The 230,686-nt window shown below is 56.2% G+C and carries 194 protein-coding genes, 1 tRNA gene and 1 pseudogene (2 of these 196 only partly in view); 105 read left to right on the top strand and 91 right to left on the bottom strand.

The window, feature by feature from the left end:
• The 3 genes from H8B15_RS04545 to H8B15_RS04555 all read left to right on the top strand — a co-directional run.
• Positions 1 to 858, top strand: the end of a protein-coding gene (locus H8B15_RS04545) for a TonB-dependent receptor (protein ID WP_187318485.1). 2,040 nt of this gene lie to the left of the window's left edge; only the last 858 of its 2,898 coding nucleotides appear in the window; its start codon lies off the left edge, out of view; it ends in the stop codon at positions 856 to 858.
• A gap of 26 nt (positions 859 to 884) precedes the next feature.
• The gene (locus H8B15_RS04550; RefSeq protein WP_187318486.1) at positions 885 to 2,600 is read left to right on the top strand and encodes an NADPH-dependent assimilatory sulfite reductase hemoprotein subunit; all 1,716 of its coding nucleotides are present in this window, start codon (positions 885 to 887) and stop codon (positions 2,598 to 2,600) included.
• A 143-nt stretch (positions 2,601 to 2,743) separates the two neighbouring features.
• On the top strand, positions 2,744 to 3,640 hold the full coding sequence (locus tag H8B15_RS04555) for a sulfite exporter TauE/SafE family protein (protein WP_216859077.1): 897 nt from the start codon (positions 2,744 to 2,746) through the stop codon (positions 3,638 to 3,640).
• A gap of 176 nt (positions 3,641 to 3,816) precedes the next feature.
• On the opposite strand, the gene H8B15_RS04560 is transcribed toward H8B15_RS04555, so the two are convergent.
• Together H8B15_RS04560 and H8B15_RS04565 are read right to left on the bottom strand one after the other, a co-directional pair.
• Positions 3,817 to 4,302, bottom strand: coding sequence for a PRC-barrel domain-containing protein (locus H8B15_RS04560; RefSeq protein ID WP_187318488.1), 486 nt, complete (start codon positions 4,300 to 4,302; stop codon positions 3,817 to 3,819).
• A 28-nt stretch (positions 4,303 to 4,330) separates the two neighbouring features.
• Positions 4,331 to 4,981, bottom strand: a complete 651-nt coding sequence (locus H8B15_RS04565; protein ID WP_187318489.1) for a hypothetical protein — start codon at positions 4,979 to 4,981, stop codon at positions 4,331 to 4,333.
• Between the two features lie 104 nt (positions 4,982 to 5,085).
• Here H8B15_RS04565 and H8B15_RS04570 point away from each other — a divergent pair, with 104 nt between their 5' ends.
• The 3 genes from H8B15_RS04570 to H8B15_RS04580 are packed head-to-tail and all read left to right on the top strand — an operon-like array spanning position 5,086 to position 7,279.
• On the top strand, positions 5,086 to 5,370 hold the full coding sequence (locus H8B15_RS04570; protein ID WP_187318490.1) for a DUF2157 domain-containing protein: 285 nt from the start codon (positions 5,086 to 5,088) through the stop codon (positions 5,368 to 5,370).
• 54 nt (positions 5,371 to 5,424) lie between these two features.
• Positions 5,425 to 6,078 (top strand): hypothetical protein, encoded by a 654-nt coding sequence (locus H8B15_RS04575; RefSeq protein WP_187318491.1) that lies wholly within the window; start codon positions 5,425 to 5,427, stop codon positions 6,076 to 6,078.
• Positions 6,059 to 7,279: a hypothetical protein gene (locus H8B15_RS04580; protein WP_187318492.1), complete on the top strand. Its 1,221-nt coding sequence runs from the start codon at positions 6,059 to 6,061 to the stop codon at positions 7,277 to 7,279. The genes H8B15_RS04575 and H8B15_RS04580 overlap by 20 nt, the downstream gene beginning before the upstream one ends.
• A 4-nt stretch (positions 7,280 to 7,283) precedes the next feature.
• Here H8B15_RS04580 and H8B15_RS04585 read toward each other — a convergent pair whose 3' ends face one another.
• Positions 7,284 to 8,447, bottom strand: a complete 1,164-nt coding sequence (locus H8B15_RS04585) for a cysteine desulfurase family protein (protein ID WP_187318493.1) — start codon at positions 8,445 to 8,447, stop codon at positions 7,284 to 7,286.
• 192 nt (positions 8,448 to 8,639) lie between these two features.
• A complete protein-coding gene (glmM, locus tag H8B15_RS04590; protein WP_187318494.1) occupies positions 8,640 to 10,034 on the bottom strand; it encodes a phosphoglucosamine mutase in 1,395 nt (464 codons plus the stop codon).
• A 158-nt stretch (positions 10,035 to 10,192) separates the two neighbouring features.
• Between glmM and mazG the strand changes: the two genes are divergently transcribed.
• The 9 genes from mazG to H8B15_RS04635 all read left to right on the top strand — a co-directional run bounded on the left by mazG (position 10,193) and on the right by H8B15_RS04635 (position 18,377).
• Entirely contained in the window at positions 10,193 to 11,035 is an 843-nt protein-coding gene (gene mazG / locus H8B15_RS04595; protein ID WP_187318495.1) for a nucleoside triphosphate pyrophosphohydrolase, read from the top strand.
• Between the two features lie 258 nt (positions 11,036 to 11,293).
• Entirely contained in the window at positions 11,294 to 12,166 is an 873-nt protein-coding gene (locus tag H8B15_RS04600) for a MotA/TolQ/ExbB proton channel family protein (RefSeq protein WP_187318496.1), read from the top strand.
• Positions 12,167 to 12,233: 67 nt separating this feature from the next.
• The gene (locus tag H8B15_RS04605) at positions 12,234 to 12,857 is read left to right on the top strand and encodes an ExbD/TolR family protein (protein ID WP_187318497.1); all 624 of its coding nucleotides are present in this window, start codon (positions 12,234 to 12,236) and stop codon (positions 12,855 to 12,857) included.
• Between the two features lie 14 nt (positions 12,858 to 12,871).
• Positions 12,872 to 13,393 (top strand): ExbD/TolR family protein, encoded by a 522-nt coding sequence (locus H8B15_RS04610; protein ID WP_187318498.1) that lies wholly within the window; start codon positions 12,872 to 12,874, stop codon positions 13,391 to 13,393.
• The gene (locus H8B15_RS04615; RefSeq protein ID WP_246455319.1) at positions 13,390 to 14,241 is read left to right on the top strand and encodes an energy transducer TonB; all 852 of its coding nucleotides are present in this window, start codon (positions 13,390 to 13,392) and stop codon (positions 14,239 to 14,241) included. The genes H8B15_RS04610 and H8B15_RS04615 overlap by 4 nt, the downstream gene beginning before the upstream one ends.
• A gap of 266 nt (positions 14,242 to 14,507) precedes the next feature.
• On the top strand, positions 14,508 to 15,353 hold the full coding sequence (locus H8B15_RS04620; RefSeq protein ID WP_187318499.1) for an energy transducer TonB: 846 nt from the start codon (positions 14,508 to 14,510) through the stop codon (positions 15,351 to 15,353).
• 166 nt (positions 15,354 to 15,519) lie between these two features.
• Positions 15,520 to 15,777: a hypothetical protein gene (locus H8B15_RS04625; RefSeq protein WP_187318500.1), complete on the top strand. Its 258-nt coding sequence runs from the start codon at positions 15,520 to 15,522 to the stop codon at positions 15,775 to 15,777.
• The gene (locus H8B15_RS04630; protein ID WP_187318501.1) at positions 15,764 to 16,723 is read left to right on the top strand and encodes a PstS family phosphate ABC transporter substrate-binding protein; all 960 of its coding nucleotides are present in this window, start codon (positions 15,764 to 15,766) and stop codon (positions 16,721 to 16,723) included. The genes H8B15_RS04625 and H8B15_RS04630 overlap by 14 nt, the downstream gene beginning before the upstream one ends.
• 37 nt (positions 16,724 to 16,760) lie before the next feature.
• The gene (locus H8B15_RS04635) at positions 16,761 to 18,377 is read left to right on the top strand and encodes a tetratricopeptide repeat protein (RefSeq protein WP_187318502.1); all 1,617 of its coding nucleotides are present in this window, start codon (positions 16,761 to 16,763) and stop codon (positions 18,375 to 18,377) included.
• A 78-nt stretch (positions 18,378 to 18,455) separates the two neighbouring features.
• Here H8B15_RS04635 and H8B15_RS04640 read toward each other — a convergent pair whose 3' ends face one another.
• The 14 genes from H8B15_RS04640 to H8B15_RS04705 all read right to left on the bottom strand — a co-directional run bounded on the left by H8B15_RS04640 (position 18,456) and on the right by H8B15_RS04705 (position 32,082).
• Positions 18,456 to 19,511: an RluA family pseudouridine synthase gene (locus H8B15_RS04640; protein WP_187318503.1), complete on the bottom strand. Its 1,056-nt coding sequence runs from the start codon at positions 19,509 to 19,511 to the stop codon at positions 18,456 to 18,458.
• 80 nt (positions 19,512 to 19,591) lie between these two features.
• Positions 19,592 to 20,215, bottom strand: a complete 624-nt coding sequence (locus H8B15_RS04645; protein ID WP_187318504.1) for an OmpH/Skp family outer membrane protein — start codon at positions 20,213 to 20,215, stop codon at positions 19,592 to 19,594.
• Between the two features lie 64 nt (positions 20,216 to 20,279).
• Positions 20,280 to 20,939 carry an OmpH/Skp family outer membrane protein gene (locus H8B15_RS04650; protein ID WP_187318505.1) on the bottom strand — a complete coding sequence of 220 codons (660 nt, stop codon included), beginning with the start codon at positions 20,937 to 20,939 and terminating at the stop codon, positions 20,280 to 20,282.
• A 13-nt stretch (positions 20,940 to 20,952) separates the two neighbouring features.
• Positions 20,953 to 23,487, bottom strand: a complete 2,535-nt coding sequence (gene bamA, locus H8B15_RS04655; RefSeq protein WP_187318506.1) for an outer membrane protein assembly factor BamA — start codon at positions 23,485 to 23,487, stop codon at positions 20,953 to 20,955.
• Positions 23,488 to 23,496: 9 nt separating this feature from the next.
• Positions 23,497 to 24,243: an undecaprenyl pyrophosphate synthase gene (gene uppS / locus H8B15_RS04660; protein WP_187318507.1), complete on the bottom strand. Its 747-nt coding sequence runs from the start codon at positions 24,241 to 24,243 to the stop codon at positions 23,497 to 23,499.
• A 96-nt stretch (positions 24,244 to 24,339) separates the two neighbouring features.
• Entirely contained in the window at positions 24,340 to 25,098 is a 759-nt protein-coding gene (porG, locus tag H8B15_RS04665; protein ID WP_246455320.1) for a type IX secretion system protein PorG, read from the bottom strand.
• A 43-nt stretch (positions 25,099 to 25,141) separates the two neighbouring features.
• Entirely contained in the window at positions 25,142 to 26,017 is an 876-nt protein-coding gene (locus tag H8B15_RS04670) for a DUF6089 family protein (RefSeq protein WP_187318509.1), read from the bottom strand.
• A 130-nt stretch (positions 26,018 to 26,147) separates the two neighbouring features.
• The gene (locus tag H8B15_RS04675) at positions 26,148 to 27,041 is read right to left on the bottom strand and encodes an NAD kinase (RefSeq protein WP_187318510.1); all 894 of its coding nucleotides are present in this window, start codon (positions 27,039 to 27,041) and stop codon (positions 26,148 to 26,150) included.
• A 38-nt stretch (positions 27,042 to 27,079) separates the two neighbouring features.
• Positions 27,080 to 28,531: a POTRA domain-containing protein gene (locus H8B15_RS04680; RefSeq protein ID WP_187318511.1), complete on the bottom strand. Its 1,452-nt coding sequence runs from the start codon at positions 28,529 to 28,531 to the stop codon at positions 27,080 to 27,082.
• A 157-nt stretch (positions 28,532 to 28,688) separates the two neighbouring features.
• Positions 28,689 to 29,366, bottom strand: coding sequence for a CBS domain-containing protein (locus tag H8B15_RS04685; protein WP_187318512.1), 678 nt, complete (start codon positions 29,364 to 29,366; stop codon positions 28,689 to 28,691).
• Between the two features lie 110 nt (positions 29,367 to 29,476).
• Positions 29,477 to 30,253, bottom strand: a complete 777-nt coding sequence (locus H8B15_RS04690; RefSeq protein WP_187318513.1) for an alpha/beta fold hydrolase — start codon at positions 30,251 to 30,253, stop codon at positions 29,477 to 29,479.
• Between the two features lie 4 nt (positions 30,254 to 30,257).
• Positions 30,258 to 30,881 (bottom strand): anthranilate synthase component II, encoded by a 624-nt coding sequence (locus H8B15_RS04695; RefSeq protein WP_187318514.1) that lies wholly within the window; start codon positions 30,879 to 30,881, stop codon positions 30,258 to 30,260.
• 119 nt (positions 30,882 to 31,000) lie between these two features.
• Entirely contained in the window at positions 31,001 to 31,522 is a 522-nt protein-coding gene (locus tag H8B15_RS04700) for a CvpA family protein (RefSeq protein ID WP_187318515.1), read from the bottom strand.
• Positions 31,523 to 31,617: 95 nt separating this feature from the next.
• Positions 31,618 to 32,082: a GatB/YqeY domain-containing protein gene (locus tag H8B15_RS04705; protein WP_187318516.1), complete on the bottom strand. Its 465-nt coding sequence runs from the start codon at positions 32,080 to 32,082 to the stop codon at positions 31,618 to 31,620.
• 128 nt (positions 32,083 to 32,210) lie between these two features.
• On the opposite strand from H8B15_RS04705, the gene H8B15_RS04710 reads away from it, so the two are divergent.
• From H8B15_RS04710 to H8B15_RS04740, 7 genes are all read left to right on the top strand, one after another.
• Complete coding sequence (locus H8B15_RS04710) at positions 32,211 to 32,924, top strand: pyridoxine 5'-phosphate synthase (RefSeq protein WP_187318517.1); 714 nt, start codon at positions 32,211 to 32,213, stop codon at positions 32,922 to 32,924.
• A 90-nt stretch (positions 32,925 to 33,014) separates the two neighbouring features.
• The gene (gene mnmH / locus H8B15_RS04715; RefSeq protein ID WP_187318518.1) at positions 33,015 to 34,028 is read left to right on the top strand and encodes a tRNA 2-selenouridine(34) synthase MnmH; all 1,014 of its coding nucleotides are present in this window, start codon (positions 33,015 to 33,017) and stop codon (positions 34,026 to 34,028) included.
• A 47-nt stretch (positions 34,029 to 34,075) separates the two neighbouring features.
• Complete coding sequence (gene selD, locus H8B15_RS04720; protein WP_187318519.1) at positions 34,076 to 35,125, top strand: selenide, water dikinase SelD; 1,050 nt, start codon at positions 34,076 to 34,078, stop codon at positions 35,123 to 35,125.
• Positions 35,126 to 35,722 (top strand): PH domain-containing protein, encoded by a 597-nt coding sequence (locus H8B15_RS04725; RefSeq protein WP_187318520.1) that lies wholly within the window; start codon positions 35,126 to 35,128, stop codon positions 35,720 to 35,722. It abuts the gene before it with no gap.
• Between the two features lie 211 nt (positions 35,723 to 35,933).
• Positions 35,934 to 37,769: an ATP-binding protein gene (locus tag H8B15_RS04730; RefSeq protein WP_187318521.1), complete on the top strand. Its 1,836-nt coding sequence runs from the start codon at positions 35,934 to 35,936 to the stop codon at positions 37,767 to 37,769.
• A gap of 31 nt (positions 37,770 to 37,800) precedes the next feature.
• Positions 37,801 to 38,586 carry an alpha/beta fold hydrolase gene (locus H8B15_RS04735; RefSeq protein ID WP_187318522.1) on the top strand — a complete coding sequence of 262 codons (786 nt, stop codon included), beginning with the start codon at positions 37,801 to 37,803 and terminating at the stop codon, positions 38,584 to 38,586.
• A gap of 115 nt (positions 38,587 to 38,701) precedes the next feature.
• Positions 38,702 to 39,412, top strand: a complete 711-nt coding sequence (locus tag H8B15_RS04740) for an SAM-dependent methyltransferase (protein ID WP_187318523.1) — start codon at positions 38,702 to 38,704, stop codon at positions 39,410 to 39,412.
• A gap of 74 nt (positions 39,413 to 39,486) precedes the next feature.
• Here H8B15_RS04740 and feoB read toward each other — a convergent pair whose 3' ends face one another.
• Positions 39,487 to 41,670 (bottom strand): ferrous iron transport protein B, encoded by a 2,184-nt coding sequence (gene feoB / locus H8B15_RS04745; RefSeq protein ID WP_187318524.1) that lies wholly within the window; start codon positions 41,668 to 41,670, stop codon positions 39,487 to 39,489.
• A 21-nt stretch (positions 41,671 to 41,691) separates the two neighbouring features.
• The gene (locus H8B15_RS04750) at positions 41,692 to 41,949 is read right to left on the bottom strand and encodes a FeoA domain-containing protein (protein WP_187318525.1); all 258 of its coding nucleotides are present in this window, start codon (positions 41,947 to 41,949) and stop codon (positions 41,692 to 41,694) included.
• 224 nt (positions 41,950 to 42,173) lie between these two features.
• Between H8B15_RS04750 and H8B15_RS04755 the strand changes: the two genes are divergently transcribed.
• Positions 42,174 to 43,088, top strand: a complete 915-nt coding sequence (locus H8B15_RS04755) for a carboxypeptidase-like regulatory domain-containing protein (RefSeq protein WP_187318526.1) — start codon at positions 42,174 to 42,176, stop codon at positions 43,086 to 43,088.
• 80 nt (positions 43,089 to 43,168) lie between these two features.
• Here H8B15_RS04755 and H8B15_RS04760 read toward each other — a convergent pair whose 3' ends face one another.
• Positions 43,169 to 43,819, bottom strand: a complete 651-nt coding sequence (locus H8B15_RS04760) for an OmpA family protein (protein WP_187318527.1) — start codon at positions 43,817 to 43,819, stop codon at positions 43,169 to 43,171.
• Between the two features lie 93 nt (positions 43,820 to 43,912).
• On the bottom strand, positions 43,913 to 46,396 hold the full coding sequence (locus H8B15_RS04765) for a bifunctional UDP-N-acetylmuramoyl-tripeptide:D-alanyl-D-alanine ligase/alanine racemase (RefSeq protein WP_187318528.1): 2,484 nt from the start codon (positions 46,394 to 46,396) through the stop codon (positions 43,913 to 43,915).
• Positions 46,397 to 46,481: 85 nt separating this feature from the next.
• On the opposite strand from H8B15_RS04765, the gene H8B15_RS04770 reads away from it, so the two are divergent.
• On the top strand, positions 46,482 to 47,405 hold the full coding sequence (locus H8B15_RS04770; RefSeq protein ID WP_187318529.1) for an EamA family transporter: 924 nt from the start codon (positions 46,482 to 46,484) through the stop codon (positions 47,403 to 47,405).
• 706 nt (positions 47,406 to 48,111) lie between these two features.
• On the opposite strand, the gene H8B15_RS04775 is transcribed toward H8B15_RS04770, so the two are convergent.
• The gene (locus tag H8B15_RS04775; protein WP_187318530.1) at positions 48,112 to 50,736 is read right to left on the bottom strand and encodes a DUF5686 and carboxypeptidase regulatory-like domain-containing protein; all 2,625 of its coding nucleotides are present in this window, start codon (positions 50,734 to 50,736) and stop codon (positions 48,112 to 48,114) included.
• A 160-nt stretch (positions 50,737 to 50,896) separates the two neighbouring features.
• Here H8B15_RS04775 and H8B15_RS04780 point away from each other — a divergent pair, with 160 nt between their 5' ends.
• On the top strand, positions 50,897 to 51,400 hold the full coding sequence (locus H8B15_RS04780; RefSeq protein ID WP_187318531.1) for a regulatory protein RecX: 504 nt from the start codon (positions 50,897 to 50,899) through the stop codon (positions 51,398 to 51,400).
• A 133-nt stretch (positions 51,401 to 51,533) separates the two neighbouring features.
• Here H8B15_RS04780 and H8B15_RS04785 read toward each other — a convergent pair whose 3' ends face one another.
• The 6 genes from H8B15_RS04785 to H8B15_RS04810 all read right to left on the bottom strand — a co-directional run bounded on the left by H8B15_RS04785 (position 51,534) and on the right by H8B15_RS04810 (position 57,573).
• Positions 51,534 to 52,166 (bottom strand): DUF4230 domain-containing protein, encoded by a 633-nt coding sequence (locus H8B15_RS04785; protein WP_187318532.1) that lies wholly within the window; start codon positions 52,164 to 52,166, stop codon positions 51,534 to 51,536.
• A gap of 150 nt (positions 52,167 to 52,316) precedes the next feature.
• Entirely contained in the window at positions 52,317 to 53,252 is a 936-nt protein-coding gene (locus H8B15_RS04790; protein ID WP_187318533.1) for a 1-aminocyclopropane-1-carboxylate deaminase/D-cysteine desulfhydrase, read from the bottom strand.
• 25 nt (positions 53,253 to 53,277) lie between these two features.
• Positions 53,278 to 55,833: a YfhO family protein gene (locus H8B15_RS04795; protein ID WP_187318534.1), complete on the bottom strand. Its 2,556-nt coding sequence runs from the start codon at positions 55,831 to 55,833 to the stop codon at positions 53,278 to 53,280.
• 167 nt (positions 55,834 to 56,000) lie between these two features.
• Entirely contained in the window at positions 56,001 to 56,279 is a 279-nt protein-coding gene (locus tag H8B15_RS04800) for a DUF4834 family protein (RefSeq protein ID WP_187318535.1), read from the bottom strand.
• An 18-nt stretch (positions 56,280 to 56,297) separates the two neighbouring features.
• Positions 56,298 to 57,056: an FkbM family methyltransferase gene (locus H8B15_RS04805; protein ID WP_187318536.1), complete on the bottom strand. Its 759-nt coding sequence runs from the start codon at positions 57,054 to 57,056 to the stop codon at positions 56,298 to 56,300.
• A gap of 52 nt (positions 57,057 to 57,108) precedes the next feature.
• Entirely contained in the window at positions 57,109 to 57,573 is a 465-nt protein-coding gene (locus H8B15_RS04810) for a hypothetical protein (RefSeq protein ID WP_187318537.1), read from the bottom strand.
• A gap of 194 nt (positions 57,574 to 57,767) precedes the next feature.
• Between H8B15_RS04810 and H8B15_RS04815 the strand changes: the two genes are divergently transcribed.
• Positions 57,768 to 57,840, top strand: a tRNA-Thr gene (locus H8B15_RS04815).
• 67 nt (positions 57,841 to 57,907) lie between these two features.
• Here the strand turns inward: H8B15_RS04815 and H8B15_RS04820 are convergent.
• Positions 57,908 to 58,399 (bottom strand): hypothetical protein, encoded by a 492-nt coding sequence (locus H8B15_RS04820; RefSeq protein WP_187318538.1) that lies wholly within the window; start codon positions 58,397 to 58,399, stop codon positions 57,908 to 57,910.
• 239 nt (positions 58,400 to 58,638) lie between these two features.
• Here H8B15_RS04820 and H8B15_RS04825 point away from each other — a divergent pair, with 239 nt between their 5' ends.
• On the top strand, positions 58,639 to 59,433 hold the full coding sequence (locus H8B15_RS04825) for an SDR family NAD(P)-dependent oxidoreductase (protein WP_187318539.1): 795 nt from the start codon (positions 58,639 to 58,641) through the stop codon (positions 59,431 to 59,433).
• An 85-nt stretch (positions 59,434 to 59,518) separates the two neighbouring features.
• Here H8B15_RS04825 and H8B15_RS04830 read toward each other — a convergent pair whose 3' ends face one another.
• Positions 59,519 to 59,881: a hypothetical protein gene (locus H8B15_RS04830; protein WP_187318540.1), complete on the bottom strand. Its 363-nt coding sequence runs from the start codon at positions 59,879 to 59,881 to the stop codon at positions 59,519 to 59,521.
• A 315-nt stretch (positions 59,882 to 60,196) separates the two neighbouring features.
• Here H8B15_RS04830 and H8B15_RS04835 point away from each other — a divergent pair, with 315 nt between their 5' ends.
• Both H8B15_RS04835 and H8B15_RS21350 read left to right on the top strand, forming a co-directional pair.
• Positions 60,197 to 60,796: a C40 family peptidase gene (locus H8B15_RS04835; RefSeq protein ID WP_187318541.1), complete on the top strand. Its 600-nt coding sequence runs from the start codon at positions 60,197 to 60,199 to the stop codon at positions 60,794 to 60,796.
• A gap of 160 nt (positions 60,797 to 60,956) precedes the next feature.
• A complete protein-coding gene (locus H8B15_RS21350) occupies positions 60,957 to 61,649 on the top strand; it encodes a YkvA family protein (RefSeq protein WP_187318542.1) in 693 nt (230 codons plus the stop codon).
• Between the two features lie 79 nt (positions 61,650 to 61,728).
• On the opposite strand, the gene H8B15_RS04845 is transcribed toward H8B15_RS21350, so the two are convergent.
• The 5 genes from H8B15_RS04845 to H8B15_RS04865 form a co-directional block, all read right to left on the bottom strand.
• Positions 61,729 to 61,998 (bottom strand): acyl carrier protein, encoded by a 270-nt coding sequence (locus H8B15_RS04845; RefSeq protein ID WP_187318543.1) that lies wholly within the window; start codon positions 61,996 to 61,998, stop codon positions 61,729 to 61,731.
• Between the two features lie 136 nt (positions 61,999 to 62,134).
• Positions 62,135 to 65,572 (bottom strand): efflux RND transporter permease subunit, encoded by a 3,438-nt coding sequence (locus H8B15_RS04850; protein WP_187318817.1) that lies wholly within the window; start codon positions 65,570 to 65,572, stop codon positions 62,135 to 62,137.
• Between the two features lie 101 nt (positions 65,573 to 65,673).
• Entirely contained in the window at positions 65,674 to 66,819 is a 1,146-nt protein-coding gene (locus tag H8B15_RS04855; RefSeq protein ID WP_187318544.1) for an efflux RND transporter periplasmic adaptor subunit, read from the bottom strand.
• Between the two features lie 41 nt (positions 66,820 to 66,860).
• Positions 66,861 to 68,405: a TolC family protein gene (locus H8B15_RS04860; protein ID WP_187318545.1), complete on the bottom strand. Its 1,545-nt coding sequence runs from the start codon at positions 68,403 to 68,405 to the stop codon at positions 66,861 to 66,863.
• Positions 68,406 to 68,424: 19 nt separating this feature from the next.
• Positions 68,425 to 69,036, bottom strand: a complete 612-nt coding sequence (locus tag H8B15_RS04865) for a TetR/AcrR family transcriptional regulator (protein ID WP_187318546.1) — start codon at positions 69,034 to 69,036, stop codon at positions 68,425 to 68,427.
• A gap of 210 nt (positions 69,037 to 69,246) precedes the next feature.
• Between H8B15_RS04865 and ispF the strand changes: the two genes are divergently transcribed.
• From ispF to H8B15_RS04910, 9 genes are all read left to right on the top strand, one after another.
• The gene (ispF, locus tag H8B15_RS04870; protein ID WP_187318547.1) at positions 69,247 to 69,726 is read left to right on the top strand and encodes a 2-C-methyl-D-erythritol 2,4-cyclodiphosphate synthase; all 480 of its coding nucleotides are present in this window, start codon (positions 69,247 to 69,249) and stop codon (positions 69,724 to 69,726) included.
• Positions 69,727 to 69,884: 158 nt separating this feature from the next.
• Positions 69,885 to 71,573, top strand: coding sequence for a M28 family peptidase (locus tag H8B15_RS04875; protein ID WP_187318548.1), 1,689 nt, complete (start codon positions 69,885 to 69,887; stop codon positions 71,571 to 71,573).
• Positions 71,574 to 71,696: 123 nt separating this feature from the next.
• Positions 71,697 to 73,067: a LutB/LldF family L-lactate oxidation iron-sulfur protein gene (locus H8B15_RS04880; protein WP_187318549.1), complete on the top strand. Its 1,371-nt coding sequence runs from the start codon at positions 71,697 to 71,699 to the stop codon at positions 73,065 to 73,067.
• 361 nt (positions 73,068 to 73,428) lie between these two features.
• Positions 73,429 to 74,514 carry a glycosyltransferase family 2 protein gene (locus H8B15_RS04885; RefSeq protein ID WP_187318550.1) on the top strand — a complete coding sequence of 362 codons (1,086 nt, stop codon included), beginning with the start codon at positions 73,429 to 73,431 and terminating at the stop codon, positions 74,512 to 74,514.
• Positions 74,504 to 75,361 (top strand): ABC transporter permease, encoded by an 858-nt coding sequence (locus H8B15_RS04890; protein ID WP_187318551.1) that lies wholly within the window; start codon positions 74,504 to 74,506, stop codon positions 75,359 to 75,361. Before H8B15_RS04885 ends, H8B15_RS04890 begins: the two co-directional genes overlap by 11 nt.
• A gap of 5 nt (positions 75,362 to 75,366) precedes the next feature.
• Complete coding sequence (locus tag H8B15_RS04895; protein ID WP_187318552.1) at positions 75,367 to 76,647, top strand: ABC transporter ATP-binding protein; 1,281 nt, start codon at positions 75,367 to 75,369, stop codon at positions 76,645 to 76,647.
• Positions 76,648 to 76,703: 56 nt separating this feature from the next.
• Positions 76,704 to 77,621, top strand: a complete 918-nt coding sequence (locus H8B15_RS04900; protein WP_187318553.1) for a glycosyltransferase — start codon at positions 76,704 to 76,706, stop codon at positions 77,619 to 77,621.
• Positions 77,622 to 77,663: 42 nt separating this feature from the next.
• Positions 77,664 to 79,262, top strand: a complete 1,599-nt coding sequence (locus H8B15_RS04905) for a glycosyltransferase (protein WP_187318554.1) — start codon at positions 77,664 to 77,666, stop codon at positions 79,260 to 79,262.
• Positions 79,263 to 79,266: 4 nt separating this feature from the next.
• Positions 79,267 to 80,277, top strand: a complete 1,011-nt coding sequence (locus H8B15_RS04910) for a polysaccharide deacetylase family protein (RefSeq protein ID WP_187318555.1) — start codon at positions 79,267 to 79,269, stop codon at positions 80,275 to 80,277.
• 21 nt (positions 80,278 to 80,298) lie between these two features.
• On the opposite strand, the gene sdaAA is transcribed toward H8B15_RS04910, so the two are convergent.
• On the bottom strand, positions 80,299 to 81,204 hold the full coding sequence (sdaAA, locus tag H8B15_RS04915; protein WP_187318556.1) for an L-serine ammonia-lyase, iron-sulfur-dependent, subunit alpha: 906 nt from the start codon (positions 81,202 to 81,204) through the stop codon (positions 80,299 to 80,301).
• A 173-nt stretch (positions 81,205 to 81,377) separates the two neighbouring features.
• Positions 81,378 to 81,839, bottom strand: a complete 462-nt coding sequence (msrB, locus tag H8B15_RS04920) for a peptide-methionine (R)-S-oxide reductase MsrB (protein ID WP_187318557.1) — start codon at positions 81,837 to 81,839, stop codon at positions 81,378 to 81,380.
• Between the two features lie 145 nt (positions 81,840 to 81,984).
• Between msrB and H8B15_RS04925 the strand changes: the two genes are divergently transcribed.
• Positions 81,985 to 83,514 carry an NAD(P)H-hydrate dehydratase gene (locus tag H8B15_RS04925; protein WP_187318558.1) on the top strand — a complete coding sequence of 510 codons (1,530 nt, stop codon included), beginning with the start codon at positions 81,985 to 81,987 and terminating at the stop codon, positions 83,512 to 83,514.
• A 188-nt stretch (positions 83,515 to 83,702) separates the two neighbouring features.
• Here the strand turns inward: H8B15_RS04925 and H8B15_RS04930 are convergent, their stop codons facing one another.
• The 3 genes from H8B15_RS04930 to pafA all read right to left on the bottom strand — a co-directional run bounded on the left by H8B15_RS04930 (position 83,703) and on the right by pafA (position 87,157).
• Positions 83,703 to 84,587 (bottom strand): UbiA prenyltransferase family protein, encoded by an 885-nt coding sequence (locus H8B15_RS04930; protein WP_187318559.1) that lies wholly within the window; start codon positions 84,585 to 84,587, stop codon positions 83,703 to 83,705.
• A gap of 128 nt (positions 84,588 to 84,715) precedes the next feature.
• The gene (locus H8B15_RS04935) at positions 84,716 to 85,288 is read right to left on the bottom strand and encodes an inorganic diphosphatase (RefSeq protein WP_187318560.1); all 573 of its coding nucleotides are present in this window, start codon (positions 85,286 to 85,288) and stop codon (positions 84,716 to 84,718) included.
• Between the two features lie 159 nt (positions 85,289 to 85,447).
• Entirely contained in the window at positions 85,448 to 87,157 is a 1,710-nt protein-coding gene (gene pafA / locus H8B15_RS04940) for an alkaline phosphatase PafA (protein WP_187318561.1), read from the bottom strand.
• Between the two features lie 154 nt (positions 87,158 to 87,311).
• Between pafA and H8B15_RS04945 the strand changes: the two genes are divergently transcribed.
• Entirely contained in the window at positions 87,312 to 88,040 is a 729-nt protein-coding gene (locus tag H8B15_RS04945) for an HAD family hydrolase (protein WP_187318562.1), read from the top strand.
• 107 nt (positions 88,041 to 88,147) lie between these two features.
• Here the strand turns inward: H8B15_RS04945 and atpG are convergent, their stop codons facing one another.
• From atpG to H8B15_RS04985, 8 genes are all read right to left on the bottom strand, one after another.
• Complete coding sequence (atpG, locus tag H8B15_RS04950; protein WP_187318563.1) at positions 88,148 to 89,032, bottom strand: ATP synthase F1 subunit gamma; 885 nt, start codon at positions 89,030 to 89,032, stop codon at positions 88,148 to 88,150.
• Positions 89,033 to 89,133: 101 nt separating this feature from the next.
• A complete protein-coding gene (gene atpA, locus H8B15_RS04955) occupies positions 89,134 to 90,717 on the bottom strand; it encodes a F0F1 ATP synthase subunit alpha (RefSeq protein WP_187318564.1) in 1,584 nt (527 codons plus the stop codon).
• 3 nt (positions 90,718 to 90,720) lie between these two features.
• The gene (gene atpH, locus H8B15_RS04960) at positions 90,721 to 91,281 is read right to left on the bottom strand and encodes an ATP synthase F1 subunit delta (protein WP_187318565.1); all 561 of its coding nucleotides are present in this window, start codon (positions 91,279 to 91,281) and stop codon (positions 90,721 to 90,723) included.
• 87 nt (positions 91,282 to 91,368) lie between these two features.
• On the bottom strand, positions 91,369 to 91,863 hold the full coding sequence (locus tag H8B15_RS04965) for a F0F1 ATP synthase subunit B (RefSeq protein ID WP_187318566.1): 495 nt from the start codon (positions 91,861 to 91,863) through the stop codon (positions 91,369 to 91,371).
• A 187-nt stretch (positions 91,864 to 92,050) separates the two neighbouring features.
• A complete protein-coding gene (gene atpE / locus H8B15_RS04970) occupies positions 92,051 to 92,317 on the bottom strand; it encodes an ATP synthase F0 subunit C (protein WP_185282240.1) in 267 nt (88 codons plus the stop codon).
• A 54-nt stretch (positions 92,318 to 92,371) separates the two neighbouring features.
• Entirely contained in the window at positions 92,372 to 93,427 is a 1,056-nt protein-coding gene (gene atpB, locus H8B15_RS04975) for a F0F1 ATP synthase subunit A (RefSeq protein WP_187318567.1), read from the bottom strand.
• A gap of 33 nt (positions 93,428 to 93,460) precedes the next feature.
• Positions 93,461 to 93,868 carry a hypothetical protein gene (locus H8B15_RS04980; protein WP_187318568.1) on the bottom strand — a complete coding sequence of 136 codons (408 nt, stop codon included), beginning with the start codon at positions 93,866 to 93,868 and terminating at the stop codon, positions 93,461 to 93,463.
• Between the two features lie 26 nt (positions 93,869 to 93,894).
• Positions 93,895 to 94,134, bottom strand: coding sequence for an AtpZ/AtpI family protein (locus H8B15_RS04985; protein WP_187318569.1), 240 nt, complete (start codon positions 94,132 to 94,134; stop codon positions 93,895 to 93,897).
• Between the two features lie 215 nt (positions 94,135 to 94,349).
• Here H8B15_RS04985 and porW point away from each other — a divergent pair, with 215 nt between their 5' ends.
• The 3 genes from porW (at position 94,350) to uvrC (ending at position 101,758) form a co-directional block, all read left to right on the top strand.
• On the top strand, positions 94,350 to 97,331 hold the full coding sequence (porW, locus tag H8B15_RS04990; protein ID WP_187318570.1) for a type IX secretion system periplasmic lipoprotein PorW/SprE: 2,982 nt from the start codon (positions 94,350 to 94,352) through the stop codon (positions 97,329 to 97,331).
• 131 nt (positions 97,332 to 97,462) lie between these two features.
• Entirely contained in the window at positions 97,463 to 99,802 is a 2,340-nt protein-coding gene (locus H8B15_RS04995; RefSeq protein ID WP_187318571.1) for a penicillin-binding protein 1A, read from the top strand.
• A gap of 138 nt (positions 99,803 to 99,940) precedes the next feature.
• On the top strand, positions 99,941 to 101,758 hold the full coding sequence (gene uvrC, locus H8B15_RS05000) for an excinuclease ABC subunit UvrC (RefSeq protein ID WP_187318572.1): 1,818 nt from the start codon (positions 99,941 to 99,943) through the stop codon (positions 101,756 to 101,758).
• Between the two features lie 123 nt (positions 101,759 to 101,881).
• Here the strand turns inward: uvrC and porN are convergent, their stop codons facing one another.
• From porN to lipB, 10 genes are all read right to left on the bottom strand, one after another.
• Positions 101,882 to 102,844 (bottom strand): type IX secretion system ring subunit PorN/GldN, encoded by a 963-nt coding sequence (porN, locus tag H8B15_RS05005; protein WP_187318573.1) that lies wholly within the window; start codon positions 102,842 to 102,844, stop codon positions 101,882 to 101,884.
• Positions 102,845 to 102,891: 47 nt separating this feature from the next.
• Positions 102,892 to 104,478, bottom strand: coding sequence for a type IX secretion system motor protein PorM/GldM (porM, locus tag H8B15_RS05010; protein ID WP_187318574.1), 1,587 nt, complete (start codon positions 104,476 to 104,478; stop codon positions 102,892 to 102,894).
• 61 nt (positions 104,479 to 104,539) lie between these two features.
• Positions 104,540 to 105,319: a type IX secretion system motor protein PorL/GldL gene (gene porL, locus H8B15_RS05015; RefSeq protein WP_187318575.1), complete on the bottom strand. Its 780-nt coding sequence runs from the start codon at positions 105,317 to 105,319 to the stop codon at positions 104,540 to 104,542.
• A 127-nt stretch (positions 105,320 to 105,446) separates the two neighbouring features.
• Complete coding sequence (gene porK / locus H8B15_RS05020; RefSeq protein ID WP_187318576.1) at positions 105,447 to 106,454, bottom strand: T9SS ring complex lipoprotein PorK/GldK; 1,008 nt, start codon at positions 106,452 to 106,454, stop codon at positions 105,447 to 105,449.
• A gap of 237 nt (positions 106,455 to 106,691) precedes the next feature.
• Complete coding sequence (locus H8B15_RS05025; protein WP_187318577.1) at positions 106,692 to 107,699, bottom strand: PorP/SprF family type IX secretion system membrane protein; 1,008 nt, start codon at positions 107,697 to 107,699, stop codon at positions 106,692 to 106,694.
• Between the two features lie 259 nt (positions 107,700 to 107,958).
• The gene (locus H8B15_RS05030) at positions 107,959 to 108,771 is read right to left on the bottom strand and encodes a uroporphyrinogen-III synthase (protein WP_187318578.1); all 813 of its coding nucleotides are present in this window, start codon (positions 108,769 to 108,771) and stop codon (positions 107,959 to 107,961) included.
• A 69-nt stretch (positions 108,772 to 108,840) separates the two neighbouring features.
• A complete protein-coding gene (locus H8B15_RS05035) occupies positions 108,841 to 110,040 on the bottom strand; it encodes a DUF4271 domain-containing protein (RefSeq protein WP_187318579.1) in 1,200 nt (399 codons plus the stop codon).
• Between the two features lie 29 nt (positions 110,041 to 110,069).
• Positions 110,070 to 111,143 (bottom strand): MraY family glycosyltransferase, encoded by a 1,074-nt coding sequence (locus H8B15_RS05040; RefSeq protein ID WP_187318580.1) that lies wholly within the window; start codon positions 111,141 to 111,143, stop codon positions 110,070 to 110,072.
• Between the two features lie 48 nt (positions 111,144 to 111,191).
• Positions 111,192 to 111,608, bottom strand: coding sequence for a hypothetical protein (locus H8B15_RS05045; RefSeq protein ID WP_187318581.1), 417 nt, complete (start codon positions 111,606 to 111,608; stop codon positions 111,192 to 111,194).
• 35 nt (positions 111,609 to 111,643) lie between these two features.
• Entirely contained in the window at positions 111,644 to 112,444 is an 801-nt protein-coding gene (gene lipB, locus H8B15_RS05050; protein ID WP_187318582.1) for a lipoyl(octanoyl) transferase LipB, read from the bottom strand.
• Between the two features lie 174 nt (positions 112,445 to 112,618).
• Here lipB and H8B15_RS05055 point away from each other — a divergent pair, with 174 nt between their 5' ends.
• Positions 112,619 to 112,978, top strand: a complete 360-nt coding sequence (locus H8B15_RS05055) for a YraN family protein (protein ID WP_187318583.1) — start codon at positions 112,619 to 112,621, stop codon at positions 112,976 to 112,978.
• A 146-nt stretch (positions 112,979 to 113,124) separates the two neighbouring features.
• Here H8B15_RS05055 and H8B15_RS05060 read toward each other — a convergent pair whose 3' ends face one another.
• The 4 genes from H8B15_RS05060 to H8B15_RS05075 form a co-directional block, all read right to left on the bottom strand.
• Positions 113,125 to 114,114 (bottom strand): toxin-antitoxin system YwqK family antitoxin, encoded by a 990-nt coding sequence (locus H8B15_RS05060; protein ID WP_187318584.1) that lies wholly within the window; start codon positions 114,112 to 114,114, stop codon positions 113,125 to 113,127.
• Between the two features lie 243 nt (positions 114,115 to 114,357).
• Positions 114,358 to 116,202 (bottom strand): molecular chaperone HtpG, encoded by a 1,845-nt coding sequence (gene htpG, locus H8B15_RS05065; RefSeq protein ID WP_187318585.1) that lies wholly within the window; start codon positions 116,200 to 116,202, stop codon positions 114,358 to 114,360.
• 135 nt (positions 116,203 to 116,337) lie between these two features.
• The gene (locus H8B15_RS05070) at positions 116,338 to 116,778 is read right to left on the bottom strand and encodes a hypothetical protein (protein ID WP_187318586.1); all 441 of its coding nucleotides are present in this window, start codon (positions 116,776 to 116,778) and stop codon (positions 116,338 to 116,340) included.
• A gap of 270 nt (positions 116,779 to 117,048) precedes the next feature.
• Positions 117,049 to 117,603, bottom strand: a complete 555-nt coding sequence (locus H8B15_RS05075) for an STAS/SEC14 domain-containing protein (RefSeq protein ID WP_187318587.1) — start codon at positions 117,601 to 117,603, stop codon at positions 117,049 to 117,051.
• A gap of 336 nt (positions 117,604 to 117,939) precedes the next feature.
• Between H8B15_RS05075 and H8B15_RS05080 the strand changes: the two genes are divergently transcribed.
• The 7 genes from H8B15_RS05080 to H8B15_RS05110 all read left to right on the top strand — a co-directional run bounded on the left by H8B15_RS05080 (position 117,940) and on the right by H8B15_RS05110 (position 124,379).
• Positions 117,940 to 120,396 carry a TonB-dependent receptor gene (locus tag H8B15_RS05080; RefSeq protein ID WP_187318588.1) on the top strand — a complete coding sequence of 819 codons (2,457 nt, stop codon included), beginning with the start codon at positions 117,940 to 117,942 and terminating at the stop codon, positions 120,394 to 120,396.
• A gap of 86 nt (positions 120,397 to 120,482) precedes the next feature.
• On the top strand, positions 120,483 to 121,460 hold the full coding sequence (locus H8B15_RS05085; RefSeq protein WP_187318589.1) for a cation diffusion facilitator family transporter: 978 nt from the start codon (positions 120,483 to 120,485) through the stop codon (positions 121,458 to 121,460).
• Positions 121,461 to 121,515: 55 nt separating this feature from the next.
• Positions 121,516 to 122,754 carry an MFS transporter gene (locus tag H8B15_RS05090; RefSeq protein ID WP_187318590.1) on the top strand — a complete coding sequence of 413 codons (1,239 nt, stop codon included), beginning with the start codon at positions 121,516 to 121,518 and terminating at the stop codon, positions 122,752 to 122,754.
• A 68-nt stretch (positions 122,755 to 122,822) separates the two neighbouring features.
• On the top strand, positions 122,823 to 123,191 hold the full coding sequence (locus tag H8B15_RS05095) for a hypothetical protein (RefSeq protein WP_187318591.1): 369 nt from the start codon (positions 122,823 to 122,825) through the stop codon (positions 123,189 to 123,191).
• Positions 123,192 to 123,302: 111 nt separating this feature from the next.
• The gene (locus H8B15_RS05100; protein WP_187318592.1) at positions 123,303 to 123,752 is read left to right on the top strand and encodes a DUF6526 family protein; all 450 of its coding nucleotides are present in this window, start codon (positions 123,303 to 123,305) and stop codon (positions 123,750 to 123,752) included.
• 17 nt (positions 123,753 to 123,769) lie between these two features.
• The gene (locus H8B15_RS05105; protein ID WP_187318593.1) at positions 123,770 to 124,060 is read left to right on the top strand and encodes a YciI family protein; all 291 of its coding nucleotides are present in this window, start codon (positions 123,770 to 123,772) and stop codon (positions 124,058 to 124,060) included.
• Between the two features lie 16 nt (positions 124,061 to 124,076).
• Entirely contained in the window at positions 124,077 to 124,379 is a 303-nt protein-coding gene (locus H8B15_RS05110) for a DUF4286 family protein (RefSeq protein WP_187318594.1), read from the top strand.
• A 186-nt stretch (positions 124,380 to 124,565) separates the two neighbouring features.
• Here H8B15_RS05110 and H8B15_RS05115 read toward each other — a convergent pair whose 3' ends face one another.
• The 11 genes from H8B15_RS05115 to H8B15_RS05165 all read right to left on the bottom strand — a co-directional run bounded on the left by H8B15_RS05115 (position 124,566) and on the right by H8B15_RS05165 (position 140,680).
• The gene (locus H8B15_RS05115) at positions 124,566 to 125,051 is read right to left on the bottom strand and encodes a GNAT family N-acetyltransferase (protein ID WP_187318595.1); all 486 of its coding nucleotides are present in this window, start codon (positions 125,049 to 125,051) and stop codon (positions 124,566 to 124,568) included.
• Between the two features lie 89 nt (positions 125,052 to 125,140).
• The gene (locus H8B15_RS05120; protein ID WP_187318596.1) at positions 125,141 to 125,374 is read right to left on the bottom strand and encodes a hypothetical protein; all 234 of its coding nucleotides are present in this window, start codon (positions 125,372 to 125,374) and stop codon (positions 125,141 to 125,143) included.
• 147 nt (positions 125,375 to 125,521) lie between these two features.
• Entirely contained in the window at positions 125,522 to 127,711 is a 2,190-nt protein-coding gene (locus H8B15_RS05125; protein WP_187318597.1) for a prolyl oligopeptidase family serine peptidase, read from the bottom strand.
• A gap of 103 nt (positions 127,712 to 127,814) precedes the next feature.
• Positions 127,815 to 128,498 carry a hypothetical protein gene (locus H8B15_RS05130; RefSeq protein ID WP_187318598.1) on the bottom strand — a complete coding sequence of 228 codons (684 nt, stop codon included), beginning with the start codon at positions 128,496 to 128,498 and terminating at the stop codon, positions 127,815 to 127,817.
• A gap of 244 nt (positions 128,499 to 128,742) precedes the next feature.
• Positions 128,743 to 130,203 carry a hypothetical protein gene (locus H8B15_RS05135; RefSeq protein ID WP_187318599.1) on the bottom strand — a complete coding sequence of 487 codons (1,461 nt, stop codon included), beginning with the start codon at positions 130,201 to 130,203 and terminating at the stop codon, positions 128,743 to 128,745.
• A gap of 174 nt (positions 130,204 to 130,377) precedes the next feature.
• Positions 130,378 to 131,964: a hypothetical protein gene (locus tag H8B15_RS05140; RefSeq protein WP_187318600.1), complete on the bottom strand. Its 1,587-nt coding sequence runs from the start codon at positions 131,962 to 131,964 to the stop codon at positions 130,378 to 130,380.
• Between the two features lie 75 nt (positions 131,965 to 132,039).
• Positions 132,040 to 135,510 (bottom strand): hypothetical protein, encoded by a 3,471-nt coding sequence (locus tag H8B15_RS05145; RefSeq protein ID WP_187318601.1) that lies wholly within the window; start codon positions 135,508 to 135,510, stop codon positions 132,040 to 132,042.
• Between the two features lie 426 nt (positions 135,511 to 135,936).
• On the bottom strand, positions 135,937 to 137,382 hold the full coding sequence (locus H8B15_RS05150) for a hypothetical protein (protein WP_187318602.1): 1,446 nt from the start codon (positions 137,380 to 137,382) through the stop codon (positions 135,937 to 135,939).
• A gap of 324 nt (positions 137,383 to 137,706) precedes the next feature.
• Positions 137,707 to 138,099 (bottom strand): hypothetical protein, encoded by a 393-nt coding sequence (locus H8B15_RS05155; protein WP_187318603.1) that lies wholly within the window; start codon positions 138,097 to 138,099, stop codon positions 137,707 to 137,709.
• 93 nt (positions 138,100 to 138,192) lie between these two features.
• Positions 138,193 to 139,557, bottom strand: a complete 1,365-nt coding sequence (locus H8B15_RS05160) for a hypothetical protein (protein WP_187318604.1) — start codon at positions 139,555 to 139,557, stop codon at positions 138,193 to 138,195.
• Positions 139,558 to 139,678: 121 nt separating this feature from the next.
• Positions 139,679 to 140,680 carry a sugar phosphate nucleotidyltransferase gene (locus tag H8B15_RS05165; RefSeq protein ID WP_187318605.1) on the bottom strand — a complete coding sequence of 334 codons (1,002 nt, stop codon included), beginning with the start codon at positions 140,678 to 140,680 and terminating at the stop codon, positions 139,679 to 139,681.
• A gap of 184 nt (positions 140,681 to 140,864) precedes the next feature.
• Here H8B15_RS05165 and H8B15_RS05170 point away from each other — a divergent pair, with 184 nt between their 5' ends.
• The 3 genes from H8B15_RS05170 (at position 140,865) to H8B15_RS05180 (ending at position 142,822) form a co-directional block, all read left to right on the top strand.
• Complete coding sequence (locus H8B15_RS05170; protein ID WP_187318606.1) at positions 140,865 to 141,443, top strand: LemA family protein; 579 nt, start codon at positions 140,865 to 140,867, stop codon at positions 141,441 to 141,443.
• A gap of 90 nt (positions 141,444 to 141,533) precedes the next feature.
• Complete coding sequence (locus H8B15_RS05175) at positions 141,534 to 141,992, top strand: TPM domain-containing protein (RefSeq protein WP_187318607.1); 459 nt, start codon at positions 141,534 to 141,536, stop codon at positions 141,990 to 141,992.
• Positions 141,989 to 142,822, top strand: coding sequence for a TPM domain-containing protein (locus H8B15_RS05180; RefSeq protein WP_187318608.1), 834 nt, complete (start codon positions 141,989 to 141,991; stop codon positions 142,820 to 142,822). The genes H8B15_RS05175 and H8B15_RS05180 overlap by 4 nt, the downstream gene beginning before the upstream one ends.
• 113 nt (positions 142,823 to 142,935) lie before the next feature.
• Here the strand turns inward: H8B15_RS05180 and H8B15_RS05185 are convergent, their stop codons facing one another.
• On the bottom strand, positions 142,936 to 143,517 hold the full coding sequence (locus tag H8B15_RS05185) for a 3'-5' exonuclease (protein WP_187318609.1): 582 nt from the start codon (positions 143,515 to 143,517) through the stop codon (positions 142,936 to 142,938).
• Between the two features lie 44 nt (positions 143,518 to 143,561).
• Positions 143,562 to 146,096, bottom strand: coding sequence for a T9SS type A sorting domain-containing protein (locus H8B15_RS05190; protein WP_187318610.1), 2,535 nt, complete (start codon positions 146,094 to 146,096; stop codon positions 143,562 to 143,564).
• Positions 146,097 to 146,183: 87 nt separating this feature from the next.
• On the opposite strand from H8B15_RS05190, the gene polA reads away from it, so the two are divergent.
• The 17 genes and pseudogenes from polA to H8B15_RS05270 all read left to right on the top strand — a co-directional run bounded on the left by polA (position 146,184) and on the right by H8B15_RS05270 (position 170,591).
• On the top strand, positions 146,184 to 149,042 hold the full coding sequence (polA, locus tag H8B15_RS05195) for a DNA polymerase I (protein WP_187318611.1): 2,859 nt from the start codon (positions 146,184 to 146,186) through the stop codon (positions 149,040 to 149,042).
• Positions 149,043 to 149,372: 330 nt separating this feature from the next.
• Positions 149,373 to 150,146, top strand: coding sequence for a polysaccharide biosynthesis/export family protein (locus H8B15_RS05200; protein WP_246455321.1), 774 nt, complete (start codon positions 149,373 to 149,375; stop codon positions 150,144 to 150,146).
• Positions 150,147 to 150,157: 11 nt separating this feature from the next.
• On the top strand, positions 150,158 to 152,503 hold the full coding sequence (locus tag H8B15_RS05205; RefSeq protein ID WP_187318613.1) for a GumC family protein: 2,346 nt from the start codon (positions 150,158 to 150,160) through the stop codon (positions 152,501 to 152,503).
• A gap of 32 nt (positions 152,504 to 152,535) precedes the next feature.
• Complete coding sequence (locus H8B15_RS05210; protein WP_187318614.1) at positions 152,536 to 153,456, top strand: glycosyltransferase family 2 protein; 921 nt, start codon at positions 152,536 to 152,538, stop codon at positions 153,454 to 153,456.
• 23 nt (positions 153,457 to 153,479) lie between these two features.
• Positions 153,480 to 154,799 carry a lipopolysaccharide biosynthesis protein gene (locus H8B15_RS05215; protein ID WP_187318615.1) on the top strand — a complete coding sequence of 440 codons (1,320 nt, stop codon included), beginning with the start codon at positions 153,480 to 153,482 and terminating at the stop codon, positions 154,797 to 154,799.
• Between the two features lie 42 nt (positions 154,800 to 154,841).
• Complete coding sequence (locus tag H8B15_RS05220) at positions 154,842 to 155,885, top strand: glycosyltransferase family 4 protein (RefSeq protein ID WP_187318616.1); 1,044 nt, start codon at positions 154,842 to 154,844, stop codon at positions 155,883 to 155,885.
• Between the two features lie 33 nt (positions 155,886 to 155,918).
• Positions 155,919 to 157,022 (top strand): hypothetical protein, encoded by a 1,104-nt coding sequence (locus H8B15_RS05225; RefSeq protein ID WP_187318617.1) that lies wholly within the window; start codon positions 155,919 to 155,921, stop codon positions 157,020 to 157,022.
• An 81-nt stretch (positions 157,023 to 157,103) separates the two neighbouring features.
• Positions 157,104 to 158,342, top strand: coding sequence for a glycosyltransferase family 4 protein (locus tag H8B15_RS05230; RefSeq protein WP_187318618.1), 1,239 nt, complete (start codon positions 157,104 to 157,106; stop codon positions 158,340 to 158,342).
• 59 nt (positions 158,343 to 158,401) lie between these two features.
• Positions 158,402 to 159,766 carry a hypothetical protein gene (locus tag H8B15_RS05235; RefSeq protein ID WP_187318619.1) on the top strand — a complete coding sequence of 455 codons (1,365 nt, stop codon included), beginning with the start codon at positions 158,402 to 158,404 and terminating at the stop codon, positions 159,764 to 159,766.
• Positions 159,767 to 159,769: 3 nt separating this feature from the next.
• Positions 159,770 to 160,912, top strand: coding sequence for a glycosyltransferase family 4 protein (locus H8B15_RS05240; RefSeq protein ID WP_216859078.1), 1,143 nt, complete (start codon positions 159,770 to 159,772; stop codon positions 160,910 to 160,912).
• 24 nt (positions 160,913 to 160,936) lie between these two features.
• The gene (locus tag H8B15_RS05245; protein ID WP_187318620.1) at positions 160,937 to 161,602 is read left to right on the top strand and encodes an acyltransferase; all 666 of its coding nucleotides are present in this window, start codon (positions 160,937 to 160,939) and stop codon (positions 161,600 to 161,602) included.
• Positions 161,603 to 161,638: 36 nt separating this feature from the next.
• The gene (locus tag H8B15_RS05250; RefSeq protein WP_187318621.1) at positions 161,639 to 162,772 is read left to right on the top strand and encodes an XrtY-associated glycosyltransferase XYAG1; all 1,134 of its coding nucleotides are present in this window, start codon (positions 161,639 to 161,641) and stop codon (positions 162,770 to 162,772) included.
• A gap of 14 nt (positions 162,773 to 162,786) precedes the next feature.
• Complete coding sequence (locus H8B15_RS05255; RefSeq protein WP_187318622.1) at positions 162,787 to 163,641, top strand: glycosyltransferase family 2 protein; 855 nt, start codon at positions 162,787 to 162,789, stop codon at positions 163,639 to 163,641.
• Positions 163,642 to 163,665: 24 nt separating this feature from the next.
• A complete protein-coding gene (locus tag H8B15_RS05260) occupies positions 163,666 to 164,217 on the top strand; it encodes a WcaF family extracellular polysaccharide biosynthesis acetyltransferase (protein ID WP_187318623.1) in 552 nt (183 codons plus the stop codon).
• A 424-nt stretch (positions 164,218 to 164,641) separates the two neighbouring features.
• Positions 164,642 to 164,899, top strand: a pseudogene (locus H8B15_RS21355) (FlgD immunoglobulin-like domain containing protein); the annotation flags it as partial.
• 93 nt (positions 164,900 to 164,992) lie between these two features.
• Positions 164,993 to 169,480 (top strand): malectin domain-containing carbohydrate-binding protein, encoded by a 4,488-nt coding sequence (locus tag H8B15_RS05265; RefSeq protein WP_246455322.1) that lies wholly within the window; start codon positions 164,993 to 164,995, stop codon positions 169,478 to 169,480.
• Between the two features lie 88 nt (positions 169,481 to 169,568).
• On the top strand, positions 169,569 to 170,591 hold the full coding sequence (locus H8B15_RS05270; protein WP_187318625.1) for a YpdA family putative bacillithiol disulfide reductase: 1,023 nt from the start codon (positions 169,569 to 169,571) through the stop codon (positions 170,589 to 170,591).
• 71 nt (positions 170,592 to 170,662) lie between these two features.
• On the opposite strand, the gene H8B15_RS05275 is transcribed toward H8B15_RS05270, so the two are convergent.
• From H8B15_RS05275 to H8B15_RS05285, 3 genes are all read right to left on the bottom strand, one after another.
• Positions 170,663 to 172,096 carry an SGNH/GDSL hydrolase family protein gene (locus tag H8B15_RS05275; RefSeq protein WP_187318626.1) on the bottom strand — a complete coding sequence of 478 codons (1,434 nt, stop codon included), beginning with the start codon at positions 172,094 to 172,096 and terminating at the stop codon, positions 170,663 to 170,665.
• A 24-nt stretch (positions 172,097 to 172,120) separates the two neighbouring features.
• Positions 172,121 to 173,374, bottom strand: a complete 1,254-nt coding sequence (locus tag H8B15_RS05280; RefSeq protein WP_187318627.1) for an OmpP1/FadL family transporter — start codon at positions 173,372 to 173,374, stop codon at positions 172,121 to 172,123.
• Positions 173,375 to 173,537: 163 nt separating this feature from the next.
• Positions 173,538 to 174,344, bottom strand: a complete 807-nt coding sequence (locus H8B15_RS05285) for a cyanophycinase (RefSeq protein ID WP_187318628.1) — start codon at positions 174,342 to 174,344, stop codon at positions 173,538 to 173,540.
• Positions 174,345 to 174,615: 271 nt separating this feature from the next.
• On the opposite strand from H8B15_RS05285, the gene mgtE reads away from it, so the two are divergent.
• The 10 genes from mgtE (at position 174,616) to H8B15_RS05335 (ending at position 183,399) form a co-directional block, all read left to right on the top strand.
• The gene (mgtE, locus tag H8B15_RS05290; protein ID WP_187318629.1) at positions 174,616 to 175,998 is read left to right on the top strand and encodes a magnesium transporter; all 1,383 of its coding nucleotides are present in this window, start codon (positions 174,616 to 174,618) and stop codon (positions 175,996 to 175,998) included.
• A 77-nt stretch (positions 175,999 to 176,075) separates the two neighbouring features.
• Positions 176,076 to 176,810, top strand: a complete 735-nt coding sequence (locus H8B15_RS05295) for a hypothetical protein (RefSeq protein ID WP_187318630.1) — start codon at positions 176,076 to 176,078, stop codon at positions 176,808 to 176,810.
• 353 nt (positions 176,811 to 177,163) lie between these two features.
• Entirely contained in the window at positions 177,164 to 177,739 is a 576-nt protein-coding gene (locus H8B15_RS05300; RefSeq protein WP_187318631.1) for an RNA polymerase sigma factor, read from the top strand.
• Positions 177,708 to 179,147 (top strand): hypothetical protein, encoded by a 1,440-nt coding sequence (locus H8B15_RS05305; RefSeq protein ID WP_187318632.1) that lies wholly within the window; start codon positions 177,708 to 177,710, stop codon positions 179,145 to 179,147. Before H8B15_RS05300 ends, H8B15_RS05305 begins: the two co-directional genes overlap by 32 nt.
• A gap of 141 nt (positions 179,148 to 179,288) precedes the next feature.
• Positions 179,289 to 180,149: a hypothetical protein gene (locus H8B15_RS05310; RefSeq protein WP_187318633.1), complete on the top strand. Its 861-nt coding sequence runs from the start codon at positions 179,289 to 179,291 to the stop codon at positions 180,147 to 180,149.
• Between the two features lie 27 nt (positions 180,150 to 180,176).
• Positions 180,177 to 180,545: a c-type cytochrome gene (locus H8B15_RS05315; RefSeq protein ID WP_187318634.1), complete on the top strand. Its 369-nt coding sequence runs from the start codon at positions 180,177 to 180,179 to the stop codon at positions 180,543 to 180,545.
• A gap of 25 nt (positions 180,546 to 180,570) precedes the next feature.
• Positions 180,571 to 181,116 (top strand): YceI family protein, encoded by a 546-nt coding sequence (locus H8B15_RS05320; RefSeq protein WP_187318635.1) that lies wholly within the window; start codon positions 180,571 to 180,573, stop codon positions 181,114 to 181,116.
• 170 nt (positions 181,117 to 181,286) lie between these two features.
• Positions 181,287 to 182,147, top strand: a complete 861-nt coding sequence (locus tag H8B15_RS05325; protein ID WP_343069130.1) for a DUF5777 family beta-barrel protein — start codon at positions 181,287 to 181,289, stop codon at positions 182,145 to 182,147.
• 65 nt (positions 182,148 to 182,212) lie between these two features.
• Positions 182,213 to 182,941: a hypothetical protein gene (locus H8B15_RS05330; RefSeq protein WP_187318637.1), complete on the top strand. Its 729-nt coding sequence runs from the start codon at positions 182,213 to 182,215 to the stop codon at positions 182,939 to 182,941.
• A gap of 95 nt (positions 182,942 to 183,036) precedes the next feature.
• Entirely contained in the window at positions 183,037 to 183,399 is a 363-nt protein-coding gene (locus H8B15_RS05335; protein ID WP_187318638.1) for a hypothetical protein, read from the top strand.
• A gap of 40 nt (positions 183,400 to 183,439) precedes the next feature.
• Here the strand turns inward: H8B15_RS05335 and arfB are convergent, their stop codons facing one another.
• Positions 183,440 to 183,847 (bottom strand): alternative ribosome rescue aminoacyl-tRNA hydrolase ArfB, encoded by a 408-nt coding sequence (gene arfB / locus H8B15_RS05340; RefSeq protein ID WP_187318639.1) that lies wholly within the window; start codon positions 183,845 to 183,847, stop codon positions 183,440 to 183,442.
• A gap of 166 nt (positions 183,848 to 184,013) precedes the next feature.
• The gene (locus H8B15_RS05345; RefSeq protein ID WP_216859079.1) at positions 184,014 to 184,793 is read right to left on the bottom strand and encodes a septal ring lytic transglycosylase RlpA family protein; all 780 of its coding nucleotides are present in this window, start codon (positions 184,791 to 184,793) and stop codon (positions 184,014 to 184,016) included.
• 404 nt (positions 184,794 to 185,197) lie between these two features.
• On the opposite strand from H8B15_RS05345, the gene H8B15_RS05350 reads away from it, so the two are divergent.
• Positions 185,198 to 186,109, top strand: coding sequence for a DUF72 domain-containing protein (locus H8B15_RS05350; protein ID WP_187318641.1), 912 nt, complete (start codon positions 185,198 to 185,200; stop codon positions 186,107 to 186,109).
• Between the two features lie 327 nt (positions 186,110 to 186,436).
• On the opposite strand, the gene H8B15_RS05355 is transcribed toward H8B15_RS05350, so the two are convergent.
• On the bottom strand, positions 186,437 to 187,126 hold the full coding sequence (locus tag H8B15_RS05355) for a hypothetical protein (protein WP_187318642.1): 690 nt from the start codon (positions 187,124 to 187,126) through the stop codon (positions 186,437 to 186,439).
• A 148-nt stretch (positions 187,127 to 187,274) separates the two neighbouring features.
• Here H8B15_RS05355 and H8B15_RS05360 point away from each other — a divergent pair, with 148 nt between their 5' ends.
• A complete protein-coding gene (locus tag H8B15_RS05360; RefSeq protein WP_187318643.1) occupies positions 187,275 to 189,392 on the top strand; it encodes a zinc-dependent metalloprotease in 2,118 nt (705 codons plus the stop codon).
• A gap of 202 nt (positions 189,393 to 189,594) precedes the next feature.
• On the opposite strand, the gene H8B15_RS05365 is transcribed toward H8B15_RS05360, so the two are convergent.
• Complete coding sequence (locus H8B15_RS05365; protein WP_187318644.1) at positions 189,595 to 190,539, bottom strand: 3-oxoacyl-[acyl-carrier-protein] synthase III C-terminal domain-containing protein; 945 nt, start codon at positions 190,537 to 190,539, stop codon at positions 189,595 to 189,597.
• A 154-nt stretch (positions 190,540 to 190,693) separates the two neighbouring features.
• On the opposite strand from H8B15_RS05365, the gene H8B15_RS05370 reads away from it, so the two are divergent.
• Complete coding sequence (locus H8B15_RS05370) at positions 190,694 to 191,263, top strand: hypothetical protein (RefSeq protein WP_187318645.1); 570 nt, start codon at positions 190,694 to 190,696, stop codon at positions 191,261 to 191,263.
• Positions 191,264 to 191,427: 164 nt separating this feature from the next.
• On the opposite strand, the gene H8B15_RS05375 is transcribed toward H8B15_RS05370, so the two are convergent.
• Positions 191,428 to 192,129 carry a head GIN domain-containing protein gene (locus H8B15_RS05375; protein WP_187318646.1) on the bottom strand — a complete coding sequence of 234 codons (702 nt, stop codon included), beginning with the start codon at positions 192,127 to 192,129 and terminating at the stop codon, positions 191,428 to 191,430.
• Positions 192,130 to 192,339: 210 nt separating this feature from the next.
• Positions 192,340 to 193,746 carry a carbohydrate porin gene (locus tag H8B15_RS05380; protein WP_187318647.1) on the bottom strand — a complete coding sequence of 469 codons (1,407 nt, stop codon included), beginning with the start codon at positions 193,744 to 193,746 and terminating at the stop codon, positions 192,340 to 192,342.
• Positions 193,747 to 194,061: 315 nt separating this feature from the next.
• Between H8B15_RS05380 and H8B15_RS05385 the strand changes: the two genes are divergently transcribed.
• The 4 genes from H8B15_RS05385 (at position 194,062) to H8B15_RS05400 (ending at position 199,016) form a co-directional block, all read left to right on the top strand.
• A complete protein-coding gene (locus tag H8B15_RS05385; protein ID WP_187318648.1) occupies positions 194,062 to 194,490 on the top strand; it encodes a hypothetical protein in 429 nt (142 codons plus the stop codon).
• A gap of 146 nt (positions 194,491 to 194,636) precedes the next feature.
• A complete protein-coding gene (locus tag H8B15_RS05390) occupies positions 194,637 to 197,081 on the top strand; it encodes a penicillin acylase family protein (protein ID WP_187318649.1) in 2,445 nt (814 codons plus the stop codon).
• Positions 197,082 to 197,347: 266 nt separating this feature from the next.
• Positions 197,348 to 197,725: a hypothetical protein gene (locus tag H8B15_RS05395; RefSeq protein WP_187318650.1), complete on the top strand. Its 378-nt coding sequence runs from the start codon at positions 197,348 to 197,350 to the stop codon at positions 197,723 to 197,725.
• 52 nt (positions 197,726 to 197,777) lie between these two features.
• Complete coding sequence (locus H8B15_RS05400) at positions 197,778 to 199,016, top strand: T9SS type A sorting domain-containing protein (protein WP_187318651.1); 1,239 nt, start codon at positions 197,778 to 197,780, stop codon at positions 199,014 to 199,016.
• 257 nt (positions 199,017 to 199,273) lie between these two features.
• On the opposite strand, the gene H8B15_RS05405 is transcribed toward H8B15_RS05400, so the two are convergent.
• Positions 199,274 to 200,497, bottom strand: coding sequence for an alpha/beta hydrolase family protein (locus tag H8B15_RS05405; protein ID WP_343069131.1), 1,224 nt, complete (start codon positions 200,495 to 200,497; stop codon positions 199,274 to 199,276).
• Positions 200,498 to 200,861: 364 nt separating this feature from the next.
• Between H8B15_RS05405 and H8B15_RS05410 the strand changes: the two genes are divergently transcribed.
• The 6 genes from H8B15_RS05410 to H8B15_RS05435 all read left to right on the top strand — a co-directional run bounded on the left by H8B15_RS05410 (position 200,862) and on the right by H8B15_RS05435 (position 208,245).
• Positions 200,862 to 201,275, top strand: coding sequence for a BlaI/MecI/CopY family transcriptional regulator (locus tag H8B15_RS05410; RefSeq protein ID WP_187318652.1), 414 nt, complete (start codon positions 200,862 to 200,864; stop codon positions 201,273 to 201,275).
• Positions 201,253 to 202,629, top strand: coding sequence for a TonB family protein (locus H8B15_RS05415; RefSeq protein ID WP_187318653.1), 1,377 nt, complete (start codon positions 201,253 to 201,255; stop codon positions 202,627 to 202,629). The genes H8B15_RS05410 and H8B15_RS05415 overlap by 23 nt, the downstream gene beginning before the upstream one ends.
• Positions 202,630 to 202,687: 58 nt before the next feature.
• Entirely contained in the window at positions 202,688 to 204,130 is a 1,443-nt protein-coding gene (locus tag H8B15_RS05420; protein WP_187318654.1) for a M56 family metallopeptidase, read from the top strand.
• Between the two features lie 44 nt (positions 204,131 to 204,174).
• Complete coding sequence (locus H8B15_RS05425) at positions 204,175 to 205,683, top strand: M56 family metallopeptidase (protein WP_187318655.1); 1,509 nt, start codon at positions 204,175 to 204,177, stop codon at positions 205,681 to 205,683.
• 127 nt (positions 205,684 to 205,810) lie between these two features.
• Positions 205,811 to 206,797 carry a hypothetical protein gene (locus tag H8B15_RS05430; protein ID WP_343069132.1) on the top strand — a complete coding sequence of 329 codons (987 nt, stop codon included), beginning with the start codon at positions 205,811 to 205,813 and terminating at the stop codon, positions 206,795 to 206,797.
• 413 nt (positions 206,798 to 207,210) lie between these two features.
• Entirely contained in the window at positions 207,211 to 208,245 is a 1,035-nt protein-coding gene (locus H8B15_RS05435; RefSeq protein WP_187318656.1) for a hypothetical protein, read from the top strand.
• 188 nt (positions 208,246 to 208,433) lie between these two features.
• Here the strand turns inward: H8B15_RS05435 and H8B15_RS05440 are convergent, their stop codons facing one another.
• Positions 208,434 to 210,005 carry a DHA2 family efflux MFS transporter permease subunit gene (locus tag H8B15_RS05440; protein ID WP_187318657.1) on the bottom strand — a complete coding sequence of 524 codons (1,572 nt, stop codon included), beginning with the start codon at positions 210,003 to 210,005 and terminating at the stop codon, positions 208,434 to 208,436.
• A gap of 85 nt (positions 210,006 to 210,090) precedes the next feature.
• Between H8B15_RS05440 and H8B15_RS05445 the strand changes: the two genes are divergently transcribed.
• Positions 210,091 to 210,465 (top strand): four helix bundle protein, encoded by a 375-nt coding sequence (locus tag H8B15_RS05445; protein WP_187318658.1) that lies wholly within the window; start codon positions 210,091 to 210,093, stop codon positions 210,463 to 210,465.
• Positions 210,466 to 210,581: 116 nt separating this feature from the next.
• Here H8B15_RS05445 and H8B15_RS05450 read toward each other — a convergent pair whose 3' ends face one another.
• From H8B15_RS05450 to H8B15_RS05460, 3 genes are all read right to left on the bottom strand, one after another.
• Positions 210,582 to 211,664: an HlyD family secretion protein gene (locus H8B15_RS05450; protein ID WP_187318659.1), complete on the bottom strand. Its 1,083-nt coding sequence runs from the start codon at positions 211,662 to 211,664 to the stop codon at positions 210,582 to 210,584.
• A 90-nt stretch (positions 211,665 to 211,754) separates the two neighbouring features.
• On the bottom strand, positions 211,755 to 212,198 hold the full coding sequence (locus tag H8B15_RS05455; protein WP_187318660.1) for a universal stress protein: 444 nt from the start codon (positions 212,196 to 212,198) through the stop codon (positions 211,755 to 211,757).
• Positions 212,199 to 212,325: 127 nt separating this feature from the next.
• Positions 212,326 to 213,678: a TolC family protein gene (locus tag H8B15_RS05460; protein ID WP_187318661.1), complete on the bottom strand. Its 1,353-nt coding sequence runs from the start codon at positions 213,676 to 213,678 to the stop codon at positions 212,326 to 212,328.
• 249 nt (positions 213,679 to 213,927) lie between these two features.
• Between H8B15_RS05460 and H8B15_RS05465 the strand changes: the two genes are divergently transcribed.
• The 3 genes from H8B15_RS05465 to H8B15_RS05475 all read left to right on the top strand — a co-directional run bounded on the left by H8B15_RS05465 (position 213,928) and on the right by H8B15_RS05475 (position 218,055).
• The gene (locus tag H8B15_RS05465; protein ID WP_187318662.1) at positions 213,928 to 216,039 is read left to right on the top strand and encodes a sigma 54-interacting transcriptional regulator; all 2,112 of its coding nucleotides are present in this window, start codon (positions 213,928 to 213,930) and stop codon (positions 216,037 to 216,039) included.
• Between the two features lie 78 nt (positions 216,040 to 216,117).
• Positions 216,118 to 216,825 (top strand): Cj0371 family chemotaxis-regulating polar lipoprotein, encoded by a 708-nt coding sequence (locus H8B15_RS05470; protein ID WP_187318663.1) that lies wholly within the window; start codon positions 216,118 to 216,120, stop codon positions 216,823 to 216,825.
• Between the two features lie 30 nt (positions 216,826 to 216,855).
• The gene (locus H8B15_RS05475) at positions 216,856 to 218,055 is read left to right on the top strand and encodes a glutathionylspermidine synthase family protein (protein WP_246455323.1); all 1,200 of its coding nucleotides are present in this window, start codon (positions 216,856 to 216,858) and stop codon (positions 218,053 to 218,055) included.
• 273 nt (positions 218,056 to 218,328) lie between these two features.
• Here H8B15_RS05475 and H8B15_RS05480 read toward each other — a convergent pair whose 3' ends face one another.
• Positions 218,329 to 219,309 carry a Gfo/Idh/MocA family protein gene (locus H8B15_RS05480; RefSeq protein WP_187318664.1) on the bottom strand — a complete coding sequence of 327 codons (981 nt, stop codon included), beginning with the start codon at positions 219,307 to 219,309 and terminating at the stop codon, positions 218,329 to 218,331.
• 317 nt (positions 219,310 to 219,626) lie between these two features.
• Between H8B15_RS05480 and H8B15_RS05485 the strand changes: the two genes are divergently transcribed.
• From H8B15_RS05485 to fucP, 7 genes are all read left to right on the top strand, one after another.
• On the top strand, positions 219,627 to 220,214 hold the full coding sequence (locus H8B15_RS05485; RefSeq protein WP_187318665.1) for an RNA polymerase sigma factor: 588 nt from the start codon (positions 219,627 to 219,629) through the stop codon (positions 220,212 to 220,214).
• Positions 220,215 to 220,546: 332 nt separating this feature from the next.
• Entirely contained in the window at positions 220,547 to 221,659 is a 1,113-nt protein-coding gene (locus H8B15_RS05490) for a FecR family protein (RefSeq protein ID WP_187318666.1), read from the top strand.
• Positions 221,660 to 221,782: 123 nt separating this feature from the next.
• Positions 221,783 to 225,229 (top strand): TonB-dependent receptor, encoded by a 3,447-nt coding sequence (locus H8B15_RS05495; protein ID WP_187318667.1) that lies wholly within the window; start codon positions 221,783 to 221,785, stop codon positions 225,227 to 225,229.
• Between the two features lie 210 nt (positions 225,230 to 225,439).
• Complete coding sequence (locus H8B15_RS05500) at positions 225,440 to 226,936, top strand: RagB/SusD family nutrient uptake outer membrane protein (protein WP_187318668.1); 1,497 nt, start codon at positions 225,440 to 225,442, stop codon at positions 226,934 to 226,936.
• 42 nt (positions 226,937 to 226,978) lie between these two features.
• A complete protein-coding gene (locus tag H8B15_RS05505) occupies positions 226,979 to 228,046 on the top strand; it encodes a LamG domain-containing protein (protein WP_187318669.1) in 1,068 nt (355 codons plus the stop codon).
• A 204-nt stretch (positions 228,047 to 228,250) separates the two neighbouring features.
• Positions 228,251 to 229,426 (top strand): glycoside hydrolase family 130 protein, encoded by a 1,176-nt coding sequence (locus H8B15_RS05510; protein ID WP_187318670.1) that lies wholly within the window; start codon positions 228,251 to 228,253, stop codon positions 229,424 to 229,426.
• A gap of 192 nt (positions 229,427 to 229,618) precedes the next feature.
• Positions 229,619 to 230,686, top strand: partial view of an L-fucose:H+ symporter permease gene (fucP, locus tag H8B15_RS05515; RefSeq protein ID WP_187318671.1) — the 5' portion only. Its footprint extends 201 nt past the window's final position; the window shows 1,068 of its 1,269 coding nt (coding positions 1–1,068); the start codon lies at positions 229,619 to 229,621; its stop codon lies off the right edge, out of view.

Here is a 230,686-nt window from a genome sequence, read left to right on the forward strand (position 1 = left end):
CGCGTGAATGAGGGCCTGAACTACCTCGACAATTCCTACACGCTGGCTTCCATCTCTACTTTCAATGCAGCGGTGAATGCGTACGTGGCTGCTAATGCCGGCACAACCGCTTCGCAGGCCGCGCTACGCCCCGAAATCCGTAGTTTGCTGACCGTTGGAAACCTGCCTACCGAGCAACCCGAACAGATCAATGCCTACGAGGTAGGCTACCGTAGCGTGCTATTCGACAACCGCTTGTCGATTGACGCAGATGCGTACTATAATATTTACTCGGGTTTCCTGGGGCAGGTAGAGGTGAGTGTGCCCAAAGATGCCAACGGCAACCAAGTGCAGGTAGGCTCCGACGATGCCGTGCTGGCTGCCCTAAACAGCAACCGCGCCGCCCGCCAGGACCGCTACCGCGTGTATACCAACGCCCGCAACAAGTACAACAGCTACGGCTCTACGCTGGGCCTGACGTATAATTTCTACCAGAAATTCTCAATAGGCGGCAACGTCAACTTCAACAACCTGTCGGCCAACGACGAAGCCGACATCTTCGTGACGGGTTTCAACACCCCCAAATGGGCAACCAACGTTACCTTCGGCAACCGCGAAATTGTGCGCAATGTGGGCTTCAACGTGGTATGGCGGCGGCAGACTAGTTTCTTGTGGGAGAGCCCCTTGGCTAATGGCCGGGTGCCCGCCTACCAGACGGTAGACGCGCAAGTAAACGTGCGCGTCCCGAACCTGAAGACTACCATAAAGGTTGGAGGAGCAAACATCTTCAACAACCGGTATATCCAGTACGCTGCGGGCCCTACCATTGGGGGGCTATATTACGTGGCCCTAACATTTGACAATACCGTGCTGCGCTAGCGCTAGCCTTCCTAAACGATTTCATCATGGCTGATCAACCAAAATTATCTGACGTTGAACGCATTAAGACTGCCAGCAACTATTTGCGCGGCACGCTGAAAGAAAGTTTGGCCGACCCCATCACCGGCGCCATTGCCCCCGACGACACCCAGCTTATCAAGTTTCACGGCTCCTACCAGCAAACCGACCGCGACCTGGAAAGCGAGCGGAAGCGCCAGAAGCTGGAGCCGCTGTACTCGTTCATGATTCGGGTGCGGGTGCCCGGCGGCGTGGCTACCCCAGAGCAATGGCAGCGCATGGATGCCTTGTCGGATGCGTATGGCAGTGGGGCCCTCAAGCTCACCACGCGCCAAACGTTTCAGCTGCACGGTATTCTGAAGCGCGATTTGCGGGCGACTATTCAGGAGTTCAACGATGTGTTGATGGACAGCATTGCGGGCTGCGGCGACGTGAACCGCAACGTGATGTGCGCCGCCAATCCCCACGAGTCGGCCTTGCACAAGGACGTGCACGCGGTGGCTACGGCCATCAGCGCCCACCTCACGCCCCGCACCACGGCTTACTGGGACTTATGGCTGGATGGCGAAAAGCGCTATTCGAGCTTGGTAAACGATGGCGAGAAGGAAGACTTTGAGCCGATTTACGGCCCTACCTACCTGCCGCGCAAGTTCAAGATTGCCATTGCTGTTCCGCCCCAAAACGACGCCGACATCTTCTCTAATGACATAGCCCTGACGGCCATTGCCGAAAAGGGCGTGCTGCAAGGCTTCAACGTAGCCATTGGGGGCGGCATGGGCATGACCTTCGGGATGCCCGAAACCTACCCCCGCTTGGCCGACCTCATTGGCTTCGTGCCCACGGACAAGGTGGTGGACGTGTGCGAGAAGGTCGTAACCATTCAGCGCGACTGGGGCAACCGTGAAAACCGCAAGTTCTCCCGCCTCAAATACACCATCGACCGGGTAGGGCTGCCCGCTTTCCTGGAGGAACTGCGCCTGCGCTTGGGCTACGAGCTGGAGGAAGCGCGCCCCTACCAGTTCACCGGCTCCGGCGACTCCTTCGGGTGGAGCCAGGGCGAAGACGGCAAGGAGCACCTGACCTTATTTGTAGAAGGTGGCCGCGTGACCAACAAAAACGGCGTGGAGCTGAAAACCGCCCTACGTGAAATTTCGGCCTTCCACACCGGCGAGTTCCGCCTGACCGGCAATCAGAACCTGGTCATTGCCAACATCGACCCCAAGCACCGCCAGCGCGTGCAGCAGATTCTGGAAAGCCGCGGTGCATGGGCTAAAACCCAGCAGCAAACCGCCTTGCGCCTCAGCTCGCTGGCTTGCGTGGCCCTGAATACCTGCTCCCTGGCCTTCGCCGAAGCCGAGCGCTACCTCCCCCACCTCCTCGACCGTCTGGATACCGTTATTCAGGCCAATGGTCTTAGCGATGAAGGTATCCTGATCAGGATGACGGGCTGCCCCAACGGCTGCGCCCGTCCCTACCTCGGCGAGATTGGACTAGTGGGTCGTGCCATCGGGCGCTACAATCTCTACCTCGGCGCCGACCATGCCGGTGAGCGGATGAACAAGCTCTACAAAGAAATGCTGGATGAAGAAGGCATTCTGGCCGAGCTAACGCCCCTGCTGGAAGCCTACGCCCAAGAGCGCGAGCCCCAGGAGAAATTTGGCGATTTTGTGATCCGCCAGGGCTACGTAGCCGCCACCGTTCACGGCCTGGATTTCCACGCTTAATTTAGCTGTCCATTAGTCGTCGATAGTTGTTAGTAATTGGTTATTAGACCACTACTAGCAGCTATCAACGTCTAACTGACAACTCGCCACTCACAACCCACCACCTGACGACCCATTCAATGGAATCTCCTCATCCTGCTTACATGCCTCCTGAACCGGCTCCGCCTACAGGCATGGCGTGGTGGCGCCGGTTGGTGCTGGGCGCGCTGGCAATTGGCGTGCTCCTGCTGGTCCTGCACTTCTCCGCTACTTACTTCGCACAGCAGTCCGTCTGGACGTTTCTGAGCACTTCCAAGACGTTCTACGTCTTTGTGGCTATCGGCTTTGGCGCACAATTGATTGACGGCCTATTGGGCATGGGCTACGGCGTGGTTACGGCTATTAGTTTGATGTCGATGAACCTGAATCCGGCTGCCGTGAGTGCCAGCATTCACACGGCCGAAATGTTTGCCAGCGGCGCTTCGGGATACAGCCACTACAAGGCTGGCAACGTCAACCGCCGCCTGTTCAAAGCCCTGCTGATTCCGGGTATTCTGGGGTCGGTGAGCGGGGCGCTGCTACTCACATATTTCGGTGAGCATTACGCCAACTGGATCAAGCCGGTGCTGGCCGTATACCTGCTGCTGCTGGGCGTACGCATCATCAGCAAAGCCTTTAAGCAAGCCGCCGACCGCCGCAAAAAGGTGAAGCACGCGGGCTGGCTGGCCGGCGCGGGCGGCTTCCTCGACTCGTTTGGTGGCGGTGGCTGGGGGCCGCTCGTCACCAGTACGCTCATTGCTAATGGCCGCACGCCGCAATATGTTATTGGCTCCGTGAGCCTTACAGAGTTCTTCGTAACGTTTGCCAGCGCCCTCACCTTCTTTGCTACCCTGGGCGTCACGCACTGGCAGATTGTGCTGGGGCTGATTGTAGGCGGTGTAACGGCGGCACCCTTCGCCGCCCGGCTGGCCGGCCGCATCCCCGTGCGCGGCATGTTTATCGGGGTAGGGCTCATGGTGATTTTCTGGAGCCTCTGGACCCTGCGGAAGCTGGTGTTTTAGTGGTGAAGTTGTGAGTTTGTGAAGTGGTGAATGCCAAAGCGGCTGTCATCCTGAGCGCAGCGAAGGACCTTATATCAGTTGAACGACCATCGTACCAACGACTCGTTCTCACGTGATAAGGTCCTTCGCTGCGCTTTTCGCCACTCACCATTTCACTACTCACAATTTCACCTTTCTCATCTCGGTCGCCGATTAGCGTAAAACTGTTCGTCGTTGTAAGACGGTTGGTCGTAGAAACTGCCGCTGGCTTGCTCGGGTAGAGCCAGCTTTAGGCTGCGCAGCATGGCTTCCTCGTATTCCCGCGTAATCTGAATTTCGGTATAAGGCGGGTACTCCAGTACTGTTTCTAAGGTAAGCGAGGGCACAAATACGTTGTCGGCATCCTCGTCAATAGCCGCCACTCCAATAGGTAGCAAGATGTGCCGTTCCCATTTGTTGACCTGCAACGAAGCGTCCAGTTCTACGTCGAGGTAACGCACTTTCAGGGTTTCAACCTCCACAATCAATTCATATACGTCGCCAAACTTCTTGCCGTCGCCGCCGCGCACCGACCAACCGCGCACGTCGGGGTTACCATCGGCCACTTCAAACTCGGTGAGGTCGCGCAAACGGCGCAGGTGCATATGCTGGCCCGAAGGCACGGGCATAGAGGTAGCTTCCATATAAAGTATCCTGTTTAGTTGCTTCGGCCTACGAAGCGGGCCCATTCATCGTTTTCATGAGTTGCGCGGCGTGCCGGAAAAAATTCTGTACCCACTCGCGTTCCTGCGCCGTTCCGGTGCGGCCGCTAAACTGGCTGGCTTGCAGGCCCAAGTCGTTGGCAGCAAATTCCTCATTGGGGTAAGCGCTTTGCTGCATGGCTTTCAGCAGCCCAGCTACCGCCAGAAAACCCGGCCGCAGGCTAGTGCCCGGCTCGTCGATGCGGGCAGTGGCACTGGTGAGCTGGTCACGCTGCTCGCTCACGTTGGGTTCCCGAAACTCGGCGCGGTCGGCCATCCGCACCAGCGCCGCCGTAAACCGGCGCAGGCCCTCACGAGCATATTCTGGTTGCGCGGGGTCGGTAGCCGCGTAAGCCTCTAGCTCTGCGGGGGTAGGCGGCAGTTGGTCGTCGGCCGCTGCCATATCGGCTATGGCTTGGCCATCGGCCGCCGGCATAGCCCGGCTGGTATTTAAGTCGGCGGGGGTAGAGGCACCGTCGCTGACCACAGGCGGCGGGGGTGTCTCTGCGGTATCGTTGCGGAAGATGAAGTAGCCGGCCACGGCCAGCGCCAGCGCCACCAGCACAAGTAATAGCCAGGGGCTAGGCGAGGATTTTTTGCGTTGGATATTGATTTCAGCCATGAGGAAGCAGCTCGGTAGGGAAGCGAACGGAATATGCGGAGGTACTGCATACGGATTGGCGCAGAGTTGGTATGTTTAGTTTGCGTATCTCCTCCTTATTCCCCGTGCAACCCGTCGATTTTATAGCCGAGCTCCGCGCCCGCAATATACTGTCGGAAGCCCAAGCCGCGGCCCTCCGCGACTATGAGCGTACCCGTCCTTTTTCAGTGCACTACGAGCTGCGCACGCTGCTCTACCTGGGCATTGTGCTGCTCGCGGGTGGCCTGGGCATACTGCTCTACCAGCACCTCGACGACATCAGCCACGGTGCCATTGTGGCCGCGCTAGTGCTGTGTATGGCGGGCAGCTTCGGCTACGCGGTGCGGCACCGCCTGCCCTTCACCTGGTAGCAGGCCCCTGCCCCCGGCGTGTTGCCCGACTACTTGCTTGTACTGGGTTGTTTATTGTTTCTCTCACTGGAAGGCTATCTACAAGCTGAATATGCCTTTTTCGGCACCCGCTACGGGTTGGCCACACTGCTGCCGGCGCTGCTGTTCTTCCCCCTCGCCTACCGCTTCGACCACCGGGGCGTGCTCTCGATGGCCATTACGGCTCTGGCAGCATGGGCTGGGCTGAGCGTGGCGCCGCTGTCGGTTTTCGAAAATGAGTTTCTAACGGCCGCTGTCTGCCGGGCCGCCATTGGATTAGGCCTGCTGTTCCTGCTGGTGGCCTGGCAAACCGAAAAACGTCGCCTCAAGCCACACTTCGCCTATGCGTATTTGCTATTGGGTAGCAATCTACTGCTGGCCGCCGCCACGGCTGCCATGTTTCAGGAATTGCTGCATCCGGTGGTGCTTGTCATAGCGCTTATCCTAGGGGTATGCACTTATCTGTTCATCTATGCCCGCCGCAGGCATTCCTACCTCTTTATGCTTTTGAGCGTGGGGTACAGTTACGTCGCCGTCACGTTTGGCCTGGCTCAGCTAGTAAGCTCTGCTCGCAGTGATGTCATCTTTAGCTTCTTCATGTACTATATCATCGGTTCGGTAGCGGGCATCATCTGGTTTTTGGCCAATATTCAGAAAATAGTGGGTACTGATGATCGGCAAAGCTTATAACCCGGCCTGGGCGCATAACGAAGCCCTCCGCACCGACGCCCAGCGCTGGCATCAAGTAGGGCTTCTGACGCTGCCCCAGCTGGAGGCAATTCGGCAGGCCTACCCGCTGGATTTCTACCGTCCGCCCATCTACCTGCGCATATTATTATTTGTGCTGGCTGTAATAGCCAGCTTGCTAGTCGCTGGGTTTGGTGCCATGTTTTTCCTGGGCGCTTTTAGCAACCTACTCCCGGGCAGGCACGAAGACATACTTTTAGCGTTGATGCTTGCTTTCGGCACTGCTTGTGGCAAGGCCATCCTGGATAACTTCATTCGCACCAACCAAGTGTACCGGGCCGGGCATGATTTGGCCCTATTGTATATGACGCTGGGCTGTGCCAGTGCCGCCGTGCTTTGCCTCCTCAGGCTTTTCCTACCCGTCTCTGATTTACTAACGCTGACGTCGCCCCTCCTACCCCTGTTCCTACTCCCCGTGCTAGGCATCCTGCTGGTGGCCATCATCCGCTACGCCGATGCGCTGGTCACGGCCGTGGCTTATGGGGTAGTGTTGGCACTGCTGATTAATACGCTGTTGCGCTTCGAGGCGGGCCGGCTTCTGCTGCCGTTTGCTGTCATGCTGCTCTCGGTAGGCCTGTACCAAGTAGGTCAGCGCCTCGCCCGCCGTACCGACTACCTCTATTATCAATATTGCTTTCTCACCTTGAAGACACTGACGCTGGTCGCCTTTTACCTTGGGGGCAACTATCTAATAGTGCGCGAAGGCAATGCAGCTATCAGCGGGAACCTGGTTTCGCAGCAGATACCTTTTGCCGGGGTGTTCTACCTGTTCACCACGCTTATTCCGCTGTACTATATCTACCAGGGCCTGCGCCGCCTCAACCGGGTGTGGCTGCTGACAGGGTTGGCCGCCCTCGCTTTTTCGGGCTATACTGTGCGCTTCTACCACTCGGTGCTACCACCCGCGGTAGCCAGCACACTACTCGGAGCCGTGTTGGTGGTGCTTACGGGGGCGCTCTTGCGCTATCTGCGCACTCCACGCCATGGCTTCACCGCCGCAGCCGACACTGCCCACCGCCCTGGCCTCAATCTGGAAGCCCTCATTACCGCCGAAACGGCAGCCCGACACGGTCAGGCCCCAGCCGCCCATTTTGAGTTTGGGGGCGGACACTCTGGCGGTGGCGGCGCCACTGGTCAGTTCTGATGCTCTATCCTACAGGCTGCTTCTGATACATTTTGGCCAGCTGCTCCACGGCATAGTCTACCTCCTCGGGCGTGTTGTATTTGCTCATAGAGAAGCGAATAGCGCCGCGGTTTGGGTCACAACCCATGGCAGTAAGTACGTGTGAACCAGCATTTGCCCCGCTGGTACACGCCGAGCCTCCCGACACCGACACCCGGTTGATATCGAGATTGAACAGCAGCATCTCATTTAGCTCAGATGGGGGTAGGCTCACGCTCAGCACTGTATAGAGGCTTCTATCGGCCTCTGCCGAGTGACCATTGAACTGCACATCTTCAATCCCGGCCCTTAGTTTTCCAATAAACCGGTCTTTTAGGCCTTGGATATGCTGCTGGTGCGCAGCCATGTCGCGGTAGGCAATTTCCAACGCCTTTGCCAAGCCCACAATGCCATACACATTCTCGGTACCAGCGCGCACGTTCCGTTCCTGCGAGCCACCGTGGATGAGTGGCGTCACCTGCAACTCGGGGTTGCGGTACACAAACCCTACCCCTTTCGGCCCATGAAACTTGTGGGCTGACCCGACCAAGAAGTGAGGTTTGAGCTGTTGCACATCGTGGCGGTAGTGCCCCATGGTTTGCACCGTGTCGGTATGAAACACGGCTTGGTGCTGCCGGCAGATATCGGAAATAGCCTGCACGTCGTTGAGGTTGCCTACCTCGTTGTTGCCATGCATCAAGCTGACCAATGTGCGGGGCTGCCCGGCCAGTAGCTTCTCCAGGTGCGCCAGATCCAACGTGCCTTGTGCATCGTGCTGCACGTAGTGGAGCGTAATGGCGCCCGATTTTTCCAGGGCTTGCAAGGGGTGCAGCACCGCGTGGTGCTCCAGCGGCGAGGTAATAGCCCGTGTCAAGCCCAGGGTTTGGATGCTCCCAAAAATGGCGTAATTATCAGCCTCGGTGCCTCCAGAGGTGAACGTAATTTCGGCAGGCGCCGCATTAATAAGGTGCGCAATAGTTTTGCGGGCATTTTCTAGCACCGCTCGCACCTTGCGCCCATGGCCATGAATGCTGCTGGGGTTGCCATAGAACTCACGCATAAATGGCAGCATTGCCTCCAACACCTCGGGGTCGAGCGGCGTGGTAGCGGCATTGTCGAAATAAACGGAGGTAGGGGAAGCAAGTGCCATAGGAGCAGAAAAGTTACGTAAGGGCTACACGTAGCACGTGGGCCACAACGGGTACACAAAAATAAAGGATTCCGGCGCGGGCCCCGGAATCCTTCACTCACACAGCCACACAGTTAGCTGTTACTGCAACATGCCAAGAGGCGGTACAACAACAAAACAGACAGATGACTTGCATGTATTTTCAGGAAAAGACTATGCCTTTTGAGAAATGATTTCCTTGATATCGCCAATGATTTTGTTAGCTAAGTGGTCGGCGGTGGCGTTTGATTCCGACTCGGCGTAGATGCGAATGATCGGCTCGGTGTTTGATTTGCGCAGGTGTACCCACTCCTTATCAAACTCGATTTTCACTCCATCAATCGTATTGATTGGATGTTTAGCGTAGCGCTCTTGCATTTGCACTAACACCTGATCAGTATCAATATCCGGTGTTAGCTCAATTTTATTTTTCGAGATAAAATAGTTTGGGTAAGATGCCCGCAGTCGGGTCATAGTCATGTCTGTTTTGGCCAGATGCGTTAGGAAAAGCGCAATGCCTACCAACGCGTCGCGGCCGTAGTGCAGCTCGGGTAAAATGATGCCTCCGTTACCTTCGCCGCCGATCAGCGCGTCGGTTTCCTTCATTTTGTTCACCACATTCACCTCGCCCACGGCAGCGGCAGCGTAGGTACCACCGTGCTTCTCAGTCACATCGCGCAAGGCACGGGTGCTGCTTAGGTTGCTCACGGTGTTGCCACCGCCATTTTCCTGTAGTAAATAATCGGCTACGGCTACTAGGGTATACTCTTCGCCAAACATCTCACCGTTCTCGCATACTAAGGCCAGCCGATCCACATCGGGGTCTACTACGATGCCTAAGTCAAAACCGCCGCGCGATAGCACCTTAGCAATATCGCGCAGGTTTTCGGGTAGGGGCTCGGGGTTGTGGGCAAAGTCGCCAGTTGGCTCACAGAACAGCTTTTCCACTTTTTCTACCCCCAGTGCTTCCAACAACTGTGGCACGGCAATACCACCCGTTGAGTTTACGGCATCTACTACTACCCGGAAGTTTTTCGCGCGAATTGCTTCTATATCTACCTGTGGCAGCGCCAGCACGGCATCAATATGGGTTTGCAGGAACGTATCGTCGGTGCTGTAGCTGCCAAGTTTGGCAACGGGCGCAAAATCAAAGGCTTCCGTGTCGGCCAGAGCCAGCACATGCTGCCCCTCCGTATCTGAAATGAACTCGCCTTTATGATTCAACAGCTTCAGCGCATTCCACTGTTTGGGATTGTGCGAAGCCGTAAGAATGATTCCACCCCCCGCTTGCTTGGCTGGTACGGCCATTTCAACAGTAGGCGTTGTGCTCAGCCCTAGATCTATTACATCTATTCCTAGTCCTTGAAGAGTAGCAGCTACTAGTTTGCTCACTATATCTCCCGACAAGCGAGCATCGCGGCCAATTACAATACTAGTCTGAGAAGAGTTAGCCAACATCCAAGTGCCAAAAGCGGCGGCGTATTTCACTACGTCGATGGGCGTCAGGCCTTCGCCAGGAGCACCGCCAATGGTGCCGCGAATGCCTGAAATAGATTTGATAAGTGCCACGAGTACGGGTTCGTTTTTAAAGAGCGCAAAAGTAGAGAATAGCAGCTGCTTTCCCTAGAATAGTTAGGTGATGCACTAGACTAGTCAGTGCACACAACAAATTCATCCTCTACTACCCATACGGCAACGAAGCAGAATGTCTTTGTATATTTGGCTGAATGGATACGACTTCTTCCTCTGCCCGTGCAGCTCAGCTAGCTGCTTTTGGCCGTCTGCTAGACGTACTTAATCGTTTGCGTGCCGAGTGCCCGTGGGACCGTAAGCAAACCATGCAAAGCCTACGGCACCTAACGATAGAAGAAACGTACGAGCTAAGCGATGCCATTCTGCGCAACGACCTCCCGGATGTGCGCAAAGAATTAGGTGATGTTATGCTTCACTTAGTCTTCTATGCCAAAATAGCTTCCGAAACGGGCCAGTTCGATATTGCTGACGTCCTGAATGCCCAGTGCGAAAAGCTTATTTTTCGACATCCACATATCTATGGTGATACCCAAGCCGACACGGAAGAAGACGTGAAGCGCAACTGGGAGCAGCTGAAACTGAAGGAAAAAGGCAATACGTCGGTACTAGGCGGCGTTCCAGTATCTCTCCCTGCACTGGTAAAGGCTATGCGCATCCAGGAAAAAGCGCGCGGCGCTGGCTTCGACTGGGAGCGACCCGAGCAGGTTTGGGAGAAGGTGCAGGAAGAATTACGGGAGTTTGGCGAAGAATATTCAGCAGTAGACGCAACGGATGCAGCTCGCCAGGATCGTGCTGCTCAAGAGTTTGGCGATTTGCTGTTCTCATTGGTCAACTTCGCCAGGTTCGCTGGCATAAACCCTGAGGAGGCTCTTGAACGTACCAACCGAAAATTCATTCAACGCTTCCAGTTTCTGGAATCCGCAGCAGCCCGCGATGGGCATCAGCTAGCTGATTTGACCCTATCTGAGATGGACGTGTATTGGGAGACAGCCAAAAAAACTCTATCTTTTGCTGCTGATTCCACAAATCAAGAATAGATTTTTTTAAGCTTCAAGCCTTTTTAGACCGTTTAAACGCATTTTTCTTTTGGCTACCTACTCCTTTTTCATTAGGTTTGCCAAGGCTATGTTGCCCTTATAAGAAGGGAACCACGTGCGAATAATAGCTTTGCTTCTTTCTCTCAATTTCTGGGCCAACTACTTGAACTGGTAACACTTTCAACTATATTTTTTTACTGACCCCAAACGTTTTACATTTTTCAACCTTTCACCAACCTCCCCTAATTTTCCGGAACAATGGAACAAAAGAATGCCACGAACAAGAACGTGCGGCCTGCCGCTCCCGCTGCCCCCAAGGGTGAAGCAAAAGGCGGCTCTGCGTTCGCCGCCATCGTTATTCCGCTGGCTTTTGTAGTTGCTGTCGTTATTTACAGATTCGTTTTGGGTAACCCTTCCAACTTCCAAGGCGGTAACAACGAGAACCTACCCTTGCCCGGTAACTACATGGGCACCGTATATGCCGGTGGTGTTATTGTACCGGTACTGATGACACTGCTCATTTTGGTTATTACCTTCTCTATTGAGCGTTTCCTGACCATTGGTAAAGCCAAAGGAACTAAGAGCATCGAAAGCTTTGTACGTTCAATCCGCCAGAAGCTGAATGTAAATGACATCGCAGGTGCTATTGCCGTGTGCGACCAGCAAAAGGGCTCGGTAGCTAACGTAGTAAAGTCTGGTTTGCTGAAATACCAAGAAATGGCACGCGAGCGTGGCATGGACAAAGACCAAAAAATTCTGTCGATCCAGAAAGAAATCGAAGAATCGACGGCTTTGGAACTACCTATGTTGGAGAAAAACCTGGTTATCATCTCGACTATCGCTTCGGTTGCTACCCTGGTAGGTCTGCTCGGAACTGTATTCGGTATGATCCGCGCTTTTGCCGCTCTGGCCAACGCTGGTGCTCCTGACACCGCTGCTCTATCGACTGGTATCTCGGAAGCATTGATCAACACGGCTCTGGGTATCGGTACTTCGGCCCTGGCTATCATTGCCTATAACTACTTCACTAGCCAAATCGACGTTCTTACTTACAGCATCGACGAAGCTGGCTTTAGCATTATCCAAACGTTTGCTTCGCAGCACGGCGAAACGGAAACTTATCATGCTTAAGTTGCGGTTTACGCACTAAAGCATAGTTTCTTAACGTTTTGAATTTTGCTAACTAACACTTTCAGCAATGCCTAAAGTAAAACCTCATAGAACGTCCCCCTCGTTGGATATGACTCCGATGGTGGACTTGGCATTCCTGCTGGTGACTTTCTTCATGCTCACGTCTAAATTTGCGCCGCAAGAAGACGTAGTAGTAGATACTCCTGCTTCTATCTCCGAAATTCGCTTGCCTGAGAGCCATGTAATGGTTATCTCTATTGATAAAGACAAGCGTGTATTTTTCGGGTTGGATGATGCGAAAGTAAAAGAGGATCTGCTGACTACCGTAGGTGCAAAATACAGCGTAGGCTTCACAGCAGAGCAGGTGAAACGTTTCACTGGTTTGGCGAGCTTTGGAGTTCCCGTGCAGCAGTTGCCTAGCCTGCTCAGCCTCTCTAGCGAGGAGCGGCAGAAAGCACCGCAGCCGGGTGTTCCGATTGACTCAGTAAACAACCAGCTGATTGAATGGGTAACCGCTGCGCAGCGGGCCGAGTACAAGGCTTTCAACAAGCCGGCCTACATTGCCATCCGTGGCGACGGTGCTGCCGACGTACCCACCGTGAAGAGAGTCATTAAGATTCTGCAGGATAAGGATATCAACCGTTTCAACCTGATTACCGATCTAGAAGGTAAGCCAGTAGCTGGAAACTAACCGACCTTAGAAACATGGCAGAAATACAACAACAAGCCGACTCCGGTGGCGGAGGTAAGAAGCGGGCCAAAAAAATGTCGACCAAAATCGACATGACCCCAATGGTGGATTTGGCCTTCCTGCTACTTACCTTCTTTATGCTCACCTCGACGTTCAGCAAGCCTACCGTCATGGAACTGAACATGCCGGTAAAGCCCAAAAACGAGCAGGAACAAACGGAGTTGAAAGCATCTGATGCTTTTACCGTCCTCCTCGGCCAGGACAACAAGCTATACTACTACGACGGCCTGCTAGACAACAACGTGAAGCCAGATCTTAAGCCCTCAGACTATAGTGCTGATGGTATTCGAAAGATCTTGTTTGATCGTAAACAGCGTAACCCGAACGTAGTGGTAATGATTAAACCAGATGATAATTCTACCTACAAAAACATGGTAGATATTCTGGACGAGATGAACATCACGGGGCAAAAAAAATACGCTCTGATGGAGATTTCGAAGAATGACCAAGAACTAATTAAAGGCTCAGGGTTATGATGGATAACGCACAACTGGCCAAAGCATCTCTCAACGACATCGTCTTTGAGGGTCGCAACAAGGCCTATGGAGCCTATGTGCTCCGTGGCTTGTATAACAAGCACGTTACCCGAGCGCTGTTGATTGCGGTTGCTTTCTTCGCCCTTGTCGTGAGCATCCCGACGATTGCGAATCTGCTAAAGCCTGAAGAGGAAGAAGTAGAAGCACCAAAAAATCTCCAGACTGTGGAGTTGATGGCACCGCCGCCACTCGATCCGGCTACACCGCCGCCGCCGCCGCCACCACCACCACCGCCACCTTCTGCACCGCCACCACCACCGCCGGTAGTTTCGACTATCAAGTTTACTCCTCCGGTTGTGAAGCGCGATGAGGAAGTACGCAAAGTGGAAGAAGTGCCAGACGTGGATAAGCTGTCGACGACGACTATTTCGACGGAAACAGTGAAAGGCACCACAGATGTACCCCCACCACCAGACCTGAACGGTATTGAAGGTGGCACCGGCAAAGAGCCGGTGAAAGAGGTAATTGACACTAAGGTGTACAACTACGTGGAGCAGATGCCAGAGCCTCCAGGAGGTATGGGCGCTCTGCTGCAATACATCGGGAAAAACATCAAGTATCCCGCTATGGCATTGCGTAACCAAGTAGAGGGTAAAGTATTCGTGAACTTCGTAGTAGGTCCGGATGGCTCTATCTCTGGGGTTAAGATCCAAAAAGGCATTGGTGCCGGTTGCGACGAAGAAGCAATGCGGGTTATTAAAGGCCTACCGAAATGGACTCCAGGTAAGCAGAATGGCCGGAACGTAAGCGTATCGTTTACTGTACCAGTAACCTTCGCTATCAAGTAAGCCGAAACAGCTTCCGATAGAAAACAGAAAGCCCGAACCGAGCAATGCTCGGTTCGGGCTTTCTGTTTTCTATCGGAAGCTGTTTTGATGCTTCATACGAAGACTGATTGTAATGTACTTTTCAAAAAAAATGCAACGCCTCTATATACCATTTCTTAGATAGGTACCGTTGATGAGATGAAAGCAGAGCGCTATTGGCAATTGGCCGTAACCTGCTTGGGTAATGCGCATTACGGATATGGTTTCACTCATTAACCCCTCTGCCCATGAACACCCTGCATCTCCCTACCGCTACCCTCGATGATATTGTGTTTGAGGGACGCAATAAGGCTTACGGCGCCTTTGTGCTTCGGCGGCTGTACAACCAACACCTGACGCGGGCCGCGCTCATTGCCTTCTCGCTGTTCCTGTTGCTGGTAAGCATTCCACTGCTAGTGAATGTCATATGGCCCACGGCTATTGCCGATGTACTCCCGCCCGTACTGGATGATCCAGGAATGACTTTCACGGAGGTGGACTTGCCTGCCATCAAACAACCCGAAGCAGCGGTTGCGCCCCCTGCCCCAGTGGTAGTAACGCCACCACGTGAACTGATTCCCACTCGCATAGTACCCGATGAGCAGGTGAAACTAGAGCCAGTGAAGGCAACGCCTCTCACCGCGCCTACGGACGGTATATTGGGTGATGTTCCCAAGGCCGGCGTGATTGGGGGTAGTGCTACGGGTAAGGTAGGCGCTACTGACATCACCGGCACAGGCCTCAGCGACTCTGGTAAAACAGTGGCAGCACCACCGGCCCAGCCATTTATACACGCAGAAGTAATGCCTGAATTTGCCGGTGGCTCTGATGCTTTACGCAAGTTCATGCAGAAGAACCTACGTTACCCTACCCAAGCCCTATCAAACAATATTGCTGGCAAGGTGTACGTATCGTTTGTGGTCAATACCGATGGCTCTATCACAAACGTGGAGGTCGTAAAAGGCTTGGGCTATGGGACAGATGAAGAGGCAATGCGCGTTATACGCAAGATGCCAGCCTGGACACCAGGTCGTCAGAACAGCCACACGGTGCCCGTGCGGTATACCATGCCCATCACTTTTCGATACGAGTAATCATATTTTCCTATATACTAGCAGTCAGAAACAGCCAACGGAGTTTCCGTTGGCTGTTTTTCAGTTTTAGTTGCCTGCTCCAAAGATGAACAGCAACACACAAAACGAACAAAATACTGCCTTTTCGACGTTAAAAAGTAAAATCTCTCGCTCATACCTTTTGACTATGCATCGCCCTACCACAGAAGAGCGGCTGGGCCGCTCCACTTCTTCGTCTTCTCTCACCCGATACTTTTTATTGCTAATGGCCGTTATCTACTTCGGCCTTGGCGTGTATCTGGTTGCAGCACCTAATGGCGCCTTCAATCTGCCCTTAGGACCACGCCGAATATTGGGTGGAGTATTCATATTTTACGGAATTATTAGATTTGTCCGGATTTATCGTCAGCACTTTCAAAAAACCTATGATCATGATGCGCGCTAGTCGTTGGGTGCTGGCAGGAATAATAGCTTTGGCTGGTTTGACAGCTAGTTGCAATCGGCCTAATGAGAAGGGTGAGTTGGAGGTGAACGATACACCTACTTCCGGCAAGCTCACCATTAGCGTAGACGAAACGTTTCAGCCGATTATGAAGGCCGAAACCGACACGTTTCAGGAGCTTTACCAGTACGCTAAGATTACCTCCAGTTATAAGCCGGAGCGGGATGTAGTGGAAGACCTACTAGCTAACCGCTCGCGGGTGGTGGTCCTATCGCGTGAGCTGACAGCCGATGAGCGTGCTACCTTAAATAAGGACAAGATCATTCCGGAGGTTGTGCGGGTAGGAACCGATGGCTTGGCCATTATCCTGCACCCATCTAACCCCGATACGTTGCTGACAATGGATCAGCTACGGGATATATTCACGGGCAAAACCACGCGTTGGGACCAGATAAGCGGCAAAAAAACGTTGCGTGATATCAACGTGGTTTTTGATGCTAACCGCTCGAGTACCACCCGCTTTGTACAGGATTCCATCACCCGCGGCGCGGCGCTAACTTCGAAGATTTATGCTTCTAAATCGAACCCTGCCCTGATTGACTACGTTGCTAGTCATCCAAACGCAATCGGCGTAATAGGCGCCAATTGGATTAGCGACCGGGATGATAAAACCGTCGAGAACTTTTTGGATAAGATTCGGGTAGCCGCTGTCGCACCTAAAGCGTCAGCAAATCCAGATGATTATCTTCAGCCCTACCAGGCTTACTTGGCCCTGAAAACGTACCCGTTGCGTCGCAATTTGTACGTTATCAGCCGCGATGCCCGCACAGGCCTGGGCAAAGGCTTGGTTGCCTTTGTAGCAGGTTCTAAAGGCCAACTCATTATCCTAAAAGCAGGACTAGTGCCGGCCATTGGACAAACTCGAATTGTAAATACCGCAGCTCAATAGTTGCGTATCCTTCGCCCTTTCACCAAATTTTTGATTTATGACTCTCAAGCCCTGGAAGCTTTCTCTTCTCGCTGCTTTGTCGGTATACGGCTCTTCTGCCGTTGCCCAAAATGTGCAGAGCGCACAGAAAGCCATTGAACTTGAGCGCTACGGACAGGCTCGCGCCGATCTGTTGCGCCAACAGTCTCCTGAAGCAAATTACGAGCTTGGTCGTTTGTACCAGTTCCGCGACATGCCGGACTCGGCGGCTTATTACTTCAACAAAGGCGCTAACGATCCTAAATCTGCGCTGTCGATGGTAGCTGCTGGTCGGGCCGCATTGGCACAAGGTAAGGCTACGGAAGCAGAGGCGCATTTCGACGAAGCCGTTAAGAAAACAAAGGGTAAGGATGCCGATATCCTCACTAAGATTGCCCAAGCTTACGCTGAGTCTGACGAGAAGAACATCACCAAAGCGCTGACTTATGTAGAAGCTGCGCATAAGGCCAACAAGGAAAAGGATACGCCCGCGCTGATGGTAGCTCGTGGTGATATCTACCTGAAAACGGCCGAAGGTGGTGGTAACGCTTCGGGCAGCTATGCTCGTGCGCTTCTGGCCGACCCTAACAACGTACAGGCTTATTACCGTCAGGGTCAGTTGAACGTACGTGCTCGGAACTACAACGAAGCTCGTACGGCCTTTGAAAAGGCTATCAGCTTGGACCCAAACTACGCTCCTGCTTACCGCGACTTGGCCGAAACGTATTACTACGCTGGTCAGTATGATCTGGCCTTGCAAACGTTCCAGAAGTATATCGATCGGGCTGAGCGAACGCCTCAAACCAACGCAACGTATGCTGCTTTCTTGTTTCTGACCAAGAAATATCCAGAAACCGTTACGGAAGCCCAAAAAGTGTTGGCAGTTGACCCCAAGAATGTGGCCATGAACCGCCTGGTTGCTTATTCGCTCTACGAAGACAAGAAGAACGAGGAGGCTATGGCCGCTATGCAGAAATATATGTCGCTGGTACCAGCCAACAAGCTGATTGCCGATGACTATGTATACCTGGGCAAAATGCAGGTAGCTGCTGGCAAATTTGATGAGGGTATTGCCTCTATCAAGAAGGGTATCGAAATGGACCCTCAGAAAGCTGGTGATCTGCAGAATGACTTGGCTCAGGCTTACCTGACCAAGAAGGACTACCCCATGGCAGTGGCTACTTATAAAACCAAGATTGCCAACCAAATTAAGGCAAATGGTAGTGCTGAGCTAACGGACCAAATTCGTTTGGCTAACGCGTACGAGTACAACAAGCAGTATGCAGAAGCTGATAGCCTCTACGCTGGCGTACTAACTGCCCGTCCTGAATACGCTGCCGGTTACCTGATGCGGGCTCGTGTGAACTCCAACCTTGACCCCAACTCTACGGAGGGTAAGGCCAAACCACATTATGAGAAATTCTTGGAAATGATGAAGGCGAATCCTGAGGATGCTGCTCGTTACAAGAATGAAGTATTGACGGCGAATAAGTATCTGGGTTATTATTACTACCAGAAAGGCGACAAAGCCGCTTCCCTACCCTATTGGCAGGCAGCACTGGCCATCGACCCGAACGACAACCAAGCTAAGACTGCTGTAAACAGCATCTCGGGTGCTAAAACTGCTCGTAAATAGCAAATGAGATTGTGATATCAAAAAGCCCGCTGTCAAGAATGACAGCGGGCTTTTTGCTTCGATACAATATCAGGATGTTTATTCTTCAGTAACGTATTCTTCCCATGCGGCCAGCACACTTGCAAAATCGGTGGGCAACTCTACTTCAAACTGCATGGGAGCACCCGAAACGGGATGCACAAACCCCAGTGATTTGGCGTGTAAGGCCTGTCTCGGCATTAAGGTGAAAGCCTTTTCGACAAACGCTTTGTACGCCCCTGTGCGTTGGCCGTACAGCACCTTATCACCGCCATAGGTAGCATCTGAAAACAGCGGGTGACCGATATGCTTCATATGCGCCCGAATCTGGTGCGTACGCCCTGTTTCGAGGTTGCATTGCAGCAGGGCTACGTGTTGGTAGGTGCGCAGTACTTTATAGTGCGTCACAGCATGCTTGCCTTGGTCGCCGTCGGGGTAGACGGCCTGCACTTTGCGGTCTTTCAGGCTACGGCCGATATGCCCCGTAATTGTCCCTTCCGGCTCTTTAGGTATGCCCCATACCAAGGCTAGGTACGTACGCTCTATAGTGTGATGAAAGAATTGCTGTGACAAGTGCGTCATGGCCCACTCCGATTTGCCAACCACCAGCAACCCCGATGTATCCTTATCAATGCGATGCACCAGCCCCGGCCGGATTTCGCCGTTGCGGCCGGTAGGTAGGTTGTGCAGATGGTAGGCCAAACCATTGACTAGCGTGCCGTTCCAATTGCCGAAAGCCGGATGCACCACCAAACCAGCCGGCTTGTTCACCAGCAGCAGCGACTCATCTTCGTAGCGAATATCTAACTCCATAGGCTCGGGCACTACCTTGAACTCGCGAGGCGGCTCGGGCAGCGTCACCGTCACTATGTCCAGCGGCTTCACGCGGTAGTTAGCCTTGGCTGGCTTATCATTCACTTGCACCGCCTCCGCCTTAATAGCATTCTGGATGCGCGTGCGCGACGTGCTAGGTAAGCGGTTGAGCAAAAACTTGTCTAACCGCAATAATTCCTGCCCTTTATCGGCCCGGATGCGGTGGTGTTCGTAAAGTTCATCTCCTCCTTCTGCCTCATCATCGGGCGGAATAGGTAGGGCATCGTCGGGCGAAGGTAGCATAGTGCAAAGGTAGGGGCATACAACAGAAAAGCCGGAACCTGTAGGTTCCGGCTTTTCACTATCCAATATGGGCAGGTGAACTATTTCTTCTTTTTGCCCGAAGGTGCTGGCGTAGCAGCAGGCTTAGGAGCAGCAGGTGCGGGGGTGGCTGCGGCAGTAGGAGCCGCACCCGGAGCGGGCGGCGTGATGCCCATTTTCTTCAACACCAAATCTGAGATATTGCCTTCCTCAGGTCCATGCAACAGTACAGGGCTGTCGCCGTCTGAGTTCAGAACATAGGTGTAACCGCTTTCTTTAGCAACATCATCAATAGCCTTTTGTAGCTTGTCCAAAGCGGGCTTCAGCAAAGTTTGCTGGCGTTGTTGTAAGCTCTGATCGGCGTTGCGCTGAAACTCTTGAATAGACTGCTGGATGTTTTGCAGTTCCTTCTCTTTATCAGCACGTACCACATCAGACATGGTGCTGGCACCCTTCTGATAAGCTTCGCCTTTTGTTTGATACTCAGTGTATTTTGTTTTTAACTGCGCTTCTAGCTGCGAGCTATAAGTCTTCAACTGCGACTCAATCTGCTTGCTTTCGGGCATTTGAGCCAACACGTAGGATACGCTGGTATAGCCGATCTTTAGCGGGGCCTGAGCCAACACGGAAGTAGCCGTAGCAAAGGTGAGCACAACGGCAGCCAGGGCGAGGCGGATTTTGTTCATGGTGATCATTAAAGGGGAAATTCAGTGATTGAGTAGGGCAAAGGTAAGGATTTCAATTTTTTAGCTACGGCCGGCGCTTTGGCCCAGTCCGGGTAGGAGCAGTCTGTTGGGGCTCAGGCTCCGTATCGGCGCCAGTAGCGGGGGTTTGCGGCGGCGCTACGGTACGTGTAGCACCCGGTTGCGCTGGCTGATTACGGTCCGCAGAAGCCAAACCCAATTCCTCTAAAACAAATTCCGTGTAGTCGTGCACCGGATTGGTGTATAGCATGGTCAGGTCGCCGGATTTGTCGAAGATAATAGCCAATTGCTTTTTCTTCGCCACTTTTTCCACCGCCTCAAACACTTGGTCCTGCACAGGGCGAGTCAGTTCCTGCCGCTTTTTAAACAGCTGGCCCTCGTATCCAAAGATCTTATTTTGGTAAGCCCGGACGTCCTGCTCCTTTTTGGTAATCTCGTCCTGACGCTTCTTTTTCTGCGTTTCTGTTAGCAGCACTTCTTCAGCGCGATACGTGCGGTACATCTTGTCCAGATCCTGCTTCTGCGCCTCGATGTCCTTCTGCCAGTTCTGCGACAGGGTGTTCAGTTCCTGCTGCGCCTGAGCGTAGGCCGGCATCTTACCCATCACAAATTCTGAGTCGACGTAGCCGAACTTTTGCGCCAGCGCGGCCGGCGCCAATAGTAGCACCAGCGTCAGCACCGACAAACTATACCGAAGTGCTTTCATGCGAACTAGATGATTAACGAATCTGCTGACCAATGATGAAGTGGAAGCGGCCTTTCGGGCCCGTACCAGGATTTGTTAGGGTAGCCGGTACCGTATCGAAGCCGTAGCCATAGTCAAACCCAAGCAAGCCAAATGCCGACATGAAGACACGGGCGCCAATACCCGCCGAGCGATACAGCTTGTAAGGGTTGTACTGCGAGTAGGTATTAAATGCATTACCTGCTTCTGCAAAACCCAGAACATACACCGTCGCGGCTGGGTTCAACGACACAGGGTAACGCATTTCCATGACAAACTTATTGTAGGCAATACCACCGTTATCTGCCTGCTGCGCCGTCGGAATAGCTTCCTGATCATTCGGGTCAGCATAGCCGCGCAGACCGATATATTCAGTACCCACAATAAAGTTGGACGCACCACCGTAGCCCAGACCCGAGCCACCCAGTTTAAAGCGCTCAAACGGCCCCAGTGCGCGGTTGCTATTATACGCCCCCAAGAAGCCGAAGTGGGCACGGGAGTTAAGCACCAGCTTTCCTACCAGCGGCGTAAACCACGAGGCGTCAAACATCCACTTGTGGTATTCCAGCCACTGCGTGGAGTTAGGATGAGCCCCTGGGAACAACGAGTAAGGAGGAGTCAGCGACAACGACAATGACAACGAAGAGCCCCGACGGGTGAAGGTAGGGTTGTCGATGCTGTTACGAGTCAGCGTGGTATTAAACACAAAGTTGTTCGCGTCACCCGTAGTTAGCTCCGATACTGCACTGTTCCGGAGATTCAGTGGATAGTTCTGGAACTTATACTGCGTTATTGATACTGAATTGCTGAGCGTGAAGTAATCATCGGGGAAGCGTAGGCGCCGGCCCAGAGCTACCGTTGCACTATTCGATTTGATGAACTGCCCAGTCGTAGGATCGAAGCTGGTTCCGAAGCGCGAAATCGTTTTATTTAAACTAAAGGAGAACGAGTTAGGCTTGCGGCCACCCAGCCACGGCTCCGTGAAGGAGAACGAATAGGCTTGGTACTGCAAACCGTTGGCTTGTACGTTCAAAGCCAGGCGCTGTCCGTCGCCGGCTGGTACGGGGCGCCAGTTGCTGAGCGTACCGGCCTTACGGAGCGAGAAGTTGTTGAACACCAAGCCCACCGTACCAATGAAACCGGCATAGCCACCCCAGCCACCCGAAAGCGTAATCTGGTCGGAGGGTTTTTCTTCTACCGTGTAGTTAATGTCTACGGTACCATCGGCTTGGTTTGGCACGGGGTTCATCCCTACCTTCTCCGGGTCGAAATACCCCAGGCCCGATAGACGCTGCTGCGTCCGAATCAACAATTCCCGGTTGAACTTATCACCCGGTAGCGTTTGAATTTCGCGCCGGATCACGTGGTCACTAGTTTTGGTGTTACCCGCAATATTGATGTCTTTCACCCGGGCTTGCACGCCTTCATTGATGCGCATCTCAATGTCAATCGAGTCGCCTTCGACCTTGGTTTCTACCGGTTCGATGCTGAAAAACAGGTAGCCGTCATTCATATAAAGCGACGTAATATCCTGGCCAGTCGGGTTATAATTCAGGCGCTTATCCAGCGTTTCTTTGCTATATGCACTACCCTCTTTGATACCCAATACCGAGGCCAGAGTCTTGTCATCGTAGAGGTAGTTACCACTCCACGTAATGTGGCGGAAATAGTATTTTGGTCCTTCATCTACCGTAATGCGCAGTGCCAGACCGTCATCTTTGCGGATCAGTGTATCCGAAACGATAACAGCATCGCGGTACCCCTGGGCGTTGTAAAAGTCGAGTAGCTTTTGCTTGTCCTCTTCGTATTCGGTTCGTTGGAATTTCCCGGAGGTCAGCAACTTATAGGGCTTTTTCTCCTTTGTTTTCTTGAGTTTACCCTTCAGCTTCCGATCCGAAAATGCTTCATTACCTTCAAAGGCAATATCACGCACCCGTATTTTATCGCCTTTATCTACATTAATCACCAGCACAACGCTGTTCGATAGGGCCGAATCGGGTCGCTGCGTGATATTTACTTTCACATCGAGAAAGCTCTTGTTGGTGTAGAACTTCTTTACCTGTGTACGCGTGTTATTGAGCAAGGCATCCGTCACTACCTTACCCCGAATTAGCTTGATTTTATTCTTCAGCTCATCGGCTTGGCCTTTGCCAATACCCGTGAATTCGAAGCGTGACAAACGCGGCCGCTCTTTTAAGTTGAAATCCAGAAAGATCTTGTTCCCCTCGATTTTCGTGGTCGATACGCTCACATCACCCAGAATCCCCTGATCCCACAGCTTACGGATAGCTTTACCGATTTCTTCACCAGGAACAGAGATTGGGTCACCAATTTTTAAACCTGTTAGCGCAATCAGCGTATTGTTATCTAAGTAGCGTGCGCCGCTTACCGTAATACCGCCCAGCACGTAGTGTTCCGCTCCATCATTAGGAGGTGCGGTTTGTGCCTGCGCAGAAGTGCTCATTATAGCACCGCCGAGTAGCACTAACAGCGCAGCTAGCCAGCGAAGCTGGTTGAAAAAAGAAGTCATTCGAAGAAATTACGAAACGGTTAACTGCTCACTGGTTTTCCCAAAACGCCGCTCCCGGCGTTGGTATTCGCGGATGGCCTCATAAAAATGTTCCTTCCGAAAGTCCGGCCAGAGCAAATCAGTTATATATAACTCAGTATAAGCGAGTTGCCAGAGCAAAAAGTTACTAATGCGCTGCTCACCGCTTGTCCTGACCAGCAATTCCGGATCAGGCATTGTAGCTGTACTGAGGTAGCCAGCAATAGTTTGTTCTGTAACCTCCTCTGCTCGCAACTTGCCGGCTGCTACATCCGCACCTAAGCGGCGTGTAGCCTGCACCAAATCCCACCGGCCACTATAGCTCAAGGCCAGTACCAACGTAGTACGTTCTCCTTTTTGCGTTAGCTCAATAGCTTCCGCTAGTTCTCTTTGACAACTGGCAGGCAAGCTGTCCAGCTGACCAATTGCTTGTAGTTTCACCCCATTTTTCAATAGGGTAGGTGTTTCCTGCCGTATGGTATGCACTAGTAACTGCATCAAAGCAGTTACTTCGTGCGCCGGGCGTGCCCAGTTCTCGGTAGAAAACGCATAAAGGGTCAGGAATCGTATACCCAACTCTGCAGCGGCTTCCACCGTTTCGCGCACAGCTGTAATGGCGCTTTGGTGCCCAAAGATGCGTAAGCCACCTTTTTTCTTGGCCCAGCGGCCATTGCCATCCATGATAACGGCAACGTGCGTGGGTAATTTCTGAAGGTCAATTTCGGACCGAGCGGCCATTGTTGTTCTTTGTGTATAGGAGGCTGCAAGTTACGCAAATGGTTGCATACCCTCCCTGCACAATTGGCTGCTCAACTCTGTCCGTTCATTATTTACTCACTGTCCTTCAGGACAGCGAATTTTGTAGAAGGTATAGGAGAGACTGATACCGTTGTAAAAATACCAATCCTGTGTGTGTCGATTGACCAGTAAGTCGCGCTCGGAGCTTGCATTGAGCCGCGTATTTTTGGTGCTCAGATGGTCGATATTATCGGTAAAAGTCTTGCGTGCACCAACCTCTGCGCCTATGTTCCAGCGCGGCGAAATAGCGTATTTGATGCCTACCCCAGCCGGAATAGCAAAACCCAGCATTGATCCACTTCTATCAATTATTCCTGCCAACGATGCATTGGCGGTGCTAACGCGTGTATTGGCATAAAACCCGGCTATGCCTACGAATACGTAGGGGGTAAAGTGTATTTTATCTTTTCGATCGTGATAGTCGAAGAAATTATACTCTATCACAGCAGATGCCTCTAGCAGCCCACCTTTTAGCCCAGCCTGCCGGTAGGCAGGCAAAGGAAGTGGCGCATCGTTATTACCTTTTTGGTTGATATCGTCAGCACGCAGCATGCCATAAGTAAGACCACCCCGTAGTGTAACTGGGTTGGTAATATCTTTCCGGTAAAAGGCGGTAACAGCTGGCCGGTTATTACGAAACTGGTACGAGGGCGCTATTTCACCGCGGTACACAGCACCACCAACACTAACACCTAACTCGCTGGTATTCTGAGCCACAGCAGTGGTAGCAAAAAAAACGCTCCCCGCCGGTATACCACAGGCAAGGAGCGTTTTAAAGAGATGCAATTTAAACATTAGACAGACTATGGTCGAGGGTAGCCAGCCTAAGTCACATAGGCTAGCGGAATTTGGGGTTCTTTACGCGGGGAGCAAGAATGTAGTTTACAGTAACCCCTAAAGTAGTGTACCAGTCGTTACCATCCTTACCCCGACGCTGGCCGGGCTCGGTAAAGCTACCAAATCCCTGCGCAGGATCCTGACTGCGGGTAATATCATGACCGAAGTACTGAGCGGGGCCAGGAGCCAGCGTACTACGCTCTACGAACGTACCACTTACGTCATCTAGATAATCGGTAAAAGTTTTGCGGGTAATCAGCTCCAGACCAATGTCGAAGCTCTTGTTTACCCGGTAACGAACGCCGCCCCCAAATGGTATAGCGAATTGCGTGAGGCTGTAATCTACACCTTCAGTTTGTAATGGTTGCAGATTCACGTAGTCACCGTTAGCGTCAGCCCCTTTCGGATTGTGGTGAAATACAGCAATACCGGCTGTGAGGTAGGGCACAAAGTCGGGGCGCTTTAGATAATTGTTGCGGTTTTCAATCAGGTCGAATACCGCCATACCAGATAGCTCTATGAGGTCGTTGCGGAAGTTCATGTTTCGGTTATAGCGATACCGCGAGTCAGGACCATTTGGGTCAGCTGCTTTGGAATCATCACCGGAAATACGACCGTAATTTAACGCCACTTTTCCAGAAAAACGGGGAGTGAAACGACGCATGTAGTATACACCAATATTTGGGCGTGTAGCAGCAGCACGGAAGCTAGGCAAGCTGGTTTTTGGCACAATATCGCCAAAATAGTTCATCGCATTTAAACTTACCCCAATGGAGTTGTACTGCTTCCGCTTGCTAAACTGTTGCGCGTTGGCTTGTGTAGCTACCAGTCCCATAAGCAGTAGCGAAGCCAGCGTGTGAGTGAAAATTTGCTTCATAAGTAAGCGAAAATTATGATATGCAGGTCCAGAAGAAATGTGACAAAACCGTTATGGCACAGTCGTAATCAACGACAAAAGTAGAGGTTACGAAGAACTTAAAAAACAAAAATAATTATTTATCAATGTTTCAGACCGGAATGCCGGCCGGATTACGACGATCCAACCCCCAGTTCAACTTACTACGCAAGGTGCTCAAAAAGTTAACGTGGTTCAGCTTTACCAAGTGCGCGTTGAACGTTTCGCGGCGCACGGCTATTTGAATGCCGGCATCGACGGTAACGGAGCGGGAGTCCAGCGAGAGGAGGAAGTTGTTGCTACGTCCTTCTATCTCAAAAGAAATCACGCTCTCATCGGGCACGATGAGCGGCCGAACATTCAGGTTGTGCGGACATACGGGAGCAATGACAAAATTGTTGGTTTGCGGAAGCATCACCGGGCCGCCACAACTTAGCGAATACCCTGTAGAACCGGTCGGCGTCGACACAATTAGGCCATCGGCCCAATATGAATTTAGGTATTCGCCGTCGATGTACGTGTGTACCACAATCATGGACGAAGTGTCGCGCTTCAGAATAGAAAATTCGTTCAGCCCAAAATTAATGCCATTAAAGACCTCGGGGTCAGTGTCTACCCGAATCAGGCTGCGCTCCTCAATGACGAAATGACCTTTGAACAGTGCATCCAACGCTTGCGCGATACGCTCGGGGTTAATGGTTGCCAGAAACCCTAACCGACCGGTGTTGATACCTAAAATCGGTATTTCCAGGCTGCCCACATAGGTTACCGTATCCAGTAGGGTCCCATCGCCACCAATGCTGAGCACGAATTGTACGTCCTGCAAAGAATCGCCGCGCTGAAAGCATGTGATGTTACCGGGTAGTTGTAGATGCTCGTGCAAGTAGTCACAGAACCGGGTTTCTATCAGCACTTCGGCCTGACGATCGGCCAGATCATTGAGTAGCGCCTGTAAATAGGATGCGGCTTCGTTACTGAATGGTTTACCCAGGATAGCAATTTTCATAGGTAACGCTTTTGAATGTACATCCTTTCCCAGCGTCGTTAGATAGGAAAAGAGGTGCGGAAGAAAAAGCCGGTTTCGCCCCGACCATTGAGGGCATATTCCGCTGTGAATACCCAATCGTAGTACGTAACCAGATGCAGCCCAACGCCTGCTGACGCTAGTATTTGGTTAGGCAGCCGGTTCTGGAAACGCTCTGCCACAGCAGAGCGCCCTAGTACGTAACCGGCGTCGGTAAAGGTATTCAAATAAAAAACCAGTGGGATGCTGTTGACCTTTGGATTACCAATACTATTGAGTCGCAGACGGCCCAGATCGAGTAGACGGTACGATACGCCCTGCCGAGCCAAGCCGTAGTAACGCCCATCTACCACGTACGCATCGTAGCCTCGCACCAAGGCCTCGTAACCGAACGCGTGGTTATCGGGGTAGGCAATGCGCTGAGCGAATCGGGCCCGCGCCTGTACACCTACGCTGTAATAGAACCCGCGGCCTAACGCCAAGTAGCGAGCATATGTGCCGTACAGGGTAGTAATGCCGGGACTACCTGTGCGCAAAAACACCCGCTGGCTAGCTACTACTTGCACGAAGCGACCGGTGAGTGGATAGGCAAAAGTATTGCGCTGATTCAGGGTAGTGCTAAACGTAAAATCGAGATAGTCGCGGCAGTTGCTGCCTAGGTAATAGTTGGGGTTGAGTTGCGTGACCTCCGGTGCTACACGCTCGTGATGGTAGGAAATATCGAAAGCCGACAAGCGCTGCACTGTATGACGCCAGCGCAAACCGGCCAGAAAATACTGCCGCTCCAAGGCAAACCCATTGTCGGTGCGGTAGTTTACGAGACGGTCTTGCACAGTTGCGTAGTCCAAAGCGCGGCTTTGGTAGTAAGAGGCCGCTAGTCCCAATCCCAGGCGGCGGCGCTTCCCATAGCCAGGCGCCTCATAGAAGACCTCGTATTTGCGGTTGAAGCCCAGTTGCAGATTGGCGATAAGCTGTTCGTTACGGCCTCGGAAGTTATTGCGGGTGAGGTGAATACCGTAGTCTACCCGGCGCCAGCGGTCGGGGCGGTTGGCCCAAGAACGGAAGTTGCGGTCGGCCAGCGAGAAGATGGGCACCGGAAAGGTATACCAGCGTTCCTGCATCCCAAATAGCACCGTTATGCTACCATCGCGGCACACCATCTGCAAGGCTACCTCATGAAAAAGCTGCAAGTTGTAGATGCGGCGGCGGTTGGCTTCCAGCCGCCTACCCAATTCAGCTACATCCAACGAGTCACCTTCCCGGAAATCCAATTCGGCGCGGAGAATGCGCTCTTTGGTTTTAATATTACCCACAAACAGTACCTGTTCTACCCGCACGCGTGTGTACCCAGGGCATTGCGCCCGAAGCGTACTGTCGCTGCTTACGGAAGCCCGGGTAGTATCGGGTAGGGAGCTAGCGGAGACTGGCGCTGGCAGCCAGTTCAGTAGGAAGGCAAGTAAGCAAGCCAGCAATTTATGTTGGAGTAAAGAGTCGAAGAAATAACCGGAAGACCAACAGTATTCGGGCTACTGTAGCACCAGATGCGGCTCTCAACCAACAATCAGGCCGCCAGATGCGCATTTGTTGGCGGCGCAAGCTACTGCCTTTTCCCTATTTGGACCCTTACAGCTATAAGCTCAGGTATTTCAACAGCGCGTCGTAACGCTCCTGATCTTCTGGCACCGTGTCTTCGGGACCACTAAACTGCGCCGTGATGACAAACCCAAACCGCTCCAGCGTAGCCACAATACGTTGCATCTGCGGCGTATTGAGCCGCAGCGTTAGCTGAATTTTGTAGCTATCCTGCTCATCCTGGGCCACGTGGGCGCTGAGGATCTTGGCGTTATTCTCCTCCACGTAGCGGCTGATCTGCGACAAGGAGTAGTCGCGCTCGTTCATTGATAGAACCAGAATACCGCCACGGCCGGCCACGTCAGGACTTTGCCCGAAGGCCGCCAGCACGTCACTGATGGTGACCACGCCCAGGTATTCGCGCTGGTCGTTGAGCACAGGTACCAGTTGAATTTTGTGTTGTACGGCTGCTTCCATGATGTTGTAGAAATGCTGATGACGCTGCACGTAGGCCGTGGCGTAGCCCAATGGTAGGGTAGCCAGCTGGTGCGCAGGGTGCTCGTAATTGGTCACGTCGCTGTCGGTTACGAGGCCCACGTACTGGCGGCCATCCAGCACGGGCAACTGGCTCACGTGGAATTCTTCCAACCACTTGGCAGCTTTCCCAGCGGTATCCGACACCTTGAGCGGCGGAATCAGTTGATTTACTAAGTCTTCGGCTATCATCGAAAGCATCGGCAGGAAGAACTAATCAGAGGTAGGGAAAGCAACGCGGGCAGTAAACGAAACGGCCGGGCATTCTCTTATTTTTGAAGCCCGGCCGTTCGTTTTGGTATAATACGTAATTAATCGACAGGGTGGGGTTGGGTGCGGTGGAGAAATTGACGGAGCAGCTGATTGAAGGCCGCAGGGCGCTCCATCATGGGAGCGTGGCCGCAGTGGTCGAGGAAGCGCAGCTCTGCCTGGGGTAGCAGCCGGTAGAACTCGTGCGCCACCACGGGCGGCGTAATGGTATCGTTCAGACCCCATACTAACAGCACGGGCACCTGAATGTTGTGCAACTCCTTGCTAAGGTTGTGGCGCTGCGCCGACCGCGCAATGCTGATGATACGCAGGCATTTGGAGTTGGAGTTAGTTACGTCGAACACTTCGTCTACCAACTCTTTGGTGGCAATCTGAGGGTCGTAGAACGTGTAGGCTACCCGCTGCTGCACAAAATCGTAGTTGCCGCGCTTAGGGAAAGAGCTGCCCATTGAATCCTCGAACAAACCACTGCTCCCTGTGAGTACCAGTCGCCCTACGCGGGTAGGGTTGTGCAGCGTGTATACCAGCGCCACGTGTCCGCCCAGGGAATTGCCCAGCACCACCATGGGCTCGGTCAGACCCAACTCGGCGAGGAAGTCTTCCACAAAATTCACCAACCCCGGTACGCCTGCTTTCAGCAGTGGCATATCGTAGATGGGAAGCAGAGGGATGATGACGCGATACTCGCCGCGGAAGCTCTCTACCACGTCGTGCCAGTTGCTGAGTGCACCAAACAGGCCATGCAGCAGTAGCAATACCTCGCCACTGCCTTCATCAATATACTGAAAATGATTACGTTCCTTTATCTGCAGCTCCATCGTCTCAAAGGATAGTCTGGTCGGTAAGTGAAACTTCTACCCCACCGCTCTTTGCAATGATACAATACTTGACCCAATTGCGGAGCATAGCGCCGCCGTGGGTTGTCAGGAGAGCTTCGGGATGAAACTGCACGCCGTGAATGGGTAGGGAGGTGTGCCGGAAGGCCATCAACTCCTGGGTAGAGTCTGTGGTGTAGGCCAAAGGTTGCAAGGTAGGCGGCAGCTCTCGCAGCACCAGCGAGTGATAGCGCGTGACGGCTACCTCCGTGGGCAAGCCGTGCCGCAGGGGCTCCTCCCCTACCCACCGCACCATCGATACCTTGCCGTGCATGGGCCGGGCCGCTCGCCCCAGCTTCGCCCCAAAAAACTCGCCTAGCGCTTGGTGGCCCAGGCACACGCCCAGCATCGGCATATGCTGATGGTAGGCTTTGATAACCGCCGGCATCACGCCCGCCGCAGCGGGTACGCCCGGTCCTGGCGACAACACAATGCCATCGAAATCGAGCTGCCGGATAGCCGCCAGCGACACATCGTTGCGCACTACACGCACCTCGGCCCCGGCCTGGCACAGGTAATCGCGCAGGGTGTAGGTGAAGGAGTCGAAGTTGTCGAGCAGCAGCAGGCGCATCCGGTGAAATAGTGAGTAGTGAAATGGTGAGTTTGACGTTCTGCTGAAGCAGTTTGCGTAAGTGGCGTAGTTTAGAACGTCAAACTCACCATTTCACTACTCACTATTTCACCACTAACCTAAAACACGCCTCGAAGTTTTGCCAGCAGCGTACCGGCGAAGGGCATCACCCACGCTACCACTTGCAAGGCCAACGGCGTAGCGCGTTGCACTATGGGTAGTACTTGCGAGTCGGCCACAAGCTGGGGTGAGAGCAAGGATATACCCGAAAGTGAGAGGCCGTAGAGCAATAAGCTCAGGCCTAGCAGCCACTTGAGCAAGCCCGCCACACCGCCCAGCAGGTGGTCGAGCATGCCTAAGGGGGTTAGGTGTACGGCCGTCCTGATAAAGCCGCCCAGCAGGTGCACGCCCCACATGATGAGCACAAACACCAGCAGAAAAGCCACCAGCGGCAGCATCCCGAAGGCCTCGCCCACATAATGGCGCACCAGCGGAATGACGTCGTGCAGCAGAGCCAGCCCGCCAATCACCCCCAGCACAAAGGCCAGCAGCGAAACCGCTTCCAGCATCAGTCCACGCCGAAAGCCCTTCACGGCCCCTACCCCCAGCGGAATCAGCAGCAGAATATCAAGGCCAGACATGCGGTGAGGTGGTGAGGTGGTGGTGGTGACTAGATACGTCTGTCATCCTGCGCAAGCTCAGGATGACAGACGTATCTAGTCACCACCTCACGACTTTAAAAGTTCGTGTTGTTAAGCAGATGACCTACGGTTTGAGAAATCAGTCGGCCGTCGGCCTGGCCGGACAGCTCGCGGGCGGCAATGCCCATCACTTTGCCCAGGTCGGAAGGGCCGGTGGCGCCCACGCGCTGGATGATTTCGGTGAGGCGCCCTACCAACTCCGCTTCAGAAAGCTGCTGAGGCAGGTATTCTTCGATGATGGCTAGCTCGGCCAATTCGGTTTCTTCCAGGTCGGAGCGAAACTGCTTCTGGTAGGTATCGGCGGCCTCGCGGCGCTGCTTGGCGGCTTTGGTCAGCAGCTTGATTTCGTCGGCCGGAGTGAGGGCCGCGCCGTGGGCACCCTCTGCCGTTTCGGCCAGCAGAATCTGGGACTTGATGCTGCGCAACGTGGTCAGACGCACTTTGTCTTTGGCCAGCATAGCCTTTTTAATATCAGCGTCGATGGTTTCTTTCAGAGCCATTTTTGGTAGGAATAGGTAACTACAATGAGTAAGGCAGTGGCTCGACGAATCTGTGGGCCACTACGCAGGCAAAACGTAACTTTGGCCGGTTACGATGAGTTGTACAATCGTACTTCTTCTTTTTTCTGATGACGAAGCTAAGCGTAAACATAAATAAAATAGCCACGCTGCGGAACGCGCGTGGCCACAACCGCCCCGACTTACTACAGGCAGCCCGTGATTGTGAGCGGTTTGGCGCCGAAGGCATCACGGTGCACCCGCGCCCCGACGAGCGCCACGTGCGTTACCAGGACGTGCGCGACCTGAAGCAAGTAGTAACCACAGAGCTAAACGTAGAAGGCAACCCTACCCCCGATTTTCTGGATCTGGTGCGCAAGGTGCGCCCCGAGCAGGTGACGCTGGTGCCCGACGCACCCGACGCCATTACCTCCAACGCTGGCTGGGACACAATCAAGCACCAGGTATACCTCATTGGGGTAGTGCAAGAGCTAAAGGCGCTGGGCTGCCGCGTTAGCATTTTCCTCGACCCCGACCCGGCCATGGTGAAAGCCGCCGTAGCTACCGGCACCGACCGCATTGAGCTGTATACCGAAGCCTACGCCAGCAACTACGCCGCCGACCCCGCCGCTGCCTTGGCTCCCTACCGCCAGGCGGCCGAGCTGGCGCAGGAACTAGGCTTGGGCCTCAACGCCGGCCACGACCTCGACCTCGACAACCTGGCCTACCTTCACCAACACCTACCCGGCCTTGCCGAAGTCAGTATTGGTCATGCCCTCATCTGCGACGCGCTGTATCTGGGTTTAGAGAATACAATTCAGCTGTATAAGCGGCAATTGCTGTAAAAACCACAGAAAACGTCATTTCGGCCATGTTGCGCATCAAGCAACATGGTCGAAATGACGTTCTGGAACCTTCTTATTTTCACCTAAACAATGCCCCGCCTCGCCCTACCCGACTTTCTGCAACTATCCGAAGACCTACCTATTTTGGATGCGCGGGCGCCTACTGAGTTTGCGCAAGGGCATATTCCAGGAGCGGTGAGCTTTCCGTTGTTTTCGGATGAGGAGCGGGCACGCATTGGCACCACCTACAAGCAAATCAACCAGGAGCGGGCCGTGCTGCTGGGGCTGGATTTGTTTGGGCCAAAGATGAGCCAGATGGTGAAGCAGGCGCAGAAGGTGGCGCCCGGCCGGGCCGTGCGCCTGCACTGCTGGCGGGGTGGCATGCGCAGCGGGGCGGTGCAGTGGCTGTTGGAGCTAGCCGGTTTTCGGGTAGAGTTGCTCGACAAAGGCTACAAAGATTACCGCCGCTGGGCGCTGGCACAGTTCACGGAGCCCCGGCCACTACGGGTACTGGGCGGCCTCACAGGCTCGGGCAAGACTGATGTGCTGCACCAGCTGGCCGCCCGCGGCGAGGCCGTGCTAGACTTAGAAGGCGTGGCCTGCCACAAAGGCTCGGCCTTCGGCAGTATCGGACAGCCCACCCAGCCTACCCAGGAGCAGTTCGAAAATGACTTGGCTCTCTTAATAGCCGCCCTACCCCCTACCCTACCTGCGTGGGCAGAAGACGAAAGCCGCACCATCGGCGGCGTGCACATCCCGCCGCCGCTGTTTGCGCAGCTCCAGGAAGCGCCGCTGGTAGTGCTGGAAATCCCGCGAGATGTGCGGGTGCGCAAGTTGGCCGAAGAATACGGCCGCCACGATGCTGGCGCGCTGGCTACTTCCGTGTTGCGCATTCGTAAACGCCTGGGCGGACTGGCTACCAAGGAAGCCCTGGCCGCCATCGGCGAAGATGACATGGAAAAGATGGTGAGCCTGGTGCTCGACTATTACGATAAAACCTACGGCTATGGGCTGGAAGGCCGCGCTTACACCCGCGTGGTGTCCGACACTTGCGATGCGGCGGTGAATGCGGAGCTAGTATTGGCGGCTATGGGTAAGGAGTAATCCTGTTTTGCCCCTTTAGCTCTTCAGCATAAATCTTTGTGAATCCTATGGAAAACTCCCCCGAACACATTCGCCTCACCCAATACAGCCACGGCGCGGGCTGCGGCTGCAAAATCGCACCGGCCGTGCTCGACCAGATCCTGCACACCACCATTGCCCAGCCGCACGACGATAAGCTGCTGGTAGGCAACGGTTCCCGCGACGATGCGGCGGTGTACGACATCGGCAATGGGCAGGCGCTCATTAGCACCACCGACTTCTTCATGCCCATTGTAGATGATGCCTACGATTTTGGGCGCATTGCCTCAGCCAACGCCATTTCCGATGTGTATGCTATGGGCGGGCGGCCGGTACTGGCCATTGCCGTGCTGGGCTGGCCCGTGGAGAAGCTGGCGCCCGAGGTAGCCCAACGCGTGATGGAAGGCAGCCGCAGCATCTGCCGCGAAGCGGGCATTCCGCTGGCTGGCGGCCATAGCATCGACTCACCGGAGCCCATTTTCGGACTGGCCGTGACGGGCATGGTGGATATTGCGCAACTCAAGCGAAATGACACCGCCACTGCTGGCTGTGAGCTGTACCTCACCAAACCACTGGGGGTAGGGATGTTAACCACCGCTCAGAAAAAAGGCATTCTGCGCGACGAGGATGCCCACCTGGCGCCGCAGTCCATGATGCAGCTCAACAAAATTGGGGCTGAGTTGGGCACGCTGGAAGCCGTACGCGCTATGACCGACGTAACGGGCTTTGGCCTGTTGGGTCACCTCTCGGAGGTGTGCGAGGGTAGCAACCTGACGGCCGAAATAGACTTTGCCCAGGTGCCGCTATTGGCTGCCGCCGAGCCCTACCGGCAGCAAGGCGCCGTACCGGGCGGCACCAGCCGCAATTGGGCCAGCTACGGCCACAAGGTAGGCCCCATCACCGACGAGCAGCGCCAGTGGCTCTGCGACCCGCAAACCTCAGGGGGCCTGCTGGTGTGCGTGGCGCCGGAGGGTAGGAAGGCTGCCCAAACAATTTTTCAGAGGCACGGCCTGCACCTAGCACCGTTTGGTACGCTACGCCCCCACGCGGCGGGTGAGCCGTGGATAACCGTTCGGTAAATGACGCGCTTTCTAACCTTCTTACGCCCGCTACTAGAAGCCACTTTCGCCATTCTGGTGATAGTGGTAGGACTGCGGTTTATCACGAATTTTTTCAGCAAGAACAGCAAGGTATACCAGCCTACCTTTTTACGACAGTTTTACCTGCTGTTCTGGCCCCTGCTGTGCCTGTGCGTGGGCCTACCCTTCCTGCTATCGTTTTTTTACTTGGGTACGTTGTCGGCAGTGGAGCTGGTGCTGGCGGTGGCGCTGGGGGCCGTTATCCTGGGTTTTTCGGTACCCTCATTGGTGCTACATGCTCAATACTATGCGCGCAATTTCAGCACCACGTTGGTGTTTGATGACAAGCAGAACCGCTTGGAAGTATACGAGCAACGGGTACGCATTCCCTTTAGTCGGGCCGATCTGGTGCGGGTGGAGTACGTAACCTGCGTATCGCGGCACGTGTTCTGGAACAAGTACGAGTACTTACGCCTGCATCTAAATAGCGGCGAAGCACTTACTATTACCTCTATCCTAACCGATCTGCACCCACTGGCAGAGTTTCTTCGGAACACGCACTTGGAGCAGCGCCAGCAGTGGTTTTGCTTTTTGTGAAAAAAAAACTAATTTTAATTCTATTATCTTATTTTCTGGCAATCCATTGCTTCGCCGATAAAATCGGTACAGTTTGCTGGCTTCTCTTTATTTCTATCCCTACGCTGTGTCATTCTTCGGTTCACTCAAGCAACTATGGCTCTGCCTGTTGCTAGTAAGTGTCGCCGGAATTTCGTCTGCGCAGGCCCAGGACTCACTAGCCGTGCAACGAATGCACCGTTTGCTGGCCATCCTCCCCCCCGATACCAACCGTGTGCGTCTTTTGGACTCGCTCTGCGTGCAGCACTACGATAACGCCCCGGAACAAGGTATCATATATGGTAGGCAGGCTCTCGCGCTGGCCCGGCACCTACACGACCAGCGGGGGCAGCTGCTGAGCCTGCTTAGTTTGGGTGTATGCTACACCAATCTCAGCGACAGCCGATATGCTCTCACGCTGTACAAGGAGGCCATGTCGCTGGCCCGGCGGCTCAACTCCTACGATGGCATTGTGCGCAGCTACCACCACATGGCCAGCGTACACTCGGCCCGCGGCGATACAGCCACCATGTGGCGCCTCTACCGCCCGGCGCTGGCGCTGGCCTACCATAAAGGCGTGCAACACTCCACTCAGATTGCGCTATTTGGCGACGTGGGCGTGCTACTACTAGCCATGCACCGCAATCAGCAGGCATTGCGCTACCTGCACCGCGCCCTTTTAATGGCTCGCCGTGGCAAAGACATGCTCGCACAAGCTCAGTATACCGTCAATTTGGGCGCTTATTATCAGTCTATTGCGCAGTACGCAACGGCCGAGGGGCTGATGCGTAATGCCGTGAGCCTGGCACAGCAACGACACAGTGCGAAGGTAGAAGCCAGTGCGTTGCTACAGCTGAGCCATGTGCTACTGGCTCGCTACCGCCCTGCCGAGGCAGAAATTCCTGCCACACAGGCCTTGGAGCTGGCGCGCGCGCACCATTACTCCTCTTTGCTGCTTGATGCGTATGGCACCCTGGGCAAAATTGCGGCGGCGCGGGGCAATTTTGCCCAGGGCTATGCTTGGCAGCAGCGTTATTTGCTGTTCAACGATACGCTCAACAACCACGACCGACTGGTGGCACTGGCCGCTTTGCAGCAACGCTACGAAACCCTGGATAAGGAGCAGCAAATTGCCCGTCTCACTGCCAACGAGGAGTTGCAGAGTATGCTGAACCGCCAACTCATCATTACCATTGTGATTCTGGCCGTGGGGCTGGCTGCCTTTATCTTCATCTATTTGCAATTGCGGCGCAGCCGAGCGGCGCTTTCCAGCAACCACCAGGCCTTGCAAGAGACTACAGCGGAATTACAGCGTATGGCGGCTTCTAAAGACCGTCTCTACTCGATTGTAGCGCATGATCTGCGTGGGCCGGTGACTTCCTTCTCGGGCGTAACCAAGCTCATTGAGTTCTACCTCAACAACGGCGATGAAGCCAGCTTGCGCCGCCTCCCTACCCTGGTGCACCAGACCACAAACAGTATCAACCACTTGCTAGATAACTTGTTGAGTTGGGCTGTAAACCAGAGTGGAGAACTAGCCTTTCAGCCCGAGGCGCTGCCCGTGGCGGAGTTATTTGCCGAAATTGTGGAGCTGTACCAAACAACCGCGCAGGCCAAACAAATTCAGCTGCTAACCGACGTTCCGGTTCCACTCACCTTACATGCCGACTACAACATGACGCGCACCATTCTGCGCAACGTGCTAAGCAACGCGCTGCGATTTGCGCCTGTGGGTAGTGCCGTGCGGCTGGGCGCCTACCCCGCTGCCAGTCCTCAAGCCGTGGTGCTTGCTTGTACAGATAGTGGTCCAGGTATGTCTGCCGATCAGGTAACAGCTCTGCTGCATCCTAACTCCCTGGCGCAGCCTACCCGCTGGCAGCGGCGCGAGGGTACGGGGCTGGGCCTAGTGCTGTGCCGCGCTTTTGTAGACCGGCAACACGGCAACTTGCGCATTCACAGTGCACAGGGCCAGGGAACCACTATTGAAATTGAGCTTCCCAGCGCCACCCTAGAATCGTTGCCAGCGTAATACCCAGCTTCTTCCGACCTTTACTGGCACTATGCAACTACACTACCGCGAACTGGGACAGGGCGAACGTACCCTCGTTATCCTGCACGGCCTTTTCGGCACCCTCGACAACTGGCAAACCCTGGCCCGGCGTTGGGCCGAGCACTACCGCGTGGTGCTGGTGGATTTGCGCAACCACGGCCGCTCGCCGCACGCACCCGAGCACACCTACGAGCTGATGAGCGAAGATGTGCGCAAGCTGTTTGAGCACTTGCAACTGCCCGCCGACCGCACTACCCTGCTGGGCCACAGCATGGGCGGCAAGGTCACTATGCGCTTCGCCCTCGACCACCCCAACTACTTGGCGCAAGCCATTGTGGTAGACATTGCGCCGGCTTTTTCGGATATGCGCCACCAGGACGATATTCTGGCTGGCCTGCACGCCGTCGATTTCACTACCTGCACTTCCCGCCAAGCCGCCGACGACGCATTAGCCCAGCATATCCCACAGCCCGACGTACGACAGTTCCTGCTCAAAAATCTCTATCGCCGCGAAGATAACTCCTTCGCCTGGCGCCCCAACCTAGCTGTGCTGGATGCCGAAATGGCCCAGATTGGCGAGGAAATCACCAACGACACACCTTTCCTGAAGCCTACCCTGTTCATCAACGGCGGCCGCTCCAACTACATCACGCCCGAGGACAAGCTGCACGGTATTCCGGCCCTGTTTCCGAACAGCCACATTGCCACCATCCCCAACGCCGGCCACTGGGTGCACGCCGAGGAGCCCGATCAGGTATTTGAGTTGGTAGAAGCCTTTGTCGGTCAAGGAGGGTAAGAAACGGTAGGCTGAACTACATGTAGGCGCTATCAGAGGGATACACCGCTCATCCTGTCTATGCGCTCAAAACCGCGTTTCGCAATCCATTTTACTTCTTATTTTTTATTCTCTCTTGACTCCCGGTACGCTCTACCTCCTCCCTACCGTGCTGGCCGATGATACGGCTGCGCAGGTGTTGCCGGCTCAGGTGCCCGCACAAATTGCTGCGCTACAGTATTTTCTGGTAGAAAATGCCCGCACGGCGCGGCGCTTTATCAAGCAGGTAGCGCCTGCGCAAGTTATTGAAGATCTGCGCCTCACGGTGATTGACAAAGACAGCACAGAGGCGCAAATTCAGGCGGCGCTGGCGCCGGTGGCGGCAGGACAAGATGCGGGCGTGCTGTCCGAGGCGGGTTGTCCCGGTGTAGCCGACCCTGGTGCTGAGTTAGCACGTCGGGCGCACCAATTGGGTATTAGGGTGGTGCCGCTGGTAGGCCCCAGCAGTCTGCTTCTGGCCCTGATGGCCTCTGGTATGAATGGGCAGAGCTTCACCTTCCACGGCTACCTACCCATCGACCGGGGCCGCCGCGCCGCTGCCGTGAAACAGTTGGAGCGCGTGGCCCTTGCGCAGCACCAGACCCAGCTGTTCATCGAAACGCCCTACCGCAACATGCAGCTCCTCGAAGATCTACTGAATCAGTTGCAGCCCTCCACCCGCCTGTGCATCGCGGCCAGCCTCACGGCCCCCAACGAGTACGTGCGCACCGACACGGTTGCTGGCTGGAAAAAGCGCGGCCTACCCGAGATTCACAAGCAACCAGCGGTATTTCTAGTGGGACAGTAAAGGTGAAGTTGTGCATACGCGTGTCATCCTGCGCTCAGGATGACACGCGTATGCACAACTTCACAACTTCACCTCTAAGAACCCAACTGATACACTAGCAGAGAAGCTGCGTAGGCTAGGCCGGTCATATAGACGGCTTGCAGAATGGGCCACTTCCAGCCTTTGGTTTCGCGGTAGGTGACGGCCAATGTGCTCATGCACTGCATCGCGAATACGTAGAATACCAGCAGCGACAATGCCCGCACGGGCGTGAAAAACGGCTGGCCCTGGCTGTCACGGGCGGTAGCCAGTTTTTGTTGAATGGTGCGCGTATCGGCATCCTGGCCCACGCTGTAGATTGTGGAGATAGTACCCACAAACACTTCGCGGGCGGCAAAGGAGGTAATCAGGGAGATACCAATTTTCCAGTCGAAGCCCAGGGGGCGGATGCCGGGCTCGAGCAAGTGGCCGATTGTACCGGCGTAGGAGTTTTCGAGCTTGGCCGAGGCCACGGCGTTTTCCGTTTCTTCGGGTGAGAGCTGCTGCTGCGTGGCCGTAGTACGGGCTTGGGTTTCGGCCTGGGCTAGTTGGTCGCCGGGACCGTAGGAGGCCAGCACCCATAGGATAACCGAAATAGCTACAATCACCTTACCTGCCTGGAATACAAAGGTTTTTACCTTTTCTACGATGGTGATGCCCACATTTTTCCAGCGCGGCCAGCGGTACACCGGAAACTCCATAATAAAGTAGCTTCGCTCGCGGGTTTTCAGCAGAAATTTCATTGCCAACGCCGACAAAATAGCGGCGAAGAAACCCAGCAGGTATAGCCCCATCAACGCAATACCCCGCAGGTTGAAGATACCCAGCACCGGTACATCGGGCACTACCAAGCCAATGAGCACAGTATATACCGGAATGCGCGCCGAACACGACATCAGCGGTGTAACGAAGATGGTGATAATGCGGTCTTTCCAGTTTTCGATGGTGCGGGCGCTCATAATAGCTGGCACGGCGCAGGCTACCCCCGAAATCAGCGGTACCACGCTCTTCCCATTCAGCCCAAACTTGCGCATGATGCGGTCCATCATGAACGTGACGCGGGCCATATAGCCTGTTTCCTCCAGCACTGCGATGAAGGCAAACAGCAGGGAAATCTGCGGAATGAAAATCAGCACGCCACCTAGGCCAGCCAATACGCCCTCGGTAAGCAGACTGATGAGCGGCCCTTCGAAGTTGCTTTGCACCAGCTGATTGATCCAGGCCACGCCTTCATCAATCAACTCCATAGGGTAGCTAGCCCAGGCAAACACCGCCTGGAACATTAAAAATAGCACCCCAAAGAATATCAGGTAGCCCCATACTTTGTGCGTCAGCACCCGGTCGATGCGGTTGCTGTAGGGCTCGGCCTCCTCGGTGCGTGTCACCTCCACCACGTTTAGCAGCAGCTCGTTGATGCGGGCGTAGCGGTCAATCGTCTCCTGGGCTTGCTGCGCCGTAGGCTCGAAACCGTACTGCTGCACTAACTCCCCGATGTAGGCCTGCTCGTCGGCAGTCAGGAAATTAATACGCTGGTATTGGTGGGCATAGTGCAGCGCCAAATAATCGTTGTGTAGGTTGAAGTAGTAGCGAATCTGCCGGATCATGGGCAGTAGTTCCTCAGTGGGCTCGTAGAAACGCACGGTAGGCGGCGCGAGCTGCTGGCCCATCACAATCTTGAGGGCAGCTATACCGATGCCCTTGCGGGCATTCATGGGAATCACGGGCACACCTACCTCCTGCTGCAAGGCCGCCACGTCTATCTTAATACCGTGCTGCTCGGCCGTATCCATCATGTTGAGAGCTAGCACGGCGGGCAGGCCCAGATCGGCTAGCTGCGTGAACAACAGCAGGTTGCGCCGCAAATTGCTAGCGTCGGCCGTTACCACCACAAAATCGGGATATTGAGCCGATGTCTGGTCGTAGAGCAGATCGGTAATCACCCGCTCATCCAGGCTTTTAGGATAGAGCGAGTACGTACCGGGTAGGTCGATGATTTCGGCGCGCAGTAGGGGTGTAATCTGCGCCACACCAGTTTTGCGGTCCACCGTTACCCCCGGGAAGTTGCCTACCTTCTGGTTGAGGCCCGTGAGCTGATTGAACAGCGACGACTTGCCGGAATTGGGATTCCCAATCAGCGCAATGCGTGTGAGCGTGCCCGGCAGCCGCGGCGACGCCGTTTCCAGTGTAGCAGCCGATATGCCGGCGCCCGCTCGCTTTATCGTAACATCAACGCTACCCATCTACCTACCTAACTATTCGTACTAATCCCGCAGCATGATGGTAGCGGCCTCACTTACGCGCAGCGACAGCGTGTAGTCGCCGTTGCCGAGCACCAGCGTAACAGGGCACCCCAGCGGGGCTTTGCTGTTCAGGCGCACCTGCGTACCGGGAATGCATCCCATTTCCAGCAGCTTCAGCGCCATCTCAGGGTCATTTAGGCAGCAGATGGTACCAGATTCGCCCACGCGCAGGTCTTTCACGCTGCGGGCGGTAGAGGTGGGGGCAGAAGCAGAGGACACGGGCACGGCGGTAGTTTCTATTTAGATTCTATTCAAACAAAGGTACCACCCTTTTATGTTTCAGTCAAAGGCCAGATTTATACTAAAAATTGGTGGTTTCATATTGCTTTTGCACGCAGTATCATTATTCCAAAATCAAATTGTATAATTATGAATATAGTAAGATTATCCCCCAATTACGGCACGATTTTTTGTAGTTTTGGAGTATACAAGCGTACTCTATTATGCTCAGACGACTACTCACCCTCCTTGCTTTTGCTCTCTTCCTACCTGCCTTGAGCTTTGCTCAGGACCAAGCAGCAGGACAGTTTCGAATCTCCGGCCGTATCGTTGATAAGGAGACGAAGGAGCCTATTCCTTTTGCCTCTTTAGGACTGAAGGAAGAACAAACCGGTGCACTCACCAACGAGTTTGGCTTTTTCCAGCTCGCCGCGCCCGAAAAGTCGCCGCAAGACTCCTTGATTATCCTGGCGCTGGGTTACTACCGCAAAGCTGTTGCCATAAAGCGCGGCGTGAACGTGCCCGACATGATTGTGGAGGTTCCTCGCCGCGTGGTGGAGCTGGCCAACGTAACCGTAAAAGGCGCCAAGGTGAAGGATCTGTCGCTGGGGTCGCGCAACAACACGCCCGGCGAAGGCATGATCCAGGGTATGCCCGGCAGCCAGTATGCGTTCTTCGTTAAGAATGACAAGAACAAGAAGCTCGGCAACGTGCGCTCGGTGTCGTTCTACATCGGGGAAAACGGTTTTCCCCGAGAGCCATTCCGCGTGCGCATCTACCGTGCCGACGGCAACTACAACTCGCCCAATACCGACTTGCTCACCGAAAACGTGGTTGTGTCGGCGCCCAAGGGCGGCGAGTGGTATACCGTAGACCTCACTACCTATAATATTGAGGCACCCACCGAGGGCTTTTTTGTGGCCATGGAGTGGATTGTGAGTGGTGACAAGTTCTACACCACCAACTTTATGGATACCTATACGCCCTACGGCCAGATCCTGCGCCCTACCTTCGAGTTCAAGGAGAGCCGTACCTGGAGCTATACTATGGGCAAAGGCTGGAGCCTGCTCACCCTGGCTAGCAACGGTCAGCGCTACAACGCCATGATTCGGGCGGAGGTAGACATGCTGAAAGATTAAAAGACTGTACTCCCTGAATTATAACGACAAGAGCCCGTGCTACATAGCACGGGCTCTTGTCGTTATAATTCAGGAAGATATTATTTCAGTACTGCAATTTCGACGCGGCGGTTTTCCTGGCGGCCGGCAGCTGTTGCATTGGAAGCCACTGGCGCTGTCTCGCCTAGCGGCTCTAAGCTAATGCGCTCAGCTTTCATCTGGCCATTTTTTACGAGCCAGTCTTTTACGGCCGCCGCGCGTTGGGCGCTTAAGTCACGGTTGTAGCTTTTGTCTCCTCGCGAATCGGCAAAACCTAGAATACGGATGTCCTTACCTGCGTAGCGGCGGCCGATAGACGCACTGATTTCAGATAAGGCACGTGTTGCCGATGGTTTTATAACGGCTTTATCCGTATCGAACAGCACTTTTTCTTCTAACCCATATACGTTGTAGCGCTCATCTCCGCGCACGGTAATTTCGGGCAGGTCGATTTCTTCCAGTTTAGTATCCGCCAATTTAGCCTTGGTCATGTCCCAAGCATTTTCGACGGCGTTACCAGCTTTTGCGGCTGCATTACTGATATCGTTACCAACGGAGTCGGCCAAGGTGCCGGGTGTTTCACCGTTGCGGTACACCACTGCCGTGTCGGCGGTAGCTTCCTGGGGCTCGTTTTTAGTTTCTGGGTTTTTCAGGTCGCTGCACGAGGCTAAAAGCGCTGTTGCGGCGAATAGAGAAAGAAATTGCTTTTTCATGTTGAACTATAGGTGAGGGAGTATGTAGGGCTAGTGTACGATATATATAGAAAGAAAGGTGTTTTTATATTCTCCACTTTCTTCTTCAGTCTTCTACTCCGTCACGAATATTCGCTTCACTCGCTCGCTCACATTGGTCAGCAATTCATACGGAATAGTGTCGATGCGCATCGCTAACTCTGTGAGGGGTAGGCCTTCGCTAAAGAGGATGGCAGCGTCGCCAGCTTTGGCGTCAGCAATGCCCGTCACGTCTACCATGCACATATCCATGCACACATTGCCTACCAGTGGCGCGCGCTGCCCGCGCACCAGCACCTCCCCTACCCCATTTCCAAAGCGTCGGTCGTAGCCATCGGCGTAACCAATGGCCAGGGTGGCAATGCGCCGGTTGTAGTCAACAGCCTGGCCGCGGCGCCCATAGCCCACGGTTTCGCCGGCGGGTAGGGTTTTGATCTGGGAAATGGTGGTGCGCAGCGTACTAACCGGGCGCAGAGCGTCGGGCTGCTGGCCAGTGGCTTCTACCCCATAGAGCCCGATGCCCAGCCGCACCATATCAAAATGTGCCGCCGGAAAGCGAATAATACCCGCCGAGTTGAGCGCGTGCTTGAGGATAGAATAACCCAAAGCTGCTTCGAGGCGGGGCGTCATGCGCTGAAAAGTGGCCAACTGGCGCTGCGAGAAGTCATTGTGCTGGGCTTCGTCGGCACCAGCTAGGTGGGTGAGGGCGCTGGCTACGCGCAAGTTGGCAGCATTGGCTTGCAGCACTTGGCATAGCTCATCCAAGTCTTCCTCGCCGAATCCCAGGCGGCGCATACCGGTATCGAGTTTGAGATGAATGGCGGGTAGGGACTGCTCGCGGGCAGCTCGTAGATACTCGTGCAGACGCTCAAAAGAGTAGATTTCGGGCTCCAAATGATATTGACGAAGCTTCTGAAAGCTGTCGGGCGAGGGGTTCATCACCATCAGGGGGAGGCTGATGCCGTGCTCACGCAAGTCCACGCCTTCGTCGGTATAAGCCACGGCGAGGTAGTCGGCACGGTGAAACTGGAGTAGGTTGGCTACCTCATAGCTGCCGCTACCATAAGCAAAAGCCTTCACCATCACCATGAGCTTGGTATCGGCGGCGAGGCGCTGGCGGTAGTAGTTGAGATTGTGCACCAGCGCATCAAGGTTCACTTCCAGCACCGTGCCGTGAATTTTCTGCTGAAACGCCGCCACAATCCGCTCGAAGCCATAGCGGCGGGCACCCTTTACTAAGATAGTTTCTTGGTGGAAGTCATCGGCTTGAAAACCAGTCAGGAAGGCTTCGGTATCCGGATAAAACTCCTGCTCGATGCCATCAAACATACGCTGGTGTGTGCTGATTTCCGGGCCGATGCCTACCAGCCGTTCTACCCCGTGGGTAGCCAGCTGTCGGGCCACGCGTCCGTACAGCTCATCGGATTTCAGACCAGACTCCAGAACATCGGACAGGATGAGCGTGCGGCGGCCCCGGCGCGGCTGGCGGGCCAGCATATCCAGGGCCAGCGTGAGGCCGGCCAGGTCGTTGTTGTAGGTGTCGTCGAGTACGTAGCAGTCGTTGAGAGCCTGCTTCATTTCCAGGCGCATCGCCACGGGCTGCAAGCGGTCTAGCCGGCGCTGGATTTCGGCCGCGGGCACCTGCCGCCACAGCAGCACCGAGAGGCAGTGCAGGACGTTTTCCACCGAAGACTCATCGGCGAAGGGTAGGGTAAACGTGTGCTCCTGCAACAGGGGGCGCTGCATGGCCAGGCGCACGGTGGTGCGGTCGGCGGCCGACTCCAGCAGCGTGACGGCCACGTTGGCCTCGTAGGGATGAAAGCGGCTCCAAGTGAAGCGTTGCACGCTTTTGGGCAGCTGCTGAGCGGCAGCGTGCACCAGCTCCTGGTCGCGGCAATAAAACAGCATATCAACCCCAGCAAACAGCTGCATCTTCTCCGCTACTTTCTGCTGGGGCGAAGTAAAGCCCGCATCGTGGGCCGTGCCGAGGGTAGTGAAGAGGCCCAGGGTAGGCTGCACCACGCGAGCCAGCCGCGTCATCTCGCCCGGCTCCGAAATACCCGCCTCGAAGATACCCAGCGTGTGCGACGCGTTCAGTTCCCATACGCTCAACGGCACACCCACCTGCGAGTTGTAACTGCGCGGACTCTTGCACACCAGTTCATCGGGGCTTAGCAGTTGGGCCAGCCACTCTTTCACAATGGTTTTGCCGTTAGAACCCGTGATGCCGAATACGGGCAGGCGAAACCGCCGCCGGTGCGCGGCGGCCACGGCTTGCAGCGCCGCCAGGCTATCGGGCACCAGCAGCACGCCAGCGCCGGGTAGGGCGGGCAAGCCATCAGGCTGGTCGACCACGAACAGGCGCACGCCGCGCTGGTACACCTCTGCAAGGTAGCGGTGGCCGTCGTGCTGGGCACCGCGCAGGGCGAAGAACACGCCGCCCGCTTGGGCATCGGCGCGGCGACTATCTAGCAACAGGTGCTGCACGGGCGCGGGTGTGGCGGGCGTTTGAAGCAGGGTGCCGCCCGTGAGAGCCGGCAAATCGAGAAACTGAAGCATAGCGAGCAATACAACCGCCACAAAGGTAAAACGGTTGCGGGCGGCCCGCAGCTGGCAGCGTATCTTTGCGCCCTTTCTGGCCTCTATGAAAACTTCCCGCTACTACGTAGCCGCCCTCACCGCCTTCCTGATCTGGGGGTTCTTTCCCCTACCCCTACGCCAGCTCACGGTATACCCGAGTGGGCAGATTCTGCTGTTTCGGGTGTTGCTGTCGGTACTGGTGTTGCTGGTGCTGCATGGGGTAGGGCGCGTGGGCGTGGTGCGCGCTACGCTACGGCAGTATCGGGCAGCTTCGCATCGAGAACAATGGCGCGTAGCGGGTGGCACGGTGGTAGGCGGCTTGCTGTTGATGAGCAACTGGCTGCTGTTTATCTACGTCATCAACCAGGTGAGCGTGCAAGCGGGCTCGTTCGCCTACCTCATCTGCCCGATTCTGCTGTCGTTGCTGGGGTTTCTGCTGTTGCGCGAGCGGCTACGGCTGCCGCAGTGGCTGGCCGTAGGCCTGAGTGCACTGAGCTGTACCCTACTCGTTACCGGCGACTTACGCTCCTTGCTGATGAGCCTGGTTGTGGCCATTACCTACGCCCTCTACCTTATCACCCAACGGATTGTGCAGGGCTACGACCGTCTGGTGCTGCTCACCATTCAACTACTATTAGCAACGGTCATTCTCCTACCTGCCGCGCCGCTGCTGGGGGCCGACTTAGCCGCTGGCTTTGCCGATACGCACCTATTGTTCTTTGCTGCTATCCTGAGCATTGGCTTCACCGTCTTGCCCCTATTCCTCAACCTCTACGCTCTCAATGGCCTCACTTCCGGCACCGTGGGCATCATGATGTACCTGAACCCGGTGGTGAGTTTTGTGTTGGCGTTCTGGTATTTCGGGGAGCAACCGCGGCCGGTGGAGCTGTGGGCGTATGCGGTTATTCTGGTGTCGATTGTGTTGTATAACGTGCGGGGCAGGGCAGTTGGAGGACCAGTTGTAGCGCGTTTGCAAGCGGAGAAATAGGCGCGTTGCGGATCTGGTTCTTTGGTCCTAATGCTGCCGCGACGTGCCGCAGAGCGGCAACAGGTTTGTAGAAAACCGCTTAGGAAACCAACAACTCCGCGTAGCGGTGCAAGAGATACCAGGGTTTCTTGCACCGCTACGCGGCGCTATTTATTGGTTACTTACAACTACTACCAACCTGCCGCCGCTACGCGGCTAGCTATTTACTTTTGTCCGAACCAGCACAGACACGGCAGTAGAAATATGTGCTACCATCAGCCACGTTATCAGGCATTCCGATAGACAGACTGTCGCCATGGATGCTGTATACCTGGCTACCACCTCCGCCTCTGATATCCATATTAGCGTTTGATTCGGAGCTGGTTTTAAGCCGGTAGGTGGCTTTGCGCGTCTGCACGTTGCTCTCGTAGTAACACACGCGCCCCTTCGCGTCAAACTCTATGGCTTCAGGCTTGGCAGGGTCAGCGGCAACATATCCGCCCCAACCATGATACCGGCCAGTCAAAGTCCAACGGCCTACCAGGTTTTCATCCAGTGGTCCTTCTTCTTTCGTGCAGCCAGCACTTCCCCACAACACTCCCATCAAAGAGGCACACAATGCAATACGTATCTGTGTCTTCATCGCTTATCAGTATAGGTGTAGCGAATGGAGCCCTACTCCCGAAGAGAAGGTTGCATAGTACCCTAAAACATTATGTAACAGCTCTTAAAACCCCAACCCAATCCGCACGCCCGTCCCTACCCTCTCGCCCGATTGCAGGGCCGTATAGCCATCAATGCGCAGGATGTTGAAGATGTGCTCGATACCCACGCCCAGTTCTACATAGTGCCCCGCAGCGCGGGTATGTAAGTAGTTCACCGAAGCCACTTCCTGCCATTTCAGGCGGCGTAGCAGCGGTACTTTGTTCAGGAAAAACCCGTTGAAATGCTGGTTGTAGTGCGCTTCGAGGTAGGCGCGGCGGGTGCTGTACTGGTAGTAGTCCAGCAGCTGAAACTGTGCAAAGTTGCCCGTCAAAATGGTTTGGTTGCCGGCAAAGTGGCGGTAGTCCATGAACTGCAGGCGCGGCGAACCTAAGTAGCCACCGCCCGCCACATCGTAGGTACCCGTCCCAAATAGCCCCATCTGCACGCTCTGCCGGATGCCCGCCGCCAAGCGCGTGTAGCGCACATCGGACCCAAATACCGAGGGCACGCCCTGCAAAAACGTGAAACGGAACTGCGGCTTGCGGGTGTAGAGGTTCACCTTGCCATCGGGGCGCGACAGGAAGCGCTGGCCGGGCTGGTAGGTAGCGGTCAGCTCCAGGGTGAGGGCCTGGCTGCGGCCAAAACCCGTATCGACCAACTCGGCGTTGGCGGGCGTGTTGGGCGTGAACGCGCGGCCGGGCACGTCGATGAGCAGGTCGTAGGTGTTATTGAACAGCTCGCGCCGGTCGTAGTAGTTCACGGCGCCGCGCACGGTCAGGCCGTTGGTGATTTCGGTGAGATAGGCCACCTCGGCCCCACGCCGCTGGTAGAGCTTGGCGTAGTTGCGGTTGCGCAGCAGCGTATAGGCCGAGTTGATGAAGGGTGTAAGCTGGGTGTTTTCGGCGAAGTTTTCCACCGTGCGGCCTACCTGCACGGTAAGGCGACGCAGCACCACCGGGTCCAGCTGCCAGTCTATTTGCGCCGAGGGGCTCAGTAGCTTCGCTGCAAAACCGTAGCGGATGATGGGCGTGAACTGAAAGCGCCGCCGGTCATCGGTATCCTGGGTGTAGGTGGCTTCGGCATTGGCTACCACACCCTCTACCGTATTGTATTGCAGGATGTTGAACACCGGCCGCACGTACAGGCGGCGCTTGGCGAACGTGTTATTATGCGTGTAGCCGCTGAGCAGCAGCTTGCCTACCCCTAGCTCGTTGCGCTTGCGGTCCAGCGAGTCCTGGTAGGGGCGCGAGTTGCGCACCACCTCGGTGCTGTCCTTCACGTGGTAATCCAACTGTTCTTCCTCCGTGAGGGGCACCGGGCGCGCCTCGTTCCAGAAGGCCGAGTCGCGGTTGGTGGCACCGGCTTCTACCCGCTGAATCTCGCCGCGGCGCAAGGGCTCCACAATGCCCAGCGCGGTGTTGATAGAGTCGGCGTTGCTGCGGCGCAGGCGTTGCTTCACCTTCTGATTAAGACCGCGCAGGGTAGGGCGCTGCTTGCGTACATCGGCCACAGTTTCGCGCTCCACGGGGGCGTTGGCCACGGGCTCCGGCGCGGGCGGCGCAGCCACTTGCTGGGGCGTGGAGTAAGTAGGCACTACGCTGTAATTCGACAGCACCGCCGTGGCGTTGGCGCTACCCTTAAACCCGAACGCCTCAAACGTAGCCGTAGCTTTCTGCGACTGAATCACCCACACCCCAGAGGGCCCCGGCGCGGGCATAAACTGCTGCTCCAGGTGCACGTGGTCGACGTACTCCAATTGGGCACTTTTATCGAGGTCGAGCGACACAGAGTAGAGCCGCCACGTGCCGTCAATCAGGTAGATGAAGCCCGAAAACGCCGGATCGGCGCGGCGGCGCGGCGTCACGCGGATTTTGTGAATCAGCAAGTTGCCCTGCTGGGTAGAGCCCACCAACTCGTACTGATAGAACAGCATGGCGTTGCTGGCAATCGGCGACACAAAGCCGCGCTGGGAGAAGCTACTTTTCAGCAGGTTGCTGTAAAAATTCAGTCCCTTGCCGGCGCTGGCAATGTTGAAACTAACGCGCTTGGAATCACCACTTACGCGACTCGACAGCATCTTTTCCTGAATGACGTTGGGCTGGCGGAAGGTGATGTCGGAAATGGTTTCGGAGAGGTAGAAGATACCCGGTTTGATGTCGGGCCCAATCTTGACGAGGCCCAGCACCTTACCCGGCACGTCGGAAAGGCGGCCTAGAGCTTTCACGTAGAGGCGGGCCCGGTAGGCGGCCACTTCCCGCTCGTGGTAGCGCCGCCAGTTGATGGCTTGCTGCACCAGGGCGTAGGCCGGGTCGCGGTCGGAGGCGCGCACCACTACCTCGTTGAGCTGGTAGTTTTCGGGCGTGAGCTGCACGTTGAGCACCGTGGCGGTGTCGCCGCCGGCCACGCGCACGGTTTGCAGGCGCGGCTTGAAGCCGACGTACTGGAACACCAGCTCGTACTGGCCCGGCTCCAGGCGCAGCTGGTAACGACCCTGCTCGTTGGTGGCGGTGCTGGTAGTCGTGGCGCGCACGGCCACGTTGGCAAAAGCCAGCGGCTGGTTTTGCGTATCCGTCACGAGGCCACGCACAATGCCTGCCCGTGCCGACAACTCAGTCACCATCAATAATACAAGCAGCAGGTAGCGCATCAACTTTTGCAATAAACACGGGAACTGTGAAGATAGAGGGATTTTGCCAGGCAAAGGTTGCCTGTTGTTCCCGCGCTGCTCATTTATGCAACGTAGTGCTCTCGACATCGGAACGCGGCCCGTACTATCCTCGTTATCTTACCAATTCTTATTCTTCTGCATGTATCAACCCGATAAGAAACCGAAAACCTACACGCCCGGCGAAGCGCTGCACAAGATTGCCTCTTTCTGTGCCTATCAGGAACGTACGTTTAAGGAAACCGAAAGTAAACTGCGCGGCTACGGCCTGACTGAAGACGAGGCCGGCGAAATCATCATTAAGCTCAGCCGCGAAAACCTGCTCGACGAGGAGCGCTACGCTCGCAGCTACGTGCGTGGCCACTACCGCCAGAAAAAGTGGGGGCGCCGCCGCATCACGCAGGAGCTGAAGCAGAAAGGCTTGTCGGACTTCTGCATCAAAGCTGGCCTGAAGGAAATCGACGGCGACGAATACTACCAGAACCTCACCGACTTGGTAGAGAAAAAAGATGCTCAGGAAAAAGAGCCGAATCCACGCAAGCGCCGCCTCAAACTCACGCAGTATCTTACCCTGAAAGGCTACGAATCAGACCTGATCCGCATGGCGTTGGATGATTTGGGTAGAGAGCCGGATGAGGATGAGTAGGATAAGGTATAATAATGCGTCATGCTGAGCGGAGTCGAAGCATGACAGACGAACTTCACCCTACCCCCTCCATTGCCCAACCACGCGAACGGGCGGCTGCAAGCCGTCCCTACGTCGTTCCTGCTCTCCTGCCCTATCGCCTCGCGGGCGCCTGCGGGGGGGCGGTTTGCTGCGTGAGCACTACGCGGCGGCCGGTGAGAGTTTCCAGCATGGGACGCAGAATTTTCTGAGCATTTTGCTGGGTTTGGGCCAGAATACCCGATTGCAGGGCGGCGCGGCGCACGTTGGCTTCAGCGTATTTGTAGGCCGCGTCCACCAGCTCGGCATCCTGAAAATAGCCGTTTTCGATGGAATACACCTTGCTCTTGGTATGATCTATTTGCCAGGTGCAGAGTTGTGCGGGGGGTAGCGCTACCCGCACTATAGAGTCGCCGACAAAGACCACATCCTGCGGGCGCACTTTCTGCAAATCGAGGCAGCCAATGGCATTGCCAGCCACAATGAGAGCTACCTTGGCGTTGGGCAGAAAGCGGGAATATTCCTTTTTATACTCCACTACGTCTTTAAACTGGTAGCGCACTAGCTCCAAGCGGCCTAATCCCTCAATCTTTTCCAGCACCGTGTTGTGCGTCACAGTGATTTTGGGCTCCATATCCAGCGGGTTTTTGCCCCAATCGTCCAGGGTAGGCTTCACTTTATCCCACAAAAACCAACCTAACGCTACTAAGAACAACAACGGCAACAGGCGGCGAAGCAAACGAATCATGCGGGGCGGGAGTAGATTTATAGCTAAGGTTGCGCTAGTAACGATAATTCGGCCGGAAAGGTCCAGATAGGCGCACAAACCGGGTGGTTGATTCCGTTGCGCAAAATGGCTCCGGCGCCTTTTCGGTAGCACACTATACAACCTGCTTCCCTACCCTACCGTCGGCCACCACGCGCTACGGCTTTCAAACCGCTGCCGGAAACCCTGCCAGCCCTGCAACCCACCCGTATGCACCGCCACTACCGTACTGCCCGGTGCAAAGTAATCCTGTTCCAGCAAATCCAGAATGGCGTAGAGCAGCTTACCAGTATACAGCGGGTCGAGCAGCACCCCGTGCCGCGTTTGGAACTGCCGAATAAACGCCATCAGTTCGGCAGAGTAGGCAGCATAGCCCCCTAGGTGGTAGCTGGTGTGCAGTTGCCAGTTGGTATAGGTAGCACCAGTGTCTGCGTGCGTTAGCGCGTCGATATCCGCACGCAGGAAGTCGGCATTTTTCAGGGCGGCTACGCCTACGGCTTGCCGCGTGCCGGCCAGGCCAGTAAGCAGCCCCGCGAGGGTACCGCCCGTACCGCAGGCCACGCAGAGGTAGTCGAAATCCGTTTTGGCGGCCAGCTCCGCTACCAGCTCGGCGCAGCCGGGTAAGGCTAGCGCGTTGGAGCCACCTTCGGGAATCACGTAGGCCGGTCCTACCTCTTGTAGCAACTCTGCCAGCACTTCTGGCTCAGTTTTGCGGCGATAGGTAGCGCGGTCGAGGTAGCGGAGCTGCATGCCGTGGGCCTGCGCCCCGGCCAAGGTAGGGTTGAGCGGCAGTGTAGGCTCACCACGCACTACCCCTACCGTTTGGAAGCCATGCAGGGGACCAGCCGCGGCCACGGCAGCCAGGTGGTTGGAGTAGGCTCCACCAAAGGTCAGCAGCGTATCATGACCGAGGCGGTGGGCTTCCAGTAGGTTGTACTTGAGCTTGCGCCACTTGTTACCGGGTAGGGCCGGGTGCGCCAGATCGTCGCGCAGCAAGAGCAGTCGAATGTTGTGCCGGGCGGCAGCGGGCTCTAAAAGCGTAACAAGTGGTGAAAAAGCGTGTGTCATTCGCAAACTCACAACTTCACTACGTCTACGCCATCAGCAAATCATCCGATACGGCATCGGGTGTGGGCTGGCGGCGCACGGCGTACACGATGCCGCCTACCAACAGCACGACCAGCAGAATAGAAGAAATCAGCGAGATAGTGTTGCCGATGGAGTACGCGCTGGGCTCGAATTTAAACTCGATAGTGTGCTGACCGGCCGGCACCTGCATAGCACGCAGCACGTAATTGGCGCGCACGTAGGGTGCAGGCTTGCCGTCGATAAAGGCGTTCCAGCCATCCTTGTAGTAGATTTCGGAGAACACCACGAAGCCCGGCTGGGTCGCGTTGTAGGTATACTTCAGCTCGTCGGGCGAGTAGGCAGTGAGCTTGATGGTAGAGCCCGCCGTGAGGTAGGAGGTTTCCGCTAGCGGAAATTTGCTTACATCCACCACCGCCGTAGTGGCCGGGTTGAAGCTGCTGAGGGCATTGATTTCCTGATCAGGCGACTGTACTTTCTCAATGTCGCTCACAAACCAGGCGTTGCCCAGGGCGGCGGGGTTGCGCTGCACTTGCTCCGTTTGCCCAGCCTGCTGCGGCGGCATAATGATATAGCGCGTATTCAGCATATTAAGCACCTGAATGTTGTTGCGCGCAATCTGCCACTCGTACAAATCCTGATAGCGGCGCAGCTTGGCGCCGTGGTAGCCACCAATACTCTTGTGGAAATAAGAGGTGTTGGCCTCCTGGAAAGGCGCCTGTAGATTAAACACCCGGAAGCTCAGATCTTTATCCTGCAAAATCTGCTGATCGGCGGCCGTAGGAACAAACTGTTGGGCCACAGTACCGCGCTGGAAGTTACTGTCGTTGAGGTAGCGCTTGTCGGCACCCCACAGGTCCACCAGCGTAAGTAGGCCTACTAGGGCCGCTGCTACCGTCGCCGTGATTTTGCGCTGCAAGAACATCCATAGTACTCCGCCCGCAAAGGCGATGAACAGGATGGAGCGCAGCACATCAGTATGCATCAGCGAGGCGCGGTCTTGGCGCAAAGCATCCAGCGGGAAGCCCTGCTGCTGCAATTGCGTATCGATAGGCGCTGAGAAATCCAGCCCTAGCCCTACTAAGTAGGCCAGTACGCACACGCCAATGGTGCTGCCCACGGCATAGAGTAGCTTGCGCTTGAGGTCGGCGGTTTCGGGAGTTTCTACCTTAGGTTGTGGCAGGCCGGGACGGGTAGCCGCCGGAGCCATCACACGGGCGCGCAGCACCCGCGCCAGTGCCAGCACCGCCAGCAATGGCATAGCCAGCTGGGCAATTACCAACGCCATCGACACCGACCGGAATTTGTTATAAGCCGGGAAGTAGTCGAACATCAGGTTGTTGAACGTCTCGAAGTTTTTGCCCCAGGCCAGAATAATCGATAGGATGGTAGCCACCAGCAACCAGGTGCGCGTGCGGCGGTCGGCCACAAATAAGCCCAGCACAAACAGCATGCATACAATGGCACCCACGTATACCGGGCCGCTGGTGATAGGCTGCGCGCCCCAATAAAGCGGCAACTGCTGCAAGTACTCGTGTAGCTGCACGGGCGGCACACCCAGGCCGCCTAGGGCTTGTGCCGTGGCCGAACTTTCGCTCAGAGCGCCCGACGATGCGCCACCGTAGTAGTTAGGAATCAGCAGGGTGATGGTTTCGCCTACCCCGTAGCTCCACCCAAAGGCATAGTCCCGGTCGAGGCCAGAGCCGCTGGGGGCGTCCTCACTCGCGGCAGGCTGGCCGGGCGCAGTAGGTGGCGCCTTCGTCAGCTCCGACTTACCACGGATAGAGTATTTGCCGTACTCGGCCGTGGTGTAGAGGCGGCCAAAGCTCACGCCTACCGCCAGCAGCGCCGCCACGCCTAGTAGGGCCGTGCGGGTAAAGAAGTCTTTCAGGCGGTTTTCTTTCACGGCAGCCACCAGCTCCACAATACCAAACACCAGCACCAGCAGCAGCAGGTAGTAGGTGATTTGCAGGTGGTTGGAGCGCACATTCATGGTCAGGCCCAGCGCAAACAGCCCGGCCCCCAGCCACTTATTGCGCCGAAACGCCATCAATAGCCCCGCCAGTACCAGCGGCGCATAGGCCAACGACAACGACTTGGTGTTGTGCCCCGCCGCCAGAATAATGAGGTTGTAGCTGGTGAAACCCAAGGCAATGGCTCCTACCGTGGCTACCAATGGCCGTACGCCCAGCACCACAAACAACACGTAGCCGCAGAGCAACGTCAGAAACAGGTTGGCTACCACAGCCGGCAAACCCAGCGTAAATAGCTGGTGCAAGTAGATGGATAGGTCACCGGGGAAGCGGGTGCTGATGAGGTAGGTAGGCATGCCGGAGAACATGGAGTTCGTCCAGAGAGCTTCCTTGCCCGTCACCTCACGGTACTGCGCCGCTTCGTGGGCGCCACCCTGAAACTGCACAATGTCGTGCTGCGCCAGGCTTTTGCCTTCAAACAGAATCGGGGCGAAGTACACGGCCACCAGTACCAGAAAGAATACCACCGCCAGCAAGTGCGGCAGTACGCGGCGCCACAACGGCGCGGGAGCGGGAGAAACAGTAGTCATCCGAGGAAGAAAGAAGCCTGATACGCCCGCCCGGCCCCCCGGCCCGGCGAAGCAGCCCCGAAGGTAGAATGTTTATTTCATTTAGTAAGGACTGTGCCCCCGCCAGCAACCACAAACGGGTTGCCAACGGGGGCACAGCCTTATCTATCGGCTACACAGCTAAGTGGCTATTTCACTTCTTCAAAATCAACGTATTCGCCACCCTTAAAGTCTTTGTCGCCCGCTTTGGCAGTTTTTGGCGGCACGTAATCGACGCGCACCTGGCCGGGCGCGGGCGGGGGCGACGACGGCCGGGGCTGCCCAAATGGGGCTTGTTGGCCAAACGCGTCGCCGTAGCGCCGGGCGTGCTTTTGCAGAAAGCGGCCTACTACGAAGCGCAGTACCAGCGGCACCACGTAGCGAACCAGGAAAAAGAAAACGAAGAGGAAAAGCAGGAATTTGCCCATCAATACAAAAACACCCGGCTATACCGCCGTGGGGGTAGGTTGAAAGTAAAAGTCGGCCGTGACGGCGCTGGTGAGCTGCGCCGCCGAGCACGGTACCAATTCCAAACGCTCGGAGAGCACAAATGGTTTATAGCCCAGGCCGGCCAGCACAGCTACTACCTTTTGGCGGTTTTCCAGGCCATTTAGCTCGGTTTGGATCAGAGGCTGAAAGCGGCGCAACGTGGCTTGCAAGTTCGCAAACACCTCTGATTCAAACCCTTCCACATCACACTTTATGAAGTCGAGGCGGGTGAGGTCGCGCAGCAGCTCATCAGGTACGCGCATGGGCACCTCGTAGGTGCGAGCGTAGTGCTCGTGAGGGTTACTGCTGGCTACCTTAGTCATGCCGTGGTGCAACAGGCCGTGACGCTCGGGCGTGCCCATTTGCACCACTTGGTTTTGCCCACCCAAGGCATAGGGCAGCAGCGTCAGATTATCAAATCCGCTCAGCTTCACGTTATCCTTCCAGATGGCTTGGAAATCGGGAATGGGCTCCACAGCCAGTATCCTACCCTCTGGGCCTACCAGCCGCGACAGGGCTACGGAGTAGTACCCCAGGTTGGCCCCAATATCTAGGCAAACGAAGCCCGGCTTTATGAGCTTTTGCAGGAAAAATAGCTCTGGGTACTTCTTCTTACCCCACCCCGCGCCCACCAGCCGCAAATACACGCGGCTTACCAGACGAATGTAGCGCTCGAAGCCCAGCGCCCGCACCAGCAGTTTACGGAGTTGTTTCATCACGCAGCAAAGATGCCGGAAAGTGCCGGAACGTCAAGGCCAGCCTACTGCACTACGATTTACGGCTCTTGCTCCACCACCGCGATACACCCGCCGCTACCACGCCGCCTACCAGGTACCACGCTACCGTCATGGCCTTGGTTTGGGGTGTGCGGTTGCTGGGTGCTTCGCCTAATCCCATTGGGCCGGGCAGTACTACCCCGCCTACCCCAGCCGCTACGCCTAGAGCTACACCACGCCACCACGTACCCTTGCCCCTACCCACCAGGCTGTAATAAAGGCCATTGCTGAGCAGGTCGCCGGCCATGGTAAGGTAGTAGGCCGATTCTTCATCGGGCTGGGGTGCGTCGGCTTTGCCCAGCAGCTTGCGCAGGCCTCGCTCACCGAGCACATCCATGCGAGGAGCGTCGGCGGGGCGCAGATGGCGCACGGTTTCGTGTAGCAGAGTCACTGCCACGGCGCCGGCCAGGCCGCTACCAAGGGCCTGCACAAGGGCAGAAGGTTTATTTTTCTTCATGAGTAAGAAATCAGATAGAGTATCCGTCGCCGCCGGGCGATGCAGCACGGGTATCTTTCCAACGCCAAACCGTAATGTGGGGTTATGCCACCCTTTTTCAACCAGCATCCATATTTTTTGGCACTACGAGTTGTATAGTTTCTGAACGTCTGGCTATCTTTGCAGCCCTTGGTAGCGCCGGATACCTCGGAAACGCCTTCTTAGCTCAGTTGGTAGAGCAGCTCATTCGTAATGAGCAGGTCGCAGGTTCGAGTCCCGTAGAAGGCTCTCAACGCACAGCGCCCCGATGAAGAAATTCATCGGGGCGCTGTTTTTTTGTGCGTATAGCAAGCGTTTACTCAACTACCGTATCGCCGGCCAAGCCGTTTCGGTAGCTGGTTACCGGCTGAAACTGCGGGTCTATCTCTGTGCGGTTGGTGCTACCCCACGGACGGGCGCTCGTAACGGCATCATACGACGACTCATCTGCGTCGACGCCGCTGTTCTTGGCACGCCACGACAGCCAGCCAATACCGCCCAACAGCAGGGCACCGCCTACCACCTTTTGAGTGGTGCTCAGGCCGCTCACTTGGTCAACGGCTTTGCTGCTCCACTCTTTCACTTGCTGCGGAAGCTGGTTGACGCCTTCAATCCAGGAACCGCGCGAACGGGGGGCGGGAGTTGGGCTGAGGTCCAGATCCTGAGCCGGATTAGAATCGTCGTTGCGGTAGCTGCCGGGGTCGGTGTGGCTGCTAGCCCCCGTAGACACAACGCCGGCCGAAATGCCTGACGTAGAGGCGCTGGAAGTGGTACGTGTGGACTGCTGATTGCGAGTTTTGTTTGCCATAAGTGAAACAGATCTAAAGCGAGTGAGAGAAGCGCGCAGGGACAGAGCCACTACGCGGGCAGCGAATTTGTGCTGCCTTCTTTTTTCGTAAAACCCTTACGTTTAGTTGCATTACCAACCCGATTACTGTCCGTCCTGATTAATCTCGACTATAACTCTGCCTGGGCTACCGTAGTATGATATTCCGTTGCTACGCTTTGGTGCTGGCATTTCCCTATCCATCCGATTACCCTACTCTCATGGCCAAAGACCCGAATTATTCCGTTGCGCTCATCACTGGTGCCGCCAGTGGCATTGGGCAAGAGCTAGCCCATCTCTTTGCCAAAGACCAGTACCAGTTGGTGCTAGTTGACCAGAATCCCGGCGGGTTGCAAGGTTTCGCGGAGCATCTGCAAAGCAAGCACAACATCACCCCTACCCTCATCACGCAGGATCTGAGCGCCCCCGGCGCCGCCCAGCGCGTCTACGACGAAGTGCAAAGCAAGGGCTTGCAGGTGGATATTCTGGTAAATGATGCTGGTTTCGGCCTGGCGGGCGCTTTCCTGGAGTCTGATATAAATCGCAACCTGAATTGCATCAACACCAATGTGACAGCGCTTGTAGAACTTACCTACTTATTCGGGCGCGACATGAAGGAGCGCGGTAAAGGCCGGATTTTGCAGCTTGCTTCCCTGGCTTCTTTTCAGCCCGGCGCTTTGCTAGCAGTCTATAGTGCCACCAAGGCATTCGTACTTTCCTTTTCCGAAGCCCTCACGGTGGAGCTGAAAGATTCTGGCGTGACCGTAACGGCCCTGTGCCCCGGCGCCACCGAAACGGAGTTCTTCTACACGGCCCATGCCGAGCATACCGAGGAAGGACAAGGTCAGAAAGCCGACCCTAAAGAGGTAGCCAAGGACGGCTACGAGGCCCTGATGAAGGGCGAAACCCGCGTTATCTCGGGCGTGAGCAACAAGCTCCTGGCAGCCATGACCAAGGTCATCCCCGATACGTGGCTGGCCCTTAGCAACCAGAAGAAGTTTGAACCAACGAAATAGGTTACCCGCCGTGCTACTACCAATGCCGCCCTACCTCCGTGGGGCGGCATTTTTTATGTGGTTCATGCTGGGTTGAGAGTTCTCACTACGCCTCGCCGGCGCCCTTATGCGAGTCGGCGCGCGAAGGCACGGGGCGGCCGTTGGCGTAGAGGTGCGCCTCCTGGTCGCCGGCCAGCCGTGCCTCGGCTTCAAACGGAATATGATAGTAGCCGTGGCGCAGCCAGTCGCGCAGGTAGCGGCGCAGAAACCCTACCCGGCCATACTGCTGGTATTGCCGGATGTGGCACATCTCGTGCGCCACCCAGCGCGGGTCGCGCAGAAATTCCTCTTTAGTAGCCCCACTCAGGTGAATGGTGCCGCCCAATACCATGGCCACGCTGCGCGATTTGAGCACCATGCGGGCAATGCGGGCGAAAGGAGAATTTTCGATAACGGGCGCTATTTCCATGTATAAAATTTGGGCCGATTTATACGGTGTATACCCCAAGGTAGTTTTCAGTTTTATATAATTTTTTGACTCACTTGTTGAATTTAGCGAATAAAATAGGAATAAAATATCGGCTTTGCTTGGATAGCTCCTTCATTACGGGTTAGCTTTAAAAATCTGGTATCCTAGGAATACCGAGGTTTTACCAGCCTGACCACTTCTTTATTGCTTCCTTATTTTCTGCTTATAGCAGTTGCTTTTTATCGAAGTACTTTCTCTCTGCTAGCGTGCCCTTTTCCGCATTGGCCGCAGCTTTTCGCCACCCTACGACGGACAATGAACAACAGAATTCTGTATTGCCTCGCCGCTGCCTCGATGGCCCTTTCGTTTTTCTTTGAGCGCACTCCCGAAACAAACAATTCGGCGCCCATAGTAGCTCAAGCCTCGCTTCTCCCCGACTTTTCTGGTTTTGCCGACGGCACCGCACTGCCTGCTTTCGCCAACGATTCGGTGGCCTACGCCCACTACGAGCAGAAGCTCGGCGTATCGCTCGACCACACCGAAGACAAGAACCTGCTGGAAACCGTGCTCGATTGGCTGGGTACGCCCTACCGCTACGGCAGCAACTCCAAGCGCGGCACCGACTGCTCGGGCTTCGTGACGCGGGTGTTCAAGGAAGTATACGGCATCACGCTGCAACGCAGCTCGCGCTCCATGTTCCAAAATGTGAAGCATGTGGCCAAAGACGAAATGCAGCCCGGCGACCTGGTGTTTTTCCGCCGCGGGCCGGGCCAGCCCATCTACCACGTAGGCATCTACCTCAACGATGGCAAATTTGCCCACTCTGCCACCAATGGCGGCGTGATGGTTAGCTCTCTGAAACAGGCTTACTACCAGCGCAACTTCTACGCCGCTGGCCGGGTAGCCCTCAACTAGCCCATTTGCCTTTTTACTTATGCTTCGAAAGCCCCGTTCCCGCGAACGGGGCTTTTTTTTACCTTCGTTTCAGCTACAACTATTTCCGGTTGATCTAGTATGTAGCATCGGTGGCCATTTATAATAGTCACACCCTTGTATTTTTTTACTCTCCTACCCTATGGCTACGAAAGCACCTAAAGGCGAACATGTTGCTTCTTCCCCAATCTTCAAGAAGTTTCTGGGCAAAGCCGAAGAATACCTGAATAAGCCCCTGCGCATCAAACAGCTACTGAACGATGCGTACCACAAAGCCCGCGAGAAAAACGAGTTGGGCAACCTGGCACACGAGGCATGGGAAACCGTGCAAACGCTGATTCGGTTGGTGCGCTCGGCCAGCACGGGCGAGTATACGGGCCTGCCAGCTTCTTCTATCTTGGCAGCCGTAGCTGTACTTATCTATTTCCTGAGCCCCATCGACGTGATTCCGGACTTTATCCCGGTAATTGGCCTACTCGATGATGTGGCCCTGATAGCGTGGTTCACCTCCACGCTCAAGGAACAACTCGATAAATTTGCGGAGTGGGAAAAAACCCGGCCAGTGGTGGTACAGGATAGCGCCGTAGCCACCGGTTTCAGCGCAACTGTAGCGGATACCGCTCCACGCGTACAAACACCCGCTCAGACCGCCCCTGCTTCTGCCCATGCGCCTGCGCAAGAAGCTCCCGAATCGGCTAAGAAAGCCGGCACAACGGATTTGGACAACGATACTACCTCCGACTCGCATGTGCAGCCCGATGTGGTACCTTCTACTACCAGCGGCAGCCGCCAGCCCAACACCGCTGGCCCCGACACAGGAGGCAATATCCGGTAGGCGATACAGGCCCTACCCCTCGTAAACAGAGAGGCCCGCAACACAGCTGTGTTGCGGGCCTCTCTGTTTAGCAGCTATATTAAGCTGCCTGGCTGGCTGTTTCGGGCGTATGCTCGGCTACGTAAGCCACAAAGTCGCTTACGGTAGTGAGCGGTACCTCATCGGGGATGACGATGTGGAAGCTCTGCTCCAAAGCCAGAATGATGTTGACTACATCAAGTTGGTCGAAGCCCAGTTCGTGGTTGAGGCGGCTACGCAGACGAACGGGGCGCATGGGCCGGCGCTGACTAACAATGCGCAACACTTGCTGCTCGATGGATTTAACGGCTGGGGTAGTGGTAGGTAACATAAAGGGAGAAAAAGAAACACCGCAGTTGCAGCAACCGGCAGCGGTCGGGGCCGATTCTTACCGGCTGCTACCCCTTAGAGCAGGCAACAGCCGGTAAGGTTGGTTACGCTGGCGTGAAATTACTGTGAAATACTGATTACGCTTCGGCCAACACCGGCGGGCGGGCAGCGCGCACCTCCTCCGCATCAGCCGGGGCCTCGCGCGGAGCGTCGGGGTCGACGCCCGTAATCTTGGCCCGTAGCCGCTCGTTGAGCAGGTACATCACGGGGACTACCAACAGGGTGATAATGGTTGCAAACACCAACCCGAAAATAATCGTCCAGGCCAGCGGCCCCCAGAACACCACCGATTCACCACCGATGAAGAAGTTGGGGTGGCCGGAGTTGAACAGCTCGTAGAAGTCAATATTCAGACCGATAGCCAACGGAATCAGGCCCAGGGTGGCGGCCGTGGCCGTCAGGATTACCGGGTTCAGACGCGTGCGGCCGGCCAGAATAATAGCCTCCCGCAGCTTCATGCCCTGCGAGCGGAGCATATCGGTGAATTCAACCAGCAGAATACCGTTTTTCACCACAATACCGGCCAGGGCAATAATCCCTACCCCGGTCATCACGATACTGATGTTCATGCCCGTGATGGCCAGGCCCAGCATTACCCCAATCACGGAGAAAATGATTTCGGTGAGAATGATGATGGGCTTGCTTACGGAGTTGAACTGCGTCACGAGCACCAGGAAGATCAGGCCGATGGCGCCGATGGCCGCAATGCCCAGGAACGAGCTGGTTTCCTGCTGGTCTTCCTGCGCGCCACCCATCCGGATGGTGTAGCCGGGCGGGGTAGGGAAGGATTTCAGCGCCTGCTCGATGTTGCGCACCACGTCGGGGCCGGTGTAGCCGCCCAGCACGTTCGAGGAAATCGTAATCACGCGCTTGGTGTCCTTGCGCTTGATGCCGCCGTAGGTGGTGCCGTATTTCACATCGGCCACCGACGAGATGGGCACCTGGCGCACCTGGCCAGTCGCGTCGCGGAAGGTCAGGGGCGAGTTCAGGATGGCGTCCACATCGTTGCGGTAGGGCTCAGCGTAGCGCACCTGAATGGGGTACTCATCGTCGGGGGTTTTGAATTTGCTGGCCTCGAAGCCGTAGATGGCCGTGCGCACCTCGGAGCCAATCTGGGCCGTGCTGATGCCCTCGCGGTTGGCGCGGGTCCGGTTGATGTCAACCGCAATTTCGGGGTTGCGGTCTTCCAAGTTGGAACGTAGCTGCTCGATGCCGCCAATGTTGAGCGAGTCGACGTAGCGCGTTACTTTCTTGGAGAGCTTGGCGAGGGTAGGATAGTCATCACCAGCCACCTCAATGGCAATTTCCTTACCCACAGGCGGGCCGCTGGCTTCCTTATCCACCGAAATTTCGGCGCCCGGAATACCTTTCACCACCTCCCGAATTTTGTCCATGTACATACTAGTAGCCGGACCAGTCCGCTCACTGGTTTCCTTGAATGCCACGCCAATCTTCGCCAGGTTGGACTGCGACACGCCAGTGGCCGTGGCTTCGCCAGGGTCACCGGCACCAATGGCCACGTTGGTAATCACCGATTCTACATCGTGGTTGTTGCGGCCGATAACGCCGTAGATGCGCCGCTCCAGAATGCGGGCCACCGAGTCCGTTACCTCTACCCGCGTGCCCACCGGCATTTTCAGGTAGGTATAGATGAATTTGGGGTCACCGCTGGGGAAGAACTCCACCTTGGGCGAGCGGGCGCCTACCGCCATGAACGCTACCACAAATAGGACGATCATGCTCACCATAATAGCTATCGGCCAGTTGAGCGCCCAGCGTACCAGGCTTTGGTAACCGTTCTGGAAGCGCGGCAGCACTTTCGTTTGGAACCCGGCAATCAGCTTCACCAACACATAGTTGTTTAGGAAGATGAAGGCCAGCAGCGTTACCATCAGATTGCCCAGGAAGGTAGAGCCGCTGATGTAACCAATGACGGCAATTACGGCCACCGCGCCAATCGACAGCTTCGCCAGTGTAGACAACTCGCTCCAGGCCACCACTTTGCCGCCGTGGTTTTCCTCGCGTTCCATAAACGACACGGCAAATACCGGGTTCATGATGAAGGCCACGATGAGCGACGACATCAGCGTGAGAATGAGCGTGACGGGTAGGTAGAACATGAACGAGCCCACAATACCGGGCCAGAACATCAGCGGCACGAAAGGCGCTACCGTGGTGAGCGTACCGGCCAATACGGGCACAAATACCTCACCAGCAGCGTATTTAGCGGCCTGGGCCGTGGTCATTTCGGGGTGTTCGTGCAGCAGGCGGTGCGTGTTTTCGATAACCACAATGGCGTCGTCCACCACAATGCCCAGCGCCAGCAGGAAGGCGAAGAGCACAATCATGTTCAGCGAGAAATCCAGGGTAGGCAGCAGCACGAAGGCCAGGAACATCGACAGCGGCACCGACAATCCCACGAACAGGGCGTTGGTGGTACCCATGAAGAACATCAAGATCAACGTTACCAGCAGGAAGCCGATGATGATAGTGTTGATCAAGTCGTTGAGCGTCACGCGGGTGTCGTTCGAGGTGTCGCCCGTCACGGTGATGGTCAGCTCCTTGGGTAGGGTTTGCTCGGCATCGGCAATAATCGTTTTGATCTTATCCGAGGCCTCAATCAGGTTTTCGCCCTGACGCTTCACCACGTTCAGCGTAATGGCGGTTTTACCATCGAGGCGGGCGTAGGATTCGCGGTCTTTGAACGCATCCGTCACGGTAGCAATATCGCCGAGGCGAATGGCCGAACCGTTCAGGTTCTTGATCTGGATATCGGCAATGTTGGCGGCGTTGGCGTACTGACCGGCCACGCGCACGGCGCGTTTCTGGTTGCCCACGTCCACCGAGCCACCCGAGATGGTGATGTTCTCGCGGGCAATGGCATTGCTGATGTCGGTGAAGCTGAGGCGGGAAGCGCGCAGGCGGTTCAGGTCCACGTCCACGTTCACTTGTTGCTCCAGGGCCCCCACAATGTCTACCCGTGTAATTTCGGGCAGGGCCTCAATCTTGTCCTGGAAGTCGTCAGCGTAGGCTTTCAGCTGGCTCAGCGGCAGGTTGCCGGCCAGGTTGATGTACATAATCGGCTGCTCCGATATGTTCACTTCCTGCACCGTGGGCGGGGTAGGCAAATCATTAGGCAACTCGGAGCTGGCCTTGTCCACGGCGTCCTTGATGAGCTGCTTGGCGTATTGCACATCCACGCCGGAGTTGAATTCTACGTCGACAATGGCGTAGTCCTGGTTGGAGGTGGAGTTGATTTTCTTCACCCCGTTCACGCTCTTAATCTCCTTTTCGAGCTGGCGCGTCACCAAGTTTTCAATATCGGTAGGCGACGTGCCGGGGTACACCGTGGCCACGATAATGCGCGGAATCACGATATCCGGAAACTTCTCCTTGCCGAGCTTGATGTACGCAAATACCCCCGCGATGCACAAGATCAGCGTGATGATGTAAATGCTCGTCTTATTGTTGATGGACCAACTGGTGGGCCCAAATTCTTTTTCTATATCCTGCATACTGGTAGGCGTAGGGGCGGCTGGCAGCCGCCCGTCGTTATGTATTCGCACGTATCCATTCTACCGACCTTCGTTCTACGACGGGCGGCTGCAAGCCGCCCCTACAGTGAAACGACCTGACCGGGGTTTAAATTCTGATAGCCTGCAGATACTACCTGGTCGTCGGCTTTCAACCCGCTGGTTACCTCCACTTTACCGTTGTACGTAGCGCCGGTTTCGATAACGCGCTTGGCGGCTATTTTCTGCTGGCCTTTGTTTTCGACCACGTACACGTAGCTGTTCTGCTCGTCGCGCTGCACCAGGTCTACGGGTAGCACGGTGGCGTTCTGTCGGTTATAGTTCTGGATGCGTACGGTGGCCACCATGTTGGGGCGCAGCTTCACAGCGGCTGAGCTATTCAGGCGCAGCTCAATGGTGAATGTGCGGCTGGTGGGGTTGATGATGCTACTGACTGTGCGCACCGTGGCGGAAATATTTTCCTCGCCCATGTCGGGGATGCTCACTAAGGCCTTGTCGCCGGGCTTGATGTTATTGGAGTAGGCTTCCGAGATGTCGGCCACAATCTTGCCGCTACTGCCGCTGAGCAGGCGCACCACCGGCGAGCCAGGCCCCGACGACTCCCCTACCTTGGCCGGCACATCATCCACGGTGCCCGCGAAGGGCGCGCGCACGTTGTACTGGTCGCGCTGGCGCTGCTGGGTAGTCAGGTTGTTCTTGAGCGCCTCGTAGTTGTTCTTGGCTTGCAGATACTGCACTTCCGTCCCGATTTCCTGGTCCCAGAGGCGCTTTTGTTTCTCGTAAATCACGCGGGCCAGGTCCATGCGGGTGCGCAGCTCAGCAATGCCGGATTCCAGCACGGCCGCGTCCAGGGTAGCCAAAATCTGACCTTTGCTCACCCGGTCGCCGCGCTGCACGCGGATGCTGGTGATGGTGCCCGGCGCCCGCGGCGACACGTTGGCATTCTCATCAAAATCGGCCCTACCTTGCACTTCCAGGTAGCTAGCAAAGTTTTCGGGCTGCACATTTAGTACCGATACGGGCACGGCCTGCGCGGCGGCTTGCGCTTCCTTGGCGCCGGTTTTGGCTTCTAGGTCCGCAATTTTAGCTTGGGTAGCTGCCTGCTCTTTTTTGAGTTCCGCCAACCGGGCGGCCGGGTCTTTGTCGCCCTGACCGCAAGCGGCCAGCAGGCTCATCAGGCTGATGGCTAGCACCGGACGGCTAGCAGTTGTAAAGAAGGAGCGTTTCATATAGGAGCGGAGGAGTATCTTGAAAAAGGGCCAGTGACTATTTATTTGTTATAGAGTGTGCCGCTGGCTTTGTCGTAATCTACTTTGGCAACCAGCGCATCGTAGAGCGCTGAGTAGTAGTTGGTCTGCGCCTGGCGCAGGTCGGTTTCGGCCGTAATCAGCTCCACGTTGGAGCCTACCCCTTCCTGAAACTTGATTTTGGCTACCCGCGCTACTTCCGTAGCCAGGTCTAGGTTGGCGCGCTGGTTGGCCAGCACATCTAGGTCGTTTTGCAGGGTGGTCTGGCTCTGGGTGCGTTGCAGGTCGATGGTCTGCTGGAGGGTAGTGAAACCCGTATTCACCTGTTTCAGCGTCAGGTTAGCCGTTTGCACCTGATATTTCTTGCGGAAGCCGTCAAACACCGGGATTTGCAATTGCAAGCCCACGTTGCCGAAGGCAAACCAGTTCTGGTTGGGAAATCCCGTTTTCGGATCTGTCGAACCTGTTCCGCGGAACTCCATTAAGGTAGGCAGCGAGCGAGCCGAACCCAGGAAGCCGTAGGCCCCAATCAGGTTGAGGGTAGGCAGGTAGCCGGCTTTCTGGTTGCGCACATCCAGGGCCGCCAGGTCGCGCTGGGTTTCCAGCACCGAGTACTCGATGCGGTTTTGGTAGTTGAAATTGGCGTCGGCTTGGGTCAGGCTCTGCTTGAGGCGCTCAGCATCCAGCACGGCCGTGCTCAGCGAATCGGTGAGCTGCACGGGCTGACGTTGGTCGAGGCCCATCTGAAACTTCAATAGTGCTACGCTCAGATCAATCAGACGCTCAGCGTTTTGCTGCTCAATGCGCAGGTTGTTGCGCTGCACTTGCAGGCGTTGCACGTCCAGCTTCTCGGCAAAGCCAGCCTCAAACGTCTTTTGGGTCTGGTACAGCAGCGTATCGAGGCGGGCCACGTTGCGCGATAATAGCTCCAGCCGCTGCCCGGCTACTAGCGTGCTATAATAGGCTTTCGATACCTGCTCTACCACGTCGATTTCGCTTTGCTTGGTCTGCTTCACCGACAACTCCTGATATACCTTAGCCGCTTTCAGCCCCAGAAGGTAGGAGCCATTGAATAGCTGCTGCGAAGCCGAGGCAGAAGCATTGCCTTGCCACTGAAAGCCTAGCGACAGTGCAGTAGGCGGTGCGGGCACATACGGGTCATAAGTAGGCGAGAGCGTCACTACCTGTCCGTTCTGTGCATTCGCAACAGCTTCTGGCGTGAGGGCAGCACCCGTTAATGGACCTTGACTGCCCCCAAAAGCGCCAAAATCAACCAAGGAGCGTTGCAGCTTGTAGTTATCCGTCACGGAGGCTGCTACGTTTACCTGCGGCAGGCCTTGCGCCTTCACCTGCCCTACCCGTGCGGCGGCCAGCTGCTGGTCGATGCGCGTGGACTGAAGCGTGGATTTATTCTTAACGGCGTAGTCGATGGCCTGGGGCAACGACAACGCCAGAGGCGCGTTGGTGGCAACGGGCTGACCAGTGGCCGGCGTTTGGGCCAGCATCTCGTGCAAGCTCAGGAAACCCAGCACTGCGAGGAGCAGCAATAGGCGGCAAATGTTTTTCATATAGGGAAAGAGAAAAAGGCTATTCGGCTTCCGTTACCTGACGGTACTGGTTGATGAGTTTATGGCCTTTGAGAGACGATATGCCTAGTAAAAAATGCTCCAGGCACACAGTGTGCAGCTGAAGCAGCTCAAACTGCCGGTGCGGGAAAATATCGGGGTTGAAGCAGAGGTCTATTTCGGCGAGGCGCAGGCGCCCCAATACAGCCAAGTCCAGATCCTGGCGGTACACGCCTTCGGCCATGCCCCGCTCCAGGTTTTCAATTACCTTTTGTAGTAGGAAGTTTTTTTTATGCTCTTCAAACAGCGCCCAGGCCTGTGGGTGGTATTTCTGCAAATCGTAGAAGATGCTGGGGTGCAACTCGCTCAGAAACTGCCGGTGCCATTGCATCAGCTGAAACATTTCTTCCAGTGCGTTAGCAGCCCCTTTGGTAGGAACTTCGCAGGTTGATTCCTGTATCAAGTGCTGTTGGATGGATGTATGCACAATCTCATCCTTGTTGCTGAACCACTTATACAAGGTCTTCTTCGACATAGCCAGGTGGTTGGCAATGTCGTCCATCGATACGCTGCGAATGCCGTTGCGCATAAACAACTCCCTGGCAGCGTGTAATATCCGGTCTTTCGTTTCCATACTCACGCTGCAAAGATACACCGGAAACTTTAATTGACTCCAAAGTTTCCGTCTGTTTTTTTCAGCGGCTCCTTACTATATGCTGGGGCAGACGGATGGCACTGCGTAATATTTTACCATTGCTATACTTTTTTTCGTTGCGCGCCCATACAGGCTGAGTCTGGCGAGGGCCGTATCTTGGGCCTTCATTTTCTATTCCTCGCTTTTCCTATGAAAATCCGAACCGGCTTCGGCTACGACGTTCATCAGCTCCGGGAGGGCCTACCCTTCTGGCTGGGCGGTATTCAGGTGCCCCACACGCACGGCGCGCTGGGCCACTCCGACGCCGATGTGCTTATTCACGTTATCTGCGATGCGCTGCTGGGCGCCGCCAACCTGCGCGACATCGGCTTTCACTTCCCCGACACCGACCCGCAGTACAAAGGCATCGACAGCAAGCGCCTGCTGGCCGAAGTGGTGCGCCTGTTGCGCGAGAAAAACTATCAGATCAGCAACATCGACTCCACTATCTGCCTGGAAGCCCCCAAAGTAAACCCGCACATCCCGGCAATGCAGCGCGTGCTAGCCGAGGTGATGGGCATCGCCGAAGACGACATCAGCATTAAAGCTACCACCACCGAAAAGCTGGGCTTTGTGGGTAGGCGTGAGGGTGTAGCGGCCTATGCCTCGGTCCTGATTGTGCAGCAGTAACCGTTGGTTACGAACGTCATTTCGAACGCAGTGAGAAATCTCGCGTGCTGGCATTGAGTTACTACCTCTCATCAGCACGCGAGATTTCTCACTGCGTTCGAAATGACGTTCTATCAAATAACGTTCTCCTAAAAAACGAAGACTCTAAGAACTAACTAATGAATAAACCCTCTCTCCTGACCTTGCTGCTAGCAGCGTGCTGCACCACGGCCAGCGTGGCGCAGCAGCCCAAAAAAGTCAAAGTAAAGCACAAGCGCGGCGCCCAAACCGAGGCACCTACCACCCCACCACAGCAGTCGGCCCCGCAAACGGTGCTACCCGCCGGTTCCGACCTGGCCGCTACCTACGCCCAGACCATCACGCAGGAAGACCTGCGCAAGCACCTGAGCATCATTGCCTCTGATGCGTACGAGGGCCGCGAAACCGGCGAGAAAGGCCAGAAAATGGCCGCCGAGTACATTGCCAACCGCTTCAAGGAACTGGGCCTGACTGGCCCGGTGCAGGGTTCCGACAATCCCTACCTCCAGCATTTCACGATGGAGCGCAGCTCCTGGGCCGACGGCGCTACTCTGAAGGTGGCCGGCCAGACCTACCAGTGGCTCCAGGATTTCTACGGTATGGGCGCCTCGCCCTTCCAGCAGGAAACCACGGTGCAGCCCGTATTTGTGGGCTACGGCATCGAGCAGGACGGCTACTCCGACTACACGGGTCTCGACGTGAAAGGGAAGGACCTGATTATACTAATCGGGGAGCCGACCAATGCCCAAAACCAGCCGCTGCTTGGCAAAGATGGCAACCCCAGCAAGTGGGGCACCGATTATCGGGCCAAGGCTGCCTTGGCCATCCAAAAAGGGGCGCGCAGCGTGTTTTTCGTGGATTTCAACCCCAATAGCAATTTCCAGAAGCTGGCGGGCCGGATGGCGGGCTACGTGAACCGGCCGAGCATTGCGTTTAAAGACGCGCAAAAAACGCCGCGCGCTACCATGTTTTTTGTATCGCCAGCGGTAGGGTACAAGATGCTGGGCACCACGGCGGCGGCCGTTACCAAGTATCAGCAGAGCGTGAGCAAGGCCGGCAAGCCGGTGGTAGCGCCCTTCAAGCCTACCAAATTTGCCATCAAAGCGCCCCGCAAAACCGAGGATTTCACCACCGAAAACGTGCTAGGCTACCTCGAAGGCACCGATAAGAAGGATGAACTGCTGGTGCTCTCGGCCCACTACGACCACATCGGCATCACGAATGGCGAGGTAAACAACGGCGCCGACGACGACGGCTCGGGCACGGTATCAGTGCTGGAAATGGCCGAGGCCTTCACCAAGGCCAAGGCCGACGGCCACGGTCCGCGCCGCAGCATCCTGTTTCTGACCGTGACGGGCGAAGAGAAAGGCCTACTGGGCTCAGAATACTACACCGACCACCCCGTGTTTCCGCTGGAAAGCACCATAGCCGATCTGAACACCGACATGGTAGGCCGCACCGACAAGGAGCACGAAGGCCAGCCTACCTACGTGTATGTGATTGGTTCCGACAAGCTCTCCTCTGAGCTGCACACCATTTTGCAGGACGAGAACAAGAAGCACGACAACATCAACCTCGACTTCCGCTTCAACGACCCCCAGGACCCTAACCGCTTCTACTACCGCTCCGACCACTATAACTTTGCCAAGCATAAGGTGCCGGTGGCGTTCTTCTTCAACGGCGTGCACGACGACTACCACGGCGCCGGCGACGAGGTAGAGAAAATCGAGTTTCAGAAGATGGAGCCTCGCGCCCGCCTGGTGTTCTACACCGCCTGGGACCTGGCCAACCGGGATAAGCGGATTGTGGTAGATTCCAACAAGCCATAGTTTTAATTTTTTGCGCGGAGTGCGCAGCGTTTGGGGCGTCTGTCTGTTGGGTCGGCAGTTGAGTCCTTACCAAACAGACGCCCCAAAACGCTGCGCACTCCGCGCAAAACAAAACCCAACATCATGAAGTCCACCCAATTCCTCACCGATTCGGAGTCGAAAGCCTTTGACCTGGAGCACCGTCGTAAGATTCGCTTCAACATTGGCAAGTACAACGCGGCTGTACAAACCGGCCTGGGATTCTACGAGGACCACGAGCTGGCGCGGGAACGGGCGTCCTACCTCAAGGCCAAGGTGATGAACCACCTGGACGAGTACCTGCTGGAATTTGAGCGCAATTTCACGGCGCGGGGTGGCAAAGTGATTTGGGCGCAGGACGCGCAGGAAGCCCTGCTGGAAGTGGGCAAGATTATGGCCCGACGCAAGGCCCGCACGGTGGTGAAGGCCAAGAGCATGACTACCGAAGAAATTCACCTAAACGATTTCCTCGGCAAAAACGGCATAGACTCTATCGAGACTGACCTGGGCGAGTACATCGTGCAGTTGAACGGTGAGCGGCCCTACCACATCGTGACGCCGGCCATGCACCTGAGCAAAAAGGACATTGCCGACATCTTTGTGAAGCACTTAGGCATTGAGCACACCGACGATGCCCAGCAGCTGGTACTCACGGCCCGCCACCTCCTGCGCGACAAATACACGCAAGCGGAGGTAGGCATCACGGGCGGCAACTTCCTGATTGCGGATACCGGCGCCGTAGCCGTGACCGAGAACGAAGGCAACGCCCGCTTGTCGGCCACTTTTCCGCGCACGCACATTGCCATTGTGGGCATCGAGAAGGTGATTCCCAAGCTTCAGGACCTGGATTTGTTCTGGCCCCTGCTCAGCACCAGCGGTACCGGCCAGCAGGTAACGGTATATAACACCATCTATACCGGCCCGCGCCAGCCACTCGAAAAAGACGGCCCCGAGGAAATGTACGTGGTGCTGCTCGACAACGGCCGCACCAACCTGCTGGCCCAGCCCGACAAGCGCGAGGCCCTGCACTGCATCCGGTGCGGCGCCTGCCTCAACGTGTGCCCCGTCTACAAAAACATCGGCGGCCACACCTACGAAACCACGTATTCCGGCCCCATCGGCTCCGTTATTTCGCCCCACCTCTCGGGCCTAGCCGAAAACAAGCACTTAAGCTACGCCAGCAGCCTGTGCGGCGCCTGCACTTCGGTGTGCCCGGTCAAAATCAATATTCACAACTTACTGCTCAAAAACCGCCAGCAGAGCGTGCAGGAAGGCCATGTCGACTCGGAGGAAACCCGCGCCATTTACTTCTGGAAACTGGCCATGCTGAACCGGCGCCTGCTGAACCTGCTGCCCGCCCGCGCTAAAAACTGGGCCCTGTTCCGGATGCTGACGCTGGTAGGCTGGAACAAGCGCCGCGAGGCGTTGGAGGTGGCGCCCAAGTCGTTCAATAAACTGTGGCGGGAACGGCGATAGACCCTGGTCGCATAGCTACCTGCAAGCAGTGGCTCTATACTCCTATTGTGCTATAACACGCTAGCCAGTGCGCGTTCAAAAGAGCCATAGTCCGTATAAGGGCAATCGGGAGCAGGCAGGTAATACCTTGACCTTTTGCAAGTAGAACACCAGTATTGCCCGTTGTGAGGAAAGCACAACTCGTCTACCTTAGCCACATCACCTTTATATTTTTTAATAATATCAATATTTAATTGACTATTATTCATAGATTGGCTGTATATTTCCAGTCAGTTGACGCTTTATCACACCTATTTTCCTGGTATTTGAGCGGATAACCCGCCTGATTGCTTGGGTAAGAGTATAAAAAATCATATTTATAATGCGTGATTCTTCCTTAGAGCAAGGGGAGGCCTTTGTACGTATTCCCAAGCAGCCACCTCGCATCCTGCCCACTGCCCCAGGGAGCAAGCGCTATACATGGTCGGTCATGATTCCGGCCTATAATTGCATTGCTTATCTGCACCATACGATTACCAGTGTACTAGCCCAAGATCCAGGGGCCGATGTGATGCAGATTGAGGTAGTGGATGACTACAGCACAGATGGCGACGTGCAAGCCATGGTGTATGCATTAGCTAAAGGCCGCGTCAGCTACTACCGCCAGCAGCACAACGTGGGCAGCCTACGCAACTTTGAAACCTGCATTAATCGGGCACAAGGAGAGTGGGTGCATATTTTACACGGAGATGATGTAGTGGAACCAGGCTTTTATGCAGAGATTCAACACCTCTTCACCCAGTTTCCTGAAGCTGGCGCGGCCTTCACTAATTCTTCCTTCATCGACGAGAAAGGAGAATTTCTGATTGGCAAAAAGCCCCTAACAGAGCAGCCTGGGTTACTAGAAAACTTTGCGGTAGAAAATGCCAAATACCAGCACCTCGACCCACCCTGTATGGTGGTGAAGCGCAAAGTATACGAACAGCTGGGAGGCTTTTTTGCTGTGCACTATGGCGAAGATTGGGAAATGTGGACTCGGATTGCCGCTCATTTTCCAGTAGCTTATTCTCCCAAATGTTTGGCTGGCTATAGAACGCTGCAGCGCGATAATATTACATCCAAGTCATTTATGTCTGGGCAAAATATTGCCGACTCCCTTAAAGTAATACAGATTATACAAAATTATTTACCAGACAGTGAAAAAGCTACTTGTAAAAAGATAGCCTTACAGAGAGCGTCTATTTACATAGCACATATTGCTAACGGATTGTATTTGCGAGATAAACCGGCCGCCTTCCGACAACTACACGGTGCGCTGCAAATGGATCAGAATCCAAAAACCATTTATTTAGCCGTAAAATTATACATGAAATACATTATACAGTATAAATATATTCATCGCTATTTTATTCAAAATAAATATGTAGCAACTGTACTTACTGCCTTAAAGAAGAAATATGCCAACTAAAGAGAACACCAAGTGGGACTGGGAAATCACTGGCAAAAGCAACTGGTGGGGAAATAGCTTTACGGAGCTATGGCTGTATCGCCATTTGGCGGTAGGCTTCGTACGTCGTGATTTCTTATTGATTTATCAGCAAACTGTATTAGGGCCCTTGTGGGTGCTACTACAGCCTATTCTCACTCTGTTTACATATGTACTGGTTTTTGGAAAAGTAGTCGGTATTTCTACGGGTGGGCTGCCGCCTGTATTATTTTACCTGGCAGGTATCGTGCTCTGGAATCTATTTAACGACACGTTTCTGGGTATTGCTTCTACCTTCCGGGAAAATGCCCAGCTATTTAGTAAAGTGTATTTCCCGCGTTTAATTGTACCGTTTGCTCGTTTGAGTGGTTACCTCTTGCACTTTGGTATTCAGTTCGGATTGCTTCTGTGCGTGCTGCTCTATTATTTAGTTTTCCAATCTATTAAGCTACCTCCCGCAAGCGGTTTATTATTAGTACCTGTCTGTATTATCTTAACTGGGCTTTTGAGCCTAGGCTTGGGCTTACTATTTTCTATCATCACTGCCAAATACCGTGATATCAGCTATATTATCAGCATGGTAATTCGGCTATTTATGTTTTTAACACCTGTTATTTATCCTGTGAGTTATGTTTCGGATAAATGGCGCTGGCTGGTAGAACTAAATCCACTGACTCCGCTTTTTGAATTATTTCGCCTGGCTCTTTTGGGAGAAGGATTAATTACGATAACACAGTTTGTCTACAGTTGTGTTTTCACTTTCGCAGTGCTCATTGTTTCTCTGTTGATTTTCAATAAGCAGAGCGATAAACTCATTGATATCATTTAATACGCATGGCTGAAACCGTTATACAGGTCGAGAATTTATCGAAGTTGTACCGGCTGGGTTCAATCGGCACAGGCTATTTTTTGCAGGATATCCAACGCTGGTGGACCACTGCTGTGCGTAAAAAGCATGACCCTTTTTTTGGGTTAAACCCCTCCGACAATGCTCCGCCCAGCCAAAAGGGTTTGTGGGCGCTGCACGACGTTTCGTTTGAGGTAAAGCAAGGAGAAGTACTGGGTATCGTGGGGCGCAACGGGGCCGGCAAATCAACGCTGCTCAAGATTATATCCCGCATCATTCGCCCTACACAAGGCGCCATTCGGGGTAGGGGGAAGATCAGTAGCTTACTGGAAGTAGGCACTGGTTTCAACTTGGAGCTGACGGGCCGGGAAAACATCTACCTCAGCGGCTACATCCTGGGCATGACCAAGGCAGAAATTCGATCCAAGTTTGATGAGATAGTGGCCTTCGCCAACCTGGAGCAGTTCCTGGACACGCCCGTAAAGCGCTACTCGTCTGGCATGTATGTGCGCCTGGCCTTTGCCGTAGCCGCCCACCTCGAACCCGATATTCTGATTCTGGACGAAGTGCTAGCCGTTGGCGACGCCGAGTTTCAGAAGAAGTGTTTGGGCAAAATGAACGAGGTATCCCGCAACGAAGGCCGCACCATTCTCTTTGTGAGCCACAACCTGCAAGCCATCCTCAACATCTGCGACACTGGGCTGTGGCTTGAAAAAGGCAAAGTGAAACAACTAGGCCCTATTTCTCAGGTAGCAAATGGGTATCTGACGGATGCACAGAAGTTTAAATTCAGCCAGCATTGGCAAACCCCTGAAGAAGGCCCAGGCAATGAGCTGATTCGTTTCAAAAAGGTAGAGCTGGTTCCGCAGTTGTCGCACCCGGACGCACCGCTGGACATTCGTACACCCCTGGCCGTGAAGTTTCAGTTCTGGAACCTGAGTGGCGAAGCGCACCTCAGCACTAATCTGGTTCTGTTTTCCTACGGTGGCGAGTGTATTTTCGACTTGGCCTCGCCCAACGTCTTGTGTCAGGAGGGCGTGGTGGAAGGCGAGTGCATCATACCTGGCAACTTCCTCAACGATGGATCCTACTTCATCTCGCTTTACGTGGTGAAAGACACGGCTACCCCGCTCTATACCTATGAGGAGTGCTTGTCCTTTGATCTGGAAGACTACCGGGGCGACATTCGCTGGTACGGCAAGTGGTGGGGAGCCGTGCGGCCTATTTTTCCGTTTCGGCTGGAGCAGGCTGAGCCCGTGCTCTACTAATTTTTTTCCTCACCAGAACCATTCGCTATTGTACCACCCCCTACCCTACCTATCTGGTGAATGAGTCTCTCCCCCCCGTTGCTTTGCCCGTAGTATCGGTGATTATTCCGTGCTACAACCAGGCGCACTTTCTGGGCAAGGCCCTGGCCAGCGTGCAGCAGCAAAGCTACCCCGCCGTCGAGATTGTGCTCGTCGACGACGGCTCCACCGACAACACGCGCGCCGTGGCCCTGGCCTACGAGCCGGCCCTGCGCTACGTCTACCAGGATAACCAGGGCCTGTCGGCGGCGCGCAACACGGGCATCCGCCACAGCACGGGCACGTACCTGGTCTTTCTCGACGCCGACGACTGGCTCTACCCCCAGGCCCTGGCTCTGAACGTGGCCCACCTGCAACGGCACCCCCACGCTGCCTTCGTCTCCGGCGCGTTTATGTGCGTGTTTACAGGCGAAAACATCATCAGCTTGGTAACGCGCACCATTGAGGCCGACCACTACCTGCACCTGCTGCGTGGCAACTACCTGGGTATGCCTGCTGTGGCGCTCTACCAACGCTGGGTGTTCGATGATTTTCTGTACGACACGGAATTGAACATTTGCAGCGACTACGACCTGTGCCTGCGCGTGGCGCGGCATCATCCTGTTCTGCATCATACCCAACCAGTGGCCGCCTACCGCCAGCACAACAGCAATATGTCGGGTAATATTATTCCCATGCTGAACGCTGTGCTGCAAACTCTTTATCAGCACAAGCCCCAGCTACGCACGCCGGCCGAGAAGCGCGCTTACCAGGACGGCATCCGGAATTGGAAAAAATACTACGCAACTGGCTTATATAACCGCCTACGTGACCGGCAACTGGCCTTATCAGTTCCTATTGCGCGGACGCTGCTGAAACATCACCCTTTCTCCTTACTGAAGTTTTTCGTCGCTACCCTCTACCGTCCCAAGTTGGCGCCTACCCCACTCAGTTAGCCTACCCATTTTTCCTGCACTCTTCGTCACTTTCCTGACCCTATGTCTGCTGCCCCGGCCTCCGTCGCTTTGCCCGTAGTATCGGTGATTATTCCGTGCTACAACCAAGCGCACTTTCTGGGCAAGGCCCTGGCCAGCGTGCAGCAGCAAAGCTACCCCGCCGTCGAGATTGTGCTCGTCGACGACGGCTCCACCGACAACACGCGCGCCGTGGCCCTGGCCTACGAGCCGGCCCTGCGCTACGTCTACCAGGATAACCAGGGCCTGTCGGCGGCGCGCAACACGGGCATCCGCCACAGCACGGGCACGTACCTGGTCTTTCTCGACGCCGACGACTGGCTCTACCCCCAGGCCCTGGCTCTGAACGTGGCCCACCTGCAACAGCACCCCCACGCCGCCTTCGTCTCCGGCGCATTCACCCGCGTCTTCGTCGACGAAAACCGTCTGCAATACGAGGCCAAGCCCATCGACGCGGACCACTATCTGCACCTGCTGCGCGGCAACTACATTGGTATGATTGCCGCGGTACTGTACCAGCGCTGGGCCTTTGAGGAGGTACTGTACGACCCTACCCTGCGGAACTGCGAGGACTACGATGTGTACCTGCGCGTGGCGCGTTGCCACCCCGTACTGCACCACACAGAATTTATTGCGGCCTACCGCCTACACACAACCAACATGTCGGGCAATATTCCGGCAATGTTGGAGGGCATCCTGAAAGTGCGCGCCACCCAAAAGCCCTTGCTTGCCTCCGCCCGGGAAAAGGCTGCATATGCCTACGGGGACAAGTTTTTGCGGAATTTCTACTGTCTAGAGCTATTAATCAAAGCAAATATTAAGAAGCAGCACCTCACAGCAACGGAAATAGTCACGCTCCGCCGGGGCAACAAAATATTCTACCTACGTTATTTAAAGCGCCACATGAAATCAACGCTACGCCAAAAAGCCAGTAAACTAAAGAACAAGCTTCTGGGCAGAAAAATCAATCCTGCCATTGGCGATATACAGTTCGGCGATTTTGACACGCTTACTCCGTTCAGCAATTCGTTTGCCTATGATCGGGGGGGGCCGGTGGACCGCTATTATATAGAGAACTTCCTGCAAAAGGAGTCGAAATATATTACCGGGCGTGTGCTGGAAATCGGCGACAACGAATACACCATGCGCTTCGGTAAGGGTCAGGTTACGAAAAGCGACATTCTGCATGTAGACGCTACCAACACGCTGGCTACGTTTATCGGTGACTTGTGCGACGCTCCCCAGCTACCGGATGCGGCGTTTGACTGCATTATCCTAACGCAGACGTTACAGCTTATTTATGACTGCCGCGCCGCGCTAGCTACGTGTGCGCGAATCCTGAAACCCAACGGCGTGTTGCTGCTGACTGTGCCCGGCATCACGCCCCTGGCCGACGTCACCTGGAATGAATTCTGGTACTGGTCCTTCACCAACAAAGCCGTTCGGCAGTTGCTGCACGACACGTTTCCTACGGCGGAGAAAGAAGTTACTTCCTACGGCAACGTCTTGGCGGCGGGGGCTTTCTTGTATGGGGTAGGCCTCCCGGAACTACCCAAAGACAAGCTGGACTATCACGACCCTAGCTACCAGCTGATTACGGCGGCCCGGGTAGTGAAGCGGTAGGCATATGGCACGATGGCACCGCTACAACCTGTTCCGCTTATTTCGCAAGCGAGCCGTCATTCTGATGTACCATCGGGTGGCTACCCCTACCCTAGACCCGTGGCAGCTCGCCGTATCACCCGCTGCTTTTGAGGAGCATTTGGACGTGTTGCGTACGCACGCGCACGTGCTACCACTCGCAGAGCTAGTTGACAAGATCAAAGAAAATAAGCTGGATAAAAACTACGTAGCCATCACGTTCGACGATGGCTACATCGATAATTACGAGACGGCCGCTCCTTTATTAGAAAAATTTGCGCTACCTGCTACCTTTTTTATCACCAACAAAAATATTGATACGCCTACTGAATTTTGGTGGGATGAATTGGCCAGCATTCTTCTGGAAAGCCCTACCCTACCGAAAGAAATTACGCTGCCCCGTACAGAAGATAGTTTTCACTTTGATCTAGGAAACGACGCCTTTCTCACAGCTGAAAAAAGCAAACAGTACCGTGCCTACATTGCCTGGGAGCCGTTTGATGCGCGTACGCAGCTTTATTCGAAGCTGTGGGAATACATCAGCCCGCTGCCAGACGTGCAACAGCGAAATGCTTTGGCAGCCATCCGGAAATGGGCTGGGGTAGGGCCACTATGCCGAGCAGCTTATCGAAGCGTGACGGCCAGCGAGTTAAAACTATTAAGCTCTAACCCATTATTTACCATTGGCGCGCATACGGCGTCGCACCCGGCCCTGGCACACCATTCGGCGCAATACCAGGAGCACGAGATTCGCAGCAACAAATTATTTCTAGAGCAGTTGGTAGGCGAACCAGTGAGCCTATTCGCCTACCCTTCCGGCAACCTTGATGCAACGATTCCCGCGCTTGTCCGGCAACTTGGCTTCTCGGCAGCTTTCACCACGAGAGGCGAAAACATCACGCCACGGTCAGCACTGGGCACGTTGGGGCGCTTTCAGGTGAATGAGCAGACGGGTGAGGAATTTCGCCGGGCATTGGCACACTGGTTTAATACCTGAGCAGGGTAGGAAAGCGAACAACTACCCTTCGTCCTCGTCCGGCAAAATCTGCACGTCCTGCACTAGCACCATGCGCTCTATCTCGCGGCCGCGGGTAGTGTTGGCCAGCCCGCCCAGGGCTGTTTCTTTGTAGCGCGTTTCCATGCTCTGCCCTACCTCACCTAGCGCCGCCACGCATTGGTCTACAGGAATTACGGGGTCGACGCCGGCAATGGCAATCTGGGCTGAGCTGAAAGCAATGGCCGCCGCCGAGGCATTGCGTACCACGCAGGGCACTTCTACCAGGCCCGCCACTGGGTCGCACACTAAACCCAACATGCACTGAATAGTGATGGCTACGGCTGCAAACACCTCCTCTACCGAGCCGCCCAGGCAGTACACAATGGCGCCAGAGCCCATGGCCGCCGCGCTACCCGTCTCGGCTTGGCAGCCGCCCACGGCCCCGGCCAGCGAGGCGTTCTGCTCGATGATGAGGGCAATGCCTGCTGCCACTAGCAGCCCTTCCAAAATCTTTCGGTCGTCTAGCTGGTGCTGCTCTTGCAATGTAACCAGCACGCCCGGCAAAATACCCGAAGCACCGGCTGTGGGCGCCGCCACTACCCTACCCATGCACGAGTTCACCTCCTTGGCGCCCAGCGCCCTGGTTACGAGCTGCTTGAACTCGGGCGAGAGCACCGTGACGGGCGAAGCGGCAATCTTGCGGGCGCCGTTGTTGACCATGCCCGAGCGCGATACCATGTTCTGCGTCAGGCCAGTTTGTACGGCGTCGCGCATCACGTCGTAGGCGCGTTGCAGGCCGGGCCAGATGTCCGCTTCGGCGCGGCCTTTTTGCTCTACCTCGTAGGCTAGTACGGGCTGGTAGAGGGCTTCGCCAGTGGCCTCGCAGTGCGCCTGCCAGCTGGCAAAATCAGTGAATAGGAGCGACATGCGGGGGGAATGACAAGTGATGAAATAGCGAGTGCCTGAAATTGAATGGACGGCGGCATTTTCTGACCGTCGCATACGCTGTAGCCTACAAAATTCAGCAGAATTTTCCACCAAAAACAGAGAGCAGCCGCTAAATCCGGCTGCTCTCTGGGATAGGGCAAGAAGCGTAGTGGCTACGCGGCGGTTTCCTTTGCTTCTACCAGTTTGATGGCGGCCGAGTTGATGCACAGGCGTAGGCCGCTGGGCGGGGGGCCATCGGGAAAAACGTGGCCCTGGTGGGCGTCGCACACGTTGCAGAGCACTTCTACACGCACCATGCCGTAGCTGGTGTCTTTCTTGTACTTGATAGCGCTTTCTTCTACGGGCTGCGTGAAGCTGGGCCAGCCAGTACCCGACTCAAACTTAGTACGCGAGTCGTAGAGCGGAGTGCCGCAACATACGCAGGCGTAAAGGCCGGCTTCGTGGGCCTCGCAATATTCGCCGGTGAAGGCACGCTCGGTACCATGCTCGCGGGTTACGTGGTACTGCTCGGGCGTAAGCTGCTCGCGCCATTCGGCATTGGTTTTCTCCACGCGGCGGGGCGGGGTAGGGCTGCCGTGGTTAGCCAGCCGGATAACGTCGTTCCAGGTTTGCATATAGTTGGTTTTGAAGTTCGGGACAGAATGTATAGGTGAAAACGCGGAAGGTAGGCGCTAAGTTTAGTTTCGATGCGCCACGGGGCGTTTTTATGCGTAGGATGCAGGATAGCCTTTCTGCTCTGCTTTCTTCCTCTTTCGTCTCATGAAAATTCTTAGCGCCGACCAAACCCACGCTGCCGACCAGGCTACCATCAAAACCGACCGTATTTCTTCCCTCGATCTGATGGAACGCGCGGCCACCGCGCTGGCCGACTGGTTGATGCGCCGACTCTCGCCCAGCGAAGCCGGCGAAACGCACATCCTGTGCGGCCCCGGCAACAACGGTGGCGACGGGCTGGCGCTGGCGCGACTCCTGCACTTGGCTGGCTACGCCGTGCGCGTCTGGCTTCTACCTACCGAGAAGCGCTCTGCCGACTGCCAGACCAACCTCGACCGGCTTCCCACCAACGTACCGCAGACCGAAATAGCCGCAGACGCCCTCCCTACCCTACCCGATGGCGCGCTGGTGGTAGATGCCCTGTTTGGTACCGGCCTCAGCCGGCCCCTGGAGGGCGTGGCCGCCGCGCTGGTTCGCCACCTCAACAAAGCCAAGGCGCGGGTACTGGCGGTGGATATTCCCTCCGGTCTGTTCACGGACGCGCCCCAACCCGCCGACAGAGTGGTGGTGCGCGCCTATCATACCGTTAGCTTCGAGCTGCCCAAACTGGCCTTCCTCCTACCCCACAACGCCGAGTATGTGGGCCAGTGGCATCTGGTCCCAATTGGTCTTGATGCAAAGTTTCTTGACAAGGCAAAAGTTGACCATCACTTCGTAGACGCCGATTTTGTGGCGGGCAAGCTGCCGCGCCGCGCTATGTTTTCGCATAAGGGGCTGTATGGCCACGCGTTGCTGCTGGCAGGCAGCAAGGGCAAGATTGGGGCCTGTGTGCTGGCTACGCGCGCCTGCCTGCGTAGCGGGGTAGGGCTGCTTACGGTGCGCACACCCCGCATCGGCTACGATATACTACAAACCACAGCGCCCGAAGCCATGGCGTTGGTTGATCCAAACCAGGAGTGCCTGACCGAGCTGCCCCCATTGAAATCGTACGATGCGGTAGGTATGGGACCGGGCATGGGGCAAGAAGATGCCACGAAGGCTGTGCTGGAACAACTGCTGCGCGAAGCTGGCGAGCAGGACATAGCATTGGTACTGGATGCCGATGCGCTGAATTTGCTGGGAGCAAACCGCGAACTGCTGGAGCTGTTACCTCCCGATACCGTACTCACGCCTCATCCCAAGGAATTTGAGCGCCTCACCGAGCCCGCCCGCGACGACTACCACCGCCTGGAATTGCTACGCAACTTTTGCCAAAAACACCGCTGCTACTGCGTGCTAAAGGGAGCTTACACTTGCCTAGGCACTCCCGATGGCACTTTATATTTCAACAGCACCGGCAGCCCTGGCATGGCCAGCGGCGGCTCCGGCGACGCCCTCACGGGTGTACTCACTGCCCTGCGCGCTCAAAGTAACCACCTCAGCCCGCTCGATGCCTGTTTGCTGGGTGTATATGCCCACGGCCGCGCTGGCACCCTCGCCGCCGAGGCATTGGGCCAAGCCGGCAGCCTCGCCCACGACCTCATCGAGAAACTAGGCTTAGCTTTTGAAGAGCTAACTGCATCGGAGGAGTGGTGAGTGGTGAGATGGTGAGTGGTGAGTGGTGAGTGTAGAGTACGGGTGTCATCCTGAGCTTGCGAAGGACCTTATGCCCGCAGAACGAGTCCTTGTTACGCTTGTTGTTCTGCCGTGATAAGGTCCTTCGCAAGCTCAGGATGACAGATAATTTTTAACTCACCATCTCACCACTCACCATCTCACCACTCTCACATCGCCCAGTATACCGCCAGGAAATACACAATCATCACCCCATCTGTGAGTAAGGCGAAGTAATAATCAGGGCGGGTTTCGTCGGCGTACCAGATGACGACGGCGGCCAGGGCGGCAGGAAGCAACAGCAGCAGCCCTTGGCGAATGTTAAGGTTGTGCGGCAGCAGCACGCACGATATCAGCAACGCCCCCAAAGCCACCCACTTGGTGGCGCGCACGCCAAATACGCCCGGAAAGGTGTAAGTACCCGTCAGGCGGTCTTTGGTGTAGTCGCGGATATCGAATACAAAGGCCAGCGCCAGAATCAGAAAGAAGCGACGGGCGAAGAGCAGTTGCAATTCGGGAGTGCTTAGGGGCACGCCCAGGTACAGTGCCGGCACCCACACCGTAACGGCGGCCCACACGTAGGCAATCAAGAATACCTTCAGCAGAGGTAAGTCGCGCAGAGCACGCCACCGCCCCCGCACCCGCACCAAGGGTAGGGAATACAGTACCGAAATCAAGGCCAGATGGCTCAGAAAGCCACTCAGGTGCAACCAGCCGTCGTACCAAAACAGGGCGCCGGCCCCTGCCAACGACACCAACGCCAGCCCAAATAGCTCGCGCCGATGTTGGCGCATCCACAGCTTGCGTTCCGAGAGCACCAGCTTCTGGCTGTATTTGTAAGGCAGTACGCTGTCGAGATTATATAGAAAGAGGGTGGCCGCGAAAATCAGCCCCGCCAACCGGGGTGGAATGTGCACCCGCCAAAACAGAAACGACGCCCACGTAAGCGCCACAGCTGCCAACGCTAGCCACGTACTGCTATAGAGCAGCGCATTGGTAGCGCGCTTCAGCATGGCAGGCCAGGTAGGCGCGTGGGTAGTGGAAGATTCGCGCATGCGGAGAAAACGTGGAGCTAACGGCAAGATACACCGCCTCGGCAGTGAGCAAGGTAGGGCCGTTGCGTATAACAAGAAACCCACCGGCGGGCCGGTGGGTTTTGTAGTTTCAGCGTAAGCAACGAAAGCTACGCGTTGGGCGACGCTTCGGCTACGGCACCTTCCTTATTGAAGGTAGTATTGTACAGCTCAATGCTTTCCTCGATGATGCGATAGGCCTGCTCGCGGCCCATGAAGCGCTCCACAGTTACGTGTTTGTGCTCCAGGGCTTTGTAGTCCTCAAAGAAGCGCTGCATTTCCAGCAGCGTGTGGGGCGGCAGGTCTTCCAGCTCGTTGAAGTGGTTCACGGAAATATCGTGAGCGGCTACGGCAATGATTTTGTCATCTTCCTCGTCGCCGTCAATCATCTGCATCACGCCAATTACTTTGGCTTCTACCACGCACATGGGTACCAGGTCTACGGAGCACAGCACCAGGATATCCAGTGGGTCTTTGTCGTCGCAGTACGTCTGCGGAATGAAGCCGTAAGCGGCGGGGTAGTGCACGGCCGAGAACAGCACACGGTCTAGCTTCAGCAGGCCGCTATCCTTGTCCAGTTCGTATTTTGCCTTAGAACCTTTCGGAATTTCGATAATGCCGTTTACCAGCTGCGGAGCGGTTTCGCCACGCGATACGTCGTGCCAGGGGTTAAATTTAGCCATTGAGGGTAAAGAGTCTTGTTGTAAGAGGTTGTTCGGTAAAAGGTACGCGAGTAGTGACAGACGTTTTCACAAGCGCTACGCTTGCGCGGGACTGGCCTTCCCAAGATAGCCTTATACGGCACCAAAACGAAAACCGACCACCACTATTTCTAAAATTCACTACCAGCTAAGCACTTCCCGCAGTGGCTGACCAGTGCAGCCATCGGGCTCCTGAATGTGGAGGAAACGCGCAATGGTAGGCGCAATATCGGGTACTACGGCCGCGGCCGACGATTTGCCGCGCCGCACATGCCAGCCCCAGAAAAGCAACGGCACGTGCGTATCGTAGGCCGAGGCTGAGCCGTGGGTAGTGCCTTTGCTAGGCTTGGGGTAGGACGACGACTCCAGCCAGCCAGGCTCCAGCACCACCAGCACGTCGCCGGAGCGCTTCGGGAAATAGCCGTTTTCTAGATACATCAACATGCCACTTTCCCAGTGCGACTTCTGCACATCATCGGCCGTGATAGCGCGCGTCACACCCGCAAACTGTAGCATAATGCTGGCCACCTCGTCCTGCATCAGGCGCAGGTCTAGCTTCTTCTGGGCAATGAGGGGGCGGTTGAGGTATACTTGCTGGTTTTCGTAGGTGAGTACCCAGTTGCCGGCGCCGTGTCGGCGCACCAACTCGTGCTGTACCGAGTCGCGCATAAACCGGGGACCTACCGAGCCGGCCGGCACGCGCTTGTCAATCAGGTACTCGGGCGAGTGCGCCGCGCCGTGGTCAGCCGTCAGAAATACCAGGGTATTACCCTTGCCTAGTGTTTTATCGAGGTAAGTGAGCAGGCGGGCAATGTCCTGATCCAGCCGCAAATAAGTATCCTCAGCCTCTATCGAGTTCGGCCCAAACTGGTGCCCTACGTAGTCGGTAGACGAAAAGCTGACCGGCATGAAGTCCGTAATGCCGCGCTGCCCTAGCTGCTCGGCGCGCACGGCTTCCATGGCTAGCTCAGCCACCAGCGTGTTGCCAAAGGGGGTAGAGCGCACCACGTCTAAGTTCGTAACGGGCACTGGCTCTCCTGCATCGCGCATTTTAGTGGCCACTGAGGCGTCGGGCAGGCCACTCAATTGGGGTAGGTTGTGCGGAAATACAGGCTTGGCTTCTCCTCTAAAAGCGCCTTCCCACGGCACGTCGTCCGGCGTGCTTTCGGTATACTGCTCAATGGGTAGGAGCGTCTGCCACGGTTTGCTCAGGTATTGTGCCGGCAACTTGCGGTCATTAAAAGCCTTTACCCACTCGGGTAGGCTATTCTGATAGAAGGTGCTGGAAATAAAACTTCCAGTCTTACCATCGTACCAATACGCCGCGTTGGCCGTGTGCCCACCGGGTAGTACAGAGCCGCGGTCTTTGATACACACGGCAATGGTTTTGTTGTGAAAGTTGGTCGCCAGCCGTAGCTCGTCGGTAATGGTCGTCGTCAGCATGTGGCGCGGCGACTGTTGCCCTACGGTACCTGTGCTACCCACTGCCTGCACAGTGTTATCTTCGGTTACGTAGGTATTCTTGCCAGCCTCGCGCTCGTACCAATCATTACCAACAATACCGTGCACAGAGGGCGTAGTGCCCGTGTAGATGCTAGCATGGCCTGGCCCAGTGTAGGTGGGCACATAGTTATAGTGCGTGTTTTCGTAGCTGAAGCCTTCGCCTAGCAAGCGCCGGAATCCGTCTTTACCGTACTTATCCCAATAGCGGTAGAGGTAGTCGTAGCGCATCTGGTCTACCACAATGCCCACTACCAGCTTCGGACGCTCTAGTTTTTGAGAAGATTTCTTTTGGGCTGCGGCTGGTAGCGCCAACGCGGCTGCCAGCAGCAAAGACAGACTTTTTTTCAAATCACAAAGCAAAATGCAGGTGCCGCAGCACCACGGTTTATGCGGGTAAAGATAGACCCTGCGCCGCAAAATGTTGCTTTGCCCAGTCAAAAGTGGACTGTTTGCGTAAGTCAATCCACATTATATTTTGGTTACCTCCTCCCTACCCGACCGTATGGCTACCGCTTCCGACTACGCACTCATCTTCGATATGGATGGCGTGCTGGTGAATAACACCGACATTCAGGCTCATGCTTTTCAGATGCTCTTCCGTGATTTGGGCCTGACAACCAATGCGCATCAACTACTTCAACGCTTGAACGGCATGCCCGCTGGCGCCATTCTTCGGTCGGTTTTCCGGCATGCCGTACCCGAGGAAGATATAGAGCGCTACACCAACCAGCGCGAATTTCTTTATCGCACGCTGTATTGGGACCACCGCCAAGAAGTGCGGGGTCTCACTCCGTTTTTGCAAGCGGCCCGCGCCATGGGATTTCGTATTGCGCTCGGTACAGGCTCCGGCAACGACACTATTGGCTACATCATCGACCACCTCGACCTGCGCCGTTATTTCGACGAGGTCATCACGAAAGACGACGTTGATCGGGGCAAACCCCACGGGGACACGTATTCTGTGGCCGCCGAGAAGATAGGCATACCTCCTGAGCGCTGTTTGGTATTTGAGGATGCCATTATGGGCGAACAAGCTGCTTACCGAGCAGGTATGCGTTGCCTCTGCCTCAGCACCAGCATCTCCGCCGATAAATTTCAGGCACCGCTCCGGGTTATTCAGGATTTCACGGAAATTACGCCTGCTGTTACATTGGAGTTGCTAGAGCAGAATACGCCTGTGCCTACCCCAAGCAAGGAGCTAGCCAGCCGGCAGTATGCCCAAGATGCGTAAGCTGTCGTTCCGCACTGCGTTCGGAACAACAGCCTCTTAGTGTTTAAAAAGAAAGAAGGCCTGTTTCCAGTATAGAAACAGGCCTTCTTTCTCCATTGCAAAGTTGCTTAACCAGCAGCCAGTGCCTCAGCACCACCCACGATTTCGAGAATCTCGGTGGTAATAGCCGCCTGGCGTGTCCGGTTGTAGGTCAGTTTCAACGATTTCAGCAGCTCACCAGCGTTGTCGGTGGCTTTGTCCATGGCCGTCATGCGGGCACCGTGCTCCGAAGCGTTGCTTTCCAATACGGCCTTATACAGCTGGATTTTCAACGACTGCGGAATCAGCGTCTGCACGATTTCCTCTTTCGATGGCTCGAACAGATAGTCCACGTTGGTAGTAGCCGTTTCCTCGGTAGCTTCGGCAGGTACCAGGGGTAGCAACTGCTCAGTGCGCACAATTTGTGTGGCCACGTTCCTGAACTCGTTGTACACCATCACCACTTGGTCGAAGTCGCCGTTGCGGAAACCGTCCATGGCTTGCTCGGCAGCCACCCGCACCGTGTCGAACGACAGTTGCGTGAACACGTGGCCGTAGCTGCCCAACGTGGGCAGGCGGCGACCAAAGTAATCCTGCGCCTTCCGGCCAATGGCCATCACGGTTACGTTGCCAGCAGCAGCCTGCGCGGCATACTGCTCACGCAACAACGCGTTTACACCTTTGAAGATGTTGCTGTTGAACGCGCCTGCCAAGCCACGGTCCGACGTAATGGCGATAACCAATATCCGACGCGCGTCGCGCTGCTCCGCGTATTCGCTCACCATCTCGCCGCCAGTCAGGCCCGTTAGGTTCGCCAGAATACCGTTGAGACGCTGCGCATAAGGGCGCATCCGCAAAATGTTATCCTGCGCCCGGCGCAGCTTGGCCGCAGCTACCATTTTCATGGCTTTGGTAATCTGCTGCGTGCTTTGCACCGATACGATGCGGTTGCGGACTTCTTTTAAGCTAGCCATTTTGTTAAAATAAGTTGTCAGTTGCTAGTTGTCGGTTGTCAGTTTGGATGAGCTTTCGCTTTGTCCTGACAACTGACAACCAACAACTGACAGCTAGATAATTACTTCGAAGCGTATACCGCCGACAAGTCGCGGGCTACCTGACGGATGGCGTTGGTTACGCTGTCGTCGAGTTTGCCGGCTTTCAGGGCTTGCAGCGCCTCGGGGTGGCGGGTGGTCATCACCTGCACGAACTCCTTCTCGAACTCACGCACCTTGTTCACGGGCACTTGGTCGAGCAGACCGTTGGTAGCAGCGTAAATAACGGCTACCTGATCTTCCACGCGCTGGGGCGAGAATTGCGGCTGCTTCAGGATTTCGAGGTTGCGGCGGCCACGCTCAATCGTGAGCTTGGTCGATGCGTCAAGGTCAGAACCGAACTTGGCGAAGGCTTCCAGCTCGCGGAACTGTGCCTGGTCCAGCTTCAGCGTACCAGCTACCTTCTTCATCGACTTGATCTGGGCGTTACCCCCTACCCGCGATACCGAGATACCTACGTTAATAGCCGGGCGTACACCCGAGTTGAACAGGTTGGTTTCGAGGAAGATCTGGCCGTCCGTAATCGAAATTACGTTGGTCGGGATGTAGGCCGAAACGTCACCTGCCTGCGTTTCGATGAGCGGCAGAGCCGTCAGCGAGCCACCACCCTTGGCGATGTGCTTGATGCTTTCGGGCAAGTCGTTCATGTCGCGGGCAATCACGTCGGAAGCGTTGATCTTCGCGGCGCGCTCCAGCAAGCGGCTGTGCAGGTAGAATACGTCACCGGGATAGGCTTCGCGTCCGGGAGGACGACGGAGCAACAGCGACACCTCACGGTAAGCCACAGCTTGCTTCGACAAGTCATCGTACACTACCAGCGCCGGACGACCCGTATCGCGGAAGAACTCGCCGATGGCAGCACCCGTGAAGGGAGCGTAGAACTGCATAGGAGCCGGGTCCGAAGCCGAAGCCGACACGACTACCGTGTAGTCCATGGCGCCACCGCGTTGCAGGGCGTTTACTACCTGCGCTACCGTAGAAGCTTTCTGACCCACGGCTACGTAGATGCAGAACACTGGCTCGCCGCGGTCGTAGAACTCGCGCTGGTTCAGGATGGTGTCAATCGCCACCGTAGACTTACCCGTCTGACGGTCGCCGATGATCAGCTCGCGCTGGCCACGACCAATCGGAATCATGGCGTCGATGGCCTTGATACCGGTTTGCAGCGGCTCGTTTACGGGCTGACGGTAGATAACACCGGGAGCCTTACGCTCCAGCGGCATCTCGTAGGTTTCGCCTGTGATAGGACCACGGCCGTCGATGGGCTGGCCCAGCGTGTTTACCACGCGGCCAATGATGCCCTCGCCTACCTGGATAGCGGCAATTTTATTGGTACGGCGCACCGTAGCACCTTCCCGGATATCGGAGTAGTCGCCGAGCATTACGGCACCTACGTTGTCCTCTTCCAGGTTCAGCACCAGGGCTTGCAGGCCATTTTCAAACTCAAGTAGCTCCCCCGACTGGGCTTTGCCCAGCCCGTAGATGCGGGCTACACCGTCGCCTACCTGCAAAACCGTTCCGACTTCTTCGAGTTCGGCTTCGGTCTTGAAGTTCGACAACTGCTCCCGCAGAATAGCGGATACTTCATCCGGACGTACTTCTGCCATGACTTATAGTTGGGATTGGTAGGGGTTCTTAGAAAATTCGGTCCGCAGCTTTTGCAGGCGGTAGCGCACGGAGTCATCGATGAGCTGGTCGCCTACCCGCAGCACGAAGCCGCCGATAAGGGCCGGGTCTACCTTTTCCGTTAGCTGCACCTCTTGCGAGCCGGTTTGCTGCTGCACCAGCGTATTCATGCGGGTGCGCAGTTCTGCTGTGAGCGGCGTGGCCGTGGTTACCTCGGCTACCTGCACACTCTTCAACACATTATATTGATGAATGAATTCCGGCCCAATGTATTCCAGAGCGCTTTCACGGTTTTTCTGGGTGATGATGGACAGAAACTTCATCGTCAAATCCGAGACTTTGCTTCCGAAAACAGCTTTCAGAATAGCCAGTTTCTTATCGTGGTTCACGACAGGGTTGCGGAGTAGCAGGCGCAGGTCGCGGCTTTCGTCCAGCGTTTGGCTGAACAGATCCATATCAGCCTTCACGGCCGCCAGATTGCCCTGCTCTTCTGCCAGATCCAGCAGCGACTTAGCGTATCGGGAAGCAACTCGTTGTTCAGACATTTTTTTTAGCTGATAGCTGATGGCTGATGGCTAGTAGCTCTTGTCGTGCTCGTAAAAGCCAACAGCTAACCGCCACTCGCGAACAGCTTAGTTAAGCTTTACTTCTTTCAGGTAAGAATCCACCAGTTGCTGCTGGGCGGGCGCGTCGGTTAGCTCGCGGCGCAGGATGCGCTCAGCTACGTCAATCGACAACTGAGCAGCAGTGTTTTTCACCTCGGCCAACGCCATGTTCTTTTCCTGTTGGATAGCTTCGCGGGCTTGCGTAATCATGCGGTTGCCTTCCTCAGTTGCCTTATTCTTGGCTTCCTCGATGTGCTGGGCAGCAACAGCCGAGGCTTCCTTCAGAATACGGTCGCGCTCCAATCGGGCTTCGGCCAACAGTTTTTCGTTGCTGGCTTTCAGCTGCTGCATTTCCAGCTTGGCCTGGTCGGCCATGCGCAATGCGTTTTCAATGGAGGTTTCGCGCTCCTTCAGCGAGCTGAGGATGGGGCGCCAGGCAAACTTGGCGAGCAAGAACAGCACGATGAGGAAAATCACCGTCTGCCAGAAAATCAGGCCTAATTCGGGGGTTACGAGATTCATGGGAGGGTCGTCAGTCAGCGATACATCGTACTGCGTAAGCAAAAAACAGGTAAGCAGGTGCAGTGAGAAAGAAGCGGCATCTTACGCAACGCCGCCTTCCTATAACTCCCTACCTGAAAGCTGAATCAGCCCGCTACGCCGTGCGCCGAAGCGAAGCGCAGCGGGCTGCTCCATCTACTGCTCTACCTTATTGGGGCGACAGGTTGAGGGAAATCAGCAGGCAAACTACCACGGCGAACAGGGCCAGACCTTCAATCAGGGCGGCTACGATCAGCATAGCAGTTTGGATTTTGCCCGAAGCCTCCGGCTGACGGCCGATGGCTTCCATTGCCTGACCACCAATACGGCCAATACCCAGACCAGCGCCCAGGGCTACCAGACCAGCACCGATACCGGCACCGAATACAGCCAGACCAACCGAATTGGCAACCTGCAACAACAAAGAGAGAAGCATAATAAAAGAGGTTTGTGGGGAGTGTGAAAACAAAAAAAGAGGGGTGGTGAAACCTTAGTGAGCGGCCGTGGGAGCAATATGGTCGCCCTCCATCTGGTAGTCCGCCTCATCGTGGTGATGCTCTTCTACCGCGCCGCCAATGTACATGGCCGTGAGCAGGGTGAAGATGTAAGCTTGCAGAATGGCTACCAGCAATTCCAGAATGTTAATAAACAGGCCAAAGGCCAACGAAGCAGGGCTGATAGCCAGGCTACGGAAGATGAAAATCAAGCTAATGAAGCTCAGCGTTACGATGTGGCCGGCCGTCATGTTGGCAAACAAACGAACCATCAGCGAGAACGGCTTCACCACAACACCAATCAGTTCCACTGGAATCATGATGATGAGCAGGGGCTTGGGTACGCCAGGAGTAGCAAAAATGTGCGCCCAGTAGTTCTTGTTGCTGCTGAACAAGGTGATGAGCAGCGTCATGGCGGCCAGTGTGAACGTCACGGCGATGTTGCCGGTGAGGTTGGCGGCGCCCGGCGTGAGGCCCAGCAAGTTGTTGAACCAGATGAAGAAGAACACCGTGAGCAGGTAGGGCATGTACTTCTCGTACTTCGGCCCAATGGACTTCTTGGCTACCTCATCCCGAATAAAGATGATGATGGGCTCGAAGAACGACTGCAACCCGCGGGGGGCCTGGCCGTGGCGCTTCTTGAAGCCATTGCCTACGCTGATAAAGAGAATTAGCATCAACACGCTGCTCAGCAATAGGGCGAAGGCATTCTTCGTTAGGGAGAAATCGTACACCTTGCCACCGTCTTCGGCTACCAGGTGCTCGTGCTCCAGTTTTAGACCGTTGTAGGTTTCGCCTTCAGCCAAATGCTTCGACGAAAACACCTCTACTCCTTTGCCGGGTTGGAAGGCAATGATGGGCAGGTAGGTGGTGAAATGGTCGTTGTCGGTGGAAAACCAGTGCCACTCGTGCGAGTCACCGATGTGGTGCAAAATCATCTCGCCTGGCTTGAACGCTTCCGAGTCCGAAGCCTCCGTCATGGTGTCGGCGGTGTGCTGCGCGAAGACGGGAAGCGAGAGAATGCAGAAGAGAGCTATAAATAAACGCTTCATTCAGAAAGGCTTAGTGATGGGTTCACAAAAACTTCATGTAATAGTTACACCCCGTTTTGAAAACGGGCGCAAGTTACTCAGAACAGTCCAGACTTCAAATCCGGCGAAGAGAAAATAGAGGATAAAAAAGGCGCCGAGGAAGGTCCAACGGGCGTCTCCTTCGCGTGCGCCGCCCCGGTAGAGGTACACAACTACTACGCCTAGCGACAACAGCAGGCGTAACACCATGGAGCCAAAATAGGCCGCCATGAAGTTATCGGGACTGATACGCACTAGCCGTAGGGTAATCCAGTACGTGATGATGGTAATCAGGATAAAGAATCCGAAGATATAACGTGCTAAAGGGTGTACAAGGGTAGCTCCATACTGCGTGTACAGAGCATATAGTACGGCGCCGATGAGCAGGGAGAAAATCAACAGTTGGCGAAAAAACTGTAGCATATATGTTTCTGTGTACGCGAAGAACGCTACTCGTCGTGGGTGACAGACCGAATCACTTGGTACATGGCGCCAATCACTCCTACGAGCACAAAGGCCACGGTCCACCACGGTTTTTTGGTACCTAGATAATCATCTAGCTTTATCCCAATGAATGTGAACACCCCAATAATACCCAGCATCTGAAAGCCTAGCCCTGAATATTTGGCCAATGCACGCAAGCGGTTGTTACTATCAAACTCTGGCTCGGAAGGGGTAGGAACGGCCATAAAAGAGGCATTGGGGGTGCGAAAGTATTGATTTTCGGCGTACTACCTTTCTTCTTACGAAAACTTCCGCCAGAGCGGCGGCCGTTTGGCCCGGAAAATCCCGTAATTTTACCGGTCTGACGGCGTTGTGTAGAAAGTCCGCGCAACATGGCCGAACAAATTGGCCGATGGCGTGCGTTTTAGCTGCTCCATATCGCGTCTACCTGCCTGTGCCTTTGATTACTCCGCTACCTTTCCGTCTGCTCTCTGCCCTGGCTGGCTGCTTGCTACTGGGCGTATTTCTTACGGCTTGTTCTTCCGAGAACCGCTCGTTGGTTGGTCATGCGTATGATAATGTAGTAGCCCGCGACAACGCGTATTTCTTGGCGCGGGAAAAGATGCGCGCCGTGGAAGCAGACCTATATAAAAGCCGCATAAACGACTACAACCATGTACTGTCGTTGTTTCCTACCCTCGACGAAGCCACAGCGACCCGCCTAGCGGCCGACCTCGACGACATTATCAAGAAAGCTTCGCTACCCATCCAGCACCGCCCCGGTAGCGACTGGACCGACGATGCCTATCTGCTGGTAGGCAAGGCGCGGTTTTATAAGATGGAGTACGAGGACGCGGTGAAAACCTTTCGCTTCATCAATACCACCAGCCCGGACATCAACACCCGCCACGCCGCGCTCATTTGGCTGATGCGCTCCTTTATGGCGATGAAGGAGTATGAAAGTGCCGCCGCGGTTTCGTCTATTTTGGAGCGGGAGGAAGGTACGCCGGTGAATGCTAAAGACTTGTTTCTGACCCGCGCCGAGTATTATCTGGCGATGAACGAGCCGCAACGGGCCATCGATAATTTGGAGCGGGCGGTGCCGCTGGTAGAGCCTAAAAACGAGCAGTCGCGCACGCGCTACATTCTGGCGCAACTGTATCAACAGGCCGGGGAAGACAAGAAAGCCTACGCCGAGCTGGATCAGATTCTGAAGCGCAACCCGCCCTACGAGTTGGATTTCTATTCCAAGCTACTGTTGGGTCAGGTGTCGAATCTGGATCAGGAAGACCGGACGCGTTTGAATAAATACTTCGCGAAGCTGCTCCGCAACCCGAATAATAAGGAGTACCGCGACAAGATTTACTACGAGATGGCGCGCCTGGAGTATCGCCAGCAGCGCTACCCCGAGGCCTTGGCACTTCTGCAACAATCGGCTAGGGTCGGTGGTAGTAACCGCGCGCAGAAAGGCTACACTCAACTGCTGGCCGGGCGTATTTATTACGATAACCTGCAGAAGTATCGCGCTGCGGCAGCCTATTATGATAGTGCTGTGCAGGCAATGCCTCGCGAGGTACCCGAGTATGCCGTAACGGCTGAGCGCAGTGATGTGCTGCAACAGTTTGCCCAGCAGATTACGATTGTGGAAACGCAGGATAGCCTGCAAACCCTAGCTAAGCTGGCACCGGCCGAGCTGGATACGCGCTTGAATGCCTACGCTCAGGCGGAGTTAGACACACGCCGCGAGGCGGAGATACGAGCTAAGAGAGCTGCTGAGGCACAAAACCGCCTGCAAACGGCTACTGGCGTGAGTGCAGCTCGCTCAGGCAACGTGGGCACCGACCCCGACTTGTTTGCCAGCACCAGCACTGGTGCCGCGTGGTATTTCGACAACCCTACCTCCATGGCCACGGCCCGCGCCGACTTCCTGCGGAAATGGGGCAACCGGCCGCTCCAAGATAATTGGCGCATCGTAACGCAGGCCAGCAACTCGCCCGTGAACGACCAAAACGGTGGGGCGCCCGTGACGGCCGTAGCCGCCGGTAGCGAAAATATCGTTAATGGCGCTCAGCTAGGCGCTACGCCCGAGGCGGCCCCTACCCCAGAAGCACAGCTGCAAACGCTGGTAGCGCAGTATCGCCAGAGCATTCCGCTTACTGAGCCGCAGTTGCAAACCTCGCAGCTGCAAGTGGAGGAAGCGTTGTTTGCGCTAGGGGCCATCTACCGTCTTCAATTGCAAGAGCCTGCCCGCGCCGTCGAAACTTACGAGCAATTACTAACGCGTTTTCCCGCTACCAAGCATGCACCCGAAGTATACTATAGTCTCTACTTATTATATAAAGATCAAAACAACCCGCGGGCCGAGGTGTATGCACAGAAGCTGCGGGGCCAATTCCCGAACTCGTCGTATGCCAAGCTGGTAGCCGATCCGGAGTACCTGCGGCGCGTTTCGGTAGCCAATGAGAAGATGGGCGTGCAGTTGGATTCGGCCTTCGCGCAGTATAAGCGGCAGAATTTCAAACAGGCCTCTGAAACGCTAGCGCAGGCCCGGAAACAATATCCCGATACTGACCTCAACGACCGGGCAGCTTACCTGGGTACGTTACTTACCATTCGGACCCAAACGCCCCCCACGGCGAAAGCAGCCGTCGAAAAATTCATCAAAGACTACCCTGAAAGCCCATTGGTAAGTGAGGCTACTACGTTGCAGGCATCTTACCAGAAATATGAAGCCGGGCAGCTACCGGGCGCACTGGCCAGCACACAAAAACCCATCGTATCTAATTTCCGACCAGGAGAAGTAGACACTCGCCCGCGCGCTTATTATCAAGCCCCCGTGCCCGCAACGCCAGTAGAGGTGTACCGCCCAGAGCGCCCGGCGGCCTCTCCATCGCGTGAAGGTGCGCCTACCCCGGGCGCTACTCCTACCTCACCGACGGGCACCGCTGCACCAACGCCTACGCCCTCGTCGTCGTCACCAGCGCCTGACCAAACGCCCCCTCCTGCTGCAACGTCTCCAGCTCCGGCTGGCGCTACCCCCGCATCTGCGGCAACAGAGCCTACCAAACCAACTACCCCCTACACCGTGGTGCCTACCTCGGCGCATACCGTAGCGTTGGTTTTTTCCTCAGATGCCACCCTGCTAGCAGAACTTCCCAAGCAGCTGGAAGCTTACAATGGTCGCTTCTATCGCGCTAAGAACCTAGCGGTGCAGACTGAGGCGCTCGGAGATACGCAAGTCTTGGTGGTCGTGAGCAGCCTCCCTACCCTCAAGGAAGCACAAAGCTACGCGCTCAAGTTGCGCGGACCACAGTCGCCGCTGAGCCGGTTGCGGGGCGCGGGCTACCAAACCGTTGTAATTAGCACGGAAAACTTACCGCTGCTACGCCAAACCAAGAACCTGGATGAGTACCAGCAATTCTACGACAACAATTTCCGCTAATTTTGAGTGAAGTCTTACAGAAAGCGCCCCGATAACCTACGGCTGTTTTCTGATTGTGAATCAACTGCTTAAGGCATTTTGTGATTTACTGTTTAGTTCTTCCCTATTAATTTTTAATTCCCAACTACCCCATGGCCTACCCTGCCACGAAGAATAAACCCTCCTCGCGCAAACCTCAGCGGAGTCACCGCTTCCGGGGCATCACTCGGACGCTGTGGGTGCTGTTTGGAGGCGGGCTGGCGTTGTTCGTTTTGTACGTCTGGGCTGTCAGTGTCAACTTCCTGAACCTGTTTGGGCGTATGCCTAATCTGAAAACGCTGGAAAATCCAAAAAGCGAGTTGGCCTCCGAAATTTATTCGGCTGATGGCGCGCTGATGGGCAAATACTTTCGTGAAAACCGCACGCCCGCCGAGTATAAAGACCTGCCCCAAAACCTGATTGATGCTCTGATTGCCACCGAAGACGTGCGCTTCGAGGCCCACTCGGGCATCGACCTGAAAGCCATGGGCCGGGTAGCAAGTGGCATTCTGACAGGTAGCAAAGGTGGCGGCGGCTCAACCCTCACGCAGCAGTTGGCCAAGCTCTTATTCCGTACTCGTGAGGATCTAAACGACGGCGCGCTGAATGATGTAAAGGGTTTGCGCGTGCTCATCGTGAAGACCAAAGAGTGGATTATGGCCGTGCGCCTGGAACGCAACTACACCAAGCGCGAAATACTGCGCATGTACCTCAACCAGGCTGAGTTTGGCTCGAATGCCTTCGGTATTAACGTAGCAGCCAAAACGTTCTTCAATAAGAAGCCCAAAGACCTGAAGCTGGAAGAATCGGCTTTATTGGCGGGCTTGGTGAACGGGCCCTCGTGGTTTAACCCCGTGCGTAACCCAGAGCGCTCCAAGCGCCGCCGCGATTGGGTGCTGGGCCAGATGCAGAAGTATGGCTATATCACGGAGCCCGAGTATTCGAAGGCCGTAGCCACCAACATCAAGCTCAACTACAGCGTCGAGAATCAGAACAAAGGCATTGCGCCATACTTCCGTACCGAACTAGGGAAGCTCCTACTGCAATGGGCCCGCGAAACCGACCACGACCTCTACGCCGACGGCCTGAAGATTTACACGACCATCGACTCGCGGATGCAGAAGTACGCTGAGCAAGCTGTGGCCGAGCACATGACGCAGCAGCAAAAGCTGTTTGACCGGGTGTGGAAGGGCCAGCAACCCTGGCGCGATGAGAACGGCCGCGTGATTCCCAACTTCCTGCAAACTGCCATCAAGCGCACGGGCCGCTACCGCTCGCTCAACAACCGCTTCGACGGCAACAAGGACTCCATCAATTACTACCTGCGCAAGAAGTACAAGATGACGGTCTTTACGTGGCAGGGTGAAAAGGAAGTGACGATGTCGCCGATGGACTCGCTGGCCTACTACAAGCGTTTCTTGCAAACCGGCTTTATGGCCATGAACCCGTTGAACGGACAGATCAGAGCGTGGGTAGGCGGCAACGATTTTCGCTACTTCAAATACGACCATGTGAAGCAGGGAATGCGCCAGCCGGGCTCTACCTTCAAACCCTTCGTGTATTTGGCAGCTATTGACCAAGGCTATTCGCCCTGCTACCAAGTGGCCGACGTGCCCGTAACGTTCCCTGCCGAGGCCGGTCGCCCTGCCTATACTCCCAAGAACTTTGAAGGCAAATATTCCGGCCAGATGTACACCATCCGGCAAGCGCTGGCGCGGTCGATGAACTCTATTACAGCCTTTTTGGTGCAGAAGGTAGGACCAAAAACGGTGGTAGAATACGCAAAACGTTTGGGTATTACTTCGCCCATTGAGGCAGTGCCGGCCGTGGGTTTCGGCTCCAGCGACGTGAGCGTATTTGAGTTGTGTGGCGCCTACGGCACGTTCGTCAACAAAGGCGTGTGGACGGCGCCCATGATGGTAACGCGCATCGAGGACAAAAACGGCAACACGCTGATTGAGTTTGTGCCGCAAACCCGCACGCCTATCAGCGAAGAAACAGCTTACCTAATGACCTACCTGCTGCAAGCCTCTACTACGGAGCGCGGCGGCACCAGTACCATCCTCAAAACCGGCTTCAAATTCCCATATGAAATGGGCGCTAAAACCGGTACTACCAGCAACTACTCCGACGGCTGGTTTATGGGCATCACGCCCGACCTAGTATGTGGCATGTGGGTAGGCGGCGAGGACCGCAGCATTCACTTCCGCTCCGGCCGCGACGGCCAGGGCGCCCGTATGGCCCTACCCCTCTACGGGTTGTTTATGAAGAAAGTGTACGCCGATAACAAGAATATCGGCATTAGCACCGGCCCCTTCCCCAAACCTACGAAGTCGCTGACCGTGGAAATTGATTGCAGCCGCTACTACGGCGCCGGCCAGCGCGATACCATCCCAGACGACCAGAAGCTCAACCAAGTGAAACTGGAGGATATCCGCAATCAGGATATTTAAGGCATCTTTTCATAAAAAAACAGCAAATGGCGGTGATAAACACTCGCCATTTGCTGTTTCTATAGGCCACAGTTTTTCCCGCATCTCCTGCTCCTACTGGTGCGTACGCAGTAGGACCTTTCCGACTCACTCTATCCTATGGCTGCCAGCGCCCACTTACAAGAACAGATTCGCCATTTGCCCCATCGTCCTGGTATTTACAAATACTTTGATGATGAAGGCATTATCTATGTTGGCAAGGCGGTGGATATCCGCAAGCGTGTAAGTAGCTACTTCACCAAGCAAGACCATAATAAAAAGACGCAGCAGTTGGTCAAGAACATCAAGCGCATCGAGTTCACGATTGTGGACAATGAGTCGGAGGCCTTTTTGTTGGAAAACAACCTGATCAAGCAGCACCAGCCTAAATACAACATCCTGCTCAAAGATGGCAAGACCTACCCCTACCTGCTGCTGACCAACGAGCGTTTCCCGCGCCTTATCCCAACCCGTAATAAAAAGCCCGGTGATGGCCGTTACTATGGCCCTTACGCCAACCTCACGGCCATGAACGTGATACTGGAGCTGATTAGAGCCTTGTATCCCTTGCGCACTTGCACATACAATCTATCACCGCAAAACATAGAAGCCGGTAAGTTTAAAGTATGTCTGGAATATCACTTGGGTAACTGCAAAGGACCATGTGAGGGCCTACAGGATGAGGAAACATACACTCAATACATTACCCAGATCCGAAATATTTTGAGCGGCAACCTAACGGTAGCACGTGCCTATTTCCGCGAGAAAATGACTTCCGCGGCACAGGAACAGCAGTATGAACTAGCGCATCAGTTCAAGCAGAAGCTGGATAAATTGGAGGAATTCCAGGCCAAATCGACGGTGGTAAATGCGTCGCTGTCAAACATTGATGTGTTCAGCATTGCGTCCAATGAGAAATCAGCGTTTATCAACTACCTAAAAGTGATGAACGGCTCCATTATTCTTACCCAATCATTGGAGGTAGTAAAAAAGCTAGACGAGTCGGATGCGGATATTCTGGCGCCGCTGCTGATGCAGATGCGCGAAGAATTTGAAAGTCAGTCAAGAGAAATTCTGACCAACATTCCCCTACCCGACCTACCTCTACCCGGCGTATCAGTGGCACAACCACAGATTGGCGATAAGCGCAAACTCTTGGAGCTAAGTCTCAAAAACGTGCTCTACCTCCGCAAGGAAAAAGAAAGCATGAATGATCGTTCAAAGGATTTGAACGAGGTACGCATCATGGAAACCATCAAGAAAGATCTGCGCCTCACAGAGCTGCCCAAGCACATCGAGTGTTTCGATAACTCCAACTTTCAAGGCGACAACCCAGTGGCTGCTATGGTGTGTTTCCGTAACGCGCGGCCTAGTAAGAAGGACTATCGCCACTACCACATCAAAACAGTGATTGGCCCTAACGACTTCGATTCAATGTATGAAGTCGTAACACGGCGCTACCGCCGCCTTGTGGATGAAGGCGCCAGCTTACCCCAATTGGTAATTGTGGACGGTGGCAAAGGCCAGCTCAGCATGGCTGTTAAAGCACTAAAGGATCTGAATCTATGGGGCCAAATGGCAGTCATTGGCATCGCCAAGCGCTTGGAGGAAATTTATGTTCCCAACGACCCGTTACCGCTCTATATCGACAAAAAGAGCGAATCCCTGCGTCTGTTTCAGAGGATGCGTGATGAAGTACACCGCTTCGGCATTACGTTCCACCGCAGTCGTCGCGACGCCGCTACCCTCAAAACAGAGCTTACCGACGTGAAGGGCCTCGGTCCAGTTACAGCCGATAAGTTGCTCTCCAAATTCAAATCTGTTAAAAAGATCAAGGAGCTTACTGAGTCAGAGTTAGTGGCGGAGGTAGGAAAAGCTAAAGCCAAAGTACTGCTGACTTACTTCGCCATGCAGGAAGCTAACGGCACATCGGAGTAACTCTTTGCTTTGACCGTTTAAACACAAAAAGCCTCAACCAATAAGTGGTTGAGGCTTTTTATTTAAAAAGAGAATCCTCTCTAGACCAGCAAAATTCGCTGAAATCTGAGCTAATCTACGGTCTTAGAAGCTCCATAGGTTGTACTCATACTCGATCAAATCAGCGGCGGCTTGTTGGGAAGCTAAAATACCTTGCTGCTGGCCACCGTAGATTTCGTCGAGGCGCGCGTTGTTTGGGTTCGACACTCGCACGATATACGAGTTGAATAACCACAATTCAAACGCATCTGCTAAGTTCTTATGCTGGGCGTCGTTCTGAGGATTAAACCAAATGGCGCTGGTTGGATTGTTACGGAATACCCGTACTAAATCACTGTATTTGAACGTGCCAATTGGTTTCTCAATCCCAGATGCGTTGGAGGGCAGCGTAGAAGGAACCACTAGCGTGATGGACTTGATGTCGTGATACATCCGCGACCGTTTCTTGTCGAAGATCATATCTTCCTTCAATTCCATCTGATACAGGTCCTTAGGACGATACTCGTAGCTAGGCGGTGCGGGCGGTGCCTTGGGAACAGCAGCTACCTTCTTAGTAGTAGCTCCCTTTTTACCTTTAGCAGTGCTTTTGGTAGTCTTTTTGGCCGGGGCTCCCCAACCGTCGCCACCACCGCTGCTGCTACCCCAACCATCGTCGCTACCACCACCCAAGTCAGCATCCGTAAAGCCAGCAGCCTTTTCAGCATCGGTCAGGCCCTGCGTTTCTTCTACGAAGGAAGCGTTAGCCTTCACTTCAGCAGGAGTCAGCGTCCGGGTTAGAGAGTCGTTTGCATAAGCTTGCAACTCCCCACGCTTCACAGCATCCAGAATAACGCGGCTAATTTCTTTACCCTCGGCAAACATCGGCTTGTTCTGCTTTTCCCGAAGGTCAACAGCACGCCAGATGGTTTTGCTGAACATGATATCCGAGTTCGGAATCGGACGGTACGAGCCATTGCTGCTCGCGGTAGTAGCTTGTTCCTGTGCCGAAGCTGCTACCGACAGCGTGAGGCCTGCTGCCAAAGCAGCCAAGGAGAGAATCTTGTTCATACCGTAGTAATCAGTAAATCGCCGCGTTTCGTTCAGTTAGACAACGCTTAGATCAGCGGAATATTGAACTGCTTGCCCATATTCACTTCTTCCTGCTGGCCTTGGAAGTTCATACGCTTCACTTCTTTAACTTGAATGTATAAACGGTCGCCAGGCTTAGCTGTGTTTACTACGTCGCTCAAGTTAGCATCAGGGCCGCTGATAGTACGAGAAGGCATTACTGGGCGTGGTCCACGCACCAGAGTTACTTCGTAGCTAGTCACCCGGTAACGAGCATCTTCAGGCAAGAAGTTGGCAAAGCTGGCATCTGGAATAGCACGCAATGATAGGTTACGTACAGCAGTGATTGGAGTGCCCTGTTTTTCGTTGGCTTCACGCCCACCTACTACGCATTTGATATCGGGCTTCGGTACGGGACGCACCTGGAAGGTTTGTGAGCCAATAGCATTACCACTGCTGCTCACATTCAATGTTACTTCACGCGAGTTAGGCACTAGCATTACATCACCTGTTTTTGAGCCGGCAATAGCCGAGGCACCCGAAGCGGAGAAGCTAGGCTTGTATTGAGCACCCAAAGCAGGTACCTGTACGCTCAGCTTATTGCCACACTTAAAGTATAGCGCCTGTACCGAAGCCGACTGAATCTGCATTACCGGCTTGGTAACGGTGTAAGGAACCGTCACTTTGAAAGTAGTGTCACGGCCGTTCTGGTTGAAACGGATCGTACCTGACCACTGCTTCTTTGCGTTACCAGCAGCATCAAAACCGCCAGGCGTAGCCGTGAACTCAACTTTACCATGACCATCAGGACCTACTGACAAGGGCGAGCCATTCAGGGTCATAGAAGGCTTCAAGTTTGAAGCAGAAGCAGTTAGGAACAGCTCCGCTTTGTATTTAGTGCCAGCAGCTACTGTGTTCGACTCAGCACTGGCGAAAGCTCCTACCTTGTCGAATACGATGGTTGTACCACCTACTTTGGCAGCTTGTGCAGCCAAGGCATCTGACTCGTACTTCAATACCTCGGCTTCTTTCTGCGAAAGCACAGCCAGAGCAGCTACAAGAGGAGTCTTTTCGAAATTCAGTTCTGCAAAGTCCTTGGTCTTTTGAGCTGGGTCAGCAGCCGTCAAAGGATCTTCTTTCGCATCCAATGCAAGTGGAGTAGCACTGGGTACAAACCCTTTGATATAGCTGGCATACTCATTAAGTTTACCTTTCAGAGGGTAAGCCAAGCCGTTTTTATTTTGACCCAACATGGCATTTGCTACTTTATCGTTCGCATCCATGTTGTTATAAGAGTTCTGGCCCTTTTTATTCTCAGTGGCCGTCACCAGCTTGTCACGAACATCGTTCAGATAAGCTACCATTGCCTTGCTGCGCTCCCGAATCTCTTCACTTTGCTTTAACACAGCCAAATCGCTGGCTTGGTTGCGGTTTTTCTCAACCTGTGCCTGAATGCCTTTTACAGCATTACCGTTTGCCTTTTCTACCTTTTGGTTGATGCCAAACAGTGCATCATCCAGGAATTTGAATTTCAGCAGAATTGCTGAGTCTACTTGCAGAGCCAGAAGAGCAGTCAGTACCAAGTACATCATGCCAATCATCTTCTGCCGTGGGGTTTCTTTTCCTCCCGCCATCTTGTCTTCCTAGTAAATATATAGTGGGGACAGAATCTCTTAAGTTGTTCTACCTACCAGATTAGCTGGTAGCACGCATAGCGTTCAACATGTTGCCATACACACGGTTCAGCGAAGTCAGGTTGGTAGTCAAACCAGTGATTTCCTGCTTGAACTGTTCAGTTTCTTTGCCAGCCTCAGTCAGATTTTCCATTGCCTGGCTCAGCGTACCGTAGAATTTGTTCATCGACTTCAGGTGCGTGTTGGCATCCTGCAGCTCCATCTCATACACTGCATTCAAAGCACCCAAATTCTTGGTTACGTTCTGCACTTGTGCGTGGTATTCTTTAGCATCTGAAGTAGCTTCAGCCATGGCCGACATAGCCTGAGCCGTATTAGAATATGCTTCGTTGATGCGCTCCAACGACTGGGCGGCACCACGCACTTTGGTGGTATATTCTTCGGTAGCGTTGGTAGCGTCACCCAGAGTAGAAAGCTGCTGCGTGGTAGTGCTCAGACGGTTCAGGCCAGCGCCCAGCGAACTGATAGCTTCGGGGGTTACGTTAGCGTCCTTCAGCATGTCGTCTAGCTTGCGAGTTAGGCCAGTGCTGCCGTTATCAGCAATAGCGTTGGTGCGGAAGCTAGAGTTGCCAGTAGAGGGGTCATAGCCTTCGCTCAACTCAGGATACACCAGTGACCAGTCAACCTCTTTGGGATTAGGCTGGAACGCGCTTAAGAAGAAAATAACTGCTTCAGTGCCCAGACCTACAATCAGCATCTCGTTAGCGCCGGGTAAGTGTAGAATTTTGAATAGTGCACCAATAATTACGACTGCAGCTCCAATACCGTAGATTTTCGGCATTACACTGTCGAAGAAAAAGTTACCTTTTGCTGCCATTGTTGAAAAGAAGATTGGAAATGATGAGGGGTTGGTGAGGTTAATGCGTCGGCCACCCGGCCTGATTGGTTAATTGAAAGCGAAGTTTGTATTAGCGGGAATTGCGGCCAATCTGAATCATGGCGCAACGGAAGCCGATGTAAGAGCGAGCAGAATCTTGATATTCGAAATTGCGGGTACCAGTTTCGAGGAAGTAAGCAATGTCTTTCCACGAACCGCCCCGTACTACTTTGCGAGGTTCGTTGTCATCGGGGTTGGTAGGGTTCATATCCCACACAACTGGTACAGAAGCTTCCATGTAGGCATCATCGCACCACTCGGCTACGTTGCCCGACATGTCATACAAACCAAAGTCGTTCGGAAAGAAAGCGCCTACTGGAGCCGTGTACGCATAACCATCAGAAGCATAGTCGCCACGGCCGGGCTTGAAGTTGGCTAGCATACAGCCATGAGAGTTGCGCAGGTAAGGACCACCCCAAGGGTAAGTAGCCAAATCACGACCACCGCGGGAGGCATATTCCCACTCTGCTTCGGAGGGCAGGCGGAAGTTAGGGGTAGGCGCAAGCCCAGCCTCTTCGTTGGCGGCGTTTTTGTTCTTAGTGCGCCAGTTACAGAAATACTTGGCTGCGAACCAGTCTACCCCTACCACTGGATAATCATCAAATGCCGGGTGGGTATAGTAGTACTCCATCAGTGGGTCACCCATGTGGTATGTGAAGTCGCGCACCCATACGGTAGTATCAGGGTACAGCTCCGTCATCACATATTCTTCGCCCAACACATCAATGGAATCCTGACGGATGGCGTTCATGAACTGACGGTACTCGTTGTTAGTGATTTCCGTCTCGTCCATGTAAAAGCCAGCGATGGTCACCTGCTTATTCATGTTCACCATGGAAGCCGAAATGTCCTGATCCGTCTGGCCCATGTGGAATGTACCACCAGGGCAGGGTACCATGCCAAAAGGAACCTCTTGCGGGTTATATTCAGGGCGGTCCTCCGCCCCTACCAGGTCGCCCTGCGGTCCTTTGCCAAAGCCACAGCCCCCCAGAAACAATGCCGAGAAGGCAACCAGAGGTAGTAGAAGTAACTTGTTCATGAGGTAGGTGTAGAAAAGGCTGATTGGGCGGCAATACCCAAAGATTACAATTTTATGGAATGGCAAATTTACTCATTGAAGCGTACGCGCACAAGCCTTTCCTCTGACGCGTCGAAAAGACCGCAAGAAGATGCAACATTCGGTGAAACAGGTGGATAGCTCCTCATGGTTCCCTACGATTATCCTCTTCGTCTTTCTTGCTCACCTAAACCGCGAAAACCCTGCCAGATATGATGGCTAAAAACTGTAACGCGGCGTACGAACTGCTGGACGCGTAAAAATTCTGGGCTTGGGTAAACGATAGGATAGCATCAACTCAACAGAACTCAACGCCCTTGCATCTTGATTAAATGCAATAAGGTCGTAAGCTAATCCAACGCGTGCAGCATTGTCTTTTCCAAAACTGAATCCTACCAAGCCAGTAATGGATTCATCGTAGCGGTAGCCAAGGCCAGCCCAATACCGGTCATTGACTGTGGCACGAACACCAGCTTCGTAGGAATTATTTTTGAAATTAAATTTATCACTGTCTCCAAACTTACCCGGTAGCACCATTTTCATGAGTACGGTGGGCGTCACTACAACGGATGAAGAAGCCTCAATATTGTAGCCAGCAGTCAGGTACGAATGGTTTTCATTTAGGTACCGAGCCGTTTCGGAAAGTTGCGCAGTAGGATCTACTGGTTGTGCTAGATAGCGGTATCCATTTGCCCGCAATAGATTGTTTACGCTCAGACCTATATAGAACTTAGGCGCCTCATACCACACCCCAGCGCCTAGATCAAATTTCGCGTCAGATCCTTCTACAGGTACTCTCGGGTCATTTGGGTCTACGGGCCGGTAACCGCCTTGGCCCACGTGATTGTAGATACCCTGAATACCGACTCCCAGCCTGGCTTCGCCAATTTTAAAATGCTTGGAGTAAGAAAGCTGAGCGTTAGTAGTCTTCAGTACTGCTACTACATCACGATATACTTGGACACCAATACCACCACCTAGAACTGACACTGGTAGTGAGGCTGAAAGAAGATAAGTTTGAGGCGAACCACCATCATCGAAACTACCGTTATAACCAAGGTACTGATAGCGACCTAACGCTGTAATTTCTCCTTGTCCCTTGATACCTGCGTAGGCTGGATTTAGATAAAGGCCAACAAACGGATAGTGCGTAAAATTGGGCTGTTGCTGGGCAAAGGCAGTACCAGCGCAGGTGAATAGAAAACCGGCAAGTAAAATTCGCTTCATATAGCAACAGATTTAACAGAGCGTATACCGTAACTGGCCACGCGGGTACGTTTTCAAATGTAGAAAAAAAACTCGGTCGTGTCTTTGCGCTAAAACGCTCCACTGCCAGATTAAGTGTCTATCTAGCATTATGTTTTTACCTGCTTAAATACACTTATTAAGTTGGTTCGGTTGCCGTTTTGCGCTAGTAAAAGAGAAACCCCCTTTCCCAACAGTTGATTGCTGGAAAAGGGGGCTAATACTATCGTGTGTATTGCTTTTACTTGCTGCTTTTGAGGGCAGCGGCAGCTTCGGCATTCCGACGGATGTACTCTTCGATAGCGCCCGTCATGGACGGTGCATTGGGCATAGGAGCTTCGATATCCAATTCTAAGCCCGCATCGCGTACGGCCTTCGCCGTGGTAGGGCCAAATGCCGCAATGCGCGTACCATCCTGCACGAAGTCAGGGAAGTTAACAAAAAGGGAACTGATGCCGGAGGGACTGAAAAACGCTAAGCAATCATACTTCACGTCGCTTAGGTCCGACAGGTCACTGGCAACCGTGCGGTAGATAACTGCCTCCGTGAATTTATAATTGTTGGCCCGCATGAACTCTGGAATATCGTCCTTGCGAATGTCAGAGCAGGGGTACAAGAATTTTTCGCTCTTATGCTTCTTGATAACTTCAAACAGATCAGATGCAGTACGAAGTCCTACAAATAGCTTCCGCTTCCGCAACACAATGTATTTCTGCAAGTAATTGGCTGTTTGCTCTGAGATACAGAAATACTTCATCTCAGCAGGCATCTCAATCTTGGCTTCCTGACAAATCCGGAAAAAATGATCAACGGCATTGCGGCTGGTAAAAATGATAGCCGTATGGTCGAGGATATTTACTTTTTCCTTCCGAAAGTCTTTATATGAAACGGGGTCGACCTGTATGAACTCGCGAAAATCAACTTTAATACCATACTTCTCAGCAATGGTAAAATAGGGTGATATATCCCCGGTGGGCTTAGGCTGCGTAACGAGGATGCTGGCGATGCTTTTGGCATGCCGGCCCGTTCCCGGTTGGTCTTTGCTTTCGGCCATAGGTAATTAAGTAAATCTAGCGCAAAAAGAGGGTTGTGTACAGTGCTTCAAGCCCGCAACAGCGCGGTATTAGTAAGTAAAAACGATTATTTTAAGCAGAATGATGAGTGGAATCACTTCCGTGGCGCAAAGGTACGAAAACAAATGCAGATTCAGTAATGACGCACGTCGGTGCAGCGTACGAGCAATGCGAAACACGGAGCCTAATAACAGCAAGGAAACCACCCCATTAGATACCCACAAAACTGTTTCAGGTAAGGTCTGATTAAGACCTAAATAGAGTAGCATTACAAGGGGTAGGAATAAGCCCATAAAGAGAATTGTTCGAATAAATTCCCGATACTGGACGATCACCAAAGAAGTCACATCAAAGATGTACCCCATCAACTCAAGGAAAAGGTACTTTCCTAACACGAAGGCTGCAATAAGGCTGGTGTAAAATAACACTCGAAGCACGATAGCAGATTCGGGCACGGCAAACAAGCGTCGTAGAATGACAATGCTCTGAATATTGGTATGAATAGCAACGAGCAGTAGCGCAAAGGAGAGCGAGAAAATCAGAACGAGGAGGATATTGAGCCAGGTAATGGTAGGCTTCACTAGAAAATCGGGCTCATTATTACCGCGGCGCCATAGCTGCTCGAACTGGTAAATACGCGCGAAACCTGGTTGGTAGAAAGCCCGCAGTCCACCGTATAGTAGCCCGATAAGCAGCAAAAATCCGATGAATACGGTTTGCCCCTGATGGCCACGAGGACGTGGAAGCACCTTGGCTACAGTGGAAGCTGGCTTGCCTGAAGCCCCTGCTACCTCTGGAATGGCATTTGCAAATGATGATAGATTAGGTACCGCATCGGCATGCCAGACACAAAGCAAGTGTTGACCAGCCGGCGCAGAAGCTAACAGAAAGGTAGCCAGATCCAGGGTATAGGAAGCAGCTGCTGGCGAGGTGAAAATCAATTGGTTGTCCAGAAACAAACACTCATCCTGACGGGCTACAAAGGTGATGAGTAGTGGCCGGCCAGGGCGCATATTTACCCATTGGTAATACGCGTGCGCCGGCGCGTGGTAGCCAGGTAAGTATAACGTCAGCCGATTACGGGCTGCGTTGTAAATCAACCAATCGTTTGACAAGCCGCTTTTGGCGGATGGGGGCAGCGGCCGGTACTCAGCTGCAGAGGCGCCAATGGGTAGGGTCAGCCAGCAGAGTAGCCATACCAACACCCAGCGCCAGTGGTGGCGTGTAGCAATTGAGTGGTTGGTCATCATAATACTTGGCAAACTTGCTCGCTGCACAACTACGCTACCCGACGCTGTACGCCCCGCTTACTGTGGTATACGCCCAAAAACACACTTAGTAATACCGAGAAAGCCACTAGGGCCAATATCAATAGGGTGTTGCCTAAAGCAGCAAAATTGATAACGAATAGGATGACTACCAGATTCAGCAACCCCAACAGTAGCACTGTGCTGATCTGCTGAAAGCCCATGGCCAGCATGCGGTGATGCACATGGTTTTTATCGGGTGAGAAGGGCGAGCGACCCGCCAGCATCCGGATGATGAAAACACGCAGGGTATCAAACAACGGCACAAATAGAATTCCTACCGCTACCGACGGCGACGAGGCGCCAAAGGGCTGCCCTGTGGTAGCGCCCATTTCCACGAACTGGATGGTGAGCACCGACACGATAAACCCACATACCAAGGAGCCAGTATCGCCCATGAAAATGCTGGCCCGGTGAAAGTTATACCGTAGAAAACCAATAATTCCACCAATCAGGCAGATAGCAACGTAGGCGTAATTGCCATAAGAAGGGCCACCGTAGCGCAGGAAATAGTAACCAAACGTAGCGGAGATGATGCTCACAATGGTACCCGCCAAGCCATCAAGCCCATCAATCAGGTTGATGGCGTTGGTAATGCCTACGATGGCTACAAACGTAATGGCGTAGCTCACGCCCATGGGCAGCTCGTGAATGCCAAAGATGCCCTGAAAGCTGGTAATGCGAATTTCTATGTCAGGCATCACCATGATGATACCAGTGGCCAGCAGCTGACCGATGAATTTCTTGGTAACGGAAATCGTCACCAAATCATCCTTCAGCCCTACAAAGAACAGCACGATGCAACCAGCCAGCAGCTGTTGAATACCATTTTCCAAGGGCGCAAAAATGGTAAGCGCCGACATGAAGCCCGCGAAGATGGCTACTCCGCCCAGGCGGGGGGTAAGCGACTCATGCACAGTACGCACATTGGGCGTGTCGAGCATGTTTTTCAGGTGGGCGATGTAGATGATAGATGGCACGGCAAATAGCGCCACTAAGAACGACCACAGAGCCGACAGTACCAGTTTTACTCCGAGAACGGGCATCGTAACGTCAAGATCAAATTGAAAGGGGTGGAATCGGGCAAGGACAGTTTAGCTATGCAATACGCCTTCCTGTTCGAGCAGCGAAATGTGCGTCAGGTTGGCGGGCACAATAGAATCGGGAACAAAAATGAATTTCTTGTCGAAAATCTGCGTCCCACGGTAGTAGCTGAGCCAGTATTGATTGTTGAGATGAAACAGGGCCGGGTCGATGGGTTCGATGGGAACGGCGCTGCGGGGATCTACCTCCGGCAAGGCGTGGCGCAGGGTAGAGGTGCGCACCGGCTCACCCTGCGCATCGGTACCGTAGCCATTGGAGCTAACGATAACGTTGCTGAGCGGAAAGGAATTGTAGTTCAGCAAGTATACCAGCCAACCGGGCTTGCCGTCTTCCACGGCGGCTTCCTGGCTGGGTACAACGGCAATAGAAACGCCCTCCACCGGTTCAAAGGAAATGTCTTCTTTCATAGTACTCAATAGGTAAAACGGCCGCTCAGGCGCAGCTATTCTTGCGTTAGCGTAGCCCCCAGCAAGGATACCAAGTGCGGAACCAAGCGGTCCGCAACCTCAGCCAAAGGCACGGTGCGGCCCAGTTCCTGCTGTAACGATGTTACGGCTTTGTCGTCGATGCCGCAGGGAATAATATGGCTAAAATAGCTGAGGTCAGTGTTGACGTTGAGCGCGAAGCCGTGAATGGTTACCCAACGGCTGCACTTCACGCCCATTGCACAAATCTTGCGGGGGTTAGGAGCACCTTCTTCCCAATCGAGCCACACGCCGGTAAGGCCGGCAATGCGCCCCGCTGAAACGCCGAAATCAGCCAGCGTCAGGATAACGGCTTCTTCCAAGACGCGCAGGTAGCGGTGAATATCGGTAAAGAAGTTATCGAGGTCGAGGATGGGGTAGCCCACCAGCTGGCCGGGGCCATGGTAGGTGATGTCGCCGCCACGGTTGATGCGGTGGAACGTAGCGCCATAGCGCGTCAGGCCCGCTTCGTCGAGCAACAGGTGCTCGGGCTTGCCACTCTTGCCCAGCGTATATACATGCGGATGCTCGCAGAGCAGCAGGTAATTGGGGGTAGGCACAGGCGTTTCGCCTTGCTCAATAGCGTTGCGGTTTTGCTTTTTGCGCTCTAGGGTGTTGGCCAGCAAGCTCTCCTGATAAGCCCAGGCCTCTTCGTAGGGCTGCACGCCCAAATTACGCACGCACAGCGCACGATTTTGGTGGGGCGTGGCAGCTGATGCACTATGAAGAACCGGACTAGCCGGAACCGATGTACTGCAAGAAGTAAGCAATGTGTCCATCCTGATAAAAACTGCGGTGTACAAAAAGTAAGCCGTGCTGGCTAGTAGCCACATCCTCTCGGCCTGCCACTAACGGCTACCTCCGATTCCGGCGACGGGTAGGCACATAAACTACCTCAAAGGTACTAGATTTAGCACCAACCCATTGGTGCTTCTCCCCTACCCTACCCCCACATGACATCCCCCGCCCACCAACTCGGCCAGGCCGGCGAAGATGCCGCCGCTGCGCACCTCACGGCGCAAGGGTACACCGTTGTGCAACGCAACTACCGCTACCGCCGTGCCGAAATCGACCTGATTGCCACGCTGGACACTAGGCTGCTGGTGTTTGTAGAAGTGAAAGCACGCTCTACCTCACAGTTCGGCTACCCCGAGGCCTTCGTGACGGAGCGTAAGCGGCAGCTATTTCGCCTAGCGGCCGAGCAGGTGCAGGAAGAACTTGACTGGCACGGCGACATCCGCTTCGATGTGCTGGCCGTCACGCCCGTAGCGGCCGGCTTCCGGGTAGAGCACTTCGAGGATGCCTTTTATTGAGTGGTTAATTGTAAATAGAACGTGATTGTCATCCTGAGCGCAGCGAAGGACCTTCTCATGCTAGAACGACTGCCGTAACAACGACTCGTTCTGTGGGCAGAAGGTCCTTCGCTCTACTCAGGCTGACACACAGTTCTACTCGCAACTTATTTCCGGCGCGTATTACCTGGCCGGCGCTTGTCTACGGGGTCGGCGTCGGCGGTGCCGCGCTTGTCGTAGCCTTTCTCTTTGTCGTAGATCAGCACGCCGTTGCGGTTGTACTCCATCACCAGTTCGGGCGTGGCTACCTCCGGCTCGTAACCCGATTCGCCGTAGGCGTATACATAATGGCGTCGGTCCTTTAGGTTGCGGAAGCCCCAATAGTTGATCCAGAGGCCTACCTTCTTACCGTTCTCGAACTGACCGTCCCATTCGCGCTGGCCATTTTCGTTGTAGCGCACATAGTCGCCTTCCAGCTCGCCGTTCACGTACGGAATCACTTCTTTCAGCTGCTTGTGCTCGGCGTCGTAGTACGAAATAACGGCGTCGCGGGGGAAGCCCATTTCATAGTGCACTTTGTCCTGTAAGATGTTGTCGGGTGTGGTTTGCTCCCAGCGGAGGTGGCGGGTACCTACCGCAAAGAACCCGGTTTCCACTACTTTTCCGCCTTTCAACCGCTTGTAGGGGCCGTGTAGCACCAGACTCTTTGGGTCTAGCTCGCCAGGGCTAGCTTTATAAATGCGATGTTTACTAGCATCGTAGATATAGCGGCCGGGCGCCTGAAGATTGGGCTGCTGAAAGTTTTTGAGGTAGTAGAATATCTCAACCTGCTGATTTTTCCCCTTCGGTCCCGACTTGGCATAACCCTTCTTGATGGGCTGGCCCATGAAGATGTTCTTCTTTTTTTTAGGTTTGCGCTGCTCCGCTTTGGCTTTTGCCTTCGCTGCTTTTTCCTGTTCCTTAGTCAGTGCCACCCGCTTATTGGTGAGCGAAGGCGCACTGGCCGTATCGCTGGCGGTGGTCAACGAATCGGTAGTAGCCAGTAAGGTAGCCGCATCGGGCTGACTGCTGAACGACACGGTTTTGCGGGTACAGGCTTCCGTCAGCGGTAGCAGCAGAGCCAGAAGTCCGACAAGGGGTAAACGGGTACTACGCATGCAAACAGGGTAGGAAAGGTAGCCAAAGAATATCCCAGCCAAACGTAAAGATACACCGCTTTGGTGCCCAATGGTGAGTAGTGAAATGGTGAGATAGTGAGTAAGTCGGGCTTTCATCATCTAAATAAAACTCACCGAAACCCACTTTCCTTAAACAACAAAAAGCCCGCCTACCTTGTAACAGGCAGCGGGCTTTTGTACTCTTTAAAACTTCTCAGACTTTCTTGTACTGAGCAACCTCCTCTATTCGGCCGTTAGGAGGTCGGCGCTGCGTTTTACGAAAGCCGTTAGCGCTTCGCCTTTCAGCATACCCTGGCTGAGGAGGGCCAGATCAAAGGCTTGCTTGGCGAGCTTCTGGCCGGCCTCACCCTCCTGTGCCAGCACGCGCTGGGCCACGGGGTGGTTGGCATTTACACTCACCGTGTAGCTGTCGGGTAAGGAGCCGAACATCTGCATGCCGCCACCGCCGCCCACACGCTGCATATCCTTCATGCGGCGCATAAATTCGGGCACCGTCACAATCACCGGCGCATCTTGTGGCGACAGGGCTTCTACCTGCACCTGCATGTGCTCGTTGTTGATAGCGGCTTTGTATACCTCCGTCAGCTTGGTTTTGTCGTCGTCGCTGAGCACGCTTTCGGTCGTCTCATCCTTCTCGATGAGCTTGCCTACCGTGTCGGCGTCCACGCGCTTGAAGGTTACTTTCTCTAGCTTCTGCTCCAGCTGCCCAATGAAGTGCGGGTCGAGCACGGCGTTCAGCTTCAGTACCGAGTAACCTCTATCCAGGGCCGCCTGCACGTAGCCGTGCTGGGCCTCGGGGTCGGTGGTGTAGAGGATAACTGTCTGGTCGTTCTTGTCCTTCTGGTTGGCCTGGATGTGCTCCTGGTACTCGTTCAGCGTATAATATTTGCCGGCAGTATCCTGTACCAACACAATATCCTTGGCGCGGTCGTAGAACTTATCGTCCGACAGCATGCCGTACTTCACAAACAAACCGATATCCGACCACTTCTGCTCGTAGCCTTCGCGGTCTTTGCGGAACAGCTCGGCCAGCTTATCGGCTACCTTTTTGGTGATGTAGGTGTTGATTTTCTTCACCGCCGCATCGGCCTGCAAGAAGCTGCGCGACACGTTCAGGGGAATATCCGGCGAGTCAATTACGCCGTGCAGCAGCATCAGGAACTCGGGCACCACGTCCTTCACCTCATCGGTGATGAACACCTGACGCGAGTAGAGCTGAATCTTGTTGCGCTGCAATTGCAGCTCGTCCTTGATTTTGGGGAAGTACAGGATACCCGTCAGGTTGAAGGGGTAGTCCACGTTCAGGTGAATCCAGAACAGCGGCGGCTCCGAGAAGGGGTATAGCTCCTGGTAGAACTTGGTGTAGTCCTCGTCGGTCAGCTCCGAAGGCTGCTTGGTCCAGATGGGGGCTGTCTGGTTGATTACCTCGCCTTCGAACTCAATCGGGATGGGTAGGAACTTGCAGTACTTGCTGAGGATGCTTTTCAGGCGAGCTTCTTCCAGAAACTCATCCGAATCTTCGGCTACGTGCAGTACTACGTCAGTGCCACGCTCAGCTTTTTCGTGCTCGCCAGTGGGCTCATCCAAGGTAAACTCGGTGCTACCATCGCAGGTCCAGTGGGCCGTCAGCGTATCCTCTTTATACGACTTCGACCAGATTTCTACCTCTTTGGCTACCATGAAAGCTGAGTAGAAACCTAAGCCAAACTGCCCGATAATCTGGTCTTTGGTGGCGGCATCCTTCTCCTTGTACTGCTCCACAAACTCGGTGGCGCCGGAAAAGGCAATCTGGTTGATGTATTTCTTAATCTCCTCGGCTGTCATGCCAATGCCGCGGTCGGAGATGGTGATTTTGCGGGCTTCCTTGTCCACCGTCACGCGTACTTTCAGCTCGCCCAACTCGCCTTTAAACTCGCCCAGCTGAGCCAGGCTCTTCAGCTTCTGGGTGGCGTCCACGGCATTGCTCACCAGCTCGCGCAGGAAGATTTCGTGGTCGGAGTACAGAAATTTCTTGATGATGGGGAAGATATTCTCGGTGTGAATCGAGATGCTACCTTTCTCTTGCATAACAGGAATATTAGGGTGAACAGACAATTTCAGGCGCCGAGTGGCGCAGTGCCCTGCTCCCTTCAAAAGATATTCCACGAGCCTTTTGGCTGCCAGTTTGACAGCGCTTTGCGGTACCCTACCTTCAAAACCGGCTTATACGGCGGCCAGCCACTGCCGATGCAATTGCGCTGCGCATTCCTCATCCATCAGCGCCAGCCAATCCAAAGCCGCCAATACTTCAGTGAAATACTGCATATCGCAATGAGTGGTGGGGAGGGCATTGTCTACCAGATTTTCCAACGCCAGCTGATTGTGCAACGAGGAAGGGAGCAGTATAGCCAGCGCCTGAATATGCAACCGCCGATATTGAGGCAACCAGCTTTCACTCAGCCAGTGCTGGTGTATGAGGCTCACAGCGGGTAGGCTACTGACATCGGCCAGCCAGCGAAAGGGCTTCAACTCGTCGGACAGCTGCAACAGTTGCTCAAAGACCTCCTTAAAAGCTACGTCTTTGGATGCATCGACCCATTTCCACCATAGCAACCGCAAGTTGGCATCAAAGAGAACCGTAACACAAGGAAACCGATAGATCATTATACTATTCCGGCTAGACCATACCACGGAATAGATAAATTTACTGTTGAGCTTAGCAACGAGATATGTCTTTTCGGCCGTTGGAGAGCTTCACCCGGCGAACAATCCCCTTCGTTACACGAATAGCATTTCTGGTGTATCGCTGGCAGCGGTAGGGAGCGGACTTGTTGGGCGCAACAGTCCCGATAGTAAGCGCAGCATCTTTTTCATAGCAGTAAGCGGCAAACAGGTTGACTACTACAAAATTGCACTGCTACTACTACCTCAATATTATGAGCACGTTACGCTTACGTAATGTTTGTCAGACGTTGCTGCAGCTAGCGTGCTGGGGCGGTGCCATTCCTGCTGTGATGCCGGTAGCAGTGGCGAATCTCCGGTAACCCATTCGAGTGCATCTTCTGCCTCCGAAAAAAACTGAATATCAAAATGAATAAGCGCTTGTGCCATCCACAAGATACTCTCTACTACCATCTGGTTGTAGAGGCTACGGGGCGGCATCACCAATGCTACTTGCTGTAGTGGTTGGCTTGCCATTTTTGGAAGCCACGTCAGACTGATCCAAGCCTGCTCCATTATATCAATATCTGGCAAGTCGTGCAGATCCAATACTACACGTGTAACTGCTTGTTGCTCTGCTATTTCCAGTATACGTAATAACCCTTGTTTGAAGTCTTGCATAGAGTGCCCGGCTTTCCATTGAGTACGCAGCAGCCGAAGCTCGTCGGCATACTGAATAAGCATATAATCTAAGTCATATAACATGATGCAGGCAAAGGTATATCGATTTCCGTTTATATATGAATTATGCAAAAAATATTTATTCAAATCTATTATTTGGATCTGTATTCCAAGGAGTAGAATACAGTAATGTCGTATATAATACTTTATTTATCAGAATAAATGCGTTCATAAATAAGCTAAATGCGCTATACCAATGAAGGCCTTCGTCAGCTTATCCCATAAATGGAAACAGATTATACTGCAAATAGTTCAATATAACCTGTTACACTATTTAATTGTATTATTCTTATATAACATTACTTAATGACAGCTTCTCGGGCCGTTGCACAACTTTCTGCTACTTTTGAATAGATGAAGCGCTGCTTTACGGAGGTCGACTGCAATGGTTACCATTTGGCGCTTTATCTCATGCAGCTGTTTATGACCCGTTATCTGATTTTTGTTGGTCTGCTCGCTCAGAGCGCTTTCGCCCAAACCACCACTCCAGCAGCATCTACAGCACGCGCTACAGTGTCTTCGCCAGTTACGGGCCGCGTGATAGATGCCGACACGCACGAGGCGTTGCCAGGGGTTACCGTGCTATTTCAGGATTTGCGGCAGGCCACTGCCACTGGTTCCGATGGGACGTTTAGCTTCTCCAATCTGCCGCGCGGGCGGTTTTTGGTGCAGGTCCGTTCTCTGGGGTATACTACCCTGGTGCGCACCGTGGACACGGGTAGCGGGCAGCCGTTGGAATTAACCCTCATGCCGGCCACTACCGAAATTGGGCAGGTAGTGGTAACGGGTGTGTCGGCGGCTACGGAAATGCGACGCTCGCCTGTGCCTACCACCATCATTAGTAATAAAGAGCTGAGCCAGCGGGCCAGCACCAACGCCGTAGACGCATTGGCTCATACGCCCGGCGTGGCCCAAATTACCACTGGGCCAGCCATTAGCAAGCCCATTATCCGAGGATTGGGAGCCAACCGCGTGATTATGCTGAACAACGGTGCCAAGCAGGAAGGCCAGCAGTGGGGCGACGAACACGGCATCGAAATCGACCAGTACTCGGTGGACCGGGTAGAGATTATCAAAGGTCCTGGCTCACTGCTCTACGGCTCCGATGGCATGGCCGGCGTTATCAACTTCCTACCCGCCGACCCCGTGGAGGAAGGCAAGGTGCTGGGGGCAGTATCGGCCAACTACCAGACCAATAACCACCTGCAAGGCTACTCGCTGATGAATGCCGGCAACCGCAACGGGCTGAACTGGCTGGTGCGCGGCACTGGCAAACTAGCCGGCCCCTACCGCAATCCATATGATGGCCGCGTGTTCAACTCGGGTTTTCGGGAGCTGGACGGCAACGGCTATGTGGGGCTAAATAAGAGTTGGGGCTTTGCGCACCTCACGTTCAACTCCTTTAACCAGGAGCTAGGCCTGACCGAAGGCGACCGGGAGGAGGCCACCGGCCGCTTTCTGAAGGATGTGCGCGTAGGCACCGACGCCGTGGCCACGGTGCCCGTGAGCAGTAGCGACCTGCGCGGCTACGGCCTGTCGGTGCCGCGCCAGCAGGTAAACCACCTGCGCATTGGCACCGACAACAACTTTATTCTGGGCCAGAGCCGTCTGACGCTGAACGTGGGCTGGCAGCAAAACCTGCGCCGCGAGTTTGGCGACGTGCTAGCCCCCAACGAGCCCGAGCTGTACTTTCAACTGCACACCGTAGACTACGCCGCCCGCTATTTTCTACCCGAAAAAAACGGTTGGAACACGACGCTCGGGGTGAGTGGCCAAGCACAGCAGAACCGCAACAAAGGCGTAGAGTTCCTGATTCCGGCGTATCGGCTGTTTGATGGGGGCGTATTTGGCGTTACCAAAAAAACCATTGGCAAGCTCGACTTGAGCGGCGGCCTGCGTTACGACATTCGGCGCATCAAAGCCGAGGCGCTCTACCTAAATGCCGATGAGCAGCCCGTGCCGGCCGACGCGCCGGGCGCCGAAACCAAGTTTGGTAGCTTCACCAGCACCTTTCGCAACGTGTCGGGTAGCGCGGGCGGGGCCTTCAATGCTACCGATGATCTAACACTGAAGGCCAACGTGTCGCGCGGGTTTCGGGCACCCAATATTGCCGAGCTGGGCTCCAATGGGCAGCACGAAGGCACTATCCGCTACGAAATTGGGGAGCCCAACCTGCGGGCTGAGGTGAGCACCCAGCTGGACGCCGGCGTGAGCTATACCACGCAGCACATCAGCCTGAACGTGGATGCGTTTCATAACCGCATCAACCACTACATCTTCCCCAGTCGCCTGGCTACTGCTTCGGGCGCCGACTCTATTGCTGCCACTGGCGACCCAGTGTTTCGGTACGGCCAGGGCGATGCCCGGCTAATAGGCGGCGAGGTCAGCCTCGACATACACCCCCACCCGCTGGACTGGCTGCATTTCGAAAATACCTTTTCGATGGTGCGGGCCACCCAACTCCACCAGCCCGATAGCACGCGCTACCTACCCTTTATTCCGGCCAATCGGTTTCAGTCGGAGCTGCGGGTGAACTTTCGGAAGGTAGGGCAAAGCCAGCACCTGGCGAACCTCTACGCCAGCTTTCTGGTGGAACACACCTTTGCGCAGGACCGTTTCTACGCGGCCTACTCCACCGAGACCCGCACACCCGGCTACACCCTTTGCAATGCCAGCCTGGGCACCGATGTACGCAATGCCAACGCGCAAACGCTCTTCAGCCTCTACCTGGCCGCCAACAACCTGTTTGATGTGGGTTACCAGAGTCACCTGAGCCGCCTGAAATACGCCGACGTCAACAACGTGACCGGCCGACGCGGCGTATTCAATATGGGCCGCAACGTGAGCGTGAAGCTGGTAGTCCCGCTGGCGTTTAACTGAGTGGCTTCTAATAATAGAACGTCATTTCGACCCTGTCTGTCATCCTTCGCTCCGCTCAGGATGACAGACAGGGTCTCCTTCTCCGCATGGCACACAACCACAACCATTCGCACGACCATAACCACAACCACGGCGGCCACAGCCACGGCATTCCGGCCGATGGCAACTTTGGAAAAGCCTTTGGTTGGGGCATCGGGCTGAACCTGGTGTTTGTGGTAGCCGAAGCAGCCAGCGGCTTCTGGGGCAACTCAGCGGCGCTGCTCTCCGATGCGGGCCACAACCTCTCCGATGTGCTTAGTCTGGCCCTTGCCTGGGGCGCCGCGCTGCTGGCCAAGCGGCAGGCTTCGGCGCGCTACACCTACGGCTACAAGAGCGCCACCATTCAGGCCGCGCTGGTGAATGCGGCTCTGCTGTACGCCGCGCTGGGCTTTATCCTGTGGGAAACCATCGACCACCTGCGCCATCCCGAGCCAGTAGATGGCAAGCTAGTAATGCTGATGGCCGGCGCGGGCATTGTTGTGAATGGCTTCACGGCCTGGCTGTTTAGCAGCGGGCAGAAGGGCGACGTGAATGTGCGCGGGGCCTACCTGCACATGCTCACCGATGCGCTAGTGTCGGTGGGAGTAGTGGTAGGCGGGGCGCTGGTGTACTTCACCGGCTGGCTGTGGCTCGACCCGATTATTAGCTTCCTAATCCTGGGTATTATCGCTTATGGCTCGTGGGGGTTGCTGCGCGAAACCGTGCAGCTCAGCCTGCAAGCCGTACCCGATGGCATTGAGCTACCCGAGGTGCGGCAGTTTTTGCTGGATCAGCCCGGTGTGACGCAAGTGCACGATCTGCACGTATGGCCCCTCAGCACCCAAGAAACGGCCCTCACGGCCCACCTAGTGCGCCCTGCTACCAGCGAGGACAACCAGTTTCTGAGCCATTTGCAGGTGGAGTTGCGGGAGCATTTCAACATTGGCCACATCACCGTGCAGCTGGAAGACACCACGCCCGTGCCGCACGAAGACGGCTGCCAAGGATGTGTGGCGGCGCAGCAGTCGGTAGCAGCGGCTGGCTGAGTTGCGGTGGGTAGGCGGAACTGCTTACATTGTTGCAGTCAACCTTTTCCTACCCATGTCCTCCCCTACCCCCTCTCCCAAAACGGCCTCCTTGCTCAGCGCCGTCGTTATTGTGGCCTCGCTGGGCTACTTCGTGGATATTTACGACTTGGTGCTGTTCAGCATTATCCGGGTGCAGAGCCTGAATGGTATTGGCATTACCGATACCAACGCCGTAACGGAACAAGGTCAATACCTACTGAGTATGCAGATGGGCGGCATGCTGCTGGGTGGCATTTTGTGGGGCGTGCTGGGTGATAAACGGGGTAGGCTTTCGGTGTTGTTTGGCTCTATTCTCATGTACTCGCTGGCCAACATTGCCAACGGCTTCGTGCAGACCATCGACCAATACGCCTGGCTACGCCTGATTGCGGGGGTAGGGCTGGCCGGGGAGCTGGGCGCCGGCATTACGCTGGTAGCCGAAAGCCTACCCAAAGAAAAACGCGGCTACGGCACCATGATTGTAGCTTCGGTGGGCGTATCGGGCGCGATGGTGGCGTATTGGATAGGCGCGGCCTTTGGCTGGCGCAATGCTTATTTTATTGGCGGTGGGCTGGGGCTGGCGTTGCTGGCCCTGCGGGTAGGCGTGTTTGAATCGGGCATGTTTGAGCAAGCCAAGCGCGAAGGCGTGGAGCGCGGCAATTTCCTGGCTTTGTTCAGCAACGGGGAGCGGTTTGGGCGCTACCTGCGCTGCCTGTTTCTGGGCGTGCCCTTCTGGTTTCTGATTGGCATCCTTATCACATTGGCGCCGGAATTTGGGCGAGAATTTGGTCTGACTGGACCCGTAACGGGTGGGCTGAGCGTGTTCTGGTGCTACTTCGGCCTCACCCTGGGCGACTTCACCAGCGGTGGCCTCAGCCAATTATTGCGCAGCCGCAACCGCACCCTCCAAGCCTTTATTGCGGCCAGCACCGTGATGGTAGGCGTGTACCTGTTTGGGTTGCGTGGGGCCTCACCTACCCTTTTTTACGGGGTGTGCTTTCTGATAGGCTTTGCGGGCGGTTTCTGGGCGCTGTTCGTAACGGTGGCGGCTGAGCAATTTGGCACCAACCTGCGCTCCACCGTAGCTACCACAGCCCCCAACTTTGCGCGCGGCGCCATTGTACTTATCAATCCAGCGTTTCTGGCGTTGCGGCCGGAACTAGGCATTGTGGGCGCGGCCTTGGTTATCGGTGTGGTTACGTTGTCGTTGGCCTTTTTTGGAGCCGCTACCCTCCCCGAAAGCTATGGCAAAGACCTCGACTATGTGGAGTAAATAACTTGAGCCCCGTTCAACTGGGCACCGCCAATGCCGTATACGGCAGTATCAACATCCCTCTGACAATGAAAAAGATACTGGGCCTTTTGGCCGTTGCTGGCGCCGCATTTTTCGCCGTGCCCGCACAAGCACAAACAACTACTACCGACATGCAGAGCCAGCAGCAGCGCGCGGCTGATGCCAAAGCTGCTCTGCGCGAGCAGAAGCAACAGTCAGCCGCTAGCCGCGATGCTGTGCGTGAGAGCAAGCGCGAGGTAAAGGATCAGCGCAATGCCATGAAAGCGCAGAAAGCGCAAATGAAAGAACAGAAAATGGTGGCCAAGCAAGCCAAGCAACAGGAGAAAATGGCCCGCCAGCAGGCGCACGCCGAAAAACAAGCCCTGAGTGAGCAGAAAAAAGCAGCCCGCGCCGAAAAGAAGGCGGCTACTATGTAACACACGCCGCTCAAACGGCTTTTTCCTGCGCTTCTCCGTACAGAAAGCTCCGGCCGTGTGGTCGGGGCTTTCTTTTTTATCTACACTTACGTTCTACTTCTACTTTCGCTTATGGCTGCCTCCCCAACCAAGAACACCGTTATGTACTACCCCTGGCATCACTATGTGCTGCTGCCAGCGGCTTTCATTCTGGCTGCGTATGGCGTGCGGCGCTATACCGATGTAGCCGGCAACGATTCGGAGAACTCGCGGTTGTGGTTTACGGTGGCGGCGCTGGCCGTGGTAGGGCTAGGTGTACTGTTGATGCTTCGGCAGCACTACGCTCTCACGTTGCAGGACCGCATTATCCGGCTGGAGCTGCGCCAGCAGTATTTTGAAGCTACTGGCCAGAGTCTGCGGCCGCTGGAAGATCAGCTCACCCTACCCCAAATCCTGAATCTGCGCTTTGCCGGCGATGCCGAGCTGCCAGCGCTGGTGCAAGCGGCTATTCGGGAGAAACTATCGCCCAAAGACATTCAGGCCCGCATTCAGGACTTTCACTTCGACCACATGCGGGTCTGAGTGGTACCTTTGTGGGTATGTTTTTGCTTTCCCTCACTTATTTGGTTCCCTTCGAGGAGATAGAGCCGCTGATGGCGTCGCACATGACATGGGTAGACACGCACTACCAGACAGGTACGTTGCTGCTCTCAGGCCGAAAAATACCGCGCACGGGCGGTATGCTCCTGGCCCGCGCCGAGAGCCGTGCGGCCATCGAGGCCATCGTAGCTGCCGACCCCTTTACGCAAGCCGGCGCCGTGCACTACGATATCATTGAATCTACGCCTACCCGCATCGCGCCCGACGCTGGCGAGGGCTGGCTCACTTAACCTTTTACTTTCCCTGATGATTTTATACAACGTAACCAGCAGCGTCGACCCCGAAGTGGCTGAGGAGTGGATGGAATATGTCCGCGACGCGCACATGCCCGAAGTAATGGCCACGGGCTTCTTCGTGAAGCACCAGCTCTGCCGCCTGCTCAACGAAGAAAATGACGGCTACACCTACGCTGCCCAGTACTACGCCCTCGGCCTAGAACAGCTCGAAGCCTTCCAGAACGCCTTCGAACCCGGCCTCAACGCTACCTTAGAAACTCGTTTCCCCGGCCAGTTCATCTCCTTTCGCACCATGCTGGAGATTCTTGACTAAGAGGTGAGATAGCGAGATGGTGAAATAGTGAGTTTGACGTTCTGTCATCCTGAGCGCAGCGAAGGACCTTATCACGCTAGAACGAGTCGTTGGTACGCTTGTCGTTCAACGCGATAAGGTCCTTCGCTACGCTCAGGATGACAGAACGTCAAACTCACTATTTCACCATCTCACTATCTCACCATTTCACCGCCAGTCCCGCAGCTGCTCGGCTGATAGGTTGCCGTTGAGCCATTCCGGATCAAGCTGGGCGCCTAGCTTTTGGTAGAAGCCGATGGCGGGCTCGTTCCAGTTGAGCACCTGCCATTTCATGCGCTGGGCGCCGGTGTCGCGGGCTTCGGCTACTACGGCACCAAACAGCGCCCTACCCAGGCCCGTGCCGCGGGCGGCTTCCGTTACCACTAAATCTTCCAGGAACAGCATCTTGCCCTTCCAAGTGGAGTAGGCGGTGTAGTACAGCGCAATGCCGAGTAGCTCGTGGGCGGTGTTTTCGGCCACGAAGAATTTAAAAATTGGCTCCGGGCCGAAGCCGTCGCGCTGCATATCGGCCAGGGTGTTGGTGACTTCCTGTGGGGCGCGCTCGTATTCGGCCAGTTCCTGAATCAGGGCCAGCACTTGCGGCAAATCGGCTTCCACGCCTCGCCGAACGGTGATAGAGGACGGAATGGACATCAGCGAAAAAATAATAGGTGAAAAACAACGACGCCCGGTTGCGGCGAAAGGGCCGTAACCGGGCGTTGGCACAGGCCAAGTGGCCCGTATTACATCTGCGGCTGCATCTTTTTGATGTCCTCCGTCGCATTAACCGCGTTAATTTCGCGGGTTGCAGGGTTTTCGGGGGCTGCTTTACCGCCGGTAGTATCGGCTTCGGGTGGCAGCGGGGGTAGGGGCTCTACGGCCACGTTATCCTCTCTCTTGTAATCGGGGTTGCTGCACGAAGCAACCGACAGCAGCGAAGCACCGGCCAGCAGACCGATCAGAAGCGTATTCTTCATAATAAACCGAAATGACACGGGCATTGACGTTTGGAGGCGCAAGATACGGTGAGATAGTGAGATGGTGAAATGGTGAGTTTGTCGTTCTGACTGCCCGAACCGCGCTACTTGCGCAAACTGTGCCGGCAGAACGACAAACTCACTATCTCACTTCCCGTACGGATTCACGCCCATGTTTTGGTAGGCGAAGGTCCAGATGTCGGTCCATTCGTCTATCTGGAGCTGGGTGCTTTTGCCCGCGCCGTGGCCGGCGTTGGTGTCTACCCGGATGAGCTGCGGGTTGGAGCCGGCATCGGCGGCTTGCAGGGCGGCGGCAAACTTGTAGGAGTGAGCCGGCACTACCCGGTCGTCGTGGTCAGCGGTGGTGATGAGGGTAGCAGGGTAGTTAGCGCCGGCCTTCAGGTTGTGTAGGGGCGAGAATTTGTAGAGATTCTGAAACTGGTTGTAGTTGTCGGAGGTGCCGTACTCGGGTATCCAGTTCCAGCCAATCGTAAACTTCTGATAGCGCAGCATATCCAGCACGCCTACCGCCGGAAAGGCCACGCGGGCCACGTCGGGGCGTTGCGTCATGGTAGCACCTACCAACAGGCCACCATTCGAGCCGCCCGCAATGGCCAGGTGCGCCGGGTTGGTGTAGCCCTGAATGGTGAGGTATTCGGCGGCAGCAATGAAGTCGTCGAATACATTTTGCTTGTGGGGCGTCATGCCGGCCTGGTGCCACTCCTCGCCGTACTCGCCGCCGCCGCGCAGGTTCACCACGGCCAGAATGCCGCCGTTTTCCAGCCACAGCATGCGGGCCATGCTGAACGAAGGCGTGAGGGAAACGTTGAAGCCGCCGTAGCCATAGAGGTAGGTAGGCACCTGCCCGTTCAGCTTCACTCCTTTCTTGTGCACAATGAACATCGGAATCTTGGTGCCATCCTTAGAGGCGTAGAATACCTGCGTGGTCACGTAATCGGCCGGGTTCACCTTGCCCGTTGGCGCCTGATAGACCGTGCTGGTATTGGCAGCCAAATCGTATTTGTAGATAGTAGTGGGGTGGGCAAACGACGTGAAAGCATAGTACACGGCTTTGTCGGTGCGGTGGCCCTCGAAGCCAGTGGCAGTACCCAGCGCGGGCAACTCTACCTCGTGCAGCGGTTTGCCTTGCTCGTCGAATACCTTTACGGCGCTGCTGGCATCTTTCAGGTAAGTGGCAATCAGCTGGCCGCCGGCCTGACTCACGCTTTCCAGCTTTTGCTCGGCTTCGGGCAGTACGTTTTTCCAGTTGGCGGCCTGGGGCCGTTTGGGGTCTACCAACACTAGGCGGTAGTGCGGCGCCTTATAGTTGGTGCGCACCAACAGCTTGCCATTGGTGGTGCCTACTACACTGTTGTTGTAGGAGTAGCTGGTAACGAAGGAGGTGAACTTGGTGGCCTGCTTCGGGTCCGTGAGGTCGCGCACGAGCAGGCGGTTGCCGTCGGCTTTGCCATTGGTGAGGTGCAGCACGGCAAAGCGGCCGTCGTCGGTGGTGGTAAGGTAGCGGAAGCCCAGCGGCATCCGGCGGTCCTCGTACACCAGCTTATCCTGGCTTTGCTTGCTCCCCAGCTTGTGGTAGTACACCTTCTGAAATTGGTTCAGCCCCGCTAAGCGACTGCCATCGGCTTTGGGCGCGTCGTAGCGGCTGTAGTAAAACCCATCCTTGGCCCAGGCCGCCCCCGATACCTTCACCCAGTTGATTTCATCGGACAGCGTTTTGCGCGTTTTCAGGTCAATCACGCGAATTTTGCGCCAGTCGGACCCCGCCCCGGAGGTGGCGTAGGCCAGGTAGCGGTGGTCGGGCGAGAAGTAGGTGCCGGCCAGCGCCGTGGTGCCGTCGTCGGAAAGCTTATTGGGATCGAGCAACACTTTGGCCTCGCCGCCTTGCACCGGCTGCACGTAGAGCACGGCTTGGTTTTGCAGGCCATCGTTTTTGGTGAAATACAGGTTGTCGCCCTCCCGCTGCGGCACGCCGTAGCGCTCGTAGTTCCACATGCTCGTGAGCCGTTCCCGAATCTGCCTCCGAAACGGAATCTTGCTGAAGTACTCCGCCGTCACCTGGTTCTCGGCTGCTACCCATTCCTTGGTTTCGGGCGCGTCCGAGTCCTCCAGCCAACGGTAGGGGTCGGGTACGGGCGTACCGTGGTAGTCGTCTACCCGCTCGCCCTGCGGGGCGGTAGGATATTGCACCGGAATGCGCGGCGCCTGCTTGGCGCTGGTAGCTTTCGGACTAGCCGCCGTAAAGCCTCCCTGCGGCCCCGCCGAGCGGCAAGAGGCCACGGCCAGCAACGTGAGGAGCGGGAAAGTAAATTTCTTCATGCAGATACACTTGGGAGGCAGGCAACGAATATACCAACCAAGTGCATTTCAATCTTGTTATAGTGAAATCACTATTCACAAAATCTTATACATACCCAATTGGCTACTGGCTGCTCCGCATCCTCCCTACCTTCGGAATCACCTGTATCAGAAAGCGTTTGTTGTCGCCCTCGCGGCGCCCGGCGTAGCGGCCAGTGCCATAGAAACCACTCCCGCCAATCACCAGTTCAATGCTGCGGTCCTGGGTGAAGTCGAGGCCGTTTTGCTTCCAGAAGTTTAGCAAGCTGAGGGCACGACGGTAGCTGAGTTGGTAAGTAAGTTGCTCCTCGTGGGCGTTGCGCGGGTCACCCTGGGGGTAGCGAGCGGCCATGCCTTCCACAATCACGAGGTAACGCACCGGCTGGTCGGTTTTGATACTCTTGAGCACCGTGCGCAAGGTGCGTCCCGCTTGCAGCAATGCCGGCTTGTAGCGCTCCTCAATTACGTCCTGTCCCGCCCTAAACTGCACCGGCACCAGCAGCTCGTGGCGCTCATTCGTAGGGTCGTATTTAAAGTATTTGCCTTCTAGCTGCTGCAAGGAGCGTTTGATCTTGTTGATTTCCTCCAGCTCCTCGGCTTTGGCTTTCAGCTCACCGTTGGCCTGTTTCAGCTCCCCTTCGCGGTCTTTGAACAGCTTGAAGCTGTACACAAACAGCACCAGCATCACCACAAACAGCGACGTCATTAGGTCCACGTAGCTGGGCCAGAAGAAGTCGGAAGATTCGCGGTTTTGCGTAGGTTGATTCATAAAAAATAGCCTCTTCTAGTCTTGCTCCAGCACTGGTAGTATAAATAGGAACACAGGCCATAGCATCACAAATCCTATCCAGATGCTAGATGCTATAATACGTATCAGCAACTTTAACCAATTCGTTTCCGCTGGTCTCCTCATAATAAAGATGAATCCTATCACTACTATAGCCGGATATAACATTATCAATCCAATATGGAATGCATCTACTACCATCCTAGACAGAGCATCACTTTAATAATTATACCGGCCGCACGCCCCCAAACAGCTTATCCATAAACCGCTGCCAACGGTTTTTGGCTGTGGCCTTCACCAGCACCGTATTCAGCGCCGATAATTCTGTGAGCAGCTTGGCGTCTACCTGGGCGTCTAGCTCGATCTTGCGTAGCAGCTCGCGCTGGGTGGCCGTCACGTCGCGGAAGAGGGCTTCCTGGTTGCTTTTCACGTCGCGCAACGGGTCGAGTTGCTTGAGAATGCGCTCGAAGACGTTGTCCTGGTTGAGGCGGCGGAAATAGTCGCCCCACTTTTCGTAGGCTTGCTGGGCGTCGCGCTCGTGCTGGTTGAGGCGCTGCTGCATGAGGTCGGTGAGGCGCAGGGTAGCCGTATCGAAGTACTGCTCGGTGCGGGCCGCGAGGTTGTCCATTTCCGTTTGGTGGCGCTGGAAAAACGACAGCTGGTGCTGCACAATGTTGCTTTGCTGCCCGATGTACTGCCCCACGTTGTTGATGCCGCGCTCGAAGCCAGTGAGGCGGTCCAGGATACTGCTCACCTGCTGCGCCGTTGCGGCGCCGTCGGCCAGCATCTTGTTCAGTTGCTGCTGGTAGCCCGTAAATTGCCCAAACAGCTCCGCCGACTCGCGCACCTTGTCGAACACCGCAATATTGGCCTTCGCCATTTCGTCGTAGCCAATCTTATCCAGCGCCTCCAGGAAGCGGCTTTGCACCTGAATATTATTGGTGAGCTTGTCCATAATGGGCTCAAACAACGTCACCTTACCCACAAAATCCTGATTGAAGGCATCCAGCACACCCTTCAGCGTGCTCAGGCTGCTCGACATATCATCGTGCAGAATGGGTAGCAGGCGAGCTTGCAGAAACGTGTAGTATTGGTTCTGGTGCTGATCCAGTAGTTGCCGGGCGCGGCGCACCACGCCGTTGCCCAGCAGCGTCAGCAGCAACCCCACAAACGAGCCCGTCATGGCGATGAGCACGCCGGTGAGGAAGGGCGTCAGGGCATTATCGTCGGATACGCCGTTGCGGGCAATACCTACGAGGCCCAGGATGACCCCCAGAAATGTACCGAGCAAGCCCAAGTAAAGCGGAGTGGCTACGTTGGCCTGGGTGGCGTTGTCGAGCACCTGGGCCTGGCGGGCGGCAATGTCTTTGAGAATATCGAAGTTGGCCGCCGCTCCCTTGTTGTGGTAAAGGTAGGCGTTGGTGTCGCGCAGGATATCGGCAAACTCCGGCGAGGCCGTGTCCGCCTTGATCATGTCCACGGGGTAGGCGCCTTCGGGCGCGTCGGCGGCGTAGTCGGGTAGGTCGCGGCCGTCGGGAAGTAGTAAGCGGCGCTCTAAGCGCAAGGCTTGCCGCTCGGGGTAGAGCTGCCCGAGCCGTAGGGCCTGGGCTTTGGTTTGCAGAAACGTGCGGATTTGCAAGCCTACAACCACCAGCACCACCGCTATTTCAAGGATAATTTCGAGCATGAAGAAAGGAAGAAGCAACGAATAGCTAAAGCTATAAACAATCTGTCATCCTGAGCGCAACGCAGTGGAGCGAAGAACCTTCTCACAGTCAACGAGTCGTTCTTACGACGGTCGTTTCAGCGTGAGAAGGTTCTTCGCTCCACTGCGTTGCGCTCAGGATGACAGCTCAACTATTTACTCAAAATGCACTACGGCTTTTTGCTCGATATGCCAAGCCCCACCTTGTTTGCGCAACGTGCCCGGCTCATCGTTGATGATATACGACACCGGTCCGCTGGGCTGCGGGTAGCGGCAAGCGTCGCGCAAGGAGTACTGGGCACTTTGGATAGCATAGGCATGTACGCTCGGATCGGGGTTCACCTGGAAGGTAGCCGTATCCGGCTTGTTGGAATCAAGCGTGATTTCGTAGATGCTATCGTGCTGCGCCTCTTCCTGAAAATCGTACTCGCTGAAAATGCCATTCACCGGCACTTTGGCATACACGTAGCGCACCGAAGCCGGTGCCGCCGCTACCGAGGCATACGACTCGGGCGCGGGTAGCTGCACGGGCGGCACCAGGCTGTCGAACTCATCCCGCGGCGAGGCCGACGGCGGACCTGCCGGGATGGGCATTTCCAGGGGCGGCGCAGCGGGCGGCGCGTAGGCCGAAGGGGCGGCGGCAATATTATCGAATGCCGGGGTAGCAGGCTGCGGTGTTTCGGCGGGCGCTGGCGAAGCTGGAGCAGGCTGCTCGGTAACAGGCTTAGCGGGAGCAGGTGGTGTAGCCGGGGCAGATGGCGCAGGCTTTTCAGTTGACCCAGGGTTAAAACCTTGGGCTACGGAGCGACTGTTTGTAGTTGGCTGGCGCTCAATTGGCGCTGGCGTTTTTTGGGGTGCCGCTACGTAGCCCAGCGCTCCATCTTCAGAATTATCGAAGTCTTGCCCAAGCTCCTCCGCTACCCGCTGCTGCACTATCTTCTCAATCTCGGCGCGCAACTCCGGCGTGAGGCGCTTAGACGAGAAGGTACCGCCGGGTGCTGTCGACACATTCTGCCCGGCTGATTTTAGCTTTTCCAGCTCGTCACGGTGTCGGTCCATGCGGGTGTTTAGATTGCGCATACTACTACGCAACAACCAAAACAGCACGAGGCTCAGCAGAGCTAAAATGAACGCAATGGGTGCAAACAAACTGCTCATAACACCTTCTTTATTGCCGGCGGGTGCGGGCGTTGCATAGTTAGGGTTTTCCTCGGGCCCGGCATCGGCCGGGGCGGCAGCGGTGGCTTCGTCGGTGCTGGTGTCGGGCGTGGCTTCGGCGTTGAGGCTGCTGCTTACGTCGCCGGGCGGGGTGCCGTTTTCCACGTAGTTAGTCAGCGAAGCGGCCAGCGCATCTACGGCCTGCATCCGGGCAGGACTACCCTTCCGGCTCGGCGAGGCCTTCAGCTTGTTGATGATTTCCGTCGTCAGCTTTTGCAAGCGCGACTTATCCGAGCCTAGCCCCTTGTACATAGCCCCCCTACCCTCCAGCGGCTGGTAGAGCAGGCTATACACCTTTTGGCTGTCGGCCTTGATGCTGTTTTCCAGCTGCTTCAATGAGCCGCAGTTTACGCCGTTCTTCAGGTTGGGCCGGCCGGTGTCGTTGTACACAAACTTCACCGCCGCGCACCAGATCTGCGCCTTCTGCTCGTCGAGGGTAGGCTGACCGAGGGTTTGAGCGTGGGTGAGGGTAGTGGAAAGGAGTAGGCAGGTGAGGAGGGTAGCGAGTCGTCGGGAGAAAGTCATAGGCAAAAGAATGGAGAGGCTAAAACTGGAGCTAAAACTAGCTCTCTTCTTTTGAAGAGAGCTAGTTTTCTAACCCTACCCCGGGTTCTGCAACTCCCGGCTCAGATTATACAGCGCCTGCTTCAACGGATAGAAGAACAGCGTTTCCGGCAGCGTCTCGTCTTGGCTAAGCTGGCGATCTAACTGGTGCAGGCCAAGGCTGAGGCTGTCGTCGATTTCGCGCAGGAGCAGGTCTTCTACCCGGTTGCGGTCCACATCGACGCCTACCTCGCGCATCAGCGGAGCAACTTCGTCGCCTTCCAACACCAGCTTCAGGAACTTGCGCACGTTGTCGAGCACGTGTTGCTTGAGGTCGACGTCTACCTGGGGCAGCTTCAGGCGTTGCTCGTCGATGTCAGCGCTTTGCTCAGCGCCGGTGAGCTTCACGGTGCGTACTGCGTCGAAGTCGGCGCGGCTGGAGCTGCTTTCCTCGAAGAGCACGCCGCCATTGGTAGTGGCTTCCTTGGGGTTATCGGCCAGAATGACGCGGAAGTTCTGCGGCGGTTCCTTGCCGGTTACGCCTTTGAATACAGCTTTCGTAATCTTCTCAATAGACGTCAGGCTACTGCCACCGGCCAGCAGACGCAGGTAGAGGCTGCCTTTGCCGGAGAAGCAAATGTAGCGCGGCGTTTTGAGGTTGAGTTGCTGCGTGAGTTGCGCCACGTGGTAGATAATGGCCGTGTAGTGCAAGTAGAACAGCACCCGCAGCTGCCGCCCCTTACCCAAGCCGAGGCTCTGCGAGAAGCGAAGCTTGTCGTCGTAGGTGAAAAGTAGACTGGTCACGTCGGCCGAGCCGAAATCGGGGTTTTGCAGGGCCGCCCGCAGGTAGCCTTTATACTCTTGGTTTTCTTCCGAGTCGGGTAGGCTTTCCACGTGCTGCACACCCAGGCGAAGCAGGCCATTTTGCTTGGGCGCGCCCTGCACGCGGGCGTAGCCATCGCCCCACAAGTCGTCGCCGGCAAAGCGGAATGACGAGCTGAACGCTGGGCGCTGGTCGGCAAACACCAGCAAATCGGTGGTGCCGCCACCGATGTCGATGTTCACCACATTCTCGTCGCGGTTGGGTACTACCTGGTTGGTGGCCGTGAGGTAGTAATAGGGCGCCACCGATTCGGAAACGAACTGCGTGTTGCGCCGACTGTGGAAAACTTGTTGAAAAGCCTCGTCCCATACCTGCTGGAATTGGTTGCGCAGAAACGCATCGAAGCTCAACGGCGCAAACCACACCACCCGCGTGTCCTCCAGAATGCCCCCGTGCAGCGCCGCTTTGTGGCGCATCAAAAGCAGAATTTCCTTGAAAAACGCCGCAATGCGCGACACGCCCTGCGGGTCCAGCTCCGCCGACCACTTTAGGTTCGTTACAAAACGGTTTTGCGGCGGCTGACCGGTTTCGGTGTTGATGCTGAAGCCGATGTTGATGTTGCTCAGCACTTTGCTCGGCTCGTTGGCGTAAGTATTCGTCTCGCACACCGCCGTCCGAATCGGGAATTCATACACCGATTGCTGCTCCCCAATGATGCTGGGCACAAACTCACGGTTCTGAATCAACGGCACGTCGAACAGTTGGCCGGGGCCGCGCATGTAGCGCTGGTAGGCAGAGTAGCCCGTGTCGGGTAGGGGCGCGTTCAGCAGCTCCACCTGCACGTCCTGCTCGCTGATAGTGAACGGCCGCGGGTGCGCCGACGGTCCATCGGCATAGGCCACGTGGGTGTTGCTGGTGCCAAAATCGACGGCAAAGGTGAAGCGGCGGGTGCCGCGCTCCACCTCGCGCCAGCGCGGCACAATGAGGCCACGGGCGGGCTCGCCGTTCAGCACAGCGGGGGGGCAAGTCAGCTCCGCGAGGTCGAAGTGCGTACCGGTGATTTCATAGTAGGTGCTGCCGGCCGTAGACACGCTTTTCTGCGTCCGCTCGAAGCGAGTAGCGCGTTTGGAAGCGCCCTGCTCGCTGATGCCCGAGCCGTCCACGAAAAACTTCAGGTCGTAGCGGCGGCTCACCATGGTAGGCGAATTGTCGGCGTCCACCAGCATCACCTTGTAAAAGTCGTTGTACTCGGGCTGCGAGCGGTGTTTGTAGAATGGGAACACGCCCAGCCCAATGTTGGCCTTCACAATGCGACCCTTTTCCAAAATCTCCCTACCCTGCGCATCCTTGGGGTTCTGCGGGTTGGGGTAGTAACTGCGCTCGAAGGTGATGAAGCGCCCCGCTTGCACCGGAATCCGGAGTTGCACGCGCACGTGGTTCAGGTCGATGGTGAAGGTGAGCAGCTCGGCCAGTTCGTTTTCGGTGAAGTACTCGAAGAACGTCTGCCGCAGCGGCAGCAGGTACGGAAACCGCGCCCTACCCTGCGTGTCGGCGCCGTACTGGAACGACACCTTGCCAGTGTGGAAACGTTGGGTATTCAGCTCGTAGGGCAGCTCTACCAAGGCGTCTTCCAGGAAGTCGCCCACCGTGAGGTAGGGATATTTGAAGCCCTTGCCGGGCAGCACGCGGTTTTCCAGCGCCAGCTCGTCGAGGTAGGGTACCACGGTGCGGTCGTCCCAGGGCTGGCCGTTGAGGTAGTTGGCGCCGGGCATGGTCAGGTTGGGCCGCAGCACTAGCGGGCGCGGACCATTGCTCACCGCCGCCCGCGTGGGCTGAATAAACAAGTCGGAGCTCGTCACGGCCGATTGGTCGGCGCGGCCGGGCAGCGGCACGCTCTTCACCCCGGCCGGGTTGCCCTGAATATCAGCCAGCGACGGATATTTAGCGGCGAACTGTTGGGCCGTGTGCTCGCCCTGCATCTGCATCTGGTTGATGCGCCCGCGGTCTAAGGCCGCGTACACCGCCCCGGCAAACTCGCGACGTTGCAGCTGTGGGTAGGCTAGGAACAGTTCGTACACAAACTCCTGAAACTGCGGCGAGCGGTCGGCCAACAGCACAATGTTGTGGTCGAAGTAGTGGCCGCGCGCCTGGGCGCGCTCCAGCTCCAGCGGCTGGGTATTGGGTGCGGTGAAGAACAGCGTGAGCGGCGAGGTACCGCCTAGCAGCCGCGGCCCGCCCGACAACTCCGGCGATTCATAGAACACCAAGTACATATCCGAGAAGTCGCGGAACCGCTCGTCTTGCAGAAACAACTGCAAGGTTTCGCCGAGTAGGCGCGTGCCTTCGTCGGCGCGCATGCGCTGCACTTCGGCCGCCGCATTCCAGCGCCGCAACGTGATTTTGCGCCCGGCCTGGGTGTAGAGGTGGTAGTTATAGAGCAGCTCAAACAGGTCCCAGAAGTGCGTTACCAACTCGTGGTACACCGAGTTAGGATTGCGCTGCCCCTCGCGGGCTACGAAATCAAACGCGGCCTCAAACAAGTGCATCCGCGCAAACGGCGTCGGGATAGACACGGCCACGTTACGGGCTTTACTACCCGTCGGGTCCGTCACGGTGTTGATTTCGGTACTAGTGATGGGCGCGGTTTTCTGCCAGCCTTGGATTTGCTGGGAACCGTTGTTGTGCAGGCGAAGGACTTTGGGCATAGTAGGACCCCACCCCCAGCCCCTTCTTCGCTTGATGCGCGAAATCCTCCGGAGAGGGGGAGCCAGGCGTACGTGGGTTTAGCTAGAATTAACAATTACTAGAAACTACGATTAGTGTCTAGAAAACTAGAAGCTAGTTCCCCTCCTTTGTTAAGGAGGGGCTAGGGGTGGTTGTGGTCGTTGTTCCCTCTGTCATCCTGAGCATTCCGCGCATCAAGCGGAGACGAAGGACCTTATCAAGTAAGAACGATTGTCGTTCGGTAGTAATCCAGATGTGACAAGGTCCTTCGTCTCCGCTTGATGCGCGGAATGCTCAGGATGACATGCGAAACAACTAAACAACATCAGCAACGACGCCAACCACCCCAGTTCAGCCTTTCGGCTGAACGTCCCCTCCTTAGCTAAGGAGGGGAGTTTCGTTCTGACTTACACCACTTTCACCTTCTCCTCAAACCCCTTCTCCGTCACATCATAAAACAGCGCCAGCAGCTTGCGGAAATTATCCGGCTCGGCGTTGCTCTTGGAAGCATCGTTGAGTTTGTTGAGGAAGTAGTTGTGGCTGAGCCCTTTGTTGAAGAACTCGCTCCACTTCTTCTCCACAGGTTTGCCGAGAATCATGGCGTTGAAGTCGTCGGTGCTGAGGTCGAAGGGGCGGAAGGCGCGGCGGTTTTGGGCCAGCTCCTTTAGCCACTCGTCTACCCCGAACTCGGGGCTGTGGAGGAAGGTATTCAGTTCCTTGAAGATAGGCTCGTTGCGTAGGGCGTAGTCTAGGTTCAGGGTGTCGAAGTAGGGCGCTTTGTCGGTGGGTAAGTGCTGCTTGTGGTAGCGCGAGAAGTAGAGCAGCTGTGTGAGGCGCTCAGCCACGATTTCGCGGGTTTCGGTGGGCAGGTGTGCAAACTGAATTTCTGGCGCGTCGCTCTCCAGACCATACTCGTGGAAGTGCGGACCAGAGCGTAATTCGGCCGTGGGGTAGCGCATGAAATCTACGATACTTAGAGCCGCCAGCAGCTCAATGAGGTGGGCTTTGTTGCGCTGCTGCGTGCCGCCGGGCTGGTTTTCGTAGGGCGTATCGGGCGTATCGGCGAGGTAGTAGAGGGCGTCGAGGCCTTGCAGGTTGTGCTCGTAGTAGCTGAGCGCCGCCTTGGTTTTCGTCAAGAAGTTGTTGGACTCGATGATGGCGTTATCCTCTGATTGCAGGGCGAAGTAGGGCATCACCGTCACGGCGCCGGTGGGCGCGTCGCGCAGGTAGCGGGCGTTGCTCAGGCGCGTGTTGTTGTCTTTCAGGTTCTTAAGCAACAGCGGAAAGCCCGCCGCGCCCGTGCCGCCGAAGATGCTCGACACGAAAAACACCCGGTCGCCCTCCTGAAAGTTATCGGCGAAATAGCGCAGCTCCGGCGACTCCACCACCTTGTTCAGCACCACCGAGCCAACGTTAGGCGAACCGCGGAAACCAATCGTCAGCGGGCTTTCCAGGTTGTCCTGCGTAAACAGCAACTCCACCAGCGCCTTCGAATCGACGGACAGTTGATCGTAGTGCAAATACTGCCGGAAGCTCTGGTTGATGCCGCCAAAGTCGAACACAAACGTGTCCTTCACCGACCCGTTCACGTCCTGCGAGATGCTACTGAGTGTGCTGATGTTGGTGCGGAAAAACCCCTCGTCGCGCTGGCCCAGGCTGTTGTAAATCTGCTGGTAGCTTTTGAGCAGGGCCACCGTACGGTTCATGTCACCGTTGTGCGCGTCGGGGTCGATGATGATGGGCACCACCCGGTCGCAGTTGGGCAGCTCTACCCCCGCCGCCAGCAGCATCGTGAGCGAGCGAATGACGCGGGAGCCCGTGCCGCCAATACCGAATAAAAAGAGTTTAGCCATAAGGATGAAAGTCGTTGAACGAAACTCCCCTCCTTAGCTAAGGAGGGGACGTTGCCGCTTCATCGGCAACTGGGGTGGTTGGCGTCGTTGCTGAGGTTGTTTACTTAGAACGACTGTAGTAGAATGTCATCATTAGCACGTCATTTCGAGCTTGTCGAGAAATCTCGCTTGATAGTATTTTACTATCTACTGTCAGCATGCGAGATTTCTCGACAAGCTCGAAATAACGTTCAATCAAACAACGACTTTTACCACCCCCTACCCCCTCCTTAAAAAAGGAGGGGAGCTAGTTTCCTAGCTTTTCTAAATCTTTAGTTCCTAGCTCTAAAATGGCGTCGTACTCGCATTACGCGAGCCGCCTTTTAGAATAAGAGAAAACAGGAAGAACCACAGCAGCCCGTAAAACGCGTTGAACGTGGCCAGCCAATAGATATACGAGTGCGAAGCCACCGCCTGCGCGTTGGTTTGCCACACCACTACCCCAAACGCAATCAGCGCGTTCAGGATGAGGAACAGCGCCCAATTGCCGGTTTTGTTGAACGTGGCTACGCCCATGGCCCGGTTGATGAGGTAGTAGAAAATCAGCACCAGCGCCAGCGACACGCCAATGTTGATCAGGCCGATGTTGGGGAAAATCACGTCGCGGTAGACGGGAATTTCCGAGGGTGGCTGCGGCGTACCGATGAGCTCGTAGAGGAAGCGAAAGAGGCTTTTCATAGGGTAGCGCGAACTTTCAGCTCGCGTTTCGTTGAAGGGTAGGGATAAACCGAAATCGTTGGAATGGTGCAGACGCGCAGACTAAAGGCTGTGCTACTCGCCGCGCTGGAGCATAAGCGGAATGGAGAATACGGGCGCTTCCTGCTCGTCGGTTGTCACGGCGGCCACACCGTCGAGCAGGCTGCTGAGGGCGAAGGTTTTGGCGCCTACCTGGTTGATGTTGCTGTCGTTTTGGGTGGTCCACTGCCCTACCCAGGCCGGGCGACGGTGGTTGAGTAGCAGTTGCAACGGCCGCGCAGCGCGGGGCTGTTGCGTGAGGCGCACCTTCACAAAATGCGAGTAGTGGCTCTCGGGGCCGCTGCTGTTCTGCGTTTGCGCGTTGGCGGCAAATACGTCAACAACTTTGGCATCGGTGTCCTGACCGCTGAGTTGGAGGTTTTGCTTGAGGTAGGCTACGTCGCGGAAGCTGGCCGGCAAGTCCTTCAGGTTCAGACCCAGCACAAACTCCACCGGCTGCGCGGCCGAAACTTCCTGCACGGCCACGGTATGGTAGGTAGCCCCAGCGGCCCGCTTGCTGGCCCCGGCATCACCGTAGTACCAGGCGCCTTTGTTCTGAAACTTGTTGAGCAGCGACGAAGCGGGCGTAGCGTACTTCACCCCAAAATGCGTCTGCTTTCCTGGCTGCTTCGTGAGCAGGGCCGCATCAAACTGGCGCACGGCATCAGCTGGACCAATCACCCAGAAATAGTACGGAATCGGCGTATCGCAGCAGTTGTTGATGCGCTTGGCACCGGTTTTCAGGGCGGGGTAGAAATTGCCTTTAAAATCGGAAGTAAAGCCGTAGACCGATACCGCCAGATCGGGCCGGCTGGCGCTGTTCAGAGCGTCGGTGATGTCGGTTTTCACATAGGCTTGGTCACCGGTGCGCGGCGGGGCATAGATGAAGTCCGAAATCAATACGCTCACGGCGCCGGGCTGGTAGTAGTGGCTCACCAGCGTATCCAGAATAGCCGGAATGCTGGTGCTGCTGGCCGCCTCCCGAATGCCGCCGCGCACGGTTTGGGAAAGCTGGGGGTAGGAGTCGCGGTAGGGCTTTTCCTTGATGCGATAAAACGTCTTTTGCCGCACCGCCGGGCTACGGTTCAGATCGGACAGAAACTGCGCCACGTGCTGCTGAAACTGCGTGTTCTGCGCGTCGGCGCCGGTTTTGGGCATAAAGCCCTCCATCGAGCCCGATACTTCCAGAAATACGTTGGCCTGGGCCAACGGCTGGGCAAGGGCAGCAGCGGCTGTTTCTGCCGCGGCTGGTGTTTCGGTGACAGCAGGCTTTTCAACAGCCGCGGCCGTTTCGGCGGTGCCGGTTTCGCCTTTCATGTCCTCGCGGGAGTAACAACCCGAAAGCAGCAGGGTGGCGGCCACTAATGCCGGAAGAAAGCGGGAAGGGAGAGGTAGGTGCATCGAACCAAGGTAAAGACTGTCGGCCGAAGCCGCAACCTTGCGTACTGCCGCGCACGGCGGCAGGTTGTGTAGGAACGATGGGATAGTAGGAAAATTTTATGCTTGACGTGAAATCAACAGACTAGCTATAGTCTATTTCCGTGTTGTCGCCAATGTTCAAGCTGTGGTTCACGCCCCTAAACGACGAGTCGCTACCCACAATGCAATCGTGCATCACGGCTTGGCGCAGCTCACTGTAGGAGCCAATGATGGAGTCGCTGAGAACCGTGTGCTGGATGATGGTTTTGTCGCCAATAGCCACGTTGGGGCCGATGATGGAATTGGAAATCTGGCAGTCCTTGCCGATGCTGACGGGCGGAATGATGATGGTGTTGGCAAACTCGGGGTACTCGCGGCGGCGCATGGCGTCGGGGCGGCGCAACAGGCGGGCGTTGGCTTCGAGCAGGGTTTCCTTGCGGCCGCAGTCAAACCAGCTGTCTACCGTGGCCGTTGTCATTTCCTCCCCGCCCTGAATCATGAGCATGAGCGCATCGGTGAGCTGAAATTCGTCGTAGGTGCGCAGGTTTTCGTCAATCAGGCGCTCCAGGGCCAGGGCCAGCGTTTCGGGGTGCGCCAGTTTGTATAGCCCTACCATGGCGTAGTTCGATTTCGGGATGCGGGGCTTCTCTACCACCTTCAGCACGCGGCCGCCGGGGCCGGTTTCCACTAGGCCAAACATGGATGGCGTTTTCACTTCCTGCACGGCCAGCACCGAGCCGGGCGCTTGTAGAATAGCCGTCAGGTCTACATCTACGATGGTGTCGCCGAGCAGGATCAGTACGCCATCGGCGTCGTGGCGGAACTGCTCGCGGGCCAGCCACAGGGCGTGGGCAATGCCTTCGCGGGGGTCCTGCACCACAAACTCGGCGCGCAGCTCGGGGTAGTGCCGGCGCACATAACGCTTGATTTTTTCGCCCAGGTAGCCAATCACAAAGACAAACTCATCAACACCAGCGGCCACTACCCGGTCGATGATGTGCCCCAGGATAGGCGTACCGGCCACGGGCACCAGCGACTTCGGCTGGGTGTGCGTGTGCGGACGAAGGCGCGAACCAATACCAGCAACAGGAATTACGGCTTTCATGCGGAGGGGAAAAAGCGTGCGATTTGCAAAGTAGCAAAACCCAACGGTAGCGCGGCATTGCAACTGCTATGGGCCGAATGCGTACGTTGCACCAACTTACGGCTCGTTAGGCTAACCACCGTCCCTGGCCTCAGGTTTTACGTTTCAGTCCTCTCTCCTTTTTCCATCTTCATTTTTACTCCCTATGAAACGCCTTTTAGTTTACTTTTTTGGCTTGGTCGTGCTGCTTTCGCAGTCGTCGTGCGGCTACAATACCATGGTTGAGAAAGACCAAGCCGTGAAAACGCAGTGGGCCCAGGTACAAAACAGCTACCAGCGCCGCGCCGACCTGATTCCGAACCTGGTGAACACCGTGAAAGGTGCCGCCAACTTCGAGAAATCGACCCTGACTGACGTGATAAACGCCCGCGCTAAAGCCACCAGCGTGCAGGTATCGGCCGACAACCTCACGCCCGAAAAGATCAAACAGTTTCAAGAGGCCCAAAGCCAAGTAAGCGCCGGGCTAGGCAGACTGCTGGCCGTGTCAGAAAACTACCCCGATCTGAAAGCCAACGCCAACTTCCAGGAGCTACAGGCGCAGATTGAGGGCACCGAAAACCGCATCAACGTGGAGCGCAACAAGTTCAACACCGTGACGCAGGACTATAATACCTACATCCGCTCCTTCCCGCAGAACCTGTTTGCGGGCTTGTTCAAGTTCAGCGAGAAGCCCTATTTTGAAGCAGACGCTGCTTCGCAAAAAGCGCCGACGGTACAATTTTAAAAGTAAGCTGTTAGCTGATGGCTATTGGCTGTTGGCTTAATTCTGATTGAAAAAGCTATCAGCTAACAGCCATCAGCTAACAGCTTATTTATGACTACCCCACTCACCGCGGAGCAGGAAGCTAGCCTGATTGCCGCCATTCAGCAGGCCGAGCGCACTACCTCGGGCGAAATTCGGGTACACTTAGAAGATACCTGCCCTACCCCCGAACCGCTGGACCGGGCTGCGCAGGTATTTGCCGAGCTGGGCATGCACAAAACCGCCCAGCGCAACGGCGTGCTGTTTTACCTGGCCTGGAAAACCCGGCAATTCGCCGTAATCGGCGACGCGGGCATCAACGCCACCGTGCCCGACGACTTCTGGGAAACCACCAAAGAGGCCGTGTTAGAGCAGTTTCGGGGGAAGCAGCTAGCCGCGGGGCTGGCTCGCGGTATTCAGTTGGTAGGCGAACAGCTGCACCGCTACTTCCCCTACGACGCCGCCACCGACCAAAACGAACTGGACGACTCTATTTCGTACGGCCCTTCTACTTCGCCGCCGCGCCCATGACCTACCCTACCCCTACGCTACCCTTTTCACGTCTGCCGGTCTTGGTTGCGCTGCTGCTGCTACTTGTGAGCAGCTGGCTGCCGGCTACAGCCCAGTCTATTCCGCCGCGGCCTAATCCGCCGCGCCTGGTAAATGACCTAGCCGGCATGATGAGTGCCGATGAGGTAGCCCAACTGGAGCGCAAGCTGGTAGCCTACGACGACAGCACCTCCTCGCAGATTGCCGTAGTCACGGTGCCTACCCTCGGCGGCGACGACATTGCCAACTATGCTCAGCAGCTCTACGAAAGCTGGGGCATTGGCCGCAAGGGCAAAGACAATGGCATTTTGGTACTGGTGGCCGAGCAGGAACACCGCGCCCGCATCCAGACCGGCTACGGCCTGGAAGGCGCCGTACCCGATGCCTTAGCCAAGCGCATCATCAGCAATACCATCGTGCCTGCCTTCAAGCAAGAGCGATACTACGAAGGCCTCAACACTGCTACTGATGAGCTGATTGCCCTGGCCAAAGGCGAGTACAAAGCCGACCCCAAGGACCAGCGCCGCAACCGCGATTCGTCGGGCTCCGGTTTTCCCTTCTGGCTGATTATTCTGGCCCTGGTGCTGTTCTGGTTCCTGAGCCGGCGTGGCGGTGGTGGCGGCGGAGGCAGGGGCGGCCGGCGCAGCCGGGGCTTTGGCGGTATGTTCATTCCGCCCGTCATCTTCGGGGACTTCTCCGGCGGCCGCGGCACCTTTGGTGGTGGCGGCGGAGGCTTCGGAGGCGGCGGTGGAGGCTTCGGCGGTTTCGGGGGCGGCAGCTCCGGCGGCGGCGGCGCCAGCGGCAGCTGGTAAGTGGTGAACTAGTGAGATGGTGAAATGGTGAGTTTGATGTTCTACCGGTGCTATTGGCACAGCTTGCGCAAGTGGCGCAGCCAGAACGTCAAACTCACCATTTCACCATCTCACTAGTTCACCACTTCATAAAACGGCCTCAACAAACGCACCACGTCCAAGGCGTCAGCCAGGGCCTCATGCGCCACAGTATCATCCTCGAATTTTGCGCGGGCTTTGCAGGTTTGCATGGTGGGGAGGCGCGTGTCTTTGTGCCAGTTGAGGTAGAACGCGGCCGGGTCGAGGGTGGCGGGTTCCGTGCGTACCAGCGTGCCGTAGCCGGGTAGGCGGCGCAGAAACGGCACGTCGAACACGGCCACGTTTTTGCCGGCAATGGTGAAGGTGACGCAGTCTTTCTTGTCGGTCTTGAAGCCCTGTGCCAGCAGAAACTCCCGTAGCTGGGGCAGCAGCTCGTCGGGCGTGCATAGCTCGGGGTTGGGCTCTTTGCGGGCCAGCTCTTCCAGCAGGCGGGCGTTTAGGGCCAGCGCCCCGGCCGAGCCCACATACTCGGGGTGGCGCACCACGCGCCGGAAGCTGGGCAGCTCGCGTAGGGGGAGCGGGTGTTTGGTGTCTTCTACCACGGCGGCCAGCTCCAGAATCTGGTGCCGCTCGAAGTTGCCGCCGGTGGTTTCGAGGTCGAGGGAGACGTAGCGCATATGCTTCTGCTCTACGCGACCAACTCAAATGCGTTGAGCGTTTGCTATTGCACCAACACGCGCCGTGTCACAGGCCAATTGGCATAGGCTACCCGCAGTATATAAACACCCGCTGTGAGGTGGCGCACCGGGATTTGCATTTGTGCTGTAGGTGTTGCGCTAACGAAAACTGATTTACCTGTAACGTCTACTAGCGAAATGGTCTGGGGCATAGCGCCCATATCTAGTTGCAGGCGTAGTTGGTCTGTAACCGGATTGGGCCAAGCCTCCAGCAGCGCTACCGACTGCTTATCAGCCACCGGTAAAACCGCATCATTGCTTAAGCGAACTATACCAGCGCGTGGCTGCCCGTCTACTTCGGTAAAAGCGCCACTAACTACGATACGACCATCCTGCTGTAACAGCATGCTAGTGACCCTAGAAGCATTTGAGGCAAAATCAGAAAAAACTTTTTCTAGGGCGCCGTCAGGTAGCAGCCGGTACAATGTGCCCCTACTCTGATTGCTTCTACCAAGATTATTCAGTGTGTTCACCAAAATCCGACCATCGGATTGCACGGCGAAGTCGTTCACGTAGTCGCCGGCTACATAGCCGTTTGGCGTAGCGTCGAACGTTTTATCTACGCTACCATCCGGATTCAACCGAGCTAATTTGGCGCGCGCTACGTCTTTGTACGACATGAAATTGCCCCCTATCAATACCTTATTATCCGGTAGCACTGCTATTTGCCGGGCGTACGTGAAATTCAGGTCAGGGCCAGCCGATTGAAACGTTTCGTCGCGCGTGCCGTCGGCTTTTAATCGGATGATGGCGGTTGCTGGCGGATTGGTATTAACCGGGTCAAAAGCGCCCCCCACGTAGTGCCGGCCGTCGGGCAGCAGTGCAAGAGAGAGTACGGTGCCTCTCACTTGATCTTTTGTATTGGCAAGATATTGCTCGTCTACCGCGCCAGTAGGTAGCAGCCGATAGATATCTCTCGTTTGATTGCCAAAGCCAATAGCCACACCGCCAAGCAACACGGAACCATCGGCTTCTACTGCGAGGGCCTGTACGGCCACTGAGCCAATTGTAACAGTACTAGCCGAAAGGTTCGATTTGAAAGACGGGTCCATGCGTCCGTCCGAAGTGAGGTGGGCAACGTACGGTGCGGATTGATTATCTATCTCGGTGAAATCGCCAGCCACTACAATTTTCCCATTGGCCTGGGCTATTACCTTATCAATCCGGCCGTTTATACGTGGTGTGTTGAATGAAACATCCAGCGTACCATCCAGGTGCAAACGCACTAGGTTGTGCACTAGCACCCCGTTGACCTCTGTAAACGTCCCGGCTGCGATTAGCTTACCATCTGGCTGCTGTGCAAACCCCAAAATGGTCCCGGTCATCTGGATTTTCGGGTTGAAATCTGTAATTATCTGCGCTTGGTCATTGAGTTTTAGTAGACTGGTTGTTGCCGTTTGGCCGTAGCGAGAAAAGTTTCCCGCTACTAGCAGCGTCCCGTTTGCGAGGACGTGCGTCTCCCTCACTGAAAAGTCGAATTGCTGTGGGATGAACGTATTGTCCAACTCTCCAGTGGAGAGAAAACGTGCGAGGTATTTCCTTTTATTACTCCCAACGGAAAAATCGAAATCGCCACTCAGTAAGATCCTACCCTTAGCGTCCACAGTTACCAGATCATAGTTATTGGTACGACCTGCCGAGAATACTGGCCGCGTGAAATCCGGATCTGGTTTACCCGTGGCGGTCAGGCGTACGATGCCGTCTCGTGTTGAAAATGTTCTGACCACGATGTAGTTCGTTCGGGGGTCTAGCGCCAACGCAGTGACACTAGGGCTTTCTCGAAAATTGTCTAAAGGCAAGGCGGCCTCAAAACTGGTATCTAGCGTACCGTTGCTGGTTAATCGAAAGAGATTGGGTTGCGCTGGATTAGTGGCGTAGCGAAAATCACCGCCTACCACGAGTTTACCGTCAGGTTGCACCAGCAGAGCATTCACCGCTCCACCAGCCAAACCGCTTCCCAAAGCCGCAACAAATTGCTGGTCTACGCTGCCATTTGCGTTCAATCGAACCAAGCCGTTGGTCGCTGTACCATTAAAGCCAGTGAAGTTACCCCCCAGCACTATCTTGCTATCTGGCTGCACTTGCACCGCTGCGATGGAGCCCACTGCACCAGCTCCCACATCAAAGCCCTCTGCCAGCGTACCGTCAGCGTTGAGCTTTACAATACCATTGAAATTGCGGTTTCCTATCCGTATCAGGCCGTTCGCAACGGCTATAATCTGGCCATTCGGCAACAGCCGAATCTGGCTTATAGCACTGCTGAGTCCGGCATTGAATGTTGGATCTGATGTGCCGTCCGCGTTCAGCCGCAACAAGCCCGCAACAGTCTGACCATTCACCCGGTTCATGTACCCGGCTACCAGCAGTTTTCCGTCGGGCTGCTCTACGGTGCTAGCTACCACACCTGCTCGTAAAACGAAAACCGATGCAAACGTAGGATCTAATTCCTGTGATACGGCAAGCGAAACACTACTTAGGATTGTTACGAAGCAGCAGATATAGCGTATGAGTGTCTTCATAGAATATGATAGAAAGTAGGCACCAAAACTACTGTTAATTCTGTCCTTCTTCTACCCGACTTTTTCCTACCGTACCTTCGCCCTACTATGACCGATACCGCCGCCCCCGCCAAAAAGCTGTTCCTGCTCGACGCCTTCGCCCTGATTTACCGCGCCCACTTTGCGTTCAGCAAAAACCCGCGCGTGAACTCCAAAGGCCTGAATACAGGTGCTATCCTGGGCTTCACCAACACGCTGGTGGAAGTGCTGCAAAAGGAAAAGCCTACCCACATTGGGGTAGCGTTTGATGCGGCCAAGAAAACCTTCCGGCACGAGCAGTTTGCCGACTATAAAGCCCAGCGCCAGGCCATGCCCGAGGATATTGGCCTGGCCATTCCTTATATCAAACAGATAATCAAAGCTTTCCACATCCCTATTTTGATGGTGGAAGGCTACGAGGCCGACGACGTGATTGGCACCTTGTCGCAGCGCGCCGAGGCGCAGGGCTTTGGCGAGGTGTATATGATGACACCCGACAAAGACTACTGCCAGCTCGTAACGGAGTGCGTCAAAATTTACCGTCCCGCCTTCATGGGCAATGCCGCCGAAGTGCTCGATGTGGCCCACGTGCTCCAACGCTTCGAGATTGAGCGGGTAGAGCAGGTGATTGATATTCTGGGTTTGCAGGGCGATGCTTCTGACAACATTCCGGGTATTCCGGGCATCGGCGAGAAAACTGCGAAGAAATTAGTTCAGGAGTTCGGCTCAGTGGAAAACCTGATTGCCAATGTGGATAAGCTCAAAGGCAAGCAGCAGGAAAACGTCCGCAACTTCGCCGAGCAGGGCTTGATGAGTAAGGAGCTGGCTACCATTCACGTAAACGTTCCCATCGAGTTTGAGGCCGACAAGTTGGTGCTGGACAAGCCCGATGAAGATGAACTACGCCGCCTGTTTGATGAGTTGGAGTTCCGGCAGTTGGCAGCGCGGGTACTCAGTGGTCCGGCCGCGCCTACCTCCACGCCCCCGCCCAGCCGCGGTGCCCGCCGCCCAGCGGTGCCGGCTGCCCAGCAGTCGTTGTTTGACGGGCCGGGTATCACGGCCAGCAGCGCCGAGCTGGCCGAGTTGGAGCCCAGCGGCCCGCGCCGCACCCTGGCCGATGTGCCCCACCACTACCACCTCATCGACACGCCCGAGGCGCGCAAGTCGCTGCTCAAGCACTTGCTGAAGCAGAAGGAAGTCAGCTTCGACACCGAAACCACCGGCCTCGATACCATGACGGCACGGCTAGTAGGACTGTCGTTTTGCTGGCTGCCCGGCGAGGCCTACTACGTGCCCGTGCCCCACGCCGATGCTGCGGCCGCACAGGCGTTGGTAGACGAGTTTTGCCCATTTTTCGAGGCCGAACATATCCTGAAAATCGGCCAGAACATCAAGTACGACCTCACCATCCTCAAACACTACGGCGTCGAGATTCGCGGAGAGCTGTTTGATACCATGCTGGCTCACTACCTGCTGGAGCCCGACATGCGCCACAACATGGATGTGCTGGCCGAAACCTACCTGCACTACACGCCGGTCAGCATTACCGAACTCATCGGCCCCAAAGGCAAGAACCAGAAAACCATGGCCGACCTGCCGCCCGCCGAGGTGTCAGACTACGCCTGCGAAGATGCCGACGTGACCTTACAGCTCAAGCACGTGTTCGAGCCCAAGCTGAAAGCCCTTAACCAACTCGACCTGCTGAATGAGGTAGAAAACCCGCTGGTGCCGGTGCTAGCCGCTATTGAGTACGAGGGTGTAAAGATTGACTCCGTGGCGATGGGCGAGTATTCGGCCGAGCTGCAAGGTTACATTACGGAGCTAGAGCAGCAGATTTTTGCGGCCGCTGGCGAAGAATTCAATATTGGCTCACCCAAGCAGTTAGGCGAGGTCCTGTTTGACCGCATGGGCCTGGGCGGCAACAAAATTAAGAAAACCAAAACCGGCCAGTACGCCACCGGCGAGGAAGTGCTAAGCCAATTGGCTTCGGATGCCCCCATTGCCGGCCTTATTCTGGAGCACCGCCAGCTCACTAAGCTGCGCTCTACCTACGTGGAGGCCCTACCCCAGCTGGTGTGTGAGTTGGATGGGCGCGTGCACACGTCCTTCAACCAGGCCGTGACGGCCACCGGCCGCCTCAGCAGCACCAACCCCAACCTGCAAAACATTCCCATTCGCACCGAGAAGGGTAGGGAAATCCGCAAGGCCTTTGTGCCCCGCGACGCCGACCACGTGCTGCTCGCCGCCGACTACTCGCAGATCGAGCTGCGCATCATGGCTGATTTTTCGGGTGATGCTACCATGATTGAGGCCTTCCGCCTGGGGCAGGACATCCACGCTAGCACGGCCAGCAAGGTGTTTGGGGTAGAGCTGAACGAGGTAGACGGCGAAATGCGGCGTAAGGCCAAAACCGTCAATTTCGGCATCATCTACGGCATTTCAGCCTTTGGGCTGGCCCAGCGCTTGGGCATTTCGCGCAAGGAGGCTACCGATATTATTGATGCTTACTTCCAGGAGTTTTCGGCCGTGAAGCAGTTCATGGACGACAGTATCAACAAAGCCCGCGAGCTGGAATACGCCGAAACACTCCTCGGCCGTCGCCGCTACCTGCGCGACATCAATTCCCGTAATGCGACTTTGCGTGGCTACACCGAGCGCAATGCTATCAACGCTCCTATCCAAGGCACCGCGGCCGACATTATCAAGAAAGCCATGATTGACATTCATCACTGGCTAGTGGACCAGAAGCTCGGCACGCGCATGATTCTGCAAGTGCACGATGAACTGGTTTTTGATGTACCAAAGGAGGAATTGGCAGTGGTAACGCCAAAAATTAAAGAGCTAATGGCCAATGCCTTGCTCTTACCCCACGGTGTGCCCCTAGAGGTAGAAGCCGGCACGGGTAGCAACTGGTTGCAGGCACACTAGAGACTAAAGTAGTGCGTATGATATCGGCTTCCGTAATCGTTTGCGGAAGCCGAAATAATGCCATGTATTGGGGAAATACCATCTGAATTTCGCAAAAATTTTATATTTCTTTGCGAAATTGAATAATATTGTTGTTTTTTGTAAATATTTCCCCCCTATAAGGTAGGGCCAGAAGCTGTTCATATTCCTCTTTTCTACCTTTGGTGGTGTTTCAGTGACGACTAGCCAGCTACACTGCTGCTAGTTCGGTGGTAGAATCTCCCAATATAGCACTCCTCATTTCCCAATACGGTCATCGAAAGCATGGTTATCTCACTACCTAAACACAGCTTGTATCTACGCATACTATCCTTTCTGGCTGCACTGGTTGCTATCAGCAGTTGCTCTGCTGACCGCAACTTGGTGTACTTCAGCAACCTGAAAAACTCTGATGAATTTAAAGTACCTGTAACGAGTGTTGTATCGCCTAAGATTCAGCCAGATGATCTGCTATCCATAACCGTTAGCAGTCTAAATCCAGAGTCGAATGTCTTGTTTAACAATGGCATTATTCCCTCCGCCAGCAATAATCTCCCTGCTACACCAACCCGCACAGACAATGGTTACCTGGTGGATGCCAATAACAATATCAATTTTCCTGTATTAGGCTTAATCAAGCTTGGTGGTCTTACAAAAGAAGAGGCTACCGCGAAATTAACGGATGCTATTCGAGTGCATGTCAAAAACCCTATCGTCAATATTCGCTTCCTTAATTTCAAAATTACAGTTATCGGAGAAGTTACGCGCCCAGCTAGCTTCACTATTCCAACGGAGCGAATTAATATTTTGGAAGCACTAGGCTTAGCCGGAGACATGACGGCTTACGGAAAGCGAGAAAATGTTCTAATTATTCGCGAAAAAGATGGTCTTCGTACTACCACACGTGTAAATCTGAATGATAAAAATATTTTAAGCTCACCTTATTTTTATTTGCAGCAAAACGATATTGTGTATGTAGAGCCAGATAAAGCAAAAGCCTTACAAGTAAGCTCAAGAACCTATTATTTACCTATTGTATTAACTGCTATTTCCGTTTTAAGCATTCTGTTCACTGCATTTAAATAATCTTTACTTCGATGAATAACAAAGAGCTATTTCCACTGCAGGTTGAGCAACCAGAGGCAAAAAGCCTTAAAAATATCCTATCCTATTATTTACGGTATTGGTATCTTTTTGCATTTGGTATCTTACTGGCCTTAGGCATTGCCTTTGCCTACCTGCAATACTATGCAGTTCCCCGTTATCAGATAACGAGTACTGTATTAGTGAAAGATGATGATGGTGGTGGAACTGCTATGTCTGGTGGAGCTATTGATCTTAACGTTTTCAGATCTTCCAAAAACCTGAACAACGAGATAGAAATCCTCAAGTCTGCTGGTCTTATGCACCGCGTGGTAAGAGAGCTGGATCTAGGCACGACTTATTACGTAGAGGGCAGATTCCGCAACGAAGAATTGTATAACAGCGGTAATCCTATTCGCACCATTGTTAGCAAACTAGATACTAACATTGTTAATAAAGACATCTATTTAGTTGCCAAGTCAACTATTGAATTTCAGCTATTTGATAACAACGACGAGAAAGGTATTACATACCGTTTTGGCCAACTTATCCATAAACCTTATGGATCTTTTACAATTGTTGCCAATAATAACGCGCTATTAAAAGAATACTTAAATCAGAAAATTATCATCGGGCTGCATGACACCCGTGATATAGCTGAAAATTTCAGCGGTGGGCTGACAGTATCTCCTATAAAAGAAGATGCGACCGTATTGCGTATCGGTATTACAGATGCTATTCCCTCACGCGGAATTGACATCGTGAATAAGCTCGTTCAGGTATACAACAAAGAGGCATTGGAAGACCGCAACGTAATGGCAACCAATACCATTACCTTCCTAGACGACCGATTGAAGTATATAACCGGAGAATTATCGGATGTAGAAAAAAGCGTTGCGCAGTATAAGAGCTCTAATGAGCTAACTGACGTTACAACACAAGCTTCTAACTATGTAGAGCAGGCCACTGACTATAACAAGCGCTTGTCTGATTGGGCTATTCAAATTGACATTCTGGAGTCTATTGAAAACTATTTAAATCAAAATAAAGGACAGTACAAAATGGTGCCTAGCACGCTGGGCATCCAGGATGAGACGTTATTAGGGCTGATTAATAAATTCAATGAGCTACAACTAGAGCGGGAGCGAATGCTGCGTACTACAGAGGTAGGCAATCCGCTGGTTCAGAATTTCAATGAGCAGCTCAGTAATCTGCGCGCTAATATTCTCGAGAATTTAGGGAATATCAAGAAAAGTCTTGTTATCACTAGCAACAGTTTAAAAGCTAGCTCCGGGCAGTTTAAATCCAGAATTCAACGTGTTCCTCGGGTAGAGCGCGAGTTACAGGAAATTAACCGTCAACAGGAAACCAAGCAAAAGCTTTATTTATTTTTGCTTCAAAGAAGAGAAGAAGCTGCTATATCGCTAGCTTCTACAGTTTCTAATTCCAGAATAATTGATACGGCTACCAGTACCAATTATCCAATTAGCCCCAGCAAGCAAATTATTTATCTAACGGCTTTGCTGTTGGGTGCTCTTGTGCCTTTCGGTATCCTCTACACTAAAGATTTGCTGAACGACAAAATCCGTACGCAACAGGACGTGGAGCGTTTGACTACTACACCTATTTTAGGGGAATTAGCACATAACTCGTCTGGTACTCTTGTCGTCACAAGAGAAAATAAATCTACTTTAGCCGAGATGTTCCGGTTAATACGCTCTAACCTTAGCTTCGCAGCTGGCAACGCGGAAAACGGAAAAGTTATACTAGTGACATCCAGCATGAGTGGCGAAGGCAAAACCTTCTTTGCTATTAACCTAGGTGCATCCCTGGTGCTAGCTGGAAAGCGTACGCTGCTGATAGAATTAGACTTGCGCAACCCTAGCTTGCTATATGAATTGGGCGAAAAAGTTACGACTGGCTTAACAGACTACATTAATTCCAACGAGGTAAGCATTAAAGATATTATTCAGCCAATAGAGAGCATTCCTCACCTGGATATAATAGGTGCTGGCACTAGCCTGGCCAATAATCCGGCTGAATTAATGATGTCTGACAAGCTCCAGTATCTTATTAGCGAGCTAAAAGACATGTATGATCATATTATTATTGATACTGCCCCTATCGGTCGGGTTTCGGATGCATTCAGTCTTCGTACGTTAATTAATCAGACAATTTATTTGGTACGCTATAATTACACCGATAAACGACAGATAAATATTATATCTAATATTTTCAGCAATCATTTACTACCTAATCCTATGATTGTATTGAATGATGCTAAAAAAGCGAATGAATACGGGTACGGACATGGCTATGGATACGAGGTTAAGAAGAAAAGGACTCTACTCACCAAGTAGCGTTTCACATACTTACATCCATACTTCTCAGCATGGTACGCATTACCATTGTTATTCCTACTTACAAAAGACCAAAGTTTCTGGCGGAGGCTGTTACTTCCTGCCTACAGCAAACCTACCCTCCTTATGCTATACTGATTGGGGACGACTCGCCTGATACGATAACGCAGGATGTAGTCACTGCCTTACAGGCTACTACTACCATTCCCATTCAGTATATCCACCACCAGCCCCCGTTGCGCCAGGCAGGCAATGTGAATGCTTTGATGCAGCGCGTGCAGAGCGAAAAGCTCATGCTGTTGCATGATGATGACGCGTTGCTTCCCACAGCGCTTGGAACGCTAGCGGCGGAGTTTGAACGCGACCCAACCATTGAAGTAGCGTATGGGCAGCAGTATATTATTACGGATGATGGGGAAATTTCCTACCCCCGCTCTGTATTATTTAATGAGGCCTTCTACCGCACGACTCCTTATGCTGGCTCTACCCTCACCTCTTTGGAAGCGGGCATGGTGCAGCAGTTTCCTAATAACGCGTATGTGATGAACACTGCGCTAGCCCAACGGGTAGGATACCGGGAGGTAGGGGATGTATGTGATTTTGATTTTGGATTTCGGGTTGGGCAAACCGGAGCAAAAATCCACTTTGTGCCGACCTATACTGCCAAATACCGCATCTCGAACTCCGCAGTTTCCACTGGGAAACAGAATGATGCTGGTTTGGCCTCTTACTTAATGGTGAAGGAAGTTCCGGTTCCGGCGCAATCGGCGCTTCTGAAAAAGAAGTGGTTGAAGAGCAGAGCCGCAGTGGCTGTGGGGCAAGCAATTGCCAACAAGCGTTTCAAAACGGCTATTCGCATTTACTTCAGCGAAGACCATTTGAGCAAGATTCCTACCCCGGGTGGCATCAAAAGGCTGCTAAATATTCTTTTGCTTGGGCATCTGCCCATCTAAATTTCGGCTTTCCCGCCTACCGCATGAAAGTACTCACGCAACGTATTCAAACCAACCCTAAGACGGCCAAGCTACTCGAATGGGGCAAGCTGGTAACCGTTATGGGCTCGGCGCAAATTGCGGTGCAGGCGCTGGGCTTTGTGGGCGGCATTTTGGTTATACGCTTGCTACCCACGCAGGAGTACGCCCTATACACGCTTGCCAACACGATGCTCGGTACCATGGTGCTATTGGCAGACGGTGGTATTTCTACTGGCGTGATGGCGCAAGGTGGCCAGGTATGGCAAGACCGTGACCGGCTGGGCACTGTGCTGGCAACTGGTATGGACCTACGGCGAAGGTTTGCGCTCATCAGCTTATTGGTGGCAACGCCCGCGCTTATCTACCTGCTACGACATCACAACGCTAGCTGGTTGCTGTCGATTTTGCTGACACTTTCGCTGATTCCGGCCTTTTTCACAGCTTTATCCGGCACGCTCTGGGAAATTGGTCCTAAGCTGCACCAGCGCATTGTACCCCTGCAATCCATTCAGGTAGGGGCCTCTGTGGGTAGGCTGGCCTTGCTAGGGGCCAGTTTGTTTCTGTTTCCGTGGTCCTACGTTGCCGTACTGTCATCTGGCCTACCACAGATTTGGGCTAATCTCCGGCTGCGCAAACTGGCGCACACCTACGCTACCCCCGATCAGCCTGTCGACCCGGTTATTCGGCAGAATATCCTGAACAAGGTGAAGCGCCTGCTACCGGATGCCATCTACTACTGCTTTTCCGCCCAGTTTGCTGTGTGGCTGATGTCGCTTTTCGGCTCTACTGCGGCGGTTGCTTCGTTGGGAGCTCTAGGCCGTTTGGCAGTAGCGTTGAGCTTGTTTACTATGTTGTTCTCCTCGCTGATTTTGCCCCGCTTTGCCCGCCTGCCCTACGATGGCTCGTTGCTGAAGCGCCAATTCAGCCGCATTATCGCGGGTCTGCTACTGCTGAGCGTTGGTATTGTGGGGGGCGTATGGCTGTTCTCTACCCAGATTTTATGGGTATTGGGAAAGCAGTACGCCAACTTAGAAACCGAAGTAGTGCTGATGATGGTGGGAAAATGCATTGCGCTAGTGGCTTCCTCCGCGTTTTTGCTGTGCACCAGCAAGGGGTGGGTCATCAACCCGCTGGTTTCCATACCGCTTAGTATCGCGTCCATTGTGTGCGGGGCCTTCTTTATTGATGTGACTTCGCTCCGCGGCATTTTCATGCTGGACATTTTTGTGGCGGCCGTGCAGCTGCTCATGCACCTAGTGTATGGCTACCTTCAACTTCGCAACATAGGCCCTGTTTCTGAGGCTGTTGTAGCGGAACTGTAAGAAAGCCTACCCACTCATTTTTTGCAGCCTTTTGGCTAGCGTATGAAAGTTACAAAAACCAAACTACTGATTATTGGAGCTACCCAGGGTGGTTATGGCGGCATTGAGGCGTTTATGATAGCGGTGGCCGAAGCTGCCGCTGCCTGGCCCGAATTTGACGTTCGCCTGTGCTTCAAGTTGGTAAAAGGAGCCACCTTCAAAGACGACCTCCGGGCACTGGCCGAGAAGGTTTGCTCGCAGGTGTACTACGTAGAGCGCGGCTCAAAAGAGCTGACAGCTCTTGTCTCGTGGGCCGACGTGCTGCATGTGCAGAATATGCCGCCCGATATTGTGCTGCCGGCAAAGCTGATGGGTAAGAAGATCTTTCTGACGGTGCACAACCGCCGCATTCCTACCGCTAGTTTGCACAACGCTATCTGGGCCTTCACCATCAAGCTGGCCCAGCAGCGCTGGTACAACTCCCGCTTTGTGTGGGGAACCTGGGAGCCACGTACGAAGGCCGCCAACAGTGCGTGTATCCCTACCGTGTGCCGCCTGCCGCAACTGCAATACCCCGTGGAGCAGCGCCGTGGCTTCCTATTTGTAGGGCGCTGGATCAACAACAAAGGGCTCGAGGAAATCCTACAAGCCTACGCACAGTGCAACTTCGATCCGGAGGAGTGGCCTCTTACTATCCTGGGCGATGGGCCGCTCAAGCCCACAGTATTAGCGCTGCAACAGGAGTTGAACCTTTCGCAGGTACGCATGCCGGGTTTTGTGGATGACGAGAGCAAGCAGCACTACCTGGCGTCGACCCGCTGGCTGCTAGCGCCGGCCCGCACGCAGGAAGACATGGGCCTAACCCCCATTGAGGCCCGCAGCGTGGGGGTACCGGCTATTGTAACGCGCGACGGTGGCCTACCCGAGTCGGGTGGCCCGGCGGCCCTGCTGGCTGAGCCCGGCGATGTAGCGGGCCTTGCCGACTGCATGCGCCAAGCCGCTGCCATGACCGATGCCGAGTACGCCGAGCGGAGCGCGCTCAGCCTGTCCTCCCTCTCCGATTATTTGAAACCCATGGAATTCTACCGGACGGCTTTCCTTAGCTAGCCGCTTGTCTTTTCCTCCCTAGTATTCTCACGCATGCCTGCTGCCCCTAATCAACACCTGCTAATCATCTCCCCCACTGCTCCTCCGGAGGTATGCGGCGTGAGTGACTACGCGCTACAAACGGCAACGGCACTACAGGGCCTGTACTCTACTATTCAGTTGGGAGTAGAGCGCTTACCAAAGAGTCCGGCTACCACCGGGGGCTTTCGGGTGACGCCCTGGAAACAGCTGCTAGCGCAGACAGGCCCGCAGGGTTCTTACGATGTGCTGCTGAACTACACCCCTACCAGCTATACATGGTCGGGGCTAGCGGTTTCCTTGCTTAATGCCTTGCAACGCTTCAAGAAAGCTCATCCCAGCAATCAGGTCTTCACCTTTTTTCATGAAACCTGGAATGGTAGTTCTGAGCTACGTCCCCATCATGCGCTGCAAGCTCGCCTTACGAAGTGGTCTATGCAGCAAATTGGAGAATTGTCGAGAGGTGTGAGTGTGGTGAATGCGGAGCAGCAGCGGAAGCTTGAGCTACTGCTTCATCGTGATAATATTCATATGAATGTTATTGGCTCCAACATCTTGCCCGCCTACCCCGAAGCGGGCCTCCATAGCAGCCGCCAGCCGGGGGTGTGGTTGATTTTTGGGTTGGCGCATACACGACTGTGGACCCTGCAAGCGCATTTGCCTCTCTTGCAGGATATGGCTGCGCGCGGTGTGCTCCGGCAGCTACGCGCCATTGGCCCCACCGATACAACCTATGCCCAGCAGGAATTGGAATTGGGTAGAACAACGTTAGGTGCCGATATCTTCACACAGGTAGGCGCCCTAAAACCAGAGGAGGTATCGGAGGAAATGCTGCATGCGGAAGCAGCCTTGGTAGGCCTCAACGTGGATGGCCTGCGCAAGTCTGGTACCTTTGCGGCATTGGCAGCACACGCCGTGCCCATCATTTGCAGCGTCGACCCTACCCTGGACGAGCCGCCGGGGCACGTGTTTTTCCAGCCGGAAGAAGTGCAGGCTCAGCCCGACATCCTACGCAGTACGCTGGGTGAGAAGCGCCGGCAGCAGTTGCACACCTGGTTCTGGCAGACCCGTAGCTGGGAGGCCATTGGTCGCTCGATGCGCGCCTGGATGCAGGCCTGAGCACAGCCGCGCTGTTTTACTTCGTATCATTCCTGACCACACGCGTCAGTCTTTAGTCAGCTTACTATTTCTTCCCTCGTCATGAAATTTGTACTCCTGCACCCTACCGGCAACCGCAACGTGAGAGCAGTGATGACCGCCATGTACGAGGCCGACATGCTCACGGAATTTGCGACGACCCTGGCGGTGAACCCGACGGCTACGTGGCTGAAAATGCTGCCGGAGCGCCTGCGCCAGGAATGGCTGCGCCGCACCTTCCCGGTGCCCGATAGCCTGATCAGGGCCTACCCCATCCGGGAGGTAGCGCGCATGCTACTGCCGCGCCTGGGCATGCACAGCTACGTGCAGCACGAGCGGGGTTGGGCCAGCGTAGATGCGGTGTATCAGAATCTGGACCAGGAAGTGGCTACGCGCTTGCCGCGTTTGCAGCGCCAAGGTGCCACGGCCGTGTATGCCTACGAAGATGGCGCTCTGGCCACGTTCACCAAAGCCAAGGCCCTGGGCATGCAGTGCGTATACGACCTACCCATTGCTTACTGGGAAACCGGCCGCCGCCTGATGCTGGAGGAAGCCGAGCGGCTGCCACAATGGGCGCCTACCCTCGGCGGCGGTATTCAGGACTCCCCAGCCAAGCTGGAACGCAAAACCAAAGAGCTAGAGCTAGCCGATGTGGTGGTAGGGCCGGGGAAATTCGTGATGGACTCGCTCCCGGCCTGGGCACGCACCAAGCAGACTATCATGTCGCCCTTTGGCTCACCAGCCGGCACAGCGCGCTCATCGGAGCCAGCGACCACTTCCAATCGGCCACTGCGTGTGCTGTTTGTAGGGGCACTGGGTCAGCGCAAAGGTTTGGGCGACTTGTTTGCGGCCGTTCGGATGCTGAATCGTCCTGACCTGGAGCTGGTAGTGTTAGGTACCCCACTCGCTCCCATGGAATTCTACCGCAGCGAGTTACCTACCTTCACCTACGAAGCCGGTCGCCCTCACGACCAGGTGCTGGCCCTCATGCGCTCCTGCGACGTGTTTTGCTTGCCATCTATTGTGGAAGGTCGCGCCTTGGTCATGCAAGAAGCAATGAGCCAGGGGTTGCCGCTCATCATAACACCCAACACAGGCGGCGAAGACCTGATTAAAGAAGGACAAACTGGTTTTCTGGTGCCTATTCGTTCTCCGCAGGCCATTGCCGAAAAGCTTCTGTGGTTTCTGGAGAACCGAGCGCAGTTGCCACGCATGCGCGAGCAGGCCCAGGCGCACGCCGCCAGCTACACGTGGCAGAACTACGGGGCCGATGTATTGGCGGGCCTCCGGCAAATGGTTTAGCTTTAATCCTCATCTATACTATATATTATATGGCAGGCCCTACGACACTTCCTACTTGGATGACAACGTCACCGGCGGCTTCTGCTGGCCGTGGCAGTGGTACCACCGTCGACCCAAACCGCCGTATCAAACAAGGAATCTGGCTGTATTTCCTGCTGCTTATTTTTGAAGGGGGCTTGCGTAAGTGGATACTTCCGGGTCTGGCTACCCCACTACTCATCGTGCGGGACCCCATTGCCATCTGGCTGATTTATACCACGTGGCGCAAGGGTTTGCTACCCGCCAACATCTACCAGACGGTCATTATCATCATTGGCATTGTAGCCATCTTCACAGCCCTGCTGCTTGGCCATGGCAGCCTTGCCGTAGCCTTATACGGGGCACGCATCCTGCTTTTCCACTTCCCGCTAATGTTTGTCATCGGCCGAATCTTCAACCGGGCCGACGTAGTGCAGATGGGTAAGGCACTCATCTGGATTGCCATCCCTATGGCGGTGCTCATTACCATGCAGTTCTACAGCCCGCAGTCGGCGCTGGTAAACCGCGGGGTAGGCGGCGATATGGCCGGTGGCGGCTTCGATGGTGCTATGGGTTTCTTCCGTCCGCCGGGTACCTTCTCCTTTACCAACGGCGTCCACCTGTTTTTTGGCCTAGTAGCCTGCTTTGTCTGCTACTTCTGGATCAACAACGAAAACGTAAACAAGCTGGCTCTGATTGCCGCCACGGTAGGCCTGCTGGCTGCTATTCCGTTTTCTATCAGCCGCAGCCTGCTCATGTATGTGGCTGTGGCTTTTCTGTTTGGCGCCATCGGCATGGTGCGTAAGCCCGAATACGTCGGCCGGATTATCGCCATGGTACTGCTGGGGGTAGTGCTCATGGCCGTGCTGAGTCAGTTCAGTTTCATGCAAACACCCATCAAAGCCTTCACCTCACGTTTTGAAAATGCCAGTGATGCAGAAGGCGGCCTGAAAGGGTCGTTGGGCACGCGCTACCTGGGCGGCATGGTAGAAGCCGTAGCTGGCTCTTCCAAACAGCCCTTCTTCGGGTATGGCCTAGGTATGGGTACCAACGCCGGCAACAAGCTCCTTACCGGCGATACAATCGGCTACCTCATCTCCGAAGGTGAGTGGGGTAGGCTTATTGGCGAAATGGGGCCGCTGATGGGGCTAACTGTCATTTTTATCCGGTTGAGCCTGTGCGTTAAATTTACAGTGGCTGCCTACCGCCGCCTCACCCAAAACGATCTGCTACCCTGGATTCTGCTGGGGTATACGCTGCTTACCATTCCGCAGGCACAATGGGCTCAGCCCACTACCCTGGGTTTTTCTACCCTGATTGGGGGACTCATTTTGGCGGCTATGCGGCCCGGCGTGCGACTAGCACCGGTGCTGCGCCCGCCACTTTCCGCTGCTCAGGCCGCTTAACGTATGCGTATCATTTTACTCGGCAACTACCCGCTCGATGGCCAGGAAAGCATGGAGCGCTTTGCGCAGATGATGCAGCATGGCCTGCATCAGGCAGCGGTGCAAACGGAGCTGTGGCGTCCCATTCCGTTCTTTGGTGCCGGCGCCGGTTCCACCACTTCGGGCTTTCGGAAGTGGCTTGGCTATCTGGATAAGTGGATTGTCTTCCCGTTAGTAATCCGTTGGCGTTTGCGGCAGCAGAAATTACAGCAGCGTGATGTCTACTTCCATATCTGCGACCATTCCAACGCACCCTACCTCGCCCATTTGCCAGCGGCACGGGCGGGTATTACCTGCCACGATGTGTTGGCTATTCGGGGTGGCTTGGGCCACAGCGATGCCTATGTACCGGCTTCTCGCTTCGGACGTATTTTGCAGCAGTGGATTTTTGGGCGGCTGCGGCGCGCTCAGCGCCTCGCCGCCGTCTCGCAGCTTACCCTCGATCAGTTGCTGGAGCTAGATGGCCGCGCCGTTGCGCAGAAGCCTGCCAAGTGGCAGGTCATTCATAATGCATTCAATGCACCGTTTGCGGCCCTACCCCCAGCAGAGGCGTCCCCATTGGTGCTTCAGGCAGGTGTTCCGGCCGGGCAGCCCTTTTTGCTGCACGTAGGCTCCGGCCTAGCCCGCAAAAACCGCGGGCTACTGCTCAAGATGGTGCATGCGCTGGGCAACCGCTGGTCGGGCCTGATCTGCTTTGCCGGCGAAGCCCCCGACGAAGCGCTGCTGTCCCAAGCGGCCGCACTGGGCCTTTCCCAGCGCGTGGTGGCCGTAGCGCGACCCGATCATCAAACGCTGGTAGCGTTGTACAGCGCTTGCGCTGCGTTTATTTTTCCGTCGTACTCCGAGGGCTTTGGCTGGCCCGTTATTGAAGCGCAGGCCTGTGGCGCCCCGGTTATTGCCAGCAATATTGCTCCTATGCCCGAGGTGAGCGGGGGTGCTGCGCTGCACGCCTCACCCGATGATGCTGTTTCCTTTGCCGAGGCATTTCTTACGTTGCAGGACCCGGCTACGCGCCACGGCCTAGTGCAGCGCGGCTTTGCGAATTGCGCCCGTTTCGAACCCGCCCACATGACGGACGCCTACCTGCGCCTCTACGATTTGGCCTAGCACCTCCCCTAACCCTCTACCGTTTTGCTGCTCAAAATCCTTTCTTTTCTCCTACCCTGGCCCCTGCGGCGCCGGGCCTTAATGCGGTGGTTTGGCTACGAGATTCATCCTACCGCCCGTCTGGGCTGGGCTTGGGTATTTCCCACTAAGCTGATTATGGCCGAAAAGAGCCGTATCGACCACTTCACAGTGGCCATTCACCTGGATTTGGTACAGCTGGATGCTGAAGCTACTATTGGCCGTAGCAACTGGATTACTGGCTTTCCTTCGGATAGCGACTCTCCTCATTTTCGTCACCAAGCCGCTACCCGGCGGGCTGAGCTGCAACTAGGTAGGGCCGCGGCAGTTACCAAAAACCATCACTTGGACTGCACCAACAGCCTCACCATCGGTGCTTTTGCTACGGTGGCAGGCTATAACTCACAGTTTCTGACACACTCCATTAATGTGCTGGATAATCGGCAAGACAGTGCCCCCATTCATATCGGCGCCTATACGTTTGTGGGTACCAACGTGGTGGTGCTGGGCGGTGCCGTCCTACCCGATTACTGCGTGCTGGGCGCCAAGTCGTTGCTGAATAAAGCACACACTGCCGAATGGACGCTCTACGGCGGGGTGCCAGCCCGCGCCGTGAGCGAGCTACCCCGCACCGCGGCCTATTTCAACCGTTCCGAAGGCTTTGTGTATTAAGCCTGCTTTTCGCTTTGCCTCACCTGCCTCTGCTGCATGAATATTCTTTTTGTTGTTCCTTCTTATAAACCTGCTTACACCTATGGTGGCCCTATTGTGGTTATTGCCCTGTTGGCTGAGGCATTGGTTCGGCTTGGGCACACCGTAACAGTTTATACCACCACCGCCAATGGCAAAGAAGAACTAGATGTGCCCGTCGGTAAGCCGGTGAACGTGGATGGAGTGCAGGTGTACTATTTCAAGCGCGTAACCGGCGACCACACGCATGCTTCACCAGCCTTGTGGCAACACCTATATAAGAATGTCCGCGCTTTCGATGTGGTGCACATGCATTCCTGGTGGAACCTGCTCATTATCGGAGCGGCCTGGGTATGCCGCCTGCGCGGGGTGACGCCGGTATTGTCTCCCCACGGCATGTTCAGCAACTACATTCTGGACACCAACAACGCGGGCAAAAAGAAGTGGCTACACCGGCTGCTGGGCAAACGCCTGTTGCAGGGCACGTTCCTGCACGTTTCCACTGATATGGAGTGGCAGGAGTCGCACCGCGTGATTTCTAACTGGCCAGGCGCCATCATCCCCAACCCCGTTACGCTGGCCCAGCAGGAGCACCCCCGCAAGCAGCCTTCTTCGGAACTGGTGATTGGCTTTCTGTCGCGCCTCGACCCGAAGAAAGGACTGGATGTGTTGCTGCGGGCCCTGAGCAACGTGACGTTTCCCTTCCGCCTGCGTGTGGCCGGCGACGGCGACCCAGCCTATGTTCAGTCGCTGAAGGACTTGGCCAGCTCGCTGGGCATAGCCGAGCGCGTGGAATGGGTAGGGTGGAAAAAAGGCGAAGATAAGTTTGCCTACCTGGCCGGGGTAGACCTGTTTGCCCTCACCTCGCACAGCGAGAACTTCGCCATTGTGGTCATTGAGGCGCTGGCTGTGGGTACCCCCGTGATGGTGAGCGACCAGGTGGGCCTGCACAGCTTTGTAGCAGAGCACCAGTATGGCTGGGTGACACCGATGGACCTACCCACTATTTCCCGCACGCTTACCACTATTGCGCACGATACCACGGCCAGGGCCCGCATTACGGCCACGGCACCGGCCGCCATCCGGGCAGCCTACGACGATGCCCACCTCGCCCAGCAATATGTGGACCTCTACCAGAAGGTAGCCCTCTAACTCTCTCCCCGCTGATGAACGCTATTACGGTTATCCTGCTGACCCACAACGAAGAAAAGCACATTGCGCGCTGCCTGAAGAGTCTGGCGCCTATTGCGGCAGCAGTATTCGTTATCGACAGCTTTTCCACCGACCGCACCTGTGCTATTGCTCGCGAAATGGGCGCTCAGGTGTTTCAGAACCCGTGGGTGAACTACAGCACCCAGTTCAACTGGGCCCTGCAAAACTGCCCCATCCAGACGCCCTGGACCATGCGCATGGACTGCGACGAGTATCTGCTACCCGAGCTTATCACAGAGATTCAACAGAAGATTCCCGTTGCGCGTCCCGAGGTAGGCGGCTTCATCATCAAACGCCGCGTGTATTTCATGGACCGCTGGATCAAGCACGGCGGCTTCTACCCGCATCGGTTGTTGCGCATCTGGCGCACCAATACGGCTACCCTCGAGGACCGCTGGATGGACGAGCACGTGGTACTGGAAGCCGGCACCACGGAGGCCCTCACGCACGATATGGTGGATCATAACCTGAATGATCTGACATGGTGGATCAACAAGCACAACCACTACGCTACCCGCGAGATGCTGGATTTGCTTGCTATTCACAATAAGACCACTTCGGCACAGAACGTAGACGCTTCTCTTAGCGGCGAGCAATACTCCCGCAAGCGCTGGGTGAAAGAGAAGCTGTACAGCCGGATTCCACTGTTCGTGGGACCCTTCTTTTATTTCCTGTACCGCTACTTTCTACTGCTGGGCTTTCTGGACGGGAAGCCGGGCCTTATCTGGCACTTTCTGCAAGGCTTCTGGTACCGCTTTCTGGTCGATGCCAAACTGTATGAGCATCGGCTGCGCGCGCCCAAATCATAGTCCCTACCCTAGCCTTACCTCTGCATGACAACAACCGACCTATCCACCTTCAGCGTAGGCACCTACCGGGCCGGCCCAACCTGGAAGGTAGCGCTGTGGTATCCCATCAACTATTTCATTTTTGACACTGCCATACCATGGCCCTACGCCATCAAGTCGGCGTTGCTCCGCTTGTTTGGAGCCCAAGTAGGCAACGGACTTGTGATTAAACCCAACGTACGCATCAAGAACCCTTGGCGTTTGCGTATTGGGCACCACTGTTGGATCGGCGAGTCGGTGTGGATTGACAACTTGGCTGATGTAACTATCGGTAACCATGTGAGCATCTCGCAGGGAGCCTTATTACTCACTGGCAACCACGATTACACGCGCAGTAGCTTTCCTTACCGTCTCGGACCTATTACTCTGGAAGACGGTAGCTGGGTAGGCGCCCGGGCCGTTGTATGCCCTGGGGTTACTTGCCACTCTCATGCTATTCTAACAGTTAACTCTGTTGCCTCGCGTTCATTAGATGCATGGGGCATCTATGCCGGTAATCCGGCTTCCTTCATCCGGCAACGTGTAATGCAGGAATAGCTACCTTTCTCCCTCATACATACGGCCCGAGCGCAACATAAAATAACGTGTTGCGCTCGGGCCGTATGCATTTGTCGATTGATTACGAGAGTGATTTTCAAAGCTGGTTTTGGGTGCTAAATAAATCCAGTTATCCGAGATAAATCAAATAGCTCTCTCATTCATGAAATTGTAACAAAATATCTACATGTGTTTATGCTAATAGGCGCATATAGGCTATTTAATTAGAATATGGAACACATTTAAATTCATAAAATTGAATAAAAACATGTGTATACACATGTTATTTAATTATTCATTTCGCTGATAATTCTTTAATATATTATACTTTTTGTTGCAAACTCACATCTAAATTATAGCCATAACAAACTATCTGTCAGTATATTTGTCAAAACCAATCAATCTCAAACATAAACAATATTCAATGTTTAGGAGATTTCCGATCCTTGCGTTTCACGCATTTTTATTAGCACTATTTGTAGCTAATAAAACAACCGCTCAAACTAAAATCCAATTTACATTAGGACAAAATTCAATTACCAGTGCCGGAGCATATGCGCCGGATGGTACTTTAATTCGAACCTTATGGAGCGCTGTTCCGTACGCAGCCGGCAATCATACCGCTTCATGGGACGGGAAAGACGATAATGGCCAAGCAATGGCGCAAGGCTCTTATCAAATTCGGGTGCTGTCGCACAATATGCAGTATCGGTGGGATGGTGCAATTGGCAATACTTCGCTGGCTCAATCAGGACCGCGCGTATTTCAAGGCTATTTGCCGATTCGTGACATCGCTGTTACCGACACAGCAGCCTACTATGTCACGGGATTTAATGAAGGGCAGAACAACCTACACCGATTCTCGCATCGCAATACCCGGACGCAGTATAATGTAGGCCGCGTAGATGGCTTTACGGCCTTAACGCTGTTGGACACCGATGGTACTAACTTATATATCGCCAACAACGAAGGGGGCGTATATACTGGTGGTCGGGCTTCCTTTATTTATGCCCGCCGCATAAGTGATAACGCAGAGGTACGCTTTGCTGCTGGCCAGGAAGTACGCCTGAATAATAACTATCCTGATCAATACTACACTAGTGTATTAGATCTGGATCAAACCAGTACGGCTCTCTCTACTACAGGCATCACCGTTCTTTCTAATGCTGCTACCGGGCTGGCAGTACAAAAGAAAGGGCAACTTCTGGCAGTAGCCCACCGCAACCAGCATATCATCCGCCTATTTGATAAAACCAGCGGCCAGCTACTGCGCACAATCAATACGGCTAGCCCCGGCTCGCTCAGCATGACCCCCAATGGCGACCTGTGGGCCATAAGCGGCACTAGCGTGGTGCGCTACACTAACCTAAGCAGCAATCCCACCGTGGCAGCCACCATCACGGGCCTTAGCAAGCCGTTGGCCCTTGCCACCGACCCCACCAATGAAGACATTGTGCTAGTAGCCGATGGTGGATCGAGCCAGCAGGTGAAAGCCTTTTCTGCGGCTGGTGGTTCGCTGTGGACGTACGGACAAGCCGGTGGCTACCCTGCCAATGGCAGCGACGTCCGGAATGACAAACTGTGGTTCCACCATTCAGTGCTAGGTGAAACAACCTTCGTCACGATACTACCTGACCACTCCTTCTGGGTAGGCGACATAGCCAACAGCCGCTGTTTGCACATCTCGGCGGCTCGCACCTACCAGGAGCAGATTATGTATCAGCCCCACTCCTACGCTACCTCAGTTGATGCAAACAACCCAACACGGGTTTTTAATGAATTCCTGGAATTCAAAGTTGATTACAGCAAGCCGCTGGGCGAGTCGTGGACCCTGGTAAAAAACTGGCGTGCAGGCTTATCTACCGATTACGTTGGATTTTTCCAGGGCGTCCGGCAGGTAGCAACACTCTCCAATGGGCGTACATACGCTCTGTTACGCAACATCAGTCAGGATTATATGGAGGTAGCCGAGTTGGCTGGCACGAAGTTACGCCCTACGGGTATCAAACCAGCCCGCACTACGGATGAAGCAGCTAGCCTGATGGCAGATGGCTCTCTTAACCTCGCTCCTTTCAACCCACGCCCAGGCACTACTGTTACCTGGTATACCCGTCCTCTAAGCGGCTTCGATGCGGCCAATAATCCGCAATGGGGCACACCAATAGCACTGGCCAGCACGCCAGTAGGCACTACCGACCCCGTGTCGCGCACTGGTGGCATTGGCGACATTGCTACCCCTATCACTTCATCAAAAGTTGTGGTATCGCTTGATTACTCGAAGAACAACGGCTGGCACTTGGGCGGTTTGTTACAGGGAAGCAACAAGTGGCTTTGGAAAGCCAGCCCCACGGGCCCGCTGAACGGCAAAGGCAATTATGACATTGGCAATGGCGTGCAATACGGCGGCAACACGGTGTTGTCCACTGACCGTCATATTCTGTATGGGTACCACGGCGAGTTCTGGAATAACGCGCAGGCAGGTCAGTTCATGCACTTCTACGACAACGGTCTGTTTGTCGGTCAGTTTGGTGAAACCACCAAAAACCACGACGCCCGCGAAGGTGTCATTGCCGGTTCAGCAGGCAACGCCGTCTCTCCTGATTTGGCTTCTGTGAACGGCGAGACCTACCTGTGGGTGAATGACGAAGGTGGTCACGGTCCGCAACGGTGGCACTTGGTTGGCACTGGCACAGTACAGGAAGCCAAGGGCACAGGCAGCCTAGGGGGCACTATTGTAGTAGCAGCGCCCACTGCCACTTTCCCGCAGCAACTAACAGCCGTACCCGGCGAATCAACCTTACAACTGAGCTGGCAGCCTGTACCCAACGCCACTAGCTACACGGTATCGTACTCTACTACCCCTGGGGGACCATATAGCACAGTTACTCGCATTGGCAGCACTGGCTATACGCTTCCAAATCTGACAAATGGCATTCCTTATTATGTATCGGTGGCTGCACAATTGGCAGCGGGTGCCGGACCAGCATCAGCGGAAGTGATGGCTACACCACTTGCACCAAACGCAAGTGTGCAAGCCGTTGGACACCAAGCCAGCAACAGCACCGAGTTTGTGGTAGACCCCTCGGCGCCAAGCAAAAACAGTTCTTCCTTGCAGCTACAAGCCCCTCTGCGTTACGTGTCGGAGCCGCTGGCACTCACTAAGGTAGGTCGCAAAGGCTACGTGCTCTTCAACTGGAACAGTGATGGCAGCGACAATACCAATGTGCTGGCACCTTTCAAAGTAAGCAAAGGCAGTGGTTGGCGCGTCGATACGTACCTGAAGTTTAAGTTTCAGGTAAATGGCACCTCAGGCAAAGATGCTGGCCTGTATAGCAACCCAGCAGGCAAGATTACAATTGATGTGACTGACGACAACTGGCACTATGCCACGGTATTCTGTCCTGCTCGGTTTGATGACGCTCGTAACTTCTCCATATCGCTGGCTCCCGTTTCCCAGAATGGTCCTGCTGCACGATATACAGTGCAAGAAACCATGGGGCAGAACCACGTTTTCCAGTTCCGTTTCAAGGGTGCTGTCGCACTCACTGTGGACAATGGACAAACAGGCGCCGTTGGCATAGTACAGGCCATTTTCTTGGACAGCGACACGGTAGCTGCCGCTGTGCCTACTCCCGTGGCTGCGCCCGTAGTAGCCCCAGCACCTCCACAGGTAGCCAGCTTCACTTTAGTAAATGCTGACAACTCCCAGGATATTAGAACGCTGACTAGTGGCGAGACGCTGGATCTGGCTACCCTGCCCACCAAGAACCTGGCTATCCGCGCCAATACAGGTTCTTCTACAGTAGGTAGCGTCGCACTTAAGCTCACAGGCACGCTTTCCAAAGAAACGGTTGATAATACATCGCTTTACACCTTGTTCGGCGACGATAACGGCCGTTACACTCCCTGGGTACCACAGGTAGGCACGTATTCGCTCACGGCTACGGCCTACTCGGCCGGGCAGGCTGGAGGTACGGCCAGCGCGCCACTGGCCATTAATTTTAGCGTTGTGAACAAGGTGGCTGCTCCGGCTGTGGTGCCCGCTGCTCAGCAGGTAGTAAGCTTTACGCTGGTAAATGCCGATAACTCGCAGGACATTAAAACCTTCGTAAATGGCGAAACTATCAATCTAAGCACGTTGCCGACAAAGAATCTGGCTATCCGTGCCAACACCAACCCGGTTACTGTGGGTAGCGTGGTGATTAAGATGAGTGGCACACTTAGCAAGCAGGTGACGGAGAATATCCCTTTCTACACTTTGTTTGGTGACAACAATGGCCGCTATACTCCCTGGGTGCCGCAGGTAGGCACGTACTCGCTCACGGCTACTGCTTACTCAGCCGGGCAGGCTGGTGGCACGGCCAGCGCTCCGTTTGCTATTAGCTTCACGTTTGCGAATACGGCTGCTAGGCCTGCTGAAAGCATCACGGCCATCAGCACGCCAACCATAAGCACAGGTTCCGTGATACACCGTATCAACGCCGGTGGGAAGCAGGTATCGACAGATCGAGGCGTGTTTGCCGCCGATAAATACTACGTGCCCGCTCCAGGGAACACGGCTGCTGTTACTGGTAACATTGCTGGTACAATAAACGACGCACTATATCAGACAGAGCGCTACGGCACCAACGGTACTTTCCGGTATGCCCTACCCGTGACCAACGGACAATACACCGTTGTGCTACACTTTGCCGAAACCTTCTGGTCGGAAGCTGGCAGACGCGTGTTTGATGTTACGCTGGAAGGTAATAAGGTGCTCGACAACTATGACATCTACCGCAAAGTGGGGCGCTACACCATGAAGACGGAAACCTTCACAACTACGGTGAAAGACGGCTCGCTCAACATTGATTTCAGCGCCCTGAAATCGGATGGTGGATCGGATCAGCCGCAAGTGTGCGCCATTGAGGTGCTATCGACCAGTACTACCTTGGCAGCTACCGCCAGCACGCAGTACGCCGTGGCAGCAGAACCTACTTCGGCTGCCGCACCCGTCCTGACTGCTATTACGCTTTCTGCCTACCCCAACCCTACCCCCGATGGGCAGGTGACTATTACGCTGCCTGAACCGCAGACCGGCGAGGTATGGTACACTTTGTTTTCGGCCACAGGCAGTGCCGTTTCGGGAGGCAAGGCCTCGCTGGGCGCCTTTGGCAGCGAGCTGAAGCTGGATCTAGGACGCGGCATGAAACAGCCGGGCACCTACTACCTCTGGCTGCAAAGCAAAACCTGGCAGTCGCGCTTCAAGATTGTGCGGCAATAATGCTCTGTCTTTCCCCCACATACACTCGGCAGAGAATATGTGGGGGAAACAGAAACAGTTCGGGCCTACTGGTGGTATTGAGTGTAGTATGCACGAATCAACTTCTTCCTTCGATACCGTTGTAATTGGCGCCGGACCGGTGGGCTTGGCCTGTGCCCTCGAAATCCAGCGCCGGGGCTTTACCGTGTGCGTGGTGGATAAGGGCGCCTTGGTTAACTCTGTGGTAGGATATCCCAACCAGATGGAGTTCTTCTCTACCCCGGAGCTGCTGGAGATTGGGGGCTACCCCATGCCAACCAACCACTACAAGCCACTCCGCGAAGATGCCCTCGACTACTACCGTCGGGTGGCCCAGGCGGAGAAACTCACGCTTCGGCTCTATGAGCGAGTAATAGGGCTGGAAGGCGAAGAAAACCACTACGAGGTAGTAACTACCAAAGGGCGCATTGCCACTCGGTTTGTGGTGGTGGCTACCGGCTTCTTCGATGTGCCGGTGAAGATGAACGTGCCGGGCGAGGACTTGCCCAACGTGAGCCACTACTACAAAGAGCCGTACACACACGTCGACCAACGGGTGGTGGTGGTAGGGGCCAGAAACTCCTCAGCCAAAGCCGCCTTGCAACTGCTGCGCGCCGGTGCGCATGTTACCATGGTAGTGCGTAGCGCCGAGTTGTCGCCGTCAGTGAAGTACTGGATACGACCAGATCTGGAAAATCGCATTAAAGAAGGGCGCATCAAAGCATACTTCAATGCAACGATTCAGGAAATCCGCCCCACTGAGGTGGACATAGCCACGCCGGAAGGCTTAATTACATTGCCCACGGATTTCACCTATGCCCTCACCGGCTACCGCCCCGACTATTCGCTGTTAGATGCCTTGGGCATCAGCACGCAAGACGACGCGGCACGTACGCCTACCCACAACCCAGACACGTTTGAGACCAACCGCCCCGGCGTGTATATGGCTGGCACTGTGTGCGGTGGCCTGAATACCAGCCGCTGGTTTATTGAAAACGGCCGCTACCATGCAGCCGTTATTGCGGCTCACCTGGCTGGCGAGGCGGCTCCGGCTACTCCACAGGTTCTTCAGCCGGTGCAAATGTCGAAGTAGCAGCTTATGTAAGTAAAAAAAGCCGGTTCCAGGTAGCTGGAACCGGCTTTTTTATGACTTTTTAGTAGTGCTTAGGGAAACTTAACACCCCGATAATCCAGCGGATTGAGTTGGGGGACGCTGGCGTTGTACTTCGCGTTGATGGCCTTAATCATCTCATTGGCCACAATGGCATACCCGCGGGGTGTGAGGTGCACGCCATCCAGCGAGAACAGGTTGCCACTGATGAAACCGGCGTTGTTGGGTACGCCATTCACAACCACGCCACCGGCTGCCACCCGGGTTAGGAAAGCATTAGCATCAAAGTAGGCCAGCCCTTTGCGGTCGGCGCTTGCCTTGATGATATTGTTGAGCGCTGTGGTGCGGTTATTCACGGCTGTTACTTCGGCAGCATCTAGCACAAGGGCGTTAGCCAACGGGTTGGCAGCAGCAGCCAGCAGCGCCGCAGTGGCAGCCGGTGCACCAGGAATTTCCAGGCCAATACCATTTGGGAAGGGGCTGGTAGCGCTTGGCGTATTGATAACCGAACGGGCGGGCAGTAGAATTAAGTCACTAGCCGTTGCCAACCGAACAGGTGTAGTGGTGCTGCTGGTGCGCACGTACAGTGCAAAGCGGGTACCGGCCGGTAGCGCGGGCAACCCCAACGCCTGCGCAATGAGCGGGGCCTGTGCAGCCGGAATAGGGGTAGCATTCACCTGCGCAATAACCGCTGCCGTAGAAATAGTGGTGAACAGCGGCGTGCTGGTAACGCTCGGAATATTTGCCACAATTCCCTTGGCATCGTTCTGCGTCAGGGCATCAACCACTTGGTTGTACTTGGTAGTAAACTCCGCATCCGGGGTGAGCGGAGCGCTAGTACCACCCGAGCTGGCATACCCTAACACGTCATTGTTACCCAGCCAGTTAGAAAAGAAGGTAGGCTTGATAGTGGCCACTCGCTCTTGCACATATTGTAAGTAGCTGGCCGGCGAGTTGCTTAGCAGGCGCTCGAAGTACGGGTTGAAGCCCAGCGGGTTATTCAGACCATAACCATTCGTGGTTACATCGGCCACCCGAATACCGGGCACGCCCAGGTTTTGGTTGGCAGCGGCATTGGCAGGCTTGGCAAGCAGCGGCGTTTTGGTATCGGCTCCGGTGCCTACTACTGCTCCTGGCGCTCTATTGGCAATCTGCGGGTTGTTATTGGCATCAATACCCGCGAGGTAGAGGTAGCCCGAGCCATTCGCCTGGGCTTCTGTAAACAGCGGCTGCACAAAGTCGCCGCCGCCTACCGCCCGGAACTGCTGGGCCAGCATGGCGGGGTAGGAGTTCTGCTGACCTTCCAGGTACAAACCATTATCAGAGAAGCCAGCCGTGAGCGAGTTACCCACGGCAATGTAGCGGGAGAAATCGGCGGTGCCGGCGCTGGTTTTTACTTCGTCTTCCAGGTCGGGCTGGCAGGCAGTGAGGCCGAGCCCTAGCAGCGCCAGAAACGGCACTACTCTACGAAATGTAATCGTATACATGTGTTCAGAACGGGAGGTGGGAAATTAGAAAGTGTAGTTCAGGCCCAGGCCCGGAATCACGATATTGGTTTTGTAAGTACCTGCTACCCGGTCGGTGGTGCCGTTGTTGACCAGATCGGCCTGGGTTTCGGTGCGCTTCTGAATGCGGATAAACTGCCCCGAGAGGTCCAGGCTGAACTTGCCGAACGCATAGGAAGCACCCACGGTACCGCTTACGCGGTCGTTGTCGGGGGTTTCGGGCGTCACGTAGCCGTCGGGCACGGGCGTCATGTCGTAGGAGCCGCCGGCGCGCACCGTCAGGCCACTGGTGAGCTTGTACTGGCCGCCCAGGCGGAACGTGAGAGCATCCTGGTAGTTGCGCTTGGAAACGCTGGTGGTTTGTCCGTTGATCTGCTGGTCGAAATCGAAACGCAGCTCGCGGTACTTGCTCCACTGCACGAAGTTCACATCGAAGCCAATAGTCAGGTTTTCGTTGGGCATCACGCCAATACCTACCGAGGTGGTAGCGGGCAGCGGCAGGGTAGCGCCAAACTTGGTAGCCTGGAAACGGCTTCGGAATGATTCCGGAATGTTGGTGAACGTCACGTCGCCGTCGTTGTCCACCACGGCGTCGATTTTGGAGCGGTGGCTGATGCCGATGCTCAGCTTATCCGAAGGCTTATAATAGATGCCCGCGTTGAAGCCCAGCTTGGTTTTGGCTTTGCCATCCAACTCAATGTGGCCGTAGGAGTCGGGTAGGGCAATGTCGCGCTGGAGGTTTACGGCACCGTAAGCCAGCACCACCAGGCCAGCACCTACGCTCAGCTCGTCGGTGATGGCGTAGCTGAAAGTAGGCTGCACAAACACAGATTTCAGGTCGATATCCGTGAGGGCAGTGCGGCCTTCCCAGCCATTGGCGTAGCCCAGCTTACTGCCAAAAGGCGTGTACACGGCAATGCCCGCCCGAAACTTGCCCTCGGCCGGCCCAAAGCCCGCGTACAAGCTGAACGGCGTGACAACGCTGTTGCGCAGCTCGCGCTGCATGTTGCTCCCCTCGGCCACAAAAGCGTTGCGGGCAAGCGTAACGTTGCCGCCCAGCTGCACGCCCCGCTCCCGCACCATGGCCAGCGCGCCAGGATTGTAGAACATAGCGGCCTGATCCAGCGACAGGCCTACCCCTACGCCGCCCATGCCGTTGTTTTTGATACCAGCCAACGTGACCTGGTAGCCACCGGCCACAGCACTGCCCGTACCGGCAAGCAGCGCACCACTCACGAGGAGTAAAGATTTAAGCTTCATACAGTGATAAAAAGGTGAGATTTTGAAGAGAGCAGAATCGGAAATCAACGCAACTAAATGTAGAAAGAAAACCCGGATAAAGTATGCTTGCCGAGTAGTTTGCGTTTTCTCGAAATCGTTTTCGCTATTGGGCTGCAAAGCAACAAAAAGCCTACCGTTCTTGCTATATGTTCCTGACCTTCCCGGTGTGCATATCCAAGACGTGGCCCTGCACCAGCACATGCACGTGCAGGCCGAGCATACTCACAGGCTCGCCCTGCGCTATCTGATTGAGAGTAGAGCCGTGCAGGTGCCGGCCATCCAGTACTATCACTTGCCCGTAGCCAAATACCTCGGCCTGCTGCCCATGTCGAATTATGATACCCGTTTCCTCACCCAGCCCCAGACCCAGATATGAGGTGTGCGCGAGCACGGCATGGGCCAGGCGCCCAAACCGGCCACGCTCCACAAAATGCTGATCAATCAGCAGATGCGGCAACAGGCCCAGGCCCGGCAGCACCTCGATGCCGCCCTTGCGCAGGGCCCGCCACCCCTGCCCGCCTACCAGCATATGGGCGGGTAGGGCCGCCGCACCGGCACTGGTACCCGCCACCAGGAACGCGGCATCGGTCTGGAAGCGGTAGCGCAATACGCGTAGAAACTCGGTATCGGCCAGAAAATCGGTAATGCGCTCCTGGTCGCCGCCCGTGAAGAACACTAGCGCGGCCTGCTGCAGGCGACGCAGGGTAGCGGGGTGGTCGGCGGGGTGGTGCTCGTCGATGGCCAAGTGCTGCACGTGCTGGCAGCCTAGCTCGCGCAGGACCTGCTCGTAGGCCGCCGCCGTGGCAGCCACGTCGCGCGAGGCCGTGGTGATGATTTCAACAGGTAGCTTCGGCGACGGAAGCAGGGTGCACAGCTGGGCCAGTAGAGCATCATCGTCGCCCCCACCAAAGGCTACAAGGGTTCCGAGCGGAAAGTCAGATGAAAGCATTCAGGGCAGGTAGAGAAAGCCCAAAAATAGTGGGCAACAACGTAAGGCAGGCGCTTAGCCAACCCGTGAAAACGGGACGAATCAATTCGCAGCTGGCTGGCAAGCTCCCGGGAAGTACGCGAAGCGAACAGCCAAGGACGCACCATTTATAAAAAAATAGGCTTTAAGGGTGCCAAACGCCACAGTTAACCGGCCGTATTCTTCTACTTTTGCGCGTTCAATTGTACCAAACGTCGTTGCCTAGCGAAAAACGCCTCCCCTTAGTTATTGTATGAATCAGCACCCGACCACCGAGTTCATTACGTCCCTGATTCAGGAGGGCGAGTTTTTCAAACTCAAGGAAGTATTAAAAAAGTTTGAGCCGGGCGAGGTAGTCGAGCTGATTGAGGAAGAGGAAGAGCGCGAACAGCTGATTATCTTCCGTCTGCTGCCGTTGGAACTGGCTACGCAGGTGTTCGAATACCTCGACCTGGATATTCAGCGGCATTTTCTGGCCAACCTGGCGCAGGACAAGATTACGGACATCCTCAACGAGATGTCGCCCGACGACCGCACGGCCCTGCTGGAGTTTCTGCCCGACGAGCTGGTGCGGGAGCTGATTCAGACCTTGTCGGAGCCGGAGCGCAAGGTAACGCTGGAGTTGCTGGGCTACCCCGAGTACTCGGTGGGCCGCCTGATGACGCCCGACTACATTGCTATTCGCGAGAACTGGACCGTGCAGCAGGTGCTGGACTACATCCGCCGCCACGGCGGGCAGTCAGAAACCCTGAGCGTGCTGTACGTGACCGACAGCCGCGGCCGGCTGATTGATGATATCCGCATCCGGGAGTTTCTGCTGGCCGACCCGCAAACCCGCGTGAACGAGCTGATGGACAACCGCTTCGTGCACTTGCAAACCATGCAGGACCAGGAAGAAGCCATTGAAGTGTTTCGGCGCAACGACCGCGTGGCCCTACCCGTGGTGAACAGCGACGGTATTTTGTACGGCATCGTCACCATCGACGACATCCTGGATATTCGGGAGGAAGAAGATACCGAGGACATCCAGAAGCTGGGTGGTTCGGAGGCCCTGGATGAGCCCTACCTCACTATCTCGCTCGCCAAGATGATTCAGAAGCGGGCCGGCTGGCTGGTTATTCTGTTTCTGGGCGAGATGCTGACGGCCACAGCCATGGGCTTTTTTGAGGGTGAGATTGAGAAGGCGGTGGTGCTGGCGCTGTTTGTGCCGCTCATTATTTCCAGCGGTGGCAATGCTGGCTCGCAGGCTACCTCGCTTATCATCCGGGCCATGTCGCTGGGCGAGCTGACGGTGGGTGAATGGTGGAAAGTGATGCGCCGGGAGTTGCTGTCGGGGGCGTTGCTAGGTGGTATTCTGGGTGCAGTAGGCTTTCTGCGCATCCTGCTGTGGCAGCAAACGGGCTTCTATGACTACGGTCCGCACTGGTTTCTGGTGGGCTGCACGGTAGGGTTGTCGTTGGTGGGCATTGTGCTGTGGGGGTCGTTGTCGGGCTCTATGCTGCCGCTGCTGCTCAAGAAGCTGGGCTTCGACCCGGCCACATCGTCGGCGCCGTTTGTGGCTACGCTGGTCGACGTGACGGGGCTGATTATCTACTTCTCGGTAGCCACGCTGTTCCTGAGCGGCACATTGTTGTAGGAAGGGGTAGGGGCGGCTTGCAGCCGCCCCTCGTTGACAGAAAATGCGCCGCAAGGATTTTCCTACCTTGGTGTATTATGCGTATCTTCTTGTTAATCTGCCTATTGCTACTAACTGCCTGCGACGCCACTAACCCACCCGCCGCGGACACGCAGAGAACCGGCTGGCACCCCATCCTCACCGAAAACCGCCGCTTCGTGTACGCAGCCCGCTGGTACGCACCGGGCACTACCACGGCTACTCTAGACACGGTGGTGCTGACGGCGCTGGGGAAGCCGTGGGCTTCTGATTCTACTCAGACAGCATATGAGTGGTCATTTCGGTTTGAACTGGACACTACATTAACTACTGCACAAAGTGTAGTAGTAGGTGCTTTCGACAAACCCAACAAATTCTGGTTGCATCCACCGCGCCGCAGTCACTACAATATCACGGAACTCAATCCTTTCCCTGATATTGAGCTTCCGGCCAAAATAGGTAGAACGTGGAAGGTGAAAAATTTTTATGCGCCGGATTATGCCTCTAATCCGGCATGGGCTACCTGGGAAGGTTCCTTGTATCTCCAGCAGCAATGGAAAATCACAGATTCCACCCTCCTCCCTACCCCACTTGGGAGCCTACCCTGCCACCGCGTGCAGGCAATAAGTACCTGCAAGCTGGGCACCACCGCGCTGGAATCGTACTTCAACCCGCTCTATGGGTTCGTGCGGATGCACTACCGCAACATCGACCAGAGCCGGTTGGAGCTGGAGCTGGTATCGGTAACGTCGCGGCCCACGCTGGATAAGTCTATGTTTTCGCGCCACTTATGAGGAGTTGCAGGTGCCCTGTTTGCTAGGCTGGCTTATACATTTGCTACAGCACGTGTAGAGACGCATACTTGCGTCTCGTCTGCCGCGCCATGTGCACGAAATTGTTCAACGACAAGACGCAAGTATGCGTCTCTACGCGTGCATCTGCAGCGCAAAATAGCTTCTTAGTCGCAGGAGGTAAGCGCGTTTCGCTTACCTTTCTTGTACGCTACCAAAGCACACAAATCCCTATTTATCAATCCTTTGCTGAATATAAAAAATTTTCTTTTGTTGCAGGCAACCATTTCAGGATAGCGGCCGAGTAGGCGAGTATAAACCTGGTAACCGTGGCGCAGCTCGACCCCGAACCTCAGATGCTTTTGGCTCTCCTGGCTGGCTGCCGCCGTGCCGATCGGGAGTGCCAGCACCAGCTGTACCTGCGGTACTACAGCTACGGCATGAGCATTGCGCTGCGCTACACCCGCACCCGCGATGAGGCCATGGAAGCCGTGAACGATGGCTTCATGAAGGTTTTCCAAGATATCGGCCGCTTCGACCCGGCCTTGCACGAGCTGACGGGCTCGTTTCGGGGCTGGCTGCGCAAGGTGATGGTGCACACGGCCATCGACCACTACCGGCGCACGGCAAAGCACGCGCACACCCAGGAGCTGGATACGGTAGCCTATACCCTACCCGACGACGGCAACAACGCCCTCGACCAGCTCTCCTACCAGGATCTGCTGGCGCTTATTCGTCAACTCTCACCGGCTTACCGCACGGTGTTCAACCTCTACGTCATCGACGGTTTTTCGCACGAAGAAATTGCTGGTCAGCTGGGCATCTCGGTGGGGGCTTCCAAGTCTAATCTATCGAAAGCGCGGGCACATCTAAAGCATTTTTTACAACCTAGTATTTCCCATGTCTACACCGGACGATCTATCGGACAATGAACTCGACGCGCTTTTCCAGCGCAGCGCGGCGTCCTATCCGGAGCTAGACGGACAGGAGGGCTGGCAACGTATGACTACGCGCCTCGACACGGAGATGCAAGTGCAACGCGAGCGAGCCAGCGTCGTGCGCCTGTTTGGTGCCGAAACGCTTTCATTGCTGATTTTGCTGCTAGGCAGCTTTTATATAGTAGACGCTTTTTGGGGTAGCGACGACCGGTGCGCTACTGCCACCCCAACGGCTACCAGCATCGATACTTCCCAACGCAGACCCGCTAGTACTTCCCGCCTTTCCGGCGTTACGCGCCCTACCTCCTCCGCCAGTGCGGCGGCTTCGGCCACTGCCAGTTCGCTTGTGGCGCCCGTTGCGTCCTCTTTGCCAACTCCCGCTGCCCCTACCCTGGCCGAGTCGCCTAATCCGATACCAGCAGGGCAACCAGGCAGTGCAGAAGGCGCTGCTGCTCTGCCTCGCCAGCAGCGAGTTCCATCGCGTGTAGCGAACCGCAAGGAATACAAACGTACTGCTTCGGCCGCGCGGCTTCGCAACGTGCATTCGCAGCCGGTTGCCGCTGCTTCTGTTGCTCACGCGCCAGATGCAACCAGTCGGCCTGGGGCCAGTGCGTCAGTGGCCGAAGCGCCTACCCCTTCTTCGGTTGCCGCAGCCACAGCGCCAAGTTCTATGCCTGCGCCTACCGCACCAGGGTCCGACTCGCTGGTAGTGCAGGCGGTGCCACTGGCTGTTGCAGCGGCCGACTCGGTAGCTCCCCCAACGCGGCCCGAAAAGCTGGGCAAGCCAGCCTACCGCTTTGGTGTGGGCCTGGTGTATGCGCCCGAGGTAAGCACCGTGCGGTTTGCCCAAGCCACGCGGCCGGGCAGCAATGTGGGCGTGTTGCTGGAGTACCGCGCCACGGCCCGCTGGCGCATCACCACGGGCCTGATTCGCTCGGTGAAGCTGTACGAAGCACGCGGCTCGGACTACCACGCCCCCGCCGGCTTCTGGACCACCCGCTACGATATTGACGAGGTGTATGCCAACTGCCGCATCCTCGACATTCCGGTGAATATGCGCTTCGATGCCCTGGTGCGCCCGCGCTACGCGGTGTTTACCAGCGCAGGCCTTTCTACCCTATTCATGCGGCGCGAAACCTACGATTACGACTACTACCTACAGGGCCAAAGCGTCAGCCGCGAATGGACGCTGAAGAACGGCTCCAACCACCCGTTTAGCGTGCTCAACCTGTCGGCGGGGTATGAGCGCACCCTCGGCGGCCGGTGGTCGGGCCAGGCCGAGCCGTTTGTGAAGCTGCCGCTGGGTGGCGTGGGCTTCGGCAAAGTGAAGCTCAGCAGCGCCGGCGTTTTCTTCTCGCTCAAATACCAGTTGCTTCCCACAGCCACGCAGCCCGTGCGCTAAGGTTTCTTCCCCTGCTTTTCGGCCTACCCAAGGCTCCTGCTCCGGTGCGCGCATTGCCCCCGGCCGAGCCGCTGCGTGCCTGCATTTTCACACTCACACCCTCTATCTAATTCTTCATCAACCACTTAACCAATCATCACCATGAAAAACGTAGCCGTATTTTCTTCCGTACGCCGCCTGCTGGGGGTAGTGCACCTCCTGCTACTCGGTGGCCTGCTCATAGGCGCCGTGAGCTGCGGCAAAGACGACAACAACACGCCCCCCGACCTGGATGCCCAAGCCACGGTGAAGCTGACTACCACCCCTACCATGGGTAGCTTTCTGGTTGATAAGCAGGGCAACACGCTCTACTACTTCACCCGCGACGTGGACGGCGCCAACGTGTGCACCGGCGGCTGCGCGGCGGTGTGGCCCATCTTCTACGAGCCCGATCTGAAGGTAGGCAATGGCCTGAACGCGGCCGATTTTACCACCAAGAACACGGCTGGCGGCCAACCGCAGACCTACTATAAGGGGTGGCCCTTGTACTACTACGCGCCGGCCGTAAACGGGCAAAACGTGCGCGAGCAGCCCGGCGCCACTACCGGCGAGGGGGTAGGCAATGTGTGGTTTGTGGTGAAGCCCGACTACTCCCTGATGCTGGCGACCAAAGCCGTGACCAACAAAGCCACGGGCCAAACAGCCAACGCCAACTTCCTGATTGATGCGCAGGGACGCACGCTCTACCTATTCGGGAAAGATACGCGCCTGCCCGGCTCCCTCGCGACCAACTGCCAGGATGGTTGCCTGTCGGCGTGGCCAGCGTTTTACACTGCACCCACTAGCCTACCTTCCAGCTTGAAAGCCAGCGACTTTGGCGTACTGAACCGCAGCAATGGGCAGCAGCTGCTCTACAAGGGCAAGCCCCTCTACCTCTACAGCGGCGACAACAGCACCCGCGGCCACGCCGACGGCCACGGTCTGCGCAACGGCGACGACACCTGGACCGTGGCAAATCCCTAGGCAGCACCTACCCTACTTCTCTGCTGTATGCTACGCCCTCTACCCTGCCTTCTGAGCAGCTTGCTATTGCTGGCCGGCTGCGTGTACGACCACGCCGATGAGCCGGTGGCGCCTACCCCTACCGCCTGCGACACCGCTACCGCTACCTACGCGCTGTTTGTGTCGCCGCTGCTGGACCAGCGGTGCCGCTCCTGCCACAACGCGCAGTTTCCGCAGGGCGGCGCCAACCTCGCTGACCTGGCTCAGGTGCAGCGCTATGCCCGCAACGGCACCCTGCTGGGCGTGGTCAGCCACGCGGCGGGCTACCCGGCCATGCCCAAAAACGGCCCCAAGCTGTCGGATTGCGAAATCACCCGCCTGAAGAAGTGGATCGACGACGGCGCCCTCAATAATTAACGCTCATCCCTACTGCTCGTCTGCTATGAACGTGTTACTGATGCTCCTGGTGGTGCTGCCGGCCTGGCTGGCGGTGCCCCTGAAATACACCACGCGTACTGCTTCTATTTCTTTTTTCTCTAGTACGCCCCTCGAAGACATCGACGCGCATAACCGCCAAGTGGGCGCCGCCTTTGATGCGGCTACCGGGCAGGTGGCTTTCACGGCTGCCATGAGGGATTTTCAGTTCAAGCGCAGCCTGATGCAGGAGCACTTCAACGAAAACTACATGGAATCGGAACGCTACCCGAAGGCCACGTTTGCGGGCCGCGTGCTGAGCTATACGCCGGAGCTGCTACAACAGGCTGGCCCGCAAACCGTGCAGGTAGAGGGCGACCTGACCCTGCACGGCGTAACGCGCCGTGTGCGGGTGCCCGGTACGCTGGAGCTACGCGGGACGCAGCTACTGATGCAGTCGAAATTTACCGTAGCCCCTGCCGATTTCAAGATTGAAATACCAGCGCTGGTGCGCGCCCACCTTGCCAAAACAATGGAGGTGACGGTAGAAGCCGCCTGCGGACCTGCCACCTAACCATTGCTTCAACGGCTTGTCCTACTGAGCGCTACTGGCGCCTCTCGTCCGTGATTTTTCCGAGGCAGCAACGTGGCAGCGGCGCTCGGCAGGACAAGCCAACTGGAGTATTTCTTACGCCTACTTCCTACTTGGTTATGATCAGACCTTTTCTCTTCTTCCGATACCTTGTGCTGCTCCTTTTGCTGACTGGCGCCACTCGCGCCTACTGCCAGAACGATTTGCTCAGCTCCCTGGAAAGGCAAACCGCCGACAGCCTACGCCCTACCTATACCACGGCCACCTTCAAGGGCACGCGCGTCATCAATGGGCAGTCGGTGGAGACGCCGGGGGCGCATACGCTGCTGTTCCTGATTTCACACCGATTTGGGCAGCTCAACAGCGGCGCCTACAACTTTTTCGGTCTTGACCAAGCCACCATTCGGCTGGGGCTGGAGTACGGCCTCACCGACCGGCTGGCCGTGGGGGTAGGGCGCAGCTCGCTGGAAAAAACCTTCGATGGCTTTCTGAAATACAAGCTGCTGCGGCAGGGCAGCGGCCCACGAGCTATGCCCCTCTCGGCTACCTTGCTGGCTACCTCGGCCCTGTCTACCCTGAAATTTGGCGACGAGCGCACCGGCGTGCGTCGCCTCACCTACACCTACCAGGTACTGCTGGCCCGCAAGATCAGTCCGGCCCTATCGGTGCAGCTCATGCCCACGCTCATCCACCGCAACTTTGTGGCTACCAGCAACGCCCAAAACGACGTGTATGCCGTGGGCGTGGCGGCCCGGCAGAAGCTCACCAAGCGTTTTGCCCTCACAGGCGAGTACTACTACCTGCTGCCCGGCACCACCGCCGACCAGTTTCGTAACTCCCTGGCGCTGGGCTTCGATATTGAAACCGGCGGGCACGTGTTTCAGCTGCACGTGACCAACTCGCAGGGTATGATTGAGAAATTCTTCGTTCCCCAAACCACCGGCCGCTGGTGGCAGGGCGACCTGTACTTCGGTTTCAACGTGTCGCGGGCATTTACACTAGGCGGGCGGTAACTCGCCCCAACCCATCGGCCGCTGGTCCGTAGCAAGGGAGCTGCTTGCTGGCCTCTTGCTACCCTATGCCTACTGGTCTTTCTGTTCGGATTGTTGCTTACGTGTGCGGCTGCGTGGCCCTGCTCTTTCTCAGCGGCTGCGCTGCCGTAGGTCGTCTGACCCAGCTGGAAGATGGCTGGTACCACGTGCCCCACCTGGGCGGCAACGACTCGCTGGCGCAGCAGCTTCGTCAGGTTCCAAAAGGCCTGGTGTATGTGCAGCAGCGCGCCGATACGCTCCTGCTCTCGCCCTATACCGAGCAGCCGCAGCCTAGCACTTACCACTATGAGCTGCAAAGCAACCACCACGCCCTGCTATTCAACCGCACCTTCGACGTGGATGTGTTTACGCTGCCCGTGAAGGCCCGGCCGCCCCGCGAGGGGGTGCCGGTTCAGCTCAATACCACCTTCAGCGCCGCCGTATACGTGGGCCGCCGCGTCGATTATTACTACCTGCACAAGCACACGCTGGCGCCCTGGCAACACGAGCCGCGCATTCGGGCTACCGGGCTGGGCTACGGACTGTTCTTTGGAATGGGGTCTACCAACGTAACAAACGACGTGACGCGCCAGCACGCCGGCCCCGAGTATGAGGGGTTTGTGCTACACGCCGGGGCAGCTACAATTTATGATGCTCGTATCTTCAATGTAGGTTTAGCTGTGGGATTTGACAACCTATTGGGCCCCGACCGAACGTACTGGATTTACCAGCACCGACCCTGGTTTGGCCTGTTATTCGGCTTGGATCTGAATTAACAAAGTCCTTATTCACTAATATAATTAGCAATAAATAACTCAAACCTTCTTTATCCTATTTTCGTTAGCAGCTTATATATCCTAACGCTGCACTCATGAAAATTCCTGTTGAAAAAGGTCAAGACAAAGGCTTCCTGCCCGATGGCCGCTATACGGTTGAAATCACCGACATTGAAGAAGGTACCAGTGAGCACCAAAACGTGCCTTACTTTGCTGCCCGCTTGGAAAATGAGCAGGGTTTCGTAACGCAACGCTTCTATACGTCTCCGGCCGGCATGCCCATCTTGCTGAGCTTCTGCGAGGCGGCCGGCGTGCACCCCGAAGAAGGAAAGGACATCGATACCAAACAGCTCATCGGCAAAAAACTGTCGGTAGAAGTATCGGACCACGCCTACGCCGACCCTGCTACCGGCAACGACCGCACCATCAAGCAAGCCACCGGCTTCCGGACGGCGTAGCTTCATACCCCTGTAGTTACCAGAAAAGCCAACGGCTCCCTCAAAAATCGAGGCGGCGGTTGGCTTTTTTGTCGCTGTGGCGTTTCTTTTCTTCCAGGCGTTTGCGCACGGCGCCCGCACTGGGGCGCGAGGCTTTTCGTGCTTTGGGCTGTTGCAGATTCTCTTGGAGCAGCGCGTAGAACTTCCGTAGCGCGTGTTCTTTGTTGCGCAGTTGGCTGCGGTCTTCCTGAGCTACTACCAATAGGTAGCCATCGGTGGTGATGCGGCCGGCTAGCTTTTCCTGCAAGCGCAGCTTCTGCTCGTCGGTGAGCAGGCGCGAGGTGGCCAGGTGAAACCGCAGCTCCACCCGCGACTCTACCTTGTTCACGTTCTGGCCACCGGGGCCGCTGCTACGGCTGGTTTGTACCTGAAGCTCGGGCCAAAAATAATCGGCGGGGGGTAGGGCCATAACAGGAAAACGGTCAAATGAGGGTAAGGAATAAGGTTAGCGTTAAAAGCTAGTTCCCCTCCTTTTTTAAGGGGGAGAACTAGCTTTTAGCGCTAGGTAGCGTCTACGCAAAAATACCCTGCCAACGCTAGTCGACAGGGTATTTTGTCAGGAGAACGGAGGTGTGCTAGTGTGCGGCTGCGGCAGGCACTTTGCGTACCAGCCCTGTGATACCGCCGCGTTGCAGGCGCTTGCGCACGGCATCGGCGGTAGCCCAGTCGGCGAATTCACCTATCACTACCCGGTTGAGAGAGCGGCTAGCCACGGTTTCGGTGGCTACCGTTACGGAGAGCTGCTGATCTACGGCCAGGATTTTGGCTTGCATAGCGGCCGCGTTGCGGGCATCGCCAAACGTGCCGGCTTGCACCACGTAGGTAGGCTTCAGCACAACCGGGGCGGCGGGGGCGGGCACCTCTACAGCTACCTCCGTTGTTTCCAGAGGCGTACCCAAGGCCAGCGAATCATCTTCTATCAAGGCAGCCAGGTCGGCGGGGGCAGCAATGGGGCCCAGGGGCGTATCATCGGGCACTACCTCGGCTACCACCTCAGCCGAGCCGTGCGTGATAACACCTAAAGGACGGGCTGCTATTTCAGACAAGTCTAGGATGCGGGCCTGGCGGAACGGGCCGCGGTCGGCTACGCGCACCACCACGGCTTGGCCGTTGTCGGGGTTTGTCACGCGCAGGCGGGTGCCGAAGGGTAGGGTTTTGTGAGCGCAGGTGTACTTATGACGGTCGAACCGCTCGCCGCTGCTAGTGCGGCGTCCTTGGTGCTCCCGGCCGTACCAAGAGGCGCGGCCGCGCAGCACGGCGGTGCGGTGAGAGGTAGCAGTCAGAGCTTTTTCGTCGTCGCTGAGGCGGGTGGCTCGGGTGGTCTGTGGCAGCGCCAAAAGCACGGCAAAAAGCACTGCGATGAGAGAACCAGAAACACGCTGTCGGAGAGGCAACTTCATTCAAACACGAATTGGTGAATCCGACAAATCTAGAGGCCCACAACTAAACCGGCCTTGCATCGTCCTATTTTCGCACCTGTGAGCTTTCTATATAATTGTACTTTTTATATAAAATTTGCATTAAAATAATTTGATGTTTGCATGAAGCAACGATGCTCAAATCGTCATTTGTGTTTAGTAAAGACAACTTTTATGCTATTATAGGACAAATCAAAGACAATGGCAGAAATAAGATTATCCGGCTCCTAAAAAAATTATGATCTTCGTCTGATTCCTCCCGTATACCATAGGTTGGAAAAGTCCGAATTATTCCGTATGCCCTATAGTACGACGGACTGCTGCACTTACTCTTGTATTCTATGGATTTTGGTCGCCTTTCTGATCTGCGCTACGTCGTTTTTTCGCTGCCCCCCGACCACCCTGCCACTGCCGCCGTGCTGGCTCGCACAACGGCTACCCCACCGGCCCCTGCCGTGTATGTGGGTTGCCCCATCTGGACCAACAAAGCATGGTTGGGTTCCTATTTTCCGGCAGGTATCAAAGACGCCGACTATCTGCACTATTACGCCCGGCAGTTCAATAGCATCGAGCTGAATACCACCCACTACCGCATCCCGGATGCGCCTACCGTGCGGCGCTGGCGCGACGCAGTGCCACCAAGTTTCCGCTTCTGCCCCAAGCTACCCCAAAGCATCAGCCACGACCGCGCCCTGTACAACGCCGACGACCTCACACTGTCGTTTTGCCGCAGCATAGGCGAGTTGGGCGAGCGGCTGGGGCGAGCATTTCTGCAACTGCCGCCCCACTTCGGCCCCGAGCACCTACCCCGCCTGGAACGCTACCTGCTCGATTTTCCCGCTGAAATCCCGCTGGCTGTGGAGCTGCGTCATCCCGCGTGGTTTGCCAATACCGAGCTGTTTGCCACCGTGTCGGCCATGCTGGAAGCGCTGGACAAAACGTTGGTGCTAAGTGACGTAGCCGGTCGCCGCGACGTGCTACACATGCGCCTAACCACGCCCACGGCCTTCATCCGCCTCAACGGCCACGGCCTGGTGCCCAGCGACTACCAGCGCGCCGACGCCTGGGCCGAGCGCCTGGCCGCGTGGCTCGGGGCCGGCCTGCAAACGGCCTACGTGTTCATCCACCAGAAAGACATTATGCACTCGCCCCTCTGGACGCAGCACTTTTTGCAGCGTGTGCAGCAGCTCACGGGCATAGCCGTAGAGCCACCCCGCGTGATTCCGCAGCCGGTGCAGGGGAGCTTGTTCTAACAGGCCTTACGCCCGAGTCGTCTGCCGGTCCGACGCCGTAGGCGTCCGACCGGTTGTCGTTGCTGACCGCCGCGCCGTCTGTTGGTGTCGAGGCCGCATGAACCGACGCATTTGCCACGTCCACCTGCCGTTCGTGCAACGCCCGAGTCGTCTGCCGGTCGGACGCCTACGGCGTCGGACCGGCGAGCGACTCGGGTGTAAGGCCTTTTTAAGAATGATGCAGGCAATACGTGTCTTAATCAGATAAAGTAAACCCCGGTTCCCTTCCTGCTTAGAAGATAGAAACCGGGGTTTATTTTATCGCCTGGGGCGCAACGCAGGTACTATTCAATGCGCTAAGCTGAGGCGAATGTTTAGCTCTGCTATAGGACTCAGCGGACGCTTTATCTCTCCTGTATTTGTAGCATAGTTGTAGGTGTACTTTGAATGATTTCCTACGCCTAGGCCTACGTTACCATCAAATAGCCCCCAGTTGCCTATCCGGCGCTGCATACCCCATAGTGCTGTCACACCTGAATAGTCGTACACATACTGACGCCGCATATCTGTCGCATAGTATGGCTTGTAGCTATACCAATCATTGCTAAGCTGCAAAGCCAAATAGTTACCTACAAAAGGACCGTGCGCACGGCCGCGTTGCTCTCGCTTTATCTGATTGTAGTAGTAACGCGCTCCAAGGTCTGTGTTGATCCGGGCTAGTTGTACAAATGATCTATCACTCGTTCGATAACGGCCACCCGTTTGTAGCATTGGTGATATATTACCGTAGACAGAAAATTTAGGCGTAAGCTGACGCTCTACCCCGAGCGTAATCGGTAGCAGCAAACCGGAATAGCTACCATACCCCGACTCACGAGTTAAGCCCGTGCCCAGCTTGAAGAGCGTATTAGGCAGCCACGTGGTGGAGGGGGTGGAGGCAGCAGCGGTTGGTGCCTCCGTTTCCCTCTCGGTTTGTGCAAACGCAACACTTGGCAGCAGCAGAGCGGCAGTAGCGGCCGACGCTAGAATGGTTTTCATGATACACTATATAGAATAAATGGAAAGGCATCGATAAGTAGCAGAGCATCTAGAATACGAACAGGTTGGTTGGGGTCCTAAAAAAATTTCAACTCGGCTGATACGAAAATCCGTACTTGTGCGTGATACACCGTCTACGCCACTCTTTATGCTCTTCTCCCGCGCTACCCGGCTTTTACTGGGCGTTGCTTTTTGCGGCCTTGCGCTGCCTACCCGTGCTCAACTAGTTGCCCCTACCCCCACCAACGAATTGCACTGCCTGATGCAGCCCCTCGACCCCGCACGCCGGGCTGGGCAGGCTAGTTTGGTGATAGAAGGTGAAATACTAGACTCAAAGGGTTTCTGGGACGCGGCCCACCAGCACATCTACACGGCCCACCGGGTGCGGGTGTATCAGGTATTTAAAGGCACGGCGGCCACCGAAATTACCGTCGTGACGGAAGGCGGCACCGTAGACCTGGACCAACAGCGCCTCACCAACACCCTCACACTCAGCGCGGGCCAGCAGGGCGTGTTGTTCCTGTACCCAGCGCCATTTGCGGGGCTAGATGCCGTGGCGGGCACAGCCTGGGCAGCGTACGGCAGCGAGCAGGGCTTCATTCAGTACGACCTGGCCACCGCCACGGCTACGGAATCTTTCCGTTCCTACCCTACCCTCGACGATACGTTCTATGCTTCCTTAACGAACCTCACGGGCCAGGCCCGGCGCGTGGTGCAGGCCAACCCGGCCCTGAGCACCGCCCAACGGCGGGCAGGCACCGCCGCCCGCGGGCAGGCGCCGGTTATTGCGGCCCTGTCGCCGCTTACGACTACGGCTGGCACCGAGTCGGTGCTGACGATTACGGGCACGGGCTTTGGTACCACGCGGGGCACGGGTTTCGTGGAGTTCCGGAATGCAGATGACGGCGGCGCGACGTTCACCAAGCCCCTGGATACGGATTATGTTTCCTGGAGCAATACCAGCATTCAGGTGCGGGTGCCCTCGTACAGTGCCGATGCCCACCCCGCCGGCACCGGCCAAGTACGCGTGACCAGCAGCGACCAGATAAGCGCTACCAGCGCCCAGGTGCTCACAGTGGTATACGCCATCAGCAATGTGCAGGAAACCACCGGCAAGCTTACCTACCGCCCCGGCCACATCAACCAAAACGACAACGGCGGCTATACCTTCCGCTTCGACCCGGGCTTTGCGGCCAATGCGGCCGCGTCGGCGGCCTGGCAGCGGGCGCTGGAAAACTGGCGGTGCTCCTCGGGCATCAACTGGCAGATAGGCGATACCCGCACCACTAGCGGCGTGGCCGACGACGGGCAAAATTCCGTGGGCTTCGACCAGAGCAGCGGCTCTACCTCCGGCGCTACCCTACCCGTGAACGTGCTGGGGCGCACCACCAGCTACTACAGCGGCTGCCGCAACGCCAACGGGAGCATTGTATTCTACGTGCGTGAGATTGACATGCTGTTTTCCGGCGCGGCGGCCTGGCAGTTTGGCCCTACCACACCCGGCAATCAACAGCTTGATTTTGAGACGGTAGCCGTGCACGAGTTGGGGCACGCCCAGCAGCTTTCCCACCTGATTCGGCCTTCTGCTGTGATGCACTACGCCGTATCGCGCGGGCAGGTGAGCCGCACACTCAGCCCCGTGAGCGACATTGCCGGCGGGCGCCTGGTATTGCGCACGAGCAGCTTCCCCAGAGCCAGCTGCGACGAGCCCGCCATGCTACCCGCACCGCTTACCCGGTTTACTGCTACTGGTCCCATCCTCACCTGGACTACCCGCGACGAATGCTTCGTACAGGAGTTTGTGGTGGAGCGCACCGGGGCTGACACCACGGCCCGCAACTGGCAGACCCTGGCTACCATACCCGCCGGCGCCACCGGCAACAACTACGGCTACGCCGATGCCCAGGCGCCTACCAGCAGCCTACTCTACTACCGCCTGCGCATCCGCCGCCCCGATGGCTCGCTGGACACCACCACGCCCACTGCTACTTCTTCCGATGCCTCAGCCCTCACGGGCCTGGCGCTCTACCCCAATCCGCTGAGCAGCGGCCCCTTGCAGTTTCAATACAACACCGGCGCGGCCACCACGTTGCGGCTATACATCTACGATGCCCTCGGGCGGTACATTCAGGGTAGGGCTGTGTCGCTGCAAACCGGCCTCAACCTATTCACCCTCAACGTAAACGACTTGCGCCCCGGCTGGTACGCTGTGCGCTGGACCGACGAAACCGGCCGCAAAGGCACCGTGCGGTTTATTCGGCTGTAGGTGAGTTGTGAGTTTGTGAAGTTGAGAAGTTGTGAATGCAAAAGCGCCTGTCATCCTGAGCTTGCGAAGGACCTTATCGAGGTAGAACGAGTCCTTGATACGAGTATCGTTCATACGTGAGAAGGTCCTTCGCTGCACTCAGGATGACAGGCGCTTTTACATTCACAATTTCTCAACTTCACAAACTCACAACTTCACAAAGTTACTTCTCCAGCAACATAGCGCCGTAAGAATAGCCGCCGCCGAATACCGTAATAACTACCCGGTCGCCGGACTGGAGGCTGGACCAGGTATCGGCTAGGCCGATGGCGGCGCCGGCGCAGCCCGTGTTGCCCAGGAATTGAATGTTGGACACGGCCCGGTCTTCGGGTAGGCCCAGCTGCTCCAGCACGTTGCGCGTGATGCGCAGATTAGCTTGGTGCGGAATCAGGTAGCGCACATCGTCAACGCCCAAGGTGTTGCGTTCCAGCAGTTGCGTGGTTACGCGGGCCATGTACTGGCAGGCGTGAATGAATACGTCTTTGCCGAAAGGCATCACAATACCTTTTTCTACGGGCTTCAAGGTCACGGCGGTGCTGGCTTTGCCGCGGGTAGCAGCGCCGCCCGTTACCACATCCACAATGCGAATATCGTCCGGGCTCAGGCGCTCTTTGCTGATGAGCAGGGTAGCGGCGCCGTCGCCCCAGAGGTGGCCAGCCATGGTGTCCTGCTCGTTGTTATAGGCCGTGTTGTGCTCCGACACCACCACGAGAGCCCGCGAAGCCTTACCCATCGCAAAATAGCCTTCCACAATTTCCACCGCGTTCAGCAGCGAAGAGCAAGCCGAGGAAATACTGACCGTTGGAATATCATCGACACCTACGGCTATCTGCACAGCATGGGCCACCGTGAAAATGGTATCGTGGGGCGTATAGGTAGCACCCACAATGAGGTCGAGGCCGGCCACAAACTCCGGCGCGGCAGCCAGGGCGCGCTCGGTAGCCTCCACAGCCATGGTGTTGGTATTTTCGCCGGGGGCGGCTTTGCGTCGCTCCCGAATGCCAGTGCGCTCAATGATCCACTCGTCCGACAGCCCGTTGAGTTGAGTGAAATGCTCGTTGGTTACTACTTGCGTCGGTAGATACGTGGCTACCTGATGAATATACACGGGAAAGGAACTAGGGGAAGCAAGAAAAAAAGAAGGGGCCACGCATCAGATCAGCACCAGGGCATCGTTTTGCCGAAGCGACCCGTACTTTGCAGGCTCTGCCCCAACAAACGCCACCCCCTAGGCTGAGTTCACGCTTTGCCGTTACAAGATTATGACTTTTCCCGCTTTCCCCCCACGTATTGCCCTAATTCTATTCATGCTGCTCGTAGGCCTAGCTTCGACAGCACAAGCTCAAAAGTACCGCACGGCAGCCGGCGTGCGCCTGGGTGCCGGCAACTACGGCCTCACGGTGCAGCAGAAAATCTTCGAAAAAACTACTCTTGAGGGATTGGGTTTGGTAGGCAGCCGCGAGGTGAGCTTAGGGCTGCTGGCCGAGCGCCACTTTGGTATCCTGGGCCCCAGCCTCAACTATTACCTGGGCGCGGGCGGCCACGTGGGCACGCACAAAGACGACGGCGCTTTTGGCGGTATCGATGCCATTGTGGGCCTGGAGTACAAGCTGCCTATCACCCGGCTGGTGCTGTCCGCCGATTTCAAGCCCAGCGTGGAGTTTGGCTCCTCCGACTGGGCGCGTTTTCCCACGGCTATTTCGGTGCGGTATATTCTGATCAAGGAAAAGAAAACCGGCTTTCTGAACAACGTTTTCGGCGGCGACAACGACCGAAAAAAGAAGAAGAATAAAGAGAAAAGTGGTACCCGCCGCGGCCTGTTCGATTTTTAGAGCGCTAAGCCAAAGAGAAAGGCCGTCATGCTGAGCGCAGCGGAGCAGAGTCGAAGCATCTCGCGTGCAATGGTAATCCCAATCGCCAGGAAATTACCGGGAGCACGTGAGATGCTTCGACTGCGCTGCGCTCAGCATGACGGCCTGTTTGCTTTCCCTACCCTCTAGCTGCGGTGCACGCGGCCGCTTCCGGCTACAGAGCTATTCACCTGCGGATTGCCGCTCACGTACACGCTACCCGAGCCGGCAATGCGGGCGTCGAGCGATTTGGAGGCGTGCACGCGGGCGTTGCCCGAGCCCGCAATCCGAACGCCGCAGGTTTCGGCGCGCAGCTTGGCGGCCTGAATGCTACCCGAGCCGCTGATGCTCACGTTGGTATCGGTGCTGACGCCCGCCACGTTGACGCTGCCGGAGCCGGAAATGGAAATGTCCGTTTTATCAGCTTGCATTTCGGGCAGCTCAATGTTGCCCGAGCCGCTGATAGACAGCATCAACACATGGCTTTGCACGTCGGTGAGGGCCTTGATGCTACCCGAACCACTCACCGACAATGCGTTGATGTCGGGCATGGTGATGTAGACGGTTACTTTGCCCTGGTAGTCGCGGCCGCGGAAGTTATTCTCGGGCTTGCGGCGGATGCGCAGGCGCTTGCCTTCTACAATGGTTTCGAGGCGGGCCAAGTCCTCGGGGCTACCCTCCACTTCTACCTTTTGCGGGCTACCCTGGCGCAAAATCACGTTGGCCGAGCCACCCGATCCGATTTCCGAAAAAGCGCTTAGCTGCCGCGTTTCGCGGGTATCGGCTAGCACGGGCTGCGTTAGGAAAGCAGCGAATAAGAGCAGGCAAAGAAAGGTCAGCGTTTTCATGGGAGTGCGTTTAGTGGTGAGGTATACTGCGGCAGATGCAGCAGCCCACACAAGGGTTGCCTGGAAGTTGAATAGTATTCCGTTAATTACCCATTAAGCAGCTGATTTGATGACAAAACTGCTCCTACGTTGTGAGCCCGCAGAAGCCGCAGAGGAGTACGCAGAGGGCGCAGAAGCAGGCGTCCTCCTGAATATTGCTTGTTCCCTACCCTAAAACGCCACGTGCGCACGCAGGGCCAGCACGTGCACCGGGCCCCGGTCGCGGTTGTAGGCCGGGTGGAGCACAAACTGGTAGTCGGGGCTGATGGTGGCGTGCTGGTGCGTGAAGTTGAAGCTGTAGTACGCCTCACCAATGTACTCGGGGCGGTAGTTGAGTTGGCCGTCGCCGATGATGAAGCCGTAGCCGCCGGCCGCCAGGTAGGCGCGGTGCGGCTGCGAAAGGCCGTTGGCCAGCACGGCCACGCCCAGGCGGTCGTCGGGGCGGTGCCAGCTGGTGCCGGCACTCACGGCGCCCAGCGAAACCGAGCGGTCGATTTCCGTGAAAGCCCAGGTTTCGCGGCGGCCGTCGTTGTAGCTGGCGCGAGCAAACAGACCTAGGTCGTTGCTGATGTGCTGCTCGGCGTTTAGGGCCACGCCGGTTTTGGTGCGGCCGGCCTGGCGCGTCTGGGTGATGTCGACATCGGGCTGCTGGATGGCCGTGCGATAGTCGCCCATACCCGCCACCGTGCGGAAACCCAGCAGGCGCACGGTGCCCACGTGGCCGCGCAGGTTGTAGATATGCGTTAGCTCCAGGGTTTCGGAGTGCGCCCGGCCGTAATGAAAGTTAAGGGTAGGGCCGTTGGCCTGGGTGGGCGTGAGGGCCGACGACGCCCGGATGGCCAACTCCGGCGTCACGTATTCCAGCACGCCGCCTATCGTGTAGCCGCGGGTGTTGGCGGGGTAGTCCCAGGCGCCGGCGCTCATCAGGGCCCAGTTGAAAAACTGCGTGCGCGGGTCGTGCGAGTAGCTGTTCTGGTCGAAGTAGTCGGACAGGCTGAACTTGCCCACGTTTAGGGCCAGGAAGTGGTCGGGCACGGGGCCAGCCACCTGGTTGGGGCCGTCGTCGTTCACGGTTTGCGAGGTGCCACGTTTGGAGTCGCTCAGCGCCCATACCTGCCGCAGAAACAGCCGCGCCACGTAGAGCTTGGGCGCGGGGTCGCCGATGCGGAAGGTTTCGCCATTGGTGAAGCCTGCAATGCCGCGCGCCGCACTCAGGCCGCTGCCGCCCGCCAGCTCGGGGTTGAAGTAGACGCTGGCACCCTTCCACAGTCGGCGGCCAATAAATACAGTGCTGGTGAGCGAGGTTTTGGCCTTCTCGCGCGGTTGCAGGCTATACTCGCCAGTGTAGGGCGCCGCAAAGTTGGCGTGCCACTGCGTAATCACCGTCTGTTGAAAGTGCAGGCTCCAACCCGAGCGCCTAGTGGAGTCGGGCGCGGGCCGGGCATCGGGACCTATGGGCGGCGCGGCCGGCACGGTGCTGGTAGCGGGCGTGGTTGACTGGCCGGGCACGGTTTGCGCCCGGCCGACCAGCGGCAAGCTAAACAGTAGCAGGAGCAACAGACGCGGGGAGAGACACATACTATACAGACTACAAGTGTAAGAACAGACCGCGAAGCAGCAGAGAATTGGGTGTGGAATGCGTGAATTTTGGGCTTGCTTGGTGTGCCCTTCGTATCAAGCTTGCGCCATAGCTGTTGGAACCTATGTACTCGCTCGGCTGTGCCGAGTGAGGCCTATGCATGAGGGGCTATGCCCCGAATCCGTCCGCGCCGCCTGTACGAAACTGATTGAGTGGCACAGACGAAGAAGACACGCGCAGCAAAGCTGCTGAAGCGTAGTCCTCACTCGGCACAGCCGAGCGAGTGCGGAAGATGTACATCACCCCCTACTCTAATGTCCCTCCCTACTCTACTCCTACTCAACTTCACCCTCACAGCCTACCTTACCGGCGTCATCTGGACGGTACAACTGGTGGTATACCCAGCCTTTGCGGAGGTGGCGCCGGAGCGGTTTGCGGCGTTTCACCAGCGGCACTCCACGCGCATCAGCTGGGTGGTGCTGGGGCCGATGGTGGCTGAGCTGGGACTAGCTGCGTGGCTGGCATGGCAGGGGCGCGCTACCCTGGGCGCGGCCGGCTGGGTAGGGCTGGCGCTGGTGGTAGCCATCTGGGCGGCCACGTTCTTCGTGTCGGTGCCGTTTCATGAGCGGCTGGGGCAGCACGGCTACAACTACGTAGCCATTGATGGGCTCATTCGTACCAACTGGCTGCGCACGGTGCTGTGGACCGTGCGGCTGGGGTTATTGGGGTGGCTGCTGGGGTAGGGGCGGCTTGCAGCCGCCCGTCGTCTGCGCCGCTTGCTGCTCATTGTTTCGAAGCAACTCTCACTTTCCCAGGCAACGGGCGGCTGCAAGCCGCTCCTACAAAATTCGCCCTGTTTCCCTACCTTCCGCTGCCTAACTCGCCCGCTATGGTTTTCCGCTGGATCAAGTTTGCTGTTGCTTTCGTCCTCACTATCACCCTCACCTGGGTGCTGCACACCAGCCACGGCACGGTGCCGCCGTTTGGCAAGTTTCTGAGCCCCTACCAGGGTTTCTGGCGCGACGGCGAAACGGCTGCCGACTTTCCTAAGCGGCAGGAGCTGGCCCTACCCGCCCTGCAACAGCCTGTGCAGGTGCGCTTCGACGACCAGCGCGTGGCCCATGTGTTTGCTCAAAACGACCACGATCTGTACTACACCCAGGGCTACCTTACGGCCCGCGACCGGCTCTGGCAGATGGACTTTATGACCCACGTGGCAGCCGGGCGGCTAGCGGAGATTGTGGGGCCGGAGCGCCTGGAGATGGACCGCTTTTTCCGGCGCATGGGCATGGTCTACGGCGCCCAACACTCCCTCGACTCGATGCTGGTGGACCCGCGCACCCGGCTGGCCCTTACGGCCTACTCCGACGGCGTGAATGCCTACATCAACTCCCTCAATCCCAAAGACTACCCCTTCGAGTACAAGCTCCTGAACTACGCCCCCGAGCCGTGGGAGCCGCTGAAAAGCGCCCTGCTGCTCAAGCTGATGGCTTTCGACCTGAGCGGCCGCTCCGACGATTTGCGCCTGAGCAATGCGCTGGGCAAGTACGGGCCGGAGGTGGTGAAGGACCTGTTTCCGGACTACCCGCGGCTGGAAGACCCGATTGTGCCGGTGGGCTCGCCCCGCAGCTTCACGCCGGTACCGGTGCCGCCTACCCCGGCGGGGTTCGAGGCGGCTATGTCGGGGAAGGTGCCGCAGCACGAGCCGGCACCGGATTTGGGCTCCAACAACTTTGCGGTGGGCGCGGGCAAGTCGGCCACGGGCTACCCCATTCTGGCCAACGACCCGCACTTGCAGCTGAACCTGCCCAGCATTTGGTACCAGATGCAGCTCTCGGCGCCGGGCGTGAACGTGTACGGCGTGTCGATTCCGGGGGCGCCTACCCTGATTATCGGCTTCAACCAGGACGTGGCCTGGGGCGTGACCAACACCGGCGCCGACGTGATGGACTGGTACCAGATCAAGTTCAGAGACGCCACCAAACGCGAGTACCTATACGCCGGGCGCTGGCTGCCGGTGCGGCGCGTGGTGGAGCGCATCAAGATAAAAGGCCAGCCCGACCGCCTCGACACGGTGCTCTACACGCGCCACGGCCCCATTGTGTACGACCACGACGAGAAGCCCTTCTCGCCCCAAACGCCCGTGCACCACGCCCTGCGCTGGACCGCCCACGACGGCGCCAACGAGGTGCTGACGTTCTACCTGCTCAACCGCGCCCACGCCTACCCCGACTACCTGGCGGCCCTCACGCACTACGGCTCGCCGGCCCAAAACTTCATCTTCGCCAGCAACCAAAAGGACATTGCCATCCGGCCCAACGGCCGTTTTCCGCTAAAGTGGAACGACCAAGGCAAGTTTATTCTGGACGGCACCGACTCGGCCTACGACTGGCACGGCTGGATTCCGGCCCAGCAAAACCCGTTGTCCGTCAACCCGAAGCGCGGGTTTGTGTCGTCGGCCAACCAGACGCCGGTGGGGCCGGAGTACCCGTATTACCTGGGGTGGCAGTTTTCGCTCTGGGACCGGGGGCACCGCATCAACGAGCGCCTGGCCCGCATGCGCCAGGCCACGCCCGACAGCCTGCGCCTGTTGCAGCTCGATAATTTTGGTATCAATGCCCAGCTGATGCTGCCGCGGCTGCTGGCCCTGGTAGCGCCTACCCAGCTAAAGCCCGCGGAGCAACGCGTGTACCAGGAGCTGCAACGCTGGCGCTACAACTACGACCCTGACGAGCTGGGCCCGAGCATCTACGAGCTGTGGTACAATCAGCTGATTAAGCGCATTTGGGAAGATGATTTCGGCAAGCAAACCGGCCTGGAAATGCGCTATCCCAACCGCGACCGGACCAACACGCTCATCCTGCAACAGCCCAACTCGCCGTGGATCGACGACAAGCTGACACCCGAGAAGGAGACCCTACCCGACCTCGTGCTGCAATCCTTCCGCTGGGCTACCGACTCGCTCACGCGAAAGTTTGGCCCCCTGAACGACGACTGGCACTGGGCCAACCAAAAGAGCGCCGACATCCTGCACCTGGCCCAGCTACCCGGCTTCGGCCACCTGGATCTGAACGTGGGCGGTGGCGTGGGCATCGTGAATGCCATTACCGAGCGCAACGGCCCCTCCTGGCGCATGGTGGTGGCGCTGGGGCCGCAGCCCAAGGCCTACGGCCTGTTTCCGGGCGGGCAAAGCGGCAACCCTGGCTCGCGCTACTACGACAACATGATTGACCCGTGGGTGCAGGGCAAGCTACCGGAACTGGTATTTCTGCAAAAACCCAACGAACGCAACGAACGCATCCGCGCCGCCTGGAAACTGGTAGGCGGGAAGTGAGTTTCTGGTTTCTGGTTTTTAATTGTCAGGGCGTTCGGGGCCGCGTAGCGGCCGGAGGTTTGTAGAACATGCCGCCATCAGGACAAAGCGCCGCGTAGCGGTGCAAGAAACCGCCCGACCACTCTTGCACCGCTACGCGGCGCTGGCCGCTACCGATACACTACGTACTACAAACCTCCGGCCGCTACGCGGCCCCGGACATGCTGACAACTAACAACTTAACAACTGATAACTAACAACCTGACAACTCCTAAGCAACTCAACCCATGCTGCTCTTTCTTCTGATTCTGATTGCCGCCGCTGTGGCGCAGGTTTTCCTACCCTGGTGGTGCATTGTGCCGGTGGCCTTTTTATTGGCGCTGTGGGTAGGGCGCACGGGCGGCAAGGCCTTTCTGGCCGGTTTTTTTGGGGTAGGGCTGGGCTGGCTGGTGCTGGCTATCTGGTTGAATGGGCAGAACAACAGCGTGTTGGCGCATCGCGTGGCCGAGCTGCTCCCCCTCAGCGGCAGCATTGCGCTGCTCCTGCTCGTGACGATGGTAGTGGGCGGAGTGGTAGGCGGGCTGGCCGCGCTTTCCGGCTGCTGGCTGCGGCAGGCGGTCTGGCGGCCTACGCTGGCTCCAGAACCCGTTACTGGCACGCAGTAGCCATTGCTATTCAGTAACTTACCTCACCTACTACCACCTCACTCCTTTCCGTATGAAACGGCAACCGACCGCACTGCTTCTGTTTCTTACGGTTTGCCTGGGCTACCGCGCCGCCGCACAAACCGGCTGCACCGATGCGCGGGCCACCAACTACGCTCCTACGGCTACCACCAATGATGGCTCCTGCCGCTACCCTGCCACGAGCGTAGCCCTACCCCTTCGGGCAACCCTCCCCGCGGAGGTGAACGAAACCTCTGGCCTGACTTACACCAACCAGCAGCTGTGGACGCTCAACGACAGCGGCAACGAGCCCGTGCTCTACCGCCTCGATGCGGCTACCGGCGCCGTGCAGCAGCGCGTGCGCATCAGCAATTTTGCGAATGTGGATTGGGAAGACCTGACCGACGACGACCACTACCTCTACATTGGCGACTTTGGCAACAACGCCGGCAACCGGCGCGATTTGCGCGTGCTGCGCGTCCCAAAATCGGCCATCGGCACGGCGCCTGAAGTGGCGGTGGCGGCCGAGGCCATAACGTTTTCCTACCCCCAGCAAACCGATTTTCAACCCGCCGTCAATCAGCATAATTTCGACGCAGAGGCCTTTTTCTACGCCCACGACTCGCTGCATATTTTCACGAAAAACTGGGCCAACCAACAGACCAGCTACTATACCGTACCGGCCACGCCGGGCACCTACGCGGCCCGGTACCGGGGCACCTTCAACACCAGCGGCCTCGTGACCGGGGCCGCGCTCAACGCCGCGGGCACGGAGGCCGCCTTGCTGGGCTACACCACCACGGGCGCCGCGTTTGTATGGCTGCTGTTTGATTTTCCGGCGGGCCAGGTGCTGCGCGGCAACAAGCGCCGCCTGGAGCTACCCTCGGCGCTGGCGGTAGGGCAGGTAGAAGGACTCACATTCACGGACCGCTACACCGCGTTGGTTTCCAATGAGCGATTCCTTACGTTGCCGCCCCGCCTGTATACCCTGGCGCTGGGCGAGTGGCTGGCCCCAGTGGCTACCACCGGCAACTCATCAGCCGGAGCCGCCCGCTTTGCCCTGTACCCCAACCCGACGCGCCACGTACTGCGCGTGCAAACCCTGGCCCCCACCGGCGAGGACAGCCAACTCACGCTGCACGACGCCAGTGGCCGCCTCGTGTTGACCACGCAGCTGCACGCCCGCAATCAATCCCACGAGCTAAACCTCGCGCACCTGACGCCCGGTCTGTACATTGCCCGCATCACCTCTGCGCACGCTACGTACGCGCAAACGGTGCTGGTGGAGTAGATACTGTTTAAGGTCGCTAGAACGGTGTAGAGACGCATACTTGCGTCTCGTCGTTGAACGATTTCGTGCACACGGCGCGGACGATGAGACGCAAGTATGCGTCTCTACATCGCTTCGATTACCTTTTTAACTAACTCAAATAGCCACTAACAATTCGAGTACAGCTACCTATTTCCCCTTATTGTGCTCAAAAAAGAAAACGTCACCCTGACCACTGGCCAAGGTGACGTTTCAGTTATAATCAATTACATCACGCGCTAATATTGCGCAAGGAAGGCATAGGCCGCCAGCGTGTAGGCGGCAGCGCCCGAGAAGTGGTTGGCGCCCTCAATAGGGCGTAGCTCTACCTGGGTAGCGCCGCGGGCGCGCATGGCTTTGTATGCGTCTTCGGAGTTGAAGAAGGGCACGTAGTCGTCGGCGGTGCCGTGGAAGAGGGCCGTGGGCGCGGTGGGCTTCCAGTCGTAGATGTCGTTGTCGGTGAGGGTGGCGGCCAGGGGGGCGTCGTTGCCATTCAGCACCGCGTCGCGGAAGGTGGTGGTGAAGAGCTGACTGGGCAACTGAGGCACGGCGCTGAACTGGTTGGCTTGCAGCTGCGCGGCGTAGGGCGCTTTATAATAGTAGCTGAATGGCCGGTTCAGCTTGTATACCCGGTCGTAGGTACTCAGCACCCACACGTAGGTGCTCAGGAAATTCAGGGGCTGATTGCTGTTGAGAATGTAGCGCGCAAAGGCCGATTTGTGGTAGGCACCTGCGCCCGGCGCACTGGCCGTGACGGTAAACTCCTGGCTGTTTTTTTCCTCGATAAGCTTGTGCAGCGCCATCGTGGCGAAGCCGCCCTCGGAGTAACCTACCAGGAAGTTTTTGTCGTTGCGCTGAATTTTCTGCTGGGCGCAGAACTCTCGCGCCGCCCGCAGCATGTCCAGCGAGGCCGAGGCCAGGGAAGCCGCGTGCTCGTAGGGGTGCGGCAGGTTTTTGCTGGCGCCGTAGCCAATGTAGTCGGGCGCCGCCACAATGTAGCCGGTAGACGCCAGCACCGATACAGCCGAGTACACCTCGCTGCTGGAGCTATAGTAGGAAGGCGCGTGGTCTTCGTCGGCGGGGCGCAGGGTGCCGTGTTGGTAGCTGAGCAGCGGCAGGGCCACGGGCGCCGTGGGCACCAGCAGCGCCCCGGAGGCCGTCACGGGCTGGCCATCGGTGTTTTGGGTGGTGTAGGTGAGCCGGTATACCTTAATCGGGTACTTCGCCAGCGCCCCCACCAGCGGCACCTGCGACACACGCCCGGCCAGCGTTTGCACGCTGTACTCGCCAATGAGTTTGCTGCCCACCAAATGGGTAGCGGCGGCCGGCGCCTCAGGGGTTTCGGTAGCGGTGGCAGGGGTAGGCGAATCGGAATTGCAACTGGTGGCCGTGCCAGCCCCGAGGGCCACGCCCAGGAAACCAGTCAGCCACGCCAGGCGGGTAGCAAGCTTAGGAAAACGCACGATCTATATAGATGAATGGTAGGTCGTTGTATAACACTGATGCGCCCGAAAAATTCGATTTTGCTGTCAGAACCACGGATTCGCTCGGATTTTTCGGATTGATCGGATTTTGTGGACGATGGTCGTTCGGCTTTCCCAGGGCTGAAGCCCTGGGCTACGCAGCGCTGTTCGTTTCTTTCATGCCATCTTCTTCTTTCCACTAATTAGCCCAGGGCTTCAGCCCTGGGAAAGCCGAACGACCATCGTCCACAAAATCCGACCAATCCGAAAAATCCGAGCGAATCCGTGGTTTAGACTTTTATCTAAAAAATTAGTTGTATAACTAAATAATTAGTTATACCTTACTCCCATCAACCCCAATTACATGGAAAATCTACCCGAACTCACCCGTGCCGAGGAGCAAGTCATGCAAGTGCTGTGGCAGCGGGGGCCGTCGTTTGTGAAGGACGTGCTGCCGGAGCTGCCCGCGCCTACCCCGGCTTATACTACAGTGTCTACCATCATCCGCATTCTGGAACAGAAGGGCTTTGTGGGGCACGAGGCCTTTGGGCGCACCCACCGCTACCACGCCCTGGTGGCGCAGGATGCCTACCGCCGCTTCTCGCTCACGAAGCTGCTGGGGGGCTACTTCGGCGGGTCGTTCAGCCGGTTGGTGAGCTTTTTTGCCCAGGAAGAAAACCTGGATGCCCGGCAGCTCGACGAGCTGCTGCGCCACGCCCAGCAGGACCTACCCCCTACCCCCACCGACTCGCCCGATGACGACGCCCCCACTGCTTAACTGGTATCTGCTGAGCACGCTCGTGTTGGGCGCGCTGTGGCTGCTCTACCACCTGGCTCTGCGCCGCGAGCGGTGCTTCCAGTACAACCGCGCCCTGCTGCTGCTGGCCCCGCCGCTGGCGGCGCTGCTACCGTTGCTGCGCCTGCCCACAGCTTGGCTGCCGGCTACTCCCGCGGCCCAGGCGCCCCTGCACCTGCTGTTGCCGGCCGTGACGGTAGGCGCCCCGGCTACCAGTGCGCCCACCACGCCGCTGCTCTTTTGGGTGTTGCTGCTGTATGGTGCCGGCGTAGCCTTGCTGTTAGGTAGGTTGGGTTGGCAGCTGCTGATTCTCTGGCGCTTCACGCGCACCCTACCCCCCGAGCACCACGCCGATTACACCTTGCGCCCTACCCGCGGCCGGAGCCCTACCGGCTCCTTTGGTCGCACGGTGTTCTGGGACGATTCCCTACCCCTCTCTACCGCCGAGGCTGCCCACGTGCTGCGCCACGAGCTGGTGCACGTGCACCAGCATCACACCCTCGACCGGCTTTGGCTGCGTGTGTGGCAGGCCGTGCTCTGGCCCAACCCCTTTGTGCACCTGCTCCCCCGCGCCCTCGACCTCACCCACGAATACCTCGCCGATGCGGCCGCGGCGCCTTCTACTGCTACCGATTATATCCGGCTACTGGCCCGCCAAGCCTCGGGCTGGCTAGGGCAAGCGCCTACCCTCGCGCATTCCTTCTTTTCATCCTCCACCTTAACCCGTATTGCCATGCTGAACCGTTCATCGTCTGTACCCCGCCGCTGGAAGCAGTGGCTGGCGCTGCCCGTGTGTGCCGGGTCGTTGGTTATGGTTGCCTATGCGAAAAACACAGTAGCAGGTGAGGCAACCGTGCGCACGATGTATCCTAATCATCAAGCGCAAGCATCGATGCCGGCACCGCCCCCACCCCCAGCCCTGTATACTGCTGTCGATCAGATGCCTCAGCCCGTAGGTGGGATGGATCAATTACTACGATACTTTACGCAGAATATCCGCTACCCGGAAGCTGCAAAGGCACAACATCTGGAAGGTAAAGTGCTGGTTAGTTTTATCGTAGCTGCTAATGGAAGCGTGCAGGCTGTGCAAATCCATAAGGGAATAGCAGAAGACCTCGATGCAAAAACCACTTTGAATGATATTGTAGTAGTTGGATATACAGCAACTGATGGCAAAGCCAAAGCGGGGAATGCAACGTCGGGCGCAAGGCAAGCTATAGACGAGGAAGCCCTACGCGTGGTGCGGGCCATGCCTCAGCAATGGAAACCTGGTCAACAGAATGGGAAACCCGTGGCCGTATTACTTACGCTCCCAATAGTTTATGCCTTGAGATAAGGTAGGTGTGTTAGTCTTTTGTGCACACTGTATTACACTCTCCTTTATTCCTTCTGTTATGCTACTTCACTGGCTTTGGCTGAGCACCCTGCTGCTCGGTGCCCTTTGGCTGTTCTACTACCTTGGGCTGCGGCGCGAGCAAAGCTTCCGCTACAATCGGGTACTGCTGGTGATGGCGCCGCTGCTGGCTGCCACGCTGCCGCTGCTACCCCTACCTGCTCTGGAGTTGGCTAACCCGGTTTTGGCGCGGCAGCCGTTGCAGTTTCTATTACCCGAGGCAACGGCCAATGCAGATACTGCCCACCCAGCGGCTACTGTTGTGCCATGGTTGGTACTCTGCTACGGCATGGGGGTAGTGGTGTTGCTGGCGCGGCTGGGCGGGCAGCTCTGGCAACTGTGGCGCTTCGGCCACTCCCTACCCGCCGAGCAGCACGCGGGCTACACGCTGCGCCGCACCAGCGGCCGGCGTCCTACCAGCTCTTTCGGCCGCACCGTGTTTTGGGACGATACCCTACCCCTCACACCCGCCGAGGGCCGACAGATACTAGCTCACGAGCTGGCGCACGTGCGCCAGCACCACACCCTCGACCGGCTTTGGCTGCGCGTGTGGCAGGCCGTGCTCTGGCCCAACCCCTTCGTGCACCTGCTGCCGCCCGCCCTACACCTCACCCACGAGTACCTCGCCGATGAGGCCGCCGCCGCTACCTCGCCCACCCACTACGTTGGTTTGCTGGCGCGGCAGGCTACCGGCTGGTTGGGGCAGGCGCCTACCCTCGCGCATTCCTTCTTTTCATCCTCCACTTTAACCCGTATTGCTATGCTGAACCGTCCGTCCGTTACCCGCCGCTGGAAGCAGTGGCTGGCCCTACCCCTTGGCTGCGTCCTGCTGGGCGTAGTAGCCTGTGAGAAGAATACACCAGCTGATGAAGTTGCCGCAGCACCCCAAACGCAGGAAAGCAAAAGACCTAGCCATATAGAAATACGCAAGGTGCCTAACTCAAAAAAGTTAGTAATACTTCTGGATGGTAAACAGATTGAAGGTGAATATGAAAAAGATGAGATAGGCGAAGTGTTGCGAAAGCATCTGTCTTCTTCATCTCAAATATCATCGGCATCTACTACACCTCCCCCGCCGCCGCCTGCCTTCACTGCAAAGGGTGAGCGAATCTACGCCTACGTCGAGCAAATGCCGGAGCCCCCAGGTGGCATAGGTGGCTTATTGAAATATATCGGCGAAAACATTCAGTATCCAGCTAGTGCCAAAGCGGCGAAATTGGAAGGCAAGTCATTTGTCAGCTTCACCGTCAATAAAGATGGCAACATAGAAGACGTACAGCTGCGAAAAGGCGTTTCCTCTCCCGAACACGAAGCAGCAGCGCAGGCGATGAACGACGAAGCCTTGCGCGTCGTCAAGGGCCTACCCACTTGGACACCAGGCAAACAAAACGGTCAGCCCGTGAATGTATCCTTCACGATTCCGGTCAGCTACGCTTTGAAGTAACGACTATATGCTATACAATTGATAAAGCACTGACATATAAACCAATGCGCACACTATTATTATCTACTGATATATTTCGCTGGTTTTGGCTCAGCACGCTGGTGCTGGGCCTCTTTTGGGCCTTCTATTATTTGGTCTTGAAACAAGAGCGGCTTTTTTGTTATAACCGAATACTATTACTGTCGGCACCTGTCGTAGCGGCTGTATGGCCGCTGCTACAGGTACCTTCCCGCTACTTACCCGCTGGCTACTTACCTGTTATACCGATAACTCCTGCCGATGCGGGCGTAATACCAGCGTTGCCTTTGTTGCTACCGGAGTCGACTATCAGAACTGAGGTGCCGGCTTCTACTCCCATTTCGTGGTGGTTGCTCATCTACGGCGCCGGTGTGTTCTGTATGCTGGCCCGACTAAGCTGGCAGCTCTATCAGCTATGGCGATTCACTCGCTCCCTACCCACCGCACCGTATGAGCGCTATACGCTGCGGCGCACAGGCGGGCGGCGCCCTACAGGGTCTTTTGGTCGCACGGTGTATTGGGACGAAACCGTGCCGCTTACTCCTGTTGAGGCTAGCCAAGTGCTGCGCCATGAGCTAGCGCACGTGTACCAACGGCATACGCTCGACCGCTTGTGGCTGCGCGTGTGGCAAGCCTTGCTCTGGCCCAACCCCTTCGTGCACTTGCTGCTCCGGGCGCTCGACCTCACCCACGAGTACCTCGCTGATGCTGCCGTAGCAACTGGTGCTCCGGCGCAGCACTACATCCGCCTGTTGGCCTGCCAAGCCACTGGCTGGCGTAATCGCACGCCGGCCCTGGCGCACTCTTTCTTTTCATCCTCCACCTTAATCCGCATTGCCATGCTCAACCGCCTATCTCCTCCTCGTCGCTGGAAACAGTGGCTGCTCCTACCGCTTGGCTGCGTGCTGCTCGGTTTAGTGGCCTGTGACAAGAAGGTATCTACCAGCTCACAGAAAAGAGAAAAAAACACCGTTGATTTATTTATGTCATCTATTCAACTAACTGATTCCAAATCCTTACCACAGTCAATAGAAGTTCGCAAAGACCCTAACAGCAATACCCCCAGGACGGCAAGAAACTGGAAACGGATGCGCAATCAGCGCGATTTTATCACGGTAATTAACGGCAAATCGATACTGAATGGGCGGCTTACCAATAGAATGCTGACGCGTTTTGCCAGCCAACCAATGAGTACAGACACAGGAGCTTACTCAGCCATCTTCCCAGTCCCGGCAGGCGGAGCACCTGGCTTATTGCAATTTGTAGAACGGAATACCACATACCCCAGAAGCGGTATAGATGCCAAATTAGAGGGAAAGGTTTGGGTCAATTTCGTAGTCAATAAGTATGGTCAGGTAACAGAAACAAGCATTCGTCGTGGCATCACTTCTGCAAAATATCCTGACGCTGCGGCGGAAATGAATGCGGAAGCAGTACGCGTTGTAAAAGCATTGCCAAAATGGACCCCGGGCACATGCGATGGTGAGCCGGCTGGTGTGGCCTTTACTATTCCCGTTGACTATACTCTAAAATAAAATTTGCCCACTATCCTACCTGCCTGGGCAGAGTACCGGGCAAACTTTATTCCCCACCTCCCGGAACGACCTTTCAGCCCGGCGCGTATCTTTAGCTTCCACATCACTTGAGGACTCGCGCGCACCTGTGGCTTCTATCCGGCTTTTTCGTCTTTTCCCTACCCGCTTACGGTACGGAGTAGCAGCACTCCTGCTGAGCGTCGGTTGCTCGGCGCCGCAGGAGAAGCGGGCGCAGCCTACTCCAGCCGAGCTGGCCCGCGCCCGGCAGCAGCAGCTGCACCAGGATTCGTTGCGGGCCGATTCGGTTGCCAAGGTGCACGGCGAGCTGCCCGGCGCCATCCTGCCCGACTCGCGCATTGTGGCCTATTATGGCAATCCGCTGCACAAGAGCATGGGTATTTTGGGGCAGTACCCGCAGGATGAAATGCTGCGCCGCCTCAGCGAGCAGATTGAAGAATGGGAAGCCGCCGACCCCAAGCGCCCCGTGCGTCCGGCCCTGCACCTCACGGCCATCATCGCCCAGCGCGACTCCGGTGCCGATGGTAAGTACCGCGCCTCCCTCCCCGACAGTACCATCCGGCGCATGATAGCACTGGGCCGCCAGCAGCACGCCCTGGTGTTTCTGGATGTGCAAGTGGGGCTCAGCACCTTGCCCCAGGAGCTGCCGCGCCTGGCGCCCTACCTACGCCTCCCCTTCGTGCACCTAGGCATCGACCCGGAGTTTTCGATGAAATCGGGCCGGCGGCCGGGTACGGAGGTGGGCGAGTTTGATGCGCAGGACGTGAACTACGCCCGCCGCTTTCTGGCCGATATCGTGAGCGAATACCAGTTGCCGCCTAAGGTGCTGGTGGTGCACCGCTTCCGCCAGGATATGGTCACCAACTACCAGGACATCAAAACCGACCCGCGGGTGCAGATTGTGATGGACATGGACGGCTGGGGCACGCCCAAAATCAAGCGCGGCTCCTACCGCAAGTTCATCAAGCAGCAGCCCGTGGAGTTTGCCGGCTTCAAGCTGTTCTATAAAAACGATCGGCGCCCCGGCTCCCGCCTCATGACCCCCGCCGAAGTAGCCGCCTTGGACCCCAAGCCGCTGTATATTCAGTATCAGTGAGTGGTGAAGTGGTGAAATGGTGAGTTTGTGAAATTGTGAAATAAAAACGTGTGTCATCCTGAGCACAGCGAAGGACCTTATGCCTGTTGAACGACTGTCGTAACAACGACTCGTTCTCTCGTAAGAAGGGTCTTCGCAAGCTCAGGATGACACACGTTTTTTTAACTCACCATTTCACCATTTCACCACTCCTACCCTCCTACACCTGCACCGGTCTAAGGGCTTCTTTATACCAGCCGGTCTGCTTCTTGCAGGACGCATGGCTTAGCTCATCCGTAGCCGGACCGCCACAGCAACATCCTCAGTCACTTAACAAAGCTATATAGCCTTATTCCTTGATCAATAGATTTTTTTGTTGCCGAACTTCCTAGCTTTATGGTCCGTAGCCTTATCATTTTGCCTAATTACTCGCTGTGCCTGCATTCGTATCTCGCTTAATTTCACCTGCGTTCTTTGTTAGCTCTGGCTTACTACTTGCCTCGACTAGCTGCGGCTCCCGCCAGGAACGCGCCAACCCTGATGCCGCCTCCACGGCCAGCGTGGAGCAGGTAGCTTCTACCCCACCGCCCGTCGACTCGGTACAGCTGAAGCTGGAAGCCATGCGCCGCGACTCGCTCTGGGCCGATTCTGTGGCCCGCGTGAACGGGCAGCTACCGGGCGCCATCTTGCCGGGGCACCGCATTGTGGCCTTCTATGGCAACATCCGAGCAAAGGGCATGGGCATTTTGGGCCGCGAGCCTAAGGAGCAGATGTTCCGCAAGTTTGATGGGGTACTGAAAGAGTGGCAGGCCGCCGACACAACCCTACCCGTGCTACCAGCCCTGCACAGCGTGACCATTACGGCACAGGGCGCGGCCGGCAAAGACGGCAAGTACCGCCTGATGAACTCCAAAGCCACCATCGAGGAAACTATGCGCTGGGCCAAGGAAAAGAACGCCATTCTGTTTCTGGACGTGCAGGTGGGCCTCAGCGACCTGGAGCACGAGCTGCCCAAGCTAGAGCCCTACCTCAAAGACCCCACCGTGCACCTGGGCATCGACCCGGAGTTTGCCATGGCCACCAAGGGCGTGCGGCCGGGTAAGAAAATCGGCACCTACGATGCCAAGGACGTGAACTACGCCATCAAATTTCTCACGCGCATCGTGCGCGAAAACAAGCTGCCGCCTAAGATTCTGATGGTGCACCGCTTCACGCAGGGTATGGTCACGAACTACCAGAACATCAAGCTCGACCCGCACGTGCAGGTGGTGATGCACATGGATGGCTGGGGAAACCCCATCCTGAAAAAGGATTCTTATAAAGCCTACATCCAGAAGCAGCCCGTGCAGTACACCGGCTTCAAACTCTTCTACGAGTACGACCCCCGCCCCGCCCCGCACCACATGATGACGCCCAAAGAAGTGCTAGCCGAACTAAATCCCAAGCCGCTGTATATTCAGTACCAGTAAATGGTGAGTTTGTGAAGTTGTGAAATAAAAAAGTGTGTCATCCTGAGCGCAGCGAAGGACCTTATGACAGTAGGACAAGTCGTTTTTACGATTGTCGTTCTCTCGTGAGAAGGTCCTTCGCTGCGCTCAGGATGACACACTTTTTTATTTCACAAACTCACAACTTCACAAACTCACAATTTCACCACCTAGTGCGCGGCGTTCAAATCCACTTTCTCGCCGGGTTTGGCGCGCTTGATGAATATTACCAGCGGCACGCAGATGAGGAAGAAGCCCCCAATCATCAGGAAGATTTCGGAGTAGGTGATGATGGAGGTTTGCTTCATCAGGGTGCCTTCGAGGGCGGCGTAGGCCATTTGCTGGGCCTGTACCAGGTCGGCGCCCTTGGCGCGGAAGTTGGCGATGAAAGCGTTGAGCCGCGAAACGGTTTCGGGGTTGTAGAGGGAGATGTTAGGCAGCAACGCGTTGCGGTTCTGGAAGATGGCGCGCTCCAGGTACGTACCTACCAGCGCTACCCCAAACGAGCCGCCCAATTGGCGAATCATACCTGTGAGACCAGCTGCCTGGCCTGCATCTTTACCACTCAGCCCGGCCAGCGACATGGTGGTGATGGGTAGGAACAGCATGCTCAGGCCAAAACCACGCAGGATGAGCGGCCAGAAAAAGTCGCCTTCGCCGGCAGTGGGCGTCAGGCGCACACTCATCCAGTAGGAGAAGATAAAGAAGATGATGAAGCCCACCGGCAGAATAAACTTCTGCGAAATGCCCTTCTGAATCATCTTACCCATCACGGGCATCATCATACCCGATACTACAGCGCCGGGGAGGAGAATATAGCCCGTTTGCTCGGCCGAAAAGCCCAGGATGCGCTGGCAGAAAATCGGGAACACGAACACTGAGGCGAACAAGCCAAAGCCCAGCACAAACGACAAAAACGCGCCGATAGACAGGTTGCGGCTCTTGGTGAGCACGCGCAGATCCACAATGGGCTGCTTGGCCGTCATCTCGCGCACCACAAACCCTACCAGGCCGATGATGGCCAGCACGGTGCCTACCACAATGTAGGGCGTCTCAAACCACTCTTCCCGTTCGCCTTGCTCCAGCACCAGCTGCAACGCACCCACGCCCATAATCAGCAGGAAAATACCCGCCCAGTCGATTTGGCTTAGCGGCCGCGGAATAGCATTTTTGATGCGCTCGGGGTCGCGAATGAACAGCAGCGTGAAGATGCTGGCCAGAATGCCCACGGGCACGTTCACGTAGAAAATCCAGGGCCAGTCGTAGTTATCCACGATAAAGCCGCCGAGGGTAGGGCCGATGGTAGGGCCAATGATTACACCCATGCCGAACAGCGCTTGGCCCAGGGCCAACTCCTCGGGCGGGAAGGTATCGACCAGAATGGCCTGCGAGGTAGCCATCAGGGCACCGCCGCCTACCCCCTGGATGAAGCGGAAGGCCACCAGCTCCCAAATATCGGTGCTCTGGCCGCAGGCCATAGAGGCCAGGGTGAAGAGCACCACAGAGGCGAGGTAGTAGTTTTTGCGTCCGAACTGCTCGGCCAGAAAGCCGGTCATCGGAATCACAATCACGTTGGCAATGGCGTAGCTCGCCACCACCCAGCTGACCTCCTGTTGCGTGGCCGAGAGGTTGCCCATCATCTGGGTCAGGGCCACGTTCACGATGCTGGTATCAATCAGCTCCAGCAAGCAGCACATCACCACCGTAATGACGATGATCCACTTGGTAAATCCGGTTTCCATGAGGTGAAATAGTGAAATGGTGAAATGGTGAGTTTCTTGCTCTTACTGGCAATAAGTCACCTTATGATGTTCACCCTTGATAATTATGGAAGAAGAGGCAATAGCTACCAGTCCGTTTAATGAAACGTACCGTCTGCGAACGAAAGAAGCTTCTCTCCGGGTCATTCGATTATTTCAGCAATTGCCTAAAACTGGTGAAGCAGCCATTTTAGGAAAGCAACTTCTGCGGGCTGCCACTTCTGTAGCAGCTAATTTTCGAGCTGCTTGCCGGGGTAGGTCGCCAGCTGAGTGGTATGCGAAGCTTTGCATCTGCGTGGAGGAAGCCGACGAAACTCTATTTTGGCTAGAGCTTTTAGGTGATGCAGGCATTCTACCAAAAGCAAGACTAAACAGCCTACAGCAGGAATACATCGAAATCCTAGCCGTCTTAGCCACCGCCCGCAAAAAGGCAAAGCGCTAATAAGTGGTGAAATAATGAGATGGTGAAATGGTGAGTTTGATGTTTTAGCTGCGCGACTTGCGCAAATTGCGCCGGTAGCGCCAGCAGAACATCAAACTCACCATTTCACCATCTCACTATTTCACCGCTACGGTAGCCGTCACGCTCATGCCGGCGCGCAGGGGGTGTTCGGGGTCTACTTTGTCGAGGGCGATTTTGACGGGCACGCGCTGCGTTACCTTCACAAAGTTGCCGGTCGAGTTATCGGGGGGGAGCAGGGCGAAGCGGGCGCCGGTAGCGGCCGAGAGCGACTCCACGTGGCCTTCGAACTCCTCGTTGGGGTAGGCGTCTACTTCAATATTCACCTTCTGGCCCACTTTCATGTCTTCCAGCTGGGTTTCCTTGAAGTTGGCCACCACCCAGGTACGGTCGCTGGCTACCAGGCCAAACAACTGCTGACCGGGCGCTACCACTTGGCCAGGCTGCACGTTCTTGCGGCTCACTACCCCATTGGCCGGGGCCGTAATGGTGGTGTAGCTGAGTTGCAGTTTGGCGTTGTCGAGGTCGGCTTGGCGCTGCTTTACTACGGCTTGCGCCACAGCTACCTGCTGCTCGGCCGAGGCCACTTGCTGCCGGGCCACGGCTACCTGCTGCTCGGCCGTAGCGCGCTGGGCGGTGGTGGCTTGCAGGTTGGCCTGCACGGCGTCGTAGTCGCTCTGCGGGATGATGTCTTCTTTGCGCAGGAAGGTGCTGCGCTTGAGGTCTTTTTCGAGGCGGGCACGGTTGGCCGAGCTTACGCCGATGGTAGCCTGCGCGGCTTTCACGTTGGCCTGCGCCGTACCAATGGAGGTGCGGGCAGCTATGACGTTGGCTTGGGCAGCGGCCAGGGCTGCCTCGGCAGCATTCACGCGCTGCTGGTAGTCAGAGGGGTCGATGGTTACGACCACGTCGCCTTTTTTCACTACCTGGTTGTCGTCAATTTTCACGTCGAGTACGGGGCCACCCACGCGCGGAATCACGGGGTACACGTCGCCCTCTACCTGGGCGTCGTCGGTTTCTTCGTGGGCCTGGCCAAACTGGTAGCGCTGGTAACCGAAGTAGCCTCCCACCAGCAGCACCAGCGCCAGAATAATAAAGATAATCGGGCGACGCGAGCTGCTTTCCGGCTGCGCGTCGGTAGGCGTTACTACGGCGGCGTCTTGTTGAACAGAAGTTGCCATTAGAAAAGGGAGCTTAGAATGAAGTACTTGAATACGAAAGAAAAGGCCGTGGCGCGAAGCGTATTGTCAACCCTACACGGGCCATGTTGGTTATGCCGACTGACGGTATTCATCAGCCTGACAGGTTTTTACGAGAAGTGTGGCACAAGGTGCGGTGCGTACCACGGCCTCGGCGGTGCTACCCATCAGGAAGCGCGTGAGGCCGGTGCGACCGTGCGCCCCAATCAGGATCAGGTCGGCGGGGTGGCGCTGGGCCTCGGCCACAATTTCTGTGGCCGCCTCCCCTTGCACAATGGCCGTGGTAACTGCTACGCCCTCCTGCTCCGCCTCTAGCCGGTAGTTGGCCAGCTGCAAGGCAATATCCAGATCCAGCGGGCGCGACAGCCCGGCTACGGGCAACTCCGGCTGGGCCTCCAGCACGTGCAGCAACCGCAGCTCGGCACCGGTGGCCGCCGCCAGCGTTGTGGCGTACCGCACCAGCGGCGCCGAAGCAACCGAGAAATCAAGCGGACACAAAACAGTGGTGAGGGTCATCTGGTGAAATGGTGAGGTGGTGAGTAGTGAAATAGTGAGATGGTGAAATGGTGAGTTTGACGTTCGGCTTGCGTGCAATGCGCGAATAGCAACAGTAGAATATCAAACTCACCATTTCACCATCTCACTATTTCGCCGCTTCCCAGATCTGCTCGCCGGTGGCGCGGCGGAGCTGGTACTGGCCAATGGTATAGTTGTAGATGGCTTGCAGGCGGGAGAGGCGCGACTGAGCCAGTTGCGTTTCGGCGTCCAGCACGTCGAGGTTGTTGCCTACCCCGTAGCGGTAGCGGGCCTTAGCGCGGGTGAGGGCGTCGGTGGCCTGTCCAATCTGCACCTGCGAGTTGTCGTAGCGGGCGGTGCTGGCCTGCATGTTGTTCACGGCTTGCAGCACATCGGCACGCACTTGCTCCTGCGTGTCCTGAGTGCGGGCCTGCGCTCCTTTAATGGCCGACTGCGCTTCAGCACGCTGCGTTTTGTTGCGGCCGCCGTCGTAGATCGGAATGGAAAGCTGGGCACCGGCCACCGTGTTGAAGCGGAAGCGGTTCAGGTTGGGCACGATGTAGCCGTTTTTGCCGCCGGCCTGGGCCAGCACGTTCAGCTGGGGCTTGTTGCCTACCTCGGCTACTCGCAGCTGCGCGGCAGCGGTGGCTTCGTTGTCTCTGGCCAGCTTCACCTCGGGGCGGTTGGCAGCGCCGGCTTCCAGGGCCGCTTGCACGTTCACGGCCTCCGGGTTGTACTCGAAGCGGCCCCGCACCGGCACCACCGCCGATTCAGACTTGTGCAGTAGGCGAGCCAACTGCACCTCCTGGTTGCGGAGCTGGTTTTGCAGGTCGATTTTCTTGTCCTGAGCCTGGGCAATGCGCACCTGGGTAGTGGTCACGTCAAATTGCGTGCTTACACCGCCCTCTACCCGGCGCTGCATCTCGCGCTCGTGCTGCTGCAAGGAGGCAATCTGCGCATCCTGCACCCGAATAGCCTCGCGGGCAAACAGGATACTATAGTAGCTCTGTGCGGCGGCGTAGGCCAAGTCGCGGCGGGTCACGTCAATGTTGTCGGCTGCGGTGAGGGTGCGGCTGCGGGCTACTTCAATGGCCGCATTGGCCCGCCCAAAGTCCAGCAGCGTATACTGCGCGGCCACGTGGGTATCGTAGTTGTTGTTGGGCGCCAGCTGAAACGGTGCCTGCTCGGGGGTCAGGTTCAGCTTCACCTGCGGGTCGATGCGAGTGTAGCTGGCCGTACCGGTCACTACCGGCTTAAGGTAGGTGCGCTGCTGGGCCAAGCGGCTCTGGGCCTGGTTCACTTCCTCCTGCAAGGCATTAATGGATGGGTTGGCATCCAGCACCGAGCGGATGGTGGTTTCCAACGACAGCGAATCGCCAGCGGTGGCCGTAGATATAGGTACCTGCGCGTAGGCGGCGCTACCTACCAGCAACCCCAGGGTTGTGAGTAGCGGTGCAGCAAAGGTTGGTCGGAGATGCATAAGAAAACAGCGTATGAATGCTGCCCCCTATCCGAAAGATGTGCCAGCTACCGCTATTGCTCCTTACATCACCCAAAAAGCCTCTTAACGCCTTACTAAGGGGCTTTTTACGCAGAATAACTCAGATAAACCTACTGTGCCAACCTGTTTATTTTCCTGATATATTAGGAATACCTGATTTTTATCTCCTCATATTTCAGGAATAATTGTGCTACCTTTTGTTGTTGCTTCGGCCACTACCCCTCCAATATGCCCCAGCCCAACAGTCAGGACGAGTCGCTGCTACTCTACCTCAACGACGCCATTGCGACTACCCGCAACAAGGAAGCGCTGTTTCAGACCGTCACGGAAAAGCTACGGCTGATTTTTCCGTTCGACGCCATCACCATCATCACCCTCGACAACGAGCAGCAGTACCGGCGCGTGTTTTTGCGTGACTACCTGGGCGAGACGCTACCCCCCATGGCGAACTTCCGCAAGTCTATTACGGGCTCGCCTATTTCAGAGTTTGTGGGCAGTGCTACCCAGCTTCGGCAATACGACCTTACGGAGCTGCTGCCGCGCTACAACAACTACGAGCCGCTGGCCCAGATGCTCAAAAAGGGCCTGCGCTACTTCACGGTGGTGCCGTTGCGCACCGGTGGGCGGCTCATTGGGCTACTGTCGTTGGTGGCGCGGCGCCGCCCTACCTTCTCACCCGAGGATATTTCCCTGCTCGAAAAGATTGGCAGCCTGGTAGCAGTGGCCGTAAACAACACGCTGGCCTTTGAGGACGTGGCGCGGCGAGAGCAGGAGAAAGGTATGCAGCTGGCCCTTACCAATGCCCTGCTGACCATTAAGGAGCGCGGGGAGCTGTTTCAGCGCATTGCCACTGAAATAGACCGGGTGGTACCCTGCACCTACTTTGGTGTGCGCGTGCAGGAAGCTGATGGCCCGATTCAAGTGTTTGCCGAGTTTATGCGGCAGCCCGACGGCACGTTCGCGCCCACTGATCCTACCCGCTGGAACCACCTCCCCGACTATGCCCAACTGCAACAGCAGATTGCGCCGTTGTTTTTCAAGCCGGGTGTGTATGCCGGGGCCGAGTTTCAGGCGTTGGCGGCGCGCTACCCGCTTATGCGCCACATCTGGGAGCAGCGCGGCACCCGCGCCCTTCTATGCGTACCACTCTGGATTCGAGAAGACCAGAGCGCCACCATCATTCTCTCCAACAAACAGGATGAAACGCCCTTCGCGGAAGCAGACCTGCACCTGATGCTGCTATTGGTGCCCCAGCTCACGCTGGCCATCCAAAACGTGTTTGCCTTCGAGCAGATTGAGCACCTGCGCGCCCAATTGGAGCGGGAGCGCACCTACCTCATCGACGAGATTAACACCACCGCCGCCGCCCGCTTCGCCGATTTTGTGGGCGGCAGCGAGGCCATGCAGGGCGTTTTCCAGCGCATCATGCAGGTAGCCCCCACCGACTCTACCGTGCTGGTAACCGGCGAAACCGGTACCGGCAAGGAGCTGGTGGCTCGCGCCGTGCATCAGCAGAGCCCGCGCCGGGCGCGGGCTTTGGTGAAGGTGAACTGCGCCGCCCTACCCGCCCAGCTGATTGAAAGTGAGCTATTTGGACACGAGAAAGGCGCCTTTACGGGGGCCATCGACCGGCGCATTGGCAAGTTTGAGGTGGCCGATGGGGGTAGTATTTTCTTGGATGAAGTAGGCGAACTGCCCCTCGATCTGCAAGCCAAACTGCTGCGTGTGTTGCAGGAAAAGGAATTTGAGCGCCTGGGCGGGCAGCGCGTGCTGAAGGCCGATGTGCGCGTAATTGCCGCCACCAATCGTGTGCTGGAAGACGAGGTAGCCGCCGGCCGCTTCCGCGCCGATTTGTATTACCGCCTCAACGTATTTCCGGTGCGCCTGCCCGCCCTGCGCGAGCGGCCCGAGGACATTGAGCCCCTGATGCGCCACTTCCTGGAGCGCTTCACCAAGCAAATGGGCAAGCCCGTGCGCAGCCTGCGCGAGCAGGACTTGCGCGCCTTACAGGCCTACCCCTGGCCCGGCAACGTGCGCGAGCTGGAGCACGTGGTAGAGCAGGCCGTGATTGTGTCCAATGGGCCGTTTCTGGATTTTGGGGGCTTTGCGGCGGCCCTGCACCCGGCCGCGTCCGAAATGCCTACCCTACCCCTCACGGGCAATCAACCCCTCAAAACCCTGAAGGACCAGGAGCGCGACCACATCTTGGCGGCGCTGCACCACACCGGCGGGCGCGTGAGTGGCCCCAGCGGCGCGGCCGTGCTCCTCGACATCAACCCCAAAACCCTGGAAGCCCGCATGAAGAAGCTGGGCATCCGGCGTACAGTAGGGGTAGGGTAGGACACTTCACCGCATACCCGTTTCGCTGATTATCCGTAGAAGAACGGCACCATTCCACTTGATCTAGCCACAAGACGCATGCACAAACCCTACTTTCCTCTGGGCGACTGGCGCCGCAACCTGTTGCTGGCCGCCGCGGCGGCTAGCCTAGGCGTGGCCCTACCCGCCTGCTCCGGCAACTCCGATCAGGCATCGACTACCACCGAAGCCGGCAGCTGGGACAATGCTGCCGACTCCTACTCCCAGGGCGTTATCACGGAGCTAACGGAGGTGCAGCCCGACAAGTGGCAGATTACCGCCGAGCGCCCAGCTGGCAAAGAAGAAGTGGCGGCTATTCTGAAACACTTCGACGGCAAAGTAGACACCCTACAAGGCCAGGCTCTGCAACAGCAGATGCGCCAATACAGCCAGCAACACCCCGAAAACCAGACGGTGAGCAGCGGCGGTGGTGGCCTCATGAATATTCTGATGTGGAGCAGCCTGGGCTACATGGCCGGGCGCTTTCTCACACCGCAGCCCGCCGCCTACGCCAACCCTGGGCTGCTACGTCAGAACCAGGGCTGGCGCAGCCAGGTAGCGCAGGAGCGTGACCAGGGCCGTAGCTTTTTTGGGCGAGGCTTCAGTGGTACGCGCACTGCTGCGGGCAATAATGGCATTCGGCCCAGCACCAGCGTGGTGCGCTCCACGGGCTATAGTGGGCGCAGCAACGTGCGCACGAGCGCCCCTGCGGGCCGGCGCTCCGGCTTTGGTAGCCGCGGCTACGGTGGTCGTGGGTTTGGCGGGTAGGCCCGGCAGCCAGCCGTTTTTCAGGCACATTTGCTTTTCATTACCCGCTCTATGCCCGCCATTCAGCTCCTACCCCTCACCGGTAACATTGCCCCTACCCTGCACCGCCTAGGCTGGGACTGGGCCATGGAAGACGTGTGCCAGCACTATGTGGCGCAAGAAGCCGTGCAGCTTCCCGAGGAGCAGGCCGATGCCCTGTTGGAAGCCACCGACACGCTCTACGACATGCTGGTGCAGGCCGTGCCCGACGACCTTCCTGACGATTTTCTGCGCCGCCTGGCTATTCCGGAGGTACTCTGGGGCGCCGTGCGCCACTCTTGGGCCGATGACCGCCATTGGCACCTCTACGGCCGCTTCGACCTGGCCCAAACGCCTGATGGCCCCAAGCTTCTTGAGTTCAACGCCGACACGGCCACCAGCCTCCCCGAAGCCGCCGTGGTGCAGTGGGCCAGCCTGGTAGCGGCCGGCCTCAACGAGGAAGACCGCCAAGCCAATGGCTTGTTTGAGGGGTTGCAGGCCCAATTCACGCACTGGCTGGAGCTGAACGACGACCTGGCCCCTACCCTGCTGCTGGTATACTTGCCGGGCAGCGAGGAAGACGCCACCAACTGCGCCGTACTAGCCGAAGCCGCCCTGGCCGCTGGCTTCGAGCTGACGCACCTCTGCGAAGCCGATGCCATGACGGTTTCCGTAGCCGGGGCCGACCGCGGCGCCTGGGCCGAGGTGGAGCCCGGCCAGTGGCAGAAGTTTGACTTCGTGTTTAAGCTGGTGCCCTGGGAGATTCTGGCCGAAGAAGAACCGGAGCTGACCACCGACCTCACCCAACTTATGCAGTCGCGGGATGTGGTGGTGGCTAATCCGGCCTATTCGCTGCTTTTCCAGAGCAAGGCCATGCTGGCCTGGTTGTGGCAGGAGTTTCCGCACCACCCGTTGCTGCTAGAAGCTTCGTTTGATGAACTACCTGGCCACAGCGTGCGCAAGCCCGTGTTTGGCCGCGAAGGGCAGAACGTGACGGAGCTACACGCCGGCCAGTTGGGCCAGACTGTAGAGGGCGACTTCGCCCAACAGCCCCAGGTATACCAACGCTACGCCACCCTACCCCAGGACACCCAGGGCCGCTACTACCAAGCGGGCGTATTCTGGGCCGGCCAGGGCTGCGCCATCGGCTACCGCCGCGACACAGGCTTCATGACCAACCTCTCCGAGTTTGTGCCGCACGTGTTGCTGTAAAAAGCAGTTTGCATTGGTCGGTGAACGGGTGTAGAGACGCATATTTGCGTCTCGTCGTTGCTGATGTTGTTTGCTAGAACGGCGCTGACACGAGTTGTTCAACGACGAGACGCAAGGATGTGTCTCATCATCCGCACCGTGTGCACGAAATCATTCAACGACGAGACGCAAATATGCGTCTCTACACCGTTCACTGATCAACGCAAATAACTTTCTACAGCTGCGCTACTTAGTGCAAAAAAGGCTCTGAATCACGTAGTCAGAACCCTTTTGCTACTCGCCGGGGTAGTGCACGCCTAGCTGCTGTCGGATGTCGTCGAGGGTTCCGATCAGCTTTTCGCTGAATACAAGTGGTAGCAGCGGGCTTTCCGTGAGGCCCTGCGCCAGGCACTCCTGCACGTGCTGGGCTTCGTAATGGTAACCGTAGCCAGGTTCCTCGAAGTGGAAGTCCTGCGGCTCCTCGCCGGTGCGGTGCAGCGTAATACGCTGAGCATGATGAAACTTGTGGTGCAGGTGCAGCTTGCCCTCGGTACCGTAGAGGGTGCAGGTGGTATCGGTGGTGGCGGCCAGGGTGGAGTAGAGGCTGGAAGTGGCCCCGCCAGGGTAGGCCAGCGCCATGCTACACGTCAGGTCGACGCCGGTTTCGGTGAGGATGCCCACGGCTTTCACCTGGGTAGGCTCGCCGAGAAAAAACTTGCTGAAGAACACCGGGTAGATGCCAATATCCAGCAGCGAGCCACCCGCCAGCCCTGGGTCGAACAGACGGCTGGTGGGGTTGTAGTCAGCCGCAAAACCAAAATCAGCTACCATGTGCACGGGGCGGCCGATGGTGCCGGCCTCTACCAGCGCCAGCGCTTTGTGGGTGGCGGGCATGAAGCGCGTCCAGAGGGCTTCCATCAGAAACACCTGCTTCTCGCGGGCCACCGCCACCATCTCGGCTACCTCGGCGGCGTTGCGGGCAAAGGCTTTTTCGCAGAGCACCGCTACGCCGGCCCGCAGGCACAGCAGCGTGTGCGCGTGGTGCTCGGAGTGCGGCGTGGCCACGTACACGGCATCCAGATCGGGCAATTGCACCAGTTCTTCGTAGCTACCGAAAGCGTGCGGCGCACCGTATTGCGCGGCAAACTGCTGAGCTTTCTCCAACGTGCGCGAGGCCACGGCATGCAGGCGGGCACCCGGTACCAGGGCTACGTCTTGAGCAAATTTGTGGGCAATTTTGCCAGGGCCGATGATGCCCCAATTGAATGTTTTCATGGGTAGCAGGTGGTAGGGGCGCCCGGTGGCTACGGGAGCATAGTAAGACCGGAATGTAGTACGAAAACAGTTAGCGGTCTGAAAAGTAGTGCGACCGGGCCCGGCCAGCTGCTCGTCGTTTTGCCGCTCCAAATACGCAGTAGTACGATAAAAGTCAGGTATTGACTCACGTCATCAGAACGATAAGCCGCTCGCGCCACGCAACCCTGGTTAAGGCGTTTTGCCAGCCGACAGCCACCGCAACCTTTCCTGTCAACTATTCCGTTAGCTTTATATACTTCGCCAATGTGAAGTAAGTCCCTGACTGCATTCACACTATGTACACCCCACCGCCTTCGCACCACGAGCAGCGCCACGACGACGACCTAGCATTGTGGCAGGCGTTTCGGGCGGGGCAGCAGGCGGCGCTTGGGTCCTTATTTGACCGGTACGCGCAGCAGCTTTTTGCCTACGGCCACCACCTGGCCCACGATGCCGAAGTAGTAAAAGATGCTATCCAAACCGTATTTGTGCATCTGTGGGCACGGCGCGAATATCTGGGTGACATGACAACGGTGAAGTTTTACCTCTACCGCAGCCTCAAAAACGAGCTGCTACGGGTAGCCAGCAGCACCCGCCTACCCAAGGAGCAACAGGCTGAGGTCTACACGCCGTCCATCGAGCAGTCGTTGGTTGATACTGAGGAGGAGCACCAGCGGGGCGTGCGACTGCGGTTGTCGTTGGCGCAGCTGTCGGGTAGGGAAAAGGAGATTATCAACCTAAAGTACTTCAGCAACTTCAAGATTCGGGAAATTGCGACCATGCTGCAACTCAGCGAGCAAACTGTGGCCAATCTGTTGTCGCGGGCGCTCAGAAAGCTGCGGCAGTCGTTGCTGGTGAGCGTGCTGCTGTGGCTGCTGGGGTGATCAGACCTTACGCACGACTCGTCTGCACGCGGCAACCGGTCGGACGCCTACGGCGTCCGACCGGTTGCCGCGTGCAGACGTTGCACGAACGGCCGGCGGACGTGGCAAGCGCACTTGTTTATGCGGTGCCAACATTAGCAGACGGTGCGGCAGTCAGCAACGGCAACCGGTCGGACGCCTACGGCGTCTGACCGGCAGGCGACTCGCAAACGCTTGGCTAAGAGCAATATCACAAACTTTCAAAAAAATATTTCCTGCCCGCGTAGTAGTAAATCCATAATAGCCCCTCTTCTACATATCCGCCGCCTACCTGCTGGCGCGGTGCCTACCCCATGCCCGACTACCCACACTTTTGCGCCGAGGAGTTTGCCCAGGACGAGTTCTTCGTGCGGTGGGTGCTGCGGCCCGATGCGGAGACGGAGGCGTTCTGGCAGCAGTGGCTCTCTACATTCGCGTTTCGGCGCGACGAGGTGGAAGCAGCGCGCCAATTGGTGCTGGGGCTGCACCAGTTGCCTCAGGCCCGGCTGTCGTCGGCGGAGAAGATGGCGTTGCGGCAGCGCATTTTTGCCGAGATAGAAACAGCAGAAACGCCTGCACTGGGCGCGCATCACCAGTGGCTGGTTCCTACCTGGCAGTGGGTAGCGGCGGCCAGCGTGTTGTTGTTCCTGCTGGGTATTGGGCAGCTGTGGCAGTTGCAGCAGCCCACTTCCGTGCCTGACTACCGGGCGCTGCTGGCTCAGGCCCGGCGCGATGTTGGCACCCTGCGCGACATCGATAATCCTACGACAAGTACCCGGTTGGTGTCGCTGCCCGATGGTAGCTCCGTGCTACTGCGGCCGCACAGCCGGCTGGCATTTCCGGCGCGTTTTGCGGGGCCTACCCGCCCGGTGTATCTGGAGGGGAGTGCCTTCTTTGAGGTGGCGAAAGACCCGCAGAAGCCCTTCTTTGTGAACACCAGCGCTCTGGTAACTAAGGTGCTAGGCACCAGCTTCGAGGTACAGGCAGCGGCTAAATCGCCCCGCGTGGTGGTGACGGTGAAAACCGGGCGCGTCTCGGTGTATCCGCAGGGTGGAGAGCAAGCCCGGCAGCAATTGAGCACACCGCAATTGGAAGGCCTGGTGCTGACGCCCAATCAGCAGGCCACTTACGGCCTCGCCAACCACCAGTTCACGCGCACCTTTCTGGCGCGACCTGCCTTGGCGGGTGGCGCGGCGGCCGTGTTTGAGTATGAGGAAACCCCTATCCGTGAAGTGTTTGCGCAGCTGGAAGAAGCTTACGGCGTGTCGATTGAATACGACAAGGCCGCGCTGGGCAACTGCCCGCTCACGGCTTCCTTCACCGACGAGCCTCTGTTTGAAAAGCTCCGCCTGATCTGCAAAGCCGTGCGCGCCCGCTATGAGGTGCAGGACGCCCAGATTGTGGTGACGGGACTAGGTTGCCAATAACACCGCTTCGCTTTTTCAGCCGTTCGCCTGCAAACGATTTCGGCTTCGCTATACCCACAGTTTCCTACCCTATCGCAGGGTAGTGCCTACTGCTTCTCTGTCCTACATCCAACTCCCTATCCTATGCTTCCACTCCTACGTTATCCGATTTGGCGGCGAGGCGTTGCGCAGCTCTTGTGGCTGACGATGCTTGTAATAGCTCTGGGTGCCAGCCAAGCCGCGGCGGCGCCCCCTACCCGCCAGGACCCCGCTAGCCGGCGCATCAGCGTGCAAGTCAGCAACCAGGCTCTGAAAACGGCCCTGCACCTGATTGGGCAGCAGGCCGACGTGAAGTTTGTGTATAGCCCGCGCCTGATTGACCCGCAGCAGCGCGTGACGCTACGAGCCCACGAGCAGCCCCTCCCCGACGTGCTGCAACAACTACTCGCCCCGCTGCACCTCGATTTTGAGATTCTGCAAAAGCAGGTGGTCATCAGCAAGGCCGCAGCCACGGGCGCGGTGCCTCCCCCTACCCTGGAGGCCCGCAACGCCCGCCCAGTACCCCTGGAAACCACCATCACGGGTCGCGTAACGCAGGCCGATGGCCAGGGCCTACCCGGTGTGACGGTGGTAGTGAAGGGCACCACCAATGGCACCACCACCGATGCCAACGGCAACTTCACCCTGAGCCTCCCTGACGCTTCGGGTACGCTGGTGCTTTCGGCCATCGGCTTCATATCGCAAGAAGTTACCTTACAGGGACGTACGCAGGTGAATGTGGTGCTGCAAACCGATGTGAAGTCGTTGGATGATGTGGTGGTCATCGGCTACACCACCCAGCGCAAGGCCGATCTCACGGGCGCCGTGTCGCAGGTGAATCAGGCCGACATTAACGGCCTACCGGTGACCGGGCCCGCCCAGATTTTACAGGGCAAAGCGGCCGGCGTGGCCATCACGCAGGCCACCGGTGCACCCGGCGAAAACATTGCCGTGCGCATCCGGGGGGTAGGCACCATCAACGACAACGACCCGCTCTATATCATCGACGGGGTGCCCACCAAGACCGGCATCAACCAGATTTCGCCTAATGATATCGAAAGCATCAACATTCTGAAAGATGCTTCGTCGGCGGCCATCTACGGGGCGCGGGCCTCTAATGGCGTGGTGATTATTACCACCAAGCGGGGCAAATCGGGCAAGCCGCGCCTTACGGCCAGCGCATACGCGGGCGTGCAAACGGCTTCTAACCTGATTGATATGGCCAACACCAGCCAGTACGTGGCGGCCTACAACGTGGCGGCGCAGAACGACGGCCGCGCGCAAATTCCGGCCGACGTGGCGGCTACCTTACCTAACGTGAACTGGCTGAAGGAGGTGCTGAAGCCCGCCAGGCAGTACAACGCCCAGCTCGATGTGAGCGGCGGCACCGAAAACTCGCAGTACATCGTGTCGGGCAGCTATTTGAAGCAGGATGGCTTGATTGACAACTCGGCGTTTGACCGCTACAACCTGCGCACGGCGGTGAACACCACGCTGTCGCGGTTTGTGAAGATTGGCACCAACGCCAACCTTTCCTACAACAAAACCCGGCAGGTAGGCACCTCCGGCGACGGATTCGGCGACGGCAACCCCGGCGCTAGTATCGTGCGCTTTGCCTTGTTCCGCACGCCGGGCACGCCGGTGCGCAACGCGCAGGGCCAGTTTGTGGACCTGCCTACCCTCCCTGATGGCTCCCAGGCCACGGCTTTTCTGGGCGACGGCATCAACCCCATGGCCCTGGCCGACGCCACGGACCGCAACTTCAACCGCTACTCGGCGCTAGGCAATGCCTACCTGGAGCTGACGCCCGTGAAGGGCCTGCGCATCCGCTCCGACTACGGCATCACGTTTCTGATTACCGACTACAAGCAGTTTTTCCGCACGTTCGGAATCGACCGGTCGTTCAACTCGCCAGCGCAACTGGCGCAGTCCAACACCAAGGAGTTCAACTACAACTGGACCAATACTGCCGTGTACGACCTGCCAGTGGGCCAGAGCACCTTCAGCATTTTGCTGGGTACGGAGGCCATCAAAAACAACGTGACGGCCATTTCGGCCTCGCGCCGCGGCTACGTGGACCAGTCGCCTACCTTCCAATACCTCGACAACGGCACGGGCGTGCAGCAGAACGGCGGCGGCGAGGCCCACTCGGCCCTGTTCTCGGGCTTTGCCCGCGTGAGCTACGACTACAACAGCCGCTACCTGGCCAGCTTCAATTTCCGCCGCGACGGTTCCTCGCAGTTCCTGCCGGGCAGGCGGGCCGAGAATTTCTTCTCGGGCTCCTTGGGCTGGAATTTGGCTCAGGAAAGCTTTCTGCGTGATGTATCGGCGTTGTCGCTCCTGAAGCTGCGCGCCAGCGTGGGGCAGCTGGGTAACTCGTCTATCGGCAACTACCCCTATGCCTCACTGGTGGGTGGCAACTTCTACTACCCCTTCGGCGGGGTTTCTACGCAGGGGCTGAGCGTGGTGAGCAAGGGCAACCCCAACCTGCGCTGGGAAACCAGCACCCAAACCGACGTGGGCCTGGACATTGGGCTGTTGCAGGGCGCCTTGCAATTGACGCTGGACTACTTCGTGAAGAACACCTCCAACGTGCTGCTCTTTCTGCCCCAGCCCAGCAGCGCCGGCAACGGCGGCAACCCGGCCGTGAATGCCGGCAAAATCCGCAACCAGGGCTTCGAGCTGGAACTGCTGTACCGCAACACCATCGGCAAGGACTGGAGCTACAACCTGAGCGGCAACCTGGCCACCCTGCAAAACGAGGTACGGACCCTGGGCGGCGCCCCGCCCATCGTGGGCGGCCGCATCGACAACAACTACTTTGCTACGCTCACGCAGGTGGGCCACCCCATCGGCTCGTTCTATTTGTTGCAGGCTGATGGCATTTTTCAGACGGCCGAGGAGGTGTTTACGCACGCCTACCAGGGCCCCGGCATCCAGCCCGGCGACGTGAAGTTCAAGGACATCAGCGGCCCCAACGGCGTGCCCGACGGCGTGATTGACGGCAATGACCGCACCTTCGTGGGTAGCCCCATTCCCAAGCTCACTTACGGCCTCACCGGCAACCTCCGCTACAAGAGCCTCGACCTGAGTTTGTTTTTCCAGGGCGTGCACGGCAACAAGCTCTACAACCAGGTAAACACCGACATAGAAGGCTTCTACCGGGCCTTCAACCTGACGGAGCGGGCGGCCACCAACTACTGGACCGGCCCCGGCAGCACCAATGAGTTTCCGCGCCTGTCGTGGGTAGGGGCTTCCAACAACAAGCAGCCCTCCACGCGCTTCCTGGAAGACGGCTCCTACCTACGCCTCAAGAACATTCAGCTGGGCTACACCTTCGGTGACAAGCTGCTCTCGCCGCTGAAAGTATCGTCGGTGCGGCTCTACGTGAGCGCGCAGAACCTGCTGACTTTCACAAAGTACACCGGCCTCGACCCCGAGCAGGGCACCAACAGCAACTCCCTCGGCGACGGCGTGCGCGCCACCGGCATCGACTTCGGCACCTACCCTTCCGCCCGCACCTTCACGGTGGGGATTAACGCGGGGTTTTAGAAGTGTTGGCGCGGGCGGTGGACCTCACCCCCCGGCCCCCTCTCCTCGGGGAGAGGGGGAGCCGAGCGATTAAGATAATAGCGCTCGTCCAACGAAAAACATCAATAAACAACTCCGGTAAAGGCTCCCCCTCTCCCCGAGGAGAGGGGGCCGGGGGGTAAGGTCCACCGCCCGCGCCGTCTGCTTTTCAACGTAAAACTACCCTGCCCTATGAAACGCAACTACATCATACTAAGCACGTTCATTCTCCTTACCACCGCCGGGTGCGACAACTTCCTGGACCAGCCGGTGCTGGGGCAGTACGAGGCCGGACAGTTTTTCACCTCCGACACCAACGCCATCCTAGCGGTGAATGCCGCCTACGTGCCGCTGTCGTTCCGCGACGGGGGCTCCAACACGATTTGGGTGCTGGGCGACGTGGCCTCCGACGACGCCGTGAAGGGCAGCAACCCCGGCGACCAGGCCGACTTCGAGAACATCGACCAGTTCAACATCACGCCCATCAACGCGGCCGTGGAAGCCCAGTGGCGCCGCGACTACGACGGCGTGTTTAAGTGCAACGTGGTGTTGGATGGCTTGCCCGAGAGCAACACCAGCATCAGCGCCGCCGTGCGCCAGCAGGCGCGGGGGCAGGCGCTGTTTCTGCGGGCCTATTACTACTTCGAGCTGACCAACCTCTACGGCGCTATTCCGCTGCGCGTGAAGGTGGAAACGCCCGAGGAGCTGCAAAGCCCGGCCGTGCCGCAGGCGCAGATCTACGCCCAGATTGAGGCCGACTGCCAGGCCGCCGCCGATGCCCTACCCACCTCCTGGACCGGCAACGACGTGGGCCGCGCCACTAAGGGCGCAGCGCTGGCCCTGCTCACCAAAACCTACTTGTTCGAGAAAAAATGGGCTCAAGCCGCCCAAACGGCTCAAGCCGTGGGGGCGCTAGGCTACAAGCTGCAACTCGTGTTTGCCGATAACTTCCGGGCCGCCACCGACAACAACTCAGAAATCATTTTTTCGGTGCAGCACACCACCGGCCTCAGCCCCAACCAGGGGAGCGGCCTCAACCAGTGGTTTGCCCCGCGCCCGCAAAACGGCTACGGCTTTTTCCTGCCTACCCAGAGTTTGGTCGACAACTTCGAGCGGACCTCGGGCGGGGTGGTCGACCCGCGCCTGGACTACACGCTGGGTAGGGCCGGGCAGCCGTTTTTTGGGGTGGCGTTTGACCCTAGCTGGACCTCTACCGGCTACGTGTCGAAAAAGCACTTGCAGCCACTTTCCGAGGTTCCGGCTACCATCAAAGGTGACGGCGGCCTCAACTACCAGGCCCTGCGCTACGCCGATGTGCTGCTGATGCAGGCCGAGGCCCTGAACGAAGCGGGCAACGGCGCCGGGGCGCTGGCCGCCCTCAACCAGGTGCGCAAGCGTGCCCGCGAGAGCTACCTCTACGACTCGTCCCTACCCAACGCGGGCACCGTACCCGCGGGCCTGCTGCCCGACATCACCACCACCGACCAGGGCCAGCTGCGGGAGCTGATTCGGCGGGAGCGGCGCTCGGAGCTGGCGCTGGAGTTTCACCGCTTCTTCGATATTATCCGCTACGGCGAGGCTTATGCGCGGCAGGCGTTGGCTGATCGGCCCAACTTCAACTACGCCCGCAACCAGTTCTACCCCATTCCGCAGAGCGAGCGGGACACCAACCGCAACCTGGGCTTGTAGTCGCACTGCCATCTTTTCCTACCCTCTTTGTATCACTTGATTATGAAAAGGCACTTTCTTTTCCTGCTCCTACCCTGGCTGCTAGGTGCCGCGGTGCTGTCGGCCTGCTCCGATTCCGACGACGACACGCCCCAAGTGGCCGCCGATACTACCCGCCTGGCCGCGCTGATTGACTCCGTGACGGTGGGTTACAACGCCGCCGCCGAAGGCAACAAGCCCGGCAACTACGCCACCGGCTCCAAAGCTCCGCTGAAAACCGCCCTGGACCTGGCCATTAGCACCCGCGGCAACGGCCAGTACAGCCAGCTGCAAATCGACAACGCCACGGCCAACCTGCGCCGGGCGGTGGCAGCTTTCCGGAGTAATCTGATTGAGGATGTGTCGGTGGCGAACCTGGTGGCGCAGTGGAAGTTTGAGGGCAACGCCAACGACGCCACTGCCAACGGCCACAACGGCACCCCCAAAACCGGCCCCACTGGCCCCGGCACCGCGCCCGGCGACGGCGCTACCCTCCCCAAGCTGGTAGCCGACCGTTTCAACCGCGCCAACCAAGCCTACGAGTTCACCAACGGCGCCTACATTGAGGTGCCCTATGCGGCAGCGTTCAACCCGCCGGCCATGACCATCAGCCTGTGGTGCAAGCGCTTCGACTCCAACGACGCCAACTATTTGTTGTCGATGAATCGCTGGAACGGCTTCAAATTTCAGCTGCAAGGCGCCGGCAAGCCCTTCCTGACGGCCACCACGACCACCGGTATTTTCGACCGGGATGCCGAATCAGGCATCGTGGCCGTGAATACCTGGACGCACGTGGTAACCAGCTACGTAGACGGCACTCTGAAATTCTACCTCGACGGCAAGCTGGTGAAAACCTGGACCAATGTGCAGGGGCCCATGAAGACCATTCCTGAGCCCGTGAACCTGGCCATTGGGCAGCAGCTACCCAAAGAAGCCTACAACCGCACCCCCACCGCCGGCCAGGACCCCGGCTACTTCGAGTACTATGGGCCAGCCTTTTTCAAGGGTCAAATAGACGACATCCGCTTCTATAACCGCGCCCTGACGGATGCGGAGGTAACCTCTATTTATACGATTGAGAATACGCTGTGAACCAGATTAGACCGTCATTTCGACTGCAAGGAGAAATCTCGCGTGCTGACGAAACACCGTCATGCTGAGCTTGTCGAAGCATCTCGCGTGCTAACGAAAAATAGTATCTAGCATCAGCACGCGAGATGCTTCGACAAGCTCAGCATGACGGGCTGGATAGCCGCTATTCGATCAAGACTCTACCCCAACCATACACCACGCCGCATGACATTCCGCCCCTACCCTCTCGCCTTCCTCCTGGCTGCCCTCACCAGCTGCAACTCCGCCGATAAAGCCGATACGCCTACTACCCCCGCCAAGCCCAAGGAGTGGAGCATGCTCAACTTCACGAAGGTGGATAGCGCCAACCCCATCATGGGGCCGAGCCCGGTAGGTGTATTCACCGACCCAATTCTGATGCAGAAGGTGCAGTGGGAAGAAAAAGACGTGTTCAACCCCGCTGTGGTGGTGCGCCACGATACCATTTATATGCTGTACCGGGCCGAGAATATAGCGAAAGGCGCCGTGAGCAAAGCTTCGCGCATCGGGCTGGCTTTCAGCACCGACGGCATCCACTTCACACGGCGCCGGGAGCCGGTATTCTACCCCGACAACGACGCGCAGAAAAAATACGAGTGGCCCGGTGGCACCGAGGACCCGCGCGTGGTGGAAGACGCCAACGGCATGTACTTCATGACCTACACCGCTTACGACGGCGACAAGGCCCGCCTGCACGTGGCCTCCTCCCCTGACCTGGTACACTGGACCAAGTACGGCAACGCCTTCACTGGGGCCAAAAACGACGAGTACGTGCCCAAATGGAGCAAATCGGGGGCAATTGTGTCGCGCTACGAGCCCGATGGGCGCATTGTGGCTACCAAAATCAACGGCAAGTACTGGATGTATTGGGGCGATGCGCAAATCTGGGCGGCCACTTCCGACGACCTCATTCACTGGACGCCCATTGAGATGGCGCCCGGCGAAAAGCCGCCCGTGCCCCTGCGCGCCCAGGCCCAAACCCTACCCAACCTGAAGATTGTACTGCCTACCCGCGAGGGTAAGTTCGACAGCGACCTGGTAGAATCCGGCCCGCCCGCCATGCTCACCGACCAGGGCATCCTGCTGATTTACAACAGCCGCAACATTCCCGCCATCGGCGACAAATCCCTACCCGAAGGCACCTACACCGCCGCCCAGGCCCTGTTCGACAAAAATGACCCCACCAAGCTGCTGCTCCGCACCAACACCTATTTTATGCGCCCCGAGAAGCCCTACGAAACCACCGGCCAGGTAAACCAGGTGGTATTTTTAGAAGGCCTGGCCCGCCTGCGCAACACCTGGTACCTCTACTACGGCACCGCCGACTCGAAAATTGCGGTAGCCACTCGGCCGGTGGAGTAAAATGTAGAGACACAACATTTTGTGTCTCGTTGTTGCTGATGTTGTTAAGCCTACTCGACGCTGGTCGTTCAACGACGAGACACAAAATGTTGTGTCTCTACTTCGCATAGTTGTGAGTTGTCAGAATAAACCTAACTTCCTCACCAATACCTTGCCCTGACAACTGACAACTCCCCCCTAACAACTCTTTCTATGCAGTCTACCGCTCCGGCTACTACTACCCCCACCTCAGCGCCCTTCACCGAAAAACGCTACCTCGTCACGCTGGTGTTCGTCACCTCTCTGTTCTTGCTGTGGGGCGTGGCTATTACGATGGGCGACGTGCTGAACAAGCACTTTCAGAATGTGCTCAATGTCAGCAAGGCCGACTCCGGGCTGGTGCAGTTTTCCATCTTCGGGGCCTATGCTATTATGGGCATTCCGGCGGGCTTATTCATGAAGCGGTTCGGGTATAAGAATGGCGTATTGCTGGGGCTGGGGCTGTATGCGCTGGGCGCGTTTTTGTTCGTACCAGCCGCCAATGCGCAGTCGTTCAGCTTCTTCCGCGGGGCGCTGTTTGTGCTGGCCTGCGGCCTGGCTACCCTAGAGGCCGTAGCGCACCCCTTTATGGGTGCCCTAGGCCACCCCAATACCAGCGACCAGCGCATCAACTTTGCGCAGTCGTTCAATGGGTTAGGGGCTGTGATTGGGCCGCTGCTGGGTAGCTATTTCATTTTGAGCGGCGTACACGCTGATGGTGATTTGTCGTCGGTGAAAACACTCTACCTCTCTATCGGCAGCGTTATTTTGCTGATTGGGGTATGCTTTGCCTTTGTGCGGGTGCCAGCCTTACAAGACGCCCACGCCGTTGACGTATCGGCCGAACCAGAGGCCGGTTTTTACAGCGGCACGGCCGAGGAAGTGCCCGAGGCCAAGGGCCTGTTCAACCGGCCGCACTTTGTGTGGGCCGTGGTGGCGCAGTTTTTCAACGTGGCGGCGCAGGGTGGCACCTGGGCGTTTTTCATCAATTACGGCGCCGAGAAGATGGGCCTGACCGATGCCGTGGCATCGCGCTACTTCGCTCTCAGCATGGTGATGATGATGGTAGGACGCTTCGTAGGCACGTTCCTGATGCGCTTTATTGCGCCCAACAAGCTGCTGGCTACGTTCGCCTTCGCCAATATCATACTGTGTCTCATTATTGCCCAAAGCTGGGGCTGGCCGTCGTTTATTGCCTTGCTGGGACTGAACTTCTTCTTCAGCATCATGTTCCCCACCATC

Origin of the sequence: Hymenobacter citatus (assembly GCF_014333615.1) — a bacterium.
GTDB classification, from domain to species: Bacteria; Bacteroidota; Bacteroidia; order Cytophagales; family Hymenobacteraceae; genus Hymenobacter; species Hymenobacter citatus.

Bases quoted from the DNA above. Each gene is read 5' to 3' on its own strand.
- H8B15_RS04550 (WP_187318486.1), top strand. From the start codon at position 885: ATGGCTGATCAACCAAAATTATCTGACGTTGAACGCATTAAGACTGCC.
- H8B15_RS04555 (WP_216859077.1), top strand. From the start codon at position 2,744: ATGCCTCCTGAACCGGCTCCGCCTACAGGCATGGCGTGGTGGCGCCGG.
- H8B15_RS04560 (WP_187318488.1), bottom strand. From the start codon at position 4,302: ATGGAAGCTACCTCTATGCCCGTGCCTTCGGGCCAGCATATGCACCTG.
- H8B15_RS04565 (WP_187318489.1), bottom strand. From the start codon at position 4,981: ATGGCTGAAATCAATATCCAACGCAAAAAATCCTCGCCTAGCCCCTGG.
- H8B15_RS04580 (WP_187318492.1), top strand. From the start codon at position 6,059: ATGATCGGCAAAGCTTATAACCCGGCCTGGGCGCATAACGAAGCCCTC.
- H8B15_RS04585 (WP_187318493.1), bottom strand. From the start codon at position 8,447: ATGGCACTTGCTTCCCCTACCTCCGTTTATTTCGACAATGCCGCTACC.
- mazG (WP_187318495.1), top strand. From the start codon at position 10,193: ATGGATACGACTTCTTCCTCTGCCCGTGCAGCTCAGCTAGCTGCTTTT.
- H8B15_RS04600 (WP_187318496.1), top strand. From the start codon at position 11,294: ATGGAACAAAAGAATGCCACGAACAAGAACGTGCGGCCTGCCGCTCCC.
- H8B15_RS04605 (WP_187318497.1), top strand. From the start codon at position 12,234: ATGCCTAAAGTAAAACCTCATAGAACGTCCCCCTCGTTGGATATGACT.
- H8B15_RS04610 (WP_187318498.1), top strand. From the start codon at position 12,872: ATGGCAGAAATACAACAACAAGCCGACTCCGGTGGCGGAGGTAAGAAG.
- H8B15_RS04615 (WP_246455319.1), top strand. From the start codon at position 13,390: ATGATGGATAACGCACAACTGGCCAAAGCATCTCTCAACGACATCGTC.
- H8B15_RS04620 (WP_187318499.1), top strand. From the start codon at position 14,508: ATGAACACCCTGCATCTCCCTACCGCTACCCTCGATGATATTGTGTTT.
- H8B15_RS04625 (WP_187318500.1), top strand. From the start codon at position 15,520: ATGCATCGCCCTACCACAGAAGAGCGGCTGGGCCGCTCCACTTCTTCG.
- H8B15_RS04630 (WP_187318501.1), top strand. From the start codon at position 15,764: ATGATGCGCGCTAGTCGTTGGGTGCTGGCAGGAATAATAGCTTTGGCT.
- H8B15_RS04635 (WP_187318502.1), top strand. From the start codon at position 16,761: ATGACTCTCAAGCCCTGGAAGCTTTCTCTTCTCGCTGCTTTGTCGGTA.
- H8B15_RS04640 (WP_187318503.1), bottom strand. From the start codon at position 19,511: ATGCTACCTTCGCCCGACGATGCCCTACCTATTCCGCCCGATGATGAG.
- H8B15_RS04645 (WP_187318504.1), bottom strand. From the start codon at position 20,215: ATGAACAAAATCCGCCTCGCCCTGGCTGCCGTTGTGCTCACCTTTGCT.
- H8B15_RS04650 (WP_187318505.1), bottom strand. From the start codon at position 20,939: ATGAAAGCACTTCGGTATAGTTTGTCGGTGCTGACGCTGGTGCTACTA.
- bamA (WP_187318506.1), bottom strand. From the start codon at position 23,487: ATGACTTCTTTTTTCAACCAGCTTCGCTGGCTAGCTGCGCTGTTAGTG.
- uppS (WP_187318507.1), bottom strand. From the start codon at position 24,243: ATGGCCGCTCGGTCCGAAATTGACCTTCAGAAATTACCCACGCACGTT.
- porG (WP_246455320.1), bottom strand. From the start codon at position 25,098: ATGTTTAAATTGCATCTCTTTAAAACGCTCCTTGCCTGTGGTATACCG.
- H8B15_RS04670 (WP_187318509.1), bottom strand. From the start codon at position 26,017: ATGAAGCAAATTTTCACTCACACGCTGGCTTCGCTACTGCTTATGGGA.
- H8B15_RS04675 (WP_187318510.1), bottom strand. From the start codon at position 27,041: ATGAAAATTGCTATCCTGGGTAAACCATTCAGTAACGAAGCCGCATCC.
- H8B15_RS04685 (WP_187318512.1), bottom strand. From the start codon at position 29,366: ATGCTTTCGATGATAGCCGAAGACTTAGTAAATCAACTGATTCCGCCG.
- H8B15_RS04690 (WP_187318513.1), bottom strand. From the start codon at position 30,253: ATGGAGCTGCAGATAAAGGAACGTAATCATTTTCAGTATATTGATGAA.
- H8B15_RS04695 (WP_187318514.1), bottom strand. From the start codon at position 30,881: ATGCGCCTGCTGCTGCTCGACAACTTCGACTCCTTCACCTACACCCTG.
- H8B15_RS04700 (WP_187318515.1), bottom strand. From the start codon at position 31,522: ATGTCTGGCCTTGATATTCTGCTGCTGATTCCGCTGGGGGTAGGGGCC.
- H8B15_RS04705 (WP_187318516.1), bottom strand. From the start codon at position 32,082: ATGGCTCTGAAAGAAACCATCGACGCTGATATTAAAAAGGCTATGCTG.
- H8B15_RS04710 (WP_187318517.1), top strand. From the start codon at position 32,211: ATGACGAAGCTAAGCGTAAACATAAATAAAATAGCCACGCTGCGGAAC.
- mnmH (WP_187318518.1), top strand. From the start codon at position 33,015: ATGCCCCGCCTCGCCCTACCCGACTTTCTGCAACTATCCGAAGACCTA.
- selD (WP_187318519.1), top strand. From the start codon at position 34,076: ATGGAAAACTCCCCCGAACACATTCGCCTCACCCAATACAGCCACGGC.
- H8B15_RS04725 (WP_187318520.1), top strand. From the start codon at position 35,126: ATGACGCGCTTTCTAACCTTCTTACGCCCGCTACTAGAAGCCACTTTC.
- H8B15_RS04730 (WP_187318521.1), top strand. From the start codon at position 35,934: ATGCACCGTTTGCTGGCCATCCTCCCCCCCGATACCAACCGTGTGCGT.
- H8B15_RS04735 (WP_187318522.1), top strand. From the start codon at position 37,801: ATGCAACTACACTACCGCGAACTGGGACAGGGCGAACGTACCCTCGTT.
- feoB (WP_187318524.1), bottom strand. From the start codon at position 41,670: ATGGGTAGCGTTGATGTTACGATAAAGCGAGCGGGCGCCGGCATATCG.
- H8B15_RS04755 (WP_187318526.1), top strand. From the start codon at position 42,174: ATGCTCAGACGACTACTCACCCTCCTTGCTTTTGCTCTCTTCCTACCT.
- H8B15_RS04760 (WP_187318527.1), bottom strand. From the start codon at position 43,819: ATGAAAAAGCAATTTCTTTCTCTATTCGCCGCAACAGCGCTTTTAGCC.
- H8B15_RS04765 (WP_187318528.1), bottom strand. From the start codon at position 46,396: ATGCTTCAGTTTCTCGATTTGCCGGCTCTCACGGGCGGCACCCTGCTT.
- H8B15_RS04770 (WP_187318529.1), top strand. From the start codon at position 46,482: ATGAAAACTTCCCGCTACTACGTAGCCGCCCTCACCGCCTTCCTGATC.
- H8B15_RS04775 (WP_187318530.1), bottom strand. From the start codon at position 50,736: ATGCGCTACCTGCTGCTTGTATTATTGATGGTGACTGAGTTGTCGGCA.
- H8B15_RS04780 (WP_187318531.1), top strand. From the start codon at position 50,897: ATGTATCAACCCGATAAGAAACCGAAAACCTACACGCCCGGCGAAGCG.
- H8B15_RS04785 (WP_187318532.1), bottom strand. From the start codon at position 52,166: ATGATTCGTTTGCTTCGCCGCCTGTTGCCGTTGTTGTTCTTAGTAGCG.
- H8B15_RS04790 (WP_187318533.1), bottom strand. From the start codon at position 53,252: ATGACACACGCTTTTTCACCACTTGTTACGCTTTTAGAGCCCGCTGCC.
- H8B15_RS04795 (WP_187318534.1), bottom strand. From the start codon at position 55,833: ATGACTACTGTTTCTCCCGCTCCCGCGCCGTTGTGGCGCCGCGTACTG.
- H8B15_RS04800 (WP_187318535.1), bottom strand. From the start codon at position 56,279: ATGGGCAAATTCCTGCTTTTCCTCTTCGTTTTCTTTTTCCTGGTTCGC.
- H8B15_RS04805 (WP_187318536.1), bottom strand. From the start codon at position 57,056: ATGAAACAACTCCGTAAACTGCTGGTGCGGGCGCTGGGCTTCGAGCGC.
- H8B15_RS04810 (WP_187318537.1), bottom strand. From the start codon at position 57,573: ATGAAGAAAAATAAACCTTCTGCCCTTGTGCAGGCCCTTGGTAGCGGC.
- H8B15_RS04820 (WP_187318538.1), bottom strand. From the start codon at position 58,399: ATGGCAAACAAAACTCGCAATCAGCAGTCCACACGTACCACTTCCAGC.
- H8B15_RS04825 (WP_187318539.1), top strand. From the start codon at position 58,639: ATGGCCAAAGACCCGAATTATTCCGTTGCGCTCATCACTGGTGCCGCC.
- H8B15_RS04830 (WP_187318540.1), bottom strand. From the start codon at position 59,881: ATGGAAATAGCGCCCGTTATCGAAAATTCTCCTTTCGCCCGCATTGCC.
- H8B15_RS04835 (WP_187318541.1), top strand. From the start codon at position 60,197: ATGAACAACAGAATTCTGTATTGCCTCGCCGCTGCCTCGATGGCCCTT.
- H8B15_RS21350 (WP_187318542.1), top strand. From the start codon at position 60,957: ATGGCTACGAAAGCACCTAAAGGCGAACATGTTGCTTCTTCCCCAATC.
- H8B15_RS04845 (WP_187318543.1), bottom strand. From the start codon at position 61,998: ATGTTACCTACCACTACCCCAGCCGTTAAATCCATCGAGCAGCAAGTG.
- H8B15_RS04850 (WP_187318817.1), bottom strand. From the start codon at position 65,572: ATGCAGGATATAGAAAAAGAATTTGGGCCCACCAGTTGGTCCATCAAC.
- H8B15_RS04855 (WP_187318544.1), bottom strand. From the start codon at position 66,819: ATGAAACGCTCCTTCTTTACAACTGCTAGCCGTCCGGTGCTAGCCATC.
- H8B15_RS04860 (WP_187318545.1), bottom strand. From the start codon at position 68,405: ATGAAAAACATTTGCCGCCTATTGCTGCTCCTCGCAGTGCTGGGTTTC.
- H8B15_RS04865 (WP_187318546.1), bottom strand. From the start codon at position 69,036: ATGGAAACGAAAGACCGGATATTACACGCTGCCAGGGAGTTGTTTATG.
- ispF (WP_187318547.1), top strand. From the start codon at position 69,247: ATGAAAATCCGAACCGGCTTCGGCTACGACGTTCATCAGCTCCGGGAG.
- H8B15_RS04875 (WP_187318548.1), top strand. From the start codon at position 69,885: ATGAATAAACCCTCTCTCCTGACCTTGCTGCTAGCAGCGTGCTGCACC.
- H8B15_RS04880 (WP_187318549.1), top strand. From the start codon at position 71,697: ATGAAGTCCACCCAATTCCTCACCGATTCGGAGTCGAAAGCCTTTGAC.
- H8B15_RS04885 (WP_187318550.1), top strand. From the start codon at position 73,429: ATGCGTGATTCTTCCTTAGAGCAAGGGGAGGCCTTTGTACGTATTCCC.
- H8B15_RS04890 (WP_187318551.1), top strand. From the start codon at position 74,504: ATGCCAACTAAAGAGAACACCAAGTGGGACTGGGAAATCACTGGCAAA.
- H8B15_RS04895 (WP_187318552.1), top strand. From the start codon at position 75,367: ATGGCTGAAACCGTTATACAGGTCGAGAATTTATCGAAGTTGTACCGG.
- H8B15_RS04905 (WP_187318554.1), top strand. From the start codon at position 77,664: ATGTCTGCTGCCCCGGCCTCCGTCGCTTTGCCCGTAGTATCGGTGATT.
- H8B15_RS04910 (WP_187318555.1), top strand. From the start codon at position 79,267: ATGGCACGATGGCACCGCTACAACCTGTTCCGCTTATTTCGCAAGCGA.
- sdaAA (WP_187318556.1), bottom strand. From the start codon at position 81,204: ATGTCGCTCCTATTCACTGATTTTGCCAGCTGGCAGGCGCACTGCGAG.
- msrB (WP_187318557.1), bottom strand. From the start codon at position 81,839: ATGCAAACCTGGAACGACGTTATCCGGCTGGCTAACCACGGCAGCCCT.
- H8B15_RS04925 (WP_187318558.1), top strand. From the start codon at position 81,985: ATGAAAATTCTTAGCGCCGACCAAACCCACGCTGCCGACCAGGCTACC.
- H8B15_RS04930 (WP_187318559.1), bottom strand. From the start codon at position 84,587: ATGCGCGAATCTTCCACTACCCACGCGCCTACCTGGCCTGCCATGCTG.
- H8B15_RS04935 (WP_187318560.1), bottom strand. From the start codon at position 85,288: ATGGCTAAATTTAACCCCTGGCACGACGTATCGCGTGGCGAAACCGCT.
- H8B15_RS04945 (WP_187318562.1), top strand. From the start codon at position 87,312: ATGGCTACCGCTTCCGACTACGCACTCATCTTCGATATGGATGGCGTG.
- atpG (WP_187318563.1), bottom strand. From the start codon at position 89,032: ATGGCTAGCTTAAAAGAAGTCCGCAACCGCATCGTATCGGTGCAAAGC.
- atpA (WP_187318564.1), bottom strand. From the start codon at position 90,717: ATGGCAGAAGTACGTCCGGATGAAGTATCCGCTATTCTGCGGGAGCAG.
- atpH (WP_187318565.1), bottom strand. From the start codon at position 91,281: ATGTCTGAACAACGAGTTGCTTCCCGATACGCTAAGTCGCTGCTGGAT.
- H8B15_RS04965 (WP_187318566.1), bottom strand. From the start codon at position 91,863: ATGAATCTCGTAACCCCCGAATTAGGCCTGATTTTCTGGCAGACGGTG.
- atpE (WP_185282240.1), bottom strand. From the start codon at position 92,317: ATGCTTCTCTCTTTGTTGTTGCAGGTTGCCAATTCGGTTGGTCTGGCT.
- atpB (WP_187318567.1), bottom strand. From the start codon at position 93,427: ATGAAGCGTTTATTTATAGCTCTCTTCTGCATTCTCTCGCTTCCCGTC.
- H8B15_RS04980 (WP_187318568.1), bottom strand. From the start codon at position 93,868: ATGCTACAGTTTTTTCGCCAACTGTTGATTTTCTCCCTGCTCATCGGC.
- H8B15_RS04985 (WP_187318569.1), bottom strand. From the start codon at position 94,134: ATGGCCGTTCCTACCCCTTCCGAGCCAGAGTTTGATAGTAACAACCGC.
- H8B15_RS04995 (WP_187318571.1), top strand. From the start codon at position 97,463: ATGGCCTACCCTGCCACGAAGAATAAACCCTCCTCGCGCAAACCTCAG.
- uvrC (WP_187318572.1), top strand. From the start codon at position 99,941: ATGGCTGCCAGCGCCCACTTACAAGAACAGATTCGCCATTTGCCCCAT.
- porN (WP_187318573.1), bottom strand. From the start codon at position 102,844: ATGAACAAGATTCTCTCCTTGGCTGCTTTGGCAGCAGGCCTCACGCTG.
- porM (WP_187318574.1), bottom strand. From the start codon at position 104,478: ATGGCGGGAGGAAAAGAAACCCCACGGCAGAAGATGATTGGCATGATG.
- porL (WP_187318575.1), bottom strand. From the start codon at position 105,319: ATGCCGAAAATCTACGGTATTGGAGCTGCAGTCGTAATTATTGGTGCA.
- porK (WP_187318576.1), bottom strand. From the start codon at position 106,454: ATGAACAAGTTACTTCTACTACCTCTGGTTGCCTTCTCGGCATTGTTT.
- H8B15_RS05025 (WP_187318577.1), bottom strand. From the start codon at position 107,699: ATGAAGCGAATTTTACTTGCCGGTTTTCTATTCACCTGCGCTGGTACT.
- H8B15_RS05030 (WP_187318578.1), bottom strand. From the start codon at position 108,771: ATGGCCGAAAGCAAAGACCAACCGGGAACGGGCCGGCATGCCAAAAGC.
- H8B15_RS05035 (WP_187318579.1), bottom strand. From the start codon at position 110,040: ATGATGACCAACCACTCAATTGCTACACGCCACCACTGGCGCTGGGTG.
- H8B15_RS05040 (WP_187318580.1), bottom strand. From the start codon at position 111,143: ATGCCCGTTCTCGGAGTAAAACTGGTACTGTCGGCTCTGTGGTCGTTC.
- H8B15_RS05045 (WP_187318581.1), bottom strand. From the start codon at position 111,608: ATGAAAGAAGACATTTCCTTTGAACCGGTGGAGGGCGTTTCTATTGCC.
- lipB (WP_187318582.1), bottom strand. From the start codon at position 112,444: ATGGACACATTGCTTACTTCTTGCAGTACATCGGTTCCGGCTAGTCCG.
- H8B15_RS05055 (WP_187318583.1), top strand. From the start codon at position 112,619: ATGACATCCCCCGCCCACCAACTCGGCCAGGCCGGCGAAGATGCCGCC.
- H8B15_RS05060 (WP_187318584.1), bottom strand. From the start codon at position 114,114: ATGCGTAGTACCCGTTTACCCCTTGTCGGACTTCTGGCTCTGCTGCTA.
- htpG (WP_187318585.1), bottom strand. From the start codon at position 116,202: ATGCAAGAGAAAGGTAGCATCTCGATTCACACCGAGAATATCTTCCCC.
- H8B15_RS05070 (WP_187318586.1), bottom strand. From the start codon at position 116,778: ATGATCTATCGGTTTCCTTGTGTTACGGTTCTCTTTGATGCCAACTTG.
- H8B15_RS05080 (WP_187318588.1), top strand. From the start codon at position 117,940: ATGACCCGTTATCTGATTTTTGTTGGTCTGCTCGCTCAGAGCGCTTTC.
- H8B15_RS05085 (WP_187318589.1), top strand. From the start codon at position 120,483: ATGGCACACAACCACAACCATTCGCACGACCATAACCACAACCACGGC.
- H8B15_RS05090 (WP_187318590.1), top strand. From the start codon at position 121,516: ATGTCCTCCCCTACCCCCTCTCCCAAAACGGCCTCCTTGCTCAGCGCC.
- H8B15_RS05095 (WP_187318591.1), top strand. From the start codon at position 122,823: ATGAAAAAGATACTGGGCCTTTTGGCCGTTGCTGGCGCCGCATTTTTC.
- H8B15_RS05100 (WP_187318592.1), top strand. From the start codon at position 123,303: ATGGCTGCCTCCCCAACCAAGAACACCGTTATGTACTACCCCTGGCAT.
- H8B15_RS05105 (WP_187318593.1), top strand. From the start codon at position 123,770: ATGTTTTTGCTTTCCCTCACTTATTTGGTTCCCTTCGAGGAGATAGAG.
- H8B15_RS05110 (WP_187318594.1), top strand. From the start codon at position 124,077: ATGATTTTATACAACGTAACCAGCAGCGTCGACCCCGAAGTGGCTGAG.
- H8B15_RS05115 (WP_187318595.1), bottom strand. From the start codon at position 125,051: ATGTCCATTCCGTCCTCTATCACCGTTCGGCGAGGCGTGGAAGCCGAT.
- H8B15_RS05120 (WP_187318596.1), bottom strand. From the start codon at position 125,374: ATGAAGAATACGCTTCTGATCGGTCTGCTGGCCGGTGCTTCGCTGCTG.
- H8B15_RS05125 (WP_187318597.1), bottom strand. From the start codon at position 127,711: ATGAAGAAATTTACTTTCCCGCTCCTCACGTTGCTGGCCGTGGCCTCT.
- H8B15_RS05130 (WP_187318598.1), bottom strand. From the start codon at position 128,498: ATGAATCAACCTACGCAAAACCGCGAATCTTCCGACTTCTTCTGGCCC.
- H8B15_RS05135 (WP_187318599.1), bottom strand. From the start codon at position 130,203: ATGCTCGAAATTATCCTTGAAATAGCGGTGGTGCTGGTGGTTGTAGGC.
- H8B15_RS05140 (WP_187318600.1), bottom strand. From the start codon at position 131,964: ATGACTTTCTCCCGACGACTCGCTACCCTCCTCACCTGCCTACTCCTT.
- H8B15_RS05145 (WP_187318601.1), bottom strand. From the start codon at position 135,510: ATGCCCAAAGTCCTTCGCCTGCACAACAACGGTTCCCAGCAAATCCAA.
- H8B15_RS05150 (WP_187318602.1), bottom strand. From the start codon at position 137,382: ATGGCTAAACTCTTTTTATTCGGTATTGGCGGCACGGGCTCCCGCGTC.
- H8B15_RS05155 (WP_187318603.1), bottom strand. From the start codon at position 138,099: ATGAAAAGCCTCTTTCGCTTCCTCTACGAGCTCATCGGTACGCCGCAG.
- H8B15_RS05160 (WP_187318604.1), bottom strand. From the start codon at position 139,557: ATGCACCTACCTCTCCCTTCCCGCTTTCTTCCGGCATTAGTGGCCGCC.
- H8B15_RS05165 (WP_187318605.1), bottom strand. From the start codon at position 140,680: ATGAAAGCCGTAATTCCTGTTGCTGGTATTGGTTCGCGCCTTCGTCCG.
- H8B15_RS05170 (WP_187318606.1), top strand. From the start codon at position 140,865: ATGAAACGCCTTTTAGTTTACTTTTTTGGCTTGGTCGTGCTGCTTTCG.
- H8B15_RS05175 (WP_187318607.1), top strand. From the start codon at position 141,534: ATGACTACCCCACTCACCGCGGAGCAGGAAGCTAGCCTGATTGCCGCC.
- H8B15_RS05180 (WP_187318608.1), top strand. From the start codon at position 141,989: ATGACCTACCCTACCCCTACGCTACCCTTTTCACGTCTGCCGGTCTTG.
- H8B15_RS05185 (WP_187318609.1), bottom strand. From the start codon at position 143,517: ATGCGCTACGTCTCCCTCGACCTCGAAACCACCGGCGGCAACTTCGAG.
- H8B15_RS05190 (WP_187318610.1), bottom strand. From the start codon at position 146,096: ATGAAGACACTCATACGCTATATCTGCTGCTTCGTAACAATCCTAAGT.
- polA (WP_187318611.1), top strand. From the start codon at position 146,184: ATGACCGATACCGCCGCCCCCGCCAAAAAGCTGTTCCTGCTCGACGCC.
- H8B15_RS05205 (WP_187318613.1), top strand. From the start codon at position 150,158: ATGAATAACAAAGAGCTATTTCCACTGCAGGTTGAGCAACCAGAGGCA.
- H8B15_RS05210 (WP_187318614.1), top strand. From the start codon at position 152,536: ATGGTACGCATTACCATTGTTATTCCTACTTACAAAAGACCAAAGTTT.
- H8B15_RS05215 (WP_187318615.1), top strand. From the start codon at position 153,480: ATGAAAGTACTCACGCAACGTATTCAAACCAACCCTAAGACGGCCAAG.
- H8B15_RS05220 (WP_187318616.1), top strand. From the start codon at position 154,842: ATGAAAGTTACAAAAACCAAACTACTGATTATTGGAGCTACCCAGGGT.
- H8B15_RS05225 (WP_187318617.1), top strand. From the start codon at position 155,919: ATGCCTGCTGCCCCTAATCAACACCTGCTAATCATCTCCCCCACTGCT.
- H8B15_RS05230 (WP_187318618.1), top strand. From the start codon at position 157,104: ATGAAATTTGTACTCCTGCACCCTACCGGCAACCGCAACGTGAGAGCA.
- H8B15_RS05235 (WP_187318619.1), top strand. From the start codon at position 158,402: ATGACAACGTCACCGGCGGCTTCTGCTGGCCGTGGCAGTGGTACCACC.
- H8B15_RS05240 (WP_216859078.1), top strand. From the start codon at position 159,770: ATGCGTATCATTTTACTCGGCAACTACCCGCTCGATGGCCAGGAAAGC.
- H8B15_RS05250 (WP_187318621.1), top strand. From the start codon at position 161,639: ATGAATATTCTTTTTGTTGTTCCTTCTTATAAACCTGCTTACACCTAT.
- H8B15_RS05255 (WP_187318622.1), top strand. From the start codon at position 162,787: ATGAACGCTATTACGGTTATCCTGCTGACCCACAACGAAGAAAAGCAC.
- H8B15_RS05260 (WP_187318623.1), top strand. From the start codon at position 163,666: ATGACAACAACCGACCTATCCACCTTCAGCGTAGGCACCTACCGGGCC.
- H8B15_RS05270 (WP_187318625.1), top strand. From the start codon at position 169,569: ATGCACGAATCAACTTCTTCCTTCGATACCGTTGTAATTGGCGCCGGA.
- H8B15_RS05275 (WP_187318626.1), bottom strand. From the start codon at position 172,096: ATGTATACGATTACATTTCGTAGAGTAGTGCCGTTTCTGGCGCTGCTA.
- H8B15_RS05280 (WP_187318627.1), bottom strand. From the start codon at position 173,374: ATGAAGCTTAAATCTTTACTCCTCGTGAGTGGTGCGCTGCTTGCCGGT.
- H8B15_RS05285 (WP_187318628.1), bottom strand. From the start codon at position 174,344: ATGCTTTCATCTGACTTTCCGCTCGGAACCCTTGTAGCCTTTGGTGGG.
- mgtE (WP_187318629.1), top strand. From the start codon at position 174,616: ATGAATCAGCACCCGACCACCGAGTTCATTACGTCCCTGATTCAGGAG.
- H8B15_RS05295 (WP_187318630.1), top strand. From the start codon at position 176,076: ATGCGTATCTTCTTGTTAATCTGCCTATTGCTACTAACTGCCTGCGAC.
- H8B15_RS05300 (WP_187318631.1), top strand. From the start codon at position 177,164: ATGCTTTTGGCTCTCCTGGCTGGCTGCCGCCGTGCCGATCGGGAGTGC.
- H8B15_RS05305 (WP_187318632.1), top strand. From the start codon at position 177,708: ATGTCTACACCGGACGATCTATCGGACAATGAACTCGACGCGCTTTTC.
- H8B15_RS05310 (WP_187318633.1), top strand. From the start codon at position 179,289: ATGAAAAACGTAGCCGTATTTTCTTCCGTACGCCGCCTGCTGGGGGTA.
- H8B15_RS05315 (WP_187318634.1), top strand. From the start codon at position 180,177: ATGCTACGCCCTCTACCCTGCCTTCTGAGCAGCTTGCTATTGCTGGCC.
- H8B15_RS05320 (WP_187318635.1), top strand. From the start codon at position 180,571: ATGAACGTGTTACTGATGCTCCTGGTGGTGCTGCCGGCCTGGCTGGCG.
- H8B15_RS05330 (WP_187318637.1), top strand. From the start codon at position 182,213: ATGCCTACTGGTCTTTCTGTTCGGATTGTTGCTTACGTGTGCGGCTGC.
- H8B15_RS05335 (WP_187318638.1), top strand. From the start codon at position 183,037: ATGAAAATTCCTGTTGAAAAAGGTCAAGACAAAGGCTTCCTGCCCGAT.
- arfB (WP_187318639.1), bottom strand. From the start codon at position 183,847: ATGGCCCTACCCCCCGCCGATTATTTTTGGCCCGAGCTTCAGGTACAA.
- H8B15_RS05350 (WP_187318641.1), top strand. From the start codon at position 185,198: ATGGATTTTGGTCGCCTTTCTGATCTGCGCTACGTCGTTTTTTCGCTG.
- H8B15_RS05355 (WP_187318642.1), bottom strand. From the start codon at position 187,126: ATGAAAACCATTCTAGCGTCGGCCGCTACTGCCGCTCTGCTGCTGCCA.
- H8B15_RS05360 (WP_187318643.1), top strand. From the start codon at position 187,275: ATGCTCTTCTCCCGCGCTACCCGGCTTTTACTGGGCGTTGCTTTTTGC.
- H8B15_RS05370 (WP_187318645.1), top strand. From the start codon at position 190,694: ATGACTTTTCCCGCTTTCCCCCCACGTATTGCCCTAATTCTATTCATG.
- H8B15_RS05375 (WP_187318646.1), bottom strand. From the start codon at position 192,129: ATGAAAACGCTGACCTTTCTTTGCCTGCTCTTATTCGCTGCTTTCCTA.
- H8B15_RS05380 (WP_187318647.1), bottom strand. From the start codon at position 193,746: ATGTGTCTCTCCCCGCGTCTGTTGCTCCTGCTACTGTTTAGCTTGCCG.
- H8B15_RS05385 (WP_187318648.1), top strand. From the start codon at position 194,062: ATGTCCCTCCCTACTCTACTCCTACTCAACTTCACCCTCACAGCCTAC.
- H8B15_RS05390 (WP_187318649.1), top strand. From the start codon at position 194,637: ATGGTTTTCCGCTGGATCAAGTTTGCTGTTGCTTTCGTCCTCACTATC.
- H8B15_RS05395 (WP_187318650.1), top strand. From the start codon at position 197,348: ATGCTGCTCTTTCTTCTGATTCTGATTGCCGCCGCTGTGGCGCAGGTT.
- H8B15_RS05400 (WP_187318651.1), top strand. From the start codon at position 197,778: ATGAAACGGCAACCGACCGCACTGCTTCTGTTTCTTACGGTTTGCCTG.
- H8B15_RS05410 (WP_187318652.1), top strand. From the start codon at position 200,862: ATGGAAAATCTACCCGAACTCACCCGTGCCGAGGAGCAAGTCATGCAA.
- H8B15_RS05415 (WP_187318653.1), top strand. From the start codon at position 201,253: ATGACGACGCCCCCACTGCTTAACTGGTATCTGCTGAGCACGCTCGTG.
- H8B15_RS05420 (WP_187318654.1), top strand. From the start codon at position 202,688: ATGCTACTTCACTGGCTTTGGCTGAGCACCCTGCTGCTCGGTGCCCTT.
- H8B15_RS05425 (WP_187318655.1), top strand. From the start codon at position 204,175: ATGCGCACACTATTATTATCTACTGATATATTTCGCTGGTTTTGGCTC.
- H8B15_RS05440 (WP_187318657.1), bottom strand. From the start codon at position 210,005: ATGGAAACCGGATTTACCAAGTGGATCATCGTCATTACGGTGGTGATG.
- H8B15_RS05445 (WP_187318658.1), top strand. From the start codon at position 210,091: ATGGAAGAAGAGGCAATAGCTACCAGTCCGTTTAATGAAACGTACCGT.
- H8B15_RS05450 (WP_187318659.1), bottom strand. From the start codon at position 211,664: ATGGCAACTTCTGTTCAACAAGACGCCGCCGTAGTAACGCCTACCGAC.
- H8B15_RS05455 (WP_187318660.1), bottom strand. From the start codon at position 212,198: ATGACCCTCACCACTGTTTTGTGTCCGCTTGATTTCTCGGTTGCTTCG.
- H8B15_RS05460 (WP_187318661.1), bottom strand. From the start codon at position 213,678: ATGCATCTCCGACCAACCTTTGCTGCACCGCTACTCACAACCCTGGGG.
- H8B15_RS05465 (WP_187318662.1), top strand. From the start codon at position 213,928: ATGCCCCAGCCCAACAGTCAGGACGAGTCGCTGCTACTCTACCTCAAC.
- H8B15_RS05470 (WP_187318663.1), top strand. From the start codon at position 216,118: ATGCACAAACCCTACTTTCCTCTGGGCGACTGGCGCCGCAACCTGTTG.
- H8B15_RS05480 (WP_187318664.1), bottom strand. From the start codon at position 219,309: ATGAAAACATTCAATTGGGGCATCATCGGCCCTGGCAAAATTGCCCAC.
- H8B15_RS05485 (WP_187318665.1), top strand. From the start codon at position 219,627: ATGTACACCCCACCGCCTTCGCACCACGAGCAGCGCCACGACGACGAC.
- H8B15_RS05490 (WP_187318666.1), top strand. From the start codon at position 220,547: ATGCCCGACTACCCACACTTTTGCGCCGAGGAGTTTGCCCAGGACGAG.
- H8B15_RS05495 (WP_187318667.1), top strand. From the start codon at position 221,783: ATGCTTCCACTCCTACGTTATCCGATTTGGCGGCGAGGCGTTGCGCAG.
- H8B15_RS05500 (WP_187318668.1), top strand. From the start codon at position 225,440: ATGAAACGCAACTACATCATACTAAGCACGTTCATTCTCCTTACCACC.
- H8B15_RS05505 (WP_187318669.1), top strand. From the start codon at position 226,979: ATGAAAAGGCACTTTCTTTTCCTGCTCCTACCCTGGCTGCTAGGTGCC.
- H8B15_RS05510 (WP_187318670.1), top strand. From the start codon at position 228,251: ATGACATTCCGCCCCTACCCTCTCGCCTTCCTCCTGGCTGCCCTCACC.